189 protein-coding genes, 4 tRNA genes and 5 pseudogenes are annotated in these 208,541 nt (G+C 42.3%); 99 read left to right on the top strand and 99 right to left on the bottom strand.

Annotated elements, in window-relative coordinates; translation table 11 throughout:
• Positions 1–439: 439 nt before the first annotated feature.
• Positions 440–1,021: a 5-formyltetrahydrofolate cyclo-ligase gene (locus tag GVV58_RS09805; RefSeq protein ID WP_005171883.1), complete on the top strand. Its 582-nt coding sequence runs from the start codon at positions 440–442 to the stop codon at positions 1,019–1,021.
• 146 nt (positions 1,022–1,167) lie between these two features.
• On the top strand, positions 1,168–3,594 hold the full coding sequence (lon, locus tag GVV58_RS09800) for an endopeptidase La (RefSeq protein ID WP_159516447.1): 2,427 nt from the start codon (positions 1,168–1,170) through the stop codon (positions 3,592–3,594).
• Between the two features lie 60 nt (positions 3,595–3,654).
• Here lon and GVV58_RS09795 read toward each other — a convergent pair whose 3' ends face one another.
• Positions 3,655–4,602: a M28 family peptidase gene (locus GVV58_RS09795; RefSeq protein WP_159516446.1), complete on the bottom strand. Its 948-nt coding sequence runs from the start codon at positions 4,600–4,602 to the stop codon at positions 3,655–3,657.
• A 151-nt stretch (positions 4,603–4,753) separates the two neighbouring features.
• On the opposite strand from GVV58_RS09795, the gene rlmH reads away from it, so the two are divergent.
• From rlmH to GVV58_RS09780, 3 genes are all read left to right on the top strand, one after another.
• Positions 4,754–5,236, top strand: a complete 483-nt coding sequence (gene rlmH, locus GVV58_RS09790; RefSeq protein ID WP_005096341.1) for a 23S rRNA (pseudouridine(1915)-N(3))-methyltransferase RlmH — start codon at positions 4,754–4,756, stop codon at positions 5,234–5,236.
• Between the two features lie 110 nt (positions 5,237–5,346).
• Positions 5,347–6,123 (top strand): class III extradiol ring-cleavage dioxygenase, encoded by a 777-nt coding sequence (locus tag GVV58_RS09785; RefSeq protein WP_005096339.1) that lies wholly within the window; start codon positions 5,347–5,349, stop codon positions 6,121–6,123.
• Between the two features lie 132 nt (positions 6,124–6,255).
• Positions 6,256–7,029, top strand: a complete 774-nt coding sequence (locus GVV58_RS09780; protein WP_216070546.1) for an META and DUF4377 domain-containing protein — start codon at positions 6,256–6,258, stop codon at positions 7,027–7,029.
• 65 nt (positions 7,030–7,094) lie between these two features.
• On the opposite strand, the gene gdhA is transcribed toward GVV58_RS09780, so the two are convergent.
• Positions 7,095–8,438 carry an NADP-specific glutamate dehydrogenase gene (gdhA, locus tag GVV58_RS09775; RefSeq protein ID WP_005096336.1) on the bottom strand — a complete coding sequence of 448 codons (1,344 nt, stop codon included), beginning with the start codon at positions 8,436–8,438 and terminating at the stop codon, positions 7,095–7,097.
• Positions 8,439–8,785: 347 nt separating this feature from the next.
• On the opposite strand from gdhA, the gene GVV58_RS09770 reads away from it, so the two are divergent.
• Together GVV58_RS09770 and nth are read left to right on the top strand one after the other, a co-directional pair.
• Positions 8,786–9,577, top strand: a complete 792-nt coding sequence (locus tag GVV58_RS09770) for an RnfABCDGE type electron transport complex subunit B (RefSeq protein ID WP_100328793.1) — start codon at positions 8,786–8,788, stop codon at positions 9,575–9,577.
• Between the two features lie 4 nt (positions 9,578–9,581).
• The gene (gene nth, locus GVV58_RS09765) at positions 9,582–10,295 is read left to right on the top strand and encodes an endonuclease III (RefSeq protein ID WP_100328794.1); all 714 of its coding nucleotides are present in this window, start codon (positions 9,582–9,584) and stop codon (positions 10,293–10,295) included.
• Between the two features lie 117 nt (positions 10,296–10,412).
• Here nth and GVV58_RS09760 read toward each other — a convergent pair whose 3' ends face one another.
• The 4 genes from GVV58_RS09760 to GVV58_RS09745 form a co-directional block, all read right to left on the bottom strand.
• A complete protein-coding gene (locus GVV58_RS09760; protein WP_005096331.1) occupies positions 10,413–10,628 on the bottom strand; it encodes a DUF3149 domain-containing protein in 216 nt (71 codons plus the stop codon).
• Between the two features lie 86 nt (positions 10,629–10,714).
• Positions 10,715–11,374, bottom strand: coding sequence for an adenylate kinase (gene adk, locus GVV58_RS09755; RefSeq protein WP_005096329.1), 660 nt, complete (start codon positions 11,372–11,374; stop codon positions 10,715–10,717).
• Positions 11,375–11,449: 75 nt separating this feature from the next.
• Positions 11,450–12,766 carry a hypothetical protein gene (locus tag GVV58_RS09750; protein WP_005096327.1) on the bottom strand — a complete coding sequence of 439 codons (1,317 nt, stop codon included), beginning with the start codon at positions 12,764–12,766 and terminating at the stop codon, positions 11,450–11,452.
• A gap of 65 nt (positions 12,767–12,831) precedes the next feature.
• On the bottom strand, positions 12,832–13,350 hold the full coding sequence (locus tag GVV58_RS09745; RefSeq protein ID WP_005096326.1) for a hypothetical protein: 519 nt from the start codon (positions 13,348–13,350) through the stop codon (positions 12,832–12,834).
• A gap of 238 nt (positions 13,351–13,588) precedes the next feature.
• Between GVV58_RS09745 and mrdA the strand changes: the two genes are divergently transcribed.
• The gene (gene mrdA / locus GVV58_RS09740; RefSeq protein WP_005171906.1) at positions 13,589–15,640 is read left to right on the top strand and encodes a penicillin-binding protein 2; all 2,052 of its coding nucleotides are present in this window, start codon (positions 13,589–13,591) and stop codon (positions 15,638–15,640) included.
• 1 nt (position 15,641) lies between these two features.
• Positions 15,642–16,199 (top strand): 16S rRNA (guanine(966)-N(2))-methyltransferase RsmD, encoded by a 558-nt coding sequence (gene rsmD / locus GVV58_RS09735; RefSeq protein WP_159516444.1) that lies wholly within the window; start codon positions 15,642–15,644, stop codon positions 16,197–16,199.
• Positions 16,200–16,291: 92 nt separating this feature from the next.
• Here the strand turns inward: rsmD and GVV58_RS09730 are convergent, their stop codons facing one another.
• Positions 16,292–16,510, bottom strand: coding sequence for a hypothetical protein (locus GVV58_RS09730; protein WP_005171910.1), 219 nt, complete (start codon positions 16,508–16,510; stop codon positions 16,292–16,294).
• A gap of 245 nt (positions 16,511–16,755) precedes the next feature.
• Here GVV58_RS09730 and GVV58_RS09725 point away from each other — a divergent pair, with 245 nt between their 5' ends.
• The 3 genes from GVV58_RS09725 (at position 16,756) to GVV58_RS09715 (ending at position 18,806) form a co-directional block, all read left to right on the top strand.
• A complete protein-coding gene (locus tag GVV58_RS09725; RefSeq protein WP_159516443.1) occupies positions 16,756–17,490 on the top strand; it encodes a sulfite exporter TauE/SafE family protein in 735 nt (244 codons plus the stop codon).
• Positions 17,491–17,589: 99 nt separating this feature from the next.
• Complete coding sequence (locus GVV58_RS09720) at positions 17,590–18,351, top strand: 3-oxoacyl-ACP reductase (protein WP_159516442.1); 762 nt, start codon at positions 17,590–17,592, stop codon at positions 18,349–18,351.
• 134 nt (positions 18,352–18,485) lie between these two features.
• Positions 18,486–18,806 carry a hypothetical protein gene (locus GVV58_RS09715; RefSeq protein ID WP_159516441.1) on the top strand — a complete coding sequence of 107 codons (321 nt, stop codon included), beginning with the start codon at positions 18,486–18,488 and terminating at the stop codon, positions 18,804–18,806.
• A gap of 78 nt (positions 18,807–18,884) precedes the next feature.
• Here the strand turns inward: GVV58_RS09715 and GVV58_RS09710 are convergent, their stop codons facing one another.
• Positions 18,885–19,433, bottom strand: coding sequence for a 1-acyl-sn-glycerol-3-phosphate acyltransferase (locus GVV58_RS09710; protein WP_171294118.1), 549 nt, complete (start codon positions 19,431–19,433; stop codon positions 18,885–18,887).
• 440 nt (positions 19,434–19,873) lie between these two features.
• On the opposite strand from GVV58_RS09710, the gene GVV58_RS09705 reads away from it, so the two are divergent.
• Positions 19,874–20,167, top strand: coding sequence for a hypothetical protein (locus GVV58_RS09705; protein WP_159516440.1), 294 nt, complete (start codon positions 19,874–19,876; stop codon positions 20,165–20,167).
• 170 nt (positions 20,168–20,337) lie between these two features.
• On the opposite strand, the gene GVV58_RS09700 is transcribed toward GVV58_RS09705, so the two are convergent.
• Positions 20,338–21,492: a LuxR C-terminal-related transcriptional regulator gene (locus GVV58_RS09700; RefSeq protein ID WP_159516439.1), complete on the bottom strand. Its 1,155-nt coding sequence runs from the start codon at positions 21,490–21,492 to the stop codon at positions 20,338–20,340.
• A 228-nt stretch (positions 21,493–21,720) separates the two neighbouring features.
• Here GVV58_RS09700 and GVV58_RS09695 point away from each other — a divergent pair, with 228 nt between their 5' ends.
• Entirely contained in the window at positions 21,721–22,215 is a 495-nt protein-coding gene (locus tag GVV58_RS09695; RefSeq protein WP_159516438.1) for a copper resistance protein NlpE, read from the top strand.
• A gap of 67 nt (positions 22,216–22,282) precedes the next feature.
• Here GVV58_RS09695 and groL read toward each other — a convergent pair whose 3' ends face one another.
• The 4 genes from groL to GVV58_RS09675 all read right to left on the bottom strand — a co-directional run bounded on the left by groL (position 22,283) and on the right by GVV58_RS09675 (position 26,135).
• On the bottom strand, positions 22,283–23,917 hold the full coding sequence (gene groL, locus GVV58_RS09690; RefSeq protein ID WP_005096312.1) for a chaperonin GroEL: 1,635 nt from the start codon (positions 23,915–23,917) through the stop codon (positions 22,283–22,285).
• 66 nt (positions 23,918–23,983) lie between these two features.
• Entirely contained in the window at positions 23,984–24,271 is a 288-nt protein-coding gene (locus GVV58_RS09685) for a co-chaperone GroES (protein ID WP_005096311.1), read from the bottom strand.
• 168 nt (positions 24,272–24,439) lie between these two features.
• Positions 24,440–25,216, bottom strand: coding sequence for a metallophosphoesterase (locus GVV58_RS09680; protein ID WP_005096310.1), 777 nt, complete (start codon positions 25,214–25,216; stop codon positions 24,440–24,442).
• Positions 25,197–26,135, bottom strand: a complete 939-nt coding sequence (locus GVV58_RS09675) for a diacylglycerol kinase family protein (protein ID WP_159138047.1) — start codon at positions 26,133–26,135, stop codon at positions 25,197–25,199. Before GVV58_RS09675 ends, GVV58_RS09680 begins: the two co-directional genes overlap by 20 nt.
• 415 nt (positions 26,136–26,550) lie before the next feature.
• On the opposite strand from GVV58_RS09675, the gene GVV58_RS09670 reads away from it, so the two are divergent.
• The gene (locus GVV58_RS09670) at positions 26,551–28,380 is read left to right on the top strand and encodes a phosphoenolpyruvate carboxykinase (GTP) (RefSeq protein WP_159516437.1); all 1,830 of its coding nucleotides are present in this window, start codon (positions 26,551–26,553) and stop codon (positions 28,378–28,380) included.
• A gap of 134 nt (positions 28,381–28,514) precedes the next feature.
• Positions 28,515–28,937 carry a hypothetical protein gene (locus GVV58_RS09665; RefSeq protein WP_159516436.1) on the top strand — a complete coding sequence of 141 codons (423 nt, stop codon included), beginning with the start codon at positions 28,515–28,517 and terminating at the stop codon, positions 28,935–28,937.
• A gap of 63 nt (positions 28,938–29,000) precedes the next feature.
• On the opposite strand, the gene GVV58_RS09660 is transcribed toward GVV58_RS09665, so the two are convergent.
• Both GVV58_RS09660 and folD read right to left on the bottom strand, forming a co-directional pair.
• Positions 29,001–29,669: a 50S ribosomal protein L11 methyltransferase gene (locus GVV58_RS09660; RefSeq protein WP_159516435.1), complete on the bottom strand. Its 669-nt coding sequence runs from the start codon at positions 29,667–29,669 to the stop codon at positions 29,001–29,003.
• Between the two features lie 135 nt (positions 29,670–29,804).
• Positions 29,805–30,653 (bottom strand): bifunctional methylenetetrahydrofolate dehydrogenase/methenyltetrahydrofolate cyclohydrolase FolD, encoded by an 849-nt coding sequence (gene folD, locus GVV58_RS09655; protein ID WP_064095618.1) that lies wholly within the window; start codon positions 30,651–30,653, stop codon positions 29,805–29,807.
• Between the two features lie 153 nt (positions 30,654–30,806).
• Here folD and GVV58_RS09650 point away from each other — a divergent pair.
• Together GVV58_RS09650 and GVV58_RS09645 are read left to right on the top strand one after the other, a co-directional pair.
• Positions 30,807–30,880, top strand: a tRNA-Cys gene (locus GVV58_RS09650).
• Positions 30,881–30,890: 10 nt separating this feature from the next.
• Positions 30,891–30,976 (top strand) — tRNA-Leu (locus GVV58_RS09645).
• Positions 30,977–31,128: 152 nt separating this feature from the next.
• Here the strand turns inward: GVV58_RS09645 and GVV58_RS09640 are convergent.
• The 3 genes from GVV58_RS09640 to GVV58_RS09630 all read right to left on the bottom strand — a co-directional run bounded on the left by GVV58_RS09640 (position 31,129) and on the right by GVV58_RS09630 (position 33,594).
• The gene (locus GVV58_RS09640; RefSeq protein WP_159516434.1) at positions 31,129–32,031 is read right to left on the bottom strand and encodes a WYL domain-containing protein; all 903 of its coding nucleotides are present in this window, start codon (positions 32,029–32,031) and stop codon (positions 31,129–31,131) included.
• 153 nt (positions 32,032–32,184) lie between these two features.
• A complete protein-coding gene (locus GVV58_RS09635) occupies positions 32,185–32,388 on the bottom strand; it encodes a hypothetical protein (protein WP_159516433.1) in 204 nt (67 codons plus the stop codon).
• A gap of 213 nt (positions 32,389–32,601) precedes the next feature.
• Positions 32,602–33,594: an NAD(P)H-quinone oxidoreductase gene (locus GVV58_RS09630; RefSeq protein WP_159516432.1), complete on the bottom strand. Its 993-nt coding sequence runs from the start codon at positions 33,592–33,594 to the stop codon at positions 32,602–32,604.
• 127 nt (positions 33,595–33,721) lie between these two features.
• Here GVV58_RS09630 and GVV58_RS09625 point away from each other — a divergent pair, with 127 nt between their 5' ends.
• The gene (locus tag GVV58_RS09625) at positions 33,722–34,066 is read left to right on the top strand and encodes a thioredoxin family protein (RefSeq protein ID WP_005171940.1); all 345 of its coding nucleotides are present in this window, start codon (positions 33,722–33,724) and stop codon (positions 34,064–34,066) included.
• 76 nt (positions 34,067–34,142) lie between these two features.
• Here GVV58_RS09625 and GVV58_RS09620 read toward each other — a convergent pair whose 3' ends face one another.
• From GVV58_RS09620 to cysD, 3 genes are all read right to left on the bottom strand, one after another.
• Positions 34,143–34,412 (bottom strand): hypothetical protein, encoded by a 270-nt coding sequence (locus GVV58_RS09620; RefSeq protein ID WP_005171942.1) that lies wholly within the window; start codon positions 34,410–34,412, stop codon positions 34,143–34,145.
• A gap of 142 nt (positions 34,413–34,554) precedes the next feature.
• On the bottom strand, positions 34,555–36,171 hold the full coding sequence (gene cysN / locus GVV58_RS09615; protein ID WP_100328810.1) for a sulfate adenylyltransferase subunit CysN: 1,617 nt from the start codon (positions 36,169–36,171) through the stop codon (positions 34,555–34,557).
• Positions 36,172–36,309: 138 nt separating this feature from the next.
• Positions 36,310–37,224: a sulfate adenylyltransferase subunit CysD gene (gene cysD / locus GVV58_RS09610; RefSeq protein WP_005096294.1), complete on the bottom strand. Its 915-nt coding sequence runs from the start codon at positions 37,222–37,224 to the stop codon at positions 36,310–36,312.
• 311 nt (positions 37,225–37,535) lie between these two features.
• Between cysD and GVV58_RS09605 the strand changes: the two genes are divergently transcribed.
• The 3 genes from GVV58_RS09605 (at position 37,536) to GVV58_RS09595 (ending at position 40,766) form a co-directional block, all read left to right on the top strand.
• Positions 37,536–38,078, top strand: a complete 543-nt coding sequence (locus tag GVV58_RS09605; RefSeq protein ID WP_005171949.1) for a hypothetical protein — start codon at positions 37,536–37,538, stop codon at positions 38,076–38,078.
• Positions 38,079–38,386: 308 nt separating this feature from the next.
• On the top strand, positions 38,387–39,022 hold the full coding sequence (locus GVV58_RS09600; RefSeq protein WP_005096292.1) for a YqiJ family protein: 636 nt from the start codon (positions 38,387–38,389) through the stop codon (positions 39,020–39,022).
• A 37-nt stretch (positions 39,023–39,059) separates the two neighbouring features.
• Positions 39,060–40,766 carry a flotillin family protein gene (locus GVV58_RS09595; RefSeq protein ID WP_005096291.1) on the top strand — a complete coding sequence of 569 codons (1,707 nt, stop codon included), beginning with the start codon at positions 39,060–39,062 and terminating at the stop codon, positions 40,764–40,766.
• 64 nt (positions 40,767–40,830) lie between these two features.
• Here GVV58_RS09595 and sucD read toward each other — a convergent pair whose 3' ends face one another.
• From sucD to sdhC, 9 genes are all read right to left on the bottom strand, one after another.
• Positions 40,831–41,721: a succinate--CoA ligase subunit alpha gene (gene sucD / locus GVV58_RS09590; protein ID WP_005096290.1), complete on the bottom strand. Its 891-nt coding sequence runs from the start codon at positions 41,719–41,721 to the stop codon at positions 40,831–40,833.
• Positions 41,722–41,733: 12 nt separating this feature from the next.
• Positions 41,734–42,900 carry an ADP-forming succinate--CoA ligase subunit beta gene (gene sucC, locus GVV58_RS09585; protein WP_005096289.1) on the bottom strand — a complete coding sequence of 389 codons (1,167 nt, stop codon included), beginning with the start codon at positions 42,898–42,900 and terminating at the stop codon, positions 41,734–41,736.
• A gap of 172 nt (positions 42,901–43,072) precedes the next feature.
• The gene (lpdA, locus tag GVV58_RS09580; RefSeq protein WP_005096288.1) at positions 43,073–44,503 is read right to left on the bottom strand and encodes a dihydrolipoyl dehydrogenase; all 1,431 of its coding nucleotides are present in this window, start codon (positions 44,501–44,503) and stop codon (positions 43,073–43,075) included.
• A 95-nt stretch (positions 44,504–44,598) separates the two neighbouring features.
• On the bottom strand, positions 44,599–45,813 hold the full coding sequence (gene odhB, locus GVV58_RS09575; RefSeq protein ID WP_005171964.1) for a 2-oxoglutarate dehydrogenase complex dihydrolipoyllysine-residue succinyltransferase: 1,215 nt from the start codon (positions 45,811–45,813) through the stop codon (positions 44,599–44,601).
• Between the two features lie 18 nt (positions 45,814–45,831).
• Positions 45,832–48,654 (bottom strand): 2-oxoglutarate dehydrogenase E1 component, encoded by a 2,823-nt coding sequence (locus GVV58_RS09570; RefSeq protein WP_005096285.1) that lies wholly within the window; start codon positions 48,652–48,654, stop codon positions 45,832–45,834.
• A gap of 823 nt (positions 48,655–49,477) precedes the next feature.
• Positions 49,478–50,188 (bottom strand): succinate dehydrogenase iron-sulfur subunit, encoded by a 711-nt coding sequence (locus GVV58_RS09565; RefSeq protein WP_005171970.1) that lies wholly within the window; start codon positions 50,186–50,188, stop codon positions 49,478–49,480.
• Positions 50,189–50,202: 14 nt separating this feature from the next.
• On the bottom strand, positions 50,203–52,101 hold the full coding sequence (gene sdhA, locus GVV58_RS09560) for a succinate dehydrogenase flavoprotein subunit (RefSeq protein WP_005171973.1): 1,899 nt from the start codon (positions 52,099–52,101) through the stop codon (positions 50,203–50,205).
• A 12-nt stretch (positions 52,102–52,113) separates the two neighbouring features.
• The gene (gene sdhD, locus GVV58_RS09555) at positions 52,114–52,479 is read right to left on the bottom strand and encodes a succinate dehydrogenase, hydrophobic membrane anchor protein (RefSeq protein WP_005096282.1); all 366 of its coding nucleotides are present in this window, start codon (positions 52,477–52,479) and stop codon (positions 52,114–52,116) included.
• Positions 52,479–52,877: a succinate dehydrogenase, cytochrome b556 subunit gene (sdhC, locus tag GVV58_RS09550; protein ID WP_074383085.1), complete on the bottom strand. Its 399-nt coding sequence runs from the start codon at positions 52,875–52,877 to the stop codon at positions 52,479–52,481. The genes sdhD and sdhC overlap by 1 nt, the downstream gene beginning before the upstream one ends.
• Before the next feature lie 1,008 nt (positions 52,878–53,885).
• Here sdhC and gltA point away from each other — a divergent pair.
• The 3 genes from gltA (at position 53,886) to GVV58_RS09535 (ending at position 57,813) form a co-directional block, all read left to right on the top strand.
• A complete protein-coding gene (gene gltA / locus GVV58_RS09545; protein ID WP_005096279.1) occupies positions 53,886–55,160 on the top strand; it encodes a citrate synthase in 1,275 nt (424 codons plus the stop codon).
• A gap of 151 nt (positions 55,161–55,311) precedes the next feature.
• The gene (locus GVV58_RS09540) at positions 55,312–55,815 is read left to right on the top strand and encodes a hypothetical protein (RefSeq protein ID WP_074383086.1); all 504 of its coding nucleotides are present in this window, start codon (positions 55,312–55,314) and stop codon (positions 55,813–55,815) included.
• A gap of 372 nt (positions 55,816–56,187) precedes the next feature.
• A complete protein-coding gene (locus tag GVV58_RS09535) occupies positions 56,188–57,813 on the top strand; it encodes an NAD+ synthase (protein ID WP_100328815.1) in 1,626 nt (541 codons plus the stop codon).
• Positions 57,814–58,028: 215 nt separating this feature from the next.
• On the opposite strand, the gene GVV58_RS09530 is transcribed toward GVV58_RS09535, so the two are convergent.
• Positions 58,029–58,105, bottom strand: a tRNA-Met gene (locus GVV58_RS09530).
• A 176-nt stretch (positions 58,106–58,281) separates the two neighbouring features.
• Between GVV58_RS09530 and GVV58_RS09525 the strand changes: the two genes are divergently transcribed.
• The gene (locus GVV58_RS09525) at positions 58,282–58,686 is read left to right on the top strand and encodes a hypothetical protein (RefSeq protein WP_159516431.1); all 405 of its coding nucleotides are present in this window, start codon (positions 58,282–58,284) and stop codon (positions 58,684–58,686) included.
• A gap of 240 nt (positions 58,687–58,926) precedes the next feature.
• Entirely contained in the window at positions 58,927–59,367 is a 441-nt protein-coding gene (locus tag GVV58_RS09520; RefSeq protein ID WP_005096273.1) for a universal stress protein, read from the top strand.
• A 53-nt stretch (positions 59,368–59,420) separates the two neighbouring features.
• On the opposite strand, the gene GVV58_RS09515 is transcribed toward GVV58_RS09520, so the two are convergent.
• Entirely contained in the window at positions 59,421–59,717 is a 297-nt protein-coding gene (locus GVV58_RS09515; protein ID WP_005096272.1) for an MGMT family protein, read from the bottom strand.
• Positions 59,718–59,915: 198 nt separating this feature from the next.
• Positions 59,916–61,415: a cation:proton antiporter gene (locus GVV58_RS09510; protein WP_005171990.1), complete on the bottom strand. Its 1,500-nt coding sequence runs from the start codon at positions 61,413–61,415 to the stop codon at positions 59,916–59,918.
• 229 nt (positions 61,416–61,644) lie between these two features.
• Here GVV58_RS09510 and GVV58_RS09505 point away from each other — a divergent pair, with 229 nt between their 5' ends.
• On the top strand, positions 61,645–62,199 hold the full coding sequence (locus GVV58_RS09505; protein WP_159516430.1) for a hypothetical protein: 555 nt from the start codon (positions 61,645–61,647) through the stop codon (positions 62,197–62,199).
• 244 nt (positions 62,200–62,443) lie between these two features.
• Here the strand turns inward: GVV58_RS09505 and GVV58_RS09500 are convergent, their stop codons facing one another.
• Together GVV58_RS09500 and GVV58_RS09495 are read right to left on the bottom strand one after the other, a co-directional pair.
• The gene (locus GVV58_RS09500) at positions 62,444–63,349 is read right to left on the bottom strand and encodes a neutral zinc metallopeptidase (protein ID WP_100534416.1); all 906 of its coding nucleotides are present in this window, start codon (positions 63,347–63,349) and stop codon (positions 62,444–62,446) included.
• Positions 63,350–63,397: 48 nt separating this feature from the next.
• Positions 63,398–64,324: a DUF808 domain-containing protein gene (locus GVV58_RS09495; protein WP_086044017.1), complete on the bottom strand. Its 927-nt coding sequence runs from the start codon at positions 64,322–64,324 to the stop codon at positions 63,398–63,400.
• A 189-nt stretch (positions 64,325–64,513) separates the two neighbouring features.
• Here GVV58_RS09495 and trpS point away from each other — a divergent pair, with 189 nt between their 5' ends.
• On the top strand, positions 64,514–65,527 hold the full coding sequence (trpS, locus tag GVV58_RS09490) for a tryptophan--tRNA ligase (protein ID WP_074383091.1): 1,014 nt from the start codon (positions 64,514–64,516) through the stop codon (positions 65,525–65,527).
• Positions 65,528–65,879: 352 nt separating this feature from the next.
• Here the strand turns inward: trpS and lysS are convergent, their stop codons facing one another.
• Positions 65,880–67,409 carry a lysine--tRNA ligase gene (lysS, locus tag GVV58_RS09485; RefSeq protein WP_005172002.1) on the bottom strand — a complete coding sequence of 510 codons (1,530 nt, stop codon included), beginning with the start codon at positions 67,407–67,409 and terminating at the stop codon, positions 65,880–65,882.
• A 382-nt stretch (positions 67,410–67,791) separates the two neighbouring features.
• Between lysS and GVV58_RS09480 the strand changes: the two genes are divergently transcribed.
• Positions 67,792–68,286: a YqiA/YcfP family alpha/beta fold hydrolase gene (locus GVV58_RS09480; RefSeq protein WP_159516429.1), complete on the top strand. Its 495-nt coding sequence runs from the start codon at positions 67,792–67,794 to the stop codon at positions 68,284–68,286.
• A gap of 360 nt (positions 68,287–68,646) precedes the next feature.
• On the opposite strand, the gene GVV58_RS09475 is transcribed toward GVV58_RS09480, so the two are convergent.
• Positions 68,647–69,189, bottom strand: a complete 543-nt coding sequence (locus GVV58_RS09475; RefSeq protein ID WP_005096259.1) for an adenine phosphoribosyltransferase — start codon at positions 69,187–69,189, stop codon at positions 68,647–68,649.
• 488 nt (positions 69,190–69,677) lie between these two features.
• On the opposite strand from GVV58_RS09475, the gene rubA reads away from it, so the two are divergent.
• The 5 genes from rubA to GVV58_RS09450 all read left to right on the top strand — a co-directional run bounded on the left by rubA (position 69,678) and on the right by GVV58_RS09450 (position 73,882).
• The gene (gene rubA, locus GVV58_RS09470) at positions 69,678–69,842 is read left to right on the top strand and encodes a rubredoxin RubA (protein WP_005096258.1); all 165 of its coding nucleotides are present in this window, start codon (positions 69,678–69,680) and stop codon (positions 69,840–69,842) included.
• Between the two features lie 98 nt (positions 69,843–69,940).
• A complete protein-coding gene (rubB, locus tag GVV58_RS09465; protein WP_159516428.1) occupies positions 69,941–71,119 on the top strand; it encodes a rubredoxin reductase RubB in 1,179 nt (392 codons plus the stop codon).
• Between the two features lie 57 nt (positions 71,120–71,176).
• Positions 71,177–72,115 (top strand): esterase EstB, encoded by a 939-nt coding sequence (gene estB, locus GVV58_RS09460; RefSeq protein WP_100357259.1) that lies wholly within the window; start codon positions 71,177–71,179, stop codon positions 72,113–72,115.
• A gap of 13 nt (positions 72,116–72,128) precedes the next feature.
• Complete coding sequence (gene oxyR, locus GVV58_RS09455) at positions 72,129–73,037, top strand: LysR family transcriptional regulator OxyR (RefSeq protein WP_005172010.1); 909 nt, start codon at positions 72,129–72,131, stop codon at positions 73,035–73,037.
• Between the two features lie 257 nt (positions 73,038–73,294).
• Positions 73,295–73,882 carry a DNA-binding response regulator gene (locus tag GVV58_RS09450; protein ID WP_159516427.1) on the top strand — a complete coding sequence of 196 codons (588 nt, stop codon included), beginning with the start codon at positions 73,295–73,297 and terminating at the stop codon, positions 73,880–73,882.
• Positions 73,883–73,943: 61 nt separating this feature from the next.
• Here the strand turns inward: GVV58_RS09450 and ppk1 are convergent, their stop codons facing one another.
• Both ppk1 and mtgA read right to left on the bottom strand, forming a co-directional pair.
• The gene (gene ppk1 / locus GVV58_RS09445) at positions 73,944–76,025 is read right to left on the bottom strand and encodes a polyphosphate kinase 1 (RefSeq protein WP_005172015.1); all 2,082 of its coding nucleotides are present in this window, start codon (positions 76,023–76,025) and stop codon (positions 73,944–73,946) included.
• Between the two features lie 111 nt (positions 76,026–76,136).
• Complete coding sequence (mtgA, locus tag GVV58_RS09440) at positions 76,137–76,811, bottom strand: monofunctional biosynthetic peptidoglycan transglycosylase (RefSeq protein ID WP_005096252.1); 675 nt, start codon at positions 76,809–76,811, stop codon at positions 76,137–76,139.
• 78 nt (positions 76,812–76,889) lie between these two features.
• Here mtgA and GVV58_RS09435 point away from each other — a divergent pair, with 78 nt between their 5' ends.
• Positions 76,890–77,708 carry a rhomboid family intramembrane serine protease gene (locus GVV58_RS09435; protein WP_005096251.1) on the top strand — a complete coding sequence of 273 codons (819 nt, stop codon included), beginning with the start codon at positions 76,890–76,892 and terminating at the stop codon, positions 77,706–77,708.
• A gap of 51 nt (positions 77,709–77,759) precedes the next feature.
• On the opposite strand, the gene GVV58_RS09430 is transcribed toward GVV58_RS09435, so the two are convergent.
• A complete protein-coding gene (locus tag GVV58_RS09430) occupies positions 77,760–80,252 on the bottom strand; it encodes an FtsX-like permease family protein (protein ID WP_159516426.1) in 2,493 nt (830 codons plus the stop codon).
• 1 nt (position 80,253) lies between these two features.
• Positions 80,254–80,979, bottom strand: a complete 726-nt coding sequence (locus GVV58_RS09425) for an ABC transporter ATP-binding protein (RefSeq protein WP_005096248.1) — start codon at positions 80,977–80,979, stop codon at positions 80,254–80,256.
• A gap of 11 nt (positions 80,980–80,990) precedes the next feature.
• Between GVV58_RS09425 and GVV58_RS09420 the strand changes: the two genes are divergently transcribed.
• On the top strand, positions 80,991–81,620 hold the full coding sequence (locus GVV58_RS09420) for an arylesterase (RefSeq protein ID WP_159516425.1): 630 nt from the start codon (positions 80,991–80,993) through the stop codon (positions 81,618–81,620).
• 43 nt (positions 81,621–81,663) lie between these two features.
• Here the strand turns inward: GVV58_RS09420 and GVV58_RS09415 are convergent, their stop codons facing one another.
• Positions 81,664–82,278 carry a carbonic anhydrase gene (locus tag GVV58_RS09415; RefSeq protein WP_005096244.1) on the bottom strand — a complete coding sequence of 205 codons (615 nt, stop codon included), beginning with the start codon at positions 82,276–82,278 and terminating at the stop codon, positions 81,664–81,666.
• Between the two features lie 309 nt (positions 82,279–82,587).
• On the opposite strand from GVV58_RS09415, the gene GVV58_RS09410 reads away from it, so the two are divergent.
• Both GVV58_RS09410 and GVV58_RS09405 read left to right on the top strand, forming a co-directional pair.
• A complete protein-coding gene (locus tag GVV58_RS09410; protein ID WP_074383096.1) occupies positions 82,588–83,625 on the top strand; it encodes an alpha/beta hydrolase in 1,038 nt (345 codons plus the stop codon).
• Between the two features lie 14 nt (positions 83,626–83,639).
• On the top strand, positions 83,640–84,641 hold the full coding sequence (locus GVV58_RS09405) for a hypothetical protein (protein ID WP_100355289.1): 1,002 nt from the start codon (positions 83,640–83,642) through the stop codon (positions 84,639–84,641).
• Positions 84,642–84,679: 38 nt separating this feature from the next.
• Here the strand turns inward: GVV58_RS09405 and GVV58_RS09400 are convergent, their stop codons facing one another.
• The 3 genes from GVV58_RS09400 to nfuA all read right to left on the bottom strand — a co-directional run bounded on the left by GVV58_RS09400 (position 84,680) and on the right by nfuA (position 89,865).
• Positions 84,680–86,779: a TonB-dependent receptor gene (locus tag GVV58_RS09400; RefSeq protein ID WP_159516424.1), complete on the bottom strand. Its 2,100-nt coding sequence runs from the start codon at positions 86,777–86,779 to the stop codon at positions 84,680–84,682.
• A 194-nt stretch (positions 86,780–86,973) separates the two neighbouring features.
• Positions 86,974–89,043, bottom strand: a complete 2,070-nt coding sequence (locus tag GVV58_RS09395; protein ID WP_159516423.1) for a TonB-dependent receptor — start codon at positions 89,041–89,043, stop codon at positions 86,974–86,976.
• A gap of 183 nt (positions 89,044–89,226) precedes the next feature.
• A complete protein-coding gene (gene nfuA / locus GVV58_RS09390) occupies positions 89,227–89,865 on the bottom strand; it encodes a Fe-S biogenesis protein NfuA (RefSeq protein ID WP_005096238.1) in 639 nt (212 codons plus the stop codon).
• A gap of 159 nt (positions 89,866–90,024) precedes the next feature.
• On the opposite strand from nfuA, the gene GVV58_RS09385 reads away from it, so the two are divergent.
• A complete protein-coding gene (locus GVV58_RS09385) occupies positions 90,025–90,642 on the top strand; it encodes a rhomboid family intramembrane serine protease (protein WP_159516422.1) in 618 nt (205 codons plus the stop codon).
• A gap of 219 nt (positions 90,643–90,861) precedes the next feature.
• A complete protein-coding gene (locus tag GVV58_RS09380) occupies positions 90,862–92,403 on the top strand; it encodes a hypothetical protein (RefSeq protein WP_159516421.1) in 1,542 nt (513 codons plus the stop codon).
• A 161-nt stretch (positions 92,404–92,564) separates the two neighbouring features.
• On the opposite strand, the gene GVV58_RS09375 is transcribed toward GVV58_RS09380, so the two are convergent.
• The gene (locus GVV58_RS09375) at positions 92,565–94,184 is read right to left on the bottom strand and encodes an inorganic phosphate transporter (protein WP_005096235.1); all 1,620 of its coding nucleotides are present in this window, start codon (positions 94,182–94,184) and stop codon (positions 92,565–92,567) included.
• A gap of 533 nt (positions 94,185–94,717) precedes the next feature.
• Between GVV58_RS09375 and metH the strand changes: the two genes are divergently transcribed.
• Both metH and GVV58_RS09365 read left to right on the top strand, forming a co-directional pair.
• A complete protein-coding gene (gene metH, locus GVV58_RS09370) occupies positions 94,718–98,404 on the top strand; it encodes a methionine synthase (RefSeq protein WP_159516420.1) in 3,687 nt (1,228 codons plus the stop codon).
• Positions 98,405–98,706: 302 nt separating this feature from the next.
• Entirely contained in the window at positions 98,707–99,978 is a 1,272-nt protein-coding gene (locus tag GVV58_RS09365) for a hypothetical protein (RefSeq protein ID WP_252721264.1), read from the top strand.
• 95 nt (positions 99,979–100,073) lie between these two features.
• Here the strand turns inward: GVV58_RS09365 and GVV58_RS09360 are convergent, their stop codons facing one another.
• Positions 100,074–100,436 (bottom strand): DUF559 domain-containing protein, encoded by a 363-nt coding sequence (locus GVV58_RS09360; protein WP_159516418.1) that lies wholly within the window; start codon positions 100,434–100,436, stop codon positions 100,074–100,076.
• Positions 100,437–100,728: 292 nt separating this feature from the next.
• Between GVV58_RS09360 and dhaK the strand changes: the two genes are divergently transcribed.
• Entirely contained in the window at positions 100,729–102,459 is a 1,731-nt protein-coding gene (gene dhaK / locus GVV58_RS09355) for a dihydroxyacetone kinase subunit DhaK (RefSeq protein WP_159516417.1), read from the top strand.
• An 89-nt stretch (positions 102,460–102,548) separates the two neighbouring features.
• Here dhaK and GVV58_RS09350 read toward each other — a convergent pair whose 3' ends face one another.
• From GVV58_RS09350 to GVV58_RS09340, 3 genes are all read right to left on the bottom strand, one after another.
• Positions 102,549–103,823: a glutaminase gene (locus GVV58_RS09350; RefSeq protein WP_100355297.1), complete on the bottom strand. Its 1,275-nt coding sequence runs from the start codon at positions 103,821–103,823 to the stop codon at positions 102,549–102,551.
• A 218-nt stretch (positions 103,824–104,041) separates the two neighbouring features.
• A complete protein-coding gene (locus tag GVV58_RS09345) occupies positions 104,042–104,848 on the bottom strand; it encodes an SDR family oxidoreductase (RefSeq protein WP_159516416.1) in 807 nt (268 codons plus the stop codon).
• A gap of 20 nt (positions 104,849–104,868) precedes the next feature.
• Positions 104,869–105,540 (bottom strand): hypothetical protein, encoded by a 672-nt coding sequence (locus GVV58_RS09340; RefSeq protein WP_159516415.1) that lies wholly within the window; start codon positions 105,538–105,540, stop codon positions 104,869–104,871.
• A 174-nt stretch (positions 105,541–105,714) separates the two neighbouring features.
• Between GVV58_RS09340 and GVV58_RS09335 the strand changes: the two genes are divergently transcribed.
• The 3 genes from GVV58_RS09335 to GVV58_RS09325 all read left to right on the top strand — a co-directional run bounded on the left by GVV58_RS09335 (position 105,715) and on the right by GVV58_RS09325 (position 110,613).
• Entirely contained in the window at positions 105,715–108,609 is a 2,895-nt protein-coding gene (locus GVV58_RS09335; protein ID WP_159516414.1) for a valine--tRNA ligase, read from the top strand.
• A gap of 65 nt (positions 108,610–108,674) precedes the next feature.
• A complete protein-coding gene (locus GVV58_RS09330) occupies positions 108,675–109,952 on the top strand; it encodes an ATP-binding protein (protein WP_159516413.1) in 1,278 nt (425 codons plus the stop codon).
• Position 109,953: 1 nt separating this feature from the next.
• The gene (locus tag GVV58_RS09325; protein WP_159516412.1) at positions 109,954–110,613 is read left to right on the top strand and encodes an HNH endonuclease; all 660 of its coding nucleotides are present in this window, start codon (positions 109,954–109,956) and stop codon (positions 110,611–110,613) included.
• A 143-nt stretch (positions 110,614–110,756) separates the two neighbouring features.
• On the opposite strand, the gene GVV58_RS09320 is transcribed toward GVV58_RS09325, so the two are convergent.
• Entirely contained in the window at positions 110,757–111,164 is a 408-nt protein-coding gene (locus GVV58_RS09320; protein WP_159516411.1) for a DUF559 domain-containing protein, read from the bottom strand.
• 150 nt (positions 111,165–111,314) lie between these two features.
• Positions 111,315–112,358 carry a molecular chaperone DnaJ gene (locus GVV58_RS09315; protein WP_159516410.1) on the bottom strand — a complete coding sequence of 348 codons (1,044 nt, stop codon included), beginning with the start codon at positions 112,356–112,358 and terminating at the stop codon, positions 111,315–111,317.
• A 162-nt stretch (positions 112,359–112,520) separates the two neighbouring features.
• Here GVV58_RS09315 and GVV58_RS09310 point away from each other — a divergent pair, with 162 nt between their 5' ends.
• Entirely contained in the window at positions 112,521–113,057 is a 537-nt protein-coding gene (locus tag GVV58_RS09310) for a hypothetical protein (protein WP_100357276.1), read from the top strand.
• A 50-nt stretch (positions 113,058–113,107) separates the two neighbouring features.
• On the opposite strand, the gene GVV58_RS09305 is transcribed toward GVV58_RS09310, so the two are convergent.
• Positions 113,108–113,824 (bottom strand): carbonic anhydrase family protein, encoded by a 717-nt coding sequence (locus tag GVV58_RS09305; protein WP_005096211.1) that lies wholly within the window; start codon positions 113,822–113,824, stop codon positions 113,108–113,110.
• Between the two features lie 437 nt (positions 113,825–114,261).
• On the opposite strand from GVV58_RS09305, the gene GVV58_RS09300 reads away from it, so the two are divergent.
• Positions 114,262–114,939: a YetF domain-containing protein gene (locus tag GVV58_RS09300; protein ID WP_005172071.1), complete on the top strand. Its 678-nt coding sequence runs from the start codon at positions 114,262–114,264 to the stop codon at positions 114,937–114,939.
• Between the two features lies 1 nt (position 114,940).
• Here the strand turns inward: GVV58_RS09300 and GVV58_RS09295 are convergent, their stop codons facing one another.
• The 3 genes from GVV58_RS09295 to GVV58_RS09285 form a co-directional block, all read right to left on the bottom strand.
• Complete coding sequence (locus GVV58_RS09295; RefSeq protein ID WP_159516409.1) at positions 114,941–115,642, bottom strand: HAD family hydrolase; 702 nt, start codon at positions 115,640–115,642, stop codon at positions 114,941–114,943.
• A 269-nt stretch (positions 115,643–115,911) separates the two neighbouring features.
• A complete protein-coding gene (locus GVV58_RS09290; RefSeq protein WP_159516408.1) occupies positions 115,912–117,201 on the bottom strand; it encodes a DcaP family trimeric outer membrane transporter in 1,290 nt (429 codons plus the stop codon).
• Positions 117,202–117,547: 346 nt separating this feature from the next.
• Positions 117,548–118,804, bottom strand: a complete 1,257-nt coding sequence (locus GVV58_RS09285) for an MFS transporter (RefSeq protein ID WP_171502642.1) — start codon at positions 118,802–118,804, stop codon at positions 117,548–117,550.
• Positions 118,805–118,936: 132 nt separating this feature from the next.
• Here GVV58_RS09285 and GVV58_RS09280 point away from each other — a divergent pair, with 132 nt between their 5' ends.
• From GVV58_RS09280 to putP, 5 genes are all read left to right on the top strand, one after another.
• A complete protein-coding gene (locus GVV58_RS09280) occupies positions 118,937–119,566 on the top strand; it encodes a 1-acyl-sn-glycerol-3-phosphate acyltransferase (protein WP_005172078.1) in 630 nt (209 codons plus the stop codon).
• Positions 119,567–119,629: 63 nt separating this feature from the next.
• Positions 119,630–120,547 (top strand): patatin-like phospholipase family protein, encoded by a 918-nt coding sequence (locus GVV58_RS09275; protein ID WP_159516407.1) that lies wholly within the window; start codon positions 119,630–119,632, stop codon positions 120,545–120,547.
• Positions 120,548–120,645: 98 nt separating this feature from the next.
• On the top strand, positions 120,646–121,128 hold the full coding sequence (locus GVV58_RS09270; RefSeq protein ID WP_005172082.1) for an NfeD family protein: 483 nt from the start codon (positions 120,646–120,648) through the stop codon (positions 121,126–121,128).
• 3 nt (positions 121,129–121,131) lie between these two features.
• Positions 121,132–121,989, top strand: coding sequence for an SPFH domain-containing protein (locus GVV58_RS09265; RefSeq protein ID WP_005096199.1), 858 nt, complete (start codon positions 121,132–121,134; stop codon positions 121,987–121,989).
• A gap of 213 nt (positions 121,990–122,202) precedes the next feature.
• The gene (gene putP, locus GVV58_RS09260; RefSeq protein WP_159516406.1) at positions 122,203–123,693 is read left to right on the top strand and encodes a sodium/proline symporter PutP; all 1,491 of its coding nucleotides are present in this window, start codon (positions 122,203–122,205) and stop codon (positions 123,691–123,693) included.
• A 92-nt stretch (positions 123,694–123,785) separates the two neighbouring features.
• On the opposite strand, the gene GVV58_RS09255 is transcribed toward putP, so the two are convergent.
• Positions 123,786–124,694, bottom strand: coding sequence for a farnesyl diphosphate synthase (locus GVV58_RS09255; RefSeq protein WP_005096193.1), 909 nt, complete (start codon positions 124,692–124,694; stop codon positions 123,786–123,788).
• 524 nt (positions 124,695–125,218) lie between these two features.
• Positions 125,219–126,409 (bottom strand): 2-methylaconitate cis-trans isomerase PrpF, encoded by a 1,191-nt coding sequence (gene prpF / locus GVV58_RS09250; RefSeq protein WP_159516405.1) that lies wholly within the window; start codon positions 126,407–126,409, stop codon positions 125,219–125,221.
• A gap of 333 nt (positions 126,410–126,742) precedes the next feature.
• Here prpF and GVV58_RS09245 point away from each other — a divergent pair, with 333 nt between their 5' ends.
• From GVV58_RS09245 to GVV58_RS09230, 4 genes are all read left to right on the top strand, one after another.
• Positions 126,743–128,098 carry an amino acid permease gene (locus GVV58_RS09245; protein ID WP_074383119.1) on the top strand — a complete coding sequence of 452 codons (1,356 nt, stop codon included), beginning with the start codon at positions 126,743–126,745 and terminating at the stop codon, positions 128,096–128,098.
• Between the two features lie 92 nt (positions 128,099–128,190).
• A tRNA-Arg gene (locus tag GVV58_RS09240) sits at positions 128,191–128,263 on the top strand.
• 339 nt (positions 128,264–128,602) lie between these two features.
• Positions 128,603–129,868: an outer membrane protein transport protein gene (locus GVV58_RS09235; RefSeq protein WP_159516404.1), complete on the top strand. Its 1,266-nt coding sequence runs from the start codon at positions 128,603–128,605 to the stop codon at positions 129,866–129,868.
• A gap of 314 nt (positions 129,869–130,182) precedes the next feature.
• Positions 130,183–131,337 (top strand): outer membrane protein transport protein, encoded by a 1,155-nt coding sequence (locus GVV58_RS09230; RefSeq protein WP_159516403.1) that lies wholly within the window; start codon positions 130,183–130,185, stop codon positions 131,335–131,337.
• A 60-nt stretch (positions 131,338–131,397) separates the two neighbouring features.
• On the opposite strand, the gene thrH is transcribed toward GVV58_RS09230, so the two are convergent.
• On the bottom strand, positions 131,398–132,015 hold the full coding sequence (thrH, locus tag GVV58_RS09225; protein ID WP_004646225.1) for a bifunctional phosphoserine phosphatase/homoserine phosphotransferase ThrH: 618 nt from the start codon (positions 132,013–132,015) through the stop codon (positions 131,398–131,400).
• A 204-nt stretch (positions 132,016–132,219) separates the two neighbouring features.
• Here thrH and GVV58_RS09220 point away from each other — a divergent pair, with 204 nt between their 5' ends.
• Positions 132,220–132,954 carry a phosphoadenylyl-sulfate reductase gene (locus tag GVV58_RS09220; RefSeq protein ID WP_100328857.1) on the top strand — a complete coding sequence of 245 codons (735 nt, stop codon included), beginning with the start codon at positions 132,220–132,222 and terminating at the stop codon, positions 132,952–132,954.
• A gap of 172 nt (positions 132,955–133,126) precedes the next feature.
• Positions 133,127–134,509: a wax ester/triacylglycerol synthase family O-acyltransferase gene (locus GVV58_RS09215; RefSeq protein ID WP_005096186.1), complete on the top strand. Its 1,383-nt coding sequence runs from the start codon at positions 133,127–133,129 to the stop codon at positions 134,507–134,509.
• Positions 134,510–134,716: 207 nt separating this feature from the next.
• Here GVV58_RS09215 and GVV58_RS15470 read toward each other — a convergent pair whose 3' ends face one another.
• The 6 genes from GVV58_RS15470 to GVV58_RS09190 form a co-directional block, all read right to left on the bottom strand.
• A complete protein-coding gene (locus GVV58_RS15470) occupies positions 134,717–134,890 on the bottom strand; it encodes a PA1571 family protein (RefSeq protein WP_005096185.1) in 174 nt (57 codons plus the stop codon).
• Between the two features lie 132 nt (positions 134,891–135,022).
• A complete protein-coding gene (gene rng, locus GVV58_RS09210) occupies positions 135,023–136,477 on the bottom strand; it encodes a ribonuclease G (protein WP_159516402.1) in 1,455 nt (484 codons plus the stop codon).
• Between the two features lie 41 nt (positions 136,478–136,518).
• A complete protein-coding gene (locus GVV58_RS09205) occupies positions 136,519–137,085 on the bottom strand; it encodes a Maf-like protein (RefSeq protein WP_005172102.1) in 567 nt (188 codons plus the stop codon).
• Entirely contained in the window at positions 137,073–137,564 is a 492-nt protein-coding gene (gene mreD, locus GVV58_RS09200; RefSeq protein ID WP_005096176.1) for a rod shape-determining protein MreD, read from the bottom strand. Before mreD ends, GVV58_RS09205 begins: the two co-directional genes overlap by 13 nt.
• A complete protein-coding gene (gene mreC / locus GVV58_RS09195; RefSeq protein WP_005096172.1) occupies positions 137,551–138,408 on the bottom strand; it encodes a rod shape-determining protein MreC in 858 nt (285 codons plus the stop codon). Before mreC ends, mreD begins: the two co-directional genes overlap by 14 nt.
• Before the next feature lie 16 nt (positions 138,409–138,424).
• Positions 138,425–139,471 carry a rod shape-determining protein gene (locus GVV58_RS09190; RefSeq protein WP_004279360.1) on the bottom strand — a complete coding sequence of 349 codons (1,047 nt, stop codon included), beginning with the start codon at positions 139,469–139,471 and terminating at the stop codon, positions 138,425–138,427.
• Positions 139,472–139,603: 132 nt separating this feature from the next.
• Between GVV58_RS09190 and gatC the strand changes: the two genes are divergently transcribed.
• From gatC to GVV58_RS09165, 5 genes are all read left to right on the top strand, one after another.
• Positions 139,604–139,918 carry an Asp-tRNA(Asn)/Glu-tRNA(Gln) amidotransferase subunit GatC gene (gene gatC, locus GVV58_RS09185; RefSeq protein WP_005096170.1) on the top strand — a complete coding sequence of 105 codons (315 nt, stop codon included), beginning with the start codon at positions 139,604–139,606 and terminating at the stop codon, positions 139,916–139,918.
• A 52-nt stretch (positions 139,919–139,970) separates the two neighbouring features.
• A complete protein-coding gene (gene gatA / locus GVV58_RS09180; protein ID WP_159516401.1) occupies positions 139,971–141,449 on the top strand; it encodes an Asp-tRNA(Asn)/Glu-tRNA(Gln) amidotransferase subunit GatA in 1,479 nt (492 codons plus the stop codon).
• Positions 141,449–142,942: an Asp-tRNA(Asn)/Glu-tRNA(Gln) amidotransferase subunit GatB gene (gene gatB / locus GVV58_RS09175; RefSeq protein ID WP_100357575.1), complete on the top strand. Its 1,494-nt coding sequence runs from the start codon at positions 141,449–141,451 to the stop codon at positions 142,940–142,942. Before gatA ends, gatB begins: the two co-directional genes overlap by 1 nt.
• 62 nt (positions 142,943–143,004) lie before the next feature.
• Positions 143,005–143,982 (top strand): hypothetical protein, encoded by a 978-nt coding sequence (locus GVV58_RS09170; protein ID WP_159516400.1) that lies wholly within the window; start codon positions 143,005–143,007, stop codon positions 143,980–143,982.
• Positions 143,983–144,215: 233 nt separating this feature from the next.
• Positions 144,216–144,437 (top strand): hypothetical protein, encoded by a 222-nt coding sequence (locus GVV58_RS09165; RefSeq protein WP_159516399.1) that lies wholly within the window; start codon positions 144,216–144,218, stop codon positions 144,435–144,437.
• Positions 144,438–144,456: 19 nt separating this feature from the next.
• Here GVV58_RS09165 and GVV58_RS09160 read toward each other — a convergent pair whose 3' ends face one another.
• The 4 genes from GVV58_RS09160 to GVV58_RS15465 all read right to left on the bottom strand — a co-directional run bounded on the left by GVV58_RS09160 (position 144,457) and on the right by GVV58_RS15465 (position 148,852).
• Complete coding sequence (locus GVV58_RS09160) at positions 144,457–144,945, bottom strand: hypothetical protein (RefSeq protein WP_159516398.1); 489 nt, start codon at positions 144,943–144,945, stop codon at positions 144,457–144,459.
• Between the two features lie 464 nt (positions 144,946–145,409).
• Positions 145,410–146,366 carry a hypothetical protein gene (locus tag GVV58_RS09155; protein ID WP_171502641.1) on the bottom strand — a complete coding sequence of 319 codons (957 nt, stop codon included), beginning with the start codon at positions 146,364–146,366 and terminating at the stop codon, positions 145,410–145,412.
• 682 nt (positions 146,367–147,048) lie between these two features.
• Positions 147,049–148,242 (bottom strand): peptide antibiotic transporter SbmA, encoded by a 1,194-nt coding sequence (gene sbmA / locus GVV58_RS09150; RefSeq protein WP_100354846.1) that lies wholly within the window; start codon positions 148,240–148,242, stop codon positions 147,049–147,051.
• A 364-nt stretch (positions 148,243–148,606) separates the two neighbouring features.
• A complete protein-coding gene (locus GVV58_RS15465) occupies positions 148,607–148,852 on the bottom strand; it encodes a hypothetical protein (protein WP_005172124.1) in 246 nt (81 codons plus the stop codon).
• Positions 148,853–150,006: 1,154 nt separating this feature from the next.
• Between GVV58_RS15465 and otsB the strand changes: the two genes are divergently transcribed.
• Both otsB and GVV58_RS09135 read left to right on the top strand, forming a co-directional pair.
• Positions 150,007–150,888 (top strand): trehalose-phosphatase, encoded by an 882-nt coding sequence (gene otsB, locus GVV58_RS09140; RefSeq protein WP_159516396.1) that lies wholly within the window; start codon positions 150,007–150,009, stop codon positions 150,886–150,888.
• Positions 150,845–152,278 (top strand): trehalose-6-phosphate synthase, encoded by a 1,434-nt coding sequence (locus GVV58_RS09135; protein ID WP_005096146.1) that lies wholly within the window; start codon positions 150,845–150,847, stop codon positions 152,276–152,278. The genes otsB and GVV58_RS09135 overlap by 44 nt, the downstream gene beginning before the upstream one ends.
• 26 nt (positions 152,279–152,304) lie before the next feature.
• Here GVV58_RS09135 and GVV58_RS09130 read toward each other — a convergent pair whose 3' ends face one another.
• The 7 genes from GVV58_RS09130 to katE form a co-directional block, all read right to left on the bottom strand.
• Positions 152,305–153,552: an MFS transporter gene (locus GVV58_RS09130; protein ID WP_159516395.1), complete on the bottom strand. Its 1,248-nt coding sequence runs from the start codon at positions 153,550–153,552 to the stop codon at positions 152,305–152,307.
• A gap of 205 nt (positions 153,553–153,757) precedes the next feature.
• A complete protein-coding gene (locus tag GVV58_RS09125; RefSeq protein ID WP_159516394.1) occupies positions 153,758–154,471 on the bottom strand; it encodes a glycosyltransferase in 714 nt (237 codons plus the stop codon).
• Positions 154,468–155,082, bottom strand: a complete 615-nt coding sequence (locus GVV58_RS09120) for a class I SAM-dependent methyltransferase (protein WP_159516393.1) — start codon at positions 155,080–155,082, stop codon at positions 154,468–154,470. The genes GVV58_RS09125 and GVV58_RS09120 overlap by 4 nt, the downstream gene beginning before the upstream one ends.
• On the bottom strand, positions 155,075–155,857 hold the full coding sequence (locus GVV58_RS09115) for a PIG-L family deacetylase (RefSeq protein ID WP_005172141.1): 783 nt from the start codon (positions 155,855–155,857) through the stop codon (positions 155,075–155,077). Before GVV58_RS09115 ends, GVV58_RS09120 begins: the two co-directional genes overlap by 8 nt.
• Complete coding sequence (locus GVV58_RS09110; RefSeq protein WP_159516392.1) at positions 155,845–156,828, bottom strand: acyl-CoA dehydrogenase; 984 nt, start codon at positions 156,826–156,828, stop codon at positions 155,845–155,847. Before GVV58_RS09110 ends, GVV58_RS09115 begins: the two co-directional genes overlap by 13 nt.
• 50 nt (positions 156,829–156,878) lie before the next feature.
• Positions 156,879–157,088: a hypothetical protein gene (locus GVV58_RS09105; RefSeq protein WP_005172145.1), complete on the bottom strand. Its 210-nt coding sequence runs from the start codon at positions 157,086–157,088 to the stop codon at positions 156,879–156,881.
• 62 nt (positions 157,089–157,150) lie between these two features.
• A complete protein-coding gene (gene katE, locus GVV58_RS09100) occupies positions 157,151–159,274 on the bottom strand; it encodes a catalase HPII (RefSeq protein WP_159516391.1) in 2,124 nt (707 codons plus the stop codon).
• A 782-nt stretch (positions 159,275–160,056) separates the two neighbouring features.
• On the opposite strand from katE, the gene GVV58_RS09095 reads away from it, so the two are divergent.
• On the top strand, positions 160,057–160,557 hold the full coding sequence (locus GVV58_RS09095; RefSeq protein WP_005096135.1) for a Dps family protein: 501 nt from the start codon (positions 160,057–160,059) through the stop codon (positions 160,555–160,557).
• Between the two features lie 176 nt (positions 160,558–160,733).
• Here GVV58_RS09095 and GVV58_RS09090 read toward each other — a convergent pair whose 3' ends face one another.
• The 7 genes from GVV58_RS09090 to GVV58_RS09060 all read right to left on the bottom strand — a co-directional run bounded on the left by GVV58_RS09090 (position 160,734) and on the right by GVV58_RS09060 (position 166,329).
• A complete protein-coding gene (locus tag GVV58_RS09090) occupies positions 160,734–161,609 on the bottom strand; it encodes an MBL fold metallo-hydrolase (RefSeq protein ID WP_159516390.1) in 876 nt (291 codons plus the stop codon).
• Positions 161,606–162,028 (bottom strand): YeeE/YedE family protein, encoded by a 423-nt coding sequence (locus GVV58_RS09085; protein WP_005096132.1) that lies wholly within the window; start codon positions 162,026–162,028, stop codon positions 161,606–161,608. The genes GVV58_RS09090 and GVV58_RS09085 overlap by 4 nt, the downstream gene beginning before the upstream one ends.
• Position 162,029: 1 nt before the next feature.
• Positions 162,030–162,446 (bottom strand): YeeE/YedE thiosulfate transporter family protein, encoded by a 417-nt coding sequence (locus GVV58_RS09080; protein ID WP_159516448.1) that lies wholly within the window; start codon positions 162,444–162,446, stop codon positions 162,030–162,032.
• A 202-nt stretch (positions 162,447–162,648) separates the two neighbouring features.
• Positions 162,649–163,371: an ABC transporter ATP-binding protein gene (locus GVV58_RS09075; RefSeq protein WP_005172157.1), complete on the bottom strand. Its 723-nt coding sequence runs from the start codon at positions 163,369–163,371 to the stop codon at positions 162,649–162,651.
• Positions 163,364–164,587 carry an FtsX-like permease family protein gene (locus GVV58_RS09070; protein WP_159516389.1) on the bottom strand — a complete coding sequence of 408 codons (1,224 nt, stop codon included), beginning with the start codon at positions 164,585–164,587 and terminating at the stop codon, positions 163,364–163,366. Before GVV58_RS09070 ends, GVV58_RS09075 begins: the two co-directional genes overlap by 8 nt.
• On the bottom strand, positions 164,584–165,807 hold the full coding sequence (locus GVV58_RS09065; RefSeq protein WP_159516388.1) for an efflux RND transporter periplasmic adaptor subunit: 1,224 nt from the start codon (positions 165,805–165,807) through the stop codon (positions 164,584–164,586). Before GVV58_RS09065 ends, GVV58_RS09070 begins: the two co-directional genes overlap by 4 nt.
• 264 nt (positions 165,808–166,071) lie before the next feature.
• Positions 166,072–166,329, bottom strand: coding sequence for an MlrC C-terminal domain-containing protein (locus tag GVV58_RS09060; RefSeq protein ID WP_157797498.1), 258 nt, complete (start codon positions 166,327–166,329; stop codon positions 166,072–166,074).
• An 8-nt stretch (positions 166,330–166,337) separates the two neighbouring features.
• Between GVV58_RS09060 and GVV58_RS09055 the strand changes: the two are divergent.
• A pseudogene (locus GVV58_RS09055) lies at positions 166,338–166,457 on the top strand (Fic family protein); the annotation flags it as partial.
• A gap of 29 nt (positions 166,458–166,486) precedes the next feature.
• Here the strand turns inward: GVV58_RS09055 and GVV58_RS09050 are convergent.
• Positions 166,487–167,431 (bottom strand): IS5 family transposase, encoded by a 945-nt coding sequence (locus tag GVV58_RS09050; RefSeq protein WP_159516387.1) that lies wholly within the window; start codon positions 167,429–167,431, stop codon positions 166,487–166,489.
• 41 nt (positions 167,432–167,472) lie between these two features.
• On the opposite strand from GVV58_RS09050, the gene GVV58_RS09045 reads away from it, so the two are divergent.
• Complete coding sequence (locus tag GVV58_RS09045; protein WP_159516386.1) at positions 167,473–167,955, top strand: hypothetical protein; 483 nt, start codon at positions 167,473–167,475, stop codon at positions 167,953–167,955.
• A gap of 65 nt (positions 167,956–168,020) precedes the next feature.
• Positions 168,021–168,961, top strand: a pseudogene (locus GVV58_RS09040) (IS5 family transposase).
• A gap of 149 nt (positions 168,962–169,110) precedes the next feature.
• Here the strand turns inward: GVV58_RS09040 and GVV58_RS09035 are convergent.
• Positions 169,111–170,313, bottom strand: a complete 1,203-nt coding sequence (locus GVV58_RS09035) for a tyrosine-type recombinase/integrase (protein ID WP_159516385.1) — start codon at positions 170,311–170,313, stop codon at positions 169,111–169,113.
• A gap of 455 nt (positions 170,314–170,768) precedes the next feature.
• Positions 170,769–171,761, bottom strand: a complete 993-nt coding sequence (locus GVV58_RS09030; protein WP_159516384.1) for a Fic family protein — start codon at positions 171,759–171,761, stop codon at positions 170,769–170,771.
• 199 nt (positions 171,762–171,960) lie between these two features.
• On the opposite strand from GVV58_RS09030, the gene GVV58_RS09025 reads away from it, so the two are divergent.
• The gene (locus GVV58_RS09025; RefSeq protein ID WP_159516383.1) at positions 171,961–172,638 is read left to right on the top strand and encodes a cupin domain-containing protein; all 678 of its coding nucleotides are present in this window, start codon (positions 171,961–171,963) and stop codon (positions 172,636–172,638) included.
• A gap of 160 nt (positions 172,639–172,798) precedes the next feature.
• A complete protein-coding gene (locus GVV58_RS09020) occupies positions 172,799–173,533 on the top strand; it encodes a Fic family protein (protein ID WP_075168122.1) in 735 nt (244 codons plus the stop codon).
• 77 nt (positions 173,534–173,610) lie between these two features.
• On the opposite strand, the gene GVV58_RS09015 is transcribed toward GVV58_RS09020, so the two are convergent.
• The 9 genes and pseudogenes from GVV58_RS09015 to madL all read right to left on the bottom strand — a co-directional run bounded on the left by GVV58_RS09015 (position 173,611) and on the right by madL (position 180,882).
• Entirely contained in the window at positions 173,611–174,528 is a 918-nt protein-coding gene (locus GVV58_RS09015; RefSeq protein WP_104500046.1) for an acyltransferase domain-containing protein, read from the bottom strand.
• Entirely contained in the window at positions 174,506–175,384 is an 879-nt protein-coding gene (gene mdcB / locus GVV58_RS09010; RefSeq protein WP_159516382.1) for a triphosphoribosyl-dephospho-CoA synthase MdcB, read from the bottom strand. Before mdcB ends, GVV58_RS09015 begins: the two co-directional genes overlap by 23 nt.
• Complete coding sequence (gene mdcG / locus GVV58_RS09005; protein ID WP_159516381.1) at positions 175,362–176,042, bottom strand: malonate decarboxylase holo-[acyl-carrier-protein] synthase; 681 nt, start codon at positions 176,040–176,042, stop codon at positions 175,362–175,364. Before mdcG ends, mdcB begins: the two co-directional genes overlap by 23 nt.
• Before the next feature lie 11 nt (positions 176,043–176,053).
• A complete protein-coding gene (locus GVV58_RS09000; RefSeq protein ID WP_005107664.1) occupies positions 176,054–176,770 on the bottom strand; it encodes a biotin-independent malonate decarboxylase subunit gamma in 717 nt (238 codons plus the stop codon).
• Positions 176,771–176,774: 4 nt separating this feature from the next.
• Positions 176,775–177,662 carry a biotin-independent malonate decarboxylase subunit beta gene (locus GVV58_RS08995; protein ID WP_159516380.1) on the bottom strand — a complete coding sequence of 296 codons (888 nt, stop codon included), beginning with the start codon at positions 177,660–177,662 and terminating at the stop codon, positions 176,775–176,777.
• A 3-nt stretch (positions 177,663–177,665) separates the two neighbouring features.
• Positions 177,666–177,974: a malonate decarboxylase acyl carrier protein gene (mdcC, locus tag GVV58_RS08990; protein ID WP_005107668.1), complete on the bottom strand. Its 309-nt coding sequence runs from the start codon at positions 177,972–177,974 to the stop codon at positions 177,666–177,668.
• Positions 177,975–177,979: 5 nt separating this feature from the next.
• Entirely contained in the window at positions 177,980–179,635 is a 1,656-nt protein-coding gene (gene mdcA / locus GVV58_RS08985; protein ID WP_074383152.1) for a malonate decarboxylase subunit alpha, read from the bottom strand.
• A 21-nt stretch (positions 179,636–179,656) separates the two neighbouring features.
• Positions 179,657–180,417, bottom strand: a pseudogene (madM, locus tag GVV58_RS08980) (malonate transporter subunit MadM).
• A 63-nt stretch (positions 180,418–180,480) separates the two neighbouring features.
• Positions 180,481–180,882, bottom strand: coding sequence for a malonate transporter subunit MadL (gene madL / locus GVV58_RS08975; protein ID WP_005107673.1), 402 nt, complete (start codon positions 180,880–180,882; stop codon positions 180,481–180,483).
• A 137-nt stretch (positions 180,883–181,019) separates the two neighbouring features.
• Here madL and GVV58_RS08970 point away from each other — a divergent pair, with 137 nt between their 5' ends.
• Positions 181,020–181,688 carry a GntR family transcriptional regulator gene (locus GVV58_RS08970; RefSeq protein WP_005107676.1) on the top strand — a complete coding sequence of 223 codons (669 nt, stop codon included), beginning with the start codon at positions 181,020–181,022 and terminating at the stop codon, positions 181,686–181,688.
• A gap of 329 nt (positions 181,689–182,017) precedes the next feature.
• A pseudogene (locus tag GVV58_RS08965) lies at positions 182,018–182,749 on the top strand (Fic family protein).
• A gap of 339 nt (positions 182,750–183,088) precedes the next feature.
• Here GVV58_RS08965 and GVV58_RS08960 read toward each other — a convergent pair.
• The gene (locus GVV58_RS08960; RefSeq protein ID WP_159516379.1) at positions 183,089–183,883 is read right to left on the bottom strand and encodes an SDR family oxidoreductase; all 795 of its coding nucleotides are present in this window, start codon (positions 183,881–183,883) and stop codon (positions 183,089–183,091) included.
• A 102-nt stretch (positions 183,884–183,985) separates the two neighbouring features.
• On the opposite strand from GVV58_RS08960, the gene GVV58_RS08955 reads away from it, so the two are divergent.
• From GVV58_RS08955 to GVV58_RS08930, 6 genes and pseudogenes are all read left to right on the top strand, one after another.
• Positions 183,986–184,888 carry a LysR family transcriptional regulator gene (locus tag GVV58_RS08955; protein ID WP_159516378.1) on the top strand — a complete coding sequence of 301 codons (903 nt, stop codon included), beginning with the start codon at positions 183,986–183,988 and terminating at the stop codon, positions 184,886–184,888.
• 285 nt (positions 184,889–185,173) lie between these two features.
• Complete coding sequence (locus tag GVV58_RS08950; RefSeq protein WP_159516377.1) at positions 185,174–186,127, top strand: iron chelate uptake ABC transporter family permease subunit; 954 nt, start codon at positions 185,174–185,176, stop codon at positions 186,125–186,127.
• Positions 186,120–187,082 carry an iron chelate uptake ABC transporter family permease subunit gene (locus GVV58_RS08945; RefSeq protein ID WP_159516376.1) on the top strand — a complete coding sequence of 321 codons (963 nt, stop codon included), beginning with the start codon at positions 186,120–186,122 and terminating at the stop codon, positions 187,080–187,082. The genes GVV58_RS08950 and GVV58_RS08945 overlap by 8 nt, the downstream gene beginning before the upstream one ends.
• Positions 187,067–187,831, top strand: a complete 765-nt coding sequence (locus tag GVV58_RS08940; protein WP_159516375.1) for an ATP-binding cassette domain-containing protein — start codon at positions 187,067–187,069, stop codon at positions 187,829–187,831. Before GVV58_RS08945 ends, GVV58_RS08940 begins: the two co-directional genes overlap by 16 nt.
• A gap of 9 nt (positions 187,832–187,840) precedes the next feature.
• Positions 187,841–188,779: an ABC transporter substrate-binding protein gene (locus tag GVV58_RS08935; RefSeq protein WP_159516374.1), complete on the top strand. Its 939-nt coding sequence runs from the start codon at positions 187,841–187,843 to the stop codon at positions 188,777–188,779.
• Between the two features lie 103 nt (positions 188,780–188,882).
• A pseudogene (locus GVV58_RS08930) lies at positions 188,883–189,022 on the top strand (IS982 family transposase); the annotation flags it as partial.
• A 19-nt stretch (positions 189,023–189,041) separates the two neighbouring features.
• Here the strand turns inward: GVV58_RS08930 and GVV58_RS08925 are convergent.
• Positions 189,042–189,977 carry a LysR family transcriptional regulator gene (locus tag GVV58_RS08925; RefSeq protein ID WP_159516373.1) on the bottom strand — a complete coding sequence of 312 codons (936 nt, stop codon included), beginning with the start codon at positions 189,975–189,977 and terminating at the stop codon, positions 189,042–189,044.
• 106 nt (positions 189,978–190,083) lie between these two features.
• Here GVV58_RS08925 and GVV58_RS08920 point away from each other — a divergent pair, with 106 nt between their 5' ends.
• The 18 genes from GVV58_RS08920 to GVV58_RS08835 all read left to right on the top strand — a co-directional run bounded on the left by GVV58_RS08920 (position 190,084) and on the right by GVV58_RS08835 (position 207,273).
• Positions 190,084–191,244: an acyl-CoA dehydrogenase family protein gene (locus tag GVV58_RS08920; protein ID WP_159516372.1), complete on the top strand. Its 1,161-nt coding sequence runs from the start codon at positions 190,084–190,086 to the stop codon at positions 191,242–191,244.
• A gap of 14 nt (positions 191,245–191,258) precedes the next feature.
• On the top strand, positions 191,259–192,080 hold the full coding sequence (locus tag GVV58_RS08915; RefSeq protein WP_159516371.1) for a CoA ester lyase: 822 nt from the start codon (positions 191,259–191,261) through the stop codon (positions 192,078–192,080).
• Positions 192,081–192,097: 17 nt separating this feature from the next.
• On the top strand, positions 192,098–192,937 hold the full coding sequence (locus GVV58_RS08910; RefSeq protein ID WP_159516370.1) for a MaoC/PaaZ C-terminal domain-containing protein: 840 nt from the start codon (positions 192,098–192,100) through the stop codon (positions 192,935–192,937).
• Between the two features lie 5 nt (positions 192,938–192,942).
• Entirely contained in the window at positions 192,943–194,133 is a 1,191-nt protein-coding gene (locus GVV58_RS08905; protein ID WP_159516369.1) for a CaiB/BaiF CoA-transferase family protein, read from the top strand.
• A 301-nt stretch (positions 194,134–194,434) separates the two neighbouring features.
• Positions 194,435–195,328 carry a LysR family transcriptional regulator gene (locus GVV58_RS08900; protein WP_159516368.1) on the top strand — a complete coding sequence of 298 codons (894 nt, stop codon included), beginning with the start codon at positions 194,435–194,437 and terminating at the stop codon, positions 195,326–195,328.
• Positions 195,329–195,463: 135 nt separating this feature from the next.
• On the top strand, positions 195,464–196,138 hold the full coding sequence (locus tag GVV58_RS08895; RefSeq protein WP_129716594.1) for a 3-oxoacid CoA-transferase subunit A: 675 nt from the start codon (positions 195,464–195,466) through the stop codon (positions 196,136–196,138).
• Between the two features lie 5 nt (positions 196,139–196,143).
• Positions 196,144–196,788, top strand: a complete 645-nt coding sequence (locus GVV58_RS08890; RefSeq protein ID WP_159516367.1) for a 3-oxoacid CoA-transferase subunit B — start codon at positions 196,144–196,146, stop codon at positions 196,786–196,788.
• A 31-nt stretch (positions 196,789–196,819) separates the two neighbouring features.
• Positions 196,820–198,085, top strand: coding sequence for an MFS transporter (locus GVV58_RS08885; protein WP_129716598.1), 1,266 nt, complete (start codon positions 196,820–196,822; stop codon positions 198,083–198,085).
• Positions 198,086–198,087: 2 nt separating this feature from the next.
• Positions 198,088–198,411 (top strand): EthD domain-containing protein, encoded by a 324-nt coding sequence (locus GVV58_RS08880; protein WP_129716600.1) that lies wholly within the window; start codon positions 198,088–198,090, stop codon positions 198,409–198,411.
• A gap of 32 nt (positions 198,412–198,443) precedes the next feature.
• Positions 198,444–198,722 carry a muconolactone Delta-isomerase gene (catC, locus tag GVV58_RS08875; protein WP_046206015.1) on the top strand — a complete coding sequence of 93 codons (279 nt, stop codon included), beginning with the start codon at positions 198,444–198,446 and terminating at the stop codon, positions 198,720–198,722.
• A gap of 34 nt (positions 198,723–198,756) precedes the next feature.
• Positions 198,757–200,019 (top strand): acetyl-CoA hydrolase/transferase C-terminal domain-containing protein, encoded by a 1,263-nt coding sequence (locus GVV58_RS08870; RefSeq protein ID WP_129716602.1) that lies wholly within the window; start codon positions 198,757–198,759, stop codon positions 200,017–200,019.
• A gap of 11 nt (positions 200,020–200,030) precedes the next feature.
• On the top strand, positions 200,031–201,224 hold the full coding sequence (locus tag GVV58_RS08865; RefSeq protein ID WP_129716604.1) for an acetyl-CoA C-acetyltransferase: 1,194 nt from the start codon (positions 200,031–200,033) through the stop codon (positions 201,222–201,224).
• Between the two features lie 36 nt (positions 201,225–201,260).
• Positions 201,261–202,163 (top strand): MBL fold metallo-hydrolase, encoded by a 903-nt coding sequence (locus GVV58_RS08860; protein WP_129716606.1) that lies wholly within the window; start codon positions 201,261–201,263, stop codon positions 202,161–202,163.
• A 56-nt stretch (positions 202,164–202,219) separates the two neighbouring features.
• Positions 202,220–203,563, top strand: coding sequence for an OprD family outer membrane porin (locus tag GVV58_RS08855; RefSeq protein WP_159516366.1), 1,344 nt, complete (start codon positions 202,220–202,222; stop codon positions 203,561–203,563).
• Between the two features lie 27 nt (positions 203,564–203,590).
• Positions 203,591–203,887 (top strand): YciI family protein, encoded by a 297-nt coding sequence (locus GVV58_RS08850; protein ID WP_005015552.1) that lies wholly within the window; start codon positions 203,591–203,593, stop codon positions 203,885–203,887.
• Positions 203,888–203,937: 50 nt separating this feature from the next.
• A complete protein-coding gene (locus tag GVV58_RS08845) occupies positions 203,938–204,642 on the top strand; it encodes an SDR family oxidoreductase (RefSeq protein ID WP_005015554.1) in 705 nt (234 codons plus the stop codon).
• A 25-nt stretch (positions 204,643–204,667) separates the two neighbouring features.
• Positions 204,668–205,711: a cyclase family protein gene (locus tag GVV58_RS08840; RefSeq protein ID WP_159516365.1), complete on the top strand. Its 1,044-nt coding sequence runs from the start codon at positions 204,668–204,670 to the stop codon at positions 205,709–205,711.
• 629 nt (positions 205,712–206,340) lie between these two features.
• Complete coding sequence (locus GVV58_RS08835) at positions 206,341–207,273, top strand: IS5 family transposase (RefSeq protein ID WP_159516364.1); 933 nt, start codon at positions 206,341–206,343, stop codon at positions 207,271–207,273.
• Positions 207,274–207,370: 97 nt separating this feature from the next.
• Here GVV58_RS08835 and GVV58_RS08830 read toward each other — a convergent pair whose 3' ends face one another.
• Together GVV58_RS08830 and GVV58_RS08825 are read right to left on the bottom strand one after the other, a co-directional pair.
• Positions 207,371–208,072 carry a hypothetical protein gene (locus GVV58_RS08830; RefSeq protein ID WP_159516363.1) on the bottom strand — a complete coding sequence of 234 codons (702 nt, stop codon included), beginning with the start codon at positions 208,070–208,072 and terminating at the stop codon, positions 207,371–207,373.
• Between the two features lie 272 nt (positions 208,073–208,344).
• Positions 208,345–208,541 (bottom strand): IS3 family transposase (locus GVV58_RS08825; RefSeq protein WP_159516362.1); only part of this gene is annotated, 197 nt, incomplete at its 5' end.

Below are 208,541 nucleotides of genomic sequence, written 5' to 3'. Positions count from 1 at the left end.
AAAATATAGAAATCAAAAGAGCTTAAAGGAGGATTTTAAGTATTTAAAACCAATTTTTCAAATGAGGACACGCCCTAGATCTATTGGGTTAATCAGAGATCTGATCCCTTATCTATAATTCACTCAAAAACACAAAAAATCGATTTTAGATTTGTACCTTTATTAATCAAAATCTGTTTCATGATCATCAAAATGATGACTTAAAAACGCATGCTTCACAGAAAATAAAAAAATTATGACATTTTAAGCAGCCAATAATTCAATGCCTTTAATTGACCAATTTTAATCAAGTTTTTAGAGATGAGATTCATTATGAAATTTGCTGAACTTAACCAAGTTGCTACCTCGTCATATGAGAATCAAGATCACAATTATTTTTTACTTTTCCCGAATTCCCACTTAGACTAGAGCACACTTTTGTCAGATCTGCTTTTGCCCTATGACCATTCAAGAATTAAGAAGATACCTGCGTAAAACACGTCGTCATCTTTCTAAATTTGAGCAAAGGCAAGCTGCACAAAAAGTTTTAAATCGCCTTATACGTAGCCCGCAATTTATTCATGCCAAGCACATCGGCATTTATCTGCATGCTTTTGGTGAGATTCATACCCACACCATTATTGAACGCTGCTTTAAACTGGGCAAACAGGTCTATCTGCCTGCGATTTGCGACATGAATCAACAGCTGGTCTGGATCCGAATCAGCCAGCATCAATATCGCAACAAGCGCTTTGCCTATCATCGGCTGGGAATGCGGGAGCCAATGACGACACGTGGTACTCATGTTTCTAAGCTGGATTTATTGATCATGCCGCTGCTGGCCTGTGATCATTCAGGGACACGCATTGGGATGGGTGGCGGTTTTTATGATCGAACCCTGGCTTCTGCGCCCGGGCTTCCATTCCGTCTGGGACTGGCGCATGACTTTCAACTGCTTAGCCAGTCCTTAAAACGGGAAAAATGGGACCAACCCTTGGATGCTCTTATTACCCCGACAGTTTTTTTAGCTTTCAAACGTTAATTTTTCAATTTTCCTGTTGTGAACTACTTTAAAATCACATAATTAGTCATTTTTCATACAATTTAATCTTAACGCCCCTTGTATTTTTTAAATTACCCATCACTATTAAAACATGGCAACACCGTTGTCACTCATTAGGAGTGCTCATGTCTGAAATTATTATGAATCAAGAAACCTTAGAGCCTCAGGTTCCAAGTGTACTACCCCTTTTGGCGCTGCGTGATGTGGTGGTTTATCCGCATATGCAAATTGCGCTGTTTGTCGGTCGTGAAAAATCGATCAATGCAGTTGATGTGGCTCGTAACAGTGACAATCTAGTATTTGTAGTTGCGCAAAAAGATTCGCTTACAGAAGAAATTGATCACGACAATTTATATCAATACGGTACTGTCGCGAAGATTGTGCAAGTTGTGAATCACGAAAATGATGAAAACTGTATCAAAGTCCTGATTGAAGGACTGCACCGTGCCAAACTGAAAACCATCATTGACGAAAGTGAGTATCTGACAGCAGAACATGAACTCAGCCCAATGACCGTTACGGTGGATGAAGACACTCAAGCCGTGCGCTTACAAGAATTACGTGCGCTTTTTGCTCAATATGCAGAAGCGAAACTTCGTAATGCGCGTGAACTGATCACCGCAGCCAACAAAATTGAAGACCTGTTACAGTTATTATTCTTCGTGGCGACCCGTGTTCCATTGAATATTGATGTCAAACAAAAATTCCTGGAACATGATGAATTCGAAGCGCATTTAACTGAGCTGATGACTTATCTATTGCAACAATCTGAAGAACAGCAGATTGAGCAAACCCTGCATGACTCTGTTAAACGTCAGATGGAAAAGAACCAGCGCGAATACTTCCTGAATGAAAAAATGAAAGTCATTCAGCGCGAGCTTTCTGATATGAACGGCGGCGCGGAAGATGATGTCGCTGAAATTGAAAAACGTCTTGCTGAAGCTGATTTGCCTGAGCATGTACGTAAAAAAGCAGAAGCTGAATTCCGTAAACTCAAAGCGATGCAGCCTGCTTCAAGTGAAGCTGCTGTGGTACGCAACTATCTGGAAGTGATTCTGGATACACCGTGGAATAAAGCCAGCAAAGTCAGCATTAACCTGAACAAAGCACAGGAAATTCTGGATGCAGACCACTATGGTCTGGACGATGTCAAAGATCGTATTGTGGAATATCTTGCGGTTCAGTCACGTGTGAAAAAATTGCGTGGCCCGATTCTGTGTTTAGTCGGCCCTCCGGGTGTTGGTAAAACCTCACTGGGTGAGTCGATTGCCAAAGCAACTGGTCGTGAATTTGTACGTATGGCCCTTGGTGGTGTACGTGACGAAGCCGAGATTCGTGGTCATCGTCGTACCTATATCGGTGCGATGCCAGGTAAAATCGTGCAGTCATTGACTAAAGTTGGGGTGAAAAACCCGTTGTTCCTGCTCGATGAAATCGACAAGATGGTGCAAGATTACCGTGGTGATCCGGCGTCTGCGATGCTCGAAGTCCTCGATCCATCACAGAACAACAAGTTCAGTGATCACTACCTGGATCTAGATCTGGATCTGTCTGAAGTAATGTTTATCTGTACCGCAAACAGCATGAACATTCCTGAAGCCTTGCTGGATCGTATGGAAGTGATTCGTCTTCCGGGTTATACCGAAGAAGAAAAAGTCAATATTGCAGATCGTTATCTGGTACCAAAAGCCATTAAAAATAATGGCCTGCGTGCTAAAGAGTTAACTGTGCATGAAGAAGCGATTCGTGACATCGTGCGCCGTTATACCCGTGAAGCCGGTGTACGTAGCCTTGAGCGTGAAGTATCCAAAATTGCACGTAAAGTGGTCAAAGAAGCGGTGAGCAAAAAAGCCAAAAACCTTCAAATTGAAGTGACAGCAGGCAATCTTCCAGATTACTTGGGCGCACATAAATTTGACTATGGTATGGCGGAAGAAGAAGCACAAATCGGCCGTGTCAATGGTCTGGCCTGGACTTCGGTGGGTGGCGAATTGCTGACCATTGAGGTTGCAGCCGTTCCAGGTAAAGGCAAGTTCATTACCACCGGTTCTCTTGGCGATGTCATGAAAGAATCGATTACCGCTGCCATGACTGTGGTGCGTACCCGTGCAGATGAGCTTGGCATCGAAGCGTCCCGCTTTGAAGAAACCGATGTGCACGTACATTTACCGGAAGGTGCGACACCGAAAGATGGTCCATCCGCAGGTTTGGCATTGACCACTGCATTGGTATCTGCGTTTACCGGGATTCCGATTCGTCCGGATATCGCGATGACAGGTGAAACCAGTCTGGGTGGTCGTGCGTTACGTATTGGCGGTTTGAAAGAGAAACTTCTTGCAGCCCATCGTGGTGGCATCAAGCTGGTCTTCATTCCACAGGAAAACGTACGTGATTTGGCGGAAATTCCTGAAAATGTAAAAGATGGTTTAGAGATTAAAGCCGTGAAATCGATTGATGAGATTTTACCGCTGGCCCTCATCTCTTTGCCAAAAGCCTTGGTGAAAGCACCGATTGTAAAAACCAAAGAAGAAGCGAAAGCAGCCCGTCATTAAGATGAGCTGATTTGCCAAAACCCTGCTCCGGCAGGGTTTTTTATTGTGTAAAGAAATTGATTAAGGTTGCAAGGCCATCTCTACCAGCCCATCAATCACATAGGTCATCTTTTTCAGATCCAGTTTATCCAAGGTGTCCAGCTCAGTATTATAATAAGGGTTACGATAATGCGCCGTATCGGTAATTAACATGGTCGAATAATTGAATTTGGCATAATTCAGATAACCAGAAAAATTCATATCCTGAGCAAAAGTTGGACTAATAAAACGTTGACATTCCAGACGGTTAAGACTTTGCATGGCAGTACAATAATCTCCGGTCATGCCAGTCGAGGCCAAATGACCAATCGCGGCAATAAAGTTCCCATGATCTGGATAAATCCATTTCAACCCCACCGGATAAGTCTGCACCAGATTTTCATCAAAATAGCCAATTGAATCCAGAATCACCACACCTTTCAGCTTCTGCTTTTTTTTCTTGAGCGACTTGGCATGAATATAGCTGCCCATATGTTCTGTCTTGAAAAAAGGCGGCTCTTCCAAGGTATAAAAAGCAAATTCGATCTCATGTTTGAGCTTGGATTTTTGCAAGGCCAATAATCTTGCGGTTTCCAGTAAACCTGCCACTCCCGAAGCATTATTGTCAGCACCATATCGATCACTAAAGACATCATAATGCGTGCCCATGACCATTTTGGTTTTGGCCTGAGCATTTAAATGGCAAATGACATTTCGATAGCTTAGGCTATTAACTACATAGACCTGAAACTGACAGGGAATGCCAAAACGCTGCATCTGTCCTTTAATCCATGCAGACACTCGGTTCAGTTCTTTAACATTCTTGTAATTTCGAAATTCATCGACACTCATGATCTGGCTGAAAAATAATTCCAGATGAGAAATTTGAGCGCGTGTGTTGGTATTGGCGGTACTGAGACTTGAGCCGATTAGACCGGTGACCAACAGCAGCAAAGTACAACATCCTTTTATGATGACCTTAGTCCGCATTTATTATTATCCATTCCTTTATCAAGCGGAGACTTGAACTCAGGACATTAAAGCAGCACTAAATCCTTCATTTCAATTTCAATTTGTTTCCTGACTCAACTTCGTGTTGTTTGATCGTTATAATGAAGTATCCAATTATTGATCTGTCTGTATGAAAATCCGTATCCTGACCATTGGTCAAAAAATGCCAGCATGGGTGCTGACTGGTTTTGAAGATTATTTCAAACGTATTCAGCCCTTTGTACAGACCCAGATTATTGAACTGCCCATGGCCAAGCGCGGCAAAAATGATTCTGAAGCGGATATCCTGAAATATCGAAATATTGAGGGTGACAGCATTTTAAATGCACTCAAGCAGAACGAAATTCTGATCGCGCTAGAAGTGGGTGGACGTGAGTTCAGTACCGAAAAACTGGCTGAAACCATGAAAGGCTGGATGCTGGAAGGCAATGATGTGGTACTGGCGATTGGCGGGCCAGATGGTCATTCGGAAGCAGTACGTAAAGCTGCTGCATGGCATTGGTCCCTGTCTAAGCTCACACTCCCCCATCCCATGGTTCGGGTGATGCTGATTGAACAACTGTACCGTGCAATGACCATTAACCATAATCATCCCTACCATCGTGCAGGTTAATGACGTTGCTGAAGCGTTCTGTTTATGCAACGTTTTGTTGAATAATTCCTCCTGCTTTTTTCGCTATTTTTAATGCATTATTGAGACATCTTCTAGATGTGGTTTGACTTATGAACTTACAAACGTTGCCCGGCTTATTTATTTCTCATGGCTCTCCTATGCTGGCGCTGAATCCTGAGCAAGTGGGTCCTGCCTTGCATCGTTTAAGCGAAAACCTGCCACGCCCGGAAGCGATTATTATCATGTCAGCGCACTGGGAAAGTGAGGCACTGGAAGTCAGTAGCGGTATTCGACCAGAGACCTGGCATGATTTCCGTGGTTTCCCGCCAGAGCTGTATCAATTACGCTATCCTGCACCGGGAAATCCTGAACTGGCCGAGCAGATCTTGGGTTTGCTGGCCAATGCCGGTTTTGCCGCACATGCCAATAGTACTCGTCCACGTGATCATGGCGTGTGGATGCCGCTGCTGCATATGTATCCGGATGCGGATATTCCAGTGGTTGAAATTTCCTTGCCCATGTCGATGAGTGCCGATGAAATCTATAAAATTGGTCAAAGTCTGGCACCGCTACGTGAGCAGCAAATCCTGCTGATTGGTTCAGGCAGTATCACGCATAACCTACGTGAACTGTCTTGGGATGGAACGGCGGCTGATGTACCGGTATGGGCATCAGATTTCCGCAATTTTGTCGTCCATAAACTGGCCCATAGCGATTATGATGCGATACTGGACTGGTCCAATATTCCACACATGGCGCGTAATCATCCAACACTGGAGCATTTTGCCCCGATCTTCTTTGCGATGGGGACCGGAAGCCGTTTTAGTCTGGTACATAGCAGTTTTAGCATGGGTTCTCTGGGCATGGATGTTTACCGCTTCGATTAATCTTGATTGAAAACTCAAAATTTTAACTTTTAAATTTGGATACATTTTGCAACCAAAATCTGCGATATGTATCCATATCTTTTAGAAATGCATCCGTTATCATTTCAATTCTTTGTTCTTTATTATAAATCCATGAAATTAAACTTTATTGTACTGGCATTATTACCTTTAACTTTTGCAGCCTGTCAGTCTGGTGATATTCAGCAGGCTGGAGATCGTACAGTGGCTACCCTACAACAAAAAAGTGCAAATCAGCTTCTTTCTGCCTACCACTGGCAACTAGATCGCGGGCTGGAACGGCCAATCGTGCTCAGTTTCGATGCTCAAGGCCGCCTGAGCGCCGTGACGGGCTGCAATGGACTCAGTACAAACTGGTCAGTGAAAGATAATATTATCAGCACCAGCGAAGTCATAGGAACCGAAATGGCCTGCGATACCGCACTGATGCAACAGGAACGCTTTGTCAGCCAGCTTTTACAAAAACGTGCAATTCCTTTTGCGCTCAATACCACGAACCTTGACCAGCCGACCCTAACGCTTTCCGCTGCCGATGGTCAAAAATATGAATTTACCGGGAAAATGACTCCGGAAACCAGATATCAGGGGCAAGCTGAAACAATTTTTCTGGAAATTTCCCCAGATACCAAATCATGTACCGGTGTGGCTCAGCAAAGCTGCTTGCAAGTCAAACAGGTTAAATATGATCAAAACGGTCTGAAGACCCAGGTCGATAAGGACTGGACATTATTCTATGACCAGATTGAAGGTTTTCAGCATTCACCGAATGAACGCCAGATTATTCGGCTAAAACGTTTTGAAATTAAGAACCCTGCGGCAGATCAATCTAAATATGCTTATATTTATGACATGGCAGTCGAGCGCGAAGCCGTGAAAGGTTCATTATAAAATATCTATCCATAAAAAAACCGAGGCTATGGCCTCGGTTTTTTTAAAGCGACACTCAATCAGACTTAGAATACGCCTTGAGCAAGCATTGCATCAGCCACTTTTACGAAACCTGCAATGTTGGCACCGTCTACATAGTTCACGGTACCGTCTTCTTTGGTACCGAATTTTACGCAGTTACGGTGAATTTCTTTCATGATCGCATGTAAGCGCTCATCAACTTCCTCAAAGGTCCAGCCTAAACGCAATGCATTTTGCGACATTTCCAGACCAGAAGTGGCAACACCACCTGCATTTGATGCTTTACCTGGCGCATAAAGCGTTTTCGCTTCAACGAATTTCTCTACAGCAGCCAAGGTTGAAGGCATGTTTGCACCTTCAGCGACACAGATCACGCCATTTGCGAGAAGCTTTTCAGCATCCTCCGCATCCAGTTCGTTTTGAGTCGCGCATGGCAGTGCGATATCACATGGAATACCCCAAGGACGTTGTCCTTCCAGATATTCAAAACCATGTTTAGAGGCAAATTCTGAAATACGACCCCGTTTTACGTTTTTAAGTTCCATCACTTCAGCAAGCAATGCTTCAGTGAAACCGTCTTTGACGTGAACCGTACCCGCAGAGTCAGAAAGTGAAACCACTTTCGCGCCCAGATACAACGCTTTGTCAGCAGCATATTGCGCAACGTTACCAGAACCTGAAATTGCGACAACTTTGTCTTTGAAGCTTTCGCCACGAGACTTGAGCATTTCCTCAGCGAAATACACAGTACCGTAACCCGTTGCTTCCGGACGCGCCAATGAACCACCGAAGGTTAAACCTTTACCGGTGAATACACATGCAGTGTCGTTACTTAATTTTTTCATCATGCCGGCCATATAGCCCACTTCACGACCGCCCACACCAATATCACCTGCAGGGATATCTGTGTTCGCACCCAGGTGACGATATAGCTCGATCATTAAAGCTTGGCAGAAACGCATGATTTCGCCTTCTGATTTGCCTTTAGGGTCAAAATCAGAACCGCCTTTACCACCACCCATAGGAAGTGTGGTTAAAGCATTTTTAAATGTTTGCTCAAAGCCTAAGAATTTTAGGATTGAAAGATTCACTGAAGGGTGGAAACGCATACCACCTTTAAATGGACCGATCGCTGAGTTGTATTGTACGCGGAACGCACGGTTTACCTGAGTTTGACCTTGGTCATCTACCCAAGAAACTCGGAACTGGATCGCACGTTCTGGCTCAACTAGACGTTCTAGCAAACCATGTGCTGCGTATTGTGGATTCTTTTGAATGAATGGCCACAAACTGGTCATCACTTCTTCGACAGCTTGAAGAAATTCTGGTTGGTGTGCATCACGTGATTTTACGTAATCTAGGAACTCATTAAGTGTGTTGTATTTCAACGCTTAATCCTCAGCAGAAAATGGATCAAAATTGGTCAAATTTACAATCAATGTTAAATTTTGGCGCAAAATATTAAATATCTTTTGTAACTAATCTACAATACTTTTTTTGAAAATACTTTAAAATTAATTTGATAACAAATATTTATATTGATTATGAATATTTTTTCTATGTCAGGAAATGCCAATTGAATCAAGGCTTAGATTCAGATTTATGCTTAATAATAAAGCATAACTTGACCTTTAATTGCGCACGACTTAGGAGTTTAAAAATATGTTAAAATGCATAACTCGACATATTTTGTTTCACTTACTGCAAAGCTCAGCATGAGCAGCTCTGGTTATTCATGAATTCGCCAATTTCTCTGGTCCAATCGATTGATGCTTTACTCCCTCAAACCCAATGTGGACTCTGTGGTCATCGTGACGGATGTTTACCTTATGCCCAGTCGATTGCTGAGGGTGAAAATGCCAATAAATGTGTGCCAGGCGGACAGCCTGTTGCCGATGCTTTGGCTGCATTATTAAATCGTCCTGAACTTGTGGCAGAAGAAAGTGTCTGGCCCATTCAAGCCGACGGTCGCCCGCAGCGCATCAAAGCCGTAATTCGTGAAGATGAATGTATAGGCTGTACCAAATGTATTAGCGCCTGCCCGGTCGATGCGATTATTGGCGCCGGCAAACTGATGCATACAATTCTGACCGATCTGTGTACTGGCTGCGAACTGTGCATTCCACCGTGTCCGGTTGACTGTATCGATCTGGTCGAAGACCCACAGCCTTTGCCGACTGAAGCACAGCGTATTGCTGAGCAGGACGATTTACGTCAGCGCTATTATGCGCATATCCAGCGTGAAGAAAAACGCCGTACTGACCGCAAGGGCCCAGTCGTCCGTGCAGAAATCAATACTGCCCTGTTTGCCCAGTTCTCTGCTTTAAATGAGCAGCTTCCTGTGATTGAAGTTGTGAATAAGCCGGCGAATACTCCGATTACGCTAGATTCTAAAACCACGATTGAACTGGCAAAACTACGCACCCAAATTAAAAAGCTGGAAAAACAGCTTTCGGTTCGTGAAGATGCCAGCAAACGCCTGCAACTGACAGAATTAGCTGAAAAATTACAGACCTTACAGGGATAAGTACATGACCACTGCGAGCACAAAACCTGTAAAAAACATGACCAAAAAACAGATTCAGACCTTTTTTGAACGCCTGCGTGAACAGCGCCCCAATCCGAAAACCGAGCTGAATTATGCCAATCCCTTTGAATTACTGGTCGCCGTGACTCTGTCTGCCCAAGCCACCGATGTCAGCGTGAATAAGGCCACGGACAAACTGTTTCCAGTCGCCAATACACCGGAAACGATTTATGCGCTTGGTGTGGATGGTTTAAAGGAATATATCAAGACTATTGGTTTATATAACTCAAAAGCAGTCAACGTAATTAAAGCCTGTGAGATGCTGATTCAGAAGCACAACAGCGTGGTACCGGATAATCGTGCGGATCTGGAAGCCTTGCCGGGTGTGGGACGCAAAACGGCCAATGTGGTGCTGAATACTGCCTTTGGTCAACCGACCATGGCGGTGGATACACATATTTTCCGGGTTGGTAACCGTACCGGGCTGGCTACAGGTAAAAATGTGCTTGAAGTTGAGCATCGACTGGTCAAAGTGATTCCGAAAGAATTTATCATTGATTCTCATCACTGGCTGATTTTACATGGCCGTTATTGCTGTATTGCCCGTAAACCGAAATGTCATGAATGTGTGGTCGCCGATGTGTGTAACTGGCCTGATCGTTTTGAATTTGGTGCAGCACGCGCAATTGCAGTGAAGAATATCGCTATTTCTGAATAGAATTGCAGAACTAAACTAAGACCGAAAAAAAGGTGATCAATACCTCACCTTTTCTACAATTTTCAGCATACCGCTTTTATTTAAAACTGGACTCAGCTTCCACTGAAGCATGCCGAATTATTTATTCTGATCGTGTTCAGCCTGTTCCTGTTCTTTTTTGCGCTGTTCAAGCTCCGCCTGCAATTTCGGGTGCAACTGGCGTTGTGGATGCTTGGCTGCATTTTCTGCACGTTCTTCCTGACGTACTTTATTCAGTATTTTAAAACTCATATAGAACAGACCCATCAACACTGCCAGAAATATAACCATTAATACCAACACGCCAAATTTCATAGCCATAGCACCTGTTCAAATACGCAATAAAAAAGAGCCCTAATATGACTTAGGGCTCTTCGATTGTCAAAATCATCGTTAGCCGATTATTTTGCTTGATCCAGAATCGCGAAAAGCTCAGTCTGAACCTGATCGATTGGACGCAGACCGTTTAACTTGTTGTAAGTCGGTGCATTTTCACCTGATGCTGCACGGCCCTGATAGAAGCCCACCAGTTGCTCAGTTTCAGTATGGTAAGAACCTAAACGCTTACGAATTGTCGCTTCCAGATCATCTGGACGCTGAACCAGATCTTCACCCGTTTCGTCATCTTTACCTTCCACTTTTGGCGGGTTATAAACGATGTGATACACACGGCCAGATGCCGGGTGCTGACGACGGCCAGAAAGACGTTGTACGATCTCTTCATCTGGAACATCGATTTCAATCACGTGATCGATGTTGATACCTTCGTTTTCTAAAGCTTCTGCTTGAGGAATGGTACGCGGGAAACCATCAAAAATACAGCCATTTACACAATCAGGTTGCGCAATACGCTCTTTGACCAGACCAATGATCAACTCATCAGAAACCAAACCGCCATTGTCCATGACACTTTTAGCTTGTAGACCTAATTCAGTTCCTTCACGAATTGCAGCACGGAGCATATCACCGGTTGAAATTTGTGGGATATTGTAGCGCTTACAGATCAACTGAGCTTGTGTACCTTTACCTGCTCCAGGTGGTCCGAGTAAGATAATGCGCATATATAAACATCCTCATTTAAACAATATGTATGACGCCACGACCACAATCGCCCGATTGTGTCCCCCGGCATCTCATTATAAGAAAGCCACAAACAAATGGATTAAACCCGCGACAAAACCGGTTACCCCACCCAATAAAATCAGAATCCATTCATCTTCCTGAAATGCAGGACGTAAAAGATTCTGAAACTCCTTCGGAGTCAACTCGCGTATGCGGTCTCTAAACATTTGATAGATTTTCTGTGCACGGCTCGCATTAAATGCTGGGTCGCATACAGGCACCATCGTAATTTCAATCGAGCGATCGATCAAGTCCGTCTTGAGTTTTGCATACTCTTTTGGCCCTAAAGACAGCTGTAAAGAGGTCCGAACCAGGGGTGTTTCCATAATTTCATTAATATGACGTTTGACAATGCGGCGGGTTTTGTCTTTTTTCCCGCCATACATCATCTCGGTCATGATCGATTTTAACGTAATCAGATCTTCTGTGACTACACTTGCGAAAACATCAGAGACTTCATCCTGACGTTTCATAAATGCACCTTGTATGTTATAGGTGCCAATACGCGGAATGACAGGTTTAATCCATGGAAACTTGCGACTTGTGGTACGGCTAAAGAATTGCGGGTACTTTACCGGATGCGGATAGAGCGGGTTGAATACCATCCAGATCGCAATCCAGTTAGTCAAAAAGCCCCAGATGGCAGCCCAGAACGGGACAGTCCAGTGCCAAGGCACCACGAACCAGACAATCATCTGGAAAATACCAAAGAACATGCCGATGAGTGCACTGATATGCCAAATAAAATTGATTTCTTTTTGGCCCACTTTCAGGAACATGCGCACCATTAACCGACGGTCACCTTCCATCTGGCTGACCACCATTTCACGCATATCGACAAGTGACTCGACGTTCATGGTCAGCTCGGTCACCAATTCACGCAAAATTGCCGGCATTTGTTTTTGTGCCTGTGCATAAATTCTGCGTTTGATGGCAAAAGGCAGGTTTTCCCAAAGGACTGCATTACGATCCATCATCACTTCATCAATCAGATGTTCAAGTTCAAAACCAACCTGTTCACCAATGATCCGTGCCATATCATCTGGATCCATGGCCTCTAAAAATTCGCGGATGGAACCTAGTTTAGACAAAGTGTTATCGGTAATAATGCCTGAAATACGGCCAGCTTTGCGTGGCACGATCCCCTGCCAGCCGACAGGTACAGGACCGAGATGGACACCCCAAAAATTGATCGGATAAAACACCATTTTCAGTGCCATCCAGACGTGAGCCCACGTTACAAATGCGGTCACCGGAATAATGCTGAGCACGGCCCAAAAATCCGGGCGATTCACAAAGGTTTGCCACAATTCGTTGACGTACTCAAGCATGCATAAGTTCCATATTTAATTTTTTGTTCACAGAATACACATATTTATAAGGTCAAATATTTTGTCTATAAACCGATACTTAAAGTATAGGAAAATTGTAGTCGCGGTTCAGTTTCGGCCACCACACGACCATTTCGATCTTCAAATTTCTCTCCGGCACCAATGCCGACACTAAAACTGCTGATTCGCTCTGAACTCAACAAAACATAGGCCAAATCAATTCCAGCACCTAAGCGGGCCTTGTATTCATTGTCGACGCGTTTGCTTTCAATATGACCCGCATAGCCTCCGACATAATACCCATTTTTATCCTTGCCGGTCAGATGCGCAGGATAACGAAAGCCTACTTGTCCCCCTATCGTTCGATCATCATCCAGAAAAACCCCACCTTTCACATAAGCAATCCCATAAGGATTAACCCATTCAGTATTTAAATGTACCAGCTTCCGGGTAAAACCAGCCCCAACATTAAAGGCTTTTGCCTGAGTCGCTTCTACTTTATCTGCAGTATTATTGATTTGATCATGTGCATAGGCCCCGTTCGCCCACAATGCAAACGCCAACAAAGGGTAAACCTTGTTCATTCCTTCACCATCTTCCTTAATTATAGTTTTTGGTATAGTCCTATTTTTATTCGATTTTACTGTATCAGAATTATCACAACTCTTATATACAGCACTTTACAATTTTCATGTCTGCAAAGTCAAAGCTTAAAGGAACTGATCGTAATGGCAGTTTTTCATTATCAAATCAAGTCCAGTTGCGTTAGAATATTCCACTTTGATTCTTTCCTCCTTTCCTCAGGTCTCAAGTCGATCGCGTATGAAGCAGCACTTTCCTTTAAAAAATGCACAACAAGAAAAGCGCATCTATCGTAGTCGAGTATGGATTTCTGTTGGAATCGTCATCTTTTTTATGCTGCTGCTGGTCAGCCGCTATGCTTATTTACAACTCTTTAATTTCGAGACCTTCAGTACCGCTTCTGACCAAAACCGGATTCGTCTGCAACCTCTGCCTCCAGCGCGCGGTTATATTTATGACCGTAACGGCGTATTGCTGGCCGATAACTACCCGGTTTTTACCGCAACTTTAAGCCGCGCCGATGTGCAGGATATTGACCAGACTTTGGAACGTCTGAAGCCTATTCTGGAGCTGACCGAAGAAGATATTGAACGCTTCCAAAGCCGGATCAAAACAGCACGTAGAACCGAACGGGTTTCGATCAAGCTCAACCTGAATGAAAATGATATTGCCCGTTTTAGCGAGGTCAAATATCAGTTTCCGGGCGTGAATATTGAAACCCAGATGACCCGCTATTATCCGCATGGCGACCTGTTTGCCCATGTGATTGGTTATGTGGGCCGGATTAATGACAAAGAACTCAAAGCCATTGACAAGGATCTGTATGCCGGGACCAACCTGATCGGGAAAATTGGGGTAGAAAAATCCTATGAAGAACTTCTGCATGGGGTGCCAGGAAATGAATCGGTAGAAGCGGATGCTTTTGGTAATGTGCTACGGCATTTGGGCCGTAAGGATCCGGTGCGCGGTAATGATCTGTTCTTGTCACTGGATTATGGTTTGCAGGTGGTGGCTTCAGAGCAACTGGCTGGACGCCGTGGTGCGATTGTGGCGATGAATCCGAAAACTGGGGAAATTCTGGCGCTGGTTTCCAGCCCAAGTTTCAATCCAAATCTGTTTGTGACCGGTATCAGTCATAAAGATTATAGTGATCTGCGTGATAATCTGGATCAACCTTTATACAACCGCGCCGTGCAAGGGGTTTATCCTCCTGGTTCAACCATTAAACCGATGTTTGCATTGGGCGGCCTGCATTATGGTCTGGTGGACTGGGATACCACTATTTCTGATCCGGGCTATTTCAGTCTGCCGGGCGATAGTCACCGCTTCCGTGACCATAAAAAATCCGGGCATGGCGCAGTCAACATGCACAAAGCTCAGGTCGTTTCTTGTGATACTTATTTCTATGTCATGTCCTACCGCATGGGCATTGAGAAAATGAACACCTGGATGCGTCAGTTTGGTTTTGGTGAAAAAACCGGCGTGGATTTACCAAGTGAAAGCTCAGGACTGTACCCGAACCCGGAATGGAAGATGCGTACCCGTAACGCCAAATGGTTACGAGGTGAAACTATTTCGGTGAGTATCGGTCAGGGGGCTTTCACTTCAACGCCGTTACAACTGGCCATGGCAACTGCCATTACCGCCAACCATGGCAATAAAGTCATTCCGCATGTGTTACGTGAAAGTCGCGGTGCCAAAACGTTCAAGGTACATAATGGTACCCACGGCAAAATCGATTTTAATGGTCAGGAAGAAGACTGGATCAAGATGCGTGATGCCATGGTCGACGTGATTCAATCTGGTACAGGCCGAGGCATCAAAAGTGGCTTACAATATTCCATTGCAGGTAAAACTGGTACAGCTCAGGTGAAGAGTATTGCTCAAGGCAAGCGTTATAATGAATCCTTATTGACCGACCGTCAGCTGGATCATGGCCTGTTTGTCGGTTTTGCACCTGCTGAAAATCCTGAAATTGCGATTGCGGTCATTCTGGAAAATGGTCGTGGCGGTAGTGCAGCCACTGTGCTGGCTCGTCCGATTTTTGATTACTGGTTGCTGCATAAAGATAAGAAGCCGGTACGCCCGCAAGGTCATCAGCTCAGTGGTGGTCTGATGACAGCCGGAATCAAGCCTGCTGAATTGCCAAGTGGTGCAGGCATGTTGAGTCAAGATGCAGCAACTGTAGCTCCAGCCAATATTCAGCCACCAGATCCTGCCACCAATCCATCTGCAAATGCAGCTGCTCCAGCTGTAGCGCCTCCTGCTCCCACACCGGTAGAACGAGACTAAAATGAAAAACCAACTTCGAATTATTGGGGGTGACTGGAAACGTCGTCAACTACCTTTTGCCAGCATTGAGGGTTTACGCCCGACGCCTGATCGAGTACGCGAAACCCTGTTTAACTGGCTTATGTGGGACGTACAAAATGCACAGGTTTTGGACATTTGTGCAGGATCTGGTGCCTTGGCTTTTGAAGCCTTATCGCGTGGTGCGGCCTCAGTCGTCATGATTGAACCGGATCATACTCAGGCACAATTCCTGACCCAGAATCTTGAACTATTACAAGTCACCAAAGCACGCGCCCAATTGAAAATAGCAACGGCGCAGCAAGCTTTAACCAGCCTGCAAACACAATTTGATCTGGTTTTTCTCGATCCACCGTATAGCCTGAACTTATGGGAAGAGCTGGCATTACAGGCGGATCATCTGGTGAAAAATAATGCTTATATTTATGTGGAAGCAGACCGTGATCTACAGTTGCTTAAATTACCAGCGTCATGGCGACTCATTAAAAATACCAAAGCCGGCACAGTGCGTGCAGGGCTTTATCAAAAAAGTGTTTCTTAAATAAAGTTACAATTAAGACCCATTAAAAAAGGATTCCGCGGTGGAATCCTTTTTTGTCAATAATAGTCAAACTGAAAGATGCGAGAATCATTTTAGTCACGATCACGGCGCCAATCACGGTTGTCACCTCTGTCACGCTTCCAATCCCGATGATCTCTATGCTCCCGATTTTTCCAGTCACGATCCTTGTGGTCTCGATCATAATGTCCGTTGCGATCCCGGTGATCACGAGAACCATCATCCCATGGATCAACCACACAACCAGTTAATGACACTGCCAATACAGAAAGTAAAATCGCTTTTTTAATCATGTCCCTAATCTCTTTACTGCACCCTATCAGTATCAGGCGAGTTCATGGAGACTAAACGAACTCATTGTTGCTCTGTTGTAGTGATTTATGCATTTTTTATGCAGGAATAAAAAACTCATTCCTTATTTTCGTTTTAATATTTTACGCACATTTGAACTTTAATTTGCATAAATACAGCTAACTAAAAGCTTGGCTTTTGCCCTGATCTTTAGAATACTGCTGCCTTTCCTTCTGACCTTACCTTTATGACCTGGCTGTTATTTATTCTTGGTGCAATGGTCGCTGGTTTCGTACAGGGGCTGACCGGTTTTGCCTTTGCCCTGATTGCCATGTCATTCTGGGTCTGGGTATTGGCTCCGCAACTGGCAGCGCCCTTGCTGGTATTTGCTTCCATCTGGAGTCATTTAATTTCACTGACGCAGGAACAGAAGCCCCCAATATTATCTAAACAGTGGCTACTGCCTTATTTAGTGGCTGGTCTGATTGGCGTACCGCTCGGCACTTACCTGCTGCACATCATCCAAGCTGATACATTTAAATTGGTTTTGGGCATTTTTCTGGTGCTCTGGTCTCCGCTGATGCTGCTCAATCCACAAATCAAAACCATTCAGCGCTCGGGAAAAATAGCCGACAGTAGTATCGGATTGATGGGTGGAATATTAGGTGGACTCGGTGGTTTCTGCGGAGCTGTCCCTTCAGCATGGGTGATGTTGAAACAACTCCCGAAAGCCCAGCAACGCTATATCTTGAGGCATTTTAATTTTGCAGTTCAGGTCTTCGCACTCGGTACCTATCTATGGCAAGGTATGATCGATCAAAGTCATTTACCCTATATGGCAGTGTTAATAATTTTTGTCAGTATTCCGGCCATTTTAGGGGCAAAACTCTTCTATAAAATTTCTGAACTGCTGTTTAAACGTATTATCCTAAGTTTGCTGTTCAGCGCCGGCTGTTTTCTTATAGCGTCCCAATTCATTTAAGCCCAATCTCATGCAGAGTTGGTTTACTTTGCCTCAGGCTTGAATCCGCTGACATAACTGCTATGTTAGGGCCAATATTTCGTAATATAGATCATCATTATGCAGATTCGTGATCAGATTGTTCTCGTTACCGGCGGAGCACGTGGCTTGGGTTTGGCGATTACTCAAGCCCTATTGGCAGAAGGTGCTCGCGTCGTCGTCAATTATCATAGCAGTCAGCAAACCGCCGAACAGCTTGCGCAGCAGTATCCCGAGCAGGTCTTTATTTATCAGGCCGATGTCACTCAGGCTGATCAGGTACGGACTTTATTTACTGCGGCAAAAAACCATTTCGGGGAAGCGATTCATGCGGTCGTCAATAATGCGCTGATTCAGTTTGAATTTAATGGGGATGATCGTCCTAAGGTTGAAGATTTAACTTGGGAGACCATGTCGCGTCAATTCAGTGGTGCAGTACAGGCCGCCCTCAATACCACGCAAGCCGCACTGGACGATATGAAGCATGCGGGTTTTGGCCGGATCGTCAATATCGGCACAAACTTGGTGCAAAATCCGGTGGTTCCTTATCATGACTATACCGCAGCAAAAGCGGCTTTATTGGCCTTTACTCGCACTACGGCGCAGGATTTGGGACAATATGGTATTAATGTCAATATGCTCTCTGGCGGTCTGTTACAAACCACAGATGCCAGTAAAGCCACACCAGACTTTGTTTTTGATCTAATTGCTCAATCAACTCCTTTACGCCGCGTGATTACACCAGAAGAGTTTGCTGCTGCAATCCTGATGTTTTTATCGCCTTATTCACGTGCAGTAACCGGACAAAACCTGATTGTGGATGGTGGCTTGGTTAAAGGTTAGATGTTTAGAGAATAGACCGGGATTTTTAGATTCTATTGTTCTATTTTTTGACCATCTGGTAGATTAAAAAGGTTTTGTGACCGGGTTTTACTTCTACAATACGGTGTTCCCATAAAACCTTTTGTCTATTTTCTATGAAATTTATCACGACATTGCTCAGTACCTTATTGCTGGCAAGTTGTATGTCTAGCGATCTGAAAAAATCGGAACAGCTGCTGCAAAATTTCCAGTGCTCCCAGATCGAGATGTCACAGATGTCGCATACCAGCATGACCGATTATTATCAGCATTCGCTCTATAGCACAAAATCCAAGGCCGAAGCGTATATCGAGCATTATCACCAAGGTGAAAAGTTATTTGATATTCCCTTATCGGAAGTTGTGCAACAGCAATATGAGCTGTATAAAAGTGCCTGTCAAAGCCTCGGTGGAATTTTACCCGCTTCTGAAAACTAAGTAGTATTTGTCTGATATTCTTAATTCTTAGGCAATAAAAAAGCAGGGAAAATACCCTGCTCTTTTTACAACGCAATTTTAATTCTGATAATAACGCTGATCGACACTGAAACATTCAGGGAATTTTGGCTGAATATCTGCATAAAATGCCATGATTTCCGCCATATCTTTTTCATAATCCCCTGTCGGATAAACAATTTTACCTACGCCAGTTTTTTTCTTGGCATAGTCCATATAAGCCAAAGCAATCGGCACACCCGCATTGATCGCAACATGATAAAAACCGGTCTTCCACTGTTCCTGTTTGGCACGTGTCGCTTCTGGTGTGACCAGCATGACCAGTTTGGGATGGGTCTTAAATAAATCCGTCATCACCTGTACCATGCTCGGACGCGGCTCACCCGGCTGCTTAGGTCGACGGTCAATCCCGATTCCGCCCATCGCCCGTACAAAAGGCCCCAATGGAAATTTCATATAACTGTCTTTAATGGTTAAGCGAACATTCACACCTAACGCTTTCAAAGCCAGACGCGCATAGAGTGCATCCCAGTTACTGGTATGAGGAGCAGCAATCATGACACATTGCTCTAAATCTAATGGCCAGTGATTATCAATTTCCCAACCCATCATGTTCAGACTTTGTTCTGCTAACTTCTCAAACACCTTATGCACCAGTTCTATTCAAATCTGCGCAGATTCTAGCAATCTAAGCAAATATAGATAGTGCAAATTGCACAACAAATAACCAATTAATCTATATTTGTATAATTAGATTTTTCAAATAAAAAATGAATTAAACACTTATACATTTCAACTTAATTTACCCATCAAGCTGCTCTCAGATTTGACTCTCTCGCTCCATCAACGATGATTGTGAAATAAATTCAAGAGCTTATTCACTAAAATGCTCCTAACCTCCTCATTTTGGGATATGGCAAAACATCACGTCTTTTTATACTTCCCTGACATTATAATTTCAGCAAGATTCTGATGAAAAAGACTTTAATTTGTCTTGCTTTAACGGGGTTAATCACGGCATGTGGCGGTTCGGACAATGATTAAGCCATATGAAAATATTCTTCGACAGCACTCAATTAAAAATTTCGGAAGCCCAAAATCCAGATGAAAGTGCAATTTTTACGAAAATTACCCTTCATAATTCGGGAATTATAGGTGCCTGGAGCTCAGGTTCGGGTAAACAATTATTCGTTTTCAAGGCAAATCATACATATACGCTAGTTGATGCTATCGGGCATGATCAAGTCGAAGCTGGAGACACATCTTGTAGTGGAGCGGGAATCGAATATGGTAACTACCAGATCCGAGATAGTAAATTATTTGTAGATTGTTCAGATCATTGATACCAACGGTTGTACAGGTCTTTCCGAGACTCATGCACATTTAGGTTTGTTAGGTACAATTGATGCTATTATCCTCACATTGACGGGAAGTGGCGAAGGTGGTTTTACACTCTCTCGACTCAACTAAAATAAAATCAACTCAGATAATCCCATCAGAAGATGGCGTTATTTTAATCAATATGTTCAAACTGAATCGTACATCCCATTAATAAGTGCATCAGTTCGATTTGCGAACAACATTGGGTTTTTTCATAAATATTTTTAAAATACGTCCGTACCGAACTCAACGTAATGCCACACTGTTCTGCAATATCTTCTATTTTATAACCATTAATTAACAACTCGCATAAATCAAACTCTCTTTTGGAAAGCTGGTAACACTGTTGTAGGTAAGCTCTTGACAGGGAATAATGCTGGTTTTTATCTGTCATAAATAAGGCAATTTGATGCTGAGCAGACTGTAAATGTTGCATATTTCTTAATTTTTTAAATGGCACCACCGTCAGCATGAATTGTGAGCCTGCCCCATCACTCAACGCCAAGACTCCACCCACTTCAGTCTGAATGGTCGTATCTTCCAGTAAAGCACTTTCTAATAGCTGATCAAAACGTATCTGCTGAGCATAATTGGTTTTTAGACGGTTATGTATATCTAGATCCAGACATGAATTTTGATCAAGCATTTTTTGCGCAACAGGATTGGAATAACTTAAACACAGGTTTTGATCGAGTAGTACAATTCCGGTTTTTAAACTATCCAATACGGTATACAAGCTTAAATTATCTTGTTGAATCAAGTTGATTTGCCGGTGAATTTGCAAAGCCCGGCGTAAATGAATACTGATGCGTCTTAGAAAATCCAGCTCTGCCTGTTCAAAAGGCTGCACCTCAGGCGCACGATGAATACCCAGTACCGCCCAACGATAATTTCCCCGATCCAGCAATACGCCAGCCAGATAAGATACACCGCTAGGCTTTAAACACTTCTCATAGAACACATAGTGATCCGTACCCGGCTGTTCTGCATAGTGCTGACAGTTATGACTCAATGCATCGCCCATCTCGATCGCATTCCATAATGGCATATGCAGTTTCATATCAATCACTCTGATACGCTCATCCTGATAGGCAGCCAAACTTTCATTCGGGATATTGTGCGTATAGACAAAATCATAGCCTGGATTAAGCTGATCCAGACCGGTAAAAATTGCACTCTTACTTTTAGTATAGCTCACGATATCTTTGATCACGTCCAGCCATAAAGATGGCAATACAGCAGCGTCATAAATTTTTGCAATCAGATTATTTTCTTGTTCTAATTTCATTATCCCCTCCGCATTATCATTATTTTCTAATCATAGCGTTCAGAATTGGTTAATGAAACAGCATAAAGTGACTTTAAACTTGGCTAAAAATTCTTAAATCCTGCTCACTTATCAATAACTCTGGCCTGATTCACCTAATGAATCAAACTTTAACAAGATTGCTCTATTTATCTATACAGACTGCTTTTAATGTAATTAGCTAACAAATAAATCCATAGGATCAAAACAATGAAGAAATTTATATTCACCGCTGCGATGGCAGTCGCTATTTCATCAACGTTGACAGCATGTTCAAAACAGAATGACAATGAGCCGATGAACAATAATGCTCAATCCAGCCCAACCATGATGGAGCAAAATAACGCGAATACCAGTGTGAACCGTACTGATAGCGCAGAAACCTCGCTAGATTGGGCAGGTGAATACGAAGGTGTTTTTCCTTGTGCTGACTGTGAAGGGATTAAGGTCGAGTTACAGCTTAATTCAGATAAGACTTATGAACTGAGTGAAGAATATTTAGGGAAAGCTAATAATAATGAATTTGAGCTCAAAGGCAGTTTTAGTTTTGATCCTCAGGATCCATCACTCATCACATTAGATAACAAAGCTGAAAACCGTAAATTCTTTGTTGGCGAAAATTTTATCGAAGCACGTGATGTTGAATCAGGTAAAAAAATTGAGAGTAATTTAAATTATAAATTAGTTAAAAAGTCTTCATCATAATTTTGTAAAGAATAAAAAAATCCCCGCTATTGCGGGGATTTTTTTAAGATCGGATGATCAACATGAATTACATCATGCCGCCCATACCACCCATGCCGCCCATATCAGGCATTGCAGGCTTGTCTTCTGGAATATCCGTGATCATACATTCAGTTGTCAACATTAATGCAGCAACAGAAGCAGCATGCTCAAGTGCAGAACGCGTTACTTTTGCTGGGTCAAGAATACCCATTTCGAGCATATCGCCATAAACACCTGTTGCCGCGTTATAACCGAAGTTGCCTTCGCCATTTTTCACAGCATTGATCACCACTGAAGGCTCATCACCCGCATTCGATACGATTTGACGAAGCGGCGCTTCAATCGCACGACGTAGAATGTTGATACCTACATTTTGGTCATCATTCGCGCCAGTTACGTTATCCAATACTTTCGCTGCACGTACCAGTGCAACACCACCACCTGCAACCACACCTTCTTCAACCGCAGCACGCGTTGCATGAAGGGCATCGTCTACACGGTCTTTCTTCTCTTTCATTTCAACTTCAGTCGCAGCACCGATTTTGATCACTGCAACACCGCCTGCCAATTTAGCAACACGTTCTTGAAGTTTTTCTTTGTCATATTCAGACGTCGATTCTTCAATTTGCGCACGGATTTGCTGAACACGTTCAGAAATTTGACCTGCATTGCCCGCACCATCCACAATCACTGTGTTTTCTTTAGATACAGTCACTTTATGTGCAGTACCTAAATGTTCAAGTGCAGTTTGATCTAGCTGCATGCCAATTTCTTCAGAAATCACCGTACCGCCAGTCAAGATCGCGATGTCTTGCAGCATCGCTTTACGACGATCACCAAAACCAGGCGCTTTTACTGCACATACTTTGATGATGCCGCGCATGTTGTTGACAACCAAAGTTGCCAACGCTTCGCCTTCAACATCTTCAGCGATGATCAAAAGCGGTTTACCTGTTTTCGCAACTGCTTCAAGCACTGTGATCAACTCACGAATGTTGCTGATTTTTTTGTCAACCAGAAGAATGAACGGATTTTCAAGCTCCGCAGTTAGCGTGTCTTGCTTGTTTGCGAAGTATGGCGAGATGTAACCGCGGTCAAACTGCATACCCTCTACCACATCTAGAGAATCTTCAAAGCCTGAACCTTCTTCTACAGTGATGACGCCTTCTTTGCCCACTTTTTCCATTGCTTGCGCAATCAGTTTACCTACAGTGGTGTCAGAGTTTGCAGAGATCGAACCGACTTGTTCAATCGCTTTAGAATCAGACGCAGGTTGAGCAGTTGCTTTAATTTCAGCAACCAAAGATTTAACTGCAATATCAATACCGCGTTTCAGGTCCATTGGGTTCATACCCGCTGTCACTGACTTGATGCCTTCGTTCAAAATTGCTTGAGCCAATACAGTTGCAGTGGTTGTACCATCACCTGCGATGTCATTGGTTTTAGAAGACACTTCACGAACCAGCTGAGCACCCATATTTTCGAATTTATCTTTTAGGGTGATTTCTTTGGCAACCGTTACACCATCTTTGGTGATGTGCGGCGCACCGAAAGAACGGTCGATCACAACGTTACGGCCTTTAGGACCTAGTGTTACTTTCACTGCATCTGCAAGGATATTCACACCAGCAATCATTTTGCTGCGCGCTGAATCACCAAATTTTACGTCTTTAGCTGACATTTTTGACTCCAAATACTTTTAATATCTTTTAAATTCTGATGAATATAAGACGACTTTAAACGGAAATTAAGCAAATACCGCTAAAATGTCAGATTCTTTCATAATAAGAAGTTCTTCGCCGTCAACTTTCACAGTTGTACCCGCATACGTACCGAACAATACTTTATCGCCAACTTTTACATCTAGTGCACGTACACCATTGTCAGTGATTTGACCATTACCTACAGCAATGATTTCACCTTGAGCTGGTTTTTCTGCAGCAGAACCAGGAAGTAAAATACCGCCAGCTGTTTTAGTTTCTTCTTCAACACGACGAATAACAACGCGGTCATGTAATGGACGAATGTTGCTCATATTTAACTCCATCAGACTAAGTCTTTTTTAGATCACTGATGACGACTTAATTATTCCATGGGTCATCATCAAAAATTTTTGATGTCACTTTTATGGAGATGGAATAAAACGCTTCAAGGGCAAAAATGAAAAAAAATTGCTTTTTTTTAACGAATACTGATTTTTCGTCTATTTATTCAACATATCAGGCTTTAACAGAAAGGACTGGGTCACATCATCGAATAAATACTGGGAAATTTTTCCTGATGCATCAATCAGATTAAAACTATTTGGCTCTTTTTTATGTAGCCGATGCGAGGCTGAAGTACCTGCATGTACATCATAAACAGGATGATCTGCCCCTAACTCAAAGATCAGGTTCAAATCATAAACCGCAGGTTGATGCAGATGTCCATGCAAGACTGCAAACAGGCCATGTGCTGCCCAAGCTTCTAAAGCAATTTTGGCCATCAATGGACTATCCTTAAAACCGCGCTTATTTTGAAAAGGCACATAGAACGGTTGATGGCTGACAATAATTTTTAATTTGGAAGAAGGCGCTTGGCCTAATTTCCGATCAATACGCTGAATCTGCTCAAGCGATAAATGCCCTTTGGTGTGATAGCGGCGCCGGATTGAGTTCACCCCCACCAGATAAAAGTTGTCTGTTTCAAGTGTGGGTTCAAGTTCACCAAAAAAAAGCTGATAACGGGTAAATGGATTGAACAGCCGATTCCATAAATGATAGAGCGGAATATCATGATTACCCGGAATTACCAGATAAGGTGTCTCAAGCTGATCTAAAAACCGTTTACAGGCCAAAAACTGGCTTAAACGTGCGCGTTGGGTCAGATCACCACTGACGACGACCGCTTCCAGAGGATGAGTCTGACAGAACTGTCGAATTGCCTCTAAACACTCGGGTTTTTCTGTCCCAAAATGCAGATCAGACAGATGCAGGATCATGCGGCACCCTTACACTCAGGCTGTTTTTTAAAACAGAAATATTGAGGGGCGGCGCCATTTCTACGATTTCGCCATCAATCGCCACCATCAATTTCTTGGATCTAGATTCGATACGGACTTGATCGGCTGCAAAACTGTAAACATCCGAAGCCTGATCAATCTTGCCACGAACCAACTGATACACAAGCTTAAATAAAGTTAGCTTATCACTTTTAGAAACCACTACTCCTGCGACTTTACCCTGCTCTGCTGCTTTGGCAATCTGCATTTTCATATCTGCCAGTTGCAAGGGATTGTTGCCAAAAAAGATCAGGGGTGTTTTTACCGGATATTTCTTGTGATCTACCCAGATTTCCAGTTTCAGTTCCTTACGGTCGCGAATCAGCACATCCAGTGCGGAAGTATAGGCATGTAACGGCAATCGACCAAACCGCCGGTTATAATCTTCACGTTTTTTGATAAATAAGGGATACAGACCCAAACTGGCATTATTCAGATAAATATCCTGATTAATTTGGGCTACATTGATACGTTTAGATTGTCCCGTGGCAATCACTTTAGCGGCTTCAATTAAATCCAGGGGAATATCTAATAATCTGGCTACATAATTAAAAGTACCCAAGGGTAAAATTCCAACAGAAATTTGCGTATTCAATAAATGTTTGGCGACTGTATTTAAAGTACCATCCCCACCTGCTGCCACCACGATACCTGCTTCATCCGACGCTAAATGTCGTGTCAACACCTCCGCCATAACGTGATCAAATTGCTGTGAATCATTGATTTCATAAGCTTTAGTCTGATAACCTTGCGCTGAAAATATTTCAGTCAGTTGTTCATAGATCCCTTCTGGCCCTTGTATGCGAAAACCAGCATTATGATTATAAATAAGCGATAAGGGTTTAGATTGATTAGACATTTTTCGCACAACTTTATGAAGCCTATTGGCATTTTGTCCAATTCATAGACAATTAACAGTAGCTTTATGTAAAATTCAAATGGCAACCATTTATTTAATCAATAACGAATATGAGACGTGCTATAAAATTAATAAATTGATTTTATTAATAATTTTTAAAATAAATACTATTCATAATTAAAATAAATAACCGAGACAATTCAAATATTTAGTTTTATCTTATTGTTTTCATTATATTTACAAATAAAATAGCATTATATGCCAAAAGAAATCTAGTGCTTCTTTGGTCTTATTTTTTTTATCATTTTATGCTTTAATACAGCCACTTTTTTTCATATATCATCCGGGCAACATTTTTATTGCTCGGATTGTACTTTGTACATCCTTTTTGTACACATTTGAGATAGGCCTCACCATGACCCAAGTGAACGCACCAGAATTCGTTCGTCACCCTAAGCTTATTGCTTGGGTGGAAGAGATTGCTAAATTAACAAAACCAGCAAAAATTGAATGGTGTGACGGTAGCGCAGAAGAATATCAACGTTATATCGACTTGATGATCGCTAACGGCACAATGCAAGCACTGAATCAAGAAACTCATCCTGGTTCTTATCTTGCGAATTCTGATCCTTCTGACGTTGCTCGTGTTGAAGGTCGTACTTACATTTGCTCTGAAAACAAAGAAGACGCTGGCGCAACCAACAACTGGGAAGCACCTGCTGAAATGCGCGCTCGCCTCAACGGTTTGTTTGATGGTTCTATGAAAGGTCGTACTTTGTACGTTGTGCCTTTCTCTATGGGTCCTTTAGGTTCTCATATTGCACACATCGGTATCGAATTAACAGATTCTCCTTACGTTGCTGTAAGCATGTCTAAAATGGCTCGCATGGGTAAAGCTGTTTATGACGTTCTAGGTACTGATGGCGAATACGTTCCATGTGTACATACTGTGGGCGCTCCGCTAGAACAAGGCGAAAAAGACGTTGCATGGCCTTGCAACCCTGAAAAATACATCGTGCATTATCCAGAAACTCGTGAGATCTGGTCTTACGGTTCTGGTTACGGCGGTAACGCATTGCTTGGTAAAAAATGCCTGGCTTTACGTATTGCATCATTTATGGGTCGTCAACAAGGCTGGTTAGCTGAACACATGCTGATCCTTGGCGTGACCAATCCACAAGGCGAAAAACACTATATCGCAGCGGCATTCCCATCTGCATGTGGTAAAACAAACTTCGCGATGTTGATTCCACCAGCGGGCTACGAAGGCTGGAAAATTGAAACTGTAGGTGACGATATTGCTTGGATCAAACCAGGTGAAGATGGTCGCTTATATGCAATCAACCCTGAAGCTGGTTTCTTCGGTGTAGCACCGGGTACAAATACCAAGACCAACCCGAACTGTATGGCAACATTAACTAAAGATGTGATCTATACCAACGTTGCTGTAACTGACAACGGTGAAGTTTGGTGGGAAGGTCTTTCTAAAGAAGTACCTGCTAACCTGACCAACTGGAAAGGTCAACCTCACACTGGCGAAGAAAAAGCTGCGCATCCAAATGCTCGCTTCACTGTTGCTGCTGGTCAATGCCCTTCGATTGACGCTGACTGGGAAAATCCAGCAGGTGTTCCAATTTCTGCGTTCATCTTCGGTGGTCGCCGCGCGGACACAGTGCCTCTAATTTCAGAAGCATTTGACTGGGTTGATGGTGTTTACAAAGCTGCAACCATGGGCTCTGAAACCACTGCTGCTGCTGTTGGTCAACAAGGCATTGTTCGTCGTGACCCGTTCGCAATGCTGCCATTCGCTGGCTACAACATGGCGGATTACTTCACGCACTGGTTAGAAATGGGCGAGCAAGTGGGAGCGAAAGCTGCTGCTGCTGGCAACAAACTTCCTGGTATCTACAACGTGAACTGGTTCCGTCGTGATGCTGAAGGCAACTTCGTATGGCCTGGTTTCGGTCAAAACATGCGTGTTCTTGAGTGGATTATTGACCGTTGTGAAGGTCGTGCTGATGCTGTTGAAACACCAATCGGCCTAGTTCCTACTTACGAACAGTTGAACTGGAGTGGTTCTGACTTCACTAAAGAACAGTTTGACCTAGTAACTTCTCAAGATAAAGATCAATGGATCAAAGAACTTGAAAGCCACACTGAATTGTTCGACAAGCTGGGTGAGCGTTTACCAGAAGCGTTAAAAACTCGTCAAGCAGAACTTATTGCTGCGGTTAAATCTGCTTAATTGCTGATTTAATTTAAAAAGGTCGCGTAAGCGGCCTTTTTTATTGGCTGTTTAAACAATTGATCACAATTGATGAGAGCAGCAGCTTGAGCAAAATATGGCATACTTAGCCCAAGACTTCAGGAACTATAAATATGAAAAGAACAACAGTAATTTTGGCTGTGGCTGCAAGCAGTTTTGTACTGAGTGCATGTCAGACCACACCCCATCAATTCAATGGAAAAAGTGGCTATGAAATTCTGGAACGTTCAGACAATACAGCAACCCTGAGCTATACCCTCTCAGGACGGCCTAATCAGGATGAAAGAAAATTGCAGGCAGCCTGTCAACAGACTTTGGGCGGTTCAAAAACCTATAATATCCAGATTTTAAGCACCAATGAAATTTCTAATCCACTTGCGGAGCAGGAACAATATGGCCGCCAATTAGGTAATAGCCGCACGCAAATCAGCTTAAGCAATACCCCAGATCTATATAATAGCGAGAATCTCGGTGCACGCGAAGCCTTAGACGCCCGCCCAACCACGATGCGTGTCATTCGTTATACTTGTTCTTAATATCCGATATATTCAAAGCAATACAATAAAAAAAGGGCTTATTGCCCTTTTTATTTTTCAAATTCAAAGTGTTTTATAAAAATTGACATTACGAAATTCTGGTGATTCATCCAGGTCTGGCCAGGTCGTCGCGCTACGTTCATCCAGCTTTATATACTTTGGATGACTAAAATTTTTGACTCGACTGTCTGCTACCCATATTTCAGGTGCGAATTTTAAAAATTCATCCAGGAAGAAACGGTTGCATTGATCATAGAGCACATCTGCGGCTAACAGAATATCTAGCTGCTCTGCCTTATACAGATCATCCAGATATTCAAGCTCGACACTATTCAGCTCTGCATTGGCACGACATGCATCCAGACTGATCTGGTCGATATCACAGCAAATCACCCGTTTTGCGCCTGCCATTTTCGCTGCGATCGCCACTACACCCGAACCCGCACCAAAATCCAGTACCACCTTGTCTTTGACATGCTGTGGTTCAGCCAATAGCCATTGAGCCATAGACAAGCCAGACGCCCAACAAAAGATCCAATACGGCGTATCATTCCAGATACGACGAATCACTTCATCATCGAGTTTATCTGTTGGAAATACCGGTGGAATGAGCCATAAAGAAATAGGCGTATCGGGAAGCTGCTGCGCCTGTAATTCACAATGTGGAATCACATCATGTAAGGCTTTTAGCAGATGCTGAGGGGCTTTAGGCAATTGAAAGGTACAGCTCATTGGGTTTTCTTTTAATTTATATCTATATATTCAAAAAATCTCCCATAACCCCTCTTTAGGAAAGAGGGGAACTTCCATCTAAAAATTGATGATTAGCTTTCCTTCTTTGAAAAAGGAGGGTCAGGGAGGATTTAATTAACCAAGCGCTTTTTCAGCAGCTTCTACCGTTTGACGAATCAAAGTGGTGATGGTCATCGGGCCCACACCACCCGGAACCGGGGTATAAGCAGACGCAATTTCTTCAATGCCTTGCAACTGGATATCACCTACCCCACCGCCATCCCGTGGATGGAAACCTGCATCAACTACCACTGCACCTGGTTTGATCCAGTCTTTTTGAATCAATTCAGCTTTACCTACTGCACCGACAATAATGTCAGCTTGCTTAACAAAGCTTGCAAGATCTTGAGTACGTGAATGGCAAATGGTTACGGTTGCATTCGCTTCTAGCAGCATTGCCGCCATTGGTTTACCCAAAATTGCAGAACGACCTACAACCACCGCATGTTTACCCGCGATTTCGATGTTGTTTTCTTTCAAAATGGTCATAATCCCAGCAGGCGTCGCTGAACCATAGGCTGCTTCGCCCATTGCCATACGACCGTAGCCCAGACAAGTCACACCATCTACGTCTTTTTCAAGCGAAATTGCATCAAAACAGGCACGTTCATCAATTTGAGCCGGAACCGGGTGTTGAAGCAGAATCCCGTGCACATCTGGATTGGCATTTAACTTTTCAATTTCAGCCAATAATTCTTCAGTGGTGGTTTCTTTAGGAAGTTCCACTTTGAGTGAATCCATACCAACACGGCGGCAGGCATTACCTTTCATGCGAACATAAGTTGCAGATGCGCCATCGTCACCTACCAAAATCGTCGCAAGAATTGGAGTACGACCTGATTTTGCTTTCAGCGCTTCTACGCGAGTAAACAAGTCAGCTTCAATTTGCTTCGCCAATGCACGACCGTCTAGAACTAATGCCACGGCACTTCTCCCAAGTGTTGATATGAATCAATTTTGCACATTCTACATGAATAATTTAAATATTTTCCGCCAGATGATGTTTTTATGCGCATACAGATGAATACACTATTGTTTTTTTTTCTGAGCTTGATAATATACGCATCAACAAGACGCGGCGGGGTGGCAGAGTGGTCATGCAGCGGACTGCAACTCCGTGGACGCCGGTTCGATTCCGACCTCCGCCTCCATCTTGTTAAAGCCCGAGTGGTGAAATCGGTAGACACAGGGGATTTAAAATCCCCCGCCCACAAAGCGTGCCAGTTCGAGTCTGGCCTCGGGCACCATTCTTCTACTATAGAAAGATGGTGCAAATAAAGAACCCAGCGAAAGCTGGTTTTTTTATGCCTGTAATTTAGTAAATCAAAAAAATAAGTAAATTAAATTTCCATTTAAAGCATGATCATTAATTAAGCTACCCTGCTCTACTTTCTCAATATCATCCAGCAGTGCGCAAATATCCCTGCAAATCCTGTTCCAGTTTCTGCTGAAAATGAATCGGCTCAATAATTTTCACATAAGGCAACCAGTAACGCACCAAAGGCAATAACTGCATTTCGTGACGGATCTGGCAACTGACGAACAACTCTCCAGCCTCGGTTTCCTGCTCGATCTGCTGTTCTGGAAATAAATGGCGTTCTTTAAAAAATACCGCAACTTCAGGTTGCACCTTGATTAAAACCTGCTGTTTTTGCCGCCCAAACCAGATGCTGTCTTCATCTGCCAACATTTTCAGCACTTCAGGATCATGCTCAAAGCTCTCCTCCTCAGAAACCAGGTTGAGCTGTTGCAACTGGCTCAAGCGATAGGTGCGCAGCTTGTCGTGATCTACCCCCGCCAGATACCAGATGCCATGATGGTGAATCAAACGATAAGGCTGAATGATCCGCAATTGATCGGCATAAAGTAATTCAATCTGCTGACGTTTATAGATTGCACCTGCCAGCAGCTTGAAATGCTCGGCAAACTGTTTGGCATCTTCAAAATGATAGCCTTTGGCAGAAAAAACCAGATTGGCGCGATCATCCAGCAATTCACGTAAAAAGGACATATCTAGTGCGGGATACAGCTCACTGATCCCGGAAAGCTGGGCAAAGGTCTGAATATCCTGCAACTTGAACCGCCCCAAATAAGAGGGATCCAGATAATATCGTTTCTGTTGATCTTGGCGTAAAGGCAGATAAGAGTTTAATCGGTCAAAATCACGTTCAATGGTGCGGCTACTGACCTGAAATTCTGCAGCTAGCTCTGCAGCCCGGAGTTGATATCCGACATTTAATTTGGTCAAAATTCTGGCTAAACGCTCTGCAAGACGCTCATGTGTTGAAGCTGGGCGCTTCATAAATCCCCACTTAATACATTCACATGTACTTATTTATCGCTAGATACTTAATGATTATACTAAATACCAATAAGTGAATCATATTAGGATAAAGTCTAAGATATTCTTTTACCTCAGATCTTGACCCTTTATTCATCCCAAAAATACAAGACCTTATTTGGATTTTCTGGATGCTTTCTTGCTTAAAGGACGATTCTGGAGCGTTAATCTTTCCATATAACGCTCCAGATGCAGCATCGCTCGATACATTTTATGTAACTCTGCCCAACTCATGCTTCCGCGAATAATCATTTTATGAATACGATGCAATGCTTTTAAACTATGTTTTGAACTATATACTATTGGAATAATTTTCATCTTATTTTCCCTCTCACATTCATGTGAATGTTGAACCAATTAGTCGGAATTATCGATAGATGCAATTTACGTGGCATTCTTGACAGGTTGTGTCGAACAGTTAACATTTTTTAATTTTTATTCAAAATTTTATATATTTATTTGTAATAAGATTTTACTCAAAATTAAAAAAGCCAGTAAAATTACTGGCTTTTTTAAATCATTTATCTCGTATTAAATAATTTCAACCACAACTTTACCCACATGTTCTCCCGTATCCATTGCGGCATGGGCATCTTGAATTTGATCAAACTTAAACGTTTTATAGATCATCGGCAAACATTCGCCTTTTGCCCATAATGGTGCAATCTGCTCTTTCAGACCTTGTGCAATTTCCGCTTTTTCAGCGGTGCTTCGTGCTCGCATGGTCGAACCGGTAATGGTCAGACGTTTCATCATGATTTGTCCGAGTTTGACATCTTTAGCCTTGGCACCACCCAAGAAAGCGATATAGACCAGACGTCCATCACGGCGCAACAAATTTAAATTACGCTCTAAATAAGGCGCACCGACCATATCTAAAATGACATCGACGCCGCCATTGTCAGTTGCTTCATTAATCACTTGCTCAAAGTCCTGAGTTTTATAGTTAATAGCTGTGGTTAAATCAGAAATTGCTGCAACTTTTTCATCCGAACCGACAGTCGCAAAAGTTTTGATTCCGAGTGCTTTACATAACATTAAAGCAGTAGTGCCAATGCCGCTGCTCCCGCCATGAATCAGCACGGTTTCGCCTGCTTTGGCCTGCCCCATCTGGAACACATTGGCCCACACGGTAAAAAAGGTTTCAGGAATGGCTGCCGCCTGTGTAAAGCTTACACCTTCCGGAATATTCAAGGTCTGGCTTTCTGGTACGACACAATATTCTGCATAACCACCACCATTGGTTAGACCGCAGACTTGATCACCCACTTTAAATTTGGTGACATCGCCACCTACAGCTTCAACAATACCGGCAACTTCCAGACCAGGAACTGGGGTTACCCCTTTAGGCATCGGATATAAGCCTTGACGCTGCAAGATATCTGGACGGTTAATACCAAAAGCATGGACTTTCACCAGAACTTCATCTGCTTTGGCTTCGGGGATTGCAACCGTTTCATAAGCCAATTTATCGATATCGCCCGGTTCTGTAATAATGACCTGTTGCATGCTTGCTTGTGACATATATTTCCCTGCTTATTGAATATTCAAGATACTTGGCTTTATTTGAACATAGTTAAGCTGAGGAATGAAGCCAAGTCGGACTTATGTATAATCAAGTCACTATTCAAAAAATTGATAGGAGATGGATATGAGCGAGATCATTGAGTATAACGAGAATAATTACAGTAATTTTGAATGGTTCGAAGGTTTTGCAGTCATTCGCTTTTATGCCGAATGGTGTAAGCCTTGTATTCAGAATTTTCCGGTCTTTAATGAACTGGCAGCGCAATATGCTGAAAGCAAGCCCGAAATCAAATTTGGCAAAGTAAATATCGACCAATCTCCAGTATTAACCTTGCGCTATCATGTTTATGGTCTACCTTCTACGCTTATTTTTAAAAATGGCACAATCATTAAAAGGATTGCTGGCGCAAAAAGTCTAACGGAGATAAAGACGATTCTATCTCAATCCCTAACTGATTTTTCTGAATAATTGAAGCATACATATCTGAAGATAAACTGTAGAGAAAATTTCGTTTTTACCCCTCGGTAAAATCCGGACTTGGTAATTAACCACGGCTTTTATACTCTTTGACCATCCGATCACTGACATCTTCCGGATAACACAAAGGTGCATGCCCACCCGCCCGATTATATGCACTACGTTTACCACAGCGACTGCCATTACTGGCCGTATTGTAAGGACATGGACAATTCCCCGGATAACGATCAATCGACTGCTGGATAATTTTTTGCTTAATTGCATCTGTACTGGTCGCCTGTTTAGCGTCCACCCCAAAAGCCAAACACAACCCGATTAAAATAAATATTTTTTTCATAAACACCCCTCAATATTTGTATTATATCGAGAAGAAATTTAAGTGAAAGTTCAACATTCACACGGCTGCACATTATTTACATACTTAAAAGCATCCAAATAAAAAACCCGCTTTACAGCGGGTTTTTTAAATCGACTCAGTCTTATAATCGAACCAATTCTACAATTTTATCAGCAAGCTCTTCGACTGCTTCCATAATTAAAGTGGTGTCCGTACCTTCAGCAGTATCGGTAATCACCACCACACCTGTTTCACGAAGCAATGCAACTTGTGTAACATCAAGACCCGCTCTGGCAATTGCCACGATGCCTTGCTGAATCAATAAACTTTCAAGTGCCTGAGCATTTTCCAAAGCTTTTGCCGAGACAGTCAGCGCAGCAGGTTTTTGCCCCAAACGCGCAGCACGCACTTCAGCAGTCACGGGCTCATCATGTGCAGACCATTCAACTGATTCTTCCACCATACCTGCACCAATCGTCACGTTATTTAAACGATCAATAAAGATAAATGAACCGGTATAACGGCTGTCTTGATAACGGTCAAAGACCACGGGCGCATCAAATTCAACAGTCACATTGGCAATCGCATTCAGCTCAAGATTTTCGACCTGAACTTTCTCCAGTGTGTTGACGTTGGTACGGTAATGAATCGCTGTCACTTTTGCAGGAACAGTCTGTGTACCAATCTTAATGTTGTACAGCTTGCCAATCACCAGCGCTTGATCTGCCATCCACACCACAGTCGCTTGAACTGAACGAGAAATATTTGGAACCGCTTGATCGGCACGAATTAATACGTTACCACGTGAAATATCAATTTCATCGTTGAGCGTTAAAGTCACCGCTTGACCTGCAACAGCATGCTCAAGATTGCCATCAAAAGTAACGATTTCTTTTACTGTTGATGATTTACCTGATGGTAAAGCCGTTACGGTATCGCCAACGTTGATATCACCAAGTGCAATCGTGCCGCAGAAACCACGGAAATCGAGGTTTGGACGGTTGACATATTGCACAGGAAAACGAAAATCTGCTTTTGCCGAAGTACGGTTAATTTCTACCGACTCAAGCGTACCCATCAATGTTTCACCGGTGTACCACGGTGTATTGGCGGACTTGTTCACCACGTTATCGCCATTCAATGCAGAAATTGGCGTAAAGATGATGTTCGATGGTTTACGATCACCCAACTGCGCAACGAATGCTGCATATTCTGCCTGAATTTCATTGAAGCGGGCTTCAGAGAAGTCCACCAGGTCCATCTTGTTGATCGCAACAACAATATTTTTAATACCAAGTAAGCTTGCAATAAAGGTATGACGACGGGTTTGAGTTTGCACACCATAACGCGCATCAATCAAGATAATCGCAAGGTCGCAGGTCGATGCACCTGTTGCCATGTTACGGGTGTACTGCTCATGTCCCGGAGTATCGGCAATGATGAACTTACGCTTTTCAGTCGAGAAATAACGATAGGCGACATCAATGGTAATGCCCTGCTCACGTTCTGCCTGCAGACCATCTACCAGAAGTGCCAAGTCAGGTGCATCGCCTGTGGTACCGACTTTTTTCGAGTCACGGGTGACGGCTTGCAATTGATCTTCATAAATCAATTTTGAATCGTAAAGCAGTCGACCAATTAGAGTCGATTTACCATCATCTACGTTACCGCAAGTCAGGAAACGCAACAGGTCTTTATTTTCATGTTGTTTCAAATAGCCCAAAATATCTTGGCTAATCAGTTCTGATTGATGAGACATTGCCCAAAGCTCCACATATTCTTTAGAAATCGGTTTTTAATCCCTCTAAATCTCCCTGTATAAAAGGGAGACTTCCTCCACTTTTAAGCCCCTCTTTCTCAAAGAGGGGTTTGGGGAGATTTTTAGGGGGAGATTAAATTAGAAGTAGCCTTCCTGCTTCTTCTTCTCCATCGAGCCTGCTTCATCATGGTCAATCATACGACCCTGACGCTCAGAGCTGGTTGCCAAGAGCATTTCTTGGATAATTTCCGGCAAGGTATCTGCAGTTGATTCAACCGCACCTGTTAATGGATAACAACCTAAAGTACGGAAACGTACCGATTTCATTTGTGGAACTTCACCTTCTTTTAAAGGCATACGTTCGTCATCCACCATAATAAGTGTACCGCTACGCTCAACCACAGGACGTTCTGCAGCCAGGTAAAGTGGCACAAGTGGAATGCTTTCCAAATAGATGTATTGCCAGATATCCAACTCGGTCCAGTTTGATAACGGGAATACACGAATACTTTCACCTTGATTCACTTTACCGTTGTAAAGATTCCAAAGTTCAGGGCGTTGGTTTTTGGGATCCCAACGATGTTTATCATCACGGAATGAATAGACACGCTCTTTGGCACGAGATTTTTCTTCATCACGGCGCGCACCACCAAAAGCAGCATCAAACTTGTATTTATTTAAGGCTTGTTTTAAACCTTGGGTCTTCATGATGTCAGTATATTTTGAACTACCATGATCGAAAGGATTGATGCCTGCCTCGACTCCTTCTTTGTTTTGATGCACGATCAAATCAAAACCATGTTTTTTTGCCATGTTGTCACGGAAAGCAATCATGTCTTTAAATTTCCAACCCGTGTCTACATGCAGTAGCGGGAATGGAAGTTTGGCTGGATAAAACGCTTTCAGTGCAAGATGCAGCATGACTGCTGAATCTTTACCAATGGAATAAAGCATGACTGGATTTTCAAATTCAGCTGCTACTTCACGGATAATATGAATACTCTCAGCTTCAAGCTGTTTGAGATGAGTAAGTCTTTCCTCATTTAACGACATGGACAACACCAGCTTAGAAAAACGTGTACTTATGACACTTTTGAAAATTTATATTCATTATAGTGATTTACTTATCTTAGCCATTGCTTGTTTTATGATATTGATATATCAAAAGCTCATATAAAAATTCACTAATAACAAATATCAGTTTTTATGAATCAATAATGAACGTCACCACATCTGACTATTTTTGCTGTATTAATTTTTAAAATCACCCATAAAAGTATAGATAAATAATCTAAAGTAGTGGTTTCCAAGATGCTGAAAAATTAATAGAGTAGGCTAAATTCTCCCTTTGATATATTTTGCTTATGGCTTATAGCGCTTTTGATCTCTCCACTCTAAAAACTCGCCTGGAACAAGCAGAGCTTGCAGGTTACATTTATCAGCATCAGCAACACATTTTAGTCTTACAAGAACCTTTCAGTGAAGACGGCAAGCCTTTAAATATCTATTTGCAACATGAATTGACTGCCGACCAGATCGGATTACAGTTTGGTCTGCGTTTGCAAGAAGGTCATTGGGAATTCTTATTGGGTGTGACGTATAGCAACCAGAATGCAGCTTATGAAATCGGTGCGGGTAATCTTAAAGGTGATCAAAAAGCCTTTAACTTACTCTATGCATTTTACAATTACCCTAAAGCATTCTATCTGGTGGCATTGCCTTTAACCAGCAATAGCCAGATGCTGGAGCAGACTTTGGAACAGCAACTTTTCAGTCAGCCGGATCTGCATTTTCTGGATACTGCGATCAAGGTGAACCCGATGGGTGAACAGATCACATGGATAAAAAACTATATTCTGCAACAGACTCTGGATATGAAAGTCCGGATTCAGACTGCCTTACTCTAAGTCTTTAAGAAAGAAATATAGAGATACTAAGGCACAGTATTTCTATATTTCTCAGAAAAACCAATCCACATAACCTTAAAATTCATGTAAAACATTGAAGATAATTAATTTTTTAGCAAATTCTAAATGAACTTATAGTTTACTATTAACTTTAATAGTTCAACAATTATTAAATACATAATATATTCAATCCTTGTTTATAAGGTTTTTTGTTATTTTTTTGCATACAAAATTAACAATTACTGCTATCGTTATAGCATCAGAGGCTTCCTTACACTTTTCCTAAAACATAATTATAGAGATAAAAAATGTGGGAACTGTTTACTCATCCGTCAAATATCGTATTTAGTATCAGCCTGAGTCTGATGCTGATGTTTGCTGCACTGGAATGCATATTACTGCTGCTCGGTGGCGGCTCGCAGAATATGTTAGAACAGTTTTTGCCTGAAGACCCCCTGCAACCAGAAATTAATCCAGATCAACATCCCGGCTTTTTCACCAAAGTATTTGACTGGTTATATCTGGGACGTCTGCCTTTATTTATCTGGCTCATCATTTTTCTGACCAGTTATGGCCTGAGTGGCTTATTGATTCAGGGAATATTTGAACGCCTGACCAGCCAGCTCTTCAATGTATGGCTAATTTCCCCAGCCTGTCTGTTTCTGTGTATGCCGATAGTGCGCTGGCTTGCCATGGCTGCCAGCAAGCTTATGCCTCAAGATGAAACTTCTGCCATTTATAGTGACGAGCTTATTGGGCGTACCGCAATCATTATTCTGGGTGATGCCAAAGTCAACTCTCCTGCACAAGCCAAAGTCCGGGATCAGCATGGCCAGACCCATTATGTTTTAGTCGAACCAGAAACCAATCAAATTTTAAATCAAGGTCAGAATGTCGTACTGACCCATAAAACCAAAAATGGCTTTCAAGCCACTGCACTCTAATTTTATTCAGCCAGAACCAAACTGAGACTTTATAACAATGTTAACTTTTGATTTATATAATATTTTAATTATTTCTGGAATTATTTTTGCAGCACTGGTGACCTTCGGTCTCATCATTGCGCGTCTATACCGCCGGTCCAGTAAAGAAATCTCCTTTGTGCGTACCGGTTGGGGTGGTGAAAAAGTGATTTTGGGCGGAGGCGCAATCGTGCTCCCAGTCTTGCATGAAATTATTCAAGTCAATATGAACACTCTGCGTCTTGAAGTGCGCCGTGCAGATGATCAGGCACTGATTACCCGTGACCGTATGCGCGTGGACGTCATGGCCGAATTCTATGTGCGGGTCAAACCTACTGCTGATTCAATTGCAACAGCCGCACAAACGCTCGGGCAAAAGACCATGTCACCGAATGAATTAAAAAATCTGGTCGAAGGCAAATTTGTCGATTCACTGCGTGCAGTAGCAGCAGAAATGGCCATGGAAGAACTGCATGAAAAACGGGTCGACTTTGTACAAAAAGTACAGCAAGTGGTTTCAGAAGATTTGCATAAAAATGGTCTGGAACTGGAAACCGTTTCCCTGACTGGCCTGGATCAAACTGGATTTAAATATTTCAATCCACAAAATGCCTTTGATGCTGAAGGCCTGACCAAGCTCACTGAAACCATTGAAGATCGTCGTCGCAAGCGAAATCATATCGAGCAGGATACCGACCTGGCGATCAAAACTAAAAATCTGGAAGCAGAACAGGCGCGCCTGCAAATCATTCGTGAAGAAGAATATGCCAAGCTGCAACAGGAACGCGAAATTGCCATTCGCCGTGCCGAGCAACTGGCTGAAATTTCTGCTCAGGAAGCCGGTAAAAAACGTGAAGCAGAAGAAGCACAAATTGCTGCTGAACGAGAAGTCGACCTCAAGCGTATTTTAGCGGCCCGTGATGTAGAAAATGAGAATATCCAAAAAGCGCAGCTGATTCAAAAAGCCCAAGTCGAACAAAAGAAAACTATTGAGCTGGCCGAACAGGATCGTGCCATTGCCATTGCAGAAAAATCTCGCGCCGAATCTGAAGCCAAAGCGCAAGCCGATCAGGCACGTGCTCAAGCGGTAAAAGCGGAAGAAGAAGTCATCACTGTACGCCAAATCCAGCAGGCAGAGCGTCAAAAAGCGGTTGAGCTGGTCGCAGCCAAAGAACACGCAGAAAAAGATGCAATTGCGATTACGGTTGCCGCTGAAGCCGGAAAACAAGCCGCAGCAGATGATGCCGAAGCAGTACGTATTGCTGCTGAAGCTGAAGCCGAAAAGGTTCGTCTTAAGGCCAAAGGTGAAGCGGACGCAAAAATTCTACTGGCTCAGGCGATGGAAAAACAGTATCAGGTCGATGCAGAAGGTACCCGTGCAGTCAACGAAGCCAATAATGTGCTGTCACCTGAACAGGTCGAAATGCAGATTCGCCTAGCCATGTTGAAATACTTGCCTGAAATTATCCGGGAAAGTGTTAAACCGATGGAAAATATTGATGACATCAAGATTCTTCAGGTCAATGGCCTGCATGGCAGTCATGCCGGTTCCTGTCAGACAGATGCACATCATGAAAATGGCAATGTTGCCCTGTCAGATCAGGTGGTAAATAGCGCCCTGCGTTATCGCAGCCAAGCACCCTTAATTGACAGCCTAATGAATGAACTTGGTATTCAGGGTGGTGATATTAATGGTATGACCCAGAGTCTGAAGGCTAAAACTTAAAAATAGAATGAGATATAAAAAAGCTCCCAACTGGGAGCTTTTTAGTGCATGTTTAATCTATAAATCAAACCAAACCTTTATCTTTCAATACTTGCAACATGGTTGAACCAAGTTCCGCAGGACTGCGGGTATATGCCATACCCGCACGCTCAAAGGCAGCAAATTTTTCTTCAGCAGTTCCTTTACCACCTGAAATAATTGCACCCGCATGCCCCATACGCTTGCCTTTAGGTGCGGTAACACCTGCAATATAACCGACCACAGGCTTGGTGACATGAGCCTGAATATATTCCGCTGCCTCTTCTTCTGCGGTACCACCAATTTCACCAATCATAATAATGGCTTCAGTCTGAGGATCGTCCTGGAACAGTTTCAAGCAGTCAATCTGGTTCATGCCCGGAATCGGATCTCCCCCGATCCCGATACAAGTAGACTGACCCAGTCCAAGCTTGGTGGTCTGCGCTACGGCTTCATAGGTCAAAGTCCCTGAGCGCGAGATAATTCCAATTTTACCCGGCTGATGAATATGACCCGGCATGATCCCGATCTTACATTCACCCGGCGTAATAATGCCCGGACAGTTTGGCCCGATTAAACGCGTGCCATTACCATTGGTTTCCAGATAACGCTTGGCTTTAAGCATGTCGATGGTCGGTACACCTTCAGTGATCACCACAATTAACTCAATGCCCGAATCAACCGCTTCAACAATAGAATCCAGCACAAATGGTGCAGGAACATAAATCACCGAAGCATCTGCGCCAGTTTCTTTCACCGCTTCGCGCATGGTATTGAATACTGGTAATTCCAGATGGGTTTGACCACCCTTACCCGGTGTTACACCACCGACAACTTTGGTGCCGTAAGCCAAAGCCTGCTCAGAATGAAATGTGCCGTTTTTTCCTGTAAAGCCCTGTACCAATACTTTGGTGTCTTTATTCACTAATACGCTCATGATTGATACTCCTTAAGCTTTTACAGCAGCAACGATTTTTTCTGCAGCGTCAGCAAGACCATTTGCAGAAATCAATTTCAAACCTGATTCATCCAGTAATTTTGCACCCAGTTCCGCATTGTTGCCTTCGAGGCGAACAACCACAGGAACGGTCACATTTACTTCCTGAACCGCCGCAATAATTGCTTCTGCAATCATGTCACAACGTACAATTCCACCAAAAATATTAATCAACACACCCTGCACAGAGTGATCTGCCAAAATAATTTTAAAAGCTTCAATCACGCGCTCTTTGGTCGCACCACCACCGACATCGAGGAAGTTGGCAGGTTGACCACCATAAAGCTTGATAATATCCATGGTTGCCATCGCAAGACCGGCACCATTCACCATACAGCCAATGTTCCCTTCCAATGCCACATAGTTCAGATCAAATTCAGATGCTTTGAGTTCACGTTCATTTTCCTGAGACTTATCACGTAGCGCAGCCACTTCAGGCAAACGGTACAGTGCATTCGAATCAATCCCGATTTTGGCATCCACACACAGAATATCGCCATTTTCACGTACCGACAGCGGATTGATTTCAAAAAGTGCAAAATCATTGTCTACAAATGCCTGATAAGCAGCAGTCATGACTTTAACAAATTGATTAATTTGGCCATCTTTGAGTTTTAGGGCAAAAGCCACTTCGCGAGCCTGAAATGGCATGAGCCCCACTAAAGGATCAACTTCAACTTTAATAATTTTTTCAGGGGTTTCTTCGGCCACTTTCTCAATTTCAACACCGCCTTCAGTCGATGCCATAAAAGTAATGCGGCGGGTTGAACGATCGACCACCGCACCCAAATAAAGTTCGCGCTCAACAGGATAAACATCCTCAGATACTAAAATGCTATTTACCGGCTGACCATTGGCATCGGTCTGATAAGTTACCAGGTTTGAACCGATGATCTGGTTGGCATATTCAGCAGCCTCGGTAGCCGATTTAACGACTTTTACACCACCGGCCTTCCCACGACCACCTGCATGCACCTGAGCTTTCAGTACTGCGAACTTTCCACCTAACTGCTCAAAAGCATGTACCGTTTCATCGGCATTGGTGGCAAGTATCCCTTCCTGTACCGGCATACCATATTTTTTTAATAGCGCTTTTGCTTGATACTCATGTAAATTCATTCAATAACCTTTTATTACTTCTTTGCCTTGTTATAAACCCACCAGTACCCAGACGTCCGTCAAAGCAGTACCAGCATTTCTTAAAATCGTTATCTTTATTTTTAGATGATTGTTCCCATAAAAACAACCATGAAATGTAAAAAGAGCGACCTAAGCCGCTCTTTTTTTAATTTTATTTACGTTTGCGTTGAATCGCATGAATGGCACGACCATCGACCGCAAGTGCAGCTTCGTGTACCACTTCAGAGAAAGTTGGATGACCAAAAGTCATCAACTGTAGATCTTCAACTGAAGATACAAACTCAAGTGCAATCATACCTTGGTGTACGATGTCAGACGCAGCAGGTCCAATCACGTGCATACCCAATAGACGATCTGTTTTCGCATCAGCAACAAACTTCACAAAACCAGCATTTTCGCCAGCAGCCATTGCACGGCCGTTTGCCGCAAAACCGAATTGACCGGTTTTCACTTCGTGACCTTTGTCTTTGGCTTGCTGTTCTGTTAAACCAACCCACGCCGCTTCCGGATGGGTATAGATGACAGAAATAATCGTGTCGTAGTTGACTTGAGCGGCATGACCGTGAATACGTTCAACGGCCATTACGCCTTCTTCCATGGCTTTATGCGCAAGCATAGGACCACGAACCAAGTCACCAATTGCGTATACGCCGTCCACAGACGTTGCACACCAATCGTTCACTTCAACCAGACCACGCTCAGTCAGTTTAATGCCGCAATCATCCGCCAATAAACCTTCAGCATAAGCACGACGGCCTACACATACGATTAACTTGTCGAAAGTTTGAGTCTTGTCTTCACCGCCCTGAGTGTACTTCACAGTCACTTCAGAACCGTTCACTTCAGTACCAGAAACTTTCGCACCAACGCGAATATCAAGACCTTGCTTAGTCAACAGTTTTTGGTAGTCTTTTGCCAAGGCTTTATCAGCCATTGGTAAGAATGCATCCATTGCTTCAAATACAACAACTTCAGCACCCAGACGACGCCAAACTGAACCTAATTCAAGACCGATAACGCCCGCACCAATTACGCCTAATCGTTTAGGTACTTCTTGGAATTCAAGTGCGCCAGTTGAGTCAACAATAATGTTTTGATCAACAGGTGCAGATGGGATATTGATTGGCACAGAACCAGTCGCAAGAATCACGTATTTTGGTTCTAAAATTTGAGTTTCGCCTTCATGAGAAACGAACTCAACTTTTTTACCGGCAAGTAATTTACCTGTACCTTTTAACCATTCGATGCCGTTGCCTTTCAGCAAGCCATCAATACCCATGGTCAATTGGTCAACGATTTTGTCTTTACGCGCTAAAAGTTTAGCAAGATCAAATTTCACTTCACCCGTGGTAATACCGTGATCATCTAGATGCTGCACTGTATCTTCGTAACGGTGAGAAGAATCAAGCAAAGCTTTAGACGGGATACAACCCACGTTTAAGCAGGTGCCACCTAAAGATGGCTTGCCTTTATGAATACGTTTTTCGATACACGCAACTTTGAAACCAAGTTGAGCTGCACGAATTGCTGCTTCGTAGCCGCCCGGGCCACCACCAATTACGACTAAATCGAATTGAGACATGTTTATCTCCAAATAATCCCCTTTAATCTCCCTTCAAAAGGGAGACCTAAGCCCTCTTTTTAAAAAGGGATTAGGGAAGATTCTTAATAAATAAATTACAGATCAAGGATAAGACGCGCTGGCTCTTCTAACAATTCTTTGATTGTTACAAGGAAACCGACTGCTTCTTTACCATCGATTAGACGGTGGTCATAAGACAATGCAAGGTACATCATAGGCAAGATTTCTACTTGACCATTCACTGCCATCGGACGTTCCTGGATTTTATGCATACCCAGAATCGCAGTTTGTGGCGTGTTCAAGATCGGAGTAGATAACAATGAACCGAAAGTACCACCATTGGTAATCGTGAATGTACCGCCAGTCATGTCTTCGATGCCTAATTTGCCATCACGCGCTTTCGCAGCGTATGCACGAATACCGTTTTCAACTTCGGCATAGTTCATGCGGTCTGTATCACGAAGTACAGGAACCACCAGACCACGCTCAGATGAAACTGCAACACCAATGTCATAGTAACCGTGATAAACAATGTCATCGCCATCGATTGATGCGTTCACTGCCGGATAGCGTTTTAGCGCTTCAGTTGCTGCTTTAACAAAGAATGACATGAAGCCAAGACGTGCACCATGACGTTTTTCAAACGCATCTTTGTATTGAGCACGCATTTCCATGATTGGTTTCATGTTCACTTCGTTGAACGTGGTCAACATTGCAGTTTCTTGAGTCGCTGCAAGTAAACGTTCAGCAACACGCTTACGAAGACGTGTCATTGGAACACGTTTTTCGATACGTTCGCCCACAGCAACGCTTAATGGCGCAGCAGCAGGAGCAGCTGGTTTCGCTTGGTGGTTTGCCACATCTTCTTTGGTGATGCGACCGCCACGACCTGTACCCGCAACATCAGCTGCTGCAACACCAGATTCAGTCAATGCTTTACGCACTGCTGGCGCTTGGTCTTGTACTTGCTGACGTTCAACGATTGGTGAATTACCTGCTTCAGTATTCGCCGCAGCTTGTTCAACTTTCTCTTCAGACTGAACTGCTTGAGTTTGAGCAGCGCCAGAAACAGCACCTTCTTCAAACTGTGCAATGACTTCAGCTGAAAGTACAGTGTCGCCTTCATTTTTAATGATAGAGGCAATTGTACCGTCTGCAGGAGCAACAACTTCTAAAACAACTTTATCAGTCTCAATATCACAGATCACTTCATCACGTGATACTGCTTCACCTGGTTGTTTGTGCCAAGTTGCGATCGTACCGTCCGCAACTGACTCTGGGAATACCGGTGCTTTAATTTCGGTTGCCATTACTTAGAATCTCCTGGATTATTCAGCGTCGATCGCAAGCGCGTCGTTGATGAGCTGAGCTTGTTGTTTTGCATGCAAATATGGTGAACCACAAGCCGGTGCAGCAGATGCTTCACGGCCAGCGTAGCTAATACGGACTTGTTTACCCGCTTTCATCACATCGTCATATAGACGCGGAGCGATGAACAACCAAGCACCTTGGTTTTTAGGCTCTTCTTGTGCCCAAACCAGTTCTTTCACATTTGGATATTGTGCAAGGACTTCTGTCAGGCGTTTTTCTGGGTATGGATATAATTGTTCAATACGCACAATCGCAGTATTGTTCAATTCTTTTTCACGACGTTTTTCAATCAGGTCGTAATACACCTTACCACCACACAGAACCAGACGGGTTACATCTGACTTGTTGATGTTGTCCACTTCATCAATCACGGTCTGGAAGCTGCCGTTTGCAAGTTCTTCTAGCGTAGACGTTGCAAGTTTGTGACGAAGAAGAGACTTCGGTGAAGTCACGATCAATGGCTTACGGATTGGACGAATCGCTTGACGACGTAAAGCATGATAAATCTGTGCAGGTGTGGTCGGTGTGATCACTTGCATGTTGTCTTCAGCACATAGCTGTAAGAAACGCTCTAAACGTGCAGATGAATGTTCCGGACCCTGACCTTCAAAACCGTGTGGAAGAAGCATGGTCAACCCACAGACACGTTCCCATTTGGTTTCACCAGACGAGATGAACTGGTCAATCACAACCTGTGCACAGTTCGCGAAGTCACCGAATTGCGCTTCCCAAATGATCAAGCTCTTAGGAAGAGTCGTCGCATAACCATATTCAAATGCCAATACCGCCATTTCTGACAACAATGAGTCATAGATTGCAGTACGCGGCTGGTTTTCTTTCAGGTTACACAGCGGAAGATAAGTTGAACCATCGACCTGGTTATGCAGTTTTGCATGACGGTGCGAGAAGGTACCACGACCTACGTCTTCACCGGTTAAACGAAGCAAGTAACCATCATCTAGTACAGTTGCATACGCCAGAGTTTCAGCAGCACCCCAGTTCAGTGGCATTTCACCCGTTTGCATTTTCAGACGGTCATCGATCACTTTCGCAACCTGACGCTGCATCACGAAGCCTTCAGGAAGTTCGCGCATTTTCGCGCCAAGTTCTTTTAGACGCTCGATCGGGAAAGTCGTATCCCATTCGTCTGTGTAGTCATGACCCAAGTAAGGCGTCCAGTCCACAAACATTTTCTTGTTCGGTTCAAGTACCAGCGCATTGGCAACGTGATTACCCGCTTCCAGATCTGCACGGTAATTTTCAACCATTTGATCTGCATTTGCACGATCAAGAACACCCTGTTGTACCAGTTGATCCGCATAAAGCGTACGCGTGGTCGCTTTCTTGCTAATCACTTGATACATCATTGGTTGAGTTGCAGCCGGCTCATCCGCTTCGTTATGACCACGACGACGGTAGCAGAACATGTCAATCACAACGTCTTTACGGAAAGTATGACGGAAGTCATGTGCCAATTGTGAAATGAACACCACAGCTTCAGGATCATCCCCATTGACATGGAAGATCGGCGCCTGAATCATTTTCGCGATATCAGTACAGTATTCTGTAGAACGCGCATCACGTGGATCAGAAGTGGTGAAACCCACCTGGTTATTAATCACAATGTGCACTGTACCACCCACGGTATAACCGCGAGTTTGTGACATCTGGAAAGTTTCCTGGTTGACGCCCTGACCTGCAAATGCAGCATCACCATGTACGATTAATGGCAATACGTCATCGCCGCCAATGTCTTTACGACGTACTTGACGTGCACGTACCGAACCCTCAACCACAGGGCCAACGATTTCCAAATGTGACGGGTTAAACGCCAATGCCAAGTGAACTTCGCCACCTTGGGTCATCACGTTTGAAGAGAAGCCTTGATGGTACTTAACGTCACCAGAACCTTTCTTGTGAATCGATTTACCTTCAAATTCACCAAACAGGTCAGCCGGGTTTTTACCCATGATGTTAACCAGAAGGTTTAAACGGCCACGGTGAGGCATACCGATTACAACTTCTTTACAGCCAACAGAACCTGCACGCTGAATAATTTCGTTAACCATCGGGATGAATGATTCACCCCCTTCAACGCCAAAACGTTTTGCACCAACAAACTTATTACCTAGATATTTTTCCAGGCCTTCAGCTGCGGTTAAACGTTCAAGGACATGTTTCTTTTGTTCAGCATTAAAACCATATTGACCGCGTGCACTTTCCAGACGTTGTTGAATCCAACGTTTCTCTTTGGTGTCCACGATGTGCATGTATTCAGCACCGATTGAACCACAGTAAGTGGCTTCCATTGCCTGAACCATCTCAGCCAAAGTCGCTTCTTCTTTACCGATCGCCAGGTTGCCAGTATTGAATACCGTATCTAGGTCCGACTGAGTTAAACCATGCGCAGCAAGATCTAGATCAGGCACAACTTCACGTTTCGCCAAACCTAATGGATCCAGTTTTGCTTTCTGGTGACCACGATTACGGTATGCAGCAATCAGCTGTAACACGCCAATTTGGCGACGTTCATGCTCTGAGCTGACAGTTGATTGAACAACAGGCTGAATACGGCTTGAATTACGACCTAAAAGTAGGAATTGCTCACGTACATTACTGTGTGGTTGATCACCTTTTGGGAATTTACCGAAGTATTCTTGCCAGTCAGCACCTACTGAATCCGGAGCCGTCAAATACTGCTCATAAAGTTCTTCAATATACGCTGCACTATCAGCGCTAAGTTCAGTGTCAAGACGCAGAGCGTCAGCAACTTCTTGCATTTGTGGACCCATTTCCTATTGCAAAAACATTTTCAGGATGCTTTTTAAGCAAAACCCAGGATTATTAGCGTCAGATTGGTAATATGACACTAGTCCCCCATAAGGCATAAGCCATGAGGCGTTATCACCACACCAAGAAAATCTTGATATGTTTAATGAACAATAACACCCCTCAGCGGTATCATTACTCATTGAATACCCGATCGAAACCGGGCAATTTTTTGCAAATCGACTTAGAAAAAAACAAGTAGGAACAAAGATTTTTTCTAAAGCGACTCAAGCCTACCTTTATATACCAGTCCCTGGTTATGCAATGTTTAAAAAATGTACCTGAAATGGCATTTTCTAAAGATAGTCATAGGCTAAATGCTAACATGTTCTCAAGTTTTCAATTGATTTTTTTGACACATACCTTTCATAAATTGGCTAAATACAGTTCAGATATTTTACTCTAACCTATGGTGCTTTATCTCAAAAATAGATTCAATGTAGACTTAAGTCCTAAGCATTTCCGATAAATAAAAAGAGAGCAAACCTTTCAATCCACTCCCTCCTTAAATTTCCGTTATATAATAACATCGTTCTTGTTATTTTTCAGGTCAGTTTTACAGCTAAAAATCATAAATACCCCAAATAATTACATGTTCTTCTTCTATGGCACTTAACATCACCCGTCATTTCCTGACTACCTGACTCAACTTTATACATTTTAAGTATAGTATCTTTATTTTTATCTGATGATTTTTTATTTTGCTTCAATGGTTTGCACAAAAAAAAGCACACCTTGTGGTGTGCTTTTTTCCAAACTGCTATCAGCAGCCTATTAACCTGCCATATCTAAAAGCATATTACGGATGTGACCGATTGCTTTAGTTGGGTTCAAACCTTTAGGACACACAGATACACAGTTCATGATGCCTTTACAACGGAACAATGAGAATGGATCGTCAAGACGAGCCAAACGCTCTTGTGTTCCAGTATCACGCGAGTCAATGATGAAGCGGTAAGCGTTCAACAATGCTGAAGGACCTAGGAACTTGTCCGGATTCCACCAGAATGACGGGCATGAGGTTGAACAACATGCACATAGAATACATTCATACAGACCATCAAGATGCTCACGCTCTTCAGGAGACTGTAAACGTTCCTTTGGAGGCGCAGGCTGGTTGTTGATCAAGAATGGATGGATCTTGTTGTACTGATCGTAGAACTGGTTCATGTCAACCACCAGATCTTTCACTACAGGAAGACCAGGCAATGGACGAACAGTAATTTCATTTGGTAAATCGTTCAGGTTCCAAAGACACGCCAAACCATTTTTACCATTGATGTTTACACCATCAGAACCACAAATACCTTCACGACATGAACGACGGAACGTTAAAGATTCGTCTTGTACTTTTAATGCTAGAAGTGCATCAAGCAACATACGGTGCTTGTCAGTCAATTCCAGTTTAAAAGTCTGCATGTACGGTGCTTTATCCTTGTCAGGATCATAGCGGTAGATATGAAATGTACGAGTACCTCTACTCATCTGAATTCTCCTGATTAGAATGTACGTGGTTTAGGTGGAATCGCGTCAACCGACAATGGACGGTAACGAACTGGCTTGTACTCAAGACGGTTGTCCACAGAGAACCATAATGTGTGCTTCATCCACTCATCATCACGACGACCATATGGATAATCCGCATGATCCGGTGACAATTCGAAATCTACCACAGTATGCGCACCACGACATTCTTTACGCGCAGCAGCTGAAATTAAGGTCGCTTTTGCAACTTCATACAAGTTTTCAACTTCTAATGCTTCAACACGTGCAGTGTTAAATACTTTAGATTTGTCTTTCAAATGAATATTACGAACACGTGGCTCAATTGCAAGAATCTGCTTTACACCTTCCTCAAGTAGTGCCGATGTACGGAATACACCTGCATGATCTTGAACGATGTCACGAATCGCATCTGCAACTTCCTGAGCATTCTCACCTGTTGTGGATTCGTCAAGTTTACGAATACGCGCAACCGTTTGCTCAAGTACAGTTGTTGGTAGTGGCTCGTACTCATCACCGTGATGCTTAGTCACATAATCGATGATGTGTTTACCCGCAGCCTTACCAAATACCACCAAGTCAAGCAGTGAGTTGGTACCTAAACGGTTTGCACCATGTACAGATACACATGAACATTCACCAATTGCATAGAAACCTTTCACTGGCTTAGTGAAATCACGTTCGGCTGCATTGGTCGAATAAACATCGGTATCCTTGTTGTAATGTGCCGCCAGCGCTTCAGTTTCGCGCGACTCAGGCACAACAACCTGACCATGAATATTGGTTGGAATACCACCCATTTGGTAATGGATTGTTGGTACTACTGGAATTGGTTCTTTGGTGATATCCACGTTCGCGAATTTCTTGCCAATCTCGAATACCGATGGCAGACGCTTCATGATCGTATCCGCACCTAAATGCGTCATATCAAGCAGGATATAGTCACCTTTAGGACCACAACCACGACCTTCTTTGATTTCTTGGTCCATAGAACGTGATACGAAGTCACGTGGCGCCAAGTCTTTCAAAGTTGGAGCATAACGCTCCATGAACGGTTCGCCATCTTTGTTACGAAGGATTGCACCTTCACCACGACAGCCTTCAGTCAGCAATACGCCTGCACCCGCAACACCTGTAGGGTGGAACTGCCAGAATTCCATATCTTGCAATGGAATACCTGCACGCGCCGCCATGCCAAGACCGTCACCAGTATTGATATAGGCATTGGTAGATGCACGGTAAACACGACCCGCACCACCGGTAGCAAACAATGTGGCTTTACCTTGGAATACAGCAATTTTACCAGTTTCCTGGTCAATTGCAGTGACACCAAGTACGTCGCCTGCTTCGTTACGGATCAAATCAAGTGCGATCCATTCTACGAAGAATTGTGTACCCATTTTCACGTTGCTTTGATAAAGCGTGTGAAGAAGTGCGTGACCTGTACGGTCGGCAGCAGCACATGCACGTGGCACCGCTTTTTCACCGTAGTTCGCAGAGTGGCCACCGAATGGACGCTGGTAAATTGTACCATCAGCGTTACGGTCAAATGGCATACCCAAGTGTTCTAATTCGTATACCACTTGAGGTGCTTCACGCGTCATAAATTCGATTGCGTCTTGGTCACCTAACCAGTCCGAACCTTTTACTGTGTCGTAGAAATGGTAGTGCCAGTTATCTTCTTGCATATTACCAAGAGATGCACCAATACCACCCTGCGCTGCCACAGTGTGAGAACGGGTTGGGAAAACTTTGGTCAGTACCGCAACTTTCAAACCAGCTTGAGCAAGTTGGTAAGACGCACGCATACCTGAACCACCACCACCCACGATGACTGCATCGAAGGTTTCGTGTGGAATATTTGTGTAATCTTCTTTAGGGTTTATAGCGCCCATGATTGTTTCCTATCAATTCGCCCAAAAAATCTGGATCGCCCAGATTGCATATGCCAACACAGCAATAATCACTGCTGAAGTCAGTACAATACGCAAACCATTCGCAGAAGGACCCATTTGACGAGTCGTCACATAGTCTGTGAAAACTTGCCACATACCAATCCAAGCGTGTGCAACAAGAGATAAGACTGACAATAAAGATAGAATCTTCATTGGAGTTGTCATCATGAAGCCATACCATTGTTCATAGCTGAATCCACTGTTACACAGGATCCAACCCAAAATAACAACGGTATAAACAGCCAAAATAACAGCACTAACACGTTGGAGAAACCAATCGCGAGAACCTGAACCTGTTAAACCAGTAGCGCTTTTCATTAGAGTACGATCCATACAAATGCTGCAACAATACCGATTGCAGACAAGATTAATGCGATAGTAGATGCGACACGGCCACTTTCTAATTCTTCAGCAACGCCAATGTCAGCAAGTAAATGCTTAACACCCGCAATAAAGTGAAAAATCAAGCCGGCGACAAATACCCATACAATGAAGCGAACAATGAAACCATTCATGATTTCTTGAACTTGCGCAAAACCTTCAGGTGAAGACAGTGATTTGTCTAAAATCCAGAGAAGGACCGGTACGAGTAAGAATACGATAACACCTGAAAGACGGTGTAGAATTGATGCAATAGCCACGGGTGATTTTAAGTTTACTTCTAAAACTTGACCCATGGACAAATTGACAGGTCTGTTGCTTTTCACAGCGGGCATCCTGTAAGTAAAAACTCCATCCGGAGTTTGTTGGAATTAATTCGAAGGAAAGCTGGCATTCTTAGGCAAATACATGCCTAAAATCAAAACGACACTGAATTATAAAACGTCAACTATTAAAACACAAACAGATGGATTTGGCTTTTTCAAGAAAAACCCTTTAAATAAGAATCATTAACAACAACATATGAGGTTCTTTAGTGACTAAGAATCCACTAATTTTCATCTATATAATTGTTTTTAAATAATTAACTTGATCAATTTACTCTGTTATTCTTTTTAAAGCCAATTACCGCTATTTAGACTAAAGATGCACAGTTGCAGCACAAATCTTATTTAAAATCTCGATTTAATTTAAATGGAAATCAAGCTCATACAGGTAGTGCAGCAGTTATTAAGATGGGTCTGCTTTCAGGTATAATTATAACCTGAGCTTAAAGAGTCACTTAGACTGCACTCGATGATGGGTTTTTTGATCGCTTTAGAGGATTTGGATTCGAAAAATCACTCATTTATTTTTAGACTGGGGATCTTTGCTGCAAAGTTGGCCATTTATTAAGCTATTTTTTAATCAATTGAATCAAGTCAAAAATTTAATTAATTGCTTTTATTTATAATTCTGCATGTGCAAAGGAAATGAGTAAAAACTATGTAAGTTATGAGATTTATATAGTTTTAACAACTCCCAATAAGATCAGCGATACTTTTTCGCAGCATTTCTTAGTCTGAAAAAACGCTTACAAATAATTCAGGCCCTCTATTTTTTTCTGCACCTCTGTTTAAATTTGACTTATTATAGAGGTTTGATGCTGTGATTTTACTGAACTTTTTATACCAAGATGGTGTGACTAAGCCGCTGTGCAAGCGTCATTTTTTCATCCATAAGTATAATTGACAAAATTTCAGTACTCACTAATCTTATAGCAAATTTTTGATCCATCCGTTTTGTGCATTAAAAGATTGATAGACAACTCGGATATACATTCACCAGGACAGGAGATCTATTGAATGTCTGAAGCAACTGGCAAGAAAGCCGTTTTACAGCTTGATGGCAAAGAAATTGAACTACCAATTTACAGCGGCACATTGGGCCCAGATGTAATCGACGTTAAAGATGTGTTGGCTGCAGGTCACTTTACTTTTGATCCTGGTTTTATGGCAACAGCGGCGTGCGAGTCTAAAATCACCTTCATCGACGGTAACAAAGGTGTACTTTTACACCGTGGCTACCCAATTGATCAATTGGCGACTAAAGCTGATTACCTAGAAACTTGCTATTTACTTCTTAATGGCGAACTTCCGACTGCTGAGCAAAAAGAAGAATTCGACGCTAAAGTACGTAACCACACAATGGTTCACGACCAAGTTAGCCGCTTCTATAACGGTTTCCGTCGTGATGCGCATCCTATGGCGATTATGGTGGGTGTTGTTGGTGCGTTATCTGCGTTCTACCACAACAATCTGGACATCGAAAATGTTGATCACCGTGAAATCACAGCGATCCGTTTAATTGCGAAGATCCCTACTTTAGCGGCTTGGAGCTACAAGTACACAATCGGTCAACCGTTTGTTTACCCACGTAACGACTTGAACTACGCTGAAAACTTCCTTCACATGATGTTCGCGACTCCTGCTGATCGTGATTATAAAGTTGATCCGATTCTTGCAAAAGCAATGGATCGTATCTTCACGCTTCATGCTGACCATGAACAAAATGCCTCTACGTCTACAGTACGTTTAGCTGGTTCTACTGGTGCTAACCCGTATGCATGTATTGCTGCTGGTATCTCGGCACTTTGGGGCCCTGCTCATGGCGGCGCGAACGAAGCTGTTCTTAAGATGCTTGATGAAATCGGCTCTGTAGAAAACGTTGCTGGCTTCATGGAAAAAGTGAAGACTAAAGAAGTTAAACTGATGGGCTTCGGTCACCGAGTTTACAAAAACTTCGATCCACGCGCGAAAGTCATGAAAGAAACTTGTGACGAAGTTCTTGGTGCGCTTGGCATCAACGATCCACAACTTGCTTTGGCTATGGAACTTGAACGTATTGCGCTTTCTGACGAATACTTCATCAAACGTAACCTATACCCGAACGTAGACTTCTACTCAGGTATCATCCTTAAAGCGATTGGTATCCCGACAGAAATGTTTACTGTGATCTTCGCGCTTGCACGTACTGTTGGCTGGATCAGCCACTGGTTAGAAATGCACAGCGGTCCTTACAAGATCGGTCGTCCTCGTCAGCTTTATACTGGTGAAGTTCAACGCGATATCGCTCGTTAATTCGAACGGCGTTGCAAGACAGAAAAACCACCCTTTGGGGTGGTTTTTTTAGTGCTGACAAAATCCTACATATAGCCTCTTTAATCCATTTTAAAATGCATGAACCTCGACCATATTCATAGATTGAAAACTTGAACAGGATCTGTGCTTGATGTTGTTGTATGCCCTACCGTTTATTTTAAGATTCATCCGTTTTGAACAGTTTAAGTGCCGTAACTTAACGGCCGGTGAAATCAGAATCTGTCAGCAGGTATTTGGCAATCTGATTGACTATTCGGCAGTCAGAATCATGAATCACCCTTATTTACCCTGGCAATCCAGCCATGTGATTATGGCGCCCAGTGGTTATATCCATGCACGAAATTTAAATTATCGGGAAGACTATTCATGTGAAAGCTTGGCCTATCAAGCACTGTTTATTCATGAGATGACCCATATTTATCAATACCAACAGCAGATTAATGTGGTTTTAAAAGGCGCATTTCTACAAAGTGCTTATTTTTTAAGCTTAGGGAAATATAATCCTTACAAATATCAATTTAATCCCAACAAATCATTTTCACAGTATAATATTGAACAACAAGGTGATATTGCCCGAGATATTTTTCTTAAAAAAATACCCAATATTATTTTAGATAGCCAAACAATTGTTTGATATATAATCATTTTTATTCAAAATATCATCTTGATTTGGCATTTTTAAAATTAAGGCCATGAATAAATGATTTAAATCCTGAGATTTATTCATGTGCAGAAAACCTACATATTCTTTATTTTTGGATAATAACTTTTCATTTCAACATTCATTCTCGCAAAACAGCTCTAGCTTCTGGATTAAATTTCGATAAAATAACCCAAGTATGATATTTTAGCTCGCAGATCAAGATTTAACGATCATGTGATAAAGACGTTTTTTCTTTTGCCATTTGGCATTTTTTTAAGTATCAAAATGCACTCAGCTGGATAATTAGAATTATAAAAATCAGTGATTTAGTGTATTAACCTATAGGAATAGGATTTAATTGGAATGAAAAGTTTTAAAATTGCGATTGCTCAGCTCTCTCCACATGTGGGCAATTTGGATGCAAATACTCAAAAAATGATTGATCAGGCCAATCAGGCTAAAAAAGATAAGGCTGATCTGATTATCTTCCCTGAGCTTGCAATCTTGGGCTACCCTGCAGAAGATCTATTAATTCGTCCAAGTCTGGCCAAACGCACCAAAGCTGCTTTTGAAAAACTGACTGAAGTCAAAGATATTGTGATGGTCTTCGGTTTTGTAAATCAAACTGAAGATGGCCAGCGTTATAACTCAGCAGCCGTCATGAAAGATGGTGAGGTGCTGGGTATTTATAACAAACAGGTGTTGCCAAACTATGGTGTATTTGATGAAAAGCGTTATTTCAGTGAAGGTCATCAACATCTGGTATTTGAATATCTCGGACACAAATTTGGTGTGCTGATTTGTGAAGACGCATGGTCTTTAGCTACTGTACAGCAGCTGGCAAAACTCAATATCGAAACTGCTCTGGTACTGAATGCCTCTCCATATGAAGTGGGTAAACCACAACACCGTATCGAGACCATGGCAGCTCTGGTAAAACAATTGAATATCAATCTGGTCTATTGTAACCAGGTCGGTGGTCAGGATGATCTGATCTTTGACGGTACCAGCTTTGTGTTAAATAAATCTGGCGAAGTCGCGCTACAGGCCCCAAGTTTCCAGGAAAGCCTTTCTATCGCAGAATATGATGCTGAACAGCTTCAATTTAGCAAAGGTACAATTACACCTGCGCTGGACACCATGGCTGAGATCTATCAGAGCCTGGTGATGGCAACCCGTGATTATGTACAGCGTTCTGGCTTCCCCGGCGTGATTCTGGGCCTATCGGGTGGGATCGATTCTGCCCTGACCCTTGCGATTGCTGCAGATGCCATTGGTGCAGACAAAGTTCAGGCGGTCATGATGCCTTATACCTATACCGCGCAAATCAGCGTAGAAGATGCGGCTGAACAAGCAAAAAATATGGGGGTAACCTTTGGTATTGCCGAAATCAATCCGGTAGTAAACGGCTTTATGCAGGTACTCTTCCCGTTCTTTGGAAGCGCCCCGGCAGATGCGACTGAGGAAAACCTGCAAGCACGTTCGCGTGGCACCTTATTAATGGCGCTTTCCAACAAGTTCGGCAATCTGGTGCTTGCGACCGGAAATAAATCTGAACTGGCTGTAGGTTATTGCACACTGTATGGTGACATGGTCGGTGGCTATGCCGTCTTGAAAGATGTGTACAAAACCATTGTATTTGAACTGGCGAAATATCGTAACAGTATTTCAGAAACACCCGTGATTCCAGAACGTGTTATTACTCGTCCACCATCAGCAGAACTGCGTCCAGATCAGGTCGATCAAGACTCTTTACCTTCGTATGACATTCTGGATGCCATCCTGTATTCATATATCGAAGAAGACATGAGTCAAGACGATATTATTGACAAAGGTTTTGATGCCGAGGTGGTGAAAAAAGTCATCCGTCTGGTCGACATGAATGAATACAAGCGCCGCCAAGGTGCAATTGGACCACGAATCAGTTCACGTTCTTATGGGCGCGAACGTCGTTATCCAATCGTCAATGGCTGGAAAGCAGGTAACTAAGCCCTTTTCTTAGTTATTTAAATCGAATCGCCCGAGTGAATACTGGGGCGATTTTTTTATATCGACGCTAAAAGTAGAAAATTAATCAACAATCACAGAAAAATAATTTTGGAAATATCTGAAAATTTACTGGATGCTTCAAATAATTTTTATCATGCGCCATACTTTTTAAAAGACAAAAAAAGAGACCAAGCTGAGAGCTTGGTCTTTTAAAATGGTGGCTATGACGAGACTTGAACTTGTGACCCCCGCATTATGAGTGCGGTGCTCTAACCAACTGAGCTACATAGCCGTAAACTGTGTGCGCATTATCGTAATTTCAGGTGCTATCGTCAAGCATTTTAAAACACAAATGTTCAGTCTTTATGCAAATGAAGAATAAACTCTTAAACTTTAAACAATATTAGATTTTTTATTTGGTATTTCACATATTCTTATGAAGAACTTTAATGCTTGGAGCTTTCACCGATGTACAAAATTAACATACTGATTCTTTTGCTCAGCACTTTAGCAATCACCGCCTGCCAAGTGATTTCTCCTATTTTTGTCAACTACAATGGAGTACGTCGCGATGTGGCACAGTGGATTAATCATCAACAATTCATGAGCATGCAACAGAAACGCACCTTGGCGCAATTAAGTCGGGCTCAACAGCAAATCAAGCGTTATCCGGAATATGATCAGACTCAACGACTGGCCATTGCCAAAGAAAATCAGATTGCATTCTATTGTGCACGTTTGCATGTGAACGAACATAAAATCCAGCAACTGCAACAACAAATTTTCGCACCTGAGACGCATTCGATTTTAAATCAATATGAACAACTGGCACCACAAATCAAATTGGACCCGGCATCCACTCAATGTGATTGACAACCAGCTTGAATATTTCTATAAATCCATATAATTCAATTATTTAAAATCAATAAACCATGAAACTTAAAACTCAGAAACCTGCGTTTAACTGTTTAATCTATTAGACATTATACCTATGTATTTACTTGGTTTTATTTTTATACAATACAGGCTATGATCAAAGTATAAACAACTATTCGTACTCGGTTTAACGCGTCATCATTTTTATAACACTTAATTCCCAACAGGAGAATTCTAATGCCTTTTGAACATATTTTAGTTCCTATTGACGGTTCGGAAACATCTTATGCTGCCGTTGATAAAGCAGTCGAAGTTGCCAAAGCATTTAACAGTAAAGTGACAGTGGTACAGGTACTGACACTCGACCCTTATATTGCTGCGGAATATATCTCTGCAGCGCAAACCAACGACCTGATTGAACGTGCCCGCACCTCGATCTTAAAAACTCTGGATGAAGCTAAAGCAAAATTCTCTGGTGCAGGTGTTGAAGTAGATACCCAGCTACTTGAAGGCCAGGTGATTTATAGCGAGATTGTCAAAGCAGCGAAAGATTTAAATTCTGACCTGATCATAATTGGTTCACATGGCCGTACTGGCTTCAAGAAACTGTTCCTGGGCAGCGTAGCTCAAAGCATTCTAGGTCAGGCCGATATTCCAGTGATGGTTATTCGCAAGTAATCCGTGCATCAAACTTAAAATCCCCACTTTCTAAAAGCGGGGATTTTTTATATCTAGACCCAACCATCCCACTGATAGCGTTTTAAATCCACACGATCACCGTCAAGTACAATCCCTTCCTGTATCAGCTTTTGTTGCTGAATATTCTGGCCAGATGAATCAAGCTTGTTCAGACTGATTTTAGCTTGTGCATTGATCACCCGATACCAGGGAATGTCGGTATTTTCTTCCAGATGACTTAAAACCCGACCCACTAAACGTGCATGTTGAGGTAAACCGGCCAGTCTGGCAATCTGCCCATAGGTTGCAACTTTTGCATAAGGGATCTGACTGACCACAGTCAAAATCATCTCTGCCATTTCCTGACTGGCTGAACTTGTCTTGCTGCATTTCATCTGTTCAATAGTACCTTTAAATAAAAGATCACGCCCTGATCCCCCTATTAACAGCTATAGGAAAATAATCACGCCTGATTAAATGCTGATTCAAGCGATCTCATTTCACTATTAAACATAATCCAGTAGCGCTTTATCTTCTGGATTTTATCTTTAGAAATTATCTGGATTTTCCAGCCGTTTTACCTCTTGAACTTTGTCTGGATGATGTACGGTAGCAACACCATCGATATCTTTCTGATCAATCAGAATCTCTGGCTGAAAAATAGTGATGGTTTCATTTCCTTTGACATCTTCTCCGACAATATATTGAAAACCCTTACGGTTCAGCTTGTGGCACATACGCTGGTACCAGCCTTTAAAGCCCTGTGTGTCTTCCTCGGGATTATAGTAAAAAGCATTCATCACTGCAGGTAAGCCCAGACCACACACCAGACCCGACAAGAGCACCACAATAAAGGTATAGCCCACCAAGATACTGCTATAAGCCTCTAGCTGAGGAATATTGGCCACCGCCAGAATAAGCGCCAGGGAAATCCCGCCACGCACACCGCCCCAGGACAAAATCGTTAAACTGCCGTTATAGCTTTTTCGGCGTATTTTGGGGAACATGGCAAATGCCAAGTGATTGGCAGCAAAGCGGGCTAAATGTAAAATAATAAATGCCACAATCCCGCCCAAGACCAGACTGGTACTCAGGTCAAGAATAAACAACTCCAAACCAATCAGAGTAAACAGGAAGGAGTTAATAATCCCTTCAACCGTATGCCAGAAATGGTTCACGTCACCAATATCGGCATCGGCCAGAATTTCTTTCCATTTATTACCGACAATTAAGCCACCAATGACACAGGCAATCGGTGCTGAAGCATGGGCCAATAAAGCAATAAGATAAGAGCCACATGCCAATAAAGCAGTGGTCAGAATCAGTGACTCCATTTCATGCTTGCCACGCAAAATTCTTAATATTGCAAAGCCAAATCCCAGACCAATCAGTACGGCCACCACAATCTCATACAATAAAGTTTGCATGACAGCCAGTACCGTAAAGTTTTCGCCTTGCAGAACATTGAGCAAGGTCATAAATAAGGCGATACACATGGCATCATTAAATAACGATTCGCCTTCCAGCTTGACAATCAGATGATGCGGTGCACGAACTGAACTCAATACGCCTTTAATGCCGATCGGATCAGTCGCACCTAAAGCCGCACCAAGTAATAACAACACCAGTAAATCCACATGATTACCAATCAGGAACTGATAGCCATATAAAACTGCACCAAAGAACACCGCGCAAAAGACCAGCGCTAAACTTGCCAAAATACCAATCGGTCGCCAATGATTACGTAAATCTGAAACCTTAAACTTCAGTGCAGATGAGGTCAGAATAAAGCAGATCACCCCATTGATCAGAAAATCATAAAAATCGATGTTACGAACAGCCTGCTCGATATTGTCAATATTAATACTAAAGAATGGATTACCTTGTAATAAACTGGCGCCCCATTGCAAAATAAAAACAAAGATGGCCGAAACAATCGGAACACCGATCGCTTGCGGAAAACCTAAAACACGCTTATTAAACATAGTGGTGGCAATGGAAAGTGCAAAGACCACCGTGAGTAGCTGAAGAAAAAAGAAATTTCCCATTCGGTTTCCTAAAGTCGGGCGAGATGGAGCAATATGCGCCGAGCGGCATGGTCAAAATAGAGATTTGAATAGCAGAGCATTAATAAAAAGGCATTCTAGCAAAACAAGTTTAATCCTCTTTTTATCGAATTGAGTTAAGTTTCTTTTCAGTATTTCCGAGTGATGATTTAACATACAGATCAGCACTCGGCTTTTGCTTTCCCATCTTTCTATTTTGAATTTTTCTCCCATGCACCAAACTGTCAAAACCATTTTTCGTCTTTGTTTTGCGAGCGTGATTTTTCTGATCACCTTATCCTTATATTTTACCTGCTTCGCTAAAATTCAGGAGATTCTGCAGGCAGAACAGCATTATCAGCAGGCAACCCGTATTCCCTTGAAAAGTACAACTGGCGAACAGTATGTTTTGGTATCTAATAACCAGCGACCGGACAATGCCATTTTCATTCTGATTGCAGGAAATGGTTATGTAGCCAAAATCAATTGTGAGCATTACAGCGCTTTATGTAGTGATGAGGACAATCAATCACATACCCGTCAAATCCAGAGCGTCCACCTAATTAAAGCGGGAAATCTGTTTTATATTGAAAAAATTCAATTTAGAGATAGCCGGACTGGCAAAGTCACGGCTCTCGAATATACCAACCATGATATGCAGCAGTTCTATCAAAATGACATCAACAATCTCAAATATACGGTCTTTGCCATTGCCCTGTTTGCTTTGGCTGCCTTATTTGTCAGTATCAAGATATTAAGAAATTTCCGGCGTTTTCTGCATAAATAAAAAAGGATTGCCTGCTCCACAGCTGTCCCACAATTGAATTAAGTAGATTTTGGAGACGCGAGTGTGACAAGGAGGTCACACCTTAGCCATCACGACAGGCATGCTGTGTATGGCGAACAAAAGACTTTTGCCTACTTTTGACCTGTCAAAAGTAGGATTTCATGACGTCATAGATTCAAACTATAACCAAAGTTAAAATGATGAGACAGCAGTGGCACCTGCTCCTTTTTTATCTGGAAACAAGCTAAATATTTTGGTTAAAGGTATCGCAATTCGAAACCTGACCCGATTTCAAGCCGGTATTAAACCACTGTACGCGCTGCGCACTGCTGCCATGGGTAAAGCTGTCCGGTACCACCTGCCCGCGAGCACGTTTCTGTAAATAGTCATCACCAATTTTATGTGCGGCATCCATAGCTTCCTGCACATCTCCCTGTTCCAGAAACTGGGTGCGCTGATGATTATGGTAGGCCCAGACTCCAGCCAGACAGTCTGCCTGCAATTCTTGGCGCACTGAAAGCTGGTTACTCTGTACCTCGCTTGCCTGCTGACGTGCCTGCTGTACTTGAGAGGAAATCCCCAAAATCGTCTGGATATGATGACCTACTTCATGGGCCACCACATAAGCCTGCGCAAAATCTCCGGCCTGATCATTACGGGAGAGTTCGGTGGCATTCTGTTCCCCACTAATCCCCATCTGAGTACGCATATCTTTAAAGAATGCGGTATCGATATAAACTTTCTGGTCTGCCGGACAGTAGAAAGGTCCCATCGCCGCCTGAGCCGTACCACAACCCGAATTCACAATGCCATTGAACAAAACCAGTTTCGGGGGAACATACTGCTGATTTAACTGCTGCTGAAACACCTGAGTCCAGGTATCTTCAGTATCTGCCAGTACGGTGCCGACAAAATCAATCGACTCCTGCTGTTCCGGTGTCGGATTTTCCAGCCCCCGTGTTTCCGCCGTACCCGATACGCCTTGGGTGACCTGTTTGGTGGTTTGATAAGCTTGCTGTGGATCGACGCCGAAGAATTTCCAGGCCACAAAAGCCACAATCAACCCAATAATACTGATTCCGCCAGCTTTGGCACCACCACCGCGACGGTCTTCTACATTACTACTGACACGACGACCTTTCCAACGCATAGTTTTTTCCTTTTCTTCATCTGCTCAATTTGCAGATATTTTTGCATCTTAAGCTTTTGATGATTTGGGCCAGATTTTTTTAATCAGGCTGATGACCAGCATCACCAGCAGACCCGCTAAAATTCCCACGGCGAAATTAATTAAGGTCGGTGTCAGGGCACCTACAATATTTCCGATACTGGGAATATCCTGTACATAGCTAACACTATCTTCAGTAAAGTGGTGAATAACAGGAATAGCATGATTAATAATTCCCCCACCGACCAGGAACATCGCTGCAGTTCCAACAACTGATAAAATTTTCATCAGAATCGGGGCAAATGCCAACAAGCCGCGTCCTATTTGTTGTTTAAAATCTGACTGCTGCTCGGTCAGATGCAGACCGATATCATCCAGTTTGACAATCAGGGCAACAAAACCATAGACCCCGATGGTCATCACGATCGCGATCAGGCTTAAAACGGTAACTTTGGTCAGCATAGAGGCTGCTGCCACCGTCCCCAAGGTAATCACGATAATTTCAGCCGAAAGGATAAAGTCGGTGCGAATCGCGCCTTTGACTTTTTCATTTTCAAACTGGTGCAAATCTGTTTCAGTCTGGATCAGTTGCTCACGGGCCTGTTCAGCATCCTTGGCCTTCGGTGTATACAAGGTGTGTACGATTTTTTCCACGCCTTCATAACACAGAAACAAACCACCCAGCACCAATAAGGGGTTAATCAGCCAGCCGGCAATAAAGCTGATTAACAAGGCCAGCGGCACTAAAATCAGCTTATTGACAAAAGAACCTTTGGCCACTTTCCAGACTACTGGTAATTCACGATCTGCCCGTACGCCTGACACTTGCTGTGCATTTAAAGCCAGATCATCACCGAGGACGCCTGCTGTTTTTTTGGCTGCCATTTTGCTCATCACAGCCACATCATCCAAGACCGTCGCAATATCATCTAATAATAGTAATAAACTGCTCGCCATACTTATTATCCTTATCATATTTCAGTTTATTTTAATCAAAATTCTTAAAAATATTGTATTCACTTGTTTAATTAATAAGATTTTTTTAATACAGCTTTTTTTCTGGCTGACAATCAAAAACAGAATACCGTACAATATTGCCATTCGTTAAAATACAGCTGTAGTACTGACTACCCTTTGGAATAAATAATGAGTAATCAAGATAATCGTCCAGTGATCTTGACGGGCGACCGTCCTACCGGACAACTTCACCTCGGCCACTTTGTCGGTTCATTACGCTCTCGTGTAGGCCTGCAAGATTCTCACCATCAACACTTGTTACTTGCTGATGCTCAAGCACTCACCGATAATGCCGATAATTTTGAAAAAGTACGTCGTAACATTATTGAAGTGGCAACGGATTATCTGGCTGTCGGTATTGATCCAACTAAAACTACAATTTGTGTTCAGTCATGTTTACCTGCCTTAAACGAACTGACGATGCTTTACCTCAATTTCGTGACGGTGTCACGTTTAGAGCGTAACCCGACCATTAAATCTGAAATCCAGATGCGTGGTTTTGAGCGCGATATTCCAGCGGGTTTCTTATGCTACCCGGTGGCTCAGGCAGCAGACATTACGGCATTCAAGGCCACTGTTGTTCCTGTGGGTGAAGATCAGATTCCAATGATCGAACAGACCAATGAAATCGTGCGTCGTCTGAACCGTCAAATCGGTCATGACCTGTTACCAGAATGTAAAGCGCTACTGTCTAATGTCGGCCGCCTTCCTGGTTTTGATGGCAAGGCGAAAATGTCAAAATCTTTGGGCAATACCATTGTGCTGGATGCGACAGATAAAGATATTAAAAAAGCCGTCAACGCCATGTATACCGATCCGAATCATCTTCGTGTGGAAGACCCAGGTCAGGTTGAAGGCAATGTAGTATTCACTTATCTGGACGCCTTTGATCCAAATAAAGAAGAACTGGAAGAACTCAAAGCTCATTATCGTCGCGGTGGCTTGGGCGATGGTACGGTGAAAAAACGTCTGGAAGGCATTCTCAAAGAACTGATCGGTCCAATCCGTGAGCGCCGTATTGAACTGGCTAAAGACCCTGACTATATTATGGATATTTTAAAGACCGGAACAGATAAATGTCGTGATATTACCCAGGCGACTTTAGATGAAGTGAAAACCGGTTTAGGTGTATTCCGTTTCTAACATAAACTGATCACCTAAAGCTCTTCATATGAAGGGCTTTTTTATTGCGAGGTGTTTATGCACGATAAAGCAGCAAACTCGCCCATAGAATCTCCATAGTTTTAACCTTAATTAACATCTATTAACATGAATACTGCTGAGTCAAGCCTTATCGGGTCGTAATATAGCTACATACAGTAAGGAATCAGATTTAACTCTCTCCACAGTTAATCTTGATGTAGTTTGAAAAAAACATTCCTTTTTCTACGCAATGATCACCCCAATCATTGCGTTTTTTTTGTCTTTAATTTTTTAGTATAGCGATTTAAAGCATAAAAAAACCCGCCTAAGCGGGTTTTCTAAAATTCAGCACTTATGCATTTTTATGACGCATATGCGGGAACAAGATCACATCACGGATACTTGCTGCATTAGCAAAGATCATCACCAGACGGTCAATACCAATACCTTCACCGGCTGTTGGCGGTAGGCCATATTCCAGTGCTTCTACAAAGTCTGCATCATAATGCATCGCTTCATCATCACCCGCATCTTTTTCCGCAACCTGTGCCTGGAAACGTTCCGCCTGGTCGATTGGATCATTTAATTCCGAGAAGCCATTTGCCAGTTCACGACCACCAATAAAGAATTCAAAACGGTCGGTGATGTGCGGATTATCATCATTACGACGTGCCAATGGAGAAGTTTCCGCTGGATATTCCGTAATGAATGTTGGTTGACGCAGTTTGGTTTCAACTGTTTCTTCAAACACAATCGTTTGCAGTTTACCCAGACCAAAACCTGGCTTCACTTGCTCTTTCAATTCTTCTTGAAGGAATTTTGCCAGGAACTCACGGTCATTGACATTTTCCGGAGTAAATTGCGGGTTATTTTCCAGAATTGCATCAAACATTGAAATTTTCTTGAATGGCCCTTTGAAGCTATACACTTCATCACCATAAGGTACATCGGTCGAACCCAAGATATCCAGCGCCAGTTTTTCCAGCATCTGCTCGGTCAATTCCATCAGATCTTTATAATCTGCATAGGCTTGATAGAATTCAATCATGGTGAATTCTGGGTTGTGACGCGTAGATACCCCTTCGTTACGGAAGTTACGGTTAATTTCGAACACACGTTCAAAACCACCCACCACCAAACGTTTTAAATAAAGCTCTGGCGCAATACGCAAGAACAATGGCATATCTAGTGCATTATGATGCGTTTCAAACGGACGCGCAGAAGCACCGCCTGGGATCACATGCATCATTGGCGTTTCAACTTCCATATAACGTTTTTCAGTCAGGAAGGCACGAATACCTGCAACCACTTTGGCACGAATTTCAAACGTTTTACGGGTTTCTTCGTTCACGATCAGATCAAGATAACGTTTACGATACTTCACTTCAGTATCATTCAGACCGTGGAACTTGTCTGGCAGCGGACGCAATGATTTGGTTAATAATTCAAAATGTTCGATGTGTACATACAGATCGCCTTTGCCTGAACGACCGATATAACCTTCGATTGCAATAATGTCGCCAAGGTCTAGACCTTTGATGGTCGCAAGTACATCTGCAGCGAGTTCTTTACGGGCGACATAAAGCTGAATACGACCTGTCATGTCCTGGATCACAATAAATGAACCACGGTTTAACATCACACGACCGGCAACTTTGACGTAGACCTTTTCGCCTGCTTCAATTTCTTCTTTAGATTTATCAGCGAACTGGTCTTGTAAATCTTGGGCATAATGCTCACGCTTAAAGGTATTTGGCCATGGGCTTTTACCAGTTTCTTGTGCCTGAGCTTCGATTTGCTTTAACTTGGCATGACGCTGTGCAATTAAATCGTTTTCGGAAATGATTTGTTCAGAAGTCGATTGAGCGTTAGTTTGCGTCATCTCTGCCTCGAATAAGATTAGTTAAAAAATAGAAGTTGCATAGAATAGCAGAAATCCTACCCAAATCGTAGCTTAAACACTCTCAGGAAGCGGCTTTTCTTTGGAAAAATCCACTATCTTGGCATTTTCCCAACCTTATCCCGTCAATCTAATCCACTCTACCAATACAATTCAGCTCGATTTAGGACCGATTATGCGATTACTTAGATGAAAGTCCTAGTGTGTGACGAGGTAGAGCAAATCACTGCGCAGAAAAATGCTGGCTTAGACCAATAGCTAACTGCCTTGAATGTCCACACGTTCTACAATGATGCTCAGATTGAAGATGATGTGCCAATCAATAAATACCAATATGGCATGCCCCATAAAAATGAGTAAGATTATGTCTAAGATTTTGTTTTTACATGGCTTAGATTCCTCCAGAGAATCCACCAAGTTTCATGCAATTAATGTCGTGCATAAATATTGTATTGATGTCGATTATCGTAATCTGAGCTATAATTCGGTCACCAATTTTTATCATGAGATGATTGAAACCATCAAACCGGATATTCTGGTGGGTCATAATCTTGGCGGCTATTGGGCACTGAAAATGTCGCAGGCTTATCACCTTCCCTGTGTGGTGGCGAATCCCATTTTGCAACCCAATTTCAGAGATGATTATCCGGCAATTTGTCATGGCGATTTACAGCATGATATTCCGCAGTTTGCCTATCTAGAACTGGGCGATGAAATTCTGGATATGCATGCGGTTCAGGCACAGCTTGAAGACTATATGCAAATTCAGGCAGTTGATGGCGGCCATCATCGACTAGAACATCCTGAACAGATTAATACGCTGATTCAGGAAATTGAACATCATTTTATCAGACAATAAAAAAGCCCCGATATTGAGGTAATGCTGATCAGTTAAGGAGTTTAGAAATAGACTCTTTAACTTTTTAGTCATTCACGGCGGAGTCTTAACTTTATAAATCAAATACTTGAAAATAATTTGTTACTTTGGTTTCGCCCAAAGTAACCAAAGGCATTTGTCGTCCGCAAAACTCGTCAGCCACCATCGACTAGTAAATTTGTCGCAGAAACAATCATTTTTAAATCTAGTCCTGCCTCAAACAGTTGCGGATGACTTTTCTACTTGTCAAATATGATCATGAATTTAAAAAAGAAAATGCCAGTCAATTTCTTAACTGACCGGCATTACCGATATTGAGGAGCTTTTTTTTAAATCTACAATTTAGGCAACCGCAGCTTCAGGCTGAGATTTATCATCCAGTACTGACCAGATATCCAGACCTAATTCAGCATGCAAATCAGGAAGGTCAAGAAAGATACTTGCACCTAGTACTTCATGCTGACATTTGAGTGCCAATTCATTTACCGCTTTTAAAGTTCCGCCTGTTGCCAGAACATCATCAACAATGATAACTTTCTGAGACTGAACTTCCGCAGACATTTCTAAACGATCCAGACCATATTCCAGGCTATAACCGACACCCACGACTGGAGGCGGCAATTTTCCTGCTTTACGCACCAATAACAAGCCTTTTCCGGTACGTTGTGCCAACAGGCTCGCCAACACAAAACCACGTGCTTCCACTGCGATAAAGCTTTCTACTTCTGCTAGTTTGTCAGCAGGAATGCTGGCAATCAGGGCATCAGTCAATGGACCAATATTGCTCATGAAAAGTGGGGTCAAATCATAAAAGCAAATTCCTGGTTTTGGAAAATCTTGGACCGTACGAATGTGAGACCACAAAGAAGTAGATAAATTGCTCATGGGAGATCTTAAAAAAAGAAAAGGAATATGCGAATTTTAAACCTATTTCCAGCCAATGAACAAGCCGAGCTGTATAATAAAAACTCAATATTTAAGCACAAGTTATTGATTTTATTAAATTCATTTATTATAAAAATATTTAATCCAGACTTTACTGATTCTAAATTATATAAAAACCTCAGTTTTTACTGCACGACTTTGGTCTATAACGCCTCATTTAAGCTAAATTTTGCCACAGCAGCCGCTTCATCACTCCACAGCATTTGCCAGCAAAGCCGATTTGACTCATTTTCAGAGAAATACTGAATCCCAAAGTCATTCTGCTGCTAATTTCGCTGATTAAGCTTTTATTCACTTTACTTTCTGAATAGAACTGCGTAAAAATTTAGCCAAATATGTTCACTGTTAAAAAGTCATATTCTTTTAGAGTCTTGCCATTTTATGGATTTTAAGCTGACGGTTACACTTGCTCAGTTTTGGAGAGTTACATGAAAAAGTATCAATGCATCGTTTGTGGATGGATTTATGACGAGGCGGAAGGTTGGCCTCAAGACGGCATCGTGGCGGGAACCAAATGGGAAGATATCCCGGATGACTGGACCTGTCCAGATTGTGGCGTGTCTAAAGTCGATTTCGAAATGATCGAAGTCTGAGCACGCCCAGTTAAAGACCATGTCGATATGGTCTTTTTTTATGTCCTTTTTATCCTCATATAAAACAGCATGGAGAGCCCTACAGCATGGAAACGACTATGCATCCTATCGTTATTATTGGTTCAGGTATGGCAGGTTATGCTGTAGCACGTGAATTTCGCAAACTTAATCCAGAGCATGAACTGCTGATGATTTGCGCGGATGATGCGATAAATTATGCCAAACCTACCCTTTCCAATGCTTTGGTTGGCAAAAAAGCGCCTGAACAGATTGCATTGGGCGATGCTGCAAAAATGTCGGCACAACTGAATATGCGGATTGAACAGCAGACTTGGGTCAAAGCCATTCATCCGGAAGATCATCAGCTGGTACTTGAGAAAGATGGTCAGGAAAGCACACAGAATTATTCCAAACTGGTCTTGGCGGTCGGTGCCAACCCGGTACGTTTAGCCATTTCCGGTGATGCCAGTGATGACATTCATGTGGTGAATAATTTAAGTGACTATAAGACGTTCCGCAGCAATCTGGCGGCACGTGAAGATAAACGCGTGGTGATTTTAGGCGCAGGCCTGATTGGTTGCGAATTTGCCAATGACCTGCAAAATACCGAGCATCAGGTCACAGTGATCGATCTGGCACCTCAACCGCTGGGCCGTTTATTACCTGAACATGTTGCAACGGCCTTCCAGAAAAACCTTGAAGAAACCGGCATTCATTTCGTCTTGGGCACCACGGTCGAGAAGGTCTCTCGTGCTGAAAATGGTGACTATTTGGTCATGCTGGCCAATGGTCAGTCTCTCGTTGCTGATGTGGTTTTGTCTGCGGTAGGTCTACAGCCGAATATTTCTTTGGCCAAACAGGCAGATGTTCATACCAGTCGTGGAATTTTAACCACGGCGCAACTGGAAACCAATCATGCCGATATTTATGCCGTAGGTGACTGTGCTGAAGTGAATGGTACCTTATTGCCTTATGTCATGCCCATCATGCAACAGGCGCGCGCGCTGGCAAAAACCCTGAATGGCGAACATACGGCTGTACATTATCCGGCTATGCCTGTGGCAGTGAAAACGCCTGCTGCACCTTTAACTGTCCTGCCTGCACCAGTCGATGTTGAGCTCACCTGGGAAACTGAAGAGCTGGAAGATGGCATGCTGGCCAAAGCCATCGACGGTAACGGCACTTTACGTGGCTTTGTACTCTTGGGTGCAACTGCGGGCAAACAACGTCTGTCTTTGACCAAGCAGGTTCCTGACTTGATTCCTGCTGTGGTTTAGAGGTTTAATACTCAGGATATTTTTTAAACAAAATATCCTTTAATTAGGACAGCAATTATGCACAGCGCATTACAGTTTAATCTTTCTCCATATAGTTCTTTCATGCGTGAAACCAGAGTTGATCTGGGTAATGGTGTGGAATTACATGTCGAGGTGGGCGGAAATCCGGAACATCCTACGCTGCTCCTGATTATGGGACTGGGTGCGCAGGTACTGTACTGGCCTGACTTTTTTTGTAAATCATTGATTGATCAAGGTTTCCATCTGGTACGTTTTGATAATCGCGATATTGGCCTGTCTTCAAAAATCCATAACAAGGGCCCACGCTTGAACACCCTGAAAATGATGAGCCGTTTTGTGCTCGGTCTGGGCAATCAGGGGGCACCTTATGACCTGTATGATATGGCTGAAGATGTCAGTCTGCTGATTGAAAAAATGGGGCTGGATCAGGTTGATGTATTGGGTGCATCCATGGGTGGCATGATTGCCCAGATTCTGGCGGCACGCTATCCGGACAAAGTCAAAAAACTGGGTTTACTGTTTACCAGCAACAATCAGCCGCTGTTGCCACCGCCCTTTCCCAAGCAACTCTTTAGTTTGATTGACAAACCGGCTTCAACAGATGAAGATGGTATTGTAGATCATAGTCTAAAACTGTTTAACATCATCGGTTCGCCAGGTTATGTCAATCATCTGGAAGCGGTGCAGACCGCACGTAAATTATATAAACGAAGTTACTATCCTGCCGGTGTACTTCAACAGTTTTTAGCAATATTATGTACAGGTTCATTGCTGCAACTGAACAAGCAAATCAAGCAAGAGACCCTGGTGGTTCATGGTGCTCGTGATCGATTGCTGCCTCCCAGTCATGGCAAGGCCGTTGCAAAAGCGATTCCAGGGGCTAAATTTGAATTAATTGATGGAATGGGGCATGATATCCCACCGCATTTTATTCCATATCTTAGCGAATTATTTGCTGATCATTTTAAATCATAAACATTAGGACACTATGGCTGCACTACCCTCCTTAAGACAGCTGTCATACCTCGTAACACTGTCAGAGACGCTACATTTTACAGAAGCTGCTCGCCGCTCATTTGTCACCCAGTCAACTTTGTCTGGCGGCATTATGGAGCTGGAGCGTTTACTCGGTGGCGTACTTGTTGAACGCGACCGCCAGAATGTTCGTTTAACGCCTCTTGGTGAACAAGTGGTTGCACGCGCACGTGTTCTACTGGCTGATGCTCAGGACTTGATGCGCTTAAGTCGTGAGATGAGTGAACCCTTAACCGGTGATTTACATCTTGGCGTGATTCCTACGATTGCTCCCTTCCTGCTGTCACAGCTGCTAGAAGAAGTGCATAAACAATTACCAAAAATCCAGTTGCATCTGCATGAAGCACAAAGCGAGAAAATTGTAGAAAAACTGGAACATGGCAACCTGGATATGGTGGCCTTGGCGCTACCTTTCGATACACGTGGCCTGAAAGTGGCCGAGATTGCCAAAGAGAATCTGTATCTGGTTTATCAAAAATCAGACCAACACGCTGCACAAGCGAATTCTCTGGAAGATCTTGATCTGTCTCGCCTGATGTTACTTGAGGAAGGTCATTGCTTACGTGATCATGCCCTGAGTGCCTGCCCGATTGGTGAGCGTAAAAATGATCATCGTTTAAAAGCCAGCTCTTTGCCGACTTTAATCGAAATGGTCTCTGCAAATCTTGGTTTTACTTTATTGCCAGAAATTGCGATTTATACCAATATGATCAAAGCCAATCCTGAGATTCTGGTCAAGCCAATCAACTCTGCACCAAGCCGCACCCTGGCATTGGTGACACGTAAAAGTACACCGCTACAAAGCGAATTTGATGTGTTATTACAAATTTTCCAAAAAATCACTCAGCACAATGCTGCTTGAGCTAAAATTTTAGATGATTAAAAGGAGCACACCCGTTGCTCCTTTTTTTATATCTCAAAGTGGATATAGCCAACCATCATAGACCTGCTAATAAAGTCTCAAACTGACTGTTGCTGTCATCGGTTTTAATCTGCAATAAATGCTATTTAAGACGAAGATGAGGTGATTATCGTTAAATCCCTATTTTTTGGGATATTCATTTTATTTTGCTTCATCCACAGTATAGCCTTCTCTCAGAATCAACAGGATTGAGCTTATTGGCTGCCCTCTTGCCTGCACCGGTTTTAGTCATCGCTTCATCTACTGACCTGGACCTGTCCAAAACTCAGACTGTGCTACAACAACTGGGCTATCAACCAGATATGCTGCTATATGCAGACAATCTCCAATCTGCACAAGAGATGATTGCCGAACATCTGCCTAACTTGATTCTTTATCTCCTGACAGAAGCCTCACAGATTCATTTCATCGGCCAGATGAAACGGCATACCCCAAGTACACCTGTAGTTGCCGTACTCAAGAGTGAATCCACAGCACTCATTTATTCAGCAATCTTATCTGGTGCAAATAGCTATATCCAACCTCAGGCTTCATTCATCCAGTTTGCTGAAAGCCTGAAAACTGTCTTGCGCGGCGGTGCCTATATCCATGCTGAACTGGCAGAACATATCCTGTACCAGCTCACTGGGAAACCCTGTCTCAAGGTAACCGAATTGCAGCTCTTACGCTTACTCAGCCAGCAAAAACCCCCAGTAGACATACAGCACCAGCTCCAGCTGACTGATTATCAAATGTATGCCCAGGTCAAACAGATCTATCGCAAAATGCTGATATCCTCTGATTAAAACCCTTGAATGCTATTTTCTGGATAGAAAAGAGGCTGAATTTTCAGCCTCTTGAGAGCATTTATTTAAACAAGTCCAATAAAATGCGTTGAGCATTATGTGGCTTTTCACCTTCTTGCAGCTGTGCCCGCAGCCAGGTTCCATCCCCTTGTAATAACCAGGATTGCTGATTATCTTTCAGATAGTTAAGTAGCCCCTGTTGATAGATGCGTTTTTTCAACGCTTCATCTTCTACTGGGAAGCAGGCTTCGACCCGGTTAAACAGGTTACGATCCATCCAGTCTGCGCTTGAACAGTAAACCCGTGCATTACCGTTATTGCTGAAATAATACACGCGGGTATGTTCCAAGAAACGCCCGACAATCGAACGTACCCGAATATTTTCAGACAAACCTGGCAATCCCGGACGCAAACTACAAATCGAGCGGATAATCAGGTCAATTTGTACCCCCGCCTGAGAAGCTTCATAGAGTTTATTGATCAACTGCATCTCGGTCAGCGCATTAACTTTGACAATAATCTGCGCCGGCTTGCCTGCCTTGGCATTCACGATTTCATTATCAATATAATTAATGAGTTGGGTATGTAAGGTAAATGGCGCATGTAACAGCTTTTTCAGCTTGGCCATTTTTCCCATACCGGTCAGCTCCTGAAAGATACGGTGCACATCTTCACACAGGTCTTTATCCGTGGTGAGCAAACCATAATCGGTATAGATTCGCGCATTGCCGGCATGATAGTTGCCGGTTCCCAGATGCACATAGCGCACCAGTTTATTATTTTCCCGGCGTACCACCAGAATCATTTTGGCATGGGTTTTATAGCCAACGATGCCATAGACCACTACCGCACCGGCTTCTTGCAGGACATTGGCCACTTCGATATTGGATTCTTCATCGAAACGTGCACGCAATTCAATCACGGCCGTGACTTCCTTGCCATTGCGGGCAGCTTCCGCCAGCACCTGCACGATTTCAGAATCCGGGCCACTGCGGTACAGGGTCTGTTTGATCGCCAGCACTTGTGGATCACGTGCAGCTTCACGCAACAATGAAATGACCGGTGCAAAAGACTCAAACGGATGATGCAGCAAGATGTCCTGTTTTTGCATGGCACTAAAAATATTTTCAGATTTTTTCAGTACTTTGGGAATAATCGGGGTATGTGAATCATAGCGTAAATGCGGGCGCTTGAAATTAGACAGTAAGCGCGCCAGATTGACTGGGCCTGCGACTTTATAAAGCTGCTCTTCTTCCAGATCAAATTCATTCAGCAGATATTCATAAATATGCTGCGGACAGTTTTCTGTCACTTCCAGACGTACAGCACGGCCAAAACGGCGTGAACTGAGTTCGCCTTTAAGTGCCTTAGCCAAATCTTCAACATCTTCATTCAGGGCCAGATCGGCATTCCGCGTGACACGGAACTGATAGCAACCGGTCGCTGTCATGCCTGGGAACAGATCCGAAACATGTTCATGAATAATCGCGGACAGCATCACATGATGCTCTTTGCCATCGGTTAATTCATCTGGCAGACGTACCACGCGTGGTAACGAACGCGGCGCTGGCACCACAGCCAGATCAATCTGACGGCCAAAGGCATCTTTACCTTCGAGAGTCACAATAAAGTTCAGTGACTTATTCACCAGACGTGGAAACGGATGTGCAGGGTCTAGGCTAATTGGCGTCAGGACGGGCGCAACCTGTTCCTGAAAATATTTTTTCACCCAGGCCGATTGTGCCGGAGTCAGTTCACCACGGCGCAAGAAACAGATATCTTCCTCACGCAGTTTTGGCAAAATTTCTTCATTTAAAATACGGTACTGGCGTTCAATCGCAGTATGTGCAGTTTTGGAAATCTGTTCCAGCACCTGCTTTGGGGTCAGGCCATCCGGACTGCGACTTTCATTGTCCAAATCTAACTGTTCCATCATTCCTGCGACCCGAATCTCAAAAAATTCGTCCAGATTACGCGAGAAAATTAACAGGAAATTCATGCGTTCAAGCAAGGGATGTAAAGGATCGACAGCCTGTTCCAGGACGCGTAAATGGAAGTCTAAAATAGACAGTTCACGATTTATATAACGATCATTATATGTATATTCGGGCTGTGCTGAAGTAGTGCTGGCTGCCGTATTCATATCAAACCTATGCGGATTTAAAATTGTGCTTATCAGTTCAAGTATGCTTCAAATTGATGACAATTTCATAAAAAAAAGCCCAAAAACTGGGCTTTTTCTTTAAATAATTATTTAAGGCAATTCTGCATAACGCATATAACGCTGAATCATGCGCTTGCGTGCATTTAAGGCAGAGGAGTTGCGATGATCCTGAAAATATTTTGGATTGGTCAGAATGGCCGCCAGAAAGATCGCTTGATCCTGAGTCAGGCTTTGCGCAGTTTTGCCAAAATAATGTTTGGCTGCGGCTTCTACGCCATAGATATTGTCACCAAATTCAATCGAGTTTAAATAGACTTCCAGAATCCGCTGTTTCGACCACATGCGTTCCATCATCCAGGTGGCCACCGCTTCCTGGCCTTTACGTACAAATGAACGCTTATTAACCAGAAATAGGTTTTTCGCCAATTGCTGGGAAATGGTAGACCCCCCAGCCACCACCCGGCCCTGATCCCGGTTTTTATTCAGCGCAGTTTGAATGCCGTCCCAGTCAAAACCATGGTGATGAATGAATTTTCCATCTTCTGCAGTGACAATGGCACGTTTCAGATTCAGGCTGATCTCATCATAGGGACGCCATTGATGTTGAATGGCTTTGGAAGGTTCCGTCCAGTAATCAATCCGCATCATCATGGTGGTATTGACCGGATTGGTTCGCCACCAGGCCAGACTGGCAAAGATCCACAATTGAATCAGTAAAATCACACTGACGATGACTAATATCGTGCGGATCAGAAAGGCTTTCATGTCAGTGCGTTACTCCTGAAAATTTGATTTTTCGTGTTAAGCTTATTCGAAATATACAATCACAGCAAAAAAAATAGCATGTCTAAATACGCTCCCCCTGTCGTACACCGCAAACTTGAAATGCAGCTCTGGTGGATCACGGCCATTTTAATCGCGATTAATGTCGGATTATTTGGCTGGCAGGCCATCAATGGTATGGATATCAGCCAGCCGAGTACCCGAGATGCGATTCTCTGGGGTGCCGATTATGCACCTTTAACCTATTTAGCGGAACCCATGCGTTTGTTTAGCAGCATGTTTTTCCATTTTGGCCTGATTCACCTGATGTTGAATATGTGGGCCTTGTATATTTTTGGTAGTGTTGCCGAACAACTGTTTGGCCGGATGTATTTTATTGGCTTATACCTGTGTGCCGGCTTAATGGGCAGTTTGCTCAGTGGCTATATGAACATTCAGGACAGCTATGATCTGATTGCAGGGGGTGTGGCCAACCCAAGTTTATTGCCGGCGGTCAGTGCCGGTGCATCCGGTGCGGTGATGGGACTCGGCGCTTCACTGACGGTATTGGCCCTGTTGCCGATGCTGCCCCAGCAACGTTTTATTCTAGATAAAAAGACCTTGGTGATGGTGATGGGTCTGAACCTGGCCATGGGCTTTATGATCAGCGGAATCAACAATGCCGCACATATTGGTGGCATGTTGATGGGCGCTTTTTTAACCTTGCTGTGGTATGCCGGACAAAAAATGCAGCGTAGCCGCCTGATCAACCTGATCGCTTTAGTGATTGGTTTTGGCCTCTGTGTGCTGCTTTATCAACATAACTTGGCCTTGATCGAAGCAATTCGCCCACTGTGGCAAGAGATTCTCGACCTGATGCGACAACAATTGCAGCTTTAAATCATTGCCGCTTTAAATGCCAGCGAATTTAAAAAGCCATGGAGATGAATCTTACTGATTCATCTCGCGCAAGCTTTGTAAGGGCGGAATGTCCGACAGATAGCTCAGACGATGACGGCCAATCAGCGCACATAACACAGTCATGAAAATCGGCAGGATAATCCAGATTTCCCAGTGTGGCTGAATCATTAAATCCATACGATAACTGGCGATTGCGCTAATCACTTCGGCAAACAGACAGGAAACCACTCCGGCAAACAGTCCGATAAAACCAATTTCCAGACTCATCATGGTTTTCAGTTTTTGTTTGGAGCTGCCAAATGACCGTAGCAAGGCCACTTCACGTTTGCGTTCATCCATGAGCAGGTTCAGACAAGCCATCAGTACCAGAAAACCGGAGATACTAACCAGCACGGCCAGAATCGTCACGATCTGCACCAGTACATTCACAATACGCTTGATCTCTTCCAGAATCAGGCTGACATCAATAAACACCGTATTGGAAAATTGCTGGATCACAGACACCAGTTTTTCCTTATCTTGTTCCGGCACATAGAAACTGCCCAGATAACTTCCGGCATTGGCATCCATGCTATTCGGGGCAAAAATAAAGAAGAAATTCGGACTAAAACTTTCCCACTCGACCGTTCTTAAATTGATAACCTTCGCTTCCAGCACACCTTCGGGCAAACTGAAACTGAGCTTGTCGCCAATCTTGATGCCTAATTCTTCAGCAGTATTGGCTTCGACCGATACCGTGCCGACCTGTTGCAAAGCTGCGTCACCACGAATAATCACATTATCCTGTGGATAGCTGTCGGACTGGGTCAGGTTCAGCTCACGTTTTAAAGTATTATTGCTTTTGACTAATTCTGGAGCAAAAGGCTGATCATTTTTGGCCACCAGACGCCCACGAACGTTCGGATAAAGCGGTGTACTTTTCCAGCCATTTTGCTCAATTTGAGCTTTTAGATCTGGCATGTCAAACGGCGGCAAACCATACACAAACTGATTTGGTGTACCTTGCGGCAACTGTTGCTGCCAACGCTCTAATAGATCTGTGCGCAATACGGCTAATACTGTAATCAGACTGAGACCCAAGGCCAAAGCGGTAATCTGTAAGGCTGTTTGAGATGGTGTTCGTACATAGGCTGACAGATTCAATTTCTGATTGCGCAGCAGTTTTAAGATCAACCATACCGTCAGATACAACACTGCACATAACACAATAATCGCGCCAATCACCCAGGCAGTCAGGAGCAGATTTTCGGTTAAAATCACGCTAAAAATAATCAGGCTCAGCGTTCCGGTCAACAGCATCCATAGCATGGATTGCACTGATTTTTCCTGCTGGCGAATTACCCGAATTGGTGGCGTGTTCAACAGTTGCAATAGGCTCGGCATGACAAAGCCCAACAGCACCACCGCACTGGTCAGCATCGCGACTGGTAATGGCCCGAGCAGCATCGCCATAGCAGAGAATTCAATTTCTAAGTTGGGAATCAGTTGCAGCATTAACTGTAATAACCCATAACCCAGACCAATGCCGACCACCGTACCAATCGACATGGCAATCAGCAGTACTGTACCGAGCAAGGCCAGATAAGCCGATAAAATCTGCTGTTTGGTCGCACCGATACAACGCATCAAGGCAATATGATCTTGATTCTGCTGGACATAACGCTGCGCAGTGAGAGCAATCGCGATACCACATAATAGAATGGTCAGAATATTGGCCAGTTGCAGGAAGGTATCCAGGTTGGCAATCGGCTTCATTAAGCGGGTATTGCCCTCACTGGCATTGCGTAACCGGAGACTGCTTTGCTCTTCAAATTCCTGTCCCTGCACTTCTGCTGGCGTTTCAGCCGAGCCGTTTTCGGATTTGAGCTGCTGCTTAAATAAAGCTTCATATTCTTGCGTACTGTCTGGAGAACCCGCCATGAGCAAGCGATATTCAATCCGGCTACCCACCTGAATCGCATTGGTTCGCGCCACATCCGCCTGGGAGATAATCACCGTTGGTGAAAATCCGGAAAATCCAAGCTCCTGATTGGAGTCCTGTTCAATCTTGGCGGTAACTTTAAACGCCGCATCGGCAATATTCAGCTGATCGCCCAGTTTGACTTTGAGCAGGTCCATAGCCCGTGGACTGAGCCAGATTTCACCCGATTGAATCTTCGTTTTTGCAGGTTGCACCTGCAGCTCGCCACGCAAGGGAAAAGCCTGATCAATGGCTTTGACATTGACCATGACAAACTGTTCATCGGTATAGGCCATGGTGCTAAAGAAAGTGACTTCGGACTGCTGTAAATCCAGCTGTTTGGCCTGATCACGCCATTCTTTTGGTAGAGGCTCATTGTCCGAAAGCACCAGATCACCGGCCAGCATTTCTGCGGCCTGTAAGGCCACTGCATTCTGAATCTGTTCATTGCTAAACTTGAGCGCTGTTGTTGCACTAATCGCCAAAGTTAAGGCAATAATTAACAGATAAATTCCGGTACTTTTAAAACTTTGTGTGAGTAGAGGACGAAATAGAGGGTTCATCTCATCCTCCACTCGGATGTTCAATCAACTGGCCATTCAGCAGTTCAAAATGTCGCTGGCATTGCTGTGCCAGTTTACGGTCATGCGTCACCAGAACTAAAGTCGTACCCAGTTCCCGATTCAACTGAAACAAAAGCTGTTCAATTTCCTTGGCAGTTTCACCGTCGAGATTGCCTGTGGGTTCATCGGCAAAAATAATTTTCGGTTCACTGACCAGTGCCCGGGCAATCGCGACACGCTGCTGCTCCCCGCCAGACAGGACTTTCGGGGTTTGTTGTGCCTGCCGATCCAGACCAACTTTATGCAGTAGCGCCAAGGCTTTTTGTTCAGCTTCTGCATATTTGAAACTGGGCTGTAAACGCAGTGGCAGCATGACATTTTCAAGGGCAGTCAGATGTGGCAAGAGCTGAAAAGACTGAAACACAAACCCGATATTTTTCAGGCGCACCAACGCACGTTGTTCTTCATTCAAGGTAGAAACCGACTCGCCACTGACGATGAGCTGGCCTGAACTGGCCTGATCCAGCGTTGCCAGAATGCCTAGCAATGTGGATTTCCCCGAGCCGGAACGACCGGTAATTGCCACCTGCTCGCCTGCCATAATCTCCAGATCAAGATCCTCAAAAATAGTCAGCTGTTTTTGTGAAAGTTGTATCTTTTGTGTCAATTTCTGGGCAGAAATAATCGCCTGTGGCATGATGTTCGAATCGTTGCTACTTTGAATCATACGTGTCCTATATGAAAGATCTTAATCAGAAAACTCGGGTATTGTCTTACTTGTTTTTGCTCAGTCTGTGCCTGTTACCGCTCGGGGTATCAGCAAAGACGATTATGATTTTAGGTGATAGTTTAAGTGCTGGTTACGGTATTCAGCCACAACAAGGCTGGGTACATTTATTACAAAAACGTTTAGAGCAACAGTATCCGAAACAGCATAAAGTGGTCAATGCAAGTGTCAGTGGAGAAACCACCAGTGGAGCGCTGGCCAGACTGCTGAAACTGTTGCAGACACATCGTCCAGACCTTGTGGTGATTGAGTTGGGGGGTAATGACGGCTTACGCGGACAGCCGCCGCAAATGATTCAAAAAAATTTAGCCAGCCTGATTCAGCAAAGCCAGAAAGCCAAGGCCAAAGTCGTGGTATTTGGTATGAAGATGCCGCCTAATTATGGACAGGCCTATAGCAAGGCCTTTGAAAATAATTATAAGGTAGTGAGCCAGCAATATAAGGTGAAATTGTTACCGTTCTTTATGCAGGGTGTGGCCGGCAATAAAACCCTGATGCAAAAGGATCTGATTCATCCAAATGCCAAGGCACAAACCATCCTGCTAAATAATGCCTATCCATACATTAAAGGCGCTTTATAAAGCGCCTTTAAATTATTTTAGATTGTATTTAAATAAATTTTGCCTAAAAATCAAAGAACAATACTTCACCTGTTTCCAGTGAATATTCAGCACCGACCACTTTGAGTTGTCCTTGCCCAATCAGGTTTTCTAATACTGCTGAACCATGACGTAGTTGGTTAACCGATGCAAATACGTTAGAACGCACGGCATGCTTGGACAATTTTGCCAAGTCATTTTTCAGTTCAGTTTGCATTAAGGTTTCAACAGAAGGACGTACTCGATTTACAATCGACATCAGGTTTGCCGACGGCGGGCAATCTGGGCACATTAAGGTATCAATGGTGGCCTGGATCGCGCCACAATGACTATGACCTAAGACTACAACAATAGCGCAGTCATAGCGTTCCGCCGCAAATTCAACACTCCCGACCTGTGATGGTGCGACAATATTGCCTGCAACACGAATCACAAAAAGATCACCGAGACCCTGATCAAAAACCATTTCAGCCGGGACACGCGAATCTGAACAGCCCAGTACAATTGCAAATGGGTTCTGATCCTCTGCCATTTCTGCGCGCTGTTGGTGGCTCAGTTGTTTTGGATGCGAGGTATCACCGCTGACAAAACGTTGGTTCCCTTGTTTAAGACGTTCTAAAGCTTCTTGAGCTGTGAGCATTCTTTTCTATCACCGATGTTTTAGTTGCAATATTTTACTGCCAGTTTTTTTGAATGTCACTTGCAAAAAATCTTAGCTGCTTAAATTTTTAACATTTATCTAATTTCATTTCAGCAGGGGTTTTATGTGCAGCACATCACATTTTCAAATCATTCAATGCTGTTCAGCAAAAAACTAATGGGTGACAAGCGCCAGGATTGATTTAAAATAGAATGAAGAATAATGTTTTTATTTGACTGAAATAGCAAATTTACAACATGGAAGTATTTGAGCAATTTGCTCGCTGTGTATTTTTTGGGGAATGTGCCAATGAAGAAAATAATAAAGTTGCGCTCGAAAATAATCTGCTCGACCTTAGTCGCGTTTACGATGGCATTGCCGAGCTTTGCACATAGTCAATATATGTTTAGCCAGCCGAATGAAAAGCCTGCCAAAATATTACAACAACATCTGCTGCAGGAACGAACACAGGCTGGACTTCAATCCAAGACACTTAAAATCGGTGATGTGACCTGGAGCTACAGTGAAGGTGGTGCAAAGAACAAGCCTTCAATTCTGCTGATTCATGGTCTGGCAGGAACGCGAGATAACTGGAATCGGGTCGCACAGTTTCTGACTCCACATTATCATGTGATTATTCCTGACTTGCCGAGCAACGGCGATACCAAGGTTCCGGAGAATTTCGATGTTTCTGTGCCCAATGTGACTTTTCAGATGCGTTTATTCATTGAAACCTTAAATGTAGACGAGAATTTACATATTGCCGGACATTCCCTGGGGGGATCGATTGCCACGGTCTATGCCTCACAATATCCCTTCGATACGCAAAGCCTGTTTTTAATCAATAGTGCCGGCCTGTATAAAATGGGCAATACGCCCTATACCAAAGACCCGCAAGCCCTAAAAGACCTAATCGTCAGCAAGCCCGGTGATCTGCAAGATGTCTCCAGACAGCTGATGCAGAACCCGCCGGTGATTCCTTATCAGCTCCAGTATGCACAGGAAAAACTGCTGATTTCACGTTCTGAGCAGACCAGTAAATCGATTGATCAGGTCGTGATGCTGAACCGGATTTATACACCAGAAACCTTTGCCCGCCTGACCCGCACAGTTGAAGCACCGACCTTGATTTTATGGGGCAGACAGGACCGGATCATCAATGTCGAAGTGGTTAAAGAACTGCATGCCCTGTTGAAACGTGCCGAAACGCCGGTGATTCTGAACAATGTCGGGCATATGCCGATTCTGGAAGCAGAAAAACAGGTGGCACAACATTATTTGCCTTTTCTGGCCAAGACCCAGACCCTAAAAAACCCGCTTGCTGATAAACTCATTCCTTTAAATTAAGTTTCAGAGCCGTTATGCAGAAACACCCGATGATTGAGCAGTTGATCGATGCTCAACTTGATTTTCTCGATCAGGCATTTTCTCAATCTGAAACGATTCAAACTGAGTTTCATGCGTTTTATCTGTGGTTGCGTAAACAGAACCTGAAAGATCTATGGAGCTGTGATCTGATTCATCAGCTTTTACAAAAACAGATTCTGGATACTGCTGCCAGCAGCTTTCTGATTGAGCAGATTGCTGAGCATATCCGTTTTGCACTGGTACATCCGGCCAACGATACGACCAAAATTGCCGATGTGATTCCAGTCCTGACCGTGGATAAAATCGCACAATATGTTGCCAGTAAAAGTGGCCATCGTCAGCGTCTGATTAAGACCGTCGTGAATAATCCGGCATTTTCGGCCATGATCACGCAACTGATCCAGCATTCCATTCAGGATTATCTGGATAATTCTGTCATCGCTAAAAACGTGCCCGGGGTTTCCCGTTTTATGAAAATGGGCAAGTCGGTACTGGAAAATGTCACCGATACGGATCTGGACAGTACTATTGCGCGTTATCTGCAAAAGAATATTTTAAAACTGAGCCAGATGAGTGAACATGTGCTGAACCAGCACTTTGATGATGAAAAACTCTATCATTTTCAGGCCAATCTCTGGCATAAAATTAAAGATATGCCGGTATCGGTATTGAAAAATTATATTGAGCTTCAGGATTTAAATCAGACAGTCGGTTTAGGACATGAGATCTGGGATCATTTGCGTCAGACGGATTATCTAAAACAGCAAGTTCATGATGGAGTTCATACCTGGTATGTACGCAATCAGGAACATACTTTTGACAGCTTGCTGCGTGATCTGAATATTGATGAAGCCTTAATCCAGCATGAGTTACAGCAATTGTTGAACCCGATCATTCAACAGATGGTTTCACAAGGTCATTTACGTGAACGTACACGCAGATATCTGGAACAGTTTTATTATTCAGAAGATACTTTGAAGATTCTTAAAGTATAAAGCTTAAAAAGCCGCTCGAGAGCGGCTTTTTAAATTGTTTAGAAGTTATAGGTCAGTCCGACAAAGACTTCCTGACGATCCAGATAATAATCATTTGAAGCATTTACTAATTTTTTATCAAATAAATTATTGAGACCACCTCGAACAGTCACTTGATCGTTCACTTCATAATTCGCAGATAAGTTAAATACCGTATGTGGTTTTTGCATCACTACCGTATCTTCAATACTTGCCGTATATTGTTCACCGGTATATTGCGCTGCAAGTTCCAATGAAAGTGGATCAGTGGGAGTCCAGTTGAGTGCACTATAAACGGATAACTCGGGAATCGTTGAAAGATTTCTGCCAGTCACTAAGTTTTTTGATTCAAAATAATAGGTTGCATTGGTCTTCCAGCTTAAATTCTCTAAAAGTGGTAATGCCACACTTGCTTCCAAGCCCCGTACACGCGCTTTTTCAGCATTTTGATATTGTGTCCACCACACCCCATTAATTTCTCCTAAAGCACGATATTCAATTTTATTTTTAAAATCTGTGTGGAAATAAGTTAAACCGAGATCAAAATCATTTTGAGCAAAATTAAATCCAAGTTCATAGTTGGTACTTTCTTCAGGCTGCAGGTCTGCATTACCCGCCATATAACATCCGCCCGATACATAGCCTAAAGGTTTCAAGGATGTACATCCATTCCCCCCTGAACGCGTCGCTGCACCTGCAGTATTCTCTTTGAGTGAAGGAGCTCTAAAGCCCTGAGCAACACCACCTTTAATGGTCAATGCATCATTTGGTTGCACCACCAAGTAAGCACGTGGACTATTATGTGTGCCAAATTTATCGTGATGATCAAAACGGTTACCAAGGGTCAAATTGACTTGATCATTAAAAACAATTTTATCTTCAACGAACAATGCCCAGGTATCTCCTTCTAGCTCTGAACCATATTCTTTGCCGTCATAACTTGGAATAGCCAGCCCAATATTACGGGTATTAACCAGTTCTTCTGATTTCCATTGACCTCCCACTGTCGCAACATGCTCTACACCTAATTTAAACGGAATATTGAGATTAGCTTCTACAATGCTTTCCTTGGATTTTTGTGTGGTCGGCCCAGTCTCTGTCACCTGACTTTGATCATAATCATTGTAGTAAGCCGTAATTTTTGAATCACCGAAATCCCATTGAGCATCATGTGATAGAGACACTGAACGATGTTCTAACTCAGATGGGCCCCATGCTAATAAAGCCTGTTCTTTACCATCCACCACCTGAGGCGTGGTCGAGGCATTATTCTCTTGCAAGCCATAACCCAGCTCTAAAGATAAGCTATGAATATCGTTCGGCGTATAATCAAACTTTAAGTTCGCATTCTGATCACGACTACCCGATTGTCCGGTTGCTTTACTTCCTGCCATTCCGGGAAGATTACGGTCAGAGATTTGATAGCCTTGATCCGCTTCCTGTTCAGTGATCCCGACTGTCGCACGCATACCTAGTGTATCGGTTAAAGGGCCATATCCCACGAGTCCTGATTGAATGGTTCGCCCTAAATCCGAAGATGTCGTTGGCATGGTATGGTTTAAGGTCAATGAGCCACCCCATTCTGAAGGGATTTTTTTGGTAATGATGTTGATCACTCCACCCATCGCATCAGAGCCATATAAAGAAGACATGGGTCCACGTACAACCTCAATACGTTCAATCATTTCTGGTCTCACCCAGTTTAGATCTTGATGTCCTAGGTTTGCACGATAATTGGTATCTCGAGAAGAGCCGACACGTTTACCATCAATTAAGATCAGCGTGTAATTGTCAGGCATCCCGCGTAATTGTATTTTGGAACCTGCCCCATTTGAACTTAGGCCCCCTGTTACGCCGGGCACACGTTTCAAGATATCGGCCAGACTTGAAACAGGCTGTTTCTGTATGTCTTCTGCCGTAATGACACTAATTGAAGCTGGCGCAGATTTAACATCAACTGCCTGTCCACTCGCAGTCACCACAATCGTTTGTAATTTGGTCGCATCAGCCTGTACGATTCCCTCTTTTTCTTCAGTAACTTGGTCTTGCGCTTGGACTGAAACAGTCATTGCTGTAAATACTGCGAAAGCTAAAGTTGTTTTTAAGAAGGGCTTATTCATACCTTGCGCGTCCTAAGAGTTATGAAGAGATCATGTTTATTCGGTTGCGAAGTGTAACAGGGATTTCCACAAATGCAATTAATATTGATAATTATTATCATTAGCATTTATTGTTATTTTCATCATGATTTCTGATAGGAGCTTAAAAAGGCATAAAAAAAGCCGCTTAAGGCGGCTTTTTTATTCACGATAAATTAGAATTTGATATTCATACCAACAGTGTAACGACGTCCATCAAGTACAATATCATGGTCACCATTGGTAATTTCTTTATTGGCAATATTGTAAATACCAGCCATAAGACTTAATTTATCAGTTGCTTTAAATACGGCACCTGCATCAAAAGTACCATATCCTGGTGTTCCATTATCCATAGCAGTACGGCTTAAATAATCACTTGTTTTGCCACGATAATTATAGTCCATCCAAGTATTCCAAGTATCTGAAACCTCATAATCAAGACCGATGTTTAGCATATGTTTTGGCATTTTATTTAAAGGCTGACCTTTAAATTCACCACTTTTTTGCTCAGATTTTGTATAGGTATAACTTGTACTCGCATGCAAATTATCAAGTAAATCATAATCTAAAGTGAATTCAGCACCTTTCATTTCCGCTTCAGAAACGTTCTTCATTTGGCTTACAAATCGATATGGCTTGCCATTTGCAGAACATTTCCATAGTTCAACAGGAGAACTATTATCGGTCCCCGGTGTTTCACATAAACGATCTTCTACAATTTTGTCTTTAAAATCAGATTTAAAGACCATTAAACTGCTCGTTAAACCAAGTTCAGGGGCTGAATAGTTAAATCCAAATTCATAGCTGGTGCTTTTCTCTGGAGACAAATCAGGATTACCAATGATCACAGCACTGCCTTTTCCGGTTCTGCTACCAAATCCTTCTGAAATTTGGCTAATCGTTGGTTGTTTATAGCCTGTACTTACGCCACCTTTTAAGGTGAAAGTATCAGTTAAATGATAAACACCATAGACACGCGGTGTAATTTCACCACCAAAATATTCGTCTTTATTGTAGCGAGCGCCCACAGTTAAAGCGAAATTATCGGTAAGACTCCACTCATTTTCTGCGTATAAAGCAAATAACCATCGATCGAGAGCCGTCACCCCTGTAATACTGGCTAATCCATTGGTGGTATCGGTAATTTTTTCTTTTTGATATTGGCCACCCACTGTTAAAGCATGATTGCCCAAGAAAAAAGAACCTTGTGTATTAAAGACTTTTAGTTCTTCATTTTTTTTGTCGGCGACAGCACCACTATAAACTTTTTTAGTCGTTTCATCTTGATAATACGAATCGAGGGTAAAATTATCGTAGCGTGCTTTATGCGTTAAGGTATATAGATTTTTTTCGTTTTCATTAATTGATGCTTGAGTTGCAACACCCACACTTTTACCCAGTGTTGTTGTGTACTGTTGACCCATATAGTCATATCTCAAACCAATGTCGTTATGTTCATCGACATTCCAAACTAGTTCAGTACCAAGCTTTCTCACTTTCTTCTCAGATTCACTTGAACCAGATTTTTGCCCTTCTCCACCAATATAGTCACTTTCATCATTGCCTTGGAAATTACCATCTAGACTTAAAGATAATTTATCTTTAATTAATGGACCTGTGACATACATGCTCACGCCATAGCTATCATTTGCGTAATCATTATCAGATTTCGTATATTCAGGAGAAATACTTCCATGCCAATGACTAGAAGATGCTTTTTTAGTGATGATGTTGATCACACCACCCATGGCATCTGAACCATAAAGTGATGACATTGGACCACGCACGACTTCTACTCGTTCAATCATGTCAATTGGTGGTAAATATGCACCAATTTTCCCGCCGTCTGTACCATTGCCATTAACTGCTCTACCCGCACTTACTGGTCTGCCATCAACAAGGTACTTTGTATAAGCTGCGCCCATACCTCGAATGGTAATTTCTTTGTTGTTTCCGCCACCTTGAACGGATACACCTGGCATATTTTTTACAGCATCAATGACATCTGTATATGATTTTTTTTGTAATTCTTCTGCCGTAATGACTGAAATTGAAGCAGGTGCATCAGCAATATTTTGTTCAAAACCGCCCGCTGTGGTCACCACAATAGTTTGTAATTTAGTAGCTTCAGATTGTATTGCTGCCTTTTGTTCTTCAACTAACTGATTTTGTGCTTGTACTGAAGCTGCCAAAGCTGAAAGTATAGCAAAAGCTAAAGTCGATTTCATAAACGGCTTGTTCATATCCGAAGGTGCCCCACAGGTGAATTATGAAGAAATATTGCTTGAATTGTCACGCATTGTAATCAATATAATTCTAAATGCAATTGTTATCGATAATTATTATCATTAATTTTAATTATATAAAAAACCTCGAAAGTTCGAGGTTTTTTAGAATGCGATAAATGAACTATTCTATAGAACAGCTTATTTCATATACGCACCTTCAGATTGGCTATGATCCGTTTCATCAACGACATGCATCAATTCAGGAATATGCTGCTTTAGCGTGGTTTCTACCCCTTGTTTCAAGGTGATATCAATCGCTGAACAACCCTGGCAACCACCACCAAATTTAAGCACCGCCGTTAAGCCATGCTCTGGGTCTTCTTTGACTTCAACCAGGGCACAGTTACCGCCATGGCCTGCCAGACCCGGGTTAATTTCAGACTGCAATACATAGGTAATACGCTCTTCTACCGATGCATCTGGCCCCACACGTGGCACTTTAGAGTTTGGCGCACGGAAGGTCAGCTGACCACCAAAACGGTCTTTGTTGTAGTCAATCACGGCATCAAGTAAATACGGAATAGATGGCGAGTCGATAAAAGCAGGGAACTCAGGATATTCCTGCTTATAATCTGTCGGTACAACTTCATCAGGTGCACTATAAGCCATGCAACATTCAGCGCGAGGAGTACCCGGATGTTCTACAAAAACACGCACACCAATACCCGGGGTGTTCTGTTTATCCAGTAAATCCTTTAAATACTCTTGTGCTGTTGGTGTAATCAATAAGTTGGGAATTTCACCAACAACTGGAGTGCTGCTGTTCTCAGTCGACATAACAATAATTTCCTCAAGCTCAGACGGCTATTTTAACTGAAGATCGGGGGGAATTTTTAAAAATCAACTAAAATTGTCGGATTTATTATAAAAGTACAACTTTAGTGCAATTTTAATGGCATCATAATTGGCAAATAGGCACCATTAGAATTACTTTATATGCTTGATTTACCTTTTAATCACACCGTTACCATTATTCTGATCACCTGTATTGTGTCCTTTATTGCCTTCTCTAAAGAGACGGTGATGAATCGCCTGATTTTCTGGCCACCGGCACTGCAACGTGGACAATATGACCGCTTTATTAGCCATGGTTTTATTCACGCCGATGGAACTCACCTGCTATTCAATATGATTACCCTGTTCTTTTTTGGCAGTGTGATCGAGAGCTTTTATCGTCAGTATTTATATGATCTGGGTTTTATTCTGTTCTATCTGGGCGGTCTGATTGCAGCTATTATTCCAAGTTATCTGACCCATAAAAATAATCAGCGTTGGGCCAGCCTTGGTGCATCAGGTGCAGTCTCTGCAGTGCTGTTTGCCTATATTCTGTTTGAGCCGTGGAAGCTGATTTTTGTGTTCTTTATACCGGTTCCTGCGATTATTTTTGCCGTGCTCTATGTGGCCTATAGCATCTGGTCAGGCAAAAAAGGCAATAGCAACATTAATCATAGCGCGCATTTGTGGGGAGCAGCCTACGGCGTGATCATGACCATTATTCTGGAGCCACGCCTGATTCCGCATTTCCTGAATAAACTGATGCAGGTTCCGTTTTAATCAGGGTTATTGAAGGCTAGAGAAATAAGGCTACATATAAGATAAGCTTGATATTTCCGCTAAAAATAAATGAGAGCGCCATGGCTCTCTCATTTATTTGAAACATCTCGTAATATATTAAAAAGTCATGATGTCACTTATTGCCAATCTTGGAGTGAATTTTGCAGCGATAATGTATACATCTGTATATTAATTACTGTCATTTACGAGATATTTTGCATGTCCACTACACCAGACGGTCTTCAATTTCCGCTTCAGTCCAATCAACAAAAACCAAGTAGCTCAAAAACAGGACGCGCGATCATCGCAGCAGCTTTGGCCAATGTGAATCAGCACAGTGCTGCACAGGCACAATCAGAAAAAAACTGGCGCAAACAATATACCGTGCATTTTAAGCAACTGGTCGAGCAAGGGCTAAGCTCGCCTGAAGCCAGCCTGAAAATTGCTGAAGATGGTCTGGCACAGGCGCATCAGACCTTTGAATTTTACCGTGATGGCCAGAAGCATTTACTGAAAGATGCCCTCACCTTGCCCGCCGATCAACTACATAGCTTTAAATTGACGGGAAGCAGTCAGGCTGCACCAGAATGGTATGTGCCCTACCACGGCCAGAAGCTGCAAGGCGATGCCTTAGTGAAGCAGATTGAACGTTGGGAAAACCAAGGTATTATGGAAAGCAGCCATGCCAATGCCCTGCGTGAATGTGTGGCGCACCCAGAATGGTTTGATTTGTCAGATCGAACCATGGTGCTGTTTGGTGCTGCATCTGAAGCTGGCCCTTTGACCTGGCTGGCAAAATGGAAAGCCAATATTGTGGCGATTGACCTGCCCAACACCCGAGTCTGGGGCAAGATTATCGATACCATCAGCCAAGGCAATGCCACGCTGTATGCGCCCTGTACTGAAGCACTTGCAGAAGATACGCCTGACGATGTTCTAAAAGAAAAACTCGGTGCCAATCTTTTGACTCAGATTCCCGAGATTGCTAAATGGCTATTACAGTTTGAGCCGGATCTGGATCTGGCCGCAATTGCCTATCTGGATGGCGAGAAGCATGTGCGTGTTTCGATGGCGATGGATGCCATCATGAAATATGTCAGCGAACAAAAAGCCAATACCAGCCTGATGTATATGTGTACCCCGACCGATGTCTATGCGGTTCCAAGTGAAGTGATTGAAGCATCAAAAGTGAAATATGCGGAGCGCTCCAAAGCACAGACACTGATTTCCAAAGGTGTATCGACTGTAAGCCGCAAACACTTTTTTCAGAAAAATGCGCATGAGCTGATTCAATCTGGTGACCAGTCTTATGGGATTTGTGACTGTCTGGTGGTAGAACAAGGTCCAAACTATGCACTGGCCAAACGCATTCAACAATGGCGTGCTACTTTAGCTCGCGCTCAGGGTCAACGTGTCAGCATCAATATCGCTCCATCTACAACCACGTATTCAGTCACCAAGAATCCGCTATTAAAAGCCGCGTTCAACGGTGCCAGTCTGTTTGATGTCGAAGCTTTTGCACCTGAAACCACAAATGCACTGATGGCAGCCCTGTGGATTCATGATCTGCGTAATGCTACCTCTGTGGCCAATCCTGAAGTGAAGCTGAATCATCCACTGGAATTGATGATGCAGGGTGCGAATCATGGTGGTTTGTGGCGAGTGGCTTATCTGGCGCGAACTGCATTACCTTTTGCTGCCCTGTATGGTTTTGCGACAGAGAAGTTACCCAAGGGATTATTGAGTAAGCTTAAGAAGTAATTAATTTCCTTGACTCTACCCTTCTCCTAGAGTCAATATTATTTTTATTCAAAATTCTCCCCCTCTCCCCAACCCTCTCCAACCCTCTCCAAGGGAGAGGATTTTAAAAAACTTCATAAAAAAACGCTGCAAAAGCAGCGTTTTTTACTTATCTAATAATATTAGAAAACTTTAAGTAACAACCAGTACAAAGTACCTGATAAACAAATTGTGGCGGGTAAAGTGAAAACCCAGGCAGACAGAATGGTTTTCACCATCTGGAAGTTCAGACCTGACTTATTCGCCACCATGGTACCTGCAACCGCAGAGTTCAATACATGAGTGGTCGATACCGGCATCCCGAAACCATCCGCAGCCGCAATGGTCGACATCGCCACCAGTTCAGCAGACATCCCCTGACCATAGGTCATATGCTGCTTACCAATACGCTCACCGACTGTCACCACAATACGCTTCCAGCCAACCATAGTACCCAGACCCAGCGCCAGAGCAACGGCCACTTTCACCCAGGTCGGGATGTATTGCAAGAATGAATCCAGACTGTCACGGTATTGATCTACCGTTTTGTCCTGTTCAGCCGTCATTGCAGGTAAAGCTTCTGCTTTGTCCAAACGCTTGAAAGCCGTGGTACTTAGGTACATGTCATTCCGGAATTCTGAAACCTGTGCTTCAGGCACTTCCCTAATGCTGCTATAGCTACCGACTTTTTCACCTAAATGATCTGTGAGGCTCGCCAATGCAGGCACCACTTCAGGGGTGATTTCTTTGGTTTGGATATAAGTCGTGATGATCTGACGCGCTTTTTCATCTTCAATATCCGCATGGTCTGGATAAATCGCATTGGCCGTTTGCGCAGACAATTGCCCAAAAGTCTGGATATGCTGTTGATCTAGGTTTTTGTTGAGTGAGTACGCCATTGGTACACAGCCAATCAAAATCAACATGATCAGCCCCATGCCTTTTTGACCATCATTTGAACCGTGCGCAAAGCTGACACCGGTACAGGTAAAGATCAAAATGGCACGAATTAAAGGGGGTGGCGGTTTATTACCTTCAGGTGGCTGGAACAGCTCCACCTGTTTCTTAAAGATTTTTTTCACCAGCAAGAACAGCACAGCGGCAAATGCAAAACCGATTAAAGGCGAAAATAACAGCGCCTTACCGACTTTCATCACCTGCTCCATGTCTATACCCGATGCACCGCTACTCGCGTGCAGAATGTAGTTCATGATACCCACACCCAGAATCGAACCGATCAGGGTATGTGAGCTGGATGCAGGAATACCAAGAAACCATGTTCCCAGGTTCCAGACAATCGCAGCGATCAGCATGGCAAACACCATGGCAAAACCTGCTCCGGAGCCGACATTCATGATCAGCTCAACAGGTAACAGTGCAATAATACCGTAAGCCACCGCACCACTGGCCACCATAACCCCAAGGAAGTTACAGAAACCGGCCCACATTACAGCGACAGGCGCAGAAAGTGCATTGGTATAAATGACCGTGGCAACCGCATTGGCAGTATCGTGGAAGCCATTGACGAATTCAAAGCCCAGCGCAATAAACAATGCCGTCGCCAGGAGAATAATTGAATACAAACCCAGTGCAGGAACATGCGCTAAATCGGCAGACAATTGAAAACCGATATAAATAAGAGTAGAGATAATGACAGTTAGAAAAACTGGCATAAAGAATTTTGGTGTCGGCACGTGAACATTGGTCGACTTGTGCGAAGCCGACTCGTGTGCTGAATCTATGGGAGTTTGATTAGGATTCATGCAAGCAGGAATAGAGGATTCAAGAATTCCCCTATTGTTCAGTTAAATTGTGACAATTATATGACAAACTGCTGTCATATGAAGCAATAATTTAGATTTTCTTGCTGCTGTTCGTCCTGTTTAATCCCGAGTAAAACACTGCCGTTTGATTCAATAAATCATCAACTTAAGATAAAATTCCAGCTTTTCAGAACTCAAAAACGTGTCCTGTTTTTGCGCTTAAAGCTTTGAAACTCCCTCTACGCTTAAGATGACAATAATTTCTATGTACAGAGCATAGTCAATAAATATGACAATTTCATGAATAAAAGCATCAGCTTAATTTTTCAAATATATTTTTGCCAGTTTTAGCCAGATCCCATTTTAAAGCTGGATACTGCATAGACCGGATAACAAAAACCTGTCTTGTTCTAACTGACTTATCAAATTTTCATATCATGCATATCCATCATTCTGAGAAAGGAGGCGCAGAATTCAAGCATTAATTCTGCTAATATGGACGATGTTTTTTGATTTCTACTGAGAAAGTTTGAATGTCGACACTTGCCACCTTAAAAGAACTTCTTGCCAAGAAAATTTTAATTATCGATGGTGCGATGGGTACCATGATCCAGCGCCATAAACTGGAAGAAGCCGATTACCGTGGCGAGCGTTTTGCTGATTGGGCTTATGATCTGAAAGGCAATAACGACCTGCTCGTTTTGACACAACCACAAATCATTCAAGGTATTCATGAAGCTTACTTGGAAGCTGGCGCCGACATTATTGAAACCAATACCTTTAACGGTACGCGGGTTTCGATGTCTGACTATCATATGCAAGATCTGGTTCCCGAGATTAACCGTGAAGCCGCGCGTCTGGCCAAAGAAGCCTGTGCCAAATATTCAACCCCAGAAAAACCACGTTTTGTGGCAGGTGTGATTGGTCCGACATCACGTACCACGTCTATTTCTCCAAACGTCAACGATCCAGCCTTCCGCAACATCACTTTTGATGCCTTAAAAGTGGATTATATTGAATCAACCAAAGCGCTGATTGAAGGTGGTGTCGACATCATCCTGATTGAAACCGTATTCGATACTTTAAATGCCAAAGCTGCGATCTTTGCGGTGAAAGAAGTCTTTAAAGAATTGGGCTATGAACTGCCAATCATGATCTCAGGCACCATCACCGATGCATCTGGCCGTACCTTAACCGGTCAAACCGCAGAAGCGTTCTGGAACTCGATGCGTCATGCAGAACCGATCTCGATTGGTTTTAACTGTGCGCTTGGTGCAGATGCGATGCGTCCACACGTCAAAACCGTGTCGGATGTAGCGGATACTTTTGTTTCAGCACATCCTAACGCTGGCTTGCCAAATGCCTTCGGTGGATATGATGAAACACCGGAAGAAACTGCAGCTTTCATTAAAGAATTTGCGGAAAGCGGTCTGATCAATATTACCGGTGGTTGCTGTGGTACCACACCGGATCACATCCGCGCAATTGCACAAGCAGTGGAAGGCATTAGCCCGCGTCAAATTCCTGAGATTGCGCCAGCTTGTCGTTTAAGCGGTTTAGAACCATTTAACATCACCCCAGATTCACTGTTCGTGAACGTCGGTGAACGTACCAACGTCACTGGTTCGAAAAAATTCCTGCGTCTGATTCGTGAAGAAAACTTCGCCGAAGCACTCGATGTTGCCCGTCAGCAGGTTGAAGCCGGTGCACAAGTTATCGATATCAACATGGATGAAGGCATGCTGGATTCACAAGGTGCCATGGTGCACTTCCTGAATCTGATTGCGTCTGAGCCGGATATTTCACGTGTGCCGATCATGCTCGATTCTTCTAAATGGGAGATTATCGAAGCAGGTTTGAAATGCGTGCAAGGTAAAGCCGTGGTGAACTCGATTTCCTTAAAAGAAGGTTATGACGAGTTTGTCGAACGTGCCCGCCTGTGCCGTCAGTACGGTGCCGCAGTGATTGTGATGGCATTTGATGAAGATGGTCAGGCCGATACAGCCGCTCGCAAAAAAGAGATCTGTAAGCGCTCTTATGATGTGCTGGTCAATGAAGTGGGCTTCCCTGCTGAAGATATTATCTTTGACCCGAACGTGTTTGCGATTGCGACAGGGATTGTAGAACATAATAACTATGCGGTTGATTTCATTGAAGCGACTGGCTGGATTAAAGAAAATCTGCCCCATGCCATGATTTCAGGTGGTGTCTCTAACGTCTCGTTCTCATTCCGTGGTAATGAGCCAGTACGTGAAGCGATTCACTCAGTATTTTTGTACCATGCCATTCAAAAAGGCATGACCATGGGGATTGTGAATGCCGGCCAAATGGCGATTTATGATGACATTGATAAAGAATTAAAAGCTGCCGTTGAAGATGTGGTTCAAAACCAGAATCAAGGCGAAAGTGGTCAGGATGCAACAGAACGGCTGCTGGCTGTCGCTGAAAAATATCGTGGTCAAAGTGGTACGCAAAAAGCCGAAGAAAATCTTGAGTGGCGTAATGAATCTGTTGAGAAACGTCTTGAATATGCACTGGTCAAAGGCATCACAACGTATATCGATCAGGATACTGAAGAAGCGCGTTTAAAATCAACCCGTCCACTGGATGTGATTGAAGGCCCATTGATGGCAGGTATGAACGTGGTTGGCGACCTGTTTGGTGCCGGTAAAATGTTCTTGCCACAAGTGGTAAAATCTGCGCGTGTGATGAAGCAGGCAGTGGCTTGGCTGAATCCGTTTATTGAAGCTGAGAAAACCCAAGCTGAAGCCAAAGGTAAAATCCTGCTCGCGACGGTAAAAGGTGACGTACACGACATCGGTAAGAACATTGTCGGCGTGGTGCTGGGCTGTAACGGTTATGACATCGTGGATCTGGGCGTGATGGTGCCGTGCGAGAAAATCCTGCAAACCGCAATTGATGAAAAAGTCGATATTATCGGTTTGTCTGGTTTGATTACGCCGTCTCTGGACGAGATGGTCTTTGTTGCCAAAGAAATGCAGCGTAAAGGCTTTAACATTCCACTAATGATTGGGGGTGCGACTACCTCTAAAGCGCATACGGCTGTGAAGATTTCACCGCAATATCAAAATGATGGTGTGTACTACACAGCTGATGCTTCACGTGCCGTGGGTGTGGCAACACAATTGCTTTCTGCCGAGATGAAACCAAAACTGGCAACGGACTATGCGGCGGATTATGAAAAAATCCGTACACGTTTAGCCAATAAGCAGCCGAAAGCCGCCAAACTGTCTTATGCAAAATCAATTGAAAATGGCTTTAAAATTGATTTTGGTGCACACACTCCAGTAAAACCAAACTTCATTGGTTCGGAAACTTTCACCAATTATCCACTTGAAACCTTGGTGGAATATTTTGACTGGACACCGTTCTTTATTTCTTGGAGTCTGGCGGGTAAATTCCCGAAAATCCTGGAAGATGAAGTAGTGGGCGAAGCAGCACGTGACTTGTTTGAACAAGCACAAATTATGCTGAAAGATATCATCGAGAATAAACGTTTCGATGCGCGTGCCACCTTCAGCATTTATCCTGCCAACCGTGTGGCAAGCGACACTGTTGCTGTGGCAGATGAAAATGGCAATGTGACCCATACTTTTGAACATCTACGTCAGCAGTCGGATAAAGTGACAGGCAAAGCCAACTATTCTTTGGCGGACTTTATTGCACAGAAAGATGTGGCTCAGGATTATTTGGGTGGTTTTACAGTTTCAATCTTTGGTGCGGAAGAGCTGTCGCAAGAATACAAAGCCAAAGGCGATGATTATTCTGCAATTATGGCGCAGGCTTTAGGTGACCGTTTTGCGGAAGCATTTGCTGAACATTTGCACCAGCGTATCCGTAAAGAATTCTGGGGCTACCAAGCAGATGAACAATTGTCGAATGAAGATTTGATTAAAGAGAAGTATGTCGGTATTCGTCCTGCACCGGGCTACCCTGCGTGTCCTGAACATTCTGAAAAAGCGCCACTCTTTGACTGGTTAGGTACAACTGACAAGATTGGAACTTACTTAACCTCTAGTTTTGCAATGTGGCCACCTTCATCAGTCAGCGGTTTCTATTATGCAAATCCTGAAACTGAATACTTTAACGTGGGTAAAATCTCTGGCGACCAGTTGGAAGATTATGCGAAGCGTAAAGGTTGGACGCTGGATGAAGCGAAACGTTGGTTAGCGCCGAATTTGGATGATTCAGTGGTTTAATCCCCCTCGATCCCCCTTTGATAAAGGGGGAAGATTCCATTCGTATCGAATATAAAAAACCCCTCAAGTGAGGGGATTTTTTTGTTTTAATCTCCCTAAATCCCTCTTTAAAAAAGAGGGACTTTCACGTATCAAATTCATTACGTGACAGCTCCTCCCATTTTTAAAGGGATGTTGGGAGGGATTAAAAAATCACGTAAATTAAACTATACTAAACCATTAAAACTAAAACAATTTTCTAAATCATGGATCAATTTAGTACCAGAGAATTAGCCTCAATTACATGGGGAACCATACTTATAATGGCTTTAATATTCTACTCTGTAAAAAATGTTCAGCTCAGATATTCTCTTATCACTGTTATCAAAGCATTTTTTCAAATTAAAATTATTACTGCTATTTTATTAATTACTACCTATGTCTTGCTAAGTGTATTTATCTTATACCAAATACAAATCTGGGATATTAGTCAACTTAAAAATACATTTTTTTGGTATATAATATTTGCAATAGGCACTATGTTTAGTTTAAATACTATCAAAGAAAATTCACATAACTTCTTTATTCAAACTATACGATCCTCAATAAATTTAAGCATCCTCCTTCAATTTATCATTAACTTCCATACATTTAATTTCTTCTTAGAATTAATATTGATTATTCCATTTGTCACTCTTGTAACTATTTTGAGTGCTGTTGCTAATGAAAGTATAGAACAGCAGAAAGTTAAAAAACTTTGTGAGTTCTTACTAGCTTTGATATTTCTCATATTCTTTATCCATTTCATTCTTCAAACTTTTAAAGCCCCCTCAACATTTATCAATTATCAAGCATTACAAGATTTCTTCGTACCAATTATTTTGACAATACTCTATCTACCATTTCTATGGTTTTTTCTGCTATATATAAAATATGAAGAAATTTTTGTACGACTTCAATTTCATATCAAAGATAAAAAACTTATCACCCTTACAAAATTTTTAGTCATTATTAACTTTCGAACTCAAAAAGATTTGATTGATGAGTGGTTTCATCATATTAAGATTCATAAGATAGAAAACTATCAACAACTAATCGATTCTTTTTCGCTCGTAAAGCATAGGAAATCTAAAAGAAGTAAACTATCTAATACACCTTTAGATCTGGGCTGGAGTGTATATCAAGCAGAAAGGTTCCTAAGTGGCTACGAACTCCAAGTTAAATATTCTGATATTGGCGATGAAATTTGGTTTGGATCTAAACTAATTGAATTAGATGATGATTTTAATCCTTCTACATTAATCTACTATATTCAAGGCAATGAAGATGCTGTGAAGCAATTAAAAATTAAACTATTTCTCTATGACATTAATCTTACTCCAAATTACTTAAATACCTTCATCGAAGCTATAAATTGCTTACTCAGAAAATCACTGCAAGCTAGTTTAGATCACGGTCATATAGATAATATTTATAACTTGGAGAATTTTTCAAATACGTTACACAATAAGTTACTTGAATTTCAATATGAAAAATTCACTCATTCAGTTAAACCCACTTGTGAACTATCATTCTGCATAAAGCCCCCCTCCTAGCTTCCCATTTAAAAAGGGAGGAACTAGCCAAATCCACAACCGCAATCAAATTCGCGCGAAGTCCCTCTTTTCCAAAGAGGGATCTAGGGAGATTTTTATGAAAGCTCTTTCAGACAACACTGATAAATCGTTTCCACCGCATCATCCAACTGCCCCACCACCTGCCCATTATCAAATCTCAACACTTTCAAACCAAGCTGCATCAAAGCCTCATCCCGAATCCGATCTACTTCCAAACCGTCATCGGTAAAGTGCTGACTACCATCACATTCAATCACTAAATTGGCAGCAGGACAGTAAAAATCAACGATGTAATTTAAAATTGGTTTTTGCCGATAGAACTGCAAACCTAAAATTTGCTTATTACGAAGTCGTGACCATAACAACTTTTCAGCATCGGTCATGTTGTTGCGTAAATCACGCGAGGCTTGTTTTAAGTTTTTATTGTAGGGTTTCATTTTTTATTCTCTTTTAATAATCCCTCCTCTTGCGCCATACATGGCTCACCTTTAAAAAAGGGAGGGATACCACGAATCGAAAACCGCAATCAAATTCGCGTAAGTCCCCCTTTATCAAAGGGGGATTTAGGGGGATTCTTTTAAAAATAAATATACATCAAAAACCGCCCCTTTTCTAACCACCCAACCCCAAATCATCCGCTTTTACATTTTTAACTCTGCAAAAATCATTACTTTCTATAATAATAGAGCAATAAATTTATCTCCCAAATCAATCACTCTTGGTGTTCCAATGAAAAAACTCATCAACAACCCTGAAAACCTGGTTGTCGAAATGTGCAAAGGCTTCGTCCTCGCTCATCCAGAACTCGCATTTACCGAGTCACACAAAATCATTTCAAGAAAAGCAAAACATAATAATGTCGCACTGATCAGTGGTGGCGGCAGCGGTCACGAGCCGGCACATGCAGGCTTTGTCGGCGCAGGTATGTTAGACGCAGCCGTTTGTGGTGACGTATTTGCATCACCTTCACAAATTCAGGTCTACAAAGCATTGCAGCATGTTGCAACAGACAAAGGCGTGCTGATGATCATTAAAAACTATTCTGGCGATATGATGAATTTCCAGAATGGTGCAGCGCTTGCAACAGATGACGGCATTAACGTGGATTACGTCAAAGTAGCAGATGACATTGCAGTCAAAGACAGCTTATATACTGTCGGTCGTCGTGGTGTTGCCGGTACAGTATTGGTGCATAAAATTGCCGGTGCAGCTGCATCAAAAGGTTTAGAGCTTGCGGAAGTCAAAGCTGTGGCTCAAAAAGCTGCGGACAATGTCATTAGTCTTGGTTTTGCTTATAGCTCATGTACCGTTCCTGCCAAAGGCACACCAACCTTTACTCTTGCCGATGATGAAATGGAATACGGCGTGGGCATCCACGGTGAACCGGGGATTCGTCGTGAAAAAATATTGCCATCAAAAGAACTGGCACAACGTATTGTTGATGACCTGTTTCTTGACCGTCCTGACCTGACTGAAGTAGCGGTATTGGTCAATGGTTTTGGTTCAACGCCAATGCAGGAGCTGTATGTCTTTAACAACGATGTTTGCGAACATTTGGCACGTAAAGGCATCAAAATTTATCGTACTTTTGTCGGTAACTACATGACCAGTATCGACATGAACGGTGCATCGGTATCTTTACTTGCTCTGGATGCTGAACTGAAAACCTATTTAGATGCAGAAGCCAATACCCCTGCATTTAAAACGGATGGTTCACCTGCACTACCTTTTGAATTTGCAGCAAAAAATGCAGCAGCTGAACGCAGCGCCAATACCGAAGTTGAAACCCAACCTGAACATGCAATAATCAGCAATGAGCAATTCACGATTGAGAATATGCGTTATGTCGTCGATGTCATGGCGGCTTGCATTATTAAAAATGAAGTGCCTTTCTGCGAGCTAGATGCCCATGCCGGCGATGGTGACTTTGGCATGAGCGTGGCCAAAGGCTTTAAACAGCTGAAACGTGAATGGCAAAGTCTGATTCAAGCGCAGCATATGGATGAATTCATGCTGAACTGCTCAATGATCATTATGGAACACTGTGGCGGTGCATCAGGTCCAATCTGGGGTTCAGCCTTCCGTGCCGCGAGTAAGGCCATTCAAGATAAAACCAGTTTAACTGTCGCTGACTTTGCTGAAATGTTGCAGGCGGCAGTCAAAGGCATTCAAGTGACCGGTGAGCGTTCATTTGGTCGTGGTGCCGTGGTGGGGGATAAAACCCTGATTGATGCCCTAGTACCATGTGCAGATTCATGGTCTGCCAATACCGGCAAGACTTTTAAAGAAAACTTTGTCTTGGGTGCAGCGGCTGCGGTAAAAGGTGCAGAATCGACCCAAGAGATTGTGGCACGTATGGGGCGTGCGGGTACGGTCGGTGACCGTAGCTTGGGCTATCCGGATGCCGGTGCACATGGTTTAGGTGTGATCTTTAGCGACATTGCAGCACATATTAAATAAATCATTTATTAAAAAAGCCTCGAATCATCGGGGCTTTTTTTATTTCCGGGTATACAGCCGGTGCTCAAGCAAGACAGCAGAAAAAGCGTCTATTGAAATTTTTCTAGATACTTGTTCAGGTTTTCTTTGACCACGACTCTTTTATTACCCTTCATCTGTGCTTCACTCAAAATTCCTTCCGAGTCAACCACCACAACAGGATGACCATCCTTTTTCAAACGCGCCACGCCTTCAAATAACATGCGGGCGCCGACATTATGAATTAGGGTCAAATTGGTCAGATCCAGTATAATTCGTTTTTTGCCTTCCGGTTCATCTTCCAAAATACGCAGCAGCATTTCCGATTCAGTAAACTGCAATACGCCACGCAGTTCATACACCACCACATGATCGCGTTTTCCAGTGAGATAACGGTTTTGTAAAATGGTTTGTGCCGACGGCGTTCCTTCCATTAAATGTAGCCCCATTTCCCGGGATATACGTTCAAAGATATCGACCCCACGCGCGCTATGCCCATGTTCATCAATTCGCGGAGAAAATACGGCGATGCCCACCTGTCCAGGCAATACGCCAATAATGCCGCCTGCGACCCCACTTTTTGCCGGAATGCCCACCGTGGTCAGCCAGTCACCGGCAGCATCATACATCCCGCAAGTGAGCATCACGCTCAGGACTTGCCGCACCACAGAGCGATCCAATAATTTTTTACCGGTCTGCGGCTGAATCCCACCGTTGGCGAGTACTCCGGCAATCATCGCCAGGTCTTTGACCGTCACCTTGATTGAACATTGCTTGATATAACCATTGACAATCGCTTCTGGATCTTCTTCCAATACTCCTACTGTACGCAGCATATAACCCAAGGATCTGTTACGAAACGCCGTTTTCAGTTCAGAGGTATATACATCGGTATCAAAACTCAGTTCACGTCCAGCCAAACCGCTTAAAAAACGGCGCAACTGTTCCGCCCGGGATACTGTGCGTTTATAGGGAATCAGGGAATGGGCAGTAATGGCACCCGAATTGATCATCGGATTTTTCGGAATATTGGTGTCTTTCTCCAGTGAAATCTGGTTAAAGGCCTCGCCCGAAGGTTCCACGCCCACTTTTTCCATGACCTTGGTCAGGCCGACTTTCTGCAAGGCCAAGGCATAGGCAAAAGGCTTGGACATGGACTGCATGGTGAACTCAACCTCGTCATCACCGGTGGAATAGATCGTGCCATCTACGGTGGAGAGTGCCAAAGCAAACTTCTCTGGATCGACTGCTGCCAGCTCAGGAATATAGTCGGCCAAGGCCCCTTTATCATTGTCTTGGCAGGAGCTTAAAACATGCTTGAGATAATCTGGCACTGGTGTTTTCATCGAATGAGCGTATTCCAATTCACTATTATTTTTAACTAACATAGCGGTTTTTGACTTAAGTACCAGAGTGAAAAGGTAATTTTCTGCATATCTGTGTGATGGGTTGTGCACACTTTGCGTCAGCTCCTCCAGAAATTAAATTGTAGGTTTGTTCTAATTTTCTTTTTCAGAGCGATCAAAAAAGGGCAATACTGCCCTTTTTATTGAGTCTGGATGATCTATTTCACCTTGGTTCTGCGAATCATCTTGTACAGGACTTTTGGCGAAATACGCGACACCAGTACCCCGAGTTTTTCTTTCTTGCCGCCAATCACGATATATTCTTCGCCACTCTGCAAAGCTTGTACAGTTTGACGGGCAAAATCTTCTGCGGACAGACCATTTTCAATCGCTTCATCTGCATGCCCTTGCGGCTTCCCTTGACCATTTAAAGCGTTCAGGGACACATTGGTTTTAACAAAACCGGGGAAAATCACCGATACGCCAACCCCCTGATCTGTCACTTCAGCACGCAGGCTGTTGGCCCACATATGAATTGCTGCTTTGGCTGCGGAATAAGACGCGCGATATTGTGTACCGAGCAAACCTGCAACACTGGAAATAAACACGATACGGCCGGTTTTTTGTGCCAGAAAATTTGGCAGTACGGTTTTGGTCAAAAATACCTGCGAGAAATAATCGACTTCCATAATGGCGCGTTCAGTCTGCATGGTGGTTTCTGCAATCAGGGCACGCTGACTGAGTCCGGCATTATTGATCAGCCAGTCAATCCGGCCTTTTTGTTGCACAACCTGCTCATAGGCATGGCGAACCTGACTTTCATCGGTGATATCAGCCGTGATGGAAATATGCTGATCCGGATTGATCAGGCTTTGGCGCACATTTTCCAGTTCTTCATGACGGCGCGCAGTCAATACCACCTGCGCTCCCTGTGCGGCACATTGCTGTGCAATCGCCTTGCCAATCCCTGAAGATGCGCCAGTAATCCAGACCACTTTTCCATTTAAACTTTCAACTTTCGCCATGAAATCCTGTTTCCTTTGTTTTAATAAATATGGTGCGGCCTTTCATCTTCCAGAAATGCCAGTAAATGCTCGAAATAATAACGCATCGTATCAGCATCATAGATGCTACCGAGCTTGTCAAAACGTTTATAGCCGAGCTGGGTGGTTAGGTGAATCACCCCATTTAAGGTTTTATCGACCACAACATTAAACTTCAACAGGTTTTTCGGTTCACGGATCAGACAGGTCACGCCCTGATCAACGACCTGGGTAAAGGCTTTGAGTGCCGGCGAGACATACTGATGATTGCCGGTTTTCATCTGATCCACACAACCCAGTAACTCCATCACCAGCATCTTTTCCACCGGATAACGCACAAAAATATCGCCGTCATGCGTATAGGTCATGCGATGCAGATAATTCACCATGGGCATGAGCCGTTCATTGCCAAATAAGGAAACCGACCAAGGCATATATTTACGTGTCGTCTCAATAATGTGCTGAATCACTTTTTCAGATTCACTGTCGGGAGATTTCGCGATCTGCACCATCTGACCAAAAATCTGGTCAATAATTTCACAGGCCATATCGGCCAGATTTTCACCGAGCGGTTTAGCCAGACTGTCTGGATCACCGGCATTTAATCTAGAATGAAGGTCGATAAAGCGCTGATGGGTTTCAGGCTGGATCTTCAGGGAAATGCTATAGCTCATCTTGTTATCCTTTTTAATCTTCTGCGATGAGTCGCGTTTTTTATCTTTGCATCATACGACGAGTTGCTCTGCATGCCAATTGGCTAAAGTTTGCATTTGGTTAAGCTGCCGCATGCACTATTTTTTTTGCTACAATAGATCCAATTTTTCATTCACTTTTGATCTGTTTAGACTATGACTGACTCAGCGCAAAATATCGCGACAACCTACGATCCGACCGAGATCGAGAAAAAATGGTACCAAACTTGGGAAGAGCGTGGTTACTTTAAGCCGTCTGAAAAAGGCGAATCTTTCTGTATCATGATTCCGCCGCCAAACGTCACTGGTAACTTGCACATGGGTCATGGTTTTAACAATGCCATCATGGATGCATTGACCCGTTATAACCGTATGTCAGGTAAAAATACGCTTTGGCAACCGGGTACTGACCACGCCGGTATTGCCACCCAAATGGTGGTAGAACGTCAGCTTGGTGCAGAAGGTATTAGCCGTCATGACTTGGGCCGTGAAAAGTTCATCGAAAAAGTCTGGGAATGGAAAGAACAGTCTGGCGGTAACATTACCCGTCAAATCCGTCGTTTGGGTTCTTCTGTAGACTGGTCACGTGAACGCTTCACTATGGATGATGGTCTATCCAATGCGGTCAAAGAGGTATTTGTAAAACTGCATGAACAAGGTTTGATCTACCGTGGTAAACGCCTTGTTAACTGGGATCCAAAATTACAAACGGCGCTTTCTGACTTAGAAGTTGAGTCTGATAAAGAAGAAGCAGGTTCATTGTGGCATCTGAAATATTTCTTTGAAGATAAATCATTGCGCACGCACGATGGCAAAGATTATATCGTGGTCGCAACCACCCGTCCTGAAACCCTGCTCGGTGATACTGCCATTGCAGTTGCCCTGGATGATGAGCGTTATGCGCATCTTGTCGGCAAAAACATCATCCTGCCGATTACCGGTCGTAGCGTGGCAATTGTTAAAGATGAATATGTTGACAAAGAATTCGGTACCGGCTGTGTAAAAATCACCCCTGCGCATGATTTCAATGACTATGAAGTGGGTAAACGCTGCGAATTGCCAATCATCAACATCTTCAACAAAAATGCTGAAGTGTTGGCTGAGTTTGAATACATCGCAAAAGCAGGCGAGCAAATTTCTAAAACCATCCCTGCACCTGCGGAATATGTGGGCTTAGATCGTTTTGAAGCACGTAAAAAATTAGTTGAACAAGCTGAAGCTGAAGGCTGGTTAGAGCAAATCCAACCGTATACGCTTAAACCACCTCGCGGTGACCGTTCAGGCGTGATCGTTGAGCCTCTACTTACTGACCAATGGTATGTGAAAATTGCCCCTCTTGCTGAGCCTGCAATTAAAGCGGTGAAAGATGGCGAGATTAAATTTGTACCTGAGCAATACAGCAACATGTACATGGCCTGGATGAACAACATCCAAGACTGGTGTATCTCGCGTCAATTGTGGTGGGGTCACCGCATTCCTGCTTGGTACGATGTAGATGGTAATGTTTATGTAGGTCGTGACGAAGCTGAAGTTCGTGCGAAAAACAATATCCCTGCCGATGTTCAATTAGACCAAGACGAAGACGTACTCGATACATGGTTCTCATCGGGTCTTTGGACGTTCTCAACTTTAGGTTGGACTGGCGATGAAGCCAAAGATAAAGAAAACTATTTCTTAAATACTTTCCACCCGACTGATGTACTTGTGACTGGTTTTGACATCATCTTCTTCTGGGTTGCCCGCATGATCATGATGACCATGCACTTCATGAAAAATGAAGATGGCACACCGCAAGTTCCGTTTAAAACCGTGTACGTTCACGGTTTGGTACGTGATGGCGAAGGTCAGAAAATGTCTAAATCTAAGGGCAACGTGCTTGACCCATTAGACTTGATTGACGGTGTTGATCTTGAAACTTTAGTACAAAAACGTACCACTGGTTTGATGAACCCGAAACAAGCATCGAAAATTGAAAAATCAACGCGTAAAGAATTCCCTGAAGGCATTCAATCTTACGGTACAGATGCGGTTCGTTTCACATTCTGTGCGCTTGCCAACACAGGTCGTGACATCAAGTTCGACATGAAGCGTGTTGAAGGTTACCGTAACTTTGCCAACAAAATCTGGAACGCAACCCGTTTCGTGATGATGAACTGCGAAGAACAAGTGATTGGTCAAGAAGTACGTCAAGACCTTTGGGAATTGCCTGAACAGTGGATTGTAAGCCGTCTACAAAAAGCAGAACAAGCAGTGCAAACAGCATTTGCAACCTATCGTTTAGACTTGGCTGCACAAGCGATTTACGAGTTCATTTGGAATGAATATTGTGACTGGTATGTCGAGCTGACTAAGCCTGTTCTGAATGATGAAAATATCTCGGTAGAACGTAAAGCTGAAATCCGCCGTGTTCTTCTTGCTGTGATGGAAGCGTCTTTACGTTTGGCACATCCGTTGATGCCTTACTTGACAGAAGAAATTTGGCAAACGCTTGCGCCGAAACTGAACATTTCTGGCGAAACAATCATGTTGGCTCAGTACCCTGTTGCAGATGAAGCGAAAATCAACGAACAAGCTGAAGCAGATATGCAATGGCTTCAAGGTTTGATTGGTGCGGTACGTAACATCCGTGGTGAGATGGGTCTAGGTAATGCTCGCTTGTTGCCTGTTCTTCTTCAAAACACGACTGATGCTGAAAAAGCGCAGATCACACGTATTGAAGCGTTATTCACTGCGTTGGCTAAAGTTGAGAGCATTACTTTCCTTGCGGACGGTGAACAACCGCCATTGTCTTCTTCATCTGTAGTGGGTCATGTGTCTGTATTCGTTCCAATGAAGGGCTTAATTGACCCTAAAGCGGAATTGGGTCGTCTACAAAAAGACTTAGACAAGGTTCAAAAACAGCATGACCAAATTGCAACTAAACTTGGCAATGAAGGTTTTGTGGCGAAAGCGCCTGCTGCGGTTGTTGAAGGCGAGAAAGTAAAACTTGCTGAGTTTGCTGATCAGTTAGCGAAAATTAAAGCGAATATGGAGCAAATTGCTGCGCTTTAATGTGTTGTTAATTCAACCAATTTCGTAGTATAAAGGGCTGATTATTCAGTCCTTTATACATTTATATGCCATACATACAAACTTATAATTTTCATAAAAAGACTCTGAACTTCTGTAATGCCAGCAGACTAAAACCCTTTCAAAATGTTTTTACTATTATTACTGGTAATAATGCAACTGGTAAAAGTCGATTACTGAATTCAATTATTAGTACAACTCTAGATTCACCAGCCTATAACTTCAATAAAATTATTGCAATATCAAATACTTTAAACAATAAATTCCCTGATTTTTTTAATCCTAAATACATTAAACTAACAAATATCGAACACTCAGATTTACATAAGATAAAAAAAACACCTATTGAGACTGATGTTGATTATTTCAAATCAGAGCTTTATAGAATTTTTATCAATTATGGTTTACCAGTCAATTTATCTCGACCATATACTCTTAATTTAGAAAAAATATTACCTTTTGTTGCCATTAAATCGATTGAGCAACCATCAATTCTGAAAAAAATAAAAATATTATTCGATTTCCTAAATATTAAAGGAAACGTAAAACTCACATTTGAGATTAAAAATAGAAACAAGCTATTAAAAATATTAGAAGAGGTTTTACTTACTGTTTCAACAACTGAAAAAACAGCAATCCAGATAAAAAAGATATTTAATGATATTCAATCCTTTCAAAATAAAACGATTTATTTAGATGAACTAATTGACTATCCAGCATGCTATGAACTAATGCGTTGTGGAATTTTAAATATATCCAAGATTAGGTTTGCTTTAAAAGATCATTCATATGAATTATTTTATAGGGATTTAAGTTCTGGGCAAATATCAGTTCTCTCAATTGGTCTATCATTGATTTATGCCTTAGAAGATAATGCTTTAATATGTATTGATGAACCTGAGATTAATCTACATCCTGAATGGCAAAAACAGATTATTGAACTTATTCAATTATTATCAAAAGATTACAAGGGTTGCCATTTCTTCATTGCTACTCATTCTCCGTTACTCATATCAAATCTAGACAATGAAAGCTTCATATTAGATCTATCAAAAAATAATTTAATTAATTCAAGCGATACAATCAATAGATCATCAGACTTCCAACTTTCTGAGGTTTTCAACTTTCCTGGCAACAATAACGAATATTTAATTAGAAAATTGATTTTAATATTAAACCAATTAAATAACCAAGAAATAACCGAATTAGACAAAGAGTCTTTAGATTTAATAGAACATATAAAAAACTTAATTAATCAAAATAAAATAGACCAAGAGGATAAGGTACGAATTCTTTTTAACCTTGTTGAGAGCTATAGAGGTTAAAATGCAAGTGTGTCTAATACCTAGTGAACTTCAAAAGTTTATTGATAACTATGACAAAAAAAATTATCAACTTTGGAATGATACGACAAATAAAAATATGAAAGCTTTTAGATCTCTAGTTCGTGCTCACTATCTATCTGATCAAAAACTTACTTGCTTTTATTGTAAACAGTATATTTTTTCAACTCATGGATTACATTGGCAAGTAGAGCACATTTTACCAAAATCCTTATTTCCTCAATTCTTATTTGAACCAAAGAATTTAATAGTCATCTGTCCTGATTGCAATGGAGAAAAAGGTGACAAAAATCCTCATGTAGATGGCGATAGAGCCTGCTCACAACCTTCCTATCCGAGCACAAGTGGTCGTTTTAAAATCATTCACCCTTTCTATGATACATATGAAAATCATATTGAGCGAGTACCTGCAAATCATTGTGATTATCCTGACCATTATTTCTTAAGAGCTCATACTCCTAAAGGAAAAGCTACTGTAAAAATGTGTGACCTAAATCGTTTTTATCAGGAATTTGCCGGTTATAAAGATATGAAAGGAAAGCAAGTCGCGGCATTAGATGAGTTTATTGAAGAAAAAGATATAAATCTGCTGACACGTGAACAAAAAATGGCATTAGTTCAAAAAATTATGGCAAGTATGTAACCCTCACCCCAGCCCTCTCCCATAGGGAGAGGGAGCGTCATTTGATTTAATGCCTGCATGAATTTCACAATGGCGTTCCCTCTCCTTTTAGGAGAGGGTCAGGGAGAGGTGCTTTTAAATTTCTTTCATTATAAATTCTTCCCTCACCCTAGCCCTCTCCCCGAGGGAGAGGGAACTTTTACATTTTTTAGTTTTAGCTCAGTACACACCTGCCACAAATCCTCCAAAACCACATCCGTCTTTCCCAACACATCATGACTCCAATAACGCACCAATTTTAAACCCAAAGCCTCTAAAAACTTAGTCCGTTCAACATCATATTCTTTTGCATCATCCGTTCCATGCTGACCACCATCCAACTCAATCACTAAACCAATGTCATGGCAGTAAAAATCCACAATATACGGTGCAATTACATGCTGACGACGGAATTTAAGATTTATAAAACGCTTGGCACGTAAAACTTGCCACATGAGATATTCAGCATCGGTAGCGGTGTGGCGCATGGATTTGGCGAAAGCGAGTAATTGAGGATCTAGCTTTTTATTCATGGAATTTTTTAATTATTTTTATTTAGATTAGCAAATTTTATTACCTCTCCCTGACCCTCACTTGCGCTTCGTTTCAAAGCAGTGCTTTAAAACTTGCTCAGGAGAGGGAATTTTCATTATTACATCTAGAGTTATTATACGAATAAGGGATTAAAGCATCCCATGCCTTAAAAACATCTCTAAGCCACTCACCTTCTTGATATATCTCAAGCGTTCTTTTTCTACTTTAATCTGCTGCTTTATGGCCAAAGTATCTTCATCAATCTGCTTATACAGATCAGCAATTTGAACTTTCCCTTTCGTCTTTTTCACCGCAATTTTGGTTTTATGCGACCACACCAAAGTCTCAATTAACGCATCAATTTGAGCTTGTAATGTCTGACTCTGCGCATCTAACGCCAGTTGATAAAGCTTGATTTGCTCTGCAGTTAAACTCTTTTGTGAAGGATCTCGGTCTTGTTCAATCTGAAGCTGCATTTTCAATAAAGCAAATAAATCCTGCTTTTCATAAGCCTGATTGGCATGTTGCAACAACTCTGTCTTTTTTATTTTCTTGACATCATTCGCTTCACGGTCAGGATGAATGGCCGCCGCAATTTTTAAATACACGGTTTTCAATGACTGCTCTGCCATCGCTGCTGCCTGCGCCTGTTTTTCCTGCTGGCGTTTTAATCTGGCTTGCTCACGTACTTGTTGAAAATGTTCACTATCCCATTCTTCAAACACATCTGTGTCGGCCTGATCTATACCATTTTGATCTTCGGAAAACCCTTCTGGTGCATTGGTCTTTTTCTGATTTTTTCTGAGTTGGATATGTTCATTGAGCTGCTGATAGTAACTATCAATTTCATTGACTTTACGAGCTTCTTGCACCGACATTGCCTGTGAATCTTTTAAGTAAGCCACCAGAGATTGAATTTTTTCATCCAGTACGACGATCTCGGCCTTGGAAAATTCTGCCTCATGCAGATGCTGCCACAATTGTTCAAGCTGCTCAAACAAAACACCATGCAATTCATGATAGACCGGTATGAAATTTTGCTGTGTATATTGTCGAATCTCTTCTTCGGCCTGCTGCCACTGTGCCAGCTCAAGCTTCTGCTGTGCAATTTTATCAATCAGGCGATCCAGCTTTTTCTGCTGTGTCGAAAGCGCTGTGAATGGCTGAATCATGGTTTTTAAATTGAAAGACATGATATTCAAAATAAGCAGGACAGATTATTAAGTTTAACGGTTTTATGAGACAGGTGTATGCCAGTTATCGACACAAATATACACCTTATGCAAATAAATTTTGTTTAATATCAAACAATATAACAATAACTTAATTTGTGACTGTGCTGAAAGGAGATTCAGATGGCAACTCAGGCAGATTTAATCTTTAATCAGGAACTCGCTGCATGGGTACAAGCGCTAGGATCTGTGTTTGCAATTTTTGTCGCCATTAGTGTGCCCTTATATTTAAATCATTTGGCACAAAATCGTGATAATGCCTTACAAGACATGCAAAAACAAAAATTCTTTGTCACGATGCTGCCGACACTTTATCGTATTCGCCGTTATAGTGCTGACTTCATTGAACAAATGCAGTTACATCAGCAAAGTACTCAAAATATCTTACATACGCTAGAAACCGAATATCTGGAATTGATTCCGGTCTTTTCTAAAGAACTGCATATATTTGTACATAGTCAAATTTATGACCCAAACCTGAATCAATTGGCATTTGAACTGTTTCATTCCGAGGAAATTCTGCAACAACATTTATTACAGCCTAAAAACCAGAAACAGCTCAAGCATCAAGCTTTACTGACCCAACATAGCCAGTATATTCATGATGCGAGCCATCAGTTAATTAAACAGATTGAAAAGAGCCATCACCTACAACCTTAAATTGCCTTTTCAGGCCATCAATGTGTAGGCGAATGGCGCAAACAAAATGATTATTCCACAATGACACGACCATTTAATGGCTGTACCGGACGGTTATTCGGATGCCCCATTAATTTGAAAAATTCAGCAATCTGTTTGGCTGAAGCCTGTTGGATCTCTTTTAAAATGAGCCAGCGCACACCCTCTGAACAAGGTGGGGTGGTCAGCGAGCCACTAAAGCGATAATAATCCAGATTTTTAGGCAGCAACTGATTGACAGGCTGTGGTGTTTTTAACACGACTTTTTCCCCCTGCTTTTTCGGCAAACGCTTCCACATCTGTTTTAGCATCTGGCTGTCCTGCCCCTGCTCAAACATCATACCAACCACTGCCAGCTCACCATCAGCATTGGCATGGACAAAATGAATCTCTAAAGGATAACTTTTACCTTGAATCAGGTTCTCACTCGGACTATGCAAATGGAACTGTTTCAGTTCAAAACGCTCCCCATCTAGCTCCAGCTCACCACCTTCGGCAAAGTCCACCTGAATGGTATGACCTTTATTTTCAATGGCTTGAATCATGGTGTTATAACTAAATTTCAGCGGTTCCAGTTGTGCTTTTACCGTCCGCTCAATATTAATTGGCGACTGATTCGCACCATCACAGGCAGTATATTTCTGGCTTAAATTCGACCATTGTTCAGGCTGCATATAGCCCCAATTGGCATCTGCATAGCCTGCCGTACTCAAACCAAACACTGTTAAAAATGTGAATATTTTTTTCACAATAATTTTCCCTCTTAGAACCGTAATCAATAATTTTTCATTTAGAAAACAAATTTTTAGGCTTATGACTGCCTCATTTTTCAGAGCACAAACTACAGATTTTTACTTAATTTTGGTGAATTACTTACAAATTTCCAAACACTTAAGCCTATGAAAAGATAGAGTATTTATAAATTATTATTTAAATTTCAATAAGATAATCATTTTAGTGTCCTAAACCAACTTGGAATAAAGTGTGAGCTGAATCACAATTAAAGTGATGAATATTTATGCAATATTTACATGAAACTTCTAGCTACTTCATAAATAAATCTGATTATAAATTCGCTCTATTTTTTAATAATATATTTTATATTCAAAAGCTTACATAAACACAGCAGTAAATAAACCTGCCACATTGCTAGACTCAGCTCAACGCGTTATATAGGAACAGCTTAATGGATTGGGTCTCGATCTTTATTCATGATACGACTTGGAGCTTTGCATCAGAGATTTTGCTACGTTGTATAGTCATGTATATCATGATTATCCTGTTTTTACGGCTGACCGGAAAACGTGGTGTACGACAGCTTTCCATCTTTGAAGTCGCGATCATTCTCGCCCTGGGCTCAATTGCCGGTGACCCGATGTTTACCGAAGATATTCCCCTGATTCAGGCAGTTCTGGTAATGTCAGTGATTATCCTGATGTATCGCCTGACCACTTGGCTGATGATGAAATACCAATGGTTTGAAGACCTACTGGAAGGCAAACCGATTTATATTGTGGAAGATGGCCTGCTGGTCATTGAGGAAATTAAAAAAGGCAAAATGTCACATGATGAATTCTTTGCCGAAATGCGCCAGCAAGGCGTAGAACATCTGGGTCAGGTGCGTACCGGTTTACTGGAAACAGACGGTAAATTCAGTGTGTTATATTTTACCGATGATCAGGTGAAATACGGCTTGCCACTATTTCCTAAAACCTGTTCGATCGTGGAGCAGGTGAAAGCAGACCGTTTATATGCCTGTATTTATTGCGGTCAGGTTCAAAACCTCTCTACAGCTGCACAACAATGTCCTCGCTGCAAATCAGCACAGTGGGCTGAAGCGATTAATTGTTTACGCATCACTTGAATTAAAGCTGATTCAGCCGTTGTAAATGCGTGAAAATTTCAGGTAGCTGCTGGATTTTATATTGGATTTCTTCGGCATCAGGATGAAAGCCCTGCATCCACAAGGCATGCATTCCGGCATTTTTTGCCCCTTGTATATCATTGATTGGATGATCGCCAATATATAAACAATGTTCAGGCAAGACGCCTAAACGTTGTGCAGTAATCTGGAAAATTTCTGGTTGGGGTTTGCTGAAGCCGACTAATCCCGAACTGATGATTTCATCAAAATAACCGGCAATCCCCAAACCCCGAATGGTATTTAAACGGGTGTCGTGTCCACCATTGGAAACAATCGCCAGTTGATAGCCTTGGGATTTCAACTGCTCGAGTACCAGCTTGGCATCTGGCATTTCTACAGCGCAACGACCAAACTGGCTGAACCAGAACTGTGCCAGCTCTTCTAGACTGGGAGGATTTAACCAGGAGAGCTCCTGTAATAAGGCATAAGCCGCCGAAGCCCCGATACTGCCATGCGTCAACAATTCCTTTTTCGGATAACCGCCATTATCGATGCGCCGTACTATTTCGATAATTTTTTCTGGTTCGACCTGTGCCAGAGCCGGAGCATAATACTCTGCCAGAGAGCGGCTATACGCTTGTGCGGTGAGATCACGATGGGTCAAGGTATTATCAAGGTCAAATAAAACAGCTTGAATAGTCATAGTTTTAAAAAAGGCAGGCTAAGGTTTATAGTCATGTTATCAGCCTGACACTTTAAGCATCAGAACTAAAATTGCTAAGTTTTGTATTTTCAAGTATAAAAAAGCGGTGCCGAAGCACCGCTTTTTTTAGATTACACAGTTTAAATTAGAATTTGTATTTTAAGCCTGTACGAATCCCTAGGCGTCATTAAAAAAATCTTCTCCTAAGGGATTGATGTAAAAAATCCCACCAAGTGGTGGGATTTTTTTATTTAGCTTTACATCATCAATTAAAAGCTATATTTGCTCATTAAACCAATACGGTTATCTTTGAATTTCTTATTATTAAATTCTTTACGCTCACCGTTGACATACTCAACACCAAACTCAAGTGGTTTAACCGGTGAATACACCATATTCGCCCACGCTTGTTGTACCTCTTTGTTTGCACTAGCATTGACTTTTGCATAGTCTGAGTCTTTATCAGCAAACAATGCACCATAACCAACTGAGGTTTTTAGGTTAGGTAAAATGCTGTAGGTTAAGCCCGTTTGTACCGCCCAAATTTCATTTTGCTCAATATTACGGTCATTTTCATCATCTACAAATGCAGGATTGGCATTGGTACCATACAGAATACCGTTCACACCTTTGGTGTAGCTGACATCTAGCGTCGCTTTTAAAGGATCAAGCACTTGATAGGTTGTACCTGCAGCTAAACCCCAACCTGCTTTACGCTTATTAATGTTTTCATCTTTATAAACTTCAACTAAAGCACGCGCAGACGCATTACCTTTTTTATCATCAAAGTTGTGTGCTAATTTAGCAGTCAATGTTGGTACGCTTGATTTGATGTCTGTAGCACTTGAGTTTGGTTTTTCTGCAGCCAGGAACAATTGCGTTGCCGGTGTCAAATCAAAACCATAACGAACCATTGGTAGACGGGTAGTACCCCCACCGACGTTGGTGCTGAAGTCAATCATAAATGGTGCATGATTTGACAAGAAGGTAGATTGTGTTTGACCAATCAACCAATTTTCATAGGTTAAATATGCTTGACGTACACGGAATGAATCGTTAGTACCTGCAAAATCACTTTCAAGTTTACCGCCAATTTCTGCACCTTCAACATTGGTTTTAAAATCTAAACCTATTCGTGTTGTTTTTGCTGTTGCCACAAATTTATCTCTGGTTTGTTGAGCATTGGGTTGATTCGCTTTACCGTTGCCAACGTTAGCAACATCAGAGAAGTCACCTGATGAACCTTCAATAATATAGTTCGCATCACCACGAACGAAACCATATAGCTTCACTTCAGTATCTGATTTTGTACTTAGGGCTTTCGGTGCAGCTGCTGATTGTTGTGGGGTTGCTTTGACTTGTTCTATTTGCACTGCTTGAGTTTGCTGAACTTGTTGCTGCTGTAATACTAATGCTTTTAATGCTTCAATTTCTTGGCGCAGCTGCTTAATTTCTTTTTGCTCTTGTGTTTCAGCATGTGCAACAGTCCCCATCATCAATGTTGTTACTGCTACTGCTAATCCTTTAGCTAAAAACTTTCCTGTTAAAACTTGACTCATTAAATTCTCCATAGTGAACACATGTTCATTGGCATTGGAAGTTCGGTGATCTCAACTGAAACCTACACCGTGTGGAATATCTATAATTATGAAATAGCTTGGTTATGATCTCGAAAGACGACTCACGCAATATATGTCGAGTTAAAAGCCCACGTATCATGTCATGTATTTGACTGGACTTACACTTTTAACCCTAGCTACACAACAAGCTACTTGAAAACATCAAGAATTTAACAACTTTCAAATCAGTTTGAAATCATTTTTATCTCATACTTTTATCTATAATATGTATTAACCACACTTTTAAAATAGATTGCTTTTTTTTCAGTCAGCTTTAATTCATATTTCATGATGACTGTGATTGCTGATCGACTCTCCCCCAAAATACGATAGGCAATAGAAGCACTATGCTGATATAAACAATATAGGTTAGATATTTTGCATAGCCTAAATAATCCCCCAATATCCCACTCAACATATATAAGCCACCACTTACCGTCGCCATAATTGAGACTTGAAAAGTAAAATCAGTCCCGGCCAGACGCTTACGGCTGTATTGCATAATGAGCGTCAGCATTACCACCAAGAGCATTGCCGAAACCAGATCTTCTGCTGCATTAATAGTATAAATCAGCCAGTTTTCGACTTTAAGCTGGGCTTCATATTGTGCTGCCAGCCAGGCATAGGCCATTAAGCTCAGTATTTTGAGCACCGAAAAAGACATTAAACAATAACGACGTGAAAAGAACTTCAGGCAATAGCCTGCCAGACCAGCTCCAATCAGGGCAGCACCTGCACCCAGCATGGTCACGTACACACCAATCTGAGTAAAGCTCAGACCCAGATCGACCATTAAAGGCTTCAGCAAAGGGCCAGATAGCCCATCTGCGACTTTAAATGTCAGCAAGACCAGCAACCAGCAGCGCAAGCTTGGATGCGTATAAAAATACCGAAAATAGGCTTTGATTGTGAATTGAGTAGAAGTAGTAATTTGCTCAGACGCGACCGAGTGATGCTGTGGCTCTTTAAATTTTAAAACAGGCAGTGTATTTAGAAAAACCAGTGCAGCCAAAAGTAGAAAAGTGCTTTGCCATTGCAATAGGTCTAAAAACAGTAAAATGGCACCACCACCGACAATAAACCCCAAACGTGATCCAATGACCTGAAAGGTATTGCCCCAATGCTGCTGTTCATTTTTCAGAATATTGACGGCAAGTGCATCGGTGGCAATATCCTGTGTCGCGCCTACGCCATTCATAAACAGTAATGCAATAAAAAAGGCCAATAGATAAACCGGCTGATCTAAAGCCTGAATGGGCAAAAAGGACAAGGCGATCAGCACTGCCACCGAGAGCAATTGCAGCGGAATAATCCAGCTTCGATAATGCCCTGTGGCTTGAGAGCCATAACGATCGACCAATGGCGCCCAAAACACCTTGATTGACCAAGGCAGCATGAGCAGGCCAAAACCACCGATCTGTGCCAGCGACACTCCTTCTGCCCGTAAGATCACCGGCAAAGCATGGGTCATAAATCCGACTGGCAATCCTTGCGCCCAATACAGGGAAAACAACACAATGTAAGTATTCCGCATATTCGGCATGCTGGGTCCTTAATAGGCAAAAGAAGCAGAAATCATTCAACAAGCTGGACATTTTGCCAATGAAAAAACCAAAGTAAAAGCCTAATATCATTAAAAATAAAGAAAAATATGTGTCAGGAAGAGACTTTAAGCATGACCAAAAAGCACTTTCCAGAATTACCTCCCTTGGTGCCCAGTCGAGGCAATCGACTCAGCCGTTATTTTTTTAAACGGATCTTTTTAGCGCAGGGCTGGCAGCTTGAAGGTGAGTTTCCCAATTTACCAAAAGCCGTTGCGATTATTTCTCCACATACGTCCAATATTGATGCCTGGCATGGTTTTATTGCACTCTTAGCTATCGGCTTAAAGGTCACTATTTTTGGTAAAAACAGCCTGTTCCATACCCCATTAAAGCCCTTACTTGAATGGATTGGGGTGATTCCGGTGGTTCGGGATAGTCCACAAGGTCATACCCAGCAGATCGTGGAAATCATCAAGCAAAAAACCCAGATTTGGGTCGGTATGGCACCCGAAGGTTCACGTAAAGCGCCAGAAAAAATCCGCAGTGGTTTTTATCATATTGCCGATCAGGCCGGCCTGCCTATTGTCATGCTGGCTTTTGATTATGATATTAAAACCATTCATATTCTGGGTGTCTATCAGCCGACGGGCGATTATGAACATGATCTGGTGCAGATTTATGCACATTATCAAGGCAAGATTTCGGCAAAAAATCCGGACTGGATTGCCAGGCCTTTACAAAAGCTGTTGAAAAAAGACTAGGCAAAATCCTGTTTTTTTGCTCTGATAGCCTATATTTTGATGACTTAGTGATCATTTACCACAATGAAATTAGCGTCTTATGCTCTGATTGGCTGTCTTGGCCTCAGTCTGGCTGCATGTGATAAAGCCAGTAAAACCACACCGACTCCTACCCCACTTCAGGCCCGCGAACCCGTGATTGCAATTGCACTTGGCGGCGGCGGTGCGAAAGGCTTCGCCCATATTGGCGTGATTAAGGTACTGGAGTCACACGGCATTAAACCGAAAATTGTCACAGGCACCAGTGCCGGCAGTTTTGTCGGCAGTCTATATGCCAGCGGCAAATCACCGTATCAGTTGCAGCAAATTGCCTTGAATTTTAAGGAATCGGACATCCGTGATTTAACCTTAAATCGGCAAGGGATTATTGCCGGACAAAAGTTACAGGATTTCGTCAACAGAAATGTGGCAAATAAACCGATTGAGCAGTTCCCGATACGGTTTGCTGCGGTGGCGACCCGCCTGGATACGGGACGCAAGGCAGACTTTATTAAAGGCAATGCCGGACAGGCGGTGCGCGCTTCTTGCAGTATTCCCAATGTATTTGTCCCGGCCACCATTGGCGGGCTGAAATATATTGATGGTGGACTGGTCAGCCCGATTCCAGTCAAAACTGCCAGGGATATGGGTGCCGATCTGGTGATTGCGGTGGATATTTCTGCACGTCCTGACAGCAACAAAGCTGTGAATATGTGGGGCCTGCTGGATCAGACCATTAATATTATGGGTCAGCAAAGTATTCATGAAGAACTGAAGCAGGCCAATGTCGTGATTCAGCCCAAAGTTGGCCATATTGGCACCCTGGATTTAAAGGCCAGCAATCAAACCATTCTTGAAGGTGAAAAAGCAGCACAGTTAAAAATCCGGGCCATCCAGAAAATGATTACTGATTTCAAACAGTCCCCTGCTGCATTTAAACCAGCACGTGCTGCGAAATTCTAAGGTACGAATTTTTTATATTCATCTGAACCGGCATCTGTTACATTGGGCTTAATCACATAATGATGATTAATTAAACACTTAGCGATATAGGTCACGATATGGAATTTGTTATTGAACCCTGGCACTGGTTTGTATTAGGCGTTTTGCTGATTCTTTCGGAATTGCTTCTACCCGCTTTTGCTGCCCTGTGGTTTGGTATCGGCGCCATTTTAGTGGGCATTTTATACTGGATGTTCCCGATGATGGGACTGACCACCCAGATCCTGACCTGGATTGCTCTATCCGTCCTCTGTACGCTGGCATGGTTTAAATTTATCAAGCCACTTTCGATTGATAAAACCAAAGCTGGTCTGTCTCGTGAAGCGACGATTGGCCAGATTGGTATGGTCATTCAAACCAATCTTGAAAATGAACAAATCAGAGTACGTTTCCCGATGCCGGTTTTAGGCTCAGATGAATGGGAATGTCGTACTCTGGATCAGGTTCAGGTCGGTGACCGTGTTCGCGTCGTGGATATTCTGGGGAATGATCTGGTGGTTCAACCCCACAGCACACATTATCAAAATGAAAAAGGTGAATAAGATATGTCTGGTGGAACTATAATTGTTATCGCATTTTTGGCCTTTGTGGCGATTACGATTTTTAAAGGGGTACGTATTGTCCCGCAAGGTTATAAATGGATCGCACAACGCTTGGGCAAATACCATACGACGCTGAATCCGGGTCTGAATTTTGTCATTCCGTATATTGATGAAGTGGCTTATAAAGTCACCACCAAAGATATTGTGCTGGATATTCCTTCACAGGAAGTGATTACCCGTGATAATGCCGTGTTACTCATGAATGCGGTGGCCTATATCAACCTGACCACACCTGAAAAAGCGGTCTACGGCATTGAAAACTATTCTTGGGCAATTCAAAACCTGGTACAAACTTCGTTGCGTTCGATTGTCGGTGAAATGGATCTGGATGATGCCCTATCATCACGTGATCATATTAAAGCACGTTTAAAATCCAGTATTTCCGATGATATCTCGGACTGGGGTATCACGCTTAAAACCGTTGAAATTCAAGATATTAAACCGTCAGTCACCATGCAAACCGCGATGGAAGAACAGGCCGCTGCTGAACGTCAACGTCGTGCAACCGTGACCAAAGCTGATGGTGAAAAACAGGCTGCCATTCTGGAAGCGGATGGTCGTCTGGAAGCATCGCGCCGTGATGCAGAAGCACAGGTGGTTCTGGCTGAATCTTCACAACGTGCGATTGATATGGTGACTTCGGCAATTGGTAGTAATGAGATTCCGGTTGCCTATTTACTCGGTGAGCAATATATCAAGGCCATGCAAGATATGGCCAAATCACCGAATGCCAAAACGGTGGTCTTGCCTGCAGACGTGCTGAACACGATTCGAGGCGTGATGGGTCGTCCGCCTCAGTAAAAAATTTCATTTTCAAATCCATAGGCAGCGTATTCGCTGCCTATTTTTCGTTTAAACACGAAAATCTCAGCAAAGATTTGGAATTTATGCTTAAATTTCGCGTTATTTTTTGAAATCCTTTGGGCTTTGATGCCAGATCTGTGTTTCGCCACAGCATTCATCATCAACATAAGTCCTTATTCGATTACTGTCCAACTCGAAAATGGATACCGTATGAGCTCCCTAAATCCAACGTTAATTACCTTTCTTTTTTATATTGTCGCCATGGTGGTGATCGGCCTGATGGCTTATCGTGCGACCACAAACTTTTCCGATTACATTTTAGGGGGCCGTCGTTTAGGTAGTTTTGTTACTGCACTTTCCGCTGGGGCTTCCGATATGAGTGGCTGGCTGCTAATGGGCCTGCCCGGTGCAATTTATCTTTCTGGTTTGTCGGAAATGTGGATTGCGATTGGCCTGATTATTGGTGCCTGGTTAAACTGGTTGCTGGTGGCTGGCCGCTTGCGGGTACATACAGAAGTTCAGTACAATGCCCTGACCCTTCCAGATTATTTTTCCAATCGTTTTAACGACCAGAAGAAAATTTTACGTATTGTATCGGCTTTTGTGATTCTGATTTTCTTTGCGATTTACTGTGCCTCAGGCATGGTGGCAGGTGCGCGCCTGTTCGAAAGCATGTTTGAAATGTCCTACACGACGGCGCTCTGGATTAGTGCCATTGCCACCATCAGTTATGTATTTATTGGCGGTTTCCTGGCAGTCAGCTGGACTGATACCATTCAGGCCGGCCTGATGATCTTTGCGCTGTTGCTCACACCAATTGTGACCCTGTTGACCTTCTCTGATATGTCTCAGGTCACTCTGGCGCTTGAAGCGGCACGTCCACAGGCCATGAATCTGGTCGGTGATTTAAGTACGGTTGCCATCCTGTCACTACTGGCATGGGGCTTGGGTTATTTTGGTCAGCCACATATTCTGGTGCGCTTTATGGCGGCAGATTCAGTCAAGTCAATTCCAAATGCACGCCGTATTGGTATGACCTGGATGATCCTGTGCTTAGCTGGTGCCGTGGCTGCCGGTTTCTTTGGTATTGCTTATTTCCAGCAACATCCGGAACTGGCCAGTGTGGTGAATGCCAATCCTGAAACTGTATTTATGGAATTGACCAAAATTCTGTTCAACCCATGGATTGCCGGTATTGTCCTGGCTGCGATTTTGGCTGCAGTAATGAGTACTTTAAGTTGTCAGCTTCTGGTCTGCTCAAGTACGCTGACAGAGGATTTTTATAAATCCTTCCTGCGCAAAAATGCATCTCAAAAAGAACTGGTTTGGGTTGGCCGTTTTATGGTGCTGCTGATTGCCCTGCTGGCGATCTGGATGGCGGGTAATCCTGAATCGAAAGTGCTGGGTCTGGTCGCTTATGCCTGGGCCGGTTTTGGTGCTGCATTTGGCCCGCTGATCATTCTGTCCCTGTTCTGGAAACGCATGACTTTGAATGGTGCCTTGGCAGGTATGATTATGGGTGCAGTGATGGTGATTTTATGGAAAAACCTGTTCGCAGCAACAGGTGTCTATGAAATTATCCCGGGCTTTATCTGCTCATTCATTGCCATCATTGTAGTGAGCTTGATGGGTAAAGTACCTACGGCTGAAATTACCGATCGTTTTGAACAGGCTGAACGTCTGTATAACGAAACCAAATAAAATTAACGATCAAAAAAAGCGGACTTTAAAGTCCGCTTTTTTAATACCTGAACAATCACTCAAAATAAAAACAATGAACAGATTCAAGCATTTTAATTTTTACGCTGAAGTAAAAACTGGGTGATAGAGATCAGCTCTGCCGCCTGATCATCAAAATGAGCAAGTGCGGCTAAGGCCTGATCATGCAATTGCTGTGCATAGGCTTTGGCCTGTTCCAGCCCCATCAAGGCAGGATATGTCGATTTTTCTACCTGCTCATCCTTGCCAGCTGTTTTACCCAACACTTCGGTATCAGAAATAATATCCAGAATATCGTCCTGCACCTGGAAGGCCAGACCAATCGCCTGTCCAAACTCACGCAGCTTTGGAATCGCCAGATCTGTACCTTCAAAGATTGTGACCGCCGCCATCATGATCGCAGCACTCATCAAGGCACCGGTTTTATTACGATGAATGGTTTCTAATACGTCCTGATCAATTTTTTTGCCTTCGGACTGCAAATCCAACACCTGACCATTGACCATTTTCGAAGAGGCTGTGGCCAGAATCTGCATTTGTTTTAGCACAATCGAAGCATCTACCGCAGGACCTTGATCAAACAGACGACTGCCTAAAATTTCAAAGGCCATCGACTGTAGAATATCACCTGCCAAAAGCGCGGTATCTTCACCATAAGCCACATGACAGGTCGGCTGACCACGGCGCAGCAAATCATTGTCCATACACGGCAGATCATCATGTGCCAGTGAATAACAATGGATAAATTCAATCGCAACCGCCGCACGGCGTACCGCCGCGGTATTCTGATTCGGTTTTAGTGCTGCTGTGGCATAGCATAATGCTGGACGAACACGCTTCCCTCCCAGCATCACGGCATGATGCACCGCCGACTTTAAAGGTTCAGGAATGGCAAAGGCATCTAGGGCTGTCAGTAAATCTTGTTGAATACGATGTTGTGCTTGAGTCAATGCATGGATTGATACGTCAGTAATAGATGACACATTTGCCTCGAATACATAGTCCGGAAGGATGAAAATAACAAGTTTGAGCCACTTGTCCTGATAAGCACTATTGTACCTACAATCGCCTTGAATTTTCAGCTTTATCTGTGGATTGATTTAAAGCAGCAATAGATATCAAAATATGTTCCTCCACTAAAAAACCACTGCCGCGACAGCGCTACTGTCCCAGAGTTGAAGTGCTTGGATTTATCAAGTGCCTGTGGCAGAGATGCCACACATTGCCCATCACCACAGGACGTCGTGTATGGGCAATAAGAGACCTTTGCCTACCTTGGGTCTTTCCAAAGTAGGATTTCACCTGCACAAATCCATTTAAACTTTTAAAGGAAAGATGAGGCTGGACAATATCTACCTCTAAATATAAACAAGTTTAGATATTTAAACGTATTCTCTGATAGCTTTTATTACTTCCTACCATGCCAACGATAGCTGAGTCAAAATTTTGGCCAGTAATGGTCACAACAGTAATTTTCTCAGGCTAAATAATGGGTCGGCAAATCAAACTAGAACAAAACATCTTCAGGAACGCGTACCCAACCTTCCATCAACACACGTGCACTGCGACTCATGATGGCTTTTTTCACTTTCCACTCTCCATTTTCCTGACTTGCTTGTGCGCCTACTCTTAAAGTCCCCGAAGGATGGCCAAAACGCACGGCTTCACGCTCTACACCGCCTGCCACCCGATTCACCAGAGTCCCCGGAATGGCTGCCGCCGTACCAATTGCCACCGCAGCTGTGCCCATCATGGCATGATGCAGTTTCCCCATAGACAAGGCACGAACCAGAATATCGGCATCTGCTTCGGCAACCACCTTGCCACTTGATGAGGTATAAGTTTTGGATGGCGCTACAAAAGCGATTTTTGGGGTGTGCTGACGGTTAGCTGCTTCGCTAATGTCCTGAATCAATCCCATCTGCTTCGCAGCATAAGCACGAATGGTTTCAAACTTTGCCAGCGCTGCCGCATCATTATTCATATGATCCTGAAGCTCGGTGCCGTTATAACCCAAATCTCCCGCATTCAAAAACACGGTGGGAATGCCGGCATTAATCATGGTGACTTCAAAACTGCCAATATTGGGAACTTCCAGCGTATCGACCAGATTACCTGTCGGAAACATCGAACCGCCTTCGCCATCATCATCGGCAGGATCTAAAAATTCGATCTGTACTTCGGCTGCCGGAAAAGTCACACCATCCAGTTCAAAATCGCCCAACTCCTGAACTTGACCATTTCGCATTGGTACATGCGCAATAATGGTTTTTTGAATATTGGCCTGCCAGATGCGGACTGTACACAGCCCATTTTCCGGAATACGTGATCTATCAATCAGATCATTAGAAATGGCAAAAGCTCCCACTGCTGCGGTGAGATTACCGCAATTACCACTCCAGTCCACAAAAGGACGGTCAATTGCCACCTGACCAAATAAATAATCAACATCATGATCGGCCTGCTGGCTTTTTGACAGAATCACGGTCTTGCTGGTACTTGAACTGGCGCCGCCCATACCATCGATCTGTTTAGCATAAGGATCTGGGCTACCAATCACGCGCAGCAGAAGCTGATCACGAATCCGGCCGGCCTGTTGTGCTTCTGCGGGCAAATCATCCAGCTTAAAAAAAACGCCTTTACTGGTGCCTCCACGCATATAGGTTGCAGGAATCTTGATTTGGGCTGCAAAACTCATGAATTGTTTCATCCTTTGGCTTGTCTTTGTTTTGGTAAAAGTTATGGAATACTTATGAGAAGAGTATAATCGCTTTAAAGCCAAGGAAGTTCAGTGCTCCGACCTAAGTATAAAAAATCAGCATTCGTATCAGAGCAAAAAAACAGGAAACTCATCAGTTACAATGTCAATAAAATTAATATATTGATTCAGTTATCTTTTATTTAATTTATTTTTATAATTTTTTATTATAAATCTGATAATAATATTTCATTCAAAGTCTTGCACTAGGTTTCTGAACTTTGTTCCATTACAATCTTTATACTTATTTTTTCCATTGTCGGGCTGAACACTTTGAATAACGAGTCTTCACAACTTCAGCGTGGCTTAAAGAACCGTCATATTCAGTTGATCGCCATGGGCGGTGCAATTGGCACAGGCTTATTCTTAGGTTCCGCACAGGTGATCCAATCTGCGGGTCCTTCTATTATTTTGGGCTATGCCATTGGTGGCTTGATTGCATTTTTAATCATGCGTCAATTGGGTGAGATGATTGTTCATGAACCTGTCGCAGGTTCATTCAGCCATTTTGCTTATAAATACTGGGGCAAGTTCCCCGGTTTCCTTGCGGGCTGGAACTACTGGATTTTATATATCCTGGTGGCCATGACCGAACTTACTGCCGTTGCGAAATATATTAACTATTGGTGGCCTTTTATTCCAGCTTGGGCATCGGTACTGTTTTTCTTTATCGTGATTACCCTGGTCAACCTCGGCAATGTGAAATTCTACGGTGAATCAGAATTTTGGCTTTCAATCATTAAAGTGACTGCAGTTATCTCGATGATTGTCTTCGGTTTATATCTGATCTTGACTGCAGATGCTTCCTCGACTGCGTCTTTCAGTAATTTATGGACTGCAGGTGGTTTCTTCCCGAATGGCTTTGAAGGTCTGTTCTTCATGCTGGCCTTCCTGATGTTTGCCTTCGGTGGGATTGAACTGATCGGTATGGCAGCAGCAGAAGCTGAAAATCCAGAGAAGACCATTCCGAAAGCGATTAATCAGGTGGTGTTCCGTATCCTGATTTTCTATGTGGGTGCATTGACGATTTTGTTATCACTGGTGCCCTGGAATCAGCTTGAGCTAGGTGGTCTGGATAAAAGTCCATTTGTAATGATTTTCAGTCAACTGGGCATTGGCTGGGCAGCACACTTACTGAACTTTATTATTTTAACGGCTGCACTGTCTGTCTATAACAGCGGTATGTATGCCAATAGCCGCATGCTCTATGGTCTGGCTCAGCAAGGAAATGCACCTAAAGTCTTCATGCAAGTGAATAAACAAGGTACTCCGATTGCTGCGGTATTGTTTTCTGCCGCGCTGATTTTCGGCTGTGTATTACTTAACTACTTTGTTCCTGAAGATGCATTAAGCCACTTGATTTATATTGTGGTCGGTGCGTTAGTGTTGAACTGGGCGATGATTACGCTGACCCATCTCAAATTCATTCAGAGCATGAAGAAGCTCGGCCAAAAGACCTCATTCCCAGCACTATGGTCTCCAGCAGGCAATATTCTGGTCTTAGGTTTCATTATTACGATTCTCTACATCATGTGGACTCAGGGTTTTCAGGAATCTATTTTAATGATTCCGGTTTGGATTGTGGTCATGTTCGTTCTGTTTAAGTTGCTTAAGCCTAAAAATACTTAATCAGTTTATATAAGTATATATTCTTAAAAAGTTATTGCTGCGGCAATAACTTTTTTTTCAATTAAGTTTGCAGTACATTAACCCTTCTTTTTGCGCCCTTAGCTTAACTGGATAGAGCAGTTGCCTCCTAAGTGACCGACGTGGGTTCGAGTCCCGCAGGGCGCGCATTATTAAATACGTGATTTATTTAACAAAACATCTAATGAATTATTTAAATACTTATTATTTTTTTATTTCCTCCCTTTTCCTTTCCTAAATCTATGATAGTTATAACTAAATAAATATTAACCAGCGTTTTCCCCACTCATTATTAGATCTTTTACTCTATTCAGCTGCTTTTTTATGCTTTATTTTCACTCTAGAGCATTTACTCTTATTTTAATTGTGGTATTTTTGACACATGGAGTAACAAATGATTGCGGTTGAGTAACCGAAGTCTCCAAAAATTAAATAAGTGCAAACAACAACGCTAGATATAAATTTGTACCTCAAGGAAAGACGTAAATGAAATTAAAAACATTAACTACTGCAATGATTCTTGCAACTGTACCAATGACGGGTGCTTTTGCTGCTGCAATGGACCGTTCAGGCCAATCTATTGCAGCCTTCCTGCAACCGGGTAATTACTTTGAAGCAGGTATCTCTGTATTAGATCCTTCTGTATCAGGTACTACAGCTAATACCCCACTAACATTAGGCCCTGGTGCAAATCAGGCTACAGGTGACATGGCTAGTGATTATTACTTCCCATCAGCTGCATTAAAGTTCCAAGTTACTGATAATTTTTCTTTTGGTCTTCTTTATGATCAACCATTTGGTGCTGAAGCAGAATATTCCGCTCCAAATGCCGGTCTCAATGCTTTTTCATTTGGTGGGGAAGGTACAGCAGCAGAAGTTACTACTGAAAATTTAACTTTCTTATTTGGTTTTCAACCAAATGAAAACTGGAATATCTATGCAGGACCTGTTTACCAAGAAGCTAAGGGTAAGGTTAGCTTACGAGGTACTGCTTATTCTGCATTAGGTGGAGCCCCTGTTGCTTTACTAGGGGGAGCCTCACTTCCATATGATGCTGATATGAAAAAAGATAGTGAAATCGGGTGGATTGCAGGTTTAGCATATCAAATTCCAGAAATTGCATTAAAAGCCTCATTGACTTATCGTTCTGAAATTGAACATAAACTAACGGCCACTGAAACTCTAAATAATTTGCCAGCTTCAGCAGTAGTAGGTGGTATTGGATTAACTCTTGATCCTGGTAAAACAGATGTCACAACTCCTCAATCTGTAAATTTAGACCTACAATCAGGTGTGATGGCAGATACGGTCGCATTCTTAAATGTACGCTGGGTAAATTGGGATGGTTTTGCAATCCGTCCAAATGAGTTCGGCCAAATTATTGATACGTTGGGTGCAGCGACTGGAAATACTGCTTTAGTAGGCGGAAACCTGGTTGAATACAATAAAGATCAATGGTCAGCTACAGCTGGTGTGGGTCGTAAATTCAATGAGCAATGGGCTGGTAATGTTTCAGTAGGTTGGGATTCTGGTGCAGGTAATCCTGTTACCACTCTTGGTCCAACTGAAGGTTATTGGAACGTTGGTTTAGGTCTACAGTTTAGCCCAACTCCAGCAACCTTTATTGCTGGTGGCGTGAAATACTTCTGGTTGGGTGATGCAACAGCTCTGACCGTAGCTAATCCAAATGTTGGTGAATTTGAAGATAACCATGCTCTAGGTTATGGCTTAAAAATGGGTTACCGCTTCTAAGCTCTAATTGAATAAAAAACCACTTTCGAGTGGTTTTTTATTTTTTAACTCTAATTTTATACACTTGCATATCATTTGCTTGTTTTACGAGCAATTAATCCTGCTCTAAATATCATTTTTCTCAAATTTAACTTTTATTTTTATTTTCTTATTTATCATTTAGTTAATATAAAAATATAGTATAAATACTCTAAGCAACCCTTTTATTTAACCGCCTTAGTTCATTTCTTCAACAGAGCTGAGTATTTACTCTTTTTAAAATTATGTTACTTTTCCAGCACATTTTTGTTACAGATGGCATCAGGGAACGTACCATGAAGCTCAATAAAATTTATTCTGCTATTTTACTTAGCACTTTACCTCTTTCTGCAGTTCAAGCAGCTGGCCTAGACCGTTCTGGTCAATCTATTTCTGCTTTTTTACAGCCGGGTAACTATGCTGAAGCAGGTATTTCTGTTCTTGATGCTGAAGTAAAATCAAAACAGCTTAATGCGGATGATATGGCGGAATCTTATTACTTCGCTAATGCCGCAATTAAAGTACAAGCAACCGATAAAATTTCTTTAGGCCTGATTTATGATCAGCCTTATGGTGCAGATTCAAACTATCAAGCTGTAGGTCCTCTTTCTATTTTCTCTCAAGGGAATGAGTCAACTTCTGTAGAAGTAAAAACACATAATATAACTGCACTTATTGGGTACCAGCCAACAGAAAACTGGAACTTTTATGCAGGTCCGGTATGGCAAACGGTAGAAGCCGATATTTCTCTTCGTGGTTTAGGATATGGTGCATCTCCAACTGACCCTACTAAACGTGGCCTGAGTGGCTATAACATCCATATCGAACAAGAAGAAGCTTTTGGCTGGGTTGCTGGTTTTGCTTATCAAATTCCAGAAATTGCATTAAAAGCTGCTGTAACTTATCGTTCTGAAATTGATCATAAAGCCAAAAGTGTCGAAACATTTTCTAGTCCACGTGGTGTAGCAACATTACTGACTTCTGATGTCCATGCGGTAACCCCTCAGTCAGTAAACTTAGACTTTCAAACCGGTGTAGCAGCCAATACCATCGCATTTGCAAACGTACGTTGGGTACATTGGGATCAATTTGCAGTAACCCCTGAATATCTTAAAAATGCTTCAGGCAATAATTTGATTGATTATTCAGATGACCAATGGTCTGCGAATGTTGGTGTTGGCCGTAAATTTAATAATAAATGGTCAGGTTCTACTTCTGTAGGTTATGACTCTGGTGCAGGCAACCCAGTCACTACTTTAGGTCCAACTGAAGGCTACTGGAATGTAGGCTTAGGCGCGCAATATAGCCCTGCAGAAAACTATTTCATTCAAGGTGGTGTGAAATACTTCTGGTTAGGTGATGCAACTGCGAAAGCAGGTAAGAACGAACTTGGCGATTTTGAAGATAACCATGCACTCGGCTATGGTCTAAAAATCGGTTACCGTTTCTAATTTTTTGATAGATTCAATAAAAAAGGCGCTTTAAGCGCCTTTTTTATTTACTTAAATAATTTAAGCTGGAATATCACGTACTGAAGCATTACGAATCGCTTCTTTTAACGCATCATAACCACGAATTGGCGGGAATTGCGGGAATTCAGCAATCACGTTCTCAGGGGCATCAAACAGGAAACCATGGTCTGCCTCACCTAACATTGTAGTATCGTTATAAGAATCCCCTGCCGCAATCACACGGAAATTCAAACCATGCAGTGCTTTAACAGCCTGACGTTTTTGGTCCGGCTGACGAAGTTTATAAGCAGAGATCATTCCTGCTTCATCTGTTTCCAGTTTATGACAGAAAATTGTCGGCCAATCCAGTTGCTTCATCAATGGATGTGCAAATTCATAGAACGTATCTGAAAGAATAATCAATTGAAAATGCGTACTCACCCATTTCACAAATTCTTTTGCTCCTGGGAAAGGCCCCATTTCTGCAATCACTTCCTGAATATCGTTCAAGCCTAAACCGTGCTGTTTTAAAATATTCAGACGTTGGGTCATCAGTACATCATAGTCAGGAATGTCACGAGTCGTCGCTTCAAGCTCTTTAATACCGGTTTTTTTAGCAAAGTTAATCCAGATTTCTGGAACCAACACACCTTCTAAATCTAGACATACGACTTCCATGAACATTCCCTCTAAGTTGTATTGAAAAAATTTTGCACTATCATAGCTGAAGAAACAGATTTTGCACTGTACTTTTTTAAATCTATTTTTTTCATAAGTATTTATTTTTTAGTGATAAGTCAATTAAATTAATTCCATTAAAATAGATGTTAAATTAATTAATATAGGCCATGTCCTTTCCAAGCCTATATCGCCAGGACTCTCATGACCATCATTCCTACTATTGATCGTATTGATGCGCTTGCATCTGAATATGCAGATAAATCGCCTAATGAAATTTTGGCACTTGCACTGAGCCAGCAGGGTGAAATTGCGATTTCATTTTCTGGGGCCGAAGATGTTGTATTGATTGATATGGCCTCTCATCTGGGTAAACCATTCCGGGTATTCAGTCTGGATACTGGACGTTTACATGCAGAGACCTATCAGTTTATTGAACGGGTACGTAAGCATTACAACATCGAGATTGAAATCTGCTTCCCTGAAACGGATGCAGTACAAAATTTAGTGACCACCAAAGGTTTATTCAGTTTCTTTGAAGATGGCCATCAGGAATGTTGCGGTATACGCAAGGTTCAACCGCTACGTAAAAAACTGGCGACGCTGGATGGCTGGATTACTGGTCAGCGCAAAGACCAAAGTCCGGGTACACGCAATGAAATTCCTGTGGTTCAGGCAGATCCAGGTTTTTCCGGTCCGGGTAAGCAGCTGATCAAATACAATCCTCTGGCCAACTGGTCCAGTGCAGATGTCTGGAGTTATATCCGCATGATGGAAGTGCCTTATAATGCGCTGCATGAAAAAGGTTTTGTTTCAATCGGCTGTGAACCCTGTACCCGCCCTGTGCTGCCGAATCAGCATGAACGTGAAGGCCGCTGGTGGTGGGAAGAAGCCACGCATAAAGAATGTGGTCTGCATGCCGGCAACTTGCAAAAATGATCTAGCATAACCATCGACTCGTCGGTGGTTTTTTCATAAACCAATCATCTACAGAAAAATCAGTACCTTTCCGTGGCAAAATCGCTATACTTTGTAATGTCAATATTAATAATTCTAACAAGGTTGTTCGGATCAGAGCAGCTGAAGAAAGTGCAGTGAGGCAATCTACGCTATGCGTCCATTACATCCAATTGATTTTATTTTCTTAACTTTAGAGAAACGGCAGCAGCCTATGCATGTAGGTGGGCTATTTTTATTCCAAATTCCCGAAAATGCACCAGCTTCCTTTATTCAGGATCTCGTCACTGATATTCAAAACTCCAAATCATCGCCGATTCCACCTTTTAATAATTATTTAAATGGCCTGTTTTGGGATGAAGACCAAGAATTTGATTTAGATCATCATTTTCGTCATATTGCCCTGCCGAAACCGGGTCGTATCCGTGAATTGCTCACTTATATTTCACAAGAACATAGTGCGCTGATTGATCGTGCCAAGCCTTTATGGACCTGTCATATTATTGAAGGAATTGAAGGTAATCGTTTTGCCATGTATTTCAAGATCCATCATGCGATGGTGGACGGAATCGCCGGCATGCGTCTGGTCGAAAAATCGCTGTCGCATGATCCGAATGCCAAAAGTATTGTGCCACCGTGGTGTGTTGAAGGGCCACGCGCCAAACGCCTTAAAGCACCTAAGGTCAATGCTTTTAAAAATGTCCTGCAAACCATTAAAGGCCAACTGGAATGCGCACCACGCGTCGCTTATGAGCTGTCTCAGACCGTTATGAAGGATATGGGGCGCAATCCGGATTATGTGTCCAGTTTTCAGGCACCAAGTTGTATTCTGAACCAACGTGTCAGTGCTTCGCGTCGTTTTGCGGCACAATCCTTTGAATTTTCACGTTTACGGCATATTTCTAAAGCATTGGGCGTCACGATTAATGACATGGTACTGGCCATCTGTTCAGGTGCACTACGTGAATATTTACTATCACAAAACGCTTTACCGAAAAAACCATTAATTGCTATGGTTCCGGCCTCGGTTCGAAGTGATGATTCGGATGTTTCCAATCGCATTACCATGATTCTGGCCAATCTGGGCACCCATAAAGAAGATCCTCTGGAACGTCTCAAAATTGTACGTGGCAGTGTACTGAGTGCCAAGGAACGTTTTAAACGCATGAATGCCAATCAGATTTTAAATTATAGTGCCTTTGTCTATGGTGCAGCCGGTCTGAACATTGCATCCGGTTTAATGCCAACGCGCCAGGCATTTAATGTGATTATTTCCAATGTACCCGGCCCTCAGGAACCGCTATATTGGAATGGTGCACGTCTCGAAGCGCTTTATCCAGCCTCAATTGTACTAGATGGGCAGGCTTTGAACATTACCATGACCAGCTATCTGGACAAACTGGAAGTCGGCTTAACCGCATGCCGTAATGCCCTGCCGAAAATGCAGAACCTGCTGACGCATCTTGAAGAAGAAATCCAGCGTTTTGAACGAATTGTAGATGGTGAACCTGTCCCAAAGTTACAGGCGGTGAGCTAGCCGCGGATCAATAAATAGAATATATAAACTGAAAAAAGTGTTGATCATTTTTGCCAGTCCTAGCGCACATAATTAAGGGGCTCATAGAGCCCCTTGGTTTTATTTTTTAACATCGTTTTAAATTTATTTTATATTTTTGGGATGATGCATCCATTTTTGATTGCCTAGAATTTATTTCAATCTGCACAAGATTCTGTATCGGTAGCATTAGCTTTTGATGGTACGACACTGTTGTAATAATTGATGGCAGGCATTACGAATCATGCTGGCGGTAATCTGGACTTCATTACCGCGCTCATCGACGATATATCCTGCATGTACAGTCTTTGGTTCTAATACGTGTTTTAGGCCTTTATTAATTACTGCTTTACTCATATTCATAACACACTCCTTTTGCTAAGCCTGAAACTGGGAGAAACGGCTTTGGCTAATTCATGCATCTAGTATTGTAAATAACAGCACCAATGTAAAATTTCAGATGTAACAAGTGTTTAACGATATTCTGTTACAATTTCAGCTGAGAATGATATCGTATTGCTCTTGCGTATACAGATTTTCTACTTGGAACTTAATCACGCGATTAATGAAATGCTCTAGATCAGCGACTGCTGGGGCCTCTACTGTTAGTAAACGATCAATTACAGCGGGATGCGCGACAACAGTAAAGCCACTCTGCGACTCATAAGCACGTGCATAACGCAGAATTTCTCTGAATATTTCGTAACATACTGACTCGGCTGTTTTGACATAACCACGTCCCTGACAAGTCGGACAGGATTCACAGAGTAAATGTTCCAGTGACTCACGGGTGCGTTTTCGGGTCATTTCCACCAGACCCAGTTCAGATACCTGAGTAATCTTGGTTTTAGCATGGTCACGTTCCAACATGCGCTCAAACTGTTTCATCACTTCTTCACGATGCTGCGCTTCCTGCATATCAATGAAATCAATGATGATAATTCCACCCAGATTACGCAGACGCAACTGACGTGCAATGACCTGAGTCGCTTCCATATTGGTTTTAAAAACAGTGTCTTCCAGTGAGCGACCACCCACATAAGAGCCGGTATTGACGTCAATGGTGGCCATCGCTTCGGTCTGATCAATCATCAGATAACCGCCCGACTTCAACGCAACACGAGTTTGCAGCGCCTTTTGCAGATCTTCTTCAACATTATATAAGTCAAAAATTGGACGCTCGCCCGGGTAGTGCAGTAAGCGGTCTCGCATATTCGGCACGAATTCTTCGACAAACTCTTGCAGCTTGGCATGAATTTCACGTGAATCGACGTAGATTTTTGCAGTTTCTTCATTGGCCAGATCACGAATGATCCGTTGTGGTAAAGGCAATTCTTCAAAGATCAGCGAGGGAACTGCAATAATCTTCTGCTTACGCTGGATATATTCCCAAAGCTTGGCCAGATAAGCCATATCCTGTGCAATGGCTGCTTCTTCAATCCCTTCTGCTGCAGTACGCACAATCACTGAACCTGGCAGCTTATGTTCCGCCTGAATCTGCTCAATAATCGAACGCAAGCGATTGCGCTCTTCCTCGGATTCAATCCGCTGTGACACCCCAATATGATTGCCATAAGGCATCAGCACCAGATAACGCGAAGGAATAGACAGATCCGTTGAAAGACGGGCACCTTTGGTACCCAGCATATCTTTCATCACCTGAACCGTGAGGATTTGACCGGGCTGAAGCAGTTCGAAGACATTTGGGGTCGGCTGTTGGCGCGGCCAGACCATATCATTGATATGTAAAAATGCCGTTCTGGACAGGCCAATATCCACAAACGCAGCCTGCATACCCGGCAAAACCCGTACCACTTTGCCTTTATAGACATTACCGACCAAGCCACGCTTGGCTGTACGCTCGACAAACAGTTCATTGACCGTGCCGTTTTCAATCAACGCGACCCGACATTCCATCGGCGTGACGTTAATCAATAACTCGTCAGACATAATTACACTCAAAACATTATAAAAATTCTTTTTATCAGCAGTTAATTTAGTGCCTTAACTGTCTGTAATAACTGTACGGTTTCATAGAGCGGCAAGCCAACCACATTGGAATAGCTGCCTTGTATTTTTGGAATATAACGTGCTGCAATTCCTTGAATCGCATAAGCCCCGGCTTTCCCCAGCGGCTCACCTGTGTCCCAGTAACTTTCCATGTCTGCGGCACTCAGGATTTGAAATTCGACCTGCGTACGTACCACTATACTGTATTTTTCATCTTTTGTACGAACACAGACACCGCTATAGACATCATGCCACCGACCGGAGATTTTTGTCCACATTTCAATGGCATGTTGCTTGGATTCTGGTTTACCCAAAATCTCACTATCGACCCCCAGACTGGTATCCGCAGCAATGATGATCGCATCTGGATAACGCTCGGCCACTGCATCAGCCTTGGCTCGTGCCAGACGTTCAACATAAGCCGCGACGGATTCACCTTCACGCACAGATTCATCGATATCCGGACTGTAGATATCAAAGCTCAGTCCGAGCTGCTGTAATAACTCACGACGCCGAGGTGAGCTGGAAGCGAGAATTATATGCGCCATTTTTTCAACATATAATAGAGGACAGGCCAAACCAGAATACTGGTCAGCATTGGAATCCAGTGCCGGGCAAAAGAAAATTGCACGCCTGCCACAATCTGGGCAAAAAAGATCATCAGCAAATGTGCAACAATTGCCAGCCCCGTAATCACCCAGAGATTATTAAAGGTCAGGATACGGCGTTCACGAGTCAGGAATCGGGCTAAAAAGGCAATAATAATAAAGCTGAGGGCATTCAGACCTAAAGGTGCGTCCAGCAGCAAATCAATAAAAATACCGGTACCAAAGGCAAACCATATCCCGCACCAGGTCGGCTGACACAACACCCAGAATAGCATCACCATCAGCATGAACAGCGGACGCCAGCCCGAGAGAGTATAAGAAAGTGGATAGACCATTAAAATCGAAGCCACGATCACTGAAATGACGATGGCAAATAAGGGATCACGATGCTTTCTGGATTTCATCTTAGCGATTGACATGCGGTTGCTCCATCGCCAATGAGTCGGAAAATAACACCACCACATGATGACCACCGGCCAACTGCGCGGCTGGCGTTACATCAATCTGGGCAAATTCACCTGAATTATGTCGTTGTACTTTGGACACCTGCCCCACCAGATAACCTGCCGGAAAATGTTGGCCCAAGCCTGAACTATAGACTTTTTCCCCGACCTTGATATTGGCACTGGTCGGTACATATTCCATTTTCAAACGTCCCAGATCACCCGTCCCCGAGACAATGGCACGCATTCCAGTATGTTCCAGACGCACTGACAATGAATGTTCTTTATCAGACAACAGCATGACCCGGCTACTATGCGGATAGACATTAATAATCTGTCCCATAATCCCCTTGTCATCCAGTACCGTTTGCCCGACTTTCAGCTCGTTATTTGAACCCCGGTTGATCACAATGATATGTCTTAAAGGATCGGCATCGGTGCCAATCACTTCCGCAATTTCAATACGCCCGTCAATGATCAGTGGTGTATCGAGCAGACCGCGCAAACGGGTATTTTCAGCAGAAAGTTCAGAGATTTTTTGTAAGCGAACTTGCGCCTGCAACAACTCAGCCTGCATCGCGGTATTTTCCCGACGCAACTGAACTTCAGACTTGGTTTGTTGATTCAACCACTCTCGCGACAATACCGGATAACTGGCCACAGCATAAATAGGATTATAGGCCGCGTACAGGACATCCCTTGCAGGTTGTACAACATGTGGCATGCGCCAATCAAAGAAAAGCACCACCAAGCATGTTACCAATGCAATGATAAAAGAGCGAAAAGATGGCGGTTGTCGAGAAAACAGATGTGCTTGCACCCGCCGAATCCTTTTCTTAGCCTACGAATAACATGTCATGATTTGGATTGTCGAAAAATTCGAGTACCTTGCCACCACCACGGGTTACACATGAGAGTGGATCTTCTGCCACCACAACCGGCAGGCCGGTTTCTTTAGCCAGCAGCTTGTCCAGATTACGCAGCAATGCACCACCACCGGTTAACACGATACCGCGTTCAGCAATGTCCGAAGAAAGCTCAGGAGGTGTGTGTTCTAGTGCTGATTTCACCGCAGAGACAATGTTTTGCAAAGGATCTGAAATGGCTTGAGTCACTTCGTCTGAGTTAACCACAATCGCACGTGGTACACCTTCTGCAAGATTACGGCCACGAACTTCAATTTCAAGCGGTTTAGCACCTTCATCTGGCAAGGCCATGCCCACTTCTTTTTTGATCACTTCTGCCGTGGTTTCACCGATCACACAGCCATGCGCCTTACGCACATAGTTAATGATCTGCTCATCAAAGACATCACCGCCAATCCGTAAAGAATCTGCATAGACACAACCCTGTAGGGAAATGATCGCAATTTCAGTGGTACCACCACCGACATCGACCACCATTGAACCACAGGCCTGCTCAACTGGCATACCTGCACCAATGGCCGCTGCCATCGGTTCTTCGATTAAACGGACATCACGTGCACCAGCATTAAATACCGCTTCACGAATAGCACGACGTTCAACCAGCGTCGATTTACATGGTACGCACACCACCACACGCGGTGCCGGAGTAAACAGACGGTTTTCATGTACTTTGCGAATGAACTGATTCAGCATGGTTTCAGTGACTTCAAAATCCGCAATCACCCCATCTTTCATGGGGCGGATTGCTGAGATATTGGCTGGGGTACGACCTAGCATTTGTTTCGCTTCAAGACCTACAGCGGCAACAATTTTATGTGAACCACTATGACGGATGGCTACAACCGTGGGTTCATTTAATATAATGCCTCGTCCTGGCGCATAAATAAGTGTATTTGCAGTACCTAAATCAATGGCAAGATCTGGCGAAAACAAGCCTATTAGTCGTTTTAGAATCACGGGGACGTTCTCAATTAAACTTTATATGGACGCAAGGTGGCAACTTTAACTAAATGTGATGATTTGGACAAGTCAATCGCTTATCATAACGCATGATAATTTGAATTTTTTTAATACTGATTAGGTAATATTATGTCTACATCGGATGCACAGCATTCTGCAGATTTAAGTGCAGAAACAGTTTCAGCCATTGCCCACCTTGCAAGGTTATCTCTCAATGATACGCAATCTGCTGAATATGCTCAAAGTTTAAATAAGATTTTAGGCATGATGGACACATTGAAAGGCATCAATACCGACGGAATTGAACCGCTGAAGAGCCCTTTCGACCATCCTCAGCCACTACGTGAAGATGTGGTCTCAGAAAGCAATCATCGCGAGCAATACCAAGCAGTTGCACCTGCTGTTCAGGATGGTCTATACCTCGTACCGCGCGTGATTGAGTAATTACTACCCAGTTCATTCTTTTTATTAAATTAAACGTAAAGAATTATTTCTCATGACAGATTTACATCGCTTATCCATTCGTGAACTCAGTGAAGGTCTGGCAAATGCCCAGTTTTCATCTCGCGAATTGACTGAACATTACTTAAAGCGTATTGCAAAAATTGATGCTCAAGTAAAATCATATGTAACCGTTACGCCTGAATTGGCATTGGCAGAAGCTGATGCGGCTGACACACTGCGTAAGGCAGGTGGTGCAAATGTGTTAACAGGCGTACCAATCGCGCATAAAGACATTTTCTGTACTCAAGGCATCAAAACCACTGCCGGTTCTAAAATACTGGACAATTTTATCTCTCCTTATGACGCCACCGTTGTCGCGAAAGGCAAAGCTGCGGGCCTGGTGACTTTGGGTAAAGTGAACATGGACGAATTCGCCATGGGTTCGACCTCTGAAAACTCATATTACGGCGCAACGGCTAACCCTTGGAATTTAAACCATGTTCCTGGCGGTTCTTCAGGTGGTTCAGCAGCAGCTGTTGCAGCGGATCTGGCACCCTTCGCTACCGGTACTGACACCGGTGGCTCTATTCGTCAACCTGCGTCATTCTGTGGCCTGACTGGACTTAAACCGACCTATGGCCGTGTGTCGCGCTTCGGTATGATTGCCTATGCATCATCCCTCGACCAAGGCGGCCCGATGGCACGCTCAGCGGAAGACTGTGCCTACCTGATGAACGTGATGGCCGGTCATGATGCCAAAGATTCAACGTCAATGAATCAAGTGGTTGATAACTATGTGGCGAACCTGAATGATACATCCGTCAAAGGTTTACGCATTGGTATTCCAAAACAGTACTTTAATGTTGCCGGCCTAGCTGAAGATGTTAAAGCACGTGTCGAAGAATCATTGAAAAAGTTAGAAGACATGGGCGCTACGCTAGTTGAGATCGACCTCAACATGACCGAAAGTTACGTTCCGACCTACTACCTGATCGCACCTGCTGAAGCATCTTCTAACTTACAACGCTTTGACGGTGTGCGTTATGGCTACCGCTGTGAAAATCCAGTGGACTTGATGGACTTGTACAAACGTTCACGTTCAGAAGGTTTTGGTGCGGAAGTGCAACGTCGTATCCTGATTGGCACATATGCGTTATCCGCGGGTTACTACGATGCATATTATGTGAAAGCACAAAAAGTACGTCGCCTGATCCAGCAAGATTTCCTTAAAGCCTTTGAATCTGTCGATGTGATTGCTGCACCATCTGCGCCAACCACAGCCTATAAAATTGGTGCGGATTTGACTCCGGTTGAAATGTACCTGGGCGATATTTATACGCTTGCGGTAAACCTGGCAGGTCTTCCTGCGATTAATGCGCCTGTTGGTTTTGACCAGAACAACTTGCCAGTTGGCTTACAGTTGATTGGGAATTACTGGTCAGAATCGCAATTGTTGTCTGTGGTGCATCAGTACCAGCAAGCAACCGATTGGCATACACAACGCGCGGCAATTGCTGAGGAGAATGCATAATGGCTCAAGCTCAAAACAATTCTACAAAAGCGGCTAAACCAAAATCTAACCTGATTGAGGGTTGGGAAGTCGTTATTGGTATCGAGATTCACACTCAGCTTGCCACCAATACCAAAATTTTCTCAGGTTCATCGACTGTTTTCGGTAATGATCCAAACACCCAAGCCAGCCTGGTTGATTTGGCCATGCCGGGCGTATTGCCGGTATTGAATAAAGAAGTGGTGGATCTTGCGATTCGCTTTGGTTTGGGTATCGATGCCTATATTGATCAGGCCTCCGTATTTGCGCGTAAAAACTATTTCTACCCGGATTCGCCAAAAGGCTACCAGATTAGCCAGATGGACAATCCGATTGTGGGCTTGGGTCATATCGACATCCAGCTTGAAGATGGCACGGTTAAACGGATTGGCGTAACCCGTGCGCACCTTGAGGAAGATGCAGGTAAATCGATTCATGACCAGTTCGAAGGTATGTCAGGCATTGACTTGAACCGTGCCGGTACGCCGCTGCTTGAAATTGTTTCTGAACCAGATATGCGTTCGGTTGAAGAAGCGGTTGCTTATATTAAAGCGATTCATACGCTGGTGCGCTGGTTAGGCATTTCTGACGGCAACATGGCAGAAGGTTCGTTCCGTTGTGACTGTAACGTGTCTTTACGTCGTCCGGGTCAACCCTTCGGTACGCGTTGCGAATTGAAAAACCTGAACTCATTCCGTTTTATTGAACAAGCGATCAATGTTGAAATTGAACGTCAAATGGAAATTCTGGAATGGGACGGCACCATTGATCAGGAAACGCGTTTATTCGATCCTGTGAAGATGGAAACGCGTTCAATGCGTTCAAAAGAAGAAGCCAACGATTACCGTTACTTCCCGGACCCAGACTTGTTACCGGTGGTGATTGCGGATGAACAAATCGAAGCAATCAAAGCCACCATGCCTGAGCTGCCTGCGGCACGTCGTGCGCGTTTTGTGGCGGACTTTGGCGTGACTGAGTACGATGCTCACGTTCTAACGCTTACTCGTGAAATGTCAGAGTTTTATGAAGAAGTCGTGAAAGCTGCTGGCGGCGCTGCACAAGGTAAGATTGCTGCAAACTGGGTGATGGGCGAATTCTCAGGGGCGCTCAACAAAGCAGGCCTAGATCTTCAAGATTCTCCTGTTTCTGCGGAAAAACTTGGCGGCATGATCGCACGTATTGTCGATAACACCATTAGCGGTAAGATCGCGAAACAAGTGTTCGGCTTTATGTGGGATGAAGGCAAAACTGCGGACGAAATTATTGCTGAGAAAGGCTTGAAACAGGAAACTGATACAGGCGCGATTGAAGCAATTATTAAGGAAGTGCTTGCCGCCAACGAGAAGATGGTTGAAGAGTACAAATCTGGTAAAGAAAAAGCTTTCAACGGTCTGGTTGGTCAAGTGATGAAAGCGTCTAAGGGTAAAGCCAACCCTGCGCAAGTGAATGAGTTGATGAAGAAGTTGATTGGTTAATTTATTCGCTAATCAATTGATTTCATGTTATAAAAACCTCGCTTAATGCGGGGTTTTTATATATGGATAAAATACTTAATACACTTAATCAAAATTTAAATGATGCAAATAATTTTAGCCAAAAACTAAAAGGTCCTAATATTATCAAAAGTCAAAATCTAGAAATACAATTAGAACAACTTATAAATCAATTAACTTCGCTAGAAACTAAAATTACAACGCAACAAACTGAGTTAGATGCTTTCGACAATCTAAAACAATTATTATCAAATACAATAGGGAATGTAAAAAATAAGTTTGATATAATTATGGCTGATAATTCAAACGATTACTCCCGATTAGATCTGCAAAAGCAAATTAATTATATAAATTCTGCATTAGATTTGATTGATAATTTTCGACATAGTTACCGCTACATAAATGAAATTATAAAAAATGCGATCGATCAACAGATTGAAGAAGCAAATCAAAAGTTACAGAAATTTGACCAAGTAATAAATAAGTTACAAGGAATTGCAACCGAACAGGTTTATGCAAATGCAAACACCAATTATCAAACCAGATACAAAAATCTAGAAAATTTAGGTTATGGTATAATAGCTTTAAGTTTCATTACTACATTTGTTTGTCTATGGATATACCATTGCTATCCACATTTACTTTATTCTTTGATGACTTTTAAAATAACTTTTATCTTAATCGCAATATTTCTTATAACCTATTTTTTCAAACAAGCTATTCACTACAGAAAATTAGCTGATAGTGCTGAACAGCGTCATCTAGAGTTACAAGCGATTCCTTCCTTCTTATCTACAATTAGTAATGAAACTCAAAATGATGTAAGAAAAGAATTAGCTTTGAAATATTTTGGACAACCTTTAGATGATAAGCATTATTCTTCTACCGAGAAGCTAATTGAAGATCAAATTAAGTCATCAACTGAAGTCTTAAAAATGACTACTAGTTTGTTAAAGTCAGAAAAACTTATCATCAATACAATTAATGATAATGATTCAAATCCTAAGCCTAATTCATTATGACCATCAAAAAAATATCCTCAATCACAAAACTCAAAGACTTAGGACGTATCCAGCTTTCAAAGTCTTTTTTATGTGTTACTTCTAGAATCCCTCTAAATCCCCCTTTTCCAAAGGGGGACTTTGTCATGTGATTAATTTGATACGCGCAGTTCCCTCTCCTTTATTAAAGGAGAGGGCTAGGGAGAGGATTTAAAACATGATATAAAATCAAAAAATACCCAAGAAAAACAAAAATGGCACCCGGAATCTTGCCCACCATCATTCAAATAGCAATTGGCATATTCACAGTAGCTATCATCATTTTGCTCATTATTCCTAAAAGTCGTAAGTGGCTCTCTAAAATGCAACCTGAACCAAGAAGAAAACAACGCGGATTAGGCTTGGCAGATGGGCTAGAACTTATTTTTATTCCCATTTACTGGCTAATTAAACTGATTGCAGGCATCTTCAAATAAAGCCTCATGACTTATCGCCTTATAGTCCCAACTTATTCAACAAATCTGGGGTTAAAAAAGTCTGTGCAACACGATTCAAATCGATATAACGCAGCACACCTTTGAGCTGATTATTGATTTCAGGATTCTTTAAAATTTCCTCGCCTGTGGTTTTACCCAAAGCCTGAAAACTATAGCCCACAGCCTGTAAACCTTCAGCTTGAATCACCGCCTTGGTCTGTGCTGAACATTGCTCCACTAAAATGCGCTGCAACACCGTCCCTAGATTCTTGTCTAATACTTCCTTTTGAGTTGCGGTTACATTGCTAAAAGCCTTTAAATCGGGATGATTGCCCAATGCCACAAATGTCCATTGCAAGACCGTGGTTTTATCAATGGCTGTAGTGGACTTCATCAAACAGTCACTCAGCTGATCGACCGTTGGGCCCGCCATCGTAACCTGTGCTGCTCCCAATAATGCTGCACCTAGAAAAAATGAACGAATACGAGAAGAACTTTTTAAACCCATCACCACTTCCTTTTAATATGACATCAGCATTTTGGCGCTGAAAATAGTTTCTTTGTATCATGTAAAAAGGAAATATACTGATAGAGCTCTGTAAAACCTGAACTGGATTTAAAATTAATTCAGATGAAAAATTTCATCCCATCATGCTATTCATCAGATGATGATATTGATCGAGTAAACTTAGCGTTATTATTCAAATTAAAACAATAAAAATAATCATGATGACTGCAAACACCTTTAACAGCATCCTTCCTTGGAGACTGGTTGTGTTCTTTAGCTTGACCGTATTGTTATTGATCCATCCTGTTTTTCGAAGATGGATGTTCGAATCGCGCGACCTGCCCAGCAAACGCAGTCGGATCTCATCCTCTATATCCGACCTGATTGAACTGATTTTTTATCCCATCTTCTGGTGAATCAAAATCATCATACGGATTCTGGATTAAATGCGTTTAATTCAGTGCTTATTTGATCTGTCTCAACATATTCTTCGCACCACTATGATTATAGTTATTAGACAGATTCTGTAGCACACGCTTGGCCTGAGCTTTAGCATTCGGGAAACGGTTGGCATAGGCCGGAATCCCGTTCAAACAGCGAGCAACCAGCATACCAGATTCGGTATAAACCCGAGTTCCCTCAGTCCCCTGCAATTTGCCATAATTGTAGGCACGCTGCGCATTATTGCAGGCATTATTCAGGTTCTTGCCACTATTAATATCACGGCGTGCTGCCACATAGAGCTTCATCTGCTGCTGTTGAGGTGTTTCTACCACTGAAGCTCTCACGGGGACTACCGTCGTCGCGATCTGTTTTTTCTCTAGCTCTTTTCTTTCTAATTCCTTTCTCTCTAATTCTTTCCTTTCCTGCTCTTTACGCGCTGATTCTTTAAGTTCATTCGTGCTCTTCGTTACAGGCGTTTTTATCGATGCAGCAGTCTTTTTCTGGGTAGCGACAGTGTTCTTATTTGCAGCAAGGTAAAAGTTTCTTGCCTCAGTCGCACTCATCAACTTGGTCAGCAATCGAACGCTACGGTTCTGGCTGGTTTTATCGACCTGTCGTTCAGAAACCGGCTCGATCGAGACGATCCAGCTTTCAGCCAGGCCATCCATACGACACTGATAGGCGCCGCTTCCCTGTACCACACCTCGGTTTGTACTCAGGCGTTTGCGTTGGGCAAGATCTGCCACGGCATTAAAATTACTTCTATACAATAGGGAAAATTTACCGCCTTGTTCATGACAATATTGCGTCAGGATCGAACGCGGATACATGGCCTGAGTGCTGTTATTTTTCTGTGCTTGCCCCCAAAGATAAATATAATCTTTTGCACTGCCATCACGTTGATTCAAAGCCCGCTTGGCGATTAGCTCTTCCGGACTGGCAAAAGGATGTAAAACCCCTGATTTCAGCCGACTCACGCTATTACATCCCGCCAAGCCTATTGCCCCTATTATTAGAATTATTACGTTTAGCTTCACAGCAAATATCTCAACCCCAAATTCCCGTATAACATAGCCTAAATAGCAGCAAACAACAAACACAAGATGTTGATAAGTATCAAATTTAAAAGATAAAAAGGAGGCACATCATTCACAATTCTATACATTATGCCAAGCCTCAGCCTATAAAAATTGAGATAAGCATCCTTCTGGCGCGTAGTTAAAGGATAAATAACAGCGGGATTGAATCAGAAATAAATAGAACACCACATAAAAAGCCGAAGAAAGATAGCAATCTTTCTTCGGCAGCTTATTCAGGATAACGGTACAGATCTTTATTATCATGTGTAAAAAATTACTTTTTACCCTCTATAGCATTGTCTGAACAAGATCAGCATCAGAATAATTTCCTCAACGTACACTTCTTATTTTTATACGTTAAACCGCTGGAAATTAAACTCCATCTTCGCTGGTCATTAAGATTCTAATCAGGAAAACCAGACCTGAATACCCCTATATTGGGATATTTTGCTCCTATTTGATCTGATCTAACCAACGGTCAGATCAAGCTTTTCGATTAGATATTAACGTCGATTTAGATATAAAAAGCCAAAGATAAAATCATTTGGCTTTTACAATCTAATGGGTAACTTAGAAAAAATTAATCCAGATGGGATTCAAATGCTTTTAAACGTTTATAGATCGACATCAGCTCAATAATGGTCGGCCACGATAAAATCAGATATTGAAAGGACTCACGTACTTTTCCAAATACATTCAGGATTTGCATCATCAAACCCAGGGTGATCGTTCCTGCTGCAATACTCGGAAACAGGATAAATAATCCATAGATATTGTCTAACTGTAAGTACCAGATCCGGACCAGGTTGAAATAGGCATAGTGAAAATACAGACGGAAATAATTCCAGCGTACCCGGCTAAACAGTTCTTGCAGTGTCAGCGGATGAGCCCGATCAGCATGATCCTCTCCGTACACCAGTTCTTTACGGTAAGCAGCCTCGACTTTCTGGTTATTAAACTCCAGTCCTGGCAGTTTCATCCCGACCACCATCAAAATGACGGTACCCAATACGGCCCATCCAATAGAAGCCCACATTAAAGCATGCGGTATTTCTCCCACAATTGGCAGAACCTTTACATGACTTGAAAGCTGGTACAGGATAGGCAGAAACGCCATCAATAACATCAATGCTTCAATCAGGGAAACACTCAGCTGTTCCGTGGTTTTGGCAAAGCGCATGGTATCTTCCTGAATACGCTGGGATGCGCCTTCAATATGACGCAATTGTTCCCAATGTGCCGTGTAATAGTTATTCATCGCGGTACGCCAGCGGAACACATAATGGCTGACGAAAAACATATTAAATACGGCCAAAGTGACGTAAATCATGGCGATATAAATAAAGGTTAAAGCTTCTTGATAGAGAAGTGAAACATCTCCGCCACCGCTGCCTAGCATTTTCTGGATCTGGTCATAAAACGGGCTATACCATTCATTTAAAACGACATTGACCTGTACTCCAAACCAGATATTAAACAGGATAAAAGCCGAGCCCCAGACTGACCAACGCTGCCATGGATGTTGTGCTTTCCACATCCAGAATAGAGCAAATATGGCAGTGGCAAGAAAAAACCAAAGGTAGAACCAGAGAAACTTGGCTGACCAGAAACGACTGATACCGATAGCGAGACTTTCCTCAGAATAGCCTTCAGGGAAACCCAAATAGACTCCCCATCCTGATCCGCCAGTATGCCAAAGCACAAGATTAAGGATAAACCACAAAATCAGGCTGCTAAAAAACCAGACGGGTTGCGGGAAAAATGACTTGAACATGCTGACCTAGTTCTCCTTCTATCTCTTGGTCATCCAAATGACGCCTAGTTTATTCTTATTTTAGACTTTTACTGTTATAAAGCATTAATTTTCAATTTAGTTTAAAAAATAACATAGCGATGCATAGTCCCTTATAAAATTTATTTTTATAGATTTTCAAAACGTATTTTTCTCTTAATGAGTCTTTTTATTCTTGATCAGCCTATCTAAAGCTCCAGAGGCAATCAGGCACATGAATCATCAAGTTTTTGCCTTATGTATTTTTAAATCCTGTACATCAGTACGGCCTGTCTGTTTTATTAAAAACGAATATAGCTTCTTAAAGTTCTATAAATATAATGAAATCAAATACTCAATAATGCCTTTATAGATGTTTAGATAAAGGTTTTGCTGCTACTGAAGTAAATAAATCATTGACCCAGTTCTCATTTTTTGGAGAAATAGTTAAATTTTCAAAAATCATGCTATGATTTAACTCTCGAAAAGTAATCTTATTTTGGAATAAAACTATGGAAAGTTCGGTAATTGAATTACTTAAACCATTGACCTTAGAAAAGGAAAATTGCACCCCGATTATTTTTGAGGCAGGCACTGTTTTGAAAGTGGTCATGCAGACTCCCACCAGTCTTTTGGTCAGTAATGATGATGACTTTAACTTCACAATTCCTTTAAAAGATGAAAATGAGCTGTGGAGAGAGCTCTAAGCACTTTCTTCATTTTGAACAGACGGGTTGTATCTGTGCCAGCTGCTGAATTGATATGATACGGCCCTCAACTAAGCTTCCTTTTGAATGTAAGTTATCGTTATTTTATTCCCTTCTTAAAATTCATTTCTCTTCTTTTCTGAGAAGTCCTTAGCAGTCTAAGCGGGATATGATTCGTGCAAAAAACACCTTTATAGTTGAAAATCCACCTATTTTTTGGCCTGGACTAAATAATTTTCACCCGTTTTTCCCCTTTTATGTAAGTTCCAGTACTTAAAGGATCTTCTTTCCTTACACACCTTTTTCTTTAGCTTAACTTCATCTAAGCTCAACTTCTTGATTTTGAAACTTGAATATTCTAGCTATTTATGACCAGTAAATTAAAAAATATCAGTCTATATGAGTGACTTTTTATACCAAATGATAAAATTAAAAATCTAATAATGAGAAAAATTTAAATCTGTAAAACTAATTTCAAAAACCCTTAAACATCGTCTAATTTGTTATATCCGATCTAAAGAAAATTATAGAGCAATAAATTCTTATCCTGTAACATTCTAATAGCCCCCATATCTTCATGACCTTTTATATATTTAAAAAATAATAATTTTCAACAGCTTGTCTTCTATTTTTTTCACTCCAAGAATAGGGTTAATTATTTTCATCCAAAAAATTCATTTTAAATAAAATTAACTTATATTATCTACATTTAAAATATATCAAATTTTAAAAATAAAATACCAAATTATAGCGATTAAAATTTCAAACAACTCAAGCAATCACATTGAATATTATGGCTTAAATAAAAAATAATCCTAAATAAAAATCAATTAATAAAAAACAGTCAGAGCATTATCTTTAAAATTTATTAAGAATAATATCTTTTACATGAAAAATATTTCCAAATTTTACAAAGTAACTGTACTTGTTAAAAATGTTTCTTTTCTGCACTTAAATCCAGTCTGTTAAATGAAATATGCTATAAATTTATTAGATTAAAAATTAATCAGGCAGTTTTAGATTTTAAATTAATTTTATTTCAAATACTTAGGTAGAGTTTATGTCCGCTCAACACTCTGATCAAGATGTAGAAGATTCACTTATAGTGCCTTCTCCTCTATTAGCTCAAGTGATTTTAACTCAACTCAATCCAGTTATTTATTCTCATAAACTTATTTTATTTCTTGATATTGATGGAACTATTTCTGAATTCCATCCTGATCCAACAAAAAATATAATTAAAGATGAAACCTTAAATACCTTGAAAGAGCTACAACAATATATTGAGTTGGTATTAATCACTGGACGTTCTATTGCACAAGCTCAAAAACTTATTTATCCCTTTGACTGGAATATTGCCGGCTCACATGGTCTGGAATTAAACTATCAATCGCATTTAAGTCATTTAATTGATTTAAATTATGAGCAATTTGAATTATTAAAAAATTATATTACTGAACATAGCGCTCAGCTTCCTCAGATTCGAATAGAAAAGAAAGACTATTCGGTCGCACTGCATTTTCGTGAACATCCACATTTAGAAGATCTGGTGCATACATTTGCATTGGATTGTCTGACCCACGTTCAAGCATTTGAACTGAAGGCCGGGAAGTTTGTATTTGAGCTGGTACCCAAAGGTGCAAACAAAGGTTCAGCCATTCAACACATTCACCAGCAAGCTCATTTAAGTGATCATTACCCTATTTTTATCGGTGATGACCTGACCGATGAAGCTGGCTTTCAGGTGATTAATAGCTTAAAAGGCTGCTCCATTAAAGTCGGCACGGGCAACACCGTAGCACAACATCGGCTCGAAAACGTAACACAAGTACAAGCTTTTTTAACGGAGCTTTTAGCATTATTTAAAGCACAACAACAACAATTATTGGAGAAATCACATGTCAAAACTCATTGTGTTATCAAATCGTGTGAATCTACCTAACCCAGACAATACACAGGCAGGTGGATTAGCGGTGGCTTTGCAGGATGCTTTGCAGGATATTGGCGGCATTTGGGTCGGCTGGAATGGTTCCAGAGTCGATCATGGCAAAGAGCAGAAGTTTCAAATCCTCAAACATCAGAATGTTGAATATCATACGAGTCCTTTGACTGAGCCCCAATATCAGGGGTTTTATTGTGGTTTTGCCAATAATGCCTTATGGCCGCTGATGCATGATCAGCATCAACTTGTGGATTATCAGCCACAGGATTTCAAAACCTATAAAGATGTCAATTTACGCTTTGCCAAGCATCTGAAACAGGTCGCCTCTCCCCATGACATCATCTGGATTCATGATTACCATTTTTTAAGTGTGGCGCATTACTGTCGGAAACTGGGTATGCGTAACCGTATTGGTTTCTTCCTGCATATTCCTTTTCCTGAACTGAAACTCTGGCAGACTTTACCAGCCTATCAGGATCTGGCGCATCATCTGGCTCATTTTGATGTACTCGGATTTCAAACCCCACGCGATCAGAAAAACTGTATCCAGTTTCTGGAACAGACCTTAAAAATCAAGCATCGTCATGATGAAATCCTGAATTATCAGTCAAGACGGATTTATGTGAAATGCTATCCAATTGGCGTGCATCCAGTTCAACTGCAAAATCAGGCGGCTGATAGCCAGCTTAGCAAATTGCCTTTTGATCTCGAGACAGTCCGTCCTTATAAACGTATTATTTCGGTCGACCGGATTGATTATAGTAAGGGTTTACTGGAGAAAATCGGATCCTTGCAAAGCTTGCTGGAAGATCAGCCCGAATTTAAACATCAGTTTCAGCAACTGCAAATTGCCTGCCCATGCCGACTGGATGTCAAAACCTATAAAAACCTGTATGAGCAATTCCAGTCTGCCGTGCAGGAACTCAATACCCAGCATGGCACAGCAGACTGGCAACCTTTCGATTGCAGTTATGAAACCTTAGGTCATGAAGCCTTAATGCAACTGTATCGTAAGGCAGATATTTGCTGGGTAAATTCGATCCGGGATGGTATGAATCTGGTGGCGAAAGAATATATTGCGGCGCAGAATCCACTCGATCCGGGTGTTTTGATTCTGTCTAAATATGCCGGTGCTGCTGAACAAATGAAAGAAGCCTTACTGGTCGATCCTTATGAGCATGACAGTATGTCCAAAGCCTTGAAAAAAGCGCTGCGCATGTCTAAATCGGAGCGTTTAGAACGTTATCGTTATTTAAGCCAAGGCTTGAAAAACTTCGATATTATTCGCTGGCGAGATCAATTTATCACTGACTTGAAAAAATCACAGAGTGTACGAATCTATCGTCCGGTGGCTAGCGGAATTTCCACCCAGTTCAGTGTGCATGCTTAAATACACACCTGAAAAAAACACCAGCATTATGCTGGTGTTTCGTTTTGTAGCGGAGAAATAAGCTCTTCGGCCGCTTGTGCATCTTTTGGATCTGCAGTCAGATGATTCAAAATCACAATACTGAATAGACCTATCGCAATCACACTAAACACCAGACTCAAGCCAATAATTTCACTGCCGAAACCGACCAATGCCGGTCCGATCAGTGAACCTGTGTATGCAAATACCGATACATAGGATAATGCCACATGTGAAGCCAAGGTTTTTTGACGGCCTGCACGTGAAAACATTAACGGTACAATATTAGCACTGCCCAGACCGAGAATGGCATAGCCCAGCAACACTACTTGCCAGACTGGTGCAAAGACCACAGTCAATAAACCGGTTGCAGCCAAAATTGCACTCAGTAGAATGGTATTTTTTTCACCAAACTGTTGAATAATGAGATGTCCGCTGAAACGACCCAATACCATCAAGGCCGCAAAGAAGCTATAAGCCAAACCAGTTTGAGCCGCTGGCAAATTGAACTGGCTGGCAAGATAAATCCCGCTCCAGTCCATCGCTGCGCCTTCGGACAGGAACGCCACAAAACAGATCAAACCGATGCCTAGAATCGCCAAGGTGGGTGCTGCTTTTGTCGCTGACTGTTCTGATGAGGAGGTTTCCTCTAGCACTGTTTTTGGCTCAGTCCCCAAGCTAAAAGGAATAGCCAATATTGCAATCAATAGCAAAATCGCACTGACAATAACTGCGCCAGTTAAAGGCGCTAGACCGAATCCCATTAACGTGGTCATTCCCAGCACACCGGCCAGACCACCGAGGCTACATACGCCATGGAAACCCGACATTAAACTTTTAGCAAGTTTTTTCTCAACCTGTGCGGCCTGAATATTGACTGTCACCCCCAAAGCACCAGCACTGGCCCCAAAGAAAAACAGGCTGATCGCCATCATCAAATGATTCGGGCTATACGCCAAAGCAGGCAAAATAAACAAAAATGCTGTTAACACCACAGCCAGAACAGCACGGCAACCTAATGTATTGGCGAGTCGGCCTGCCAGTGGCATCGCCAGCATGGATCCAATTCCGGCACAGAGTAATAACAGACCAAAGTCTGCATGATTGAGTAACAGGCGCTGCTGTGCATAGGGAATTAAAGGTGCCCAAGCTGCGGTACTAAAACCCAAGCTAAAGAAGCACAATGCAGTCGCTATTTTCTGCCATAGATGGGGTGATGGAGACTGAATTCGAGAAAGCAGAGTTTGATTAAACATTGTATTACCTAAAAAGAAGGCTCAGGCATCCATTACCGATCATCCATAGAAAAACCCCACTGACTTATAGCTGAAATGTATAAGTAGGCGGGGCTTAATTTGCGTGAATTATAAACAGAATAATTTTAAATGGAATAGCTTTTAGGCACTAATTTCAAGATTTTTTACAAGTGGCTGATTGTATAAAATTTATAATTTTGTAATTTTATTTGCATAGGCTGATCGGTTTTTCAACGGCTTCTTTAAGCTCCAGATTTTGCAGAAAATGTGCAAAACCGGCTGCAATTTTTGAGCTAAGCCGACTGCTGGTGGTCACTCTGAGCTGATTCGACCAGATAATCTTTGCCCCGACATGTTCTAGGCGATGGATGAAATCGACATCTTCATGACAGTCCAGTTGCTGAAAGCCGTTTACCTGTAGATAAGACGCGGCCTTAAAACATAGATTTGCCCCATGAATATGACGGTGATCCATCTTGTCCTGATAATGACTCAGATAAGTCTGACGGGCTAATGTGCTTAAATGCCCCCATTCATCCAGATCGACCACCCCACAAATCACATCCGCCGGTTGGTGCTGCAACATGACCTGAAACCAGTCACGCTGTACAAAAGAATCGGCATCGGTACAACAAATCCAGTCACAACCCTGCTCGATCATGTGCTGAACGCCTAGATGACGTGCCTTTCCTACATTTTTAAAATGACAACTGATCGTCTGGATTCCCGACTGCTGAACTTTGCTTGCAGTAGAATCGGTGCAACTGTCTAAAACCACCAGAATCTTGATCTCGGGCAGAACTGCTAATTTTCCCACATGCTGAAAGAAGTAAAGTCGTGCATATTTTAATGCTTTCAGGCAACGTTCAATATAGGCTTCTTCATTACAGGCCGGAATCACCACCGCAATTTTCTTCATTTCAAGCCCTCCAGCTCTGCCACAGATTGCGCAGAATTCAGCCACAGATCGATCAGAAAGTCTGAATCCTGTACGCTGAGATTATGCTTATATTTTAACTGGGCTTTTAATTGTCGATGTACCTCTTCACCATTTAAGCTAAATCCTGCAATCGGCGCGCGCCAATGACAACTCAAGATACATCCACCCGGTTCCAGTGCAGTATGCAACCATGCCAGCACCTGTTGTAATGCGGCCGGATCTAAATAATATAGAATCTCACTAACCACAATGAGCTGAAATTTCTGTTGCGGCAAGTGATCTGGCACAATCCGCTGTAGTACCTGTACATGCGGATAAGCATGTAAACGCTGCCGAGCCAATTGAATAGCAGTTTCGTTGGCATCCAGACACATTAAAGTTGCTGTTCGCTGCGCCAGTTCCTGACTGAAGATGCCATTACTACAACCAATTTCAATCGCGGAGTCAAACTGCAAACGCGGCAAGACCGCCAGACAAATCTGCCGTTTGCGCTGTTCATACCAGCGTTGTTCATAGTGCCAGGGATCTCCCTGATTCAGCGCATACAAGGCATCAAAATATTCCTGATCATAGGCTACTTTACTATTCATACAGATACACCTCCCAGGGTTGTAAAATACGCTGTAATGCCTGCTCTGGCAGAATGGGTGCCTGTTCTATGCTAGGGTCAAGCTCGATCTGACTCTTAAAACACCGCGCAGCTCGAGACTTATAGTGCAATTCTCGATCAGTCAATTTGAGTTGATGAGCGATGGTCCAGGGAATTCTGGTATCTCCAGGTGTGGCCCAATGCCAGGCCCAAATCAGGACCTGAATACAGGATAAGTGCCGTTCGGTTGCTAGCTGTTGGGTGACCTGCCCTGTAATTTCATGATCTGGATGTCCATCATGCACAAAGGTGGTAATGAGCACATCATTGGGCTGCAAATAAGATTGCAAATGCTGTTTCAGCAGTTCTCGCTGTTCTGCGACCTGGCCATCCTGAATATCCAGCGCAATCCGCAGAATATTCTGCTTCAATGCTAACTCTTCCAAAGCTGCTCGCGTTTCAGCAGGACGAATCTGGTTCAACTCTTCCGGGTTATACAAAATCGAGTCTGGATGGCTGGCGGTACCATTGGTAACGGCAAAAAGTACAATCTGATATCCCAATGTGTCCAGACGCTGAATCAGACCGCCACAACCCAAAATTTCATCATCCGGATGCGGGGCAATAATGCAGACTCGGGCATCTGATGGAATAATGCTGGGAATATCGAATTCCGGCATCTGTTGCAAAATCTGGCAAGAGCGCCATTCTTCAAGCCGTGTACCTTCGCCATGGATGACACGGTCTTCGACAATCTCGTGTCTTATAATGTCCATAACTCTTCCTCCTGCACACTCAATTCACCAATCCGTTCCAGATCAAAGGCGGCATGGCTCTGACGAATAAACACCGGCAGATCGGCTGCAAGTCGGGCAAAATGTGGCTGCTCGCAATACGGTGCAGCGCCAAGGGCCTTACCCACCTGAGTCAGCACGTTTAAAGCGGTCGCTTCAACCTGAGCACGCAAGGCCTGAATCTGTAATTGATGGGGAAATTTAGGCTGCTGATCAATTAAATCTGCGACTTGATAAAACAAAGCCTGTGTCGCTAAAAGCTCCCGACTGCTTTCACCAAGATACATGGCCTTATAGGCATGCGGTTTTAACAAGACAGCCTGTTTTAAATATTCAGCCAAACGCACGGTTGCACCATACCAGCATGCAGCCACGCCGGCGGCGCCATGCCAGAAGCCCGCCCGATCCAGATAGGTATTCGGCACTGCAACTTTTTTAGCATCGACCTGATTCAGTTCAAGCCGGGCAGTCAAGGTATGCTGCATGCCTACCGCCTGCCAAGTGTCCATATGATGCTGAATGCCTGCTTGTTGCAGATCAAGAATCAGCAACTGTGATCGTTGCTGCTCATCACGATAAGTCAGCAGACCATATTGCACCCAGACCGAGGCAGAACACCAAGGCTTTATTCCTGTAAGTTTTCCAGCGTCTAATATTAAAGGGCTTGGCCCGCCTTCTGCCGCCCAGACTGCCCATAGACCTTTTTGCTCTAGCGGAATATTCAGTTCATGCAAAATGGCCAAGGCATCTAGATGTGATTCAAACAGTTTGCCCAGACTCAGATTGCTTGCGGAAACCTGACTAAGCATCCGCCAGCGTTTTAAGGTGTTTCCAGAAGCGGGATAAGGAATCTGATCGGAAATCGATACCAGTTCCATCAGGGTCTTAGGAATTTTTTCTTCTAGCTCCAGCGGAGAATTTTCAAATCTTTGTAATATTGAACCGAGGTTCATGCAGGTTCTTCCTCATCAAATACGGCACTGTTGTTATGTTTTAAAGTCAGTTAATGGGAAAGTTTTCGCATTTGTTTTAACCGTGTGGTCAGGCCTAATAACTTACGGCGTGCCATGATTTCTTCTTCATTGAAACAAAGTTGCTGCATCAGTTCAGCTAAAGGCAAATGGTTATGCTCAATGAGATAGATGTCCTGTTCTCGGTTCCATTTGGCTTGCTGTACCTGTGCCAATAACTTTTTGGCATCCGGTCTTACCATATTATTTATCCATTTTGAAACCAGAAGGATAGAAGCCGCCAAGGCTCCTATCCTCTAGTGGTTTAGGCAGGAATGCTTTCTGCAACCAATTCACGCGCCCAGACACGATGGTTCATGATCAAAGTCTTGAAGCTGTCTTGTACCGCGTCAAACTGTTCATGCGCCAAAGTCCCTTCATCCCTGATCAGGCGCAGATCTTCAATCAGTTTGCCTTTATCACCCAGGAAAATAATCGGTTTCAGGTGCTTATACGCTTCCAGCAGATAATGAGTCGCCACACCATCTTTCATCACCACATCGTAATTGTCACCGTCAGCAATCACCACGGCATCATAGGCAATCGATGGCTCGGCTTTTTGCATACCGTCAGAAGGAATTACCTCGCCTTGCTGACCCAGTACCGGACCCGGTTTCGGGGTCAGTACATCGACCACAGCACCCTCTGATTCTGCCCAGGCTTGAACGGCTTTGATACTGGCCTCATTGGCTTTATCATGTACCAGTAGCGCGATTTTCCGTGCCTTAATATCTTCGGGTTTAAAGGCCTCGAAAGATAAACGCGGTGAAACCTTTACCTCTGGCAATGTTGCCGCTTTTTTCTCTGCCGGAATTTCAATGCCCAATTGATCCGCGACTTGTTGTGCCAAGTCCAAGTCGATGTTACACAGCACTTCCAGTACTTCACGCTCACGAATATATTTGCGTTCTACCTTGCTCAGTTCGAAGACATAGGCATCGACAATATGTTTTTGCTCATGGGGTGCCTGGCTGCGATAGAAAAGACGAGGTTGACTGAAATGATCACTAAAAGATTCACTGCGCTGACGGATCTTGTGACCATCAATACGTTCCTGATAGCTTTCAAAACCACCATCTTGTGCTGCTGGCGGAGCTTCAGCCGGCCAGTGATCATCAATCGAGTTTGGTTCATAACTGGCTTGACCGGTATGTACAATACGCTGATGTAACCCATCACGCTGATTATTGTGGAACGGACAAACCGGCTTGTTGATTGGAATCTGGTGGAAGTTTGGACCACCTAAACGGCTGAGCTGGGTATCGGTATAGGAGAACAGACGTGCTTGTAATAATGGATCATTGGTAAAATCTAGTCCCGGCACAATATGTCCCGGACAGAATGCTACCTGCTCGGTTTCACCAAAGAAATAATCGACATTACGGTTCAGCACCATTCTGCCAATCGGCGTCACCGGCACCAGTTCTTCCGGAATAATTTTGGTTGGATCCAGCAAATCGAAGTCATATTTCATTTCATCTTCTTCTGGAACGACCTGTACACCGAGCTCCCATTCTGGATAATTCCCGGATGCAATCGCTTCGTATAAGTCACGACGATGGAAATCCGGGTCTTTACCCGCCAGTTTTTGTGCTTCATCCCAGACCAGTTGGGCGAGACCCTGTTTTGGCGTCCAGTGAAATTTCACAAAAACCGCTTTATTTTCGGCATTGATCAACCGGAAGCTATGCACCCCAAAGCCTTGAATGGCTCTTAAATTACGCGGAATACCCCGATCTGACATGGCCCACATCACCGCATGCGCTGATTCAGGCACTAAAGAAACAAAATCCCAGAACGTATCATGTGCTGATGCACCGGTTGGAATTTCAGTTTGTGGCTCAGGCTTCACCGCATGTACAAAATCCGGGAACTTGATCCCGTCCTGAATAAAGAATACCGGCGCATCATTCGCCACCAGGTCAAAATTACCTTCATCAGTATAAAACTTGGTCGCGAAACCACGAATATCGCGTACAGTATCTGCCGAACCACGCGGCCCCTGTACCGTAGAAAAACGTACAAATACCGGCGTTTGTACACTGGTATTGGTCAGAAAGCCTGCTTTGGTCAGTTTTTCATTGCCTGGATAAGCTTCAAAAAAACCATGTGCACCGACACCACGCGCATGCACAATACGCTCCGGAATACGTTCGTGGTCAAAATGGGTGATCTTTTCACGCAGAATAAAATCTTCCATTAAGGTCGCACCACGAACACCTGCTTTAAGACTGTTCTGGTTATCTGAGATTTTAACGCCCTGATTGGTGGTGAGTGTCTGCTCGGTTGCATCGCTACGATATACGTCAAGCTGCTCACTCTTTTTATTGGTATTTTGCTTATCTAAACCATTTTTGCCTGTGGCTGGACTATTCGCCTTAATTTTCATGATGTTTTCCTTACTGAGATTGAGTTTAGTGCAGATATTTTTGCCTATCTCAAAGTCGCTTGAGCTTATATGTCTCGCATGGGTTGGCCAATAACATGATTCCCGCAAACCCAGTTGCTACAGCCAATTCTGTCTCAAGTCAGCACTTCATCTCTGTGTTCTGTCTCGTAGGATTTTGCTTTCTGGGATATTGTTATTGACCGCGCCTGTGTCCTAACATAACTGCATTTAGGAAAGAGGTTTATTATTCTTTGTTGTGCCTTGTTTAATTAAGGCAGCGTTGTGTTATTTTTTTATAAACCCCCTCTTTTTTTATGATCTTTGCACACAGCCATCTCATTCATTTAAAAGAGATATAAAATTTTAGTCATGCTATGTTGCAATAAAAGTTCTTCAGGCAAGATGTGATAGTGCATACAAATCCGTCATCATGAATCAGTGCAATATTTCCATTCTGAAATAGCTAAGGCTTTTTTCAACGTTCTAAATCTGTTGGGATAATTATCGCTAGGTTGATAAAGAGAAATAAAGTTTATTAAATTGAAAAGTTACAATCCTCTCTGCATGCTATACATAATGACTAAACTTCCTGCCTGTCTATTGATCTAATATCTATAACTTATAAACACTTAAATCTTTCAGCTTGTTCATATTGATGATGCAAATTAAGTTTCAATTCGGGAGTCATCATCAAGATCGAACCCTCGTTTGACTCGGACTTCGAATACATCTGGCTTTATTTTAATACACAGCATGTTGTTAAATTTTTAAGGAGTAAGAGCATGGCCTCTTCTAAAAAAGAATCTAAAGCAATGAAAATTGATATCGGAATTTCGCATGATGATCGTGCCAAGATTGTCGACGGTTTATCCCGACTATTGGCAGACAGTTATACCCTGTATTTGATGACCCATAATTTCCACTGGAATGTCACCGGACCCCAGTTCAATAGCCTGCATAATATGTTTATGACCCAATACACCGAGCAGTGGAATGCGCTGGATGTGATTGCTGAACGTATCCGGGCCTTGGGTTTTGCAGCACCTGGCACCTATAAACAGTTTGTAAAACTGACCTCTATTAAAGAGGTTGAAGGGGTGCCAAAAGCTGAAGAAATGCTGCGCCTACTGGTCGATGCCCATGAGACCGTAGCACGTACCGCCAGAAGTATTTTTGCAGTGATTGAAGACGCCAATGATCAACCAACAGCGGATATTTTGACCCAGCGACTAGATGTACATGAAAAAACTGCCTGGATGCTCAGAAGTAGTCTGGATCAATAAAGCGTCATTAATCGCATTTGAGAGCAAGCGGATGAGCGGGATGACACGAGGGTGTTGCTTAGCCGATTAGAACAATCCCAAAGATATGACCTTTAAAATGAAGTACTAAAAACTTGGAGGATGTATGCAGTCGTGTACATCCTCTTTTCATCACCAGGTTTTAAGAATTGAGGCATTCAGGCATGAAAATAATTCAGCGGCAGTTTTAAATAGGAAATACCATTGGCCTCTGTTTCAGGAAATTGACCGGCACGTATATTGATTTGAATCGCCGGTAAAATCAGTTTTGGCATACCTAATTGGGCATCGCGTTGCTGGCGCATTTCAATAAATTCAGCTTTGGCCATCCCCCTGTGAATATGGATATTATGCTGCTTCTGGGTCTGAATATCGGTTTCACAGACAAAGTGATCACGGCTTTCCGGTAAATAGTCATGGCACAGAAATACCCGGGTATCATCCGGCAATTGATACAGTTTTTGCACCGAATCGAATAGCGTTGCCGCACTGCCTTTGGGAAAATCACAACGTGCAGTGCCATAATCTGGCATAAACAAGGTATCACCGACAAAGACTGCATTCCCGACCACATAACTCAGACAGGCCGGTGTATGCCCCGGTGTCGGAATGTTATAGGCCTGTAGTGAACCAATATTGAATTTTTCATGATCCGCAAACAGATAATCAAAAGGCTGCGCCAGATTGAACTGTTTCATATCCAGATGATAGATCGCGCCAAAGACTTCCTGCACAATAGAAATATGCTGGCTCATGGCAATCTTGCCGCCCAACTGTGAATGCAGATATTGTGCTGCGGTCAAATGATCTGCATGCACATGGGTTTCCAGAATCCACTCAACCTCAAAGTTCTGCTGTCGTATATAGGCAATAATTCGATCCGCATGTCTGGTCGATGTACTGGCAGAAGCGGCATCATAATCCAGCACACTATCAATCACCGCACATTTTCCAGTGGCCGGATCACCCACCACATAGCTAAAAGTATGGCTATCTTCATGAAAAAAATCTTGAATTACGGCGCTATGACTCATGATGATGCTCCTGACCATTGACGATGTAGATAAACCCCTGCCAGCATGGCCATAATAAAATAAGTAGCCTGATAGTGGCCTAAACCAATGAGTGTCAGACTGGGCGCTGGACAGATACCGGCAATTCCCCAGCCGATACCAAATAAAAGACTGCCGCTCATCAGTTTAGAATCAATTTTCTGATTAGTCGGTAACTGGATCGGTTCATGAAATACAGTTTTAGCTACCGGATTTCGCGTGGCTTTCTGAAAAGGAATAAAGGCGACCATAATCGCGCCCAGCATCACAAAGGCCAGACTCGGATCCCAGTCGCCAAAAACATCCAGAAAATCCAGAACCTTTTCAGGATTGGCCATACCGGAAATCATCAAGCCGACTGAAAACAAACCACCCCATAAAAATGCCAGCAGATTTTTCATTTTAGCGCACTCCAATCAGGTGACGAATCCCATAAACTGTCATAAAGCCAGCCCACATAAATACGGCTGTAGCCAAGATTGAACGTCTAGATAAACGGCTGATGCCACAAATCCCATGGCCACTGGTACATCCCGAGCCTAAACGGGTACCAAAACCGACCAGTAAACCCGCAATCACCATCATCCAGGGACTGGTATTCAGTTCGATTTCAGGTTGTATACATCGTCCATAAGCAAATGGAATGACGATGAGACCCGATAAAAACCACAGAGCTGACGTCTTGAAAATGCTTTGAGGATTAAGTACCTGTCCAATCAGACCACTAATACCCGCGATCCGGCCATGAATATACAGATAGCCGACCACTGAAACACCAAGAAGTAAACCACCGAGAAAAGCGCTCAGGAAGTCATGCATCATATTTCACTTTCATCACTATATATTTTGATATTATATTTAATTAAATATTATTCAAGTTCTAGTCTGTTTAACTTATTTGATGGAAGATGATTATAGGCTCAAATCCAATGCATGCTAAGCTCTCTGGTTTCAGCCCTAGTCAGCTGTGACTAATAAAGAAATAATCTGGATCGGATCAATCTAATATTTGAAATATTGTCTAAGTTTCAATTGGATGAACCGTATGGGAATCACTTTCAATCCGGCCATCGACCAGATTAATGGTTCGATCACAGGTGGCGGATAGGCGCGGGTCATGCGTCACCAGCAGAACGGCACAGTCGCGTTCACGATGTACTTTACGAAATAGCTCAAACATGTCGGCCGCGGTCTGCGTATCCAGATTACCGGTAGGCTCATCGGCCAGAAGTAAGGCTGGCTCTGTAATCAAAGCCCGCGCAATCGCAATCCGCTGTTGCTGCCCACCGGAAAGCTCGTTCGGTTTACGATCAGCAAACTTTTCCAGTCCCACTGCAGCCAGCAAATCCCGTGCCCGTTGTAAGCCTTGCTGTCCGGGTTTGCCTCGCGTCATCATCAAGGGCATTAAAATATTATCCAGTGCAGTAAATGCCTGAATCAGGTGATGGAACTGAAATACAAATCCAATACTATTGCCACGTAATGCAGTCCGGCCACGATCATCCATGGCACTGGTCGGCTGTCCCAGCAAATACAGCTCGCCACTACTCGGTTGATCCAGCAATCCCAGAATATTCAATAGCGTACTTTTTCCGGAGCCAGAAGGCCCAATCAGAGCAGCAAAATCCTGGCGTTCAATACACAGATCAATACCATGCAAGACCTCAATTTCATTGGGCTGACCAATATTATAAGATTTGCGCAGCGCTTCTAAACGCAGGACTTCTTGAGATGGTTCAGACATGACGAATCGCCTCCACCGGATCGAGTGCCGCTGCCCGGCGTGATGGCACTGCAGCGGCCAATACCCCTGTTAATGTCGCCAACAATAAGGCCAGAAGTACCAGCTCGATCGAAATCGGGATATAAAATAATCCCGGGCCAAAATTATTAAATACCCAGACCAGACCATAACTGGCTGCACTGCCAACGACCGAACCCAGCAGACCAAATATGGCCCCCTGAAACAGGAAAATTCTTAAAATTTGTGACTGGGTGGCGCCTGTCGCACGCAAAATACCAATTTCCCGAGTACGCTGTACCACGCTGACGGACATGACACTGGCAATGCCAAAAGCCACTGAAATGGCGACAAAAACAATAATCATATTGGTAGACAGGCTCTGTGCAGTAATCGCATTCATCAGCTGTGCATTGGTTGAAATCCAGCTTTCAGCCTTTAATGAGGTCAGGCGCCCCACTTGGGTCGCAATGTCATCAGCCTCAAAAATATCGTTAATGGTCAGATCAATGACAGTTACACCACCGGGCAGACCGAGTAAAGACTGTGCCTGTTTCAAGTCCAGATAAACATAACGCGCATCCAGTTCACGCACGCCCAGTTCAAATATGCCGGCAATATTTACCAAGGCACTGTTTTGCTGACCGGTATCCAGTCGCAATTTGCTACCGACCTGAACCCCCAGATCTTTGGCCAACTGACTGCCGATCAGTACATCATCCGCGCCAACACGTAACTGACCACTGGTTAAATATTCTTTCAATGGAATGATCTGCTGATAACGCTCCAGATCCATTCCGACCAAGGCCACGGATTCAATCGCATCACCGCGTTGTACAAAGGCCGGCCCGGAGACCACAGGCGACACAGCAGTTAATATCGGCAACTGATCCAGTGTTTCGGTAATCTGCTGCCAATTATTGATGGAACGCAGTCGTTGTGCGCGTTTATCTTCCTGTAACAATTGCACCGTCCCGGCAGGCGGCGGCACAATCCGGTTGACTTCATCGGGTGAGAGCAGACGGATATGTGCCTGTGTACCTAATGTACGTTCGACAATATTGGCCTGTAGCCCCTGAATCAGGGCCGTGATAAACACAATCACCGCCACACCAACGGCGACGCCCACCGTGATCATAATGGACTGCGCGCGACCTTCGCGCAAAAAACTGATCGCGATTTTCCATTCGATCCAAAGCCGCTCGAAAAAGTTTTTCAATCGAATTTCACCGGTAATTCATTCTTGCTATCGGTCGCGTCAGTCGAGCTCATCAATGAGCTATCTTGTGGCTTGAGACGGACTCTCGCACCCTCTTCCAGTAACGATTCGGCATTGGCCAGCACCTGATCACCCTCACTCAAACCTGAAGTTACTTCTGACATGGCCAGACCCCGTAAACCTAAAGTCACCGGTTGGCGCTGGATTTTTCTATCACGTACCAACACGACCACTGCCTTATTGCCTTTAATATTGCTAAGCGCATCGTTCGGAATAGCCAGTGCCCGCTCCCGTTTATCTGTCTCGACATTGACCGATACGGTCATGTCCTGACGCAGAAAATCTGGCACCGGGTTGACGGTTAATCTGACCTCTACCGTGCCCCGCTGCGGATCAATGCTCGGTGCAATAAAGTTAATGCGGGCCGGAAAAGACTGATCCGGATAAGCATCGCTAATCACGGTGGCATTTTGCCCTAAGGCCAGTTGCGGTAAATTCCGTTCATCGAGTGGCACCCGGATTTCTGTATTGCCCGTTAAGGCAATGGTAAATAAGGTTTGTCCTGGTTGAACCAGATCGCCTGGCTCGACATCCCGTGTCAGTACTGTACCTGCGACCGCAGCCCGAATTCTGGTTTTTGCCAGTTGCGCCTGCGCCACTGCCAGCTGTTCCCGAAGCGATGCTTCTTCAACTTGTCCCGTAGACAATGCCGCTGCTTTTAGACGAACGGTTTCATAATTGTTGCGGGCAACTCTTTCTGCCTCTAAGGCCTGTTCTATTTCTTCAGCCGACAGGATACCCGCTTCGGCATTACGTCTCCGTGCTGCTTCACGACTGGCCTGTTCCAGTTGTGCTTTGGCACTGGCCAGTTCTGCTGTCGCCTGTGGTCGTCTGCTGGTGGCCAATTCAGTCAGTGCCAGTTCAGCCTGTCGTACTTGGGCCAGTAATTCATCCGATTTCAGCACCACCAAGAGATCACCAGGTTTCACCTGATCTCCTTCCGTGACCCGCCGCTCAAGCACTACGCCACTAATTTCACTGCCCACCTGAGCACGCGAGACTGTCGCCACGCGTCCGGTGGCCACTACATTTTGTATCAGCGGCATGGTGCTCAAGGTATAGCTTGGTAGAACCGGCCCCTGCCACCAGCGGAACAGAGCAAAACCGACTGCCAGTAGCAATAAGATGATGAGCAAAATTTTATAGCGGGCAGCGCGCAACTGAGAATCTCCGGTTGATGCATCCAATATTGAATAAGAAAGATAAAGCTTTATTTATTTTCTTCGAGTGTCTAATTTACAACAGGTTCCTGCATAGATTTATAGATATTTTGTTGAGTTTAAATGAAATGTTGGATTCCTGAGCATGTTTAGCCAGCACTTATCGATTTCAGCTAAAGTGATCTATGACAGCTGCAACATTTGAATGAATGAGCTAAAAGTCCGCTGTATGAAGCGACCGCCATGTCAAAGATCTGGATAGCATCAAAATACGATCCAGCAACTGGGCTTTATAAGAGCTGCCCCAATTTCAATACTGTCGATTTTCAGTAATATACTCGGCCCGATATCCGCTTTAACCTCATGCATCATGGGACCACCATATTTGAATGTGCCATCACTATAGGCTTTAATTTTAAACCAACTGACCAAAGGTTGATCAGCTGAAATTCCTGATGTTCTTCCGAGCTGCGCCTCTAAAACCTCCCCAACCTTAAGTGGATTGGTCTGCTGAACCACCACCGGATCGGCTTGAACGTGCAGCTAAAGTGCATGCAGATTTTGTAGGCATCCATCCATTCATTGATGGCAATCAACGTACATCACGTCTTTTGATAAATTTAGAATGGCTTTGTTGCATAAAGGTTTGAAAGGCTGAGTTCCCTTAAGCTACTCAAATTTAAGAGACAACTTGGGTATGAGGGCGACCTAATTCTGTGAATTTATTCAAGACTGCCATGCGTGCATGGATCTCATTCACCTGACTTGGAAAACTCCGCGCTGTTAATTTATCGCCTAATAATTTGATGCAATGCATCTTGGTTTCAACCAAACTTCGACGGTGATAACCAGACCACTTTTTCCAAAGCGATCTGCCTAGCCGTTTGACTGTCTTTAATAATTCGTTCCGCTCTATAGACCTCGCTTGCTGATCCTTCCAAGGCTTTGCATTCTTTCTAGGTGGAATGATCGCATGTGCATCTCGATCTAAAATGACTTGTCGGCAGTGCTTTGTGTCATAAGCACCATCTGTATAAACAGAATCAATTGGTTCATCCAAGGGAATTTGAGCAAGTAAATCTTCGAGTACTTGAGAATCACTGACATTATTTGTGGTGAGTTGTACTGCACGTATTTGCAGGGTTTTAGCATCTATAGCAATGTGAAGCTTACGCCATTGGCGACGATATTCAGCCCCATGTTTCTTGCGTTTCCATTCACCTTCACCAAGAAACTTCAAACCAGTAGAGTCTACGAGTAGATGCAGTCCATCACTACTTTTTTGATAGCTAATCGCAATATCAATATGCTTTTGTCTACGACAAAGGGTGGAATAATCCGGAGCTGTCCAATCTAATCCAGAGAGTTTAATCAGACTTTGAACAAAACCAGTGACCATACGTAAAGAGAGTCGGAATAGTAATTTGATCATTAAGCAGCATTGAATCGCTGTATCGGAGTAGGTTTGATTTCGACCTTGCTTGCCTTGTGATTGTGCATACCACTGAGTCTTTGGATCAAACCAAATGGAAATATTACCTCGGTTAATCAGTCTTCGCAGTATACTGCTCATATAGGAAGACCAATTGGTTGTACGGTAGATTTTAGAGGCAGGCTTATTCATTTTGAAATTATATTGCTGAATAAGCTTTTGATGCTAGGTTTGTGCAACAAAGCCCTTCAAGATTGGTTACTCTTAAAACCGAAATAATGCCATCTTCTGATGTAACGGGTTTTTACTTTAAACGTCAAGTACAACAGGATATTGAGCAATCTAGACAACGAGCTTTAAATGAAAAGCATCAAGCACAAGAAAAAGCAAAACAACAGACCTATACTAACTTCTTAAATTCAAATAAACCAACTTCCAGAAATATTGGTAGTAAAGTTTGTAAAGACGTTACGCTCAATTTTCCTACAAATCTTTATGTTTTAGGTCAACTACAATATGAAAAAGCTAATGGCGTAGCTGTTGGCAGTTTAGAGCAATTTTCAAATGATGGTAAAAATATAAAAATCAGTTTGAGAGGATGGTTAACCAATACTGGCGGTATTCAAGCTTCTCCAAGTGTTCATTTTGATGGGATTCCCTTAGAAGCTGGTCGTAGTATTTGGGAAAATGCTTATGGTTGGTATTTATGTAAATAAATACTCTAAACGGCTTTGTTGCACAAACCTATCTGTAAAGGCTTTTTCAGCGATATAATTTTCAAATGAAGAAGCCTACACACAAAATCTACCGCACAACCAATTGGCCCGCATATAACCGAGCACTCATGAGTCGCGGAAATATTGCCATTTGGTTTGATCCTGCTACGCAATGGTATGCGCCATCAAAAGGCAAACAAGGGCGAAATCAAACCTACTCCGACGCAGCCATCCAATGCTGCTTAATGATTAAATCCTTATTCCGTCTGTCTTTACGTATGGTTACTGGCTTTGTGCAAAGTCTGATTAAACTTTGCGGCTGAGCAGCCCCGAATATCAGTGATATTCGTACAGTACGCTTTGTAGAAGACAAAAGCATATTGATATTGCAATCAGCTACCAAAAAAGTAGCGATGGGCTGCATCTACTCATGGACTCTACAGGCATGAAGTTTCTAGGTGAGGTCGAATGGAAGCGCAAGAAACATGGACCTGAATATCGTCGCCAATGGCGTAAACTACATATTGGTATAGATGCCAAAACCCTGCAAATACGAGCAGTTCAGCTTACAACCAATAATGTCAGTGATTCACAGGTGCTTGGTGATTTACTTAATCAGATTCCACAAGATGAGCGGATTGACTCTGTTTATACCGATGGAGCTTATGACACCAAGCAATGCCGTCAGGTCATTGCAGATCGGCAAGGGCATGCGGTGATTCCACCTAGAAAAAATGCGAAACCATGGAAAGATACAAAGAGTAGCTCGCTAGAACGAAATGAATTACTTCGAACAGTTAAACGTTTAGGCAGGACACTATGGAAAAAATGGTCAGGCTATCATCGCCGCAGTTTGGTGGAAACCAAGATGCATTGCATCAAATTATTAGGCGATAAATTAATGGCAAGAAGCTTTCCTAGTCAGGTGAATGAAATTCATGCACGTGTAGCAGTCCTCAACAGATTTACGGAATTAGGTCGACCACTTACCCAAGTTACGCCTTAAATTTGGCTCAATTAGGGGCGCTTTGCATTTCAAATCTTTGTGCAACAAAGCCGTTTTTAGATAACATTAAACAAGCATTGATTTAGTAATTGCTATCCTTCTCCACCCAGTATAAAAAGGGGGGGGCTTTAGCTTTGCCCCTTGAATGATTAAAGAGCTTTAATTACAAGTCCTTTAGAGACTAAGTACTCACTCCAAAACTTCATCATTTCTCTTCTTGTCTCAAGATGAACAGAGTGATCATATGCAGATGAGACCCTATCTTTCTTTACATGAGCTAATTGTCTTTCAATAGCATCTGATAAATAACCTTGCTCATGCAAGAAAGTAGATGCTAAACCTCTAAAACCATGTCCAGTCATCTTACCTGAGTATCCCATTCTTTTTATTGCACCCAAAATCGTGTGACTGCTTATCATGCCGTCTTTCGCTCTTGAACTGGAAAAGACAAACTGACTTTGAGAATTAATTCGTTTTAAGTTATTTAAAATTTGTAATACTTCCTCTGATAAAGGCACTAAGTGAGGTTTTCTACCTTTCATTCTCTCAGCTGGAATTCTCCATAATTTATTTTCCCAATCTATTTCTTGCCACTGCATGCCTCTAAGTTCGCCTGTTCTAACAAAGCATAGCATCATCATTTTGATAGCTGAAACAGAAGTATAATCACCTTGATAACGCTGTATATCAGTGATCAATTGAGGTAATTCAAGAATAGATATTCTTGGCATGTGCTTAACTTTATGATCATCTAAATCTTCGACCAAACCAATAGTTGGATTATTTTTAGTCAATTTTAATTTTCTTCTTGCAAATCTATAGATTTGACCAACTAAACGAACAACCCTTTTAGCCATCTCAATTGTACCGTTAGCTTGCATTTTGGTTGCTATATCTAAAATTTCATCTTGAGTAATATCATCGATTGATTTATCACCTAGCATTGGAAAAATATGCTTTCTAATTGCTCCTAAATTTCTGTTATATGTCGTAGAAGCATGAGAATCTTTTTTAGACATAAACCACTTTTCAGCAACGACTCTGAATAATTTAGAATTATCTAACTCTACTTTCTTATTCTTTGTACTGCCTATAGAAGGATCTTGATCAGGATTCTCCTCTAATTGCTTTTTTAAATTAGCTGCGTTGCTTCGAGCAACAATTGCAGTCATTTGAGGATACTTACCTAAAGTTATATTTTTTTGTTTACCTTTAAAGCGATAAGAATAAATCCATGTTTTTCTACCATTGGCAAAAACATGAAGTTGAAGACCATTTCCATCACTCAACTTGAGTGGAGCTTTACCTACTCCTGAGTGCTTAGCATCTTTAATTTGTTGAGCTTTTAACACTTTTATCTATTCCAAAAATTAGCTTGGAAATAGTTTTATACCAACACTTATACCAACACAACGCATGAGACTGTATGAAACCGTAAGACACTATAAGAAACAAAAAAGGCATGAAAATGTTTAATTTTCATGCCTTTAGATGTCATATGAGATCATATGAGATCATATGAGATCATATGAAGTTGAATTTTGGTGGAGGTGGCGTCAATTGAACTCAAAACCTAACTCATTCATTTTAAAGCTCTTTTATTGAATAAAAAAATTCATTGACCCAATTTTGACCCAAATTAGATTTAGTGCATTGAATCACTTTAAAATCTTGTTCAAATCCTGAATTCGGATTTGAAGTGGCGTACGGCATTATAGCAGCAAATTACACCTAGAAATAAATGTAATGTTATAACATTTCAATTAGCTCATTATGATATTAATAATCACATCCACCTCAGTATAGTTCAATTTTTTAATTTGTACTTTTGCTTAGGACTCTTAGGCTTATCAGGAAAGGTGCGTTCAATCACACCGGCTTCTAATGCTGGAGTTAAATAATTTTTTTGGAATGTTGCTCGATGGGACAAGTCTAATAGAGCCATAAGCTCAGCTAAGCTATATTCCTTCTGCTCCATCTTCTGGACGAGACGTTTAACTTGATCGCTAACTTGTACGCTAGCTTGAGCGGTATCTTGATCGCTGGCATCAGAACTGAGTATTGCATCTAAAATCATCTGCAAAATAAATTCAATAAAAGGTGCAGAATCTGAACGATCTGTGCTCGCTTGCAATGCATGGTAATAAGCTTTTTGGTTTTGATAAATCAAGCTTTCTACAGGGATGTTGAGAAAAATAGGATTCCACTGGCTTAAGATTAAAGTTTGCCATAAACGCCCCATCCGCCCATTGCCATCAGCAAATGGATGTATAAACTCAAATTCATAATGAAATACTGAACTCTGAATTAATGGGTGCTCATTACCTTCAGCCAACCACTGTAATAACTCTCTCATTAAACGCTGGACTTGATTTGCAGGCGGAGCCATATGCACGACTCGATCCCCTGACATCACACCAACACCGCCATGACGATACTGTCCAATTTCATCAATCAGTCCTGCAATCAATATTTGATGTGCTTTCAGCAAATGCGATTCTTGATCAGGATTCCAATCTTGAATTTCTTCATATGCCTTTAGGGCATTACGTACCTCTTGAACTTCTTTAGGTGGAGCGATAATGGTCTTGCCATTCAGGATCGCTGTGATTTGCTCTGTACTCAAGGTATTTCCTTCTATCGCTAAAGACCCTTGAATCGTTCGAATACGATTGGCTTTTCGCAATTTAAGGCTATCTTGGATTTGAGTTAATGCAGTCAAACGCCCTATTGATTCACTAATTTGTGCAATCAAGTGAATAATTTTAGAGGTGATCGTATAAGGCGGTTGATATTTCATGCCATTCCTCATTGATGTAAAAACAAAGCACAGTTGATTAAACTCTAAAATATTAATATTTCATAGCTTAGTGAGTAATATCTGCTATCGACATGCTTATCTTTTCTGAAACAGTGAGCTCACTAATCGCTATTTCTTTTAAAATAAATCTGTGCATTCTCGTTAAAATACATAGGTTTCTTCATTACAGGACAACATTATGTTTATTCATGCCGATTTCTCACAACCCGTCATCATCAAGCCAGAGGATTACCATTGGGTAAAACCTCCAGGAGGTGAAGTCGATAGAATGATGCTTGATCGTATTGGCGATGAGAAAGCACGTGCAACTAGTCTTGTGAAATACGCACCAGAATCTGCCTTTCCTGAACATCAACATCCTTTGGGTGAAGAAGTCCTCATATTGTCAGGCATTTTTACCGAGAATGCTGAAGATGATTATCCGGCAGGCTGGTATTTACGTAACCCCCATCATTCAACTCATCGGGTTTCCAGTAAAACAGGTTGTTTAATCTTTGTGAAACTGATGCAAATGACTGAACATGAGAGAGAACCAACCCGGATTAACACCAATGACTTAGCGAATTGGAAGCTTACCCAACGTCGGATGATATGCCCGCTATTTCAATCTGAACATGAGCAGACCTATTTAGAAAAGCTAGAACCTGATCAAATTTTCGTAGAGAAATCAGAACAAGGGATTGAATTGTTCATTATTAAAGGTCAATTATTTTGCGGCACTGAAATATATCCAGCAGGTTCGTGGGTCCGTCTTCCCCTCAATAGTGCTGCTAAATTTCAGGCAGGTCCATCAGGTGCAATGCTTTATGTCAAAACTAGTCATCTACAACATGCCATAGATGTATGGGTGAAATGAACAAGAATGTATCTTCGAAATAAGGCTGTCTTGTGTCTAGAATACTGGAAGCCTTCCAATTACTACTTTTATAATCAATAAAATGTAATGATATATCACTACATTTCTGATATTTCTTTTTTCATGTATTATCGACTAAGACAAATTCAGGGATAAGGTTATGTTTGAAACTATTGATGATTTAAAGAAAAAATTAGATCAACATCGCCCTCTTTCTCCATCAATTGTAAAAAATTTACAAGAAGATCTTATTGTCCGTTGGACCTATCATTCAAATGCAATTGAAGGTAATACCCTCACCCTGCTAGAAACAAAAGTAGTACTCGAAGGTATTACTGTTGGTGGAAAGGCATTAAGAGAACACTTCGAAGCGATCAACCATAGAAATGCAATTTACTATGTTGAAGATATCATTCGGAAAGAGGAGCCTTTTTCTGAGTGGCAAATTCGTAATATCCATCAGCTTATCTTAAAGAATATTGATGATGATAATGCTGGACGTTATCGTCAGCAAAACGTTCTGATATCAGGTGCTACGTCTACCCCGCCTGATTACACATTATTAAATGACAAGATGACTCAATTAGTAGACTGGTATAATAGTGAAGCGCATAAGCTGCATCCAATTGAACGTGCAGCCAAAGTACATGCTGATTTTGTTGGCATTCATCCATTCATTGATGGCAATGGGCGTACATCACGTCTATTGATGAATCTTGAATTATTAAAAGCTGGCTATCCGCCTTGTGTTATCACTGTAGAAAATCGCTTGGCTTACTATGAGGCTTTGGATCAGTGGATGGCATATGGGAAGACCGAAGCTTTTATTCAATTGGTTTCGGATGCAGTAATCGAAGGATTTAAACCCTATCAAGTAATTTTGAATTTAAATTAAGGATTTGGCCAAATAAATATTTCAAATATATTTGCAAGACAAAGACCTATCCATAATTAATCTTCACATTTTCTAAATTACATCCTGGACTGTTTGTCTAACCATACCTGGAACCCAGACCAACTTTTAAAATCATCCACTGCACGCACGAGACAATTTGGATTGCGTTCTAATAGCATTTTACTCAAGGCACTGCCCGGCCCAATTTCTAATACTACATCAGGCTGGTTTTCTTGTATTACTGTTAAACAGGCATCCCAGTCAATAGCATGATTCATTTGGTGAATCAGCGCATTAACTGCATCTGTGGTCTTAAAAAACTTATGTCCACCCGAACCGCTGATCATGGCCGTGCATAAATGAGCAAAGTCTTGTTGCTGTAAAACCTGCTGATACGGCTGTACTGCAGCATCCATCCATACGGTATGCGATGCAATGGTAACATTCAACCGTTTAACAAAACGTGTTCCTCGCAATTCGAGTTGCTGAGCCAGCTGCTGTAAATTCGTATCAGCCCCCCCCACGACAAAACTACTATCACTCAGTTTAATAGAAAGTGCGGTTGACGTTTCTGTCAACAACTCTTGAAGCGTATTGAAATTAATTCCCTGGACAGCCATTAAGCCACTTGCGTCCTGGGCAGCTGAAGACATCAACGAGGCACGCTGCTGGGCTAAATACAAGCCTTGTTCCAAACTTATCTGCGTTGCACAAATGAGTGCACTTAACTCTCCGAGTGAATAACCTGAGAAGCTCATAAGGTCCTCAATCTCAGGTTTTAACTTTTGCCAACGACACCATTGCAAAGCAAAAATAAAAGGCTGCGCGAACTCATTCGGATACAGATCAACTTCGGTCAAATCTGAACAAAATAGCTTCGGCAAATACAGTTTTAATTCATCTACTACTTGCAGTTCTTTCGCCATGCTTCGGAGCTCATGCACATGCGCTAAGTTCTGAAGTCCTTGACCACTAAATATGATTGCGAAATTCATTTTCTACCTTTAGCAAGAACAAAGTTACTCCCAATAAATCTGCACTACCACCTGGACTTAAACGCTGTTGAACAAAATAATTCTCTATTTTAGACACATCTTTTACCCAGTGCTGTTGTAGTACACCACCCCTTGCTAAAAACTGTTTTGCTATATCCTGCACAAGATATAAGGCCGATAAACCGCCGCGCCAAACAATATTGGTATCTTGTACATAGGCCATAAGGCTGAATAGGCTTTGAATTGAAGCCTGTTGGATATTGGCTGTTTTGGCATAAATGTCGATATATGCTGGTAGAGCAACCTCCATCACTGTTTTGAAACCTGAAGCTACTTCTTCAATCGCGCCTGTGATGCCATATTGGCGACGCATACGTTGTCCATGACTATTCGGGTCACGTTGCAAATGATTTAATAGATCATGACGCCAAGTATTTTGAATTTTTTGACTAATTGAGCCTGCGTTTAACTGACTGTTGGCTGCTAAACACTGTCCTGCTGCAGCACTGGCAAAACCCAAATTAAAAATCGCACCTTTATGCGTATTAATCTGTCTTGTTGCACTCATCATTTTTTGTTCAGCTAAAATGCCACACTGCCGAATCTTTTCTAATTCAACATTGCGATAGCCATTTAAACATTGCGCCTGAAAATAGCCTTGTAAAGCATCGACACTGGATTGGAATAAGCTAAAGTCCATATCACTATGACTGCCCTGCGAACTTGGACAAACCAAACCGGGCTTATGTTCTAAGCTAGCTTCATCCAATAGTGCCATACAAGCCAGATGGTCTAAGCGTTCAGCAGTACTGATAATATTCGGACGTAAAACTTCACCTGATGCTAGCATGTGCATATTCAAGATTCCCTTCAAATAGTTGTTCTAATCTCAGCATATCCACACGCTGAATTCCTTTTACAATCACTTGCTGTTTCATTGCAGGAAAAACTGTAATTAACTCATTAAAAGACACATGCCAGTCTGGATGGATTTGAATCTCGCCGTCTAAATGAACTGAACTCTGTGCCTGGACTTGCTGTATTAACTGTAAAATTTCCGGCACATCATTTTGATGCTGTGGATATAACAGCATATCTAAATCTGAAACCGGTCTGACATAGGCCTCCCGCGTGAGAGCTTGGTAGGCATAAGAGCCATAGACATATACTTCACAGCCTCGTTGTTCTAGCTTGTCTGCAAAATCACTTAGGATCTCACGCTGGAAGATCTGTAAGTCAGCTTTTAACAAGGCCCGTAGGGAAAGCGGTCGAGTGATCTGTTCAATATTGTATTCTGCGACCCAACAGGCTACACGATATTTATAACCTTCCACCAAACAGTTGATCGCCAACTTCACCTGTCCCGCATCCAGCCCTTCCTGCCGGCAAACAGTCATTGGAACATGTTGGCTCAGCAATTGAGACACTTTCAGTTTCACTGTTTCAGGTAAAGAAACATCCAAAAATTGTAAAGTGGCTGAATCACGCAGATAAGCGAAGTCATGACGATCCATATCTGCTTTCCTTAACTATGAACGACTTTCTCGATTATGTGATTACACAACACGCGTCCTTGACGCTGTTGCCCAACTATACGACGCTGATCCACAAGATAAGATTCAATATGTTGTTGTTGATTTAACAGCACTTGGCTAACCCAATCGGTCTCCAAATCTGGCCAAATGGCATTGATTGCACCCATCTTGTAAAAGTTTTCCGCACCGGGAGCAAAAATAGCTGAACTTTGTGAAAGTTCTTTTAACTTATCGGCGGGAATTTTTGTCACCCTTGCCATTGCGTTAAGATCCATCACTTTGACTTGGGAATCACTCAGTGCATAGACTTCGTTCGCCATTAAGCCATAGGAAAGGAATCCACCACTTACGGCTTGGCCAAAAATAATCGCGAGGTTGGCGTGCCCACTTCTGCGCAGTAAATCTACACAGGATGCCAAATGGGCAAAGGTTCTGTTTAAGCAGAGTAACTCATCTGCACGAGAAAGGTCCTGACCTTGCGTATCCACAATAAACACTACGGGTATTTGTTGTTTCTGCTGCACTAGCTTCAAGATTTCATCAGCCAGTTCCATAGCAATTTGCTGATTAATCGGCGCTGCATTGACTGTGCCGAGAATCCGCACCGGACCTGCGTCCGTCTGCGCACTACCCTTAATTACATAACCTTCGATCTGATAATCCAGTTGATGAGGAAACAACTGTTGTAAAAGTAATTCTGTATTCATGAGCTCATCCTTGCTTTAACAATACAACTTCATGGGCAGACAACATTGGAATCTTTTCTGGCTGGAAAATTCCCATCTCGTGCCAAATTTGTAGACCATCATTTTTACCGAACCAGTGTTGGTACTGCTGTTCAAGTTGTTGTTGCTGTTGCAATAATTGTTCTAAGTCTAAAGAAGCGACCTTAACGTCGAGATGCGTTAAAATTGCATCACGAATGTCGGCAATATCATCCTCAACCAAAGCCTGTACGTGATTCAGCAAATAACGATGTTTACCGCCTGTAACACGCCAAACCAATGCACGATCTTTCGAGTCAAACTCTTCTACGCCTTTGACCGTTTCAATCACTTCTGGGCCAGATAGCGCCAAACGCCCTTCTTCGGTCATGATGATGGTACTGCTCAAACAAGCGCTAATACCCATACCACCGAAAGCGCCACAGGTGCCACCAATCACAGTAATAATCGGAATCCCCGCATTTCGTACCTGCAACATGGCACGCATAATTTCGGAAATTGCGATAAGACCAGCATTGGCTTCATGCAGACGCACGCCGCCTGAGTCGACAAAAAACAGTACTGCTTGTGCCTGATCTTGAATAGCTTTATGCAAGAGACCGACAATTTTCGCCCCGTGGATTTCACCCACAGCACCGCCCATAAACTGGCCTTCTTGCGCCATAATATGCACTGGTGTTCCATTCAAACGCGCTGTACCAATAATCACGCCATCATCAAAACTTCCCGGAATATCCAAAGCAGAGAGATGTGGGCTGACTTCAACCTCAGTTGGCTTTAAGATTTCATTAAAACTCTGAGTATCGACGACCGCTTGAATACGCGCACGTGCGGTTTTTTCATAAAAACTGTTTTTGAGCATCATTTGATCCATGTTCTATACTCCCTTAAACATAGATATTGCTTGGCTTAAGCGCAGGTTTACCACCGCTGGAGTCGCCCCCATATCATTTAACTGAAATTTAAGCCCTGCCACCGCATGACGTTGTGCAAACTCATTCAATACTGACTGCCAAACATGTTGAAAACCAACAGCTGAAGTAGTGACTTCAATCTGACAAATATCCGCCTGATCATGCTGTGAAACTAAGACTTCTAAATTTCCAGATCCTACTACACCACAAATGACAGCTGCTTGTTGAGCACTTAGCGGTGCTGATTGCAATTCAAATTTTAACTTTTCCATGTCGATCACCAATTTCTAAAGCGACTCGGGGGACTATATAAACCACCCGACCATTTAACTAAATCTTTTACTGATTTTGCCGCCAACAAATCACGACTGACCTGTGTTGGATCGATATCCAAATCTTCTGGATGTTGAATAATGCCGCGCTGGCGTAACTCTTTCACTTTGGCCTCATCACGTTGTATACCTACGGGTGTATAACCTGCCACACCACGAATCGCTTGTTCACGTTCTTCAGGTGTGCGACATAACAGTAAGTTGGCAATGCCTTCTTCTGTCACAATATGGGTTACGTCTTCGCCATAAATCATGATTGGCGGGAGTTCGCTCTCCATTTTTTCCTGTAACTGCCACGCATCTAACTCTTCTACAAATACAGGATGCATATGTTCACGGTAGGTTTCGACCATCTGCACTACCAATTTACGGCCTTTGATCATTTTGCCATCCACCGCTTCACGGCCAGCTTTGGTATATGCATAACTGGCATGACGACGCCCATGGGGATCGGAACCCATATTTGGTGCACCGCCAAAACCAGAAATTCGGTCCACTGTTGCGGTTGAACTGTTGCCTTGTAAATCGATTTGTAAAGTTGAACCAATAAATAAGTCACAGGCATATAGACCTGCAGTCTGGCTAAAGGCTCGATTGGAACGCATGCTGCCATCACTGCCTGTAAAGAAAACATCTGAACGTTCTTTAATATAGTCTTCCATCCCTACTTCAGAACCGAAGCTATGAATCGAATCAACAAATCCACTTTCAATGGCTGGAATCAAAGTCGGATGTGGATTTAATGCCCAATTGGTACAGATCTGTCCTTTTAATCCTAAGGAGGCTGCATAGGTAGGTAGTAGTAATTCAATCGCAGCAGTGTCAAAACCAATGCCATGATTTAATCGCTGAATTTTATAAGGTGCATATATTCCCTTAATGACCATCATTGCCATTAAGATTTGTACTTCCGTAATTTGTGCAGGGTCGCGTGTGAACAACGGTTCTATATAGTTGTACTTAGGACTTTCGATATAAAAATCAACCCAGTCAGCGGGTACATCGACACGCGGTAACTTATCTACAATTTCGTTCACCTGTACAATCACAATACCGCTTTTAAATGCAGTTGCTTCAATAATTGCAGGTGTATCTTCAGTATTGGCACCTGTATAAAGGTTACCTTCACGATCAGCCGCATGTGCCGTAATCAAACAGACATTTGGTGTCAGATCAATAAAGTAACGTCCATACAGCTCTAGATAAGTATGGATTGAACCAATACTAATTTTTTGCTGCTGTACCAATTGTGCTAGACGCAGACTTTGAGGACCTGCGAAGGAAAAATCGACTTTAGAGGCAATGCCCTTTTCAAATACATCAATATGACTGGGTAAAGCCAATACCGACTGCACGATATGTAAGTCATGAATGACCTCTGGATTACATTGACTTAAACTCTTTGACAGGAAATCAGCCTGCTTTTGATTATTACCTTCTAAGCAAACGCGATCACTACTGGAAATCACGGTTTCCAAAAGTTCAATCACCCGAGCATGCTCAACTTGTTTTACAAACCCTTTTTCTTTCGCAAGATTCAGTTTTTCTTGTCTACGGGTGCGCTGCTTATCCCATAAGCGCGTCTTAACCATTTGGTTCATGGAGTCACCTTTATGCTGTGCTTAGCCGAAGATGGCATTGATTGTAAGAAAAAAACTGACGGACCAAGTAAACAACCAAGACCGGTATAAAAAGTTGCGACTAATGCACCATATGGCACCAAACGCACATCAGTTCCTGCTAAACCTGCTGCTGTACCACTAGTCGATCCTGCCATTCCACCAAAAACCATGGCAGAACGTGGACTTTTCAAATACATGAATTTCGCAAATAGAGGGGTTCCCACCATGAAAAATACTGCTTTAATCAGACCAATTGCAATTGATAAGGCAATCACTTCTGAGCTCGCACCAATGGCTGAACCTGTCACTGGTCCAACGATATAAGTCATTGCACCTGCACCAATTGTAGTCATTGAAACGGGGTCTTTATAGCCCATCAACCATGCCACCAGTGCACCAATCAAAAATGGAATTACACAGCCCAGTCCAAGTGCGATCAAACCCACTTTTCCTGCTTTTTTCACTTCTTTGACATCAACCTCAAACGCCGTTGAGGCAATGGCCAAGTCACGAATCATGGCGCCACCGAGTAAAGCAAAACCTGAGAAAATGGCGATATCTGAAATGCCCTTTTCACCTTGAGTATAAATTCCTGCAAAATAGGCCAAGACCAACCCCATTGTGATGGCGATGGCTGAGCTTTGTAATTTGCCTTTGGTGAGATATTTCGACAAAAGATGCGATACATACATCATCAAACCGGTCACTGCGAGCGCCGCGACGAGGGCATTTTTGGTAAAAACCGTAATTATTTCTTCCATTGCGTTCCTTCCTTGCAACCGTACAGCTGATTGTTATTTCGTGTTATGACAACACTCTTGTCCTTAAGTGGCTTTTTCAGTCGGCTCTACCGCCCATTCATAGCTTTGATAATCGCCACTGGATTTATTCAACCAACGAATCACCAAGACGGTGCCAATCAAAGATGCAACCGAAACAATCAGGCCCAACATCCCGCCTGACATAGCAGCAACTACATTTTGGCCTGCCGACATTGCAACTACAATCGGGATATACATACCTGACCAGTACAGCACACCAAATTGAGTCACTTGAGGTAAGTGTCCACGTTTAGCTAATAGTTCTTTCGATAGAATTAATAAAATCATGGCGATTGCCACACCACCTACATTGGCTTGGACACCGAGTGCAATCCCAAGGGCATTGCCTAGATAAACACCAAGTAAATGGCAGACTGCCAGTATGGCTGTTCCGTAAATAATCATTGCTGAATCCTCCCTGGATCATGCAGCACTTCTAATAATCTGACTTATAATTTGGTATAGTTATAGCTTATCTGTATCCAGTGTACAATGCCTTGTACTCAAATAAACATAAATTGTATACAATTTTTTGGTGATGTATGACTTCAATTGCGGAACTTCCTCTTTCTATTCAAATTAGTAAAAAGTTAGAGGATGATATTATTTATGGTTTTTTCCTGCCTGGGACTAAGCTGGATGAACAAGAGCTGTGTGAACGCTACGGTGCCTCCCGCACCCCGATCCGTGAGGCATTAAAGCTATTGGCCGCTGAAGGTTTGGTTGAAATTCGCCCACGTCGTGGCGCAATTATTCCAGCCATTAACTCACTCACCCTTTGTGAAATGTTCGAAGTGATGGCTGAGTTAGAAGCCATGTGTGGACGACTGGCTGCACGACGTATTCAACCTGAAGAAAAGCAAGAATTAAAGCACTTACATCAGTTATGTCAGGACTATTTAAATCAGAACGACTCAGAAAATTATTATGAGGCCAACCGTTTATTTCACTTTGCCATTTATAAAGCTAGTCATAATGCCTTTTTAATTGAACAAGCCTGCACTTTACACAAACGTTTGCACCCGTACCGTCGCCTACAACTCCGTGTCAACCATCGAATGACTCATTCCTTTACAGAGCATAGTGAAATCTTAGAGGCCATTTTTGCAGGCAATGAACAAGAAGCCGAGGCTTTACTGAAAGCACATGTCGTGATTCAAGGTGAGAAATTTACCGACTTTATTTCAACCTTAGAGCATTTAAAATTATAGATATCTATGGCGGCATCAGATTTGGATTTTCTAGTAATAATATTTATGCCGCCTCTCTTCTGAGATGGCGTCAATTGAACTCAAATCTCAAACTATTGATTTTAAATAAATTTTATCAAATACAAAAATTCAATGACCCAATTTTGACCCAAATTAGATTTAGTGTATTGAATCACAAAGTAGTTTTGTTCAAATCCCAATTAAGGATTTGAAATGGTGTACTAATCATAGCATCATCAAACCAACATAAAAATGTAACGATATATCATTACATATTATCTTCTCTTTTTTAATGTATCATTCATTGAGATGGATTCAGGAATTGGGTAATGTTTAAAGCTATTGATGATCTAAAGAAAAAATTAGATCTGCATCGCCCCTTCTCCCCAATAACTATAAAGAATTTATCAGAAGATATTCTTCTCCGCTGGACCTACCATTCAAATGCAATAGAAGGTAATAGACTAACACTGCTAGAAACTAAAGTAGTTTTAGAGGGCATCGCTGTAGGCGGTAAAACACTGAAAGATCACTTTGAAGCGATCAATCATAGAAATGCAATTTATTATGTTGAAGATATTATTCGAAAAGAGGTGCCTTTTTCTGAATGGCAAATTCGTAATATTCATTAGCTCATTCTAAAAAATATTGATGATGACAATGCAGGACGTTATCGCCAGCAAAACGTATTGATTTCTGGTGCTACGACTACCCCTCCCGACTATACATTATTAAATGACAAGATGGCTCAACTTGTCGATTGGTACAATTCGGAGGCATATAAGCTTCACCCTGTTGAACGTGCAGCTAAAATGCATGTGGATTTTGTTGGTATTCATCCATTTCTTGATGGTAATAGTCGTACATCGCGTCTCTTGATGAACCTTGAGTTGCTCAAAGCTGGATATCCTCCTTGCGTTATTACAGTCGAAAATCGCTTAGCCTACTATGAAGCGTTATATGAATGGATGGCTTATGACAAAACTGATGCCTTTATTCAGCTAGTTTCTGAGGCTGTATTAGATGGATTTAAACCATATCAGGTTGTATTAGGTATTTAATTTTTAATCTCATAATGTTCTCTCTATGCAAAAAGAATAGACGATATTTATCTGGGAGAGTGGTGGCAGTCCACCCGAATCCGGTAGGGCTATTGAAGACAAGCTGTTATTACAACTGATCCTGTCTTCTTATAATGCCAGCAATGAAGTATCCTTCATAGGCTAAAGCCATGAATTTCACAGTCCTTGAAGCGGCTTGATAATGAAGCACATCATGTTCCGGATAGTAGCGCTCATCCTGTAGCGTCTTAGCAACCCACTAGCCAGCCAAAACACTCGCAAGCATTCTGGCCAACGCCTTCAGGGATATTTCAATCAGTTAGCCGTAGTGTTTTTTACTTAATGGATACTATCGACAATCCCGCCTTCTACTCGTAGCGCCGCACCTGTAGTGGCACTGGCCTGTTCCGAAGCAACATAAACCACCATGTTGGCAATTTCCTGTGGCTCGGCAAAACGGCGGATAATACTGCTGTTGCGGTGCTGTTCAATAAAATAACGTTCAGCTTCAAGCAGGCTGCAACCCTGTTCCCGGGCGATATTTTGCAGCATGACAATTGCACCTTCGGTTTTGGTCGGCCCTGGTAAGACCGTATTGACTGTGACGCCACTGCCTGCCAGTGCCTTGGCAAGACCACGCGATACGCCCTGAATCGCCGATTTAGTCATGCCATAATGCACCATGTCGGCCGGAATATTAAAAGCCGATTCACTGGAAATAAACTGGATTCTGCCCCAGCCTTGCTGCTGCATAGCCTGCATATAATGTCGGCTCAAACGCACCCCGCTCATGATATTGGTTTCAAAAAACTCAAACCATTGCTGATCCGAAATCTGGCTAAATTCGCAGGTACCATAAATACCCAGGTTGTTAATCAAAATGTCGACCTGAGGTAAGGCCGCAATAATCTGTGCACAGCCTTCTGCAGTGGCAGCATTCAGTGCTAAACCAGAAATCTCGGCATTAGGAAATTGATGTTTTAGCTGGGCCACCGCCTGATCGACTTTCTCTGTCTGACGGCCAGTAATAAATACCTTGGCACCTGCTTCAGCCAGACCCTGAGCAATGGCAAAACCGATCCCGGCAGTAGCGGAGGTGACCAGTGCGGTTTTCTGATCTAATGAAATATGCATGTACTGAATCCAATGACTGAGATTCAACTTACTATAGACTTGTTTTTTTATTTAATAATTAGCATAGTTGTAATGTCATTATTCACTATTTATAAATAATCTATGTTCGACAAACTGACCAGCATGCAAATTTTTATCAGTGTGGCGCATGCTGGCAGCTTTATACGGGCTGCTGAACAGCATCATATTTCGGCGGCAATGGTGACCCGGCATATACAACGTCTGGAACAACATCTGCAACTTAAATTGCTACAGCGCAGTACCCGGCGGCTGGAACTGACCCGTAGTGGCGCCGAGTACTTACAGACCTGTGAAAAAATTCTGAACAATCTGGCAGAGACTGAAAGCAATCTGCTACGTGATCAGACCGAAGTCAAAGGCAAAATCCGTCTGGCCATGCCAAGCGTATTGGGACAGAAATATCTATTGCCTCAGCTGCAACAATTCCAGCACCTTTACCCACAGATCGAGCTGGAAATCCAGATTTCCGACGAGCGTTCTGACTTGTTAAAGGAACAGCTAGATCTGATTCTGCGCTTCGGGATGCAGGTTGAACCCTATTTAATTGCCCGTCCCTTGTTGGCAAAAGTGGAAATGGTGGTGGCTGCCAGTCCGGCCTACTGGCAAAAATACGGTCTGCCGGGCAGTCTGGATGATTTGAGCCAGCACAACTGTCTGGGCTGTTCCCAGTCAGAGATTGCCGGACCCCAGCTCTGGCATTTTAGCCAGAACCGTCAGGTACAAATTTGTGGTAATAGTAGAAGTAATAATGGCTTGATCCTGATTGATCTGGCGCTGAATGGTCTGGGTGTGATTTATCAGCCACGGCTCGCCATCGATGCCCATCTCGCCCGTGGCGAGCTGGTTGAAGCGCATCTGGATGTAGCCGGCTATCAGGATAGCCAACTGAATCTGGTTTATAGCAAGGACCAGTATATTCCCAAAAAATTACGCACCTTGATTGATTTTATACTGGAAAAATCCAGCACTGACTCAACAAATTAGAGCATTTATAAGCCCTATAAGCTAAGTTTTTCAAACTTACTGTTGCAAATATAAAACGCTACGTTGCTTATATGCTCTTATTTCCCATTTTTATTTATATTAATTTACAATAATGAGAATGATTAACATTTATTATTTGGTTAAGCTTTAGCTCTATTTCAATTTTAAATCGCTTGCTTCATGAGCAAATCATGATCTTCATGAAGTGAAAGATCGCGGCATAGTGATACGCTTTGTCATGCGCTTTCTCCATATTTATATCGCCTGATTCCTGATGAAAACTCCATGAGAAAATACCGCTATCTGCTGATCCTACTCCTGCTCTGTGCAGGATTATCTTTGTCAGTCGGTGTCGGAGATATGAGCTGGCAGGGTCTATTACAAGGACAGGCACATGACTGGCAACTGTTCTGGACCAGCCGTTTTCCACGTTTAATGGCCATATTGATTGCCGGTGCGGGGCTGAGTGTTTGCGGCCTGATCATGCAGACCTTGAGCCGCAATCGTTTTGTCTCCCCGACCACGGCCGGATTATATGACTGTGCCCGTCTCGGGGTACTGGTTTCAATTATTCTGCTGCCAACTGCATCGATTTTTCTAAAAACCGGTTTTGCAGTTGTAGTAACCCTGCTCGGCGCAATGGGCTTTATGGCGATTTTATCGCGGCTAAAACATCGCGATACGGTATTTGTCCCCCTGGTGGGAATGATCTTCGGCAGTATCATTTCGGCCTTTACCACCTTTATTGCCCTGCAAATGGATCTACTGCAAAGTCTCGCTGGCTGGCTACAGGGAGATTTTTCCACCATTTTAAACGGCCAATACGAACTGATCTATCTCAGTGTACCGCTGTTTTTTATTATTTATCTTTTTGCTCAGCGTTTTTTACTGGCCGGACTGGGACAGGATTTTGCATCCAATCTGGGGCTGAATTATCGCCAGACTTTATTTATTGGCCTGATCCTGGTTTCGGTGATTACCGGCGTTGTGGTGATTACCGTAGGTGCGATTCCTTTCCTAGGTCTGATTGTCCCGAATATTGTCAGCCTGTATCTGGGTGATAACCTGCGTAAAACCTTGGCGCCGACTGCCCTGCTGGGTGCCTTGCTGGTGCTCATCTGTGATGTATTCGGCCGCATCCTTATCTATCCCTATGAAATTCCGATCAGTCTGATCATGGGTGTATTTGGCAGTGTAATTTTCCTGTGGCTGCTGATCCGGAGTTATCGTCATGTCTAATTCGGCAAAATTATTATTGCTGAGCTGCGCAGTACTGGCCAGTCTGTTGCTGTATCTGTGCTGGGATCTGGGGCCAGCCTGGCGTTATGCACTCAGTCTGCGTTTTAAAACCGTCTGCGGGATTGTGATTGCCGGTACTGCTGTCGGGATTTCAACCCTGATTTTTCACAGTATCGTCAATAACCGGGTGGTCACCCCGCAAGCGCTGGGTCTGGACAAACTCTATGAGTTGTCCAAAAACCTGATCATTTATGCCTTTGGAGCCAGTGCGCTCTTGTCGCTGAATATCGTGGCGGATTATTTTATTTCGCTGGCGCTGATGCTGGCTTTTGCGCTACTGCTCTACCATTTTATTTTCAAAAAAGTAGCAGAAAAAAATATCTATTTCCTGCTGCTGGTCGGGCTGATCTGCGCGACCTTATTTGACAGTATGAGCACCTTTATTCAAGTACTGCTGGATCCGGACGAGTTTCAGGTCGCAGTCTATGCCGGTTTTGCCAGTTTCAATTTTGTCAAAATTGAACCCCTGATCCTGTCGACGCTGACCATCTTGCCCATCCTGATCTATTGTCTGCGTCAGGTGCGGATTTTTGATGTGATGGCGCTGGGTCGTGATCATGCCCTGAATCTGGGACTCAATTATGACCGCCAAAGCCGGATCTCGCTGATTCTGGTGGTGCTGGCACTGGCTTCGGCCACTGCGCTGGCCGGTCCAATGATGTTTCTGGGGCTTCTGGTACTCAATATCAGTCTGGAAATTTTTAAAACCCATCGACATCAGATTCTACTTCCCGGAATGATTCTGGTTGCAATCCTGGCCCTGCTGGTCGGCCAGTTTATCGTGCTGCATCTGTTGAATCTGCGAACCACGCTCAGTGTCATCATCAACTTTGTTGGCGGACTGTACTTTTTCTGGATCTTATTGAAGGACAATAAAAAATGGCAATTGTCTTAGAACATATTGACAAGTATTACCATGAAAAACCCGTGGTCAGACAGGTGTCTCTTGAAATTGCTGAAGGACAGTTCACAGCCTTTATTGGGCCGAATGGGGCCGGTAAAAGTACCCTGCTCGGCATCATCAGCCGGCTCATCAGCCCGGACTCTGGCCAGGTTTCTCTGGACGGGCAAAATTTGCAGCAGATGAAAAATGCCGAGATCGCCAGAAAAATGGCGATTTTAAAACAGGCCAACCATACCGAATTGCGTCTTTCGGTTGAAGACCTGGTGGCATTTGGGCGGTTTCCATATTCACGTGGCCATCTGACTGCTCGGGACCATCAGATGATTGATCAGTCCATCCAGTATATGGAACTGGAGCCGATGCGACACCAGCAACTGAGCGAACTGTCAGGTGGACAACGCCAGCGTGCCTATATTGCCATGGTACTGGCGCAGGACACCAAATATATCCTGCTGGATGAACCGCTGAATAATCTGGATATGAAACATTCAGCCCAGATCATGCGAGTCCTTAAGGATCTGTGTGTCAATCATGGGAAGTCAATTATTGTGGTGATTCATGACATCAACTTTGCTTCGGTCTATGCCGACCAGATCATTGCCATGAAACACGGTGCGCTCGTCTATCAGGGCACACCGCAGCAAATCATGCATGAAGATATTTTGCAGGATATTTTCGATTTTCATATTCCGATTCAGCAGATTCAGCAACATCAGCTCGGTTTGTATTTTATTAGTTAGGAGACATTCATGCCATTTAAAACCACCGTATCCGTACTGCTTGTTACTGGTCTGCTGGCCGCATGCAGTCCGACTGATGCGCCTTCTGGCCAGAACACGGCGGCTGAAATGCAGCAGTTTGAAAGTCAGGCTGGTAAAATCAGCATTCCCAAGGAGTTAAGCCGGATCACCGTTCTGGATACCAACTCCTTAAATACTATCCATACCTTGGGCGGCAGCGATAAAGTGGTGGCGTTACCGCAAGGCACGCCATTACCGGCAGCACTACAGCAGTTTAATAGCAAGAGCTATATTAATGTCGGTACAGCGAAGGAACCCAATCTGGAAAAAATTGCCGAAAGCCAGCCGCAGCTGATTCTGATGAGCGGACGCATGGAAAACCTGATGGGTCAGATTCAGGGAATTGCCCCGGTGTATTTCAATCAGGTGGATTATAGCGACCGTTTTAATTCCTTCCGTCAGCATACCTTGAACATTGCGGATATGCTGGGCAAACGTACTGAGGCTGAACAACAGCTGAGTACACTGTCTCAAGACATCCAGGCTTTGCAGGAAAAAACTAGGGATAAGACCGCATTGGTGATTCTGGTCAATAACAACAAACTATCTGCTTACGGCGTGGGTTCACGTTTTGGCCTGATTCATGACCTGTACGGCTTCCAGCCAGCGGACCCAAGTATCAAGGTGGGGACACATGGCATGTCTGTATCGCATGAATTTATTGCTGAAAAAAATCCGGACTATCTGTTTGTGATTGACCGCAGTGCTGCGATTACCGAAGGTGATGGCGGTGCACGCAAGGTACTGGACAATAACCTGGTCAAACAGACCAAAGCTGCCCAAAATGGCCATATTGTTTTTCTGGATTCCAGCACCTGGTATTTGATCAATGACAGTCTGGGAGGCATGCAAGCCATGCTTAAGGAAGTAGAGGCAGTGGTAGAATAACATTCAATTCCTGAAAGACCTCAAGGCTCATCTATTGGTGCGATATAGCATGAATAGATGAGCCCAAAACCAAACATTTGAGAATAGAAGGTTCCCGAACAAGAAATAAGGTCAATACAACTTAGTGACAAGCAAAGCAAATAGTATTCATAGTTTGCTCAAGGGATTTACGCATCGTTATGCGCATATCAACTCACTCATCAAAATAACCCAAAAATTCAAATTATGGGGTCATTGGCTTAAAAAGGATTCGGGTTAGATACTAACTTTCATATATCCATTGAGCATTCGGCCATTTTTTCTCATCAATAGATTGCTCAACACAACCAATAATTTCACGTGAAATGATCCTAATATGCTTGGGAATATTTCTTGTAGAGTGCATTGCTAAAGTAATCACACGAGAAAATGCGGGGTCTAAAATTGGAGTAACTTTAATTGATCCTGCCCTAAACTCATTTATTACAGAAACTAGGGGTAAGATTGTATAACCAAAGTCCTGGATAACTAGCTGTTTTTGTATATTCAAATCATTAGTTTCAGCATAAATCTTTAAGTTAGATCCATTTTGCTTATAAGCCTGCTCAATCAGAGAGCGCAATCGATGAGGGTGAAAAGGTAAAATTAATGGAAATGCCTCTATTTTTTTAAGTTCAAGGACTTCATTTTGCTGAAGTGTGGATTGAGCCGATCCTATTAAAAATAGTGGCTCTTTTACCAACGGAGTCAAATCAATTAGCTTAGAAGGTGTAGCGTCATACATTAAAGCTAAATCAATATCTCCAGCCTCTAACCATTCCTTTAAATGCCCAGAATATCCCACTGATATTTTTACTTGTACTTCAGGATACTTCTCCTTGATCAACTTCATAATCAAAGTGGAAAGTAATTCACTAATACTCGACAATACACCAATATGAACTTTCCCTCGAATCATCCCTTTATTTGCAGTTAACTCTAATTTGGCACTTTCGATGTCCTCCAAAATCCTTCTTGCATAAGGCTCAAGCACTTTACCATCATCAGTAAGCGCCATACCATGACGAGAACGATTAAATAGCTTTACGCCTAATTCCTCTTCAAGCATTTGAATTTGTCGAGTTACTGCTGGTTGTACAATATTCAACATTGCAGCTGCTTTGGTTAAGTTCTCCGTCTCTAAAATAGTAATAAATGTACGTAATTGTTTAATATCCATTTTGATAATTTTCTAGCATCCAACCCATCAAAATATACTATTTTAATTTTAAATCCATAGCAATATATGATCAATAACAAGAATAGGTCGAAATAAGGATATTCAAATGAAAAGTACTTTTAATAATTATTCAGAAATTCGCGAAGCAGTACGTGCATTATGTGCTCAATTCCCAGATGAATATCACCGTAATATTGATGAAAAAAAAGCCTACCCTGAAGAATTTGTAGATGCATTAACCAATGCTGGCTGGCTCGCGGCTATGATTCCAGAAGAGTTTGGGGGATCAGGGTTAGGCTTAGCGGAAGCATCTGTTGTTATGGAGGAGATTAATCGTAGCGGGGGGAATTCAGGTGCTTGTCACGGTCAAATGTATAACATGAGCACATTGTTACGTAACGGCTCTCAGGCGCAAAAAGAGTTTTATTTACCTAAAATTGCTTCTGGTGAATGGCGCTTACAATCTATGGCTGTCACTGAGCCAACAACTGGTACAGATACCACGAAAATTCGTACCACTGCAGTCAAAAAAGGGGACCGTTATGTGATTAATGGTCAGAAAGTGTGGATCTCACGTGTACAGCACAGTGATTGGATGATTCTACTTGCACGTACAACGCCTTTAGCTGAAGTAAAAAAGAAATCTGAAGGGATGTCTATTTTCATGGTTGATATTAAGGAAGCGATGAAATCAGGCATGGTCGTTCAACCTATTCCTAATATGGTCAATCATGAAACCAATGAGTTATTTTTTGAGAATTTAGAAATTCCTGAAGAAAACTTAATTGGCGAAGAAGGTAAAGGCTTTAAATACATTCTCGATGGCCTAAATGCAGAGCGCACTTTGATCGCTGCTGAATGTATTGGTGATGGTTATTGGTTTATGGATCGTGCAACCAAATATGTAAAAGACCGAGAAGTATTTGGCCGTCCAATTGGTCAAAACCAGGGTGTGCAGTTCCCGCTTGCTGAATCTTTCATTGAAATCGAAGCTGCAAACTTAATGCGTTTCCGTGCTTGTGAACTATTTGATCATGGCCAGGCTTGTGGTGCTGAAGCAAATATGGCGAAGTATCTGGCTGCTAAATCAAGCTGGGAAGCAGCAAATCACTGCTTGCAATTCCATGGCGGTTTTGGATTTGCCAATGAATACGATATTGAGCGTAAATTCCGTGAAACCCGCCTGTATCAAGTTGCCCCTATTTCGACGAATTTAATTCTCAGTTATGTTGCTGAACATTTACTTGATTTACCGCGCTCATTCTAAATAAAGGCTATAGCATGGAAAAAGTACAAAAATCTGCACGCTCTTATCTTTTTGTACCAGCTAATCGTGTAGAGCGTTTTGAAAAAGCGCTCAGCACATCAGCGGATGCAATTATTGTTGATTTAGAAGATGCGGTTCCAGTGGATTTAAAAATTTCAGCTCGAGAAACTTTAAAATATTGGCTGATGGAGCATCCACACAAAAATGTGATGATCCGTATCAATTCAAAAAACAGCGAATGGTTTGCAGACGATATTCAGTTGGCAAAATTCAGCAATGTGGAAGCAATTGTGTTACCTAAAGCCGAATCTGTTGCAGATATTGATGCTGTGACTGCTATTCGTGCAATGGATATATTTGCACTGATCGAAACCCCGCTTGGATTTGCCAATATCCGTCAAATTTCTCAAGCAAAATCGGTTAAGGCACTGATGTTCGGTTCAATTGATTTTCAGTTAGAAATGAATATGCAAGGCGGTTATGAGGAGCTTTTGTCATTTCGAAATGAATTCGTATTGGCTTCTAAACTGGCAGGAATCGAGTCTCCTATCGATGGGGTTACTGTTGACTTCACAGACGAAGCTTTAGTTGAAAAGGAAACCTTACAAGCCAAGAATCTGGGCTTTGCAGGAAAACTTTGTATTCATCCAAAGCAGGTGGATATTGTGAATACTGCATTTAGTCCAACAGATGTTGAAATTGAATGGGCGCAGCGTGTTTTAGATGCTATTAATCAAGCCCAAGGCCAAGCCATCAGCCTGGATGGAAAAATGATTGATTTACCCGTCATTTTGAGAGCACAAAAGATTTTGAAGCAAGCGGGTTTAAACACATAAAGGATTAAGGAGTGGTCATGGAAAACTATAGCAATTGGATTGGAAAAAAAGAAGTACTGGATGATTATTCAGATCATCGTCCTGTAGCAATGATGCAGACTTTACTCAATGAAGAAAATAAATTACCGGCTGATTTGCCGCATTTATATCACTGGTTTTATTTTTTACCCCTGGTTAACGGACAAGACCTTGCTGTAGACGGACATCCTAAAAAAGGCGGATTCTTACCTCCTATTCCTTTTCCTAAGCGTATGTGGGCAGGCAGCCGCTTAGAGTTCATCAAACCCATTGCCACTCATCAATCCATACGTCGTGAATCAGAGATTTTAAAGGTTGAGCTCAAACATGGAAAAAGCGGTGACATGTATTTCGTTACCGTTCAGCATTCAATTTATGCAGAAAATGAATTGGCCATCATTGAAGAACAAGACATTGTGTATCGTGATGTGAGCAACCAGGTACAACGTGCTCCTCAGAAGCAGCTTGAAAATGCAGAAACAAAAGCATTTGATTATAAAAAATCGTTCCCTATCGATCCTGTGACGCTATTCAGGTATTCGGCTGTGACATTCAATGGACATCGTATTCATTATGACCGTCCTTATGCCACCCAAGAAGAAGGTTATCCTGGCCTTGTGGTGCATGGCCCACTTTTAGCCACTCTTTTAATTCATCATTTCAAACAAGAATATCCAGATAAACAAATTACTCATTTTGAGTTTCGTGCGGTGAATCCAGTCTTTGATTTTGATGATTTTCAAATCTATGGCAGCATTAAATCCACGCAAGGAGAATTATGGATTCAAAAAGACAATGGTCAAATTTGCATGAAAGCAAAAATTTCTTTTAAGGAATAAGTCCAATGCTTCCTTTAAATGATATTACCGTCATTACACTCGAGCATGCAATTGCTGCACCATTTTGTACACGGCAACTCGCAGAGTTAGGTGCACGGGTAATCAAGATTGAGCGTCCAAATATCGGTGACTTCGCACGAAAATATGATGAGCGTGTCGATGGAATGTCTTCGCATTTTGTATGGGCCAATCGGTCTAAAGAAAGCTTAACATTGGATATTAAAACTCAAGCGGCTCAAGATATTCTCAGGCAGCTTGTATTAACAGCAGATGTACTGGTGCAAAACCTTGCGCCAGGTTCTGCTTCCCGGCTTGGTCTGTCTTTTGAAGAATTGTCTGCAATCAATCCGAAAATTGTTGTCTGTGATATATCAGGGTATGGTGATGATGCTGAAAATCCCGGTCCTTATCATGATAAAAAGGCCTATGACTTACTGATTCAAAGTGAATCCGGATTTTTATCGATCACTGGCACCGAAAATGAGTATACAAAAGCAGGCTGTTCTATTTCTGATATTGCTGCCGGTATGTATGCCTATTCCAATATTTTGGCTGCCTTGATTGAACGCGCTAAGACAGGTAAAGGAAAACGTATTGATATTTCGATGCTTGAAAGCATGACTGAGTGGATGGGCTATCCGCTCTATTATGCGTTTCGTGGCAATACCGCGCCTCAGCGGACCGGAGCCTCGCACGCAACCATCTATCCTTATGGTCTTTTCCATACGGGTGATGATAAACAAGTCATTTTAGCGGTTCAAAATGAGCGGGAATGGAAAGCCTTTTGCAAATTTGTATTGCAAGACGTTACACTTTCAGAAATGCCTGAATTCATAAACAATACATTACGCTCAAAAAATCGTGAAAAACTACAAGCTATTATTTTAGATGTATTTAAACATTTAACTCAGACAGAAGTGATCAATCGTTTAGATCTTGCCAATATTGCCAGGGCGAATGTGAATGAAATGAAAGACGTCTGGCATCATCCACAATTACAAGCACGACAGCGCTGGACTGCGGTAGACACCCCGGTTGGTCGAGTTCCGACACTTAAACCCGTCGGATGCAAGCATGATAAAGATTACCAAATCGGTCCTGTACCAGACCTGGGAGAACATACCCTGGCAATTCTGGAGGAATTAGGCTATAGCAAAGTTGCCATTCAAGAATTTATTGATCAAGCCATCATTTAGGATTTTCCGGTTTTCCAGCATCATATAGGCCGTGATGTTGGATTTTTTGAAAGTATCGATATCCCTTAGGTGCCGTCAATACAGGACGCTATTCTCCTTACGGCTCTTCATTTAGTGTTTTGGGTCACCTATCCCTAATGGAATGATTTAAAAATACATACCAGCAACCTCACTTTGGTCTAACAATAATCACATTTCATATATAGTGAAAAAATGAAATACTTTTGACTTAATATCAATTCAAGTAAGTATTGCTGCGAATAATCTTTTTTAATTTTAATAATTCAACACGAGTAAAGCTGTGAACTTTGATTTAAATGATTTCAGGCTGATTCTGAATATCGCCGAGACTCAAAATTTAACTCGAGCTGCTGAAAAAACCTTTATATCGACACCTGCAGCCAGTAACCGGATTAAGAATCTAGAACAGCAATTAGGCCTAAAAATTTTAGAGCGCTCATCTCAAGGAGTCAGACTAACTGAAATTGGCCAGATTTATCTCAAATACGCAAAAGCTTTCCAGCATGAAATTGAATGCCTGAAAGGTGAATTGTCTCAATTTAACAACCTGATTCAGGGCAAATTAACCATTGCCGCTAACACCACGGCCATCACTGAATATATTCCTAATGCACTGTCCGAATATTTAATTACCCATCCACATGTCGATGTAAATCTGAAAGAGATGACCAGTGAAGAGATCATTCATGTGGTCGCAGACCGGCAAGTGGATTTAGGCATTATTTCAGGCGATATCGACACCGATCATTTACAGACTTTACCTTTAATTTCTTCTCAACTCGTTTTGATTGCACCGAAAATGCACCCTTTACTGGAAATTGAAAATATCACTTTAATCGATATTATTGAGTATTCTGTAGTGACCTTAAACGAAGGCAGCGCCATTCAGCAGTTCTTATATAAGCTTGCCCTTCAACTAGACAAAAAAATCAACATCCGAGTTCAGGTTTCAAGCTACGATTCCATCTGTCAAATGGTCGCTGCCGGTGCCGGCATCTCCATCATTCCGCTGGCGGCATTTCAGCGCCTCCAGCATATTCATCCCCAGCTTGCCTGCACCAAAATCAATGAAAAATGGGCGCAGCGCAGCTTTAAAATCTGTTCAATAAATTTCAATCAAATAAGTCAATTTTCTAAAGATTTTATCCAGTGTTTACAAGCACATATTCATTAAGTATTTGATTTTTTATGCCGAATTTTGCGTTAACTAGAGGTTAACACAGCTTTCAAATTATAAAATTGTGCCAAACACTAGAATGTGTGACCTTACTATTAAGTATAAGAAACATGAATTTTACAAGGTAGTAAGATGATCAATAAAATCTTCGGTTCGGCAAAGGATATTGTCACGGACATTCAAGATGGTTCAATCATTGCAATTGGTGGCTTTGGTGGATCTGGTATGCCCAATCAACTTATCGATGCACTCATTGAACAAGGTGCGAAAGATCTAACTATTGTAAGCAATAATGCGGGGAATGGTGATCAAGGTCTTGCAGCACTACTCAAAGCTAAACGCGTCAAAAAACTAATTTGTTCTTTCCCTCGCCAAAAAGACGCATATGTTTTTGAAGAACTATATCGCAATAATGAAATTGAACTTGAAGTTGTACCTCAAGGTACGCTTGCAGAACGTTTAAGAGCTGCTGGTTGCGGTATCGGTGGGTTTTATACACGTACAGCTTATGGCACCTTACTTTCAGAAAATAAAGAGACCAAAGAAATAGATGGTCAAGGTTATGTCTTTGAGAAAGCTTTGACCGTAGATTACAGCCTGATTTATGCCAAGGCAGGCGATCGATGGGGCAATCTAATTTACAACAAAACTGCACGTAATTTCGCTCCTATTATGGCTATGGCTGCAAAAACTACTTTAGTCGCTGTAGATCAAATCTGTGAACTTGGTGATTTAGACCCAGAAATTATTATTACTCCTGGAATTTTTGTCGATCGTGTGACACTAAAAAGTGAAATTGGAGCATAAGTATTATGGATATCCAACAAAAAAATAATCTTGCTCAACGTGTGGCTCAAGATATACCAGAAGGTTCTTATGTCAATTTAGGCATCGGTTTACCGACGCTAGTTGCAGACTATTTCACTGATAAAGAAGTGATTTTACAAAGTGAAAATGGTGTTTTAGGTCAATGGACTCAAGCTGAAAAAGGTAAAGAAAATTGGGATTTGATCAATGCAGGAAAAGAAGCGATTGATTTAAAAAAAGGTGGTGCTTTTTTTCATCATGCGGATTCTTTTGGAATGATGCGCGGTGGACATTTGGATTACTGCATTCTGGGTGCATTCCAGATTTCAGCCAAAGGTGATCTAGCTAATTGGCATACAGGGCATCCAGATGCCATTCCTGCTGTAGGTGGTGCAATGGATCTTGCTTCAGGTGCACAAAATGTTTACGTCATGATGGAACATTTAACCAAGCAAGGCCAAAGTAAAATTTTAGAAGAATGTAGCTATCCATTAACTGGATTGGCCTGCGTAAACCGTGTTTATACAGAGATTGCTACTTTTGAATTTATTAAAGGGCAAGTATTTGTAATTGATATCGTTTCACCTCATACACCCGAATATATCCAAACTATTACAGATGTACCGCTGGATTTTTCAAGAATGAAATAAATTATAAATCGATTTTACAAAGGAGATGTAAATGGGAATGTTAAATTGGTACAAGGAATCGGATTCCAACCAGAAAAAGACATTTTGGGCATGTTATGCAGGATGGGCTCTTGACTCTTATGACATGCAAATTTTTAGTTTTTTACTACCTGTCATCATGGCTACTTGGGCTCTTACTCAAACTCAGGTTGGTCTGATCGGCACTGTTGCCCTGGTTGTTACAGCTCTTGGTGGATGGATTGCAGGGATTCTGGCAGATCGCTACGGGCGCGTAAAAATTCTGATGTTTACTATTTTATGGTTTACTTTTTTTGGTGTCTTAGCCGGTTTTGCACAAAATTATGAACAACTTTTAATAGCAAGGACCCTACAAGGATTAGGTTTTGGGGGTGAATGGGCTGTTGGTGCGGCATTAATGGCCGAAGCTGTTTCTGCAAAACACAAAAATAAGGCTGTAGGCTTTGTTCAGTCAGGCATGGCTTTAGGCTGGGCTGGCTCAGTTATTGTAGCAACAATCCTTATTACAACCCTTCCTCCAGAATGGTCTTGGCGTGTTGTTTTTTGGACAGGTGTCATTCCCGCTTTAATTGTGATCTATATTCGCCGTAATGTGAAAGAATCAGTCGAATTCGTAAATGATGTAGCTAAAAATAAAGAAAATATTGAAAAAGCATCATTCACATCGGTGTTTAAAAAACAATACATACGTTCAACAGTATTTTCTAGCCTATTAGTTTTAGGACTTCAAGCGGCTTGCTATGCCATCTTAATTTGGATTCCAACTCTAATGAATGAACGTGGCCTTAGTCCAAGTTCTAAAATTGTCACGATTTTGATTATGGCCGTAGGAGCATTTGCTGGCTTTATGTTTACAGCTTATCTGGCTGATAAATTAGGCCGTAAACAAACGCTTATCGGAATGTCTATTCTGAGCTGGATCGTAACTGTGGTGTATATGTTGATTGCAATGAATCAATATATCACATTAGCACTTGGATTCTTTGTGGGCTTTTCCGCAATTGGAATGTTCGCAGCACTTGGCCCATTTTTAAGTGATTTATTTCCGACTCATATTCGCACCACAGGTATGGGCTTTGCATATAACGTCGGCAAATCATTCGGTGCCCTATCAGTAGTTGGCGTTGGCATGCTTGCTGAATCATTAGGTCTTGCTACATCTATCGGTTTGTTCTGCTTAACAGCTTATGGCTTAGCAACAATCTCTATTTTGCTCATTAGAGTGCCTAAAGATGAACCTACATTAATATCTCATCATTATCAAAAACAGGGAGTTTAAATATGATCCGTATTCTTTATTTACTCGTTAAACCAGAAGACATGAGTAAAGAAAAATTTGATCAAGAATGTCTACGACACTTTGAAATGTCAGCAGGTATTCCAGGTTTATATAAATATGAAGTTCGCTTGATTGCTTCAGAACCTACAGATATTCATGTTCCCTTCTTTGATGTGCCGGGTGTCGATGCTATTGGGGAATGTTGGTTCGAAAGTGAAGAACAAATGCAAGTCTATATGGATTCAGATCTTCGTAAAAACTGGTTTGAACACGGTAAAACCTTCATCGGTAAATTAAAACCATTCGTGACCAAAGACGTCGGATAAGACTTATTCATCAAATATTAAGGATAATAAATATGCTTTTTTGTGTAGAAATGACTGTAAAAATTCCATTAGATAGTGATCCTGTAAAAATGGATGAAATTAAACGCGCTGAAAAAGAACGTGCTATTGAGCTACAAAAAGCAGGTAAATGGCCACATTTATGGCGTGTCACAGGTAAATATTCCAACATCAGTATTTTTGATGTTGAAAGCAATAATGAATTACATGATTTGCTGATGAGTTTGCCTTTATTTCCCTATATGGATATTAAAGTGACAGCATTATCTCAACACCCATCTTCAATTCACTAACGCTGAATACCTTTTAAGATCAAGGATGATCATCATGGAAAAGATATACGATATTTCTCAGCTTGATTTATCCAACTATGTTCGACATGGTGATCGCGTGGTATGGGGCCAGGCTCAAGCTGAACCCATACCGCTTACTCAAAATTTAATTCAAAATCGTAAAAAAATTGGTAAATTTAAAATTTTTTTAGGCATTAGTCAGTTTCCTACTTGCCTTCCTGAATACTCCGAACACATCGAATATCTGAGCTATTGTGGTGCAGGCTATAATCGGACACTTGCGCAACATCAAGTTTTAGATATTTTGCCTGTACATTATTCACAACTTCCCCGATTAATCGAAGATCAGCAACTTAAACTAGATATAGTATTGATTCAGGTTTCGGCAGCAAATGCTCAAGGACAATATAGCTATAGTTTGGCACAAGACTATTTAAAATCCGCCCTTCGACATGCTCGAGTTGTGATTGCGGAAGTCAATCAGCAAGCTCCCTGGGTATATTCGGATGAATATTTAACTGAAGCTGATTTTGATGTGATGGTGTATACCGACCGGAAAATAGAAGCACAACATAGTGCTGACCATTCATCAATCACTCAAAAAATAGCTCAGAATGTTGCCTCCTGCATTCCCGATCATTCAACTTTACAACTTGGAATCGGTTCTGTTCCCGAGGCCATTATGCAAGCTTTGGATCAGCATCAGCATTTAGGTATTCATTCCGGCATCATTGGAGATGGTGTTGCCAAATTGATGCAAAAAGGAGTGATTACTAATCAGAAAAAAAACATTGATCCTGGAAAAACTATCACAGGTTTAATTGTTGGTTCTTCAAAACTACATCAATTTGCTCATCAAAATTCAGATATTGAAATCCGTTCAACTGAATATACCCATCATGCTGGGACTCTTGCTGCCATTCAACAATTTATTGCAATCAATTCGGCAATTGAAGTGGATTTAACAGGTCAGGTCAATGCTGAGATTGCCAATAAAACCTATGTCGGCGCTGTGGGTGGAGCTTTAGACTTTATTCGCGCTGCCAATCAGTCCTATGGTGGTGTCTCAATTATTGCCCTGCCCGCTTCTGGGAAAAATTTCAGTCGTATTGTGAGTAATTTACAAGGACCGGTATCTACACCACGCAGTGACGCCGGATTAATTATCACAGAATATGGAATCGCCGATTTACGCGGTTTAAGCATTCCCCAACGCGTTGAAAAAATGATTGCAATTGCACATCCCCATTTTCAAAAAGAACTTGAACAACAGGCTATGGATTTGGCACTAATTTAAAGGAATTCAAAATGAAAGACGCTTATATTGTCAGCCCACTGCGTACCCCAATTGGTAAATTTGGTGGTGTACTTGCCTCTTTAACTGCAGTCGATCTCGCTGTAAAAGTAATTCAATCCATCGTGGAAAAAACTGGATTAGATACTAGCACTTTAGATGAAGTCATTATTGCGCAATCATACTCATCTAGTGAGGCACCTTGTATTGGACGCTATGCGGCTTTAGCTGCAGGACTTCCAATTGAAGTTCCCGGCTATACATTAGATCGACGTTGTGGTTCAGGCTTACAAGCGATTATCAATGCAGCAATGACCATTCAATCCGGAAATGCTGAAGCTATTATGGTTGTTGGTGTAGAAAGTATGAGTAATATTGAATATTACTCTACCAATATGCGTTGGGGTAGTCGCGCAGGTAATGTCACTTTCTTTGATCGACTGGAACGTGGTCGTGAAAGATCTCAGCCGATTGAACGCTTTGGAGCTATTTCAGGCATGCCAGAAACTGCTGATAATCTGGCCCGAGACTATAATATTGGTCGTGAAGAGTGTGATGCTTTTGCGCTACAAAGTCATCAAAAAGCCCAGCAAGCTTGGGATACAGGAAAGTTTAAAGAGGAAGTGATTCCGCTTGAAGTGAAATCAAAAAAAGAATCCAAGATTATTGATTTTGATGAAGGTATTCGTGCAAATAGCACTATTGAAAGTTTAGCTAAACTGAAAACCTTATTGCCAAATGGTGTCACCACCGCAGGTAACTCAAGTCAACAAAACGATGCTGCTGCTGGCTGCCTAATTGTAAGTAAAGAATATTTAGAAAAATATCATTTGCAACCGATAGCCAAAATCACAGGCTGGAGCGCAGCAGGTTGTGATCCAAGTCGAATGGGTATTGGCCCTGTGCCTGCAGTCAATCAACTACTTAAAAAACTAGATATTTCCCTTGAAGAAATTGATTTAGTCGAAATTAATGAAGCCTTTGCAGCTCAAGCTTTAGCAGTAATCAAAGGTTTGAATATTAGCGATACTTCCAATATCAATGTGAACGGTTCTGGAATTTCTCTGGGTCATCCTATTGGTGCGACAGGGATTCGTATCATGACATCATTAGTACATGAGATGAAACGCCGTAATGCCCGGTATGGTTTAGAAACAATGTGTATTGGTGGTGGGCAAGGTTTAGCTGCCCTATTTGAACGTGTTTAAGTATTAAATTAAAAAATATTTGTTAAGGAGTGACTCATGATTGAATCAAGAATGATTGGTGAAGTAAAAGTAACCCGTATCCATGAATATGCTGGTCCTAGCCATGATCCAAAATTTTTATTTCCTGCAGCAGATCAGAGCCTGTTAGAAGAGTATCAAGATATGCTGGCACCCCATCATTGGATTCCACATATGAATAAGCTGATCGTCAGTATTCAATTTTGGGTGGTTCATGCGGGCAATAATATTATTGTGATTGATACCGGTGTTGGTAATTTCAAACAACGGCCAGAAATTCCTCGGATGCATATGCTGAATAACTTAATCACTGAGTGGATGACAGCTGCTGGTGCACCTCCTGAAAAGGTAACTCATGTGGTGATTACCCATTTACACTCTGACCATGTTGGCTGGAATACGATTTGGAAAGACAACCGCTGGACACCAACATTCCCTAATGCCAAATACTATTTACCTAAAGAGGACTTTGATTTTTGTCATGAAGGAAAAAATAAAGAACCTGGCGTTATCGATGTTTTTGGTGATTCCTTCTTCGATAGTGTAATGCCCGTATTTAACGAAGGTCTGGTTGAGTTTATAAAACCTCACACTGAAATTGCCGATTGCTTAGTTGTAGAGCCTGCACCAGGTCATAGCCCAGGACAAGTCACTTTTCGTGTTAGCTCTCAAGGAGAAGAAGCAATCTTTTGTGGCGACGTATTCCATAGTCCACTACAAATTGTTCGCCCTGAAATCAATTCAGGTTATTGCATTTGGCCGGATATCGCACGAAAAACTCGGCTTGAATGCTTGGAGCGTGCCGTAAGCCGAGAAGCTTTACTCTTGCCTGTTCACTTTGGTGACCCGTATTGTGGCTACATTCGTAAACAAGATAATGGATTTATCTTTGAACCTTCAGATACCTGGGATCGTGTTTAATTGATCCCCTCAACTGTCTGAATAATTATTTTTAATACTTAAAAGGATTTTAAAAAATGAAAAAACCAGTAAATAAAAATTTATTGGTTATGGGTACTCTTTGTCTATCCATAACCAGTATCAATACGGCTTGGGCTGATGTTATTAATGATACAAAATTTCATGTGCTAGCAAAAAACTATTATTTCAATCGCGACTTTCGTAAAAGTGAATTCAATTCTGCAGGACAGAATGCTCAATTACCTGTATCTGAACGTAAAGGTTATCGTGAAGAATGGGCCCAAGGTTTCATTGCTAACATAGAAACAGGTTGGACAGATACACCTATACAGTTCGGTTTAAACGGTTATGGCCTGATCGCTTTAAAACTCGATAGTGATGGATATCGAACTGGTACAAATAATTTAGAAGTCGACTCGACAGGAAAACCTAAATCGGCAACCGCCGAATTTGGGGGTGCCTTACGGGCAAAATATAAGGAAACTGAAGCAGTACTAGGTAATCAATTCCCAAACAATCCTATTATTGTAACCAATTATTCGCGTTTACTTCCTTCAATGTCGACAGGTCTATCGATTAAGAATCAGAGCTTTGAGAATCTCAATTTAGATTTTGGTTATTTTACGCAGATGAGCCCTGTTGATTCGACCGATCGCTTAAACTATTTTAATACTGATTACAATAATGGGATTCAAGGTGATTATGTTGCCTATATAGGAGCAACCCATAAACACGATAATATTGAAACGTCTGCTTATATTTCAGAATTAGAGAATGTCTGGATGCAATATTATTTAGGAGCAAAATATAAACATCAAATTGATGCTCAATCAAATTTCAATCTACAAACAAATAACTATATTAACCGAGATACAGGTGATGCCACGGGCGGAAATATTAGTACAAGTATTGTTTCAGTAATGGGAACCTATAAATTATCTAACCACAATTTCAGTTTAGCTTATCAACAAGTATTAGGTGACGAGCCCTTTGACTGGATAGGATTTAACAATAATGGAGGAATTCCTAGTACCCCCAATACTGTGCAGTTCTCAACATTTACTGAGGCCAAAGAAAAATCAGCTCAAGTTAAATATGAAATCGACTTCTCACCTTATGGAGTTGATGGTTTATCATTTATGACTCGTTATCTATATGGCTGGGATATGGATAATACAGGGAGTGATAATGTTTTTTACACCAAACGTCATGTTTATGACCAGAGTATAGATAACAAACATTGGGAAAGAGATATCGAATTACGTTACAAAGTTAAGCAAGGCATTGCGAAAGATCTTGATGTTCGTCTTCGTCAAGCCACTCATAGAGCAACTAAAGGCTATAGATATGGAAATATTGATGAAGTCCGTTTAATTCTTGAATATCCATTTTCATTCTAATAGAGCTTAATATACGAGGAAATTAAAATGCCTTATGTTGTAGAAACCTGGGACAAAATAGATCATCAACTTCTTAGAAAAAAATTAAGACAGGATCATTTAGATTATTTAAATCAAAACCTTGAACTACTTTTAGCTTGTGGCGCAAAGTTGGATGATAATGGCCAAGACTTAGGCGGTGGAATTTATATTATTGATGTAGCTTCAAGAGAAGCTGCTCAAAAATTTATTGAACAAGATCCTTTTTACATTGGAGGTCTATTTCAGAAAATCAAAATAGACCGCTGGAGAAAGGCTTATTTGGACGGAAAATTTTGCTTATAAAAATATGGAAAGCATGGTTTTACCATGCTTTTTTTACAAGGAATGTAATCATGTCAAAAATTAATAAAGTTCTCATCACAGGCGGTGCTCGAGGAATCGGTGCTGCAATTGCTCAACAATGTAAAAAAAATGGATGGTATCCAATCATTTTAGATAAAGAGAGTGCGGATATAGAAGTCGATTTATTAGATGTAGAAGCAACTGCCGCCGCACTGAAAAAGCTTCTAAAAGATGGCCCCATTACTCGCTTAGTGAATAATGTTGGAATGGTCAAACCAGACAATATTGAGAATCAAAGTTTAGACGATTTTAATCAAGTACTTAGTCTCAATGTACGATGCTCCTTACAGTGTATTCAAGCCCTACTTCCAAATATGAAATCAGAAAACTTTGGACGTATTGTTAATATGTCTTCTAGAGCAGCTTTAGGTAAAACGCAGCGAAGTGCTTATGCAGTGAGCAAAGCTGGCCTTATTGGCTTAAGTAGAGTAGCAGCGCTAGAACTTGGTGTTTATGGCATTACTGTAAATTCGATTGCACCGGGTCCAATAGAAACAGAGCTTTTCACCGCAGCTAACCCACCCGATTCACCCGTAACGCAACAGATTTTACAAAGTATTCCTGTAAAACGACTGGGACAACCTTCAGATATTGCACATGCATGTTCATATTTTTTAAGTGATGAAGCAAGTTTTGTTACAGGCCAGACTCTATACGTGTGTGGCGGTATGAGTATCGGAGCAACTCCAGTCTAAATAAATTTACTAAGGAAAAAGTATCATGAGAAGATGGTTACAACGTCCTGAGGGATCAAATTGGGGAGATTTTGGTGATGATGATCGTATTGGTCGTTTAAACTTAATTAACGCTGAAAAAGTACTTGAAGGTATCCGAGAGGTTAAAGAAGGAAAAACTTTTTGCTTAAGTTTACCATTGGACTATCCTGGTGGTAATGCACTAAATATAAATAGAAATCCTCCAATTCTTCGTCCATTACAACGACATGGTAAAGTCAATTTTAACTGTGAAATGAATCAATTTGATCAAGAAATCTCTGATGTCATGAGTGACGACTTAGCTATTTTACACTTGCAGTATTCCACACAATGGGACGCTTTCGCTCATGTAGGTACTATGTTTGACCTATATAAAAATGGAGAAGAAGAAGCAGCTTACTATAATGGCTTTTCCGCAAGAGATTCTATGATCTATCCTGATTGCTTAGAAGATACTGGCCTCCAAAATATAAAAAGCCAAAGCACGTCCTCTGCAATAAAATTAGGTATCGAACATCTAGCTGAACATGGTTTACAAGGCCGGGCTGTAATGATTGATTTAGCTCATCATCTTGGTACAGAAAGGACTAATGTTGGATATGAAATTATTAAAGATATTATTGAAAAGGATCAATTAAAAATTGGCGTAGGAGATATTCTCTGTTTACATACAGGTTATGCAGAAGCACTATTAAAGATGAATAAGTCTCCCAATATTAAAGTTCTAAATCGAACCGGCGCTGTATTAAATGGTGGCGATCCAAAGTTATTGGAATGGATTACAGATTCAGGAATTGCTGCAATAGCTGCTGATAATTACTCAGTTGAAGAATTTCCATATAGCCAAAGACAGTCTTGCTGTTCAGCCTTACCTTTACATCAACATTGTCTATTTAAACTTGGAATTCCTTTAGGTGAGTTATGGTATTTATCTGATTTAGCTAAATATTTAAGAACTCATCATCGGTCTAGCTTTTTATTAACGGCCCCTCCATTACGTTTGACAGGAGCTGTGGGGTCTCCAGTTACGCCTATTGCAACTGTTTAAGATTGAAGAGCATTATTAGAAACTAATTTTCCAAGATCCTCTAGACCTAGAAATATTGATTAATGATAGATAAAGAAAACTAAAAAATATCTAAAATTCACTCTATCATTATATTAGCTTTCCGATTGAGATGGTGGCAGCTTAACTGACGATCTATTATGAATTCCTATAGATAGTAATTGTTTTTCAATATTCAACTTTTACCCATAATTTACCCAATTATCATAAATTTATGAAGCCCATAACGTAAGTTATGGGCTTCATATTTTGTATCGCCTGCGTACAAGAGAAACGCAACTGAAAAGGATTTTTATGACTTGTATATTTTACTTGCCTAAAACTTTAGACTGTTTCTCCCACTCCGAAATATAAGCGAAATCAACCGACATATACCAGATCTTAGCAAAAGCAAAACATCACTAAACACTACTTGCTAAAAACAAGATTAATCAATTACTTATCAGCCTACAAGCGTTAGATACTTATTAATTGAAATTAGCCTATCAACGCCTAGGTAGGAAAAATAATAATTAAAAATCAATTATATATGAGATTATATTTTTGGTTTTTAAAATGGCTTTGTTGCACAAACCTATTCATGACGGCTTATTCAGCAATATAATTTCCAAATGAATAAGCCCATACCTAAAGTCTACCGTACAACGAATTGGTCCTCTTACAATAAAGCCTTGATCAATCGAGGAAACATATCGATTTGGTTTGATCCCACTACTCAATGGTATGCTCAACCACAAGGTAAACACGGACGAAATCAAACCTATTCTGATGCAGCTATACAATGCTGTCTCATGATCAAATCTCTATTTCGACTCTCTTTACGCATGGTCACAGGTTTTGTTCAGAGCCTCATTAAACTCTGTGGATTAGATTGGACAGCGCCAGATTATTCCACGCTTTGTAGAAGACAAAAGCATATTGATATTGCGATTCGCTACCAGAAAAGTAATGATGGACTTCATCTACTCGTCGACTCTACTGGCTTGAAGTTTTTAGGTGAGGGTGAATGGAAACGTAAGAAACATCAGCCTGAATATCGTCGTCAATGGCGTAAACTGCATATCGGCATAGATGCTAAAACCCTTCAAATACGGGCTGTACAGTTGACTACGAACAATGTCAGTGATTCACAGGTACTCGGGGATTTACTTGATCAAATTCCGCTGGATGAGCAGATTGATTCTATCTATACAGATGGGGCTTATGACACGAAATACTGCAGAAAAGTCATTTCAGATCGACAGGCATATGCGGTGATTCCACTAAGAAAAAATGCGAAGCTCTGGAAAGACAAAAAACTGAGATCTTTAGAGAGAAATGAATTATTGAAAACGGTCAAATGTCTAGGAAGAACAATTTGGAAAAAGTGGTCTGGGTATCATCGGCGAAGCTTGGTAGAAACCAAGATGCATTGCATCAAATTATTGGGAGATAAACTCAGTGCCAAGAACTTTCAAAGCCAAGTGAATGAGATTCATGCTCGTGTAGCCGTATTAAATATATTTACGGAATTAGGCCGACCTCATACCCAAGTTGTCACTTAAACCTGAGTCGCTTAGGGTAAATCTAATCTTTAAATCTTTGTGCAACAAAGCCCTGAGAATCTAAGATGTAATTAAATCAAGTTCCTTTCGGGGATCTTCATTTTTCAATATTGTCACTATATTGAACATTTATTCTTGTTAAGCTCAACATATATAAAGCTTGCTGTCTTTTCATAAAAAATTTCAAAACTTTCATTCCACAAAAAATGATTAAAAGCATAAGAAGAAAATTAAAGAATGCCCATATACCCACATAGTCTTTTTGAATACCAAGTTCATTATACAAATATAAAAAAAACATCATCAAAGCATAAGCACTTAGAGATATGAAAATAAATATAAATCCACCAGTCTTAGCTAAAGCCTTAGCTAGTTTAGGACTAATAGGCTTTTTAAGCTCAAGTTTATTTTCAGAATCATTGAATTTCAAAAAATCTTTACTGTTATTATATGCATCAATCGCATACCTCGAATCTTCGAATCCGTTCAAATAAATCAAAGTAGGTAAATGGTTTTCACGAGTTTTCAAAAGCTCTTGATATTCATAAACTTTTAACTCATATTCAAAGAATTCTTTTTCACGTTGTAGATAACTATTTTGCTCAATTCTAGCTTTCAATTGATTAATTTTATTTTTTCTATCTCTAGATATTAATGAGCTAACATCTTTAAGCATTCCTGTTTCTTTAACTTTTCCCCATAAAACAACAATTACCACTGGAGTTAAAATAAAAATCCCAAAAAATGTATAATCAGGATTTAAAAAAAGTTTCTCTGCAAAATCAATAATTTTATCCATTATTCACACTTAACTTATATCAATTAATCTTTAATCTTTAATCTTTAATCTTTAACCCCTCATACGAGGCTTTCTATTAGCTAGATATAACAACATTTAAACTGAACAGTGAATAGCCACTGATTTTTAGACATCTTCTAGTCCAATAATTCTTTATAATATTGATAGCTATTCAGTCATCTTATTGGGATCACCTTTTTTACCAATCTAAAGGAACTAGTGCTGGAGGTTTCTGAACCGTACCGGGTTTGTCGGAGACTTTTTTATTTAAGTTAGGCCACCTGACCTAACGGATTAATCTTATCATAGTACATTGCTTCAAACTCAAAAGGCGATACATAACCCAGTGCACCGTGTACACGCTTTTTGTTGAACCAATCTACCCAATTTAATGTCGCAAGTTGTACATCTGCTAAACCTTGCCAATCTGCTTTTAAATATTCAATCACCTCTGTTTTGTATAAGCCAT

It is taken from the genome of Acinetobacter sp. 18QD2AZ41W (assembly GCF_009829025.1).
GTDB classification, from domain to species: domain Bacteria; phylum Pseudomonadota; class Gammaproteobacteria; order Pseudomonadales; family Moraxellaceae; genus Acinetobacter; species Acinetobacter pseudolwoffii.
Note: the sequence above shows the minus strand (reverse complement) of the source record. Positions and strands in the feature narration are given on the sequence as shown.

Coding starts and splice junctions, on each gene's coding strand:
- GVV58_RS09275 (WP_159516407.1), top strand. CDS start 119,630: ATGAAATTAGCGTCTTATGCTCTGATTGGCTGTCTTGGCCTCAGTCTG.
- GVV58_RS09415 (WP_005096244.1), bottom strand. CDS start 82,278: ATGCTCACAGCTCAAGAAGCTTTAGAACGTCTTAAACAAGGGAACCAA.
- GVV58_RS08910 (WP_159516370.1), top strand. CDS start 192,098: ATGGAAAACTATAGCAATTGGATTGGAAAAAAAGAAGTACTGGATGAT.
- GVV58_RS09430 (WP_159516426.1), bottom strand. CDS start 80,252: ATGAACCCTCTATTTCGTCCTCTACTCACACAAAGTTTTAAAAGTACC.
- GVV58_RS09325 (WP_159516412.1), top strand. CDS start 109,954: ATGCAAGTGTGTCTAATACCTAGTGAACTTCAAAAGTTTATTGATAAC.
- GVV58_RS09535 (WP_100328815.1), top strand. CDS start 56,188: ATGAAAAGTTTTAAAATTGCGATTGCTCAGCTCTCTCCACATGTGGGC.
- GVV58_RS09780 (WP_216070546.1), top strand. CDS start 6,256: ATGAAATTAAACTTTATTGTACTGGCATTATTACCTTTAACTTTTGCA.
- GVV58_RS09080 (WP_159516448.1), bottom strand. CDS start 162,446: ATGCATGACTTCCTGAGCGCTTTTCTCGGTGGTTTACTTCTTGGTGTT.
- GVV58_RS08915 (WP_159516371.1), top strand. CDS start 191,259: ATGGAAAAAGTACAAAAATCTGCACGCTCTTATCTTTTTGTACCAGCT.
- odhB (WP_005171964.1), bottom strand. CDS start 45,813: ATGGCAACCGAAATTAAAGCACCGGTATTCCCAGAGTCAGTTGCGGAC.
- GVV58_RS09605 (WP_005171949.1), top strand. CDS start 37,536: ATGGCTTATAGCGCTTTTGATCTCTCCACTCTAAAAACTCGCCTGGAA.
- GVV58_RS09425 (WP_005096248.1), bottom strand. CDS start 80,979: ATGATTCAAAGTAGCAACGATTCGAACATCATGCCACAGGCGATTATT.
- GVV58_RS09320 (WP_159516411.1), bottom strand. CDS start 111,164: ATGAATAAAAAGCTAGATCCTCAATTACTCGCTTTCGCCAAATCCATG.
- GVV58_RS09660 (WP_159516435.1), bottom strand. CDS start 29,669: ATGAGCTGTACCTTTCAATTGCCTAAAGCCCCTCAGCATCTGCTAAAA.
- GVV58_RS09000 (WP_005107664.1), bottom strand. CDS start 176,770: ATGAATACAGAATTACTTTTACAACAGTTGTTTCCTCATCAACTGGAT.
- rlmH (WP_005096341.1), top strand. CDS start 4,754: ATGAAAATCCGTATCCTGACCATTGGTCAAAAAATGCCAGCATGGGTG.
- GVV58_RS09805 (WP_005171883.1), top strand. CDS start 440: ATGACCATTCAAGAATTAAGAAGATACCTGCGTAAAACACGTCGTCAT.
- GVV58_RS09105 (WP_005172145.1), bottom strand. CDS start 157,088: ATGGTAAGACCGGATGCCAAAAAGTTATTGGCACAGGTACAGCAAGCC.
- GVV58_RS08835 (WP_159516364.1), top strand. CDS start 206,341: ATGAATAAGCCCATACCTAAAGTCTACCGTACAACGAATTGGTCCTCT.
- mdcG (WP_159516381.1), bottom strand. CDS start 176,042: ATGGATCGTCATGACTTCGCTTATCTGCGTGATTCAGCCACTTTACAA.
- GVV58_RS09730 (WP_005171910.1), bottom strand. CDS start 16,510: ATGATTAAAAAAGCGATTTTACTTTCTGTATTGGCAGTGTCATTAACT.
- GVV58_RS09625 (WP_005171940.1), top strand. CDS start 33,722: ATGAGCGAGATCATTGAGTATAACGAGAATAATTACAGTAATTTTGAA.
- GVV58_RS09635 (WP_159516433.1), bottom strand. CDS start 32,388: ATGAAAATTATTCCAATAGTATATAGTTCAAAACATAGTTTAAAAGCA.
- sucC (WP_005096289.1), bottom strand. CDS start 42,900: ATGAATTTACATGAGTATCAAGCAAAAGCGCTATTAAAAAAATATGGT.
- lpdA (WP_005096288.1), bottom strand. CDS start 44,503: ATGTCTCAATTCGATTTAGTCGTAATTGGTGGTGGCCCGGGCGGCTAC.
- GVV58_RS09785 (WP_005096339.1), top strand. CDS start 5,347: ATGAACTTACAAACGTTGCCCGGCTTATTTATTTCTCATGGCTCTCCT.
- gatB (WP_100357575.1), top strand. CDS start 141,449: ATGGCTCAAGCTCAAAACAATTCTACAAAAGCGGCTAAACCAAAATCT.
- GVV58_RS09235 (WP_159516404.1), top strand. CDS start 128,603: ATGAAATTAAAAACATTAACTACTGCAATGATTCTTGCAACTGTACCA.
- GVV58_RS09120 (WP_159516393.1), bottom strand. CDS start 155,082: ATGAATAGTAAAGTAGCCTATGATCAGGAATATTTTGATGCCTTGTAT.
- lon (WP_159516447.1), top strand. CDS start 1,168: ATGTCTGAAATTATTATGAATCAAGAAACCTTAGAGCCTCAGGTTCCA.
- GVV58_RS08840 (WP_159516365.1), top strand. CDS start 204,668: ATGAGAAGATGGTTACAACGTCCTGAGGGATCAAATTGGGGAGATTTT.
- mtgA (WP_005096252.1), bottom strand. CDS start 76,811: ATGAAAGCCTTTCTGATCCGCACGATATTAGTCATCGTCAGTGTGATT.
- GVV58_RS09675 (WP_159138047.1), bottom strand. CDS start 26,135: ATGTCTAATCAATCTAAACCCTTATCGCTTATTTATAATCATAATGCT.
- GVV58_RS09540 (WP_074383086.1), top strand. CDS start 55,312: ATGTTGTTGTATGCCCTACCGTTTATTTTAAGATTCATCCGTTTTGAA.
- cysD (WP_005096294.1), bottom strand. CDS start 37,224: ATGTCGTTAAATGAGGAAAGACTTACTCATCTCAAACAGCTTGAAGCT.
- GVV58_RS09745 (WP_005096326.1), bottom strand. CDS start 13,350: ATGAACAAGGTTTACCCTTTGTTGGCGTTTGCATTGTGGGCGAACGGG.
- GVV58_RS09115 (WP_005172141.1), bottom strand. CDS start 155,857: ATGGACATTATAAGACACGAGATTGTCGAAGACCGTGTCATCCATGGC.
- GVV58_RS09420 (WP_159516425.1), top strand. CDS start 80,991: ATGAAAGATCTTAATCAGAAAACTCGGGTATTGTCTTACTTGTTTTTG.
- dhaK (WP_159516417.1), top strand. CDS start 100,729: ATGAAAAAACTCATCAACAACCCTGAAAACCTGGTTGTCGAAATGTGC.
- thrH (WP_004646225.1), bottom strand. CDS start 132,015: ATGGAAGTCGTATGTCTAGATTTAGAAGGTGTGTTGGTTCCAGAAATC.
- GVV58_RS08895 (WP_129716594.1), top strand. CDS start 195,464: ATGATCAATAAAATCTTCGGTTCGGCAAAGGATATTGTCACGGACATT.
- GVV58_RS09160 (WP_159516398.1), bottom strand. CDS start 144,945: ATGGGTTTAAAAAGTTCTTCTCGTATTCGTTCATTTTTTCTAGGTGCA.
- GVV58_RS09570 (WP_005096285.1), bottom strand. CDS start 48,654: ATGCAAGAAGTTGCTGACGCTCTGCGTCTTGACACTGAACTTAGCGCT.
- rubB (WP_159516428.1), top strand. CDS start 69,941: ATGCATCCTATCGTTATTATTGGTTCAGGTATGGCAGGTTATGCTGTA.
- GVV58_RS08855 (WP_159516366.1), top strand. CDS start 202,220: ATGAAAAAACCAGTAAATAAAAATTTATTGGTTATGGGTACTCTTTGT.
- GVV58_RS09400 (WP_159516424.1), bottom strand. CDS start 86,779: ATGAATAAGCCCTTCTTAAAAACAACTTTAGCTTTCGCAGTATTTACA.
- GVV58_RS09405 (WP_100355289.1), top strand. CDS start 83,640: ATGCAGAAACACCCGATGATTGAGCAGTTGATCGATGCTCAACTTGAT.
- GVV58_RS09495 (WP_086044017.1), bottom strand. CDS start 64,324: ATGGCGAGCAGTTTATTACTATTATTAGATGATATTGCGACGGTCTTG.
- GVV58_RS09630 (WP_159516432.1), bottom strand. CDS start 33,594: ATGTCACAAGCAAGCATGCAACAGGTCATTATTACAGAACCGGGCGAT.
- gatC (WP_005096170.1), top strand. CDS start 139,604: ATGTCTACATCGGATGCACAGCATTCTGCAGATTTAAGTGCAGAAACA.
- prpF (WP_159516405.1), bottom strand. CDS start 126,409: ATGAGTTTTGCAGCCCAAATCAAGATTCCTGCAACCTATATGCGTGGA.
- GVV58_RS09075 (WP_005172157.1), bottom strand. CDS start 163,371: ATGTCTGAACCATCTCAAGAAGTCCTGCGTTTAGAAGCGCTGCGCAAA.
- GVV58_RS09715 (WP_159516441.1), top strand. CDS start 18,486: ATGAAATTTATCACGACATTGCTCAGTACCTTATTGCTGGCAAGTTGT.
- oxyR (WP_005172010.1), top strand. CDS start 72,129: ATGGCTGCACTACCCTCCTTAAGACAGCTGTCATACCTCGTAACACTG.
- GVV58_RS09205 (WP_005172102.1), bottom strand. CDS start 137,085: ATGGCGCATATAATTCTCGCTTCCAGCTCACCTCGGCGTCGTGAGTTA.
- GVV58_RS09365 (WP_252721264.1), top strand. CDS start 98,707: ATGGCTTTAATATTCTACTCTGTAAAAAATGTTCAGCTCAGATATTCT.
- estB (WP_100357259.1), top strand. CDS start 71,177: ATGCACAGCGCATTACAGTTTAATCTTTCTCCATATAGTTCTTTCATG.
- GVV58_RS09795 (WP_159516446.1), bottom strand. CDS start 4,602: ATGCGGACTAAGGTCATCATAAAAGGATGTTGTACTTTGCTGCTGTTG.
- GVV58_RS09025 (WP_159516383.1), top strand. CDS start 171,961: ATGTTTATTCATGCCGATTTCTCACAACCCGTCATCATCAAGCCAGAG.
- otsB (WP_159516396.1), top strand. CDS start 150,007: ATGTCCGCTCAACACTCTGATCAAGATGTAGAAGATTCACTTATAGTG.
- madL (WP_005107673.1), bottom strand. CDS start 180,882: ATGATTATTTACGGAACAGCCATACTGGCAGTCTGCCATTTACTTGGT.
- lysS (WP_005172002.1), bottom strand. CDS start 67,409: ATGACGCAAACTAACGCTCAATCGACTTCTGAACAAATCATTTCCGAA.
- GVV58_RS09265 (WP_005096199.1), top strand. CDS start 121,132: ATGTCTGGTGGAACTATAATTGTTATCGCATTTTTGGCCTTTGTGGCG.
- GVV58_RS08845 (WP_005015554.1), top strand. CDS start 203,938: ATGTCAAAAATTAATAAAGTTCTCATCACAGGCGGTGCTCGAGGAATC.
- GVV58_RS09335 (WP_159516414.1), top strand. CDS start 105,715: ATGACTGACTCAGCGCAAAATATCGCGACAACCTACGATCCGACCGAG.
- GVV58_RS09520 (WP_005096273.1), top strand. CDS start 58,927: ATGCCTTTTGAACATATTTTAGTTCCTATTGACGGTTCGGAAACATCT.
- mdcA (WP_074383152.1), bottom strand. CDS start 179,635: ATGAACCAAATGGTTAAGACGCGCTTATGGGATAAGCAGCGCACCCGT.
- GVV58_RS09515 (WP_005096272.1), bottom strand. CDS start 59,717: ATGATTTTGACTGTGGTCAGTCAGATCCCTTATGCAAAAGTTGCAACC.
- rubA (WP_005096258.1), top strand. CDS start 69,678: ATGAAAAAGTATCAATGCATCGTTTGTGGATGGATTTATGACGAGGCG.
- GVV58_RS09315 (WP_159516410.1), bottom strand. CDS start 112,358: ATGTCTTTCAATTTAAAAACCATGATTCAGCCATTCACAGCGCTTTCG.
- GVV58_RS08945 (WP_159516376.1), top strand. CDS start 186,120: ATGTCTAATTCGGCAAAATTATTATTGCTGAGCTGCGCAGTACTGGCC.
- GVV58_RS09725 (WP_159516443.1), top strand. CDS start 16,756: ATGACCTGGCTGTTATTTATTCTTGGTGCAATGGTCGCTGGTTTCGTA.
- GVV58_RS09135 (WP_005096146.1), top strand. CDS start 150,845: ATGTCAAAACTCATTGTGTTATCAAATCGTGTGAATCTACCTAACCCA.
- GVV58_RS09500 (WP_100534416.1), bottom strand. CDS start 63,349: ATGCGTTGGAAAGGTCGTCGTGTCAGTAGTAATGTAGAAGACCGTCGC.
- GVV58_RS09050 (WP_159516387.1), bottom strand. CDS start 167,431: ATGAATAAGCCTGCCTCTAAAATCTACCGTACAACCAATTGGTCTTCC.
- GVV58_RS09230 (WP_159516403.1), top strand. CDS start 130,183: ATGAAGCTCAATAAAATTTATTCTGCTATTTTACTTAGCACTTTACCT.
- GVV58_RS09600 (WP_005096292.1), top strand. CDS start 38,387: ATGTGGGAACTGTTTACTCATCCGTCAAATATCGTATTTAGTATCAGC.
- GVV58_RS09300 (WP_005172071.1), top strand. CDS start 114,262: ATGGATTGGGTCTCGATCTTTATTCATGATACGACTTGGAGCTTTGCA.
- GVV58_RS08955 (WP_159516378.1), top strand. CDS start 183,986: ATGTTCGACAAACTGACCAGCATGCAAATTTTTATCAGTGTGGCGCAT.
- GVV58_RS15470 (WP_005096185.1), bottom strand. CDS start 134,890: ATGAATATGAGTAAAGCAGTAATTAATAAAGGCCTAAAACACGTATTA.
- GVV58_RS08865 (WP_129716604.1), top strand. CDS start 200,031: ATGAAAGACGCTTATATTGTCAGCCCACTGCGTACCCCAATTGGTAAA.
- GVV58_RS08885 (WP_129716598.1), top strand. CDS start 196,820: ATGGGAATGTTAAATTGGTACAAGGAATCGGATTCCAACCAGAAAAAG.
- GVV58_RS09475 (WP_005096259.1), bottom strand. CDS start 69,189: ATGAGCAATTTATCTACTTCTTTGTGGTCTCACATTCGTACGGTCCAA.
- GVV58_RS09330 (WP_159516413.1), top strand. CDS start 108,675: ATGCCATACATACAAACTTATAATTTTCATAAAAAGACTCTGAACTTC.
- nth (WP_100328794.1), top strand. CDS start 9,582: ATGACCACTGCGAGCACAAAACCTGTAAAAAACATGACCAAAAAACAG.
- katE (WP_159516391.1), bottom strand. CDS start 159,274: ATGAAAATTAAGGCGAATAGTCCAGCCACAGGCAAAAATGGTTTAGAT.
- GVV58_RS09095 (WP_005096135.1), top strand. CDS start 160,057: ATGGCCTCTTCTAAAAAAGAATCTAAAGCAATGAAAATTGATATCGGA.
- GVV58_RS09015 (WP_104500046.1), bottom strand. CDS start 174,528: ATGAATTTCGCAATCATATTTAGTGGTCAAGGACTTCAGAACTTAGCG.
- adk (WP_005096329.1), bottom strand. CDS start 11,374: ATGCGCATTATCTTACTCGGACCACCTGGAGCAGGTAAAGGTACACAA.
- gatA (WP_159516401.1), top strand. CDS start 139,971: ATGACAGATTTACATCGCTTATCCATTCGTGAACTCAGTGAAGGTCTG.
- GVV58_RS08920 (WP_159516372.1), top strand. CDS start 190,084: ATGAAAAGTACTTTTAATAATTATTCAGAAATTCGCGAAGCAGTACGT.
- putP (WP_159516406.1), top strand. CDS start 122,203: ATGAGCTCCCTAAATCCAACGTTAATTACCTTTCTTTTTTATATTGTC.
- mdcC (WP_005107668.1), bottom strand. CDS start 177,974: ATGGAAAAGTTAAAATTTGAATTGCAATCAGCACCGCTAAGTGCTCAA.
- GVV58_RS09030 (WP_159516384.1), bottom strand. CDS start 171,761: ATGAAATATCAACCGCCTTATACGATCACCTCTAAAATTATTCACTTG.
- groL (WP_005096312.1), bottom strand. CDS start 23,917: ATGTCAGCTAAAGACGTAAAATTTGGTGATTCAGCGCGCAGCAAAATG.
- GVV58_RS09505 (WP_159516430.1), top strand. CDS start 61,645: ATGCACCAAACTGTCAAAACCATTTTTCGTCTTTGTTTTGCGAGCGTG.
- GVV58_RS09480 (WP_159516429.1), top strand. CDS start 67,792: ATGTCTAAGATTTTGTTTTTACATGGCTTAGATTCCTCCAGAGAATCC.
- ppk1 (WP_005172015.1), bottom strand. CDS start 76,025: ATGAATACGGCAGCCAGCACTACTTCAGCACAGCCCGAATATACATAT.
- GVV58_RS15465 (WP_005172124.1), bottom strand. CDS start 148,852: ATGACCACTTTCAAAACAGTGCCTGCCTCAAAAATAATCGGGGTGCAA.
- GVV58_RS09085 (WP_005096132.1), bottom strand. CDS start 162,028: ATGAAAAATCTGCTGGCATTTTTATGGGGTGGTTTGTTTTCAGTCGGC.
- GVV58_RS09130 (WP_159516395.1), bottom strand. CDS start 153,552: ATGTTTAATCAAACTCTGCTTTCTCGAATTCAGTCTCCATCACCCCAT.
- GVV58_RS09215 (WP_005096186.1), top strand. CDS start 133,127: ATGCGTCCATTACATCCAATTGATTTTATTTTCTTAACTTTAGAGAAA.
- GVV58_RS09020 (WP_075168122.1), top strand. CDS start 172,799: ATGTTTGAAACTATTGATGATTTAAAGAAAAAATTAGATCAACATCGC.
- rng (WP_159516402.1), bottom strand. CDS start 136,477: ATGTCTGACGAGTTATTGATTAACGTCACGCCGATGGAATGTCGGGTC.
- GVV58_RS09695 (WP_159516438.1), top strand. CDS start 21,721: ATGAAGAAATTTATATTCACCGCTGCGATGGCAGTCGCTATTTCATCA.
- GVV58_RS09170 (WP_159516400.1), top strand. CDS start 143,005: ATGGATAAAATACTTAATACACTTAATCAAAATTTAAATGATGCAAAT.
- GVV58_RS08830 (WP_159516363.1), bottom strand. CDS start 208,072: ATGGATAAAATTATTGATTTTGCAGAGAAACTTTTTTTAAATCCTGAT.
- GVV58_RS08860 (WP_129716606.1), top strand. CDS start 201,261: ATGATTGAATCAAGAATGATTGGTGAAGTAAAAGTAACCCGTATCCAT.
- GVV58_RS09435 (WP_005096251.1), top strand. CDS start 76,890: ATGTCTAAATACGCTCCCCCTGTCGTACACCGCAAACTTGAAATGCAG.
- GVV58_RS09510 (WP_005171990.1), bottom strand. CDS start 61,415: ATGGGAAATTTCTTTTTTCTTCAGCTACTCACGGTGGTCTTTGCACTT.
- GVV58_RS09705 (WP_159516440.1), top strand. CDS start 19,874: ATGAAAATATTCTTCGACAGCACTCAATTAAAAATTTCGGAAGCCCAA.
- GVV58_RS08925 (WP_159516373.1), bottom strand. CDS start 189,977: ATGGATATTAAACAATTACGTACATTTATTACTATTTTAGAGACGGAG.
- GVV58_RS09340 (WP_159516415.1), bottom strand. CDS start 105,540: ATGAGCTATAGCATTTCCCTGAAGATCCAGCCTGAAACCCATCAGCGC.
- gltA (WP_005096279.1), top strand. CDS start 53,886: ATGTCTGAAGCAACTGGCAAGAAAGCCGTTTTACAGCTTGATGGCAAA.
- GVV58_RS09680 (WP_005096310.1), bottom strand. CDS start 25,216: ATGATCCTGCATCTGTCTGATCTGCATTTTGGGACAGAAAAACCCGAG.
- GVV58_RS09565 (WP_005171970.1), bottom strand. CDS start 50,188: ATGAGTAGAGGTACTCGTACATTTCATATCTACCGCTATGATCCTGAC.
- GVV58_RS09090 (WP_159516390.1), bottom strand. CDS start 161,609: ATGAGTCATAGCGCCGTAATTCAAGATTTTTTTCATGAAGATAGCCAT.
- GVV58_RS08880 (WP_129716600.1), top strand. CDS start 198,088: ATGATCCGTATTCTTTATTTACTCGTTAAACCAGAAGACATGAGTAAA.
- GVV58_RS09410 (WP_074383096.1), top strand. CDS start 82,588: ATGAAGAAAATAATAAAGTTGCGCTCGAAAATAATCTGCTCGACCTTA.
- nfuA (WP_005096238.1), bottom strand. CDS start 89,865: ATGTCGACTGAGAACAGCAGCACTCCAGTTGTTGGTGAAATTCCCAAC.
- GVV58_RS09375 (WP_005096235.1), bottom strand. CDS start 94,184: ATGAATCCTAATCAAACTCCCATAGATTCAGCACACGAGTCGGCTTCG.
- GVV58_RS09380 (WP_159516421.1), top strand. CDS start 90,862: ATGTCCACTACACCAGACGGTCTTCAATTTCCGCTTCAGTCCAATCAA.
- GVV58_RS09220 (WP_100328857.1), top strand. CDS start 132,220: ATGACCATCATTCCTACTATTGATCGTATTGATGCGCTTGCATCTGAA.
- GVV58_RS09395 (WP_159516423.1), bottom strand. CDS start 89,043: ATGAACAAGCCGTTTATGAAATCGACTTTAGCTTTTGCTATACTTTCA.
- mreD (WP_005096176.1), bottom strand. CDS start 137,564: ATGTCAATCGCTAAGATGAAATCCAGAAAGCATCGTGATCCCTTATTT.
- sbmA (WP_100354846.1), bottom strand. CDS start 148,242: ATGTTCAAGTCATTTTTCCCGCAACCCGTCTGGTTTTTTAGCAGCCTG.
- sdhD (WP_005096282.1), bottom strand. CDS start 52,479: ATGAAAAGCGCTACTGGTTTAACAGGTTCAGGTTCTCGCGATTGGTTT.
- sucD (WP_005096290.1), bottom strand. CDS start 41,721: ATGAGCGTATTAGTGAATAAAGACACCAAAGTATTGGTACAGGGCTTT.
- GVV58_RS09640 (WP_159516434.1), bottom strand. CDS start 32,031: ATGAAGCGCCCAGCTTCAACACATGAGCGTCTTGCAGAGCGTTTAGCC.
- GVV58_RS09760 (WP_005096331.1), bottom strand. CDS start 10,628: ATGAAATTTGGCGTGTTGGTATTAATGGTTATATTTCTGGCAGTGTTG.
- GVV58_RS09670 (WP_159516437.1), top strand. CDS start 26,551: ATGACCCAAGTGAACGCACCAGAATTCGTTCGTCACCCTAAGCTTATT.
- mrdA (WP_005171906.1), top strand. CDS start 13,589: ATGAAGCAGCACTTTCCTTTAAAAAATGCACAACAAGAAAAGCGCATC.
- GVV58_RS08890 (WP_159516367.1), top strand. CDS start 196,144: ATGGATATCCAACAAAAAAATAATCTTGCTCAACGTGTGGCTCAAGAT.
- GVV58_RS09595 (WP_005096291.1), top strand. CDS start 39,060: ATGTTAACTTTTGATTTATATAATATTTTAATTATTTCTGGAATTATT.
- metH (WP_159516420.1), top strand. CDS start 94,718: ATGTCGACACTTGCCACCTTAAAAGAACTTCTTGCCAAGAAAATTTTA.
- GVV58_RS09165 (WP_159516399.1), top strand. CDS start 144,216: ATGGCACCCGGAATCTTGCCCACCATCATTCAAATAGCAATTGGCATA.
- GVV58_RS09720 (WP_159516442.1), top strand. CDS start 17,590: ATGCAGATTCGTGATCAGATTGTTCTCGTTACCGGCGGAGCACGTGGC.
- sdhC (WP_074383085.1), bottom strand. CDS start 52,877: ATGCCCGCTGTGAAAAGCAACAGACCTGTCAATTTGTCCATGGGTCAA.
- GVV58_RS09710 (WP_171294118.1), bottom strand. CDS start 19,433: ATGGGTTGGGAAATTGATAATCACTGGCCATTAGATTTAGAGCAATGT.
- GVV58_RS09770 (WP_100328793.1), top strand. CDS start 8,786: ATGAATTCGCCAATTTCTCTGGTCCAATCGATTGATGCTTTACTCCCT.
- GVV58_RS09285 (WP_171502642.1), bottom strand. CDS start 118,804: ATGCCGAATATGCGGAATACTTACATTGTGTTGTTTTCCCTGTATTGG.
- GVV58_RS09665 (WP_159516436.1), top strand. CDS start 28,515: ATGAAAAGAACAACAGTAATTTTGGCTGTGGCTGCAAGCAGTTTTGTA.
- rsmD (WP_159516444.1), top strand. CDS start 15,642: ATGAAAAACCAACTTCGAATTATTGGGGGTGACTGGAAACGTCGTCAA.
- GVV58_RS08870 (WP_129716602.1), top strand. CDS start 198,757: ATGGAAAAGATATACGATATTTCTCAGCTTGATTTATCCAACTATGTT.
- GVV58_RS08995 (WP_159516380.1), bottom strand. CDS start 177,662: ATGGATCAAATGATGCTCAAAAACAGTTTTTATGAAAAAACCGCACGT.
- GVV58_RS09385 (WP_159516422.1), top strand. CDS start 90,025: ATGCTTGATTTACCTTTTAATCACACCGTTACCATTATTCTGATCACC.
- GVV58_RS09280 (WP_005172078.1), top strand. CDS start 118,937: ATGACCAAAAAGCACTTTCCAGAATTACCTCCCTTGGTGCCCAGTCGA.
- GVV58_RS09360 (WP_159516418.1), bottom strand. CDS start 100,436: ATGAAACCCTACAATAAAAACTTAAAACAAGCCTCGCGTGATTTACGC.
- GVV58_RS09525 (WP_159516431.1), top strand. CDS start 58,282: ATGTACAAAATTAACATACTGATTCTTTTGCTCAGCACTTTAGCAATC.
- GVV58_RS09110 (WP_159516392.1), bottom strand. CDS start 156,828: ATGAACCTCGGTTCAATATTACAAAGATTTGAAAATTCTCCGCTGGAG.
- catC (WP_046206015.1), top strand. CDS start 198,444: ATGCTTTTTTGTGTAGAAATGACTGTAAAAATTCCATTAGATAGTGAT.
- GVV58_RS08940 (WP_159516375.1), top strand. CDS start 187,067: ATGGCAATTGTCTTAGAACATATTGACAAGTATTACCATGAAAAACCC.
- GVV58_RS09290 (WP_159516408.1), bottom strand. CDS start 117,201: ATGAGTCAAGTTTTAACAGGAAAGTTTTTAGCTAAAGGATTAGCAGTA.
- trpS (WP_074383091.1), top strand. CDS start 64,514: ATGAGTAATCAAGATAATCGTCCAGTGATCTTGACGGGCGACCGTCCT.
- GVV58_RS08905 (WP_159516369.1), top strand. CDS start 192,943: ATGCTTCCTTTAAATGATATTACCGTCATTACACTCGAGCATGCAATT.
- GVV58_RS09125 (WP_159516394.1), bottom strand. CDS start 154,471: ATGAAGAAAATTGCGGTGGTGATTCCGGCCTGTAATGAAGAAGCCTAT.
- cysN (WP_100328810.1), bottom strand. CDS start 36,171: ATGTCTCATCAATCAGAACTGATTAGCCAAGATATTTTGGGCTATTTG.
- GVV58_RS09345 (WP_159516416.1), bottom strand. CDS start 104,848: ATGGCGAAAGTTGAAAGTTTAAATGGAAAAGTGGTCTGGATTACTGGC.
- GVV58_RS08960 (WP_159516379.1), bottom strand. CDS start 183,883: ATGCATATTTCATTAGATCAGAAAACCGCACTGGTCACCTCCGCTACT.
- GVV58_RS09295 (WP_159516409.1), bottom strand. CDS start 115,642: ATGACTATTCAAGCTGTTTTATTTGACCTTGATAATACCTTGACCCAT.
- GVV58_RS08950 (WP_159516377.1), top strand. CDS start 185,174: ATGAGAAAATACCGCTATCTGCTGATCCTACTCCTGCTCTGTGCAGGA.
- GVV58_RS08935 (WP_159516374.1), top strand. CDS start 187,841: ATGCCATTTAAAACCACCGTATCCGTACTGCTTGTTACTGGTCTGCTG.
- GVV58_RS08970 (WP_005107676.1), top strand. CDS start 181,020: ATGACTTCAATTGCGGAACTTCCTCTTTCTATTCAAATTAGTAAAAAG.
- GVV58_RS09700 (WP_159516439.1), bottom strand. CDS start 21,492: ATGAAATTAGAACAAGAAAATAATCTGATTGCAAAAATTTATGACGCT.
- GVV58_RS09750 (WP_005096327.1), bottom strand. CDS start 12,766: ATGCTTGAGTACGTCAACGAATTGTGGCAAACCTTTGTGAATCGCCCG.
- GVV58_RS09350 (WP_100355297.1), bottom strand. CDS start 103,823: ATGAAAACACCAGTGCCAGATTATCTCAAGCATGTTTTAAGCTCCTGC.
- GVV58_RS09685 (WP_005096311.1), bottom strand. CDS start 24,271: ATGAGCAACATTCGTCCATTACATGACCGCGTTGTTATTCGTCGTGTT.
- GVV58_RS09270 (WP_005172082.1), top strand. CDS start 120,646: ATGGAATTTGTTATTGAACCCTGGCACTGGTTTGTATTAGGCGTTTTG.
- GVV58_RS09310 (WP_100357276.1), top strand. CDS start 112,521: ATGGCAACTCAGGCAGATTTAATCTTTAATCAGGAACTCGCTGCATGG.
- mdcB (WP_159516382.1), bottom strand. CDS start 175,384: ATGCACATGCTAGCATCAGGTGAAGTTTTACGTCCGAATATTATCAGT.
- GVV58_RS09620 (WP_005171942.1), bottom strand. CDS start 34,412: ATGAAAAAAATATTTATTTTAATCGGGTTGTGTTTGGCTTTTGGGGTG.
- GVV58_RS08850 (WP_005015552.1), top strand. CDS start 203,591: ATGCCTTATGTTGTAGAAACCTGGGACAAAATAGATCATCAACTTCTT.
- sdhA (WP_005171973.1), bottom strand. CDS start 52,101: ATGGGCGCTATAAACCCTAAAGAAGATTACACAAATATTCCACACGAA.